The following is a 224,009-nucleotide window of genomic DNA, read 5'->3' as shown; positions in this document are numbered from 1 at the left end:
GCATGTTGCGCTCGATCGACCAGATGAAGACGTTGGTGGCCTTGGAGTTGTCCGGCGTCTCCTTGTCGATGAAGAACACGCGCACCCGGCCGGCGGATTCGCGGAACTCACCCGGCGCCACGCGCTCGATGTCGCTGCGCTGCTCGTACTGCTTGCGCATGCCGATGGTCTGCGAGTTGGCCCAGGGCCAGCCCACCAGCGCCATCACGGCGATCAGGATCAGCACCGGCCAGGCGAAGCGGAACAGCGGCTTGACGAAGTCGGCCAGGCCGCGCCCGCTGGAGAACCAGATGACCATCTCGCTGTCGCGGTACATGCGCGAGAGGGTGCCGACGATGGCGATGAACAGGCTCAGACTCAGGATGGTCGGCATGTAGCCGAGCACCGTGTAGGTCATGACCAGGAACACCTCCTGCGGGTTCACACTGCCCTTGGACGCGAGCCCGAGGGTGCGGATGAGCATCATGGTCATCACGATGGTGACCAGTACCACGAGGGTCGCTCCGAAGCTGCGGGACAGCTCCTTGCGTAGGGAAGAATGGAATAACATCGTTCGAGGAAAAAAAGGATTATGGACTTTCAACTCAAGACCCTCACCGTTTCCCAGGCCGCAGCCGAGAAATCCGATGTCCTGATCGTGCTCGTCGGCAGCGCTCCTCCCGCCTCCAAAGACCCGCTTTCGGTGCTTGCCGCCAGTGCCCGCAAGGCCGGCGACCTGCCCGACAAGGCCGGCAAGCTGCTCGCGCTCTACCGTCCGGAAGACGTCGTGGCCGCCCGCGTGGTGCTCGCCGCCATCGGCGACGGCAAGCCGGCCTCGGTGCGCACGGGCGTCGTCGCGGCGATCAACGCGGCCAAGGCCCAGGCGCCCAAGCGCGTGACCCTGGTGTTCGCGCAGCCCGCCGACGGCGCTGCGGTGGCTTGCGCCGTCACGGCGGCGGCCGAAGCCAGCTATGTCTACACCACCACCAAGTCGAAGGCCGAACCCCGCAGCATCCGCCAGCTGACCGTCGGCGTGGCCGATGCCGCCGCGGTCGCCGGCGCGTTCGACCAGGCCCGTGCCACCGTCCGGGGCATCGAGCTCGCCAAGGAATGGGGCAACCGGCCCGCCAACCACGCCACTCCCACGCTGCTGGGCGAGGCCGCCAAGGAGCTGGCGAAGCTCCCGAACATCAAGTGCGAAGTGCTGGGCCCGAAGGAGGTCGAGAGGCTCGGCATGGGCTCCTTCGCCGCCGTGGCCCAGGGCTCGGCCGAGCCGCTGCGCTTCATCGTGCTGCGCTACCACGGGGCTCCCAAGGACCAGGCGCCGGTGGTGCTGGTCGGCAAGGGCATCACCTTCGACACCGGCGGCGTCTCGCTCAAGCCGGCTGCCGAGATGGACGAGATGAAGTTCGACATGTGCGGCGCGGCCAGCGTGCTCGGCACCTTCCGCGCTCTGGGCGACATCCAGCCCGCCATCAACGTCGTCGGTCTCATTCCCTCGTGCGAGAACATGAACGACGGCCGCTCGGTGAAGCCGGGCGACGTGGTGACCAGCATGAGCGGCCAGACCATCGAGGTGCTCAACACCGACGCCGAGGGCCGGCTCATCCTGTGCGACGCGCTGACCTACGCCAAGCGCTTCGAGCCGGCCGCGGTGATCGACATCGCCACGCTGACGGGCGCCTGCGTGATCGCGCTGGGCGGCGTGCGCAGCGGACTGTTCGCCAGCGACGACACGCTCGCCGCCGCGCTCGAAGCCGCCGGAGAAACCTCGCAGGATCGCTGCTGGCGCATGCCGCTGGACGACGACTACGCCGAAGGGCTGAAGAGCAACTTCGCCGACGTGGCCAATATCGCCGGCCGCGCGGGCGGCGCCATCACCGCGGCGAAGTTCCTGCAACGCTTCACCAGTGACTTCGCCTGGGCGCACCTTGACATCGCCGGGACCGCCTGGAAGAGCGGGGCGGCCAAGGGCTCGACTGGCCGTCCGGTGGGCCTGCTGGTGTCCTACCTGACGAGCCGCGCGGGCAGCGGCGACGCATCGGGCAAGGCGAAGCCCAGGAAGGCCAAGGCCGCCGAGGCCGCGGGCAAGAAGGCACGGTCCGCGAAGTGACGGAAATCGGCTTTCACTACAACGCGCGCGACAAGCTGAACTACGCCTGCCGGCTGGTTCGCAAGGCCGTGAACACGCGCGGCCTGCGCGTGGTGGTGGTGGGTGATGCGCGCTCGCTCGACGCGGTGGATGCGGCGCTCTGGCAGCTCTCGCCGGTGGACTTCGTCGCGCATTGCCGCGACGACGCGCCGGCCCACGTCGTCGCGCGCTCGCCCGTGGTGCTGTCGGCGCAGGGAGCCGATGCGGCCTCGCTGCCGCACCGCGAGATGCTGGTGAATCTGGGCCTCGAAGTGCCTGCGGGCTTCGAGCGCTACGAACGCATGATCGACATCGTGAGCGACGAGGCCAACGACCGCCAGGTCGGCCGTTCTCGCTGGCGCCACTATGCCGATCGTGGCTACACCATCCAGCCGCACGACTTCGCAAAGAGTTCCTGACATGGCCAGCACGCTGCGCACACCGCCCCGGTTCGTTCCCACGCTGACGACGGTGCTCGAGGTTCCGGCTGAGCCCGCGAGTCCCGAGCCGCAGGTCGCGCAGGCGCCTCAGCCGGATCCGGCGAGTTCGATGGCATTGCCTCCGGCCGCGCAGCTCTCGCAGGCGGAAATCGTCAGCCTCGAAGAGCAGTTGCTGCATCGCGTGCTGCAGCGCGTCGACCTGTCGCTGGAAGAGCGTTTGAGCGACACCGTGTCAGCTGCCGTTCAGCATCAGCTCGATGCGATGGTGCCGCGTCTGCGCAATGAAATCGAGGCCGTTTTGCGCGCGCTTGTGATCGAGGCAATGGCCGCTGAACTCAGCGAAAACACCGGGTCTACGCCAGCTTCCGGGGCCTGAATACTGGGCTAAACTGCGCCGCAGGTCGGAAGGGCGTGAGGGTGCCGCTGGTCTGCGGCGCGAAACTTGCGAGGTCTGCGCGCCCGGATCGTACGACCGGTGTTTTTTATTCTTTTCATCCAAGTTCTGGAGGTTCCCATGCAATTGAAATGGACTGCGGTCGCACTGGCTGCAATCACGCTCGTGGCTTGCGGCAAGAAGGAAGAAGCTGCTGCTCCCGCTGCAGCGCCCGCGCCAACGGCCGCGGCCCCGGCGGCTGCACCTGCACCCGCACCTGCCGGAGACACCCTGGTCATCAAGATCGGTCACGTGGCACCTACCAGCGGTCCCATTGCCCACCTCGGCAAGGACAACGAGTTCGGCGCCAAGATGGCCATCGAAGACCTGAATGCAAAGGGCCTCAAGGTTGGCGACAAGGTTGCCAAGTTCGAACTGGTCGCCGAAGACGACGCAGGCGATCCGAAGCAAGGCACGGCCGTTGCCCAGAAGCTCGTGGACGAAAAGGTCAACGGCGTGGTCGGTCACCTGAATTCGGGCACCACCATCCCCGCCTCGAAGCTGTACAGCGACGCCGGCATTCCCCAGATCTCGCCTTCGGCAACCAACCCGAAGTACACGCGCCAGGGCTTCAAGACCACGTTCCGCGTGGTGGCTGACGACACGCAGCTCGGCGGCACGCTGGGCAAGTACGCCGTCGAAACGCTCAAGGGCAAGAACATCGCCGTGATCGACGACCGCACCGCCTACGGCCAGGGCGTCGCCGAAGAGTTCGAGAAGGCGGCCAAGGCTGCTGGCGCCACCATCGTGGGCCACGAATTCACCACCGACAAGTCGACCGACTTCAACGCCATCCTGACCAAGCTGAAGGCTGCCAAGCCCGACGTGCTGTTCTTCGGCGGCATGGACGCCGTCGGCGGCCCGATGCTCAAGCAGGTCAAGCAACTGGGCCTGAACGTCAAGTTCATGGGTGGCGACGGCCTGTGCACCGGCGAGCTGCCGAAGCTGGCTGGCGATGCCATCGGCGAAGACATGGTGGTGTGCGCGGAAGCCGGCGGCGTGGACGGCGACTTCAAGCAGCCGCTGGAAGACTTCAAGGCCAAGTTCAAGACCAAGAACGGCGTCGAAGTGCAGATCTATGCACCGTACGTGTACGACGCGGTCAACGTGCTGGCCGAAGCCATGGTGAAGGCCGGTTCGTCCGACCCCGCCAAGTACCTGCCCGAAGTCGGCAAGGTGCAATACAAGGGCGTGACCGGCCCGATCGCCTTCGACGAGAAGGGCGACATCAAGAACGGCGCGCTGACGCTGTACACCTACAAGGGTGGTGCGCGTACCCAGATCGCCGTGGTGCGCTGATTCGCTCCGGCACAAAAGAGAAAAGGGCCTTCGGGCCCTTTTTTCATGCCCGCTTCAATGGCAGGCGGTCAGAGCGGCGCAAGGCCCGAGGGGCGGTTGGCGTTGCAGTACTCGATGAACGCATCGAGGTCGCGCGACTTGTCGAACACCGCATCCGCACCTAGCGCAGTGCAGCGCGCCCTGATGTCCGCCGTCACGTAGTTGCTGAGCACCACCACCCGCTGGCTGGGCTTGCGGTCCCTGCAGCCGCCGAGAACGCCGAGGCCGGAGCCTTCCTTCAGGAAGAGATCGACGATCAGCAGTTGCCAGCCATCAGGGTGTTCGGCGAGCCACGCCAGGGCTTCCGTCTCGGTTTCGGCGAAGCCGACCACCCGGCCGTTGACCAGATCCTCCAGTGCCGGGACCAGGTTGTCCCTGATGGTCTTGTTGTCCTCGACGAGGAACGTGATGAGGGCCATGCCGTGGTTTCGCTTTGAGAACGAATAGCGTAGCGTGCCTGACGCCCGCCCGGCGTAGGAGAAGGGATACGGACGCGGTCCGGTGCGAGGTCAGTCCGCGCCTTCTGCGCGGATCTTCGCCTTGAGCTTCTCGGCCAGCGCCTGGCTTTCGTCTCGCTCGGCCGTCACCTCGAGGCGCTTCTCGATTTCCTCGCTCAACGCGGCGTTGACCTCGGCGAGCTTCTCGGCCGACTTGGCCAGCTTTTCCTCGAGCTGGCTGGTGTGCTCGATGGCCTGCGCCACCTCGCCGACCTGCACTTCCTCGGGCAGCTCCTGCTCGAGCACCGTGTTCACCACGGCGAGGTTGTCCGACGCCCGCTGAACATCCGCCGCCACCTGTTCGCTCTTTTCCAGGGTTTGGTCCAGCGGCGTCGTGCCGCGAGACGGTTTTTGCGGTTTTCCGGCCATCGGGGATCCTTTGCTGGCGTGAAATTAGAACCTTCGGATCGTAGCTCCAGACGGGAGGGGCCGGTTGCCCATGTCCCGGTTGTTGCAAAGCAACGCCTTGCCGTTCTTCAAACGGAGAGAGGGAGAGAGGGCCGGACGACAAAAAAGCCCAGGCGCTTGTGGCGACTGGGCTTCCTGTGTCGTTCGAGTGTCCGTGAACGGTTACGAACAATCAATCTCTGGCGGAGCAGGCGGGATTCGAACCCGCGGAGGGCTATTAACCCTCACACGCTTTCCAGGCGTGCGACTTAAACCGCTCATCCACCGCTCCTGAGCCCACGATTGTAGCAGTCAGTTCAGCCCTGATTTGCCTGACCTTGCACCGAAGACTTGCCGGCCTGCACCATCCGCATCGCCGAAGCGATGAGCGTGGCGGTTTCGGTCATGTTGCTGGGCACGATCAGTGTGGTCTTGGAGTCGGCCGCGACCTTGCCGTAGGCGTCGACGGCGCGCTCGGCCACCTTGAGCTGCACGGCCTGCTCGCCGCCGGGCTGGCGGATGGCAGCCGCCACGCGCTCGATGGCGTCCGCAGTTGCCGTGGCCACCGCCGTGATGGCGGCGGCTTCACCCTGGGCGTTGTTGATCTGCGCCTGCTTCTCGCCCTCGGAGCGGGCGATGAAGGCCTCGCGCTCGCCGGTGGCGATGTTGATCTGCTCCTGGCGGCGGCCTTCGGAGGCGGCGATCAGCGCGCGCTTTTCGCGTTCGGCGGTGATCTGGCGCTGCATCGCCTGCAGGATCTCCTTGGGCGGGGTCAGGTCCTTGATTTCATAGCGCAGCACCTTCACGCCCCAGTTGAGCGCCGCCTCGTCGATCGCAGCCACCACCTGGGCATTGATGACGTCGCGCTCCTCGAAGGTCTTGTCGAGCTCCAGCTTGCCGATCACGCTGCGCAGGGAGGTCTGCGCGAGCTGGGTCACGGCCACGATGTAGTTCGACGAGCCGTAGCTGGCGCGCATCGGGTCGGTAACCTGGAAATACAGGATGCCGTCGACCTGCAGCTGCGTGTTGTCGCGCGTGATGCAGATCTGGCTCGGCACGTCGAGCGGGATTTCCTTCAGGCTGTGCTTGTAGGCCACCCGGTCGATGAACGGAATCAGGAAGTTGGGGCCGGGCGTCATCGTGCCGTGGTACTTGCCCAGCCGCTCGCGGATCCAGGCGTTCTGCTGCGGCACGAACTTGACCGACTGGCTGATGAAGATGATCGCGATGACCAGGATGATGAGAGGTACCGAGAATTCCATGGTGCGCTTCCTTTTCTGAGTTCCACCTACGACGGACTGACTAAACCTTGTCGACCACCAGCCGGCTGCCGACCACCTCGACCACGCGGTGCTCGCCGGTGGAGGGCGTGCGGCCCGCGCGCTGGATCACGGTCCATTGCGCGCCGCGATAGCGCACCGTCGCCGTGCCGTCGGGGTTCCAGGCATCGACCTGCACGGTCTCGCCGATGTCGAGGTTCACGTCGCGGTTGGCTTCGGTGGGCGGGGCGGGAGGGCGCTTGCGCTGGATCGTGTACCAGACCAGCACGGCCCCCACGCCGATGACGGCGGCCACGATGAGTTGGGTGACGGTGCCGAAGCCCAGGTGCGCCGCGATGGCCGCGGCCGCGAAACCGGCTGCCAGCAGGAGAAGATAGACGGTGCCCGAGAGCAGCTCGACCACGATGGCCGCCCCCGCAATCAGCCACCAGACAGTGGAATTCGCCATGTCGACTCCTCTTGTTACTTGTTCGATGCGCGCCATTCTGATGCATTCGCTTCAAGCGCTTGCCGTGCGTAGGGGTACTGTGCCGGAGACTGCAAAAGAGGCCTTGCCTGACTGCTCCGGATGGCTTGCGCGAAGCCGACCGGATCCGTCATCCGAATTCCGTACACTTCGCGCCTCGCCACATTGCTGTCTGTCTGCCTGTCCGGAGCCCCGCTCATGAAATTCCGCTTTCCCATCGTCATCATCGACGAGGACTTCCGCTCCGAAAACACTTCGGGTCTCGGCATCCGCGCGCTCGCGCAGGCCATCGAGACGGAGGGTTTCGAGGTGCTGGGCGTCACCAGCTACGGCGACCTGAGCCAGTTCGCCCAGCAGCAAAGCCGTGCCAGCGCCTTCATCCTGTCGATCGACGACGAGGAGTTCACCATCGGCCCCGACCTCGATCCGGCCGTGTTGAACCTGCGCACCTTCATCGGCGAAGTCCGGCGCAAGAACGCCGACGTGCCGATCTACATCTACGGCGAGACCAAGACCTCGCGCCACCTGCCGAACGACATCCTGCGCGAGCTGCACGGCTTCATCCACATGTTCGAGGACACGCCCGAGTTCGTGGCGCGCCACATCATCCGCGAGGCCAAGAGCTACCTCGAGAGCGTGCAGCCGCCGTTCTTCAAGGCGCTGATCGACTACGCGGAAGACGGCTCGTACTCGTGGCACTGCCCGGGCCACTCGGGCGGCGTGGCGTTCCTCAAGAGCCCGGTGGGCCAAATGTTCCACCAGTTCTTCGGCGAGAACATGCTGCGTGCCGACGTCTGCAACGCGGTGGAAGAGCTGGGCCAGCTGCTCGACCACACCGGCCCGGTGGCGGCCAGCGAGCGCAATGCGGCGCGCATCTTCAATGCCGACCACTGCTTCTTCGTGACCAACGGCACCAGCACCAGCAACAAGATGGTGTGGCACCACACGGTGGCGCCGGGCGACGTGGTGGTGGTCGACCGCAACTGCCACAAGTCGATCCTGCACGCGATCATCATGACCGGCGCGATTCCGGTGTTCATGAAGCCCACGCGCAACCACTTCGGCATCATCGGACCCATTCCGAAGAGCGAGTTCGAGCAGAGCGCCATCAAGGCCAAGATCAAGGCCAACCCGCTGCTGGCCGACGTGGATGCCGACAAGGTCAAGCCGCGCGTGATGACGCTCACGCAGTCGACCTACGACGGCGTGATCTACAACACCGAGACCATCAAGAACATGCTCGACGGCTACGTCGACACGTTGCACTTCGACGAGGCTTGGCTGCCGCACGCGGCCTTCCACCCGTTCTACGGTGCCTACCACGCGATGGGCAAGCGCCGCGTGCGACCGAAGGAGTCGCTGGTGTTCGCGACGCAGTCCACCCACAAGCTGCTCGCCGGCATCAGCCAGGCCAGCCATGTGCTGGTGCAGGACTCGCAGAACCGCCAGCTCGACCGCGACCTCTTCAACGAGGCCTACCTGATGCACTCGTCGACCAGCCCGCAGTACGCGATCATCGCGAGCTGCGACGTGGCCGCCGCCATGATGGAGCCGCCCGGCGGCACCGCCCTGGTGGAGGAGAGCATCCTCGAGGCGCTGGACTTCCGCCGCGCCATGCGCAAGGTCGAGGACGAGTTCGGCAAGGACGAGTGGTGGTTCAAGGTCTGGGGCCCCGAAAAGCTCGTAGAGGAGGGCATCGGCCGTGCGGAAGACTGGATCATGCACGGCGAGAAGAACGGCCAGCCCAAGGGCAAGAGCAAGGGCAAGAATTCGCCGCGCAACTGGCACGGCTTCGGCGAACTGGCCGACGGCTTCAACATGCTCGACCCGATCAAGTCGACCATCGTCACGCCGGGCCTCGACCTCGAAGGCAACTTCGCCGAGACCGGCATTCCGGCCAGCGTGGTGACCAAGTTCCTCGCCGAGCACGGCGTGATCGTGGAGAAGACGGGCCTCTACAGCTTCTTCATCATGTTCACCATCGGCATCACCAAGGGCCGCTGGAACACGCTGCTGACGGCGCTGCAGCAGTTCAAGGACGACTACGCGCGCAACCAGCCGATGTGGCGCATCCTGCCGGAGTTCTGCCAGCAGCACCCCGGCTACGAGCGCCTGGGCCTGCGCGACCTTTGCCACCACATCCACCAGCTGTACGCGCGCTACGACGTGGCCCGCCTCACGACCGAGATGTACCTGAGCGACCTGACGCCGGCCATGAAGCCCAGCGACGCCTTCGCCCACATTGCACACCGCAAGACCGAGCGCGTGGAAATCGACGACCTCGAGGGCCGCATCACCACCAGTCTGATCACGCCGTACCCGCCGGGCATTCCGCTGCTGATTCCGGGCGAGGTGTTCAACAAGAAGATCGTCGACTACCTCAAGTTCTCGCGCGAGTTCAACACGCAGTGCCCGGGCTTCGAGACCGACATCCACGGCCTGGTGGCGCGCGTCGACGAGACGGGCAAGAAGCGCTACTACGCGGACTGCGTCAAGGAATCGAAGTAACCGGTCAGCGGGGCTGAGGTGGGCTGAAGGGCCGATACCGGCCCGGTCGGTCGGTCGATCGGGTCGATCGATCAGCCCTCGCGCACCCGCATGAAGCGCGCGAAGCGGGGCAGGCCCTTGGCGGTGAGGCCGTTGTAGCGGTAGGTCACCCAGGTGCCGATGGCGGGCGGGTTTTCGCGCTCGGCGTCGGTGAGGCCGGTGCCGAGCCTGAAGCGCTTGCCGTCGGGCGTCTCGACCACCAGCGCGCCCAGCCGGGAGCCATGCCTGCCCTTGCCGGGCACATGCTCGATCACCCGGGCTTCGGCATCCTCGTAGGGCTTGACCTTGAGCAGGTCGTTGCTGCGCTCGCCCTTGTAGAGCGAAGCGCCGCGGTGGAGCATCAGGCCTTCGCCGCCCATCTTCACCGTCTTGTCGAGCAGCGCCTGCAGCGCCTCGTGCGTGGTCGCGCGCTCCTGCGGCACCGGCACGACCCACGGTGCGCCGGTGACAGGCAGAAGCTTGCGCAGGGCCGCCAGCCGCGCCGTGAAATCGCCGGGCTGCGTGGGCAGGTCGAACACCATGAAGCGCATCTCGTGCCACGCGATGTCGTTGGGCGTCTGGTTGCGTGCCGTCGACACCGCGTGCGAGAACCGGCCCCGGCCCGCCCAGAGTTCGCCGTCGAGCGGCTGTGTCGGCAGCGGGGTGGTGAACCATGCCGGCGCGACGATCTTCTCGCCGCCGCGCGTCCAGAGCTGCTGGCCGTCCCAGTAGGCGCGCACGCCGTCGTACTTCTCGCTCACCCAGTAGTCCGCCAGCGACATGCCTGGGCGGTATGTCTCGGCCAGCATGAGCAATGGGGCGGACTCGCGCGCGAGCACAGCCGGCGCGATGGCCAGGCCGAAGGCGGCGAGCAGCAGGGAGCGGCGGTTCAGCACGTTGCTATGAAATGAATAGCGAAAAAAGGCCGCTCGAGCGGCCGTAGCGCAGCAGGCGTCGGCGGGGTTATTCGGCCATTCCGCCGACCACGTTGCTGAAGCCGCCGTCCACGTAGGTGATCTCGGCCGTCACGCCGCTGGCCAGGTCGCTCAGCAGGAAGGCGGCGACGTTGCCGACTTCCTCGATGGTCACGTTGCGGCGGATCGGCGATGCGTCGGCCACCGCCGCCAGCATTTTGCCGAAGCCCTTGATGCCGCTGGCGGCCAGCGTCTTGATGGGGCCCGCGCTGATGCCGTTCACGCGCATGCCCTTGGGGCCGAGCGAGGCGGCCGTGTAGCGAACCGAGGCTTCGAGCGAGGCCTTGGCCAGGCCCATGGTGTTGTAGTTGGGCAGGGCACGCTCGGCGCCCAGGTAGGTCAGCGTGAGCAGGGCCGACTTGTCGTTGAGATAGGGCAGGGCCGCCTTGGCCATGGCCGGGAAGCTGTATGCGCTGATGTCGTGCGCGACCTTGAAGCCTTCGCGCGAGAGCCCGTCGAGGAAGTCGCCCGCGATGGCCTCGCGCGGGGCGAAGCCGATGCTGTGCACGAAGCCGTCGAACCTGGGCCAGGCCTGAGAAAGATCGGCGAAGAGCTTGTCGATCTGCGCATCGTCGCTCACGTCGCAGTCGAAAATCAGCTTCGAGCCGAAGTCTGCGGCATATTCGGTGATACGGTCCTTGAATCGCTCGCCGACATAGCTGAAGGCGAGTTCCGCGCCCTGGTCGTGACAGGCCTTGGCAATGCCATAAGCAATGGAGCGATTGCTCAATACACCGGTGATCAGCAGTTTCTTGCCCGAAAGAAAGCCCATGAGGTTGCCTTATGAAAATCTTGGGCAGAATTCTCGCATGCGTCTTCTCGGAGTCTGGTGGTTGATGGTGTGTGCGGTACCCGCCTGGGCCGCGCACGGATATGCCCTCTGGGATGACCTGAAATACGCCCCCGGCTTCAAGGCCTTCGACTACGTGAACGCCGATGCGCCCAAGGGCGGCGAGCTGCGGCTGGTGAGCAACCTGCGCGTCTCCACCTTCGACAAGTACAACCCCTTCACGATCAAGGGTACGGCGCCGGCCTACCTCGACAGCCTGATGTTCGACACGCTGCTGACCGGCGCGATGGACGAGACCGGCTCCGGCTACGGGCTGCTTGCCGAAGACGTCACCGTGGCCCCAGATCGTCGCAGCGTCACTTTCCGCCTGCGTCCCGAGGCGAAGTTCCACAACGGCAAGCCGGTCGAGGCGGCCGACGTGAAGCACAGCTACGACACGCTCATCGGCCCCTTCACCTCGCCGGGCTACAAGACGCTGCTGCAGGAGGTCGACGGGGCCGACGTGCTCGATGCGCGGACCATCCGCTTCCGCTTCAAGACGGTCAACCGCGAACTGCCGTTGATCGTGGGGGGGCTGCCGGTCTTCAGCCGCGCATGGGGCGTGGAGAACGGCAAGGCCAAGCCCTTCGACCAGGTGGTGATGGACATTCCCATCGGCAGTGGCGCATACAAGATCGGTCCGGTGCGCTTCGGCAAGGACATCACCTATGTGCGCGACCCCGGCTACTGGGGGCGCGACCTGCCGGTGAACCGCGGCTCCCACAACTTCGACCGCATCACCGTCAAGATCTACAAGGACAACACGGCCCGGCTCGAGGCGTTGAAGGCCGGTGAGTTCGACATGATGAGCTTCTACTCGGCCGGCGACTGGGCGAGGCGGGTGAACGGCAAGCGGTTCACCACGGGCGAGCTCATCAAGCACGAGTTCCCGCACAAGAAGCCCGCGGGCTTCCAGAGCTTCGTGCTCAACAGCCGGCGCGACAGGCTCAGCGATCCGCGCGTTCGCGAGGCGCTTGGCTTGGCACTCGACTACGAGTGGATGAACCGGCAGATGTTCTACAACGGCTACCCGCGCGTGAAGGACCTGTTCGGCAACACGGACTGCGAGGCCCAGGGGCTGCCTTCGCCCGAGGAAAAGGCGTTGCTCGAGCCCTGGCGCGGCAAGATTCCCGATGCGAGCTTCGGTCCGATGTACGCCCCGCCCACCACGGAGGGCGAAGGCAATTCGCTTCGCAACAACCTGCGCCGCGCCCGCGACCTGCTCAAGCAGGCCGGCTGGGAATACCGCGACGGCGCGCTTCGCAACGCCAAGGGCGAGGCGATGAGGCTGGAATACCTCGACAGCAAGGAGGGCGGCGTGCGAACCGTATCGCCCTGGATGCGCAACCTCGAGAAGCTCGGCATCGCCCTGAACTTCGCGACCGTCGACTTCGCTCTCTACCAGGAGCGCCTCGATCGCTTCGACTTCGACATCACGACCATCAACTTCCAGGGCACCAACAACCCCGGCCAGCAGCTGCTCGAGATCTTCGGCAGCAAGGCGGCGAAGACGGAAAGCTCCGGCAACTTCATGGGCGTATCGACGCCGGCGGTCGACGCCTTGCTCAAGGACATCGTCAACGCCGACAGCAAGGCCGAGCTGCTGCCCGCCTGCCGTGCGCTCGACCGGGTGATCATGCACAGCCACTACCTCATTCCCCAGTGGACGCTGAGCTCGCACCGCATCGTCTACGACGACTGGCGGCTCTCGTTCAAGGCGCCGATGCCTCCGTACGCCAACGGCGAGGACTGGGTCATGGGCACCTGGTGGGCCAAGCCGGCTCGCAAGTCGGCGGAATCGGCCCCCTAGGCCCGAACAGAGAAAAGAAGGTAACCGGCCGTGCTCTCCTATGTCCTCAAGCGCCTGCTGCTGTTCATCCCCACCTTGCTCGGCGTGCTGCTGGTGACCTTCCTGGTGATCCAGTTCGTGCCCGGCGGGCCGGTGGAGCAGTACCTTGCCGAAGCCAAGACGGCGGGACGGGGCGGCGGCGGATTCGAGTCCGGCGGCGGCAGCTACCGCGGCAACCAGGGCGTCGACCCCAAGCGGCTCGAGCAGATCAAGGCGCTCTACGGCTTCGACAAGCCACCTCACGAACGGTTGTTCCAGATGCTCGGACAGTTCGCGCGCTTCGACCTGGGCAAGAGCTTCTTTCAGAACAAGGACGTCTGGACGCTGATCCTGGAAAAGCTGCCGGTGTCGATCAGCCTCGGACTCTGGACCTTTTTCATCAGCTATGGCGTGGCGGTGCCGCTGGGCGTTGCAAAGGCGGTGAGGGCGGGGACGCGCTTCGACCTGATCAGCACGCTGATCGTGCTGGTCGGCTACGCGATCCCCGGGTTCGTGCTCGGCGTCGCGCTGCTGGTGGTGTTCGGCGGGCAGCTGCAGTGGTTTCCGTTGCGAGGGCTGACCTCCGCCAACTGGGACGACCTGAGCTGGGGCGCTCGCATCATCGATTACCTCTGGCACATCGCTTTGCCCGTGACCGCCATGGTGCTTGGCAGCTTCGCGGTGACGGCCATGCTGACCAAGAACGCCTTTCTCGAGGAAATCCGAAAGCAGTACGTGCTGACGGCGCGCGCCAAGGGCCTTGGCGAAAGGCAGGTGCTCTGGAAGCATGTGTTCCGCAATGCCCTGATCCCGATCATCACCGGGCTGCCCTCGGCCTTCATCGGCGCTTTCTTCGCGGGCTCGCTGCTGATCGAGACGCTGTTCTCGCTCGACGGGCTGGGCCTGCTGGGCTACGAGAGCGTCATTCGCCGCGACTACCCGGTGGTGCTGGGCACCCTCTACCTCTTCACGCTGATCGGCCTGGTGACCAAGCTGATTTCCGATCTCTGCTATGTATGGGTGGACCCGCGTGTCAAATTCGATTGAGCCCGGGTTCGCAGTTTCCGGTGTGAACGATGCAATGCGGGGGCGCGATGGCGCCGACAGGGCGGGTGCGCCCGAAGCTGGCACCCGCGCCCACAACTCGCCCGGCCGTCGCGCGTGGCTGCGCTTCAAGCGAAACCGGCTGGGTTTCTGGAGCCTGGTGCTTTTCTCGTGCATGGTGCTGCTGAGCCTCTTCGCCGAGGTGCTTTCCACCGACAAGCCGCTGGTGCTGCGCTATGAAGGGAAAACCTATTTCCCGGTACTGCAGGACTACTCCGAAAAGACCTTCGGCGGCGACTTCGAGACGCCGGCGGACTACCTCGATCCGTTCATCCGCGAGCGCATCACGCGGGGCGACAACTGGGCGATCTATGCGCCCAATCCCTACGGCCCGAAGACGCTCAACTACTTCGCCAAGTCGCCGAGCCCGGCCGCGCCGACGGGCGACAACCTGCTCGGCACCGACGACCGCGGCCGCGACCTGCTCGCGCAGCTGATCTACGGCTTTCGGGTGAGCGTGCTGTTCGGGCTGGCGCTGACCGCCATCGGCACGGTGCTGGGCGTGGCCGCGGGGGCGGTCCAGGGCTACTTCGCCGGCAAGGTCGACCTCGCGTTCCAACGCTTCATCGAGATATGGAGCTCGATGCCCGAGCTCTACCTGCTGATCATCTTCAGCGCGATCTTCGCGCCCAGCGTGGCGCTGCTGCTCATCCTGCTGAGCCTGTTCGGCTGGATGGGGCTGGCCGACTATGTGCGGGCGGAGTTCCTGCGCAATCGCCAGATGGACTACGTGCGCGCGGCGCGCGCCCTGGGCGTGGGCAACTTGCAGATCATGTGGCGCCACATCCTGCCCAACAGCATGGTGCCGGTCGTCACCTTCCTGCCGTTCCGGATGAGCGCGGCCATCCTGGCGCTGACCTCGCTCGACTTCCTGGGGCTGGGCGTGCCGCCGGGTACGCCGTCGCTCGGCGAGTTGCTCAGCCAGGGCAAGGCCAACATCGACGCCTGGTGGATCTCGATTTCCACTTTCGGCGTGCTGGTCCTCACGCTGATGCTGCTGACCTTCATGGGCGACGCCCTGCGCGACGCACTCGATCCGCGGAAGGCCGACAAGTGATGAGCACCATGTCCAGTCAATCCTTGCTCGACGTGAAGGACCTGCGCGTCGCCTTCGGTGGCAAGGAGGTCGTGCACGGCATCGACTTCCGGATGGCCGCCGGTGAAAAGCTCGCGCTCGTCGGCGAATCGGGCTCGGGCAAGACCGTCACCGCGCTGTCGCTGCTGCGGCTGGTGCAGAACGCGGACCTGTCCGGCACGGCGCGACTCTCCGGTGGTGAACGCGTGCAGGGCTCTCGCGACCTGCTGTCGATTCCCGAGCGCGAACTGCGCGGCATCCGCGGCAAGGAGATCGCCATGATCTTCCAGGAGCCGATGACCGCGTTGAACGCGCTCTATACCGTGGGCGACCAGATCGCCGAGGTGCTCGAACTCCATGAGGGGCTGTCGGCGCGCGCGGCGCAGGCGGCTGCCGTGCAATTGCTGGCCGACACTGGCATTCCGGAGCCGGCGCGGCGGGCGAGGGCGTTTCCGCACCAGCTGTCGGGCGGCCAGCGCCAGCGCGCCATGATCGCGATGGCGCTCGCCTGCAAGCCGCGCTTGCTGCTGGCCGACGAGCCGACCACCGCGCTCGATGTGACCGTGCGCGCGCAGATCCTCGAATTGCTGGCCGACCTGCAGCGCAAGTACGGCATGGCTGTGCTGCTCATCACGCACGACCTGAACCTGGTGCGGCGCTTCGCCGACCGCGTGGTGGTCATGGAGAACGGCCATATCGTCGAGCATGGCGCGGTGGCATCCGTGTTCGATGCCCCGCAGCATCCCTACACGCGCAAGCTGATCGACAGCCATCCCGAGCGCAACGTGGCGCCCGTCGCTAGCGGCCCGGGTGCGGCACCGCTGATCGAGGCCAAGGCCCTGCGGGTGGTCTACCCCGTGCCGAGGCCGGGCGTCGCCGGCTGGTTCCGCAAGGGCGAGTTCGTCGCGGTGCAGGGGGCGGATTTCCGCATCGCGTCCGGCGAGACGCTGGGTGTGGTCGGCGAGTCGGGCTCGGGCAAGTCGACGCTCGCGCTGGCGGCGCTCGGGCTGCTGAAGTACCAGGGCGCGCTGACCGTCGCGGGCAATGGATGGGCGGTCGATCGGGCCTCCGATCTCTCGTTGCGCCGCACGATGCAGGTGGTGTTCCAGGACCCGTTCTCGTCGCTCTCTCCCCGCATGACGGTGGAGCAGATCGTGGGCGAGGGCCTGCGCGTGCATGCGCCCGAGCTCGGCGTCGAGGCGCGCCGGGCGCGTGCGCTTGCCGCGCTGGCGGATGTCGGGCTGACGGAGACGCAGTTTCCGGCGCTGCTCGAGCGCTATCCACATGAGTTCTCGGGCGGGCAGCGGCAGCGCCTGGCGATCGCCCGGGCGCTGATCGTCGATCCCCGGCTGCTGGTGCTCGACGAGCCCACCAGCGCGCTCGACGTCACGATCCAGAAGCAGGTGCTGGGGTTGCTGCAGCGCCTGCAGCGCGAGCGCGGCTTGAGCTACCTGCTGATCACGCACGACGTCGAGGTGATTCGCGCGATGGCGCACAACGTCATCGTGATGAAAGACGGGGCGATCCTCGAAACCGGGCAGGTCGAGCGCGTGCTCGATGCGCCCGAGCATCCATATACGAAGAAGCTGGTGGCTGCCGCGCTGCTTGAGTAGAACAACAACGGAGACTGCGAGAAATGTCGGAAATCGGACGCGACCGGCGCGGAGCCTGGCGCGCGGCGCTGGCCTGCATGGTCACTCTGTCGGTGGCGATGGGCCTGGGGCGCTTTGCCTTCACGCCCATGCTGCCCATCATGCTGCACGAGGGAAAGCTGGAGCTCGCCGCGGGCGGGGTGCTGGCCTCGCTCAACTACCTGGGCTACTTTCTTGGCGCAGTGAGCTGCGCGGCCATCGGCATCAAGGCGTCGAGCATGGTGCGCGGCGGGCTCGTGGCCACGGCGGCCCTGCTGGTCGGCATGGGGCTGCTGCACAGCTTCACGAGTTGGGGCGTGTTGCGCACGGCGGCGGGCGTGATGAGCGCCTGGGTCTTCGTCTTCGCCTCGGGCTGGGGGCTGCGCCGGCTGGCAGAGACGAACGCGCCGACGCTGGCCGGCGTGATCTACACCGGGCCGGGGATCGGCATCGCCATGACCGGCCTGCTCGGCGGCGCGCTCGGGCGCTGGGGTTCGGAGGCGGGCTGGATCGGGCTGGGCGTCCTGGCGGTGGTGCTGATTGCCGTGATCTGGCGGGTATTCGATGACGGCGAGCACGTTCATGCCGCTGGCGGCGCGGCTCCGGCGCCCGCCGCGGCGGCTCGCGTGGCCGGGCCGGCCGACCGCAGCGACGCGATCTGGCTGGTCGCGCTCTACGGGCTGGCCGGCTTCGGCTACATCATCACCGCCACTTTCCTGCCGGTGATCGCCCGCCAGGCGCTGCCTGGATCGTCCTGGCCGGACTTCTTCTGGCCGCTGTTCGGGCTGGCCATCATTCCGGGCGCATTGATCGGGGCCCGCGCACCGACGCACTGGGACAACCGGCTGCTTCTGGCCGTCGCCTACGCGCTGCAGGCGCTGGGCGTCGTTCTGTCGGTGGCCTGGCCGAGCATCGCCGGATTCGCGCTCGGCAGTCTCCTGCTGGGTATGCCGTTCACCGCCATCACCCTTTTCGCGATGCGGGAAGCGCGCCGGCTGCGCGGCAATGCGGCAGCCGGGCTGATCGGCTACGCGACGGCTTCCTACGGGGTGGGGCAGATCGTCGGCCCGCTGTTTGCCGCGCCGCTCGCCCAGCGGACGGGGTCTTTCCAGTTGCCGCTGCTGGTCGCGGCGGCGGCATTGGCGCTGGGAGCGGTCCTGTTTGCGCTGGTCTGGTTCAAATCGCGTGGCAATGCCGGGCAATAGCCGCGCGGGCGTTCAAAGGCCCTTCATTAATTGCACAAATAGCATATAATTCGAGGCTCACGACCAAACGGGCGGGTACCAACCGCCCGTTTTTTTTGGTCCATCCATTCCAGGCATTCATTCATGGCTATCTGGCATCCGTGGCGGGCGGATGGCAGGGCCGGGCATTTAAAAGGCGCTTTCGAACACGTGGCATTGCAGCAAGTAGTGGAACAAACCGTGGCCGGCCTCGGCTACGACCTGGTCGAGATCGAACGTTCGGCCGGGGGATTGCTGCGCGTGACGATTGATTTGCCCTGGGAAGCCCCCACCTCGGAAGCTGTGGCTGCAGGCCTGCCGGAGCCCTTCGTCACGGTCGAGGACTGCGAGAAGGTGACGCGCCAGCTGCAATTCGCGCTCGAGGTCGACGGCGTCGACTACAAGCGGCTCGAAGTGTCATCGCCGGGTATTGACCGGCCGCTTCGCAATGAGCAGGATTTCGAACGTTTCGTGGGCGAGGTGATCGACATCACGCTCAAGGCGCCCATGGGCGCCGCGGCGGCTGGCCAGGTGGCTGCCAACCGCAAGAAATTTCGCGGCACGCTGGAGCGGGCCGCACAGGTAGAGGGCGCCGGCGCCCCGGGCTGGCAAATCGTCTGGAGCGATGCGCCCGAGCCCAAGCCGGGTCAAAAAGTGAGCAAGAAGCGCGCGCCGGCAACGCTGCAGGCGCTGGGCTTCGTGCTGGACGAGTTGCGCGAGGCGCGGCTTGCGCCAATTGTGGATTTCAAGGGCCGCAAGGCCAAAACCCAACCGGGTTTTTCGGATATTGACGACGGAACGCAGGTTCCGGACTGACCAGAGGAGTGGTGGCATGAATCGCGAAATGTTGATGTTGGTGGATGCGATCTCGCGCGAGAAGAACGTTGAGCGCGACGTTGTCTTCGGCGCGGTCGAGTCCGCGCTGGCGCAAGCCACCAAGAAACTTCATCAGGGCGACGTGGACATCCGCGTCTCGGTCGATCGCGACAGCGGCGACTACGAAACCTTCCGCCGCTGGCACGTCGTGCCCGACGAGGCCGGCCTGCAGCTGCCCGACCAGGAAATCCTGCTGTTCGAAGCCAAGGAAGAAATGCCCGACATCGAGGTCGGCGAGTACATCGAGGAGGCTGTCGACTCCGTGCCCATCGGCCGCATCGGCGCCATGGCCGCGAAGCAGGTCATCCTGCAGAAGATCCGCGACGCAGAACGCGAGATGCTGCTCAACGACTTCATGTCGCGCGGCGACAAGATCTTCGTGGGCACCGTCAAGCGCCTGGACAAGGGCGACATCATCGTCGAGGCCGGCCGTGTCGAAGGCCGCCTGCGCCGCAGCGAGATGATCGCCAAGGAAAACCTGCGCAACGGCGACCGCGTGCGCGCAATGATCATGGAAGTCGACCTGACGCTGCGCGGCGCTCCGATCATCCTGTCGCGCTCGGCTCCCGAATTCATGATCGAGCTGTTCCGCCAGGAAGTGCCCGAGATCGAGCAGGGCCTGCTCGAAATCAAGAGCTGCGCCCGCGACCCCGGTTCGCGCGCCAAGATCGCCGTGCTCTCGCACGACAAGCGCGTCGACCCGATCGGCACCTGCGTCGGCGTGCGCGGCACCCGCGTCAACGCCGTGACCAACGAGCTGGCCGGCGAGCGCGTGGACATCGTCCTATGGAGCGAAGACCCCGCCCAGTTCGTGATCGGTGCGCTGGCTCCGGCCAACGTGTCGTCGATCGTGGTCGACGAGGAAAAGCACGCCATGGACGTGGTGGTCGACGAGGAAAACCTCGCCATCGCCATCGGCCGCGGCGGCCAGAACGTGCGCCTGGCTTCCGACCTCACCGGCTGGAAGATCAACATCATGGACGCCAACGAATCGGCCCAGAAGCAGGCGAGCGAAACCGACGCCAGCCGCAAGCTGTTCATGGAGAAGCTCGACGTCGACGAGGAAATCGCCGACATCCTCATTTCGGAAGGCTTCAACAGCCTCGAGGAAGTGGCCTACGTGCCCATCTCCGAAATGCTGGAGATCGAAGCCTTCGACGAAGACACGATCAACGAGCTGCGCGCGCGCGCCAAGGATGCGCTGCTGACCATGGAGATCGCCAAGGAAGAGGGCGTCGAGGCCCAGTCGTCGGTGTCGCAGGACCTGCGCGACCTCGAGGGCCTGGACCCCGAGCTGATTCCCAAGCTGCACGAAGCGGGCGTGAACACCCGTGACGACCTTGCCGACCTCGCGGTCGATGAACTCACCGAGATCACCGGCCAGAGCGCCGATGACGCCAAAGCCCTCATCTTGAAGGCCCGCGAACATTGGTTCGCCGGCCAAGAGTGACGGTCATGGAGGCACGAAACCAATATGTCCAGTACCACTGTCGCCGAGTTCGCGAACGAGCTCAAGAAGACTCCCGAAACCTTGCTTGACCAGCTCAAGAGCGCAGGCGTGCCCAAGGCGGCCGTCACCGATGCACTCACCGAGGCCGACAAGCAGCGCCTGCTCGGCCACCTGAAGGCCAGCCACGGCACTGTCGAGCCCGAGCGCAAGAAGATCACGCTGACCAAGAAGTCGACCAGCGAGATCAAGCAGGCCGACTCCACCGGTCGCGCCCGCACCATCCAGGTCGAGGTGCGCAAGAAGCGCACCTTCATCCAGCGCGACGACGGCCATCTGGCCGCGTCCGAACCCGCGCAGCAGGCGGCCGAGGCTCCGGCTGCCGCTCCCGCAGCACCCCGCATCGACGAGGCCGAGCTGGCCCGCCGCGAGGAAGAGGCGCGCCGCCAGGCCGAACTGATCCGCCGCCAGGAAGAAGAGCTGGCCGAGAAGCGTCGTCTGCGCGAAGAAGCCGAAGCCCGCGAGCGCGAACAGGCCGAGAAGGCTGAAAAGGCCGAGCAGGAAGCCGCCCGCGCCGCCGCCGAAGCCGCCGCGAAGAAGGCCGCCGCCGAGGCAGCCGCTGCCGCGGCCGCGAAGCCGGTTGCCGCCGCTCCTGTCGCACCCGCTGTGACGGCCGCGGCCGAGCAGAAGGCCGCCGAAGAGAAGGCTGCCGACAACAGCAAGCTCGCCGCCCAGGCCGCCGCGGCTCAGGCCAAGGAAGACGCGAAGGCCAAGGCCGCCGCCGAATCGAAGGCCCGTGCCGAAGAAGAGGCTGCCCGTGCCCGCGATCTCGACGAGCGTCGCCGCAAGGCCCTCGCCGAGGCGGAAGCCATCCGCGCCATGATGAACGCACCGGCCCGCGTGCTGGTGCCGCACAAGGCGCCCGAGAAGCCGCAGGCCGAGAAAGCCGGCGTCAAGGGCACGCTGCACAAGCCGACCGCTCCGGCGGCACGTGCAGGCGCACCCGCCGCTCCGGGCGCCGCGGCTGCACCCGCCGCTCCGGGCAGCGGCAAGGAAGTCAAGTCCGCGAAGCTCTCGTCGAGCTGGGCTGGCGATCCTGCCAAGAAGAAGGAAATCAAGACGCGCGGCGACGCCAGCGGCGGCGTCGGTCGCGGCAACTGGCGCGGAGGCCCGCGTGGTCGCCGTGGCAACGACCGTGGCGGCCATGACGAGCAGCACGTGCCGGCGGCGCCGGTCGAAGCGCGCGTGCTCGAAGTGCACGTGCCCGAGACCATCACGGTGGCCGAACTGGCGCACAAGATGGCCGTCAAGGCGCAGGAAGTCATCAAGCAGCTGATGAAGCTGGGCCAGATGGCGACCATCAACCAGTCGCTCGACCAGGACACCGCAATGATCCTGGTGGAGGAAATGGGGCACAACGCGGTGGTTGCCGCGCTGGACGACCCCGAAGCCTTCACCGACGAGGACGTGTCGGCGCAGATCGCCGAGCCGATGCCGCGTGCTCCGGTCGTGACCGTCATGGGTCACGTCGACCACGGCAAGACCTCGCTGCTGGACTACATCCGCCGCGCCAAGGTCGCCGCGGGCGAAGCCGGCGGCATCACGCAGCACATCGGTGCCTACCACGTGGAAACCGAGCGCGGCATGGTGTCGTTCCTCGACACCCCGGGTCACGAGGCCTTCACGGCCATGCGTGCCCGCGGTGCGCAGGCCACCGACATCGTGATCCTGGTGGTGGCGGCCGACGACGGCGTCATGCCCCAGACCAAGGAAGCCATCAAGCACGCGAAGGCGGCTGGTGTGCCGATCGTGGTCGCGATCAACAAGATCGACAAGCCCGATGCCAACCTGGACCGCGTGAAGCAGGAACTGGTGGCCGAGGAAGTCGTGCCCGAGGAATACGGCGGCGACGTTCCGTTCGTCGGCGTGTCGGCCAAGACGGGCCAGGGCATCGACGACCTGCTCGAGCAGGTGCTGCTGCAGGCCGAAGTGCTGGAACTCAAGGCGCCGGTGGATGCCGCCGCCAAGGGCCTGGTCATCGAAGCGCAGCTCGACAAGGGCCGCGGCCCGGTCGCTACCGTGCTGGTGCAGTCCGGCACGCTCAAGACCGGCGACGTGGTGCTGGCCGGCTCGACCTATGGCCGCGTGCGCGCCATGCTGGACGAGGACGGCAAGCCGACCAAGTCCGCGGGTCCGTCGATCCCGGTGGAAATCCAGGGTCTGACCGAAGTGCCGCAGGCGGGCGACGAGTTCATGGTGATGGGCGACGAGCGCCGTGCCCGCGAAATCGCGACCTATCGTGCCGGCAAGTTCCGCAACACCAAGCTGGCGAAGGCCCAGGCTGCGAACCTGCAGAACATGTTCACCGACCTGTCGGCGGGCGAAGTGCAGACGCTGCGCATCATCATCAAGGCCGACGTGCAGGGCTCGCAGGAAGCGCTGGCGCAATCGCTGCTCAAGCTGGCGACGGACGAGGTCAAGGTGCAGGTGGTGTACGCCGGCGTGGGTGGCATCAGCGAGAGCGACATCAACCTCGCCATCGCCTCGAAGGCGGTCGTGATCGGCTTCAACGTGCGTGCCGATGCCGGCGCGCGCAAGCTGGCCGAAGGCAATGGCGTGCAGCTGAACTACTACAGCATCATTTACGACGCCGTGGACGAGATCAAGGTCGCGATGTCGGGCATGCTGGCACCGGAGCGCCGCGAGGAAATCATCGGCTCGGCCGAGATCCGCACGGTGTTCGTGGCATCGAAGATCGGTACGGTCGCTGGTTCGTACATCACCTCGGGTTCGGTGAACCGCAGCGCGCATTTCCGCCTGCTGCGCGACAACGTGGTGATCTACACCGGCGAGATCGACTCGCTCAAGCGTCTGAAGGACGATGTGCGCGAAGTCCGCGAAGGTTTCGAGTGCGGTATCAAGCTCAAGAACTTCAACGACATCAAAGAGGGCGACCAGCTCGAATTCTTCGAGATCAAGGAGATCGCACGTACGCTGTAAGAAGCGTACGGAGCACCGCTGTTCATGCCCAAGAAAAAAGCCGCCGTCCCCAATCGCGCCTTCAAGGTCGCCGATCAGATCCAGCGTGATCTGACGGAGTTGATCGCGCGCGAACTGAAGGATCCGCGCGTGGGCATGGTCACGATCCAGGCCGTCGAGGTCACGCCCGACTATGCGCACGCGAAGATCTTCTTCAGCCTGCTCACGGGCGACGTGGCCGAGACGACCGAAGCGCTGAACCAGGCCGCGGGCTTCCTGCGCAACGGCCTGTTCAAGCGCCTGCACATCCACACCGTGCCCACGCTGCACTTCTTGTTCGACCGCACCACCGAGCGCGCGGCCGACATGAACGCGCTCATCGCACAAGCCGTCGCTTCGCGCTCGAAAGACGACTAGCCATGAACGCGCCACGCACACGGGTGCAGCGGCGCCCTGTGCATGGGGTGTTGCTGCTCGACAAACCGCTGGGTTTCTCCAGCAACCAGGCCCTGCAGAAGGCCAAATGGCTGCTGCGCGCCGAGAAGGCGGGCCACACCGGCACGCTCGATCCGCTGGCCACCGGCGTGCTGCCGCTGTGCTTCGGCGCTGCAACCAAGTTCAGCCAGCTGCATCTGGATGCCGACAAGACCTATGAAGCCACGGCCCGCCTCGGCATCAAGACCGCGACCGGCGATGCCGAGGGCGAGGTGATCGCCGAGCGGCCAGTGCACGTCGCGGCCGAGGACCTGGAACGCGTGCAGGCGCAGTTCACCGGCCCGATCCGCCAGGTGCCCCCGATGCACAGCGCGCTCAAGAAGGACGGCAAGGCGCTGTACGAGTACGCCCGCGAAGGCGTGGAGGTCGAACGGGCCCCGCGCGACGTGGTGATCCACAAGCTCGAGATCCGCACGATAAGCGAAGACACCATCCGCATCCTTGCCTCCGTCAGCAAGGGCACCTACATCCGCACCCTCGGCGAGGACATCGGCGAGGCGCTCGGCTGCGGCGCGCACCTGACCTCGCTGCGCCGCATCGCCACCGGCGGCTTCGTCGAGGCGCAGTGCGTCACGATCGAGGCGCTGGAGGCCATGGACGAGGAAGAGCGCCTGGCCCGGCTGCTGCCGGCCGAAGCGCTCGTCGACGGCCACAGCCGCGTCACGCTGGGCACGGAAGATGCAGCACGCTTTCTTTCGGGCCTGCGCCGCCGCGGGGCCTGGGCCGATGCGGATGAGGTTGCCGTCTTCGGCACGCAGCCGCCGGCCTTCCTCGGCACGGCCCACGTCAAGGCCGGCGAACTGATTCCGGGGCGCTTGCTGAACCCCATCGAAATCCAGCAAATTCTTTTGAACGCACAACAGACCGAAGCGACACCATGAGTACCAAGCAAATCCGCAATATCGCCATCATTGCCCACGTTGACCATGGCAAGACCACGATGGTCGACCAGTTGCTGCGCCAGTCGGGCACCTTCGCCGAGCACGAGAAGGTGGTCGACACCGTGATGGACAACAACGCGATCGAAAAGGAACGCGGCATCACCATCCTGGCCAAGAACTGCGCCGTGAGCTGGAAGGGCACCCACATCAACATCGTCGACACCCCCGGCCACGCGGACTTCGGCGGCGAGGTGGAGCGCGCTCTCTCGATGGTCGACGGCGTGCTGCTGCTGATCGACGCCCAGGAAGGCCCGATGCCGCAGACCCGCTTCGTGACCAAGAAGGCGCTGGCGCTGGGCCTGAAGCCTATCGTGGTGGTGAATAAGGTCGACAAGCCGGGCGCCAACCCCGACAAGGTGGTCAACGCCGCCTTCGACCTGTTCGACAAGCTCGGCGCGACCGACGAACAGCTCGACTTCCCGGTGGTGTACGCCTCGGGCATCAACGGCTGGTCGTCGCTGGAAGAGGGCGCTCAAGGCGAGCAGTGGGGCCCCGACATGTCGGCCCTGTTCGACACCATCCTGAAGCACGTGCCCTCGCAGAAGGGTGACCCGGCCGCGCCGCTGCAGCTGCAGATTTCCGCGCTCGACTTCTCGACCTTCGTCGGCCGCATCGGCGTGGGCCGCATCAGCCAGGGCACGCTGAAGCCGATGATGGACGTGGTCGTCATGGAAGGCCCGGACGGCAAGAGCCTCAAGGGCCGCGTGAACCAGGTGCTGACCTTCCAGGGCCTGGACCGCGTGCAGGCCACCGAGGCCGGCCCCGGCGAGATCGTGCTGATCAACGGCATTGCCGACATCGGCATCGGCGTGACCGTCACCGACCCGGCCAATCCGGCACCGCTGCCGATGCTGAAGGTCGATGAGCCCACGCTGACGATGAACTTCTGCGTCAACACCAGCCCGCTGGCCGGCCGCGAAGGCAAGTTCGTCACCAGCCGCCAGATCTGGGACCGCCTGCAGAAGGAACTGCAGCACAACGTCGCGCTGCGCGTGAACGAGACCGACGAGGAAGGCGTGTTCGAAGTGATGGGCCGCGGTGAACTGCACCTGACCATCCTGCTGGAAAACATGCGTCGCGAAGGCTACGAAATGGCCGTGTCGAAGCCGCGCGTGGTGTTCCGCGAAATCAACGGCGAGCGCCACGAGCCCATCGAGCTCGTGACGGCCGACATCGAGGAAGGCCACCAGGGCGGCGTGATGCAGGCACTGGGCGAGCGCAAGGGCGAGCTGGTCAACATGGAACCGGACGGCCGCGGCCGCGTGCGCCTCGAGTACCGCATTCCGGCGCGTGGCCTGATCGGCTTCACGAACGAGTTCCTGAACCTCACGCGCGGCTCGGGCCTCATCAGCAACATCTTCGACAGCTACGAACCGCACAAGGGCGACATCGGTGGCCGCAAGAACGGCGTGCTGATCTCCATGGACGACGGTGAAATCTTCACCTACGCCCTGGGCAAGCTCGACGACCGCGGCCGCATGTTCGTGAAGGCGAACGACCCGGTGTACGAGGGCATGATCGTCGGCATTCACAGCCGCGACAACGACCTGGTGGTGAACGCCACGCGTACCAAGCAGCTCACGAACTTCCGCGTTTCGGGCAAGGAAGACGCGATCAAGATCACGCCCCCGATCGAACTCACGCTCGAATACGGAGTGGAATTCATCGAGGACGACGAGCTGGTTGAAATCACGCCCAAGAGCGTGCGCCTGCGCAAGCGCTTCCTGAAGGAGCATGAGCGCAAGCGCGCCAGCCGCGACCTGATGCAGGGCTGATCGATCGACTGCTCGCGCATACAGCAGCAGCGTTCTTTCTTCCCTCCCATGCGCCTGACGCACGGCGGCGCCGTCTGGCTGATGGTCGTCGTGACCCTGATGTGGGGCACGGCGGGCGTCGTCACGCGGCACCTGGCACAGGCGCACAGTTTCGAGATCACCTTCTGGCGCAGCCTCTTCACGACGCTGGCGCTGCTGGTGATCTTGCCGCTTTGGCGCGGACGCGCCGTGTTCTCCCAGCTGCGCCGCGGCGGGCGCGAGCTCTGGATCTCCGGCGTCTGCTGGGCCGTGATGTTCACGGCCTTCATGGTCGCGCTCACGCTGGCTTCGACGGCCAGCGTGCTCGTCACCATGTCGCTCGGGCCGCTGCTCACCGCGCTGGCGGCGCGCATCTTCATCGGGCACAGGCTGCCCGCGCGCACCTGGCTGGCCATCGTGGTCGCGGGTGCGGGCATCGGCTGGATGTACGGCACCCAGTTGATGCAGGGCGGAGGCGGGTCGCTGGCGGGCACGCTGCTCGCGCTGTGCGTGCCGCTGGCCGGTGCTGCGAACTGGACCGTGGTGCAGCATGCGCAGGCCAAGGGCCACAGGATCGACCTAGTGCCGGCGGTGCTCATTGGCGCGGTGATCACCGCGCTCTTCACGCTGCCGTTTGCCTGGCCGTTCAAGGCCGGCGCACACGATCTCGGGCTGCTGGCCTTCCTGGGCGTGTTTCAGCTGGCCATTCCGTGCGTTCTTTCGGTGCTGTGCGCCCAGGTGCTGAAGGCACCAGAGGTCGCATTGCTGGCTCTGCTCGAGGTGGTCTTCGGCATCGCGCTGGCCTGGATCGGCGCCGGCGAGCAACCCGCGCCGAGTGTGCTGGCCGGCGGCGCGCTGGTCATCGGTGCGCTGGTGTTCAACGAGCTGCTGGCGCTGCGCGGACGGCGCACCACGGTGGCCGACACGGCCGTGCCGGGCGCGCACTGACACGCTGGCGCACTGCGCGCCGAGCTACTGCTGGATGCTCGTGCTTGGTACGCCCATGCCGGCCATGCGGGCCTCGAGCACCTTGCGCATGAAGGTCTGCGCGAAATCGTCGCCGACGCGCCAGTTGCCGTTGTCTTCCACGAACGTGAATTCACCCCTCACCGGCAGCGAGCTGTCGCCGCCCGTGAGGGCTCCCAGCAGGCTGTCGTTGTATTCGACGACCAGCGGGCAGGCATGGCCCGTGCCGTCCTCCAGCTTGCGGCAGGGGCCCGTGGGTTCGATCTCGGCGATCTCGCGCGAGCGGTTCGGGTCCTTGCGCACCAGGCCCGGGTCGGTGCGCGCACGCATGCGCGCGGCCGAGGCGGCCCGGGCTGCTCCGAGCGGGGCGGCGCCTTCGCGGAATGCCTTTTCCATCGCCTCGCGGCCGATGGGTTCGGCGTTGTAGAGCGGCCTGCCGTCGGCATCGAGGTTGCCGAAGCGGGCCTCGACGATGGCCACGTCCGCGCCGCGCACCACCATCTCGTCGCCCTTGGGCTCCGTGGGGCCGATGGTGTAGGCCATCGGTTCCTTGCTGTCGCCCTGCGTCATGACCGCCATGCAGCCGCGCACGCGCTCCGGCTTGAGATAGCCGATCTCTCGCAGGCTGCTCACGGAGGGCGTCTCGATCACGGTGCCGCCGTTCGGGTCGAGATGACGCATGCGCACGTCCATGCTCACACGGCGCATCAGGCTGTCGAGCGTCTTGCGCGTGGATGCGGCGTCGCAGGCCGGCACGCTCGCCGGGGCGAACGCATACCAGCCGATGCCGCCGCCGATCACCGCCACGGTCGCCAGGAACTTCCATGTGCCGATGCGCCGGCTGCGCTGCGCGCGTGCCTGCCACGCCCGGGCGGCCTGCTCGTCGGCTTCGATCAGGGCCTGTGCCTCGGTCACGATGCGGGCGCGCTCGACGGCCGTGGCAAAGGCCGGCTCGGCCGCGACCTGGGTGCGCAGGGCGTCAAAGCCTTCCTTCTCGAGTGGGCCGTCGGTTGCCAGCCAGGCCAGCGTGGCGACAGGGGAGGCGGCTGCGGTGCCCACGACGGGTGTTTCCGCCAGCGCCATGTCGCGCGTCTCGGCATCGATCAGGGCGTCCTTGAAGAGCGCGCCGATGGCCTCGTGCGTGATGCCCTGTTCGGCCAGTTCGACGAGGTCGTCGGCATCGATGGCTGTGTCGGCCGCGTCGTCCGCATGAGGGGCGTCGTCGGCGATCCTGTCGAGCGCCGCGTTCTGCTCCTCCTCGGTGACCAGGCCGCGCACCCGCATCCATGCCAGCGCGTGGGCCGGGCTCGGCAACGGCGGAAGGGTGGAGAACTCGGGGTGTGCGCGTGCGGCGTCGTGCTGTGCGTCGGTGATCAGGCCCTGGGTCAGCAGGGCGAGGAACGCGTCCGGGTTGGCGTCAGGCGTCATGCGGGGATTCTGCCGTGGGTGGTGCCGTTGCCGTACCGGGGAAACCGGCAGGAAGAGCAGGAAACGCTGGAAAGGGCTGGCAAGAAAAAAACGCCGGCGGGTGCCGGCGTTTCAGGGTCTTCAGGTCCGCAGGGGATCAGGGACGGGCGAGCTTCCAGGCGCCGTTGGCGAAGCCGTCGCCGGTCTTGTCGCCGGGCTTGGCGTCCTTGGCCCAGTAGTACAGCGGCCAGCCCTTGTAGGCCCATTGGCGCTTGCCGTCTTCGCGAATGATGATGGTGTAGCCGCCGATGGGCTTGGCGGTGTCCGCCACGCCGAGCGGAGGCCAGTTGGCTGCGCACTGGCCGTTGCAGGCGGAGGTGCCGGCACCGGCGGTGTCCTTGGTGAAGGTGTACAGCGTCATTCCGTTCGGTCCGACCAGCACGCCGTCGGCGGTGCGGGTGGGCGTGTCGGGTGCGCTTGCGGTCTTGTTGGACATGCTGCCGCAGCCGGCAAGCAGGGCCGCCGCGAGGATCGAGGCGCTGAGCAATTTCATGCAGTTTCTCCTTCGGTTGAAAAATCGCGAAAACAAGCCGGTGACTGGATGCCGGGCAGGATGATTGCGCGAGCCGGCAGTTTATGCGGTCGTTACGACAAATCGCGGTAGGCGAGCGTCGCGAGTTTGAGCAAAAGGTCGCGCGGCAGCTTGCCGGCGATGGCGTAGCCGAACCCCTGGTCCACCCAGTAGAAGCTCGGCACCGGGCCTTCGGAGGCGAAGCGGAAGGCGGTTTCGTTGGCGGAAGGTGCCGTTGTCGGCGCGCCGGCGGCGCGGGCGTCGAGGGTGCCGATGTAGAGCGTCACGCGCTCGCCGGCGGCGTCCTCGAACATGAACTGCGCGCGCGCCCCGGTCTCGCCGGGCAGCAGGCGGCCGCCGACCAGCGTGTAGCCCTGGCTGGAGAGGTCGGGCACTTTCAGCGGACGGTCCAGACGCCTGGAGAGCCACTGCACCAGGTGCTGCTGCTCGGACGCGGCCACTTCGACGGGATGCCTTTTCTCGGGCGCATAGACGACGTGTGCGATCGATGCGTCGTGAACGAACTCCCGCACGGCCGGCGCATGGGCGAGTTGGGCGCTGGCGCGCGGCGCGGACCACTGGGTCCATTGCGCATTCCCGAGCCAGCCGGCGGCGAATGCGACCAGCAGGCCGGCCGCGAGGCCACCCCAGCGCATCCACGAAGTGCGTTGCTGCGTCCGGCGTGGCTGGCGGCGGTCCAGTGCGCCCAGCAGAGGTGCGGGGATGGGCGCGTCGAGCAGCTCGCCGTGCAGCCGGCGCAGGGAGTCGCGTTGCGCGTGCCATGCCGCAACCTTGGCGGCCGCGGCGGGGTCGCGTGCAATCGCTTGCTCGACTGCGTCAAGGCGGTCCGGAGGCAACTGGCCGTCGACCCAGGCGTGCAGTTCGTCGTCGGTAGGGGGCGGGGCGGGGCGGTTCATGATGCTGCGGCAGTTTTCACTTGAGGCGGCGCAGGCCGGGGCGCACGGCGGGCGACGCGCCGTCCAGCAGTTCCTGCAGCCGCACGCGGGCACGCGACAGGCGCGACATCACCGTGCCGACCGGAACGCCGAGCACCCTGGCGACTTCGGCATACGACAGGTCTTCGAGCGTCACCAGCAGCAGCACGGCGCGCTGCTCCTCGGGCAACTGCATCAGGCAGCGCTGCAGGTCGATGCCGGTGCCCTGGTCGCGGCCGGAGTCGGCCATGCCCTGCACCTCCTGCGCCACTTCGTCGAGCGGCACCACGGCGTGGGGCGGAGGCGTGCGGCGCACCTGGCTCGCGAAGATGTTGTGCATGACGGTGAAGAGCCACGCCCGCAGGTCGCTGCCCACCACCCACAGGCGCCACTTGCTGCAGGCGCGCTCCAGCGTGTCCTGCACCAGGTCGTCCGCCGCCCACGCATTGCCCGTGAGCGCCCGCGCGTAGCGGCGCAGGCTCGGGATGTGCTCGACCAGCAGGCGGGCGTCCATGGAGCGAAGGGCGGAGGGCGAAGGGCGGGAAGGGCCGGCGGATCAGGGCTTGGCGGTCTTCCACGTGCCGTTGACGCCGTCGCCGGTCTTGTCGCCGGGCTTGGTGTCCTTGGCCCAGTAGTACAGCGGCCAGCCCTTGGCTGCCCATTGCTTCTTGCCGTCGTCGCGGGTGACGATAGTGAAGTCGCCGCTGGGCTTGTCGCCGTCGGCCGCCATGAAGGGCGGCCAGTTGGTGGCGCATCCGCCGTTGCAGACCGACTTGCCGCTGCCGGCCGTGTCCTTGTCGAAGGTGTAGAGCGTCATGCCGTTCGGGCCCACGAGGGCGCCGTCGGCGGGCTTGGGCTGGGCGAAGGCAGGGAGCGCGAGAAGGGCGCTCAGCAGGACGGCGGAAGATGCGCGGAAAGGCGACATGGAAGAACTCCTTGTTGGTGGCGACACCGGTGCTTCCGGTGACAACCGCACAAACGCCCGCGGCGCGGCTTTTATTCCATCGTCCGCAAAAAAAGATTCTTCAGCGGTTGCGGCTCTTCATCGCGCGCTCGACCTCGCGCTTGCCTTCGCGGTCCTTGATGGTGTCGCGCTTGTCGTGCTCGGCCTTGCCCTTTGCCAGCGCAATCTCGCACTTCACCTTGCCGGCCTTCCAGTGCAGATTGAGCGGCACCAGCGTGTAGCCCTTCTGCTCGACCTTGGCCGTAAGGCGGCGGATCTCGTCCTTCTTCAGCAGCAGCTTCTTGGTACGGATCGAATCGGGGTTGACATGCGTGGAGGCGCTCTTGAGCGGGTTGATCTGGCAGCCCAGCACGAAGAGTTCGCCGTTGCGGATCACCACGTAGCCGTCGGTGAGCTGCACCTTGCCTTCGCGCAGCGACTTGACTTCCCAGCCTTCCAGGACCATGCCGGCCTCGAAGCGCTCTTCGAAGAAATAGTTGTAGGCAGCCTTCTTGTTGTCGGCGATGCGGGAGGAGGTATCTTGTTTCTTGGTGGCCATGACTCGGGAATATGGGGGCTGCATGGCTTCAATACAATCCGTCGCGCACGCTGTGCCGATTCTATGAAAACAGTCAACAAGTCCGTCCTCATCTGGTACAGCGCCGAAGAGATGTATGCGCTCGTCACCGATGTGGCGAAGTATCCGCAGTTTCTCCCGTGGTGCGACAAGTCCCGCGTCATCGAGCAGGACGAGGCCGGCATGACGGCCGAAGTGGGCCTGGCCTTCGCCGGGCTGCACCAGAGCTTCACCACCCGCAACACCCATGTTCCTGGCCGCGAGGTGCAGCTGAAGCTGGTCGACGGGCCGTTCTCCAACCTCGACGGCAAGTGGAAATTCACGCCCGTGGGAGAAGAGGGCGAACGCGCCTGCCGCGTCGAGCTGCACCTGAGCTACGGCTTCAGCAACTTCGCCCTGCAGGCGCTCGTGGGCCCCGTGTTCGACACCATCGCATCCAGCCTGGTCGAGGCCTTCGTCAAGCGCGCCGAGCAGGTCTACGGCTCGTCCTGATTCCGATGACCATCGAGGTCACGCTGAGCTGCTCCCCCGCGGCGCGCGAGGTGTTCGAGCAGGTGCTGCATCTCCCACCGGGCGCGACGCTGGTCGACGCCGTCCGGGCCAGCGATCTTTCGCAGCGTTTTCCGGATCTGGATTGGCGCCATGCCATGACGCCGGGCATCTGGGGCAAGGCCGTCGAATGGGATCAGGCCCTGAAGGACGGCGACCGCATCGAGCTGTGCCGCCCCCTCGCGGTGGATCCCAAGGTGGCACGCCGGGAACGCTTCCAGCGCCAGGGCTCGAAGGGAACCGGCCTGTTCGCGAACCGCCGCAAGGGCGGCAAGGCCGGCTACTGACTGACGGACGACCTCGCTACTTGCAGTCGCTGTTGATCACGTCCTGAATGCGCTTCTGCTCGGCGGCACGGGCGGCGTCGTCCATGATCTCGCGTTCGCCCTTGGCATTGACCTTCGCCAGCCGGATGCCGCTGTCGACCGTGGCCTTGCTCTGGCGGGCGAGGGCGCAGTTGTCGGCCTTGGCCTTCGCGATCTTTGCCTCTTCCGCGGCCTGCTTGGCCTTCTGCTCGGCTTCGGCCTTCTTGGTCTTTTCCTCGAGTTCCTTGTCGACGCCCGTGGGCTTGGGCGCGGCCGCGGCCTTCGGCGCAGCGGCAGGGGCGTCGGCGGTGCCTTCCGCCAGGGGCGGCGCGTCGACATTCGGGTTCGCGGTGGACCGCGCCGCCGGCGGCGGGCCTACGCGGCGCAGGATGTTCTTCTCGGGCACGTCGGGCGGCGGAGCCTGGTCGCTGTAGACCTTCTTGCCGTTCTTGTCGAGCCATTGCCATTGAGCGCTCGCCGACAGCGGCAGCGCAACGACACATCCCAGTACCAGCCAGTGCACGAATTTCATCCCTGAAGTTTAGCCGGGCCTTACTTTTTGCAACATCCGGGTTGGGTGCTTTTGCAACGTCTGGAAATGGCCCCGGACCGGCAAACCGGCCGGAGGCCTCGTTACAATCCGTCTTTTGGAGCTTCACCCATGCGCCTTCTCGGCAAAGCGCTCACCTTCGACGACGTGTTGTTGGTGCCAGCGTTCTCCCAGGTCCTGCCCAAGGACACCTCCCTCGCCACCAAACTCTCCCGCAACATCACGCTGAACCTGCCGCTCGTCTCTGCGGCCATGGACACCGTGACCGAAGCCCGCCTCGCGATCGCCATCGCGCAGGAAGGCGGCATCGGGATCGTGCACAAGAACCTCACCGCGCAGCAGCAGGCCGCAGAAGTGGCCCGGGTGAAGCGCTACGAGTCGGGCGTGCTGCGCGATCCGGTTGTGATCACGCCGACGCACTCGGTGCGCCAGGTGATGGCCCTGTCCGACCAGCTCGGCATCTCGGGCTTCCCGGTGGTCGACGCCGGCAAGGTGGTCGGCATCGTCACCGGCCGCGACCTGCGTTTCGAAAGCCGCTACGACGTGCCCGTCAGCGAGATCATGACGCGGCGCGAGAAGCTCATCACCGTGCCCGACGGCACCACGCTCGCCGAGGCCAAGGCGCTGCTGAACAAGCACAAGCTCGAGCGCCTGCTCGTCATCAACGGCGACTGGGAGCTCAAGGGCCTCATCACCGTCAAGGACATCACCAAGCAGACCAGCTTCCCCAATGCCGCGCGCGACCCCAACGGCCGCCTGCGCGTGGGCGCCGCTGTCGGCGTGGGTGACGGCACCGAGGAGCGCGTCGAGGCGCTGGTGAAGGCCGGCGTCGACGCCATCGTGGTCGACACGGCCCACGGCCACAGCGCCGGCGTGATCGAGCGCGTGCGCTGGGTCAAGAAGAACTATCCGCAGGTCGACGTGATCGGCGGCAACATCGCCACCGGCGACGCCGCCCGCGCGCTGGCCGACGCCGGCGCTGACGCGGTCAAGGTCGGCATCGGCCCCGGCTCCATCTGCACCACCCGCATCGTGGCCGGCGTGGGCGTGCCGCAGATCATGGCGGTCGACAGCGTCGCAACCGCGCTGCAGGGCACGGGCATTCCGCTGATTTCCGACGGCGGCGTGCGCTACTCGGGCGACATCGCCAAGGCCATCGCGGCTGGCGCGAGCACCGTCATGATGGGCAGCATGTTCGCCGGCACCGAAGAGGCGCCGGGCGAAATCGTGCTGTACCAGGGCCGCAGCTACAAGAGCTACCGCGGCATGGGCTCCATCGGCGCGATGCAGCAGGGCAGCGCCGACCGGTACTTCCAGGAGTCGACCACCGGCAACCCCAACACCGACAAGCTCGTGCCCGAAGGCATCGAAGGCCGCGTGCCCTACAAGGGCTCGATCGTCTCGATCGTCTACCAGATGGCCGGCGGCGTCCGCGCCAGCATGGGCTACTGCGGTTGCGCGACCATCGCCGACATGCAGAACAAGGCCGAGTTCGTCGAGATCACCACGGCCGGCATTCGTGAGAGCCACGTCCACGACGTGCAGATCACGAAGGAAGCGCCGAACTACCGCGCCGACTGAGCTTAATCTGGCCAGACCTTGAAAGTCGGGCCAGACTGGGTTTAAAATTTGGGCCAGATTCAAATTTTCTGGCCCAAATGCAATCCATCGGCATCGCCGAAGCCAAGAACAACTTCTCGGCCCTGATCGACTCGGTCGAGAAGGGCGAGGAGGTTCGCATCACCCGCCACGGCAAGGAAGTCGTGCGCATGCTGCCGGTGCGCCGCAAGCCGGTCATCACCGACGAGCAGATCGAGCGCGAGCTGGGCCAGATCGACGCGCTCCACGCCACCATCCAGCCCGGCCCGCAGCCGCGCGCACTGCTCGACGAGGGGCGCCAGCAATGACCGCCTTCGTCATGGATGCCTCGGTCACGGCCGCCTGGCTGCTTCCAGACATGGCCAGCGAGCACACCCGCAGGCTCTACGCCGCCATCCGCCGCGACGAGGTCGAGCCGCAGGCGCCCAACGTCTGGCAATGGGAGTGCGCCAACATCCTCGCCAACGGCGTGCGCAGCGGCCGCATTCCCTCGTCTGCGGTCGAAGGGCTGTGGAGCGTGCTCGACGCCATCCGCCATCGCGTCGAACTGCACGAGCTCGCGCCGGCGCAGCACAAGGCCGTGCTTGCCGTCGCCATCGATGCCGGCGTGTCTCTCTACGACGCGGGCTATCTCTGGCTCGCCAAGTCGCTCAATCTCCCGCTCGCCACCTTCGACGAGCAACTCATCCAGGCTGCACCCCAGGCGGGAGTGAAGCTGCTCGACATTTCAACGCTCTGAGTCCTTTCGCCATGCAACACGACAAGATCCTCATCCTCGATTTCGGCTCGCAGGTCACGCAGCTCATCGCACGCCGCGTGCGCGAAGCCCACGTGCTGAGCGAAGTGCATCCCTGCGACGTCACCGACGAATGGGTGCGCGAATACGCCGCCGACGGCCACCTCAAGGGCGTGATCCTCTCCGGCAGCCACGCCAGCGTGTACGAGGAAACCACCGACAAGGCCCCGCAGGCCGTGTTCGACCTGGGCGTTCCCGTGCTCGGCATCTGCTACGGCATGCAGACCATGGCTCACCAGCTCGGCGGCAAGGTCGAGGGCGGCCACAAGCGCGAGTTCGGCTTCGCGGCCGTGCGCGCTCATGGCCACACGGCGCTGCTGAAGGACATCGCCGACTTCACCACCCCCGAAGGCCACGGCATGCTCAACGTGTGGATGAGCCACGGCGACAAGGTCACCGAACTGCCGCCGGGCTTCAAGCTCATGGCCAGCACCGACAGCTGCCCCATCGCCGGCATGGCCGACGAGGCGCGCCGCTACTACGCGGTGCAGTTCCACCCCGAAGTCACGCACACGATGCAGGGCAAGGCGATCCTCGAGCGCTTCGTGCTCGGCATCTGCGGCGCGAAGCCCGACTGGGTCATGCGCGACCACATCGCCGAAGCCGTCGAGAAGATCCGCGAGCAGGTGGGCGATGAAGAAGTCATCCTGGGCCTGTCGGGCGGCGTCGATTCGAGCGTGGCTGCCGCGCTCATCCACCGCGCCATCGGCGACCAGCTGACCTGCGTGTTCGTCGACCACGGCCTGCTGCGCCTGAACGAAGGCGACATGGTCATGGAGATGTTCGAAGGCAAGCTGCACGCGAAGGTGATCCGCGTCGATGCCAGCGACCTGTTCCTCGGCAAGCTCGCCGGCGTGAGCGACCCCGAAGCCAAGCGCAAGATCATCGGCGGCGAGTTCGTCACCGTGTTCAAGCAGGAAGCCGCCAGGCTCAAGGCCGGTGGCGGTGGGCACAAGGGCGCGACCTTCCTGGCGCAAGGCACGATCTACCCCGACGTCATCGAGTCGGGCGGCGCCAAGAGCAAGAAGGCCGTCACCATCAAGAGCCACCACAACGTGGGCGGCCTGCCCGAACAGCTGGGCCTCAAGCTGCTCGAGCCGCTGCGCGACCTGTTCAAGGACGAAGTGCGCGAACTGGGCGTGGCCCTCGGACTGCCGCCCGAGATGGTGTACCGCCACCCGTTCCCCGGCCCGGGCCTGGGAGTGCGCATCCTCGGCGAAGTGAAGAAGGAATACGCCGACCTGCTGCGCCGCGCCGATGCGATCTTCATCGAAGAGCTGCGCAACTTCACCGACGAAGCCACCGGCAAGACCTGGTACGACCTCACGAGCCAGGCCTTCACCGTGTTCCTGCCCGTGAAGAGCGTGGGCGTGATGGGCGACGGCCGCACCTACGACTACGTGGTCGCGCTGCGTGCCGTGCAGACCAGCGACTTCATGACCGCCGACTGGGCCGAGCTGCCGTATGCGCTGCTGAAGAAGGTGTCGGGGCGCATCATCAACGAAGTGCGCGGCATCAACCGCGTGACCTACGACGTGTCGAGCAAGCCGCCGGCGACGATCGAGTGGGAATGATGGACCAAGCAACGCGGCCCCGCTGATGCGAGGCCGCGTCGTTGAGTCACCGGAAGAAAGAGGCGACGCTCAGAAGCTCGCCTTCAAACCCACAGTCACCATCCCGCCCTTCGCCTGCTTCGACAGCTTGCCGAAGTAGTCGTAGTCCGCAGTGATCGACAGGTTCTGCGTCACGCGGTACTCCGCGCCGAAGCCGACCATCATGCCGGTCGAGCTGCCCGAGATGCGCTGGCTGGGCAACGCCCAGTTGTTGTCGCCGGAGACGCGCCCGCGTGCGACGCCGAGGCGGCCGTTGAGGGCGAACGATTCGCCCAGCGGCAGGCGGGCGGTGGCGGCCGCGTAGAAGACCTGGCCGGTGCCGGCCTGCAGGCGCGAGTAGGCGCCGTTCGAGCTCCACTGGCTCACGCGGCCGAGGCGTGCATAGCCTGCTTCCACGCCGAAGGTCTCGGTGAAGCGATAGCCGCCGTACAGCTTGTAGGCCGTGCCGGCCTTGCTGCTCTTCTGGCCGCCCCACGGCACGGGCATGCGGTTGGAAGACGAGAGGCTGTAGCTCGAGCGGCCGATTGCACCGCCCACGTAGATTCCGGTGTCCTGGTTCGGGCCGGCGGCGCTCGAGGCCGTGGAGATGGTGCCGAGCAGAAGGGCTGCTGCAAGGGCTGTGCAGGCTTGCGTTTTCGTCAAGATGAGTTTCCTGGTTGGATGGTTGAGATCGATCCGACAGGTGGCTGCGCATTGCGGTGCCACCCTCGTGAAACGATTCTCGAAAGCCAGCCTGAAGGGCTGCTTGACGCTTGCTGAAGAGCAGATGAAGAGCCCGATCGATGGGCGATGATCGAGACATGTCAGAACAGCTTCTTCTTCCAGGTATCGAGCCTCCGCCGAAACCTTTGCCACGCCCCCGGAGCAAGGCGCCTCGCGTGGCGCCCGCGCTCGAACACTCTCTCTTCTTCGCCATCGTTCCCGCCTCGCACGACGCAACATCGATCGCCGCGCTCGGCGAGCGCATGAATTCGCAGCACGCACTGAAAGGAACGTTAGTCGACGCGCATCGCCTGCATGTCACGCTGTTCGACCTCGGCGGATATCCGAGCGTGCCCGCCGACAAGGTCGCGCTGGCCTCCAAGGCTGCGGCGTCGGTGGTGCCGCCCACGTTCGACATCGTCTTCGAGAAGGCCATGAGCTACACCAAGGGCGCGCTCGTGCTGTGCGCCGACGATGACGAAGGCGTCTCGGCGCTGAAGGCCTTCAGGCAGCGCCTGGGCGAGGCGCTGGCCGACGCGGGCCTGAAGCCCCCGCGCTCGTTCACGCCGCACATGACGGTGGCCTATGCGCGCCGCAAGCTCGAGAAGCACGCGCTGGAAGAACCTGTCCGATGGACCGCGGCCTCGCTGGTACTGATCGACAGCCACGTGGGCGAGGGCGTGCATGAAGTGCTGGGCCGGTGGCCCGACGTCGCATCGGGCCTTTCGGCGGCTTGAGCTGTTCTGCCTCGCATCGACGCCTTCTGTATCTGTTTCGATGCGGAACAGCTGACGACAATGGCTCTCACTTTCACGGAAACGACATGACGACAGCAGCAGAAAAGACCCGGGACCAGATCGCCGACCAGATCGCGGCGGAGCTGGGCCACAGCTTCGACGGCGAGATCATCGCCGGCGGCCACTACGTGCCGCTGGTGCGCGACGGCCGCACCATCTACCTGAGCGGGCAGGTGCCGCGCGTGGGCACCACGGTGGTGGTCACCGGCCGCGTGGGCGACGCTGTGTCGCTCGACAAGGCGCGCGAAGGCGCGCAGATCTGTGCCCTGCGCAGCCTCGCGCTGCTGCGGCGCGCGCTCGGTTCGCTCGATGTCGTCGAGAAAGTCCTGCGCGTGGGTGTGTTCGTGCAGTGCACGGCCGATTTCACGCAGCAGAGCGAAGTGGCTGATGCCGCCTCCGACCTGCTGCATCGCGTGTTCGGCGACGCCGGCGTGCATGTGCGCACGGCGGTCGGCGTCTATGCGCTGCCGAAGAACGCGACCGTCGAGGTCGAGATGACGGTCGCGGCGAAGCAGAACATCGGCTAACGCGGCGCCAGTTCGAGGATGTCCCGCGCGAGCTGCGCGATCGTCAGCGGCGCGCAGCCTTCGGCGTTGTTGCTCACGGTGACGAAGGCGTTCTGGCCCGCGCGGGTGGTGCCGGCGATCACCTTGGCGAGCGCCGCGCGCGTTTCCGGATCGGGGTCGACGATCTTGTCGAAGGGGCCGTAGAGCTTCTCGGCGTCTTCGTAGCCGAAACGGCCGTGGCGCCGGTGCAGGTTCCAGCGGCACACCAGCGGCCCCGGCCACAGCGCCCGCAACATCGGCAGCTGGTCTTCGATGGGCGGCATCTTGGCGTGCAGGCCCATGCAGAAGGTGGCGCCCACGCTGCGCAACATCTCGGCGAAGGCAGGGTTGAGCAGTTGCGGGTCGCGCACCTCGACGGCGATCACCGCGTCGGGCGCCGTCGACCTGATGTCGGGCAGCGATTCGAGCATCGCCGCGATGCGCGCGAGCAGGGCGGGCTGGTCGGCCAGGATGTGCCCCGGGATCGGGCTCAGCTGGAACACCAGCACGCCGATGCGATGGCCGAGCCCTTCCAGTGCGGGCAGCACGAATTCCTGCCGAGCGATCTCGCTGCTGAGGAACACCGGGTTGGCCTGCATGCCCCGGCCGCTTTCGTCGCGCACGGTGGCGTCGGTCACGAGGCTCGGCGCCTTCACCATGAAGCGGAAGTCGTCGGGCACCATGGATGCGTAGCGCGCGTACTGGCTGGCGGTGAGGGCGCGGTAGAAGTTGCGGTCCACGCTCACGGTGCGGAACAGAGGATGCTTCGCGAGTGCGGAAAGCCCGTTCTTCGACAGCACCGTCTCGGCGTATTCGCCGTCCCACACCAGGTTCGCCCAGCCGGGGTAGCTCCACGACGATGTACCCAGCCGCAGGTTGGGAGGCAGCGCGGCGGCCAGTTCGACCAGTTCCGGATTCGTCGGCGCTGGCTCGACTGTCGCGGTGCGCGGCTTCTTCTTCGCGGAAGGTTCGGCGGCCTGCGCCTTGGCGGACGGAGATGCTGCCGCGGATGCGTCCTCGGGGCGCGGGAGATCGGGGAAAAGGGAGTCCTGTGTGTCGGCCATGTCTGTTGCCGCATTTTCGGCCAACCGGGCGGCGTCGCGGCGCCGGGCACAATCCGCGCCATGAAACAGTGGTTGCGTTCGCAAGGCGGTTGGTGGCTGGCATGGCTGGCGCTCACCGCCGTGGGCGCGGTGTGGCTCGCACGCTCGGAGCTGGCGCGGATGCACCAGGACTTCGAGACCGACGTGCGCATCGCGCACCGCCTCATGAGCCAGCAGATGGTGCAGTACGACGCCGTGCTGGCCACGCTCGCGCTGCTGGAGCCCAGCACCGGCGCGGACCATCCCGAGCAGCGCCTGCCCTCGGTGTATTCATCGATCCTGCGCGTGCAGCGCCGCGAGCGCGACGAGCCCTGGCCCGACAGCTCGCAGGCCGCCGTGCTGGCAGCGGCCGAGGCGCGTTCGCGCAGCCTGCAGCGCGCCGAGCTGGCAACGCTCGACCTGGCCCATGGCCGCTATGTGCTGGTGATCGGCGCCACGCCGTTCAGCTACGCGCTCGACATCGACCTGGCCGGCTCCGTGCCATGGCGCGACTGGCCGATGAACCCGCAGCGCAGCCCCGTGCGGCTGAGCCTGCAGCGAGACGGGCAGCAGCTGGTGCTGCAACCCGGTGTTCTGTCCACGAGCCCGGAGACCGGATGGCGTTTCGCCCTGAGCAAGGCACTGGCCTCGCCGAGCCAGCCTTTCGATCTCGTGGCCGAGCGGCAGGTGGGCTGGGGCGAGCTGCCGTGGCGCGCCATTGCCGGCTGGGCGCTGGCCATGGCGGTGCTGCTGGCGGGCCTGTGGGCCGCGCAGCGCCAGCGCGTGGCGCGGCGGCGGGCCGAGGAGCTGTTGCGGCTCGGGCAGGTCGCCAGGCTCAATGCGCTGGGCGAACTGTCGGCAGGCCTCGCGCACGAACTCAACCAGCCGCTGACGGCGGTGCTTGCCAACGCCCAGGCCGCCCGCCGCCTGCTCGACGACGAGCCGCCCGACCTGGTCACCGCACGCGACGCGATGGGGCAGGCGGTCGAGCAGGCTCGCCGCGCGGCCGGCGTGGTGGGGCGCCTGCGCCGCGTGATCGAGCGGCCCGAAGCCGGCGGCGAGACCCGGCCTCTTGTGCTGCAGGAGGTCGTGCGCAGTGCCATGCACCTGCTCGCGCCCGAGTTCGCGAAGCACGACGTCGCCGCGCAGTTCGATGCCACGGCGCAGGCCCCTGTGCGCGTGCAAGCGGAGGCGGTGGCGCTCGAGCAGATCGTGCACAACCTGCTGATGAACGCGCTACAGGCGCTCGACCTCGTGCCTGCGGCCGAACGGCGCCTCGTCGTGTCGGTCGGCCGCAACGGGCAGGAGGGCGTGCTGACCGTGACCGACAACGGGCGCGGCATCGCCCCTGAAGCGCTGCCGCGCCTTTTCGAACCCTTCTTCAGCACGCGCGAAGGCGGGCTGGGCCTCGGCCTGAGCCTCAGCGAAACGCTGGCCGGCGGCATGGGCGGCAGCCTGAGCGCGGCCAATGCCTCGCCGCGCGGTGCGCGCTTCACCTTGCTGCTGCCACTCGTCGCGTCGTCTTCATGAGCATTCCGAACACCCATCAGCCGCAATCGCCGCTGATCCACCTGATCGACGACGACCAGGCGGTGCGCGACAGCCTCTCGCTGCTGATCGGCACCGTCGGCCTGCGCGTGCAGGCCTGGGCTGACCCGCAGGCCTTCATCGACGGCTTCGACCGCGCGAGCGTCGGCGCCATCGTGCTCGACGTGCGCATGCCCGGCATCAGCGGGCTCACGGTGCTCGACCGGCTGGTGGCGCAGGGCGTCGACCAGCCGGTGATCATGCTGACGGGCCACGGCACCGTCGAGATGTGCCGCCGCGCCTTCAAGGCCGGCGCGGCCGAGTTCCTCGAGAAGCCGGTGGACGACGAGCAACTGCTCGAGGCGCTGCAGCAGGCGGTGCGCCAGCACGTGCGCTCGCGCGAGCGCTCGCAGGCCGACAACGCCGCGCGCGAGAGGGTGTCGCAGCTGTCGGAGCGGGAGCGCGAGGTGCTCGCCTTCATCGTGCAGGGGCTGACCAACAAGGAGATCGCGCGAACGCTGGCGCTGTCGCCGCGCACGGTCGAGACGCACCGTGCGAACCTGTTCGCCAAGCTCGACTGCGATTCACTCGCGCAGCTGATCCGGCGCTATGCCGTGCTGGTGGACGACGGTGCTCCGTAGAACTACGGAGCGGCGGGCGTAGCCGTACGAATGGCCGTCGCGGGCCGTGTTTTCTACAGTGGCGCAGCCGTCGGCAACAGCCGGCGCAACTACCCGAATCCACTGGAGAAACCAAACAATGCAAACCATCGTTCGCCTCGGCAGCCTCGCCGTCCTGCTCGCCGCTTCCGTCGCCCAGGCCCAGACGCCCGCACCGGCAGTGCGTACCGAAAAGAACATGTCTCTCGCGCTGGCCAACCAGATCGCGGCCGAAGCCGTGGCGGCCTGCGCGGCCAACGGCTACAACGTGGCCGCCACCGTGGTCGACCGCGCCGGCACCGTGCGTGCCGTGCAGCGCGCCGACAACGCCGGCCCCCACACGCTGGCATCGAGCGAGCGCAAGGCCTGGACTTCGGCTTCGGCCAAGAGCCCCACGCAGGCCATGATGGAAGGCGCACAGAAGAACCCGGGCGCGGCGAACCTGGTGTACCTGCCGGGCTTCCTGCTGCTGGGCGGCGGCGTGCCGGTCAAGTCGGGCAATGAAGTGATCGGCGCGGTCGGCGTGGGCGGCGCGCCCGGCGGCCACCTCGACGAGCAGTGCGCCAACGCGGCGCTCGAGAAGGTCAAGGGCCTGCTCTGATGAAGGCGCGCGGTATCTGGCCGGGTGTGCTGGCGGTCGCGCTCGGGCTGGGCGTGCCGCTGGGCGCGCTCGCCCAGGTGCCGCCGCTGGCGGCCGAGGTGCTGGCCTTCGACGGGCTGCACCAGGCCGCATGGCATGGCGACCTGCAGAAGCTGAAGGCGCTTGTCGCCTCGGGCGCGAATCTCGATGCGCGCGACGCGCGGGGCCGCACGCCGCTGCATGTCGCCACGTTCGCGCGGCAGCGCGATGCGATCAAGCTGCTGGCCAAGGCCGGCGCGGACCTCGACCTGCTGGAGGACGACCGCTACGACGCCGTCACCATCGCCTCGGTGGCGGACGACGCCGCGACGCTCTCGGTGCTGCTGTCGCTCGGAGCGAAGCCCGGGCAGACCACGAGCCGCTACGACGGCACCGCGCTCATCGCGGCGGCCCATCTCGGACACGACGAAGTGGTGCGCAGGCTGATCGCCGCGGGCGCGCCGCTCGACCACGTCAACAACCTGCACTGGACGGCGGTGATCGAGTCCATCGTGCTGGGCGACGGCGGGCCGCGCCACCAGCGCACGCTGGCCGCCTTGGTCGACGCCGGTGCCAGCCTCAAGCTGACGGACCGCCAGGGCAACACGCCGCTGCAACTGGCGAAGGCGCGCGGCTACACCGCGATGGTGAAGCTGCTGGAGACGCCGCGCGCAAAGTAGGCGGCTCGGGGAGAATGGGGCCTCGCCACGAGGTTCCACGAGGAATAAGCCCCATGTACATGCCCCCGCAGTTCAATGCCAAGGATCCGGCCATCGCGCTGGAGCTGATGCGCTCGCACCCGTTCGCGAGCCTGATCTCGAACGATGACGACGGACTGCCGTACGTCACGCACCTACCGCTGGTGGCCGAACAACGCGCGGGCGACGAACTGGTGCTGTGGGGACATTGCGCCAAGCCCAACCCGCACTGGCGCTATCTGCAGGCCCGGCCCCGGGCGGCGGTCACCTTCCTCGGACCGCATTCGTACCTCTCGCCCTCCGTCTATCCCGACCTGGCCCGCGTGCCGACCTGGAACTACCTGGCGGTGCACTGCACCGTGGAGGCGCGGCTGATCGAGGAGCCGGGCGACAAGGACGCACTGCTCAAGAAGCTGATCCACGACCACGAACCCGCCTACGCGCAGCAGTGGCGCGACCTGGGCGAGGAGTTCCAGCTCAAGATGCTCGCCGGCATCGTGGGCTTCGAGCTGTGCGTGACGGCGCTGCAATGCAAGATCAAGCTCAACCAGCACCGGCGCGAATCGCACGCAGCGATGCACGCGGTCTACAGCGCAGGCACGCAGGACGAACAGGCACTTGCCGTATGGATGGACCGCCTGGGCATGACCGCCGAGGCTCCGGTGGCGGAGGGTCGCTGAGATGCGCGGACTCGGCCTGATCGGCCTCGTACTGGCGCTGGTGATCGTCGGCCTGCTCGCCAAGAAGCAGATGACGAGCGCGGCTTCCTCCGCGCGGCCGGCTGTGCCCGGCGTGGCCGCGCCGGCCGCCGGTGACGCACCCGTGAACGTGCGCGACCAGGCGCAGCAGGTTCAGCAACAGGTCAAGGAAGCGCTGGACGCTGCCGCGAAGACGCGGCAGATGCCCGATGACAACTGAGCCGATCCCGTCGCCCTTGACGCACGACGATGCGCACTGGATGGCGCTGGCGCTCGCCGAGGCGCGGTTTGCCGCCGAGGCGGGCGAGGTGCCGGTGGGAGCGGTGCTGGTGAAGGACGGCCGGTTGATCGCGTCGGGCCGCAATACGCCCGTGGCTCAGCATGATCCGAGCGCGCATGCCGAGATCAATGCGCTGCGCGCCGGCGCGGCGGCGCTCGGCAACTACCGGCTCGACGGCTGCGAGCTGTTCGTCACGCTCGAGCCGTGCGCGATGTGCTCCGGGGCGATGCTGCACTCGCGCCTCGCGCGCGTGGTGTACGGCGCGGCCGATCCGAAGACCGGTGCGGCCGGCTCGGTGCTCGACCTCTTCGCCGAGCCGCGGCTGAATCACCACACGCAGGTGCAGGGTGGGGTGCTGGCGCAGGAGTGCGCCGCGGTGCTGCAGGCTTTCTTCCAGCAACGCCGCAGCGCCGCGCGTGCGCAGGCCGAGCCGTTGCGCGACGACGCGCTGCGCACGCCGAACGAGCGCTTCGATGCGCTGTCCGGCTATGGCTTCGCGCCGCACTACGTGCAGGACCTTCCAAGCCAGCATGGCTGGCGCATGCACTACATCGACGAACGCTGGGAGGGCGATGGGACGGGCGCCGCCTGCTGCCTGTGCCTGCACGGGCCCGGCGAGTGGGGCTACTTCTTCCGGCATCTCGTGGGCCTGCCCGGTGTGCGCACATTGGTGCCCGACCTGATCGGCTTCGGCAGGAGCGACAAGCCCAAGCGCGAGGTGCCGCATAGCCTCGAGTGGCATCGCGACGTGCTGCTCGAATGGCTGGACCGCGTGCAACCCGGCTCGACGCCGATGGCGCTCGTGCACAGCGACGCAGGCTCCGGACTTGCCGCGTTGCTGATGGCTGCAGCCCCTGAGCGTTTTGCCGCCGCGCTTGTCGCGCCGGAAGGGCGTGAACGCATCGGAGATGCTTGGCGCGCGCCGTTCCCCGATCGTGGCTACGAAGCAGCTCTGCGTGCGCTCGGGCCCGTAGCGACTTCGTCGGGGCCGTCGCCCGAGCAGGCCCGAACGTTCGTGCCGCAAGTGCGAAACGCAATGGGATACTCGACCGCGTGACCAAACACATCTACATCTACTCTCCCTCCAGCGCGGTCCGCGACAAGGCCGCTTTCCGGCGCGGCGTGAAGCGGCTCAAGGCGCTGGGCCATGAAGTCGAAGTCGACGATGCGGCACTCTCGGTGCACCAGCGCTTCGCGGGCGACGACGCCACGCGGCTCGCCGCGATCTCGCGCGCCGCCGCCAGCGGCGCCGACGTGGCGCTCATCGCGCGCGGCGGCTACGGGCTCACGCGCATCCTCGACGCCATTCCGTACAAGGCGCTGACCAAGGCGATCGAGAAGGGCACCGAGTTCGTCGGCTGCAGCGACTTCACCGCGCTGCAGAACGCGCTGCTGACCAAGACCGGCGCCGTGACCTGGTCGGGGCCCGCGGTCGGCGAAGACTTCGGCGCCGAAGGCGGCCCTGACGACATCATGGAAGCGTGCTTCGACGATCTCGTCACAGGGCAGGGCGAAGGCACCGGCTGGCGCATGCCGGCGCGCGACATCGACCTGAAGTTCAAGCCCGTGCAGGACGCGGTGCTGTGGGGCGGCAATCTCTGCGTGCTCAGCAGCCTGCTTGGTACGCCGTATTTCCCGGTGGTGGACAAGGGCGTGCTCTTCATCGAGGACGTCAACGAGCATCCGTACCGCATCGAACGAATGCTCGACCAGCTGCGGATGGCCGGCGTGCTGGCGCGCCAGCGCGCGATCGTGTTCGGGCAGTTCACCGGCATCCGCAGCGTGCCGGGCTATGACCGCGGGTTCGGTCTGAACACGGTGATCGACCGGCTGCGTTCGTCGCTCAAGATCCCCGTGCTCGCGGGCCTGCCGTTCGGCCACGTGCAGACGAAGGTGCTATTGCCGGTGGGCGCCAAGGTATCGATGGCGGCGGAAGGGCGTGATATTTTTCTCGTTTGGGGCCACCGACACGCATCCGCGCATGACGATCACCATGGACATGACCATCATCACGCCCATTGATCAAGACACAAAGAAAATAGAACGTTAAAAATGAAAACGGCCCCGAAAGGGCCGTCGTTGTTTCATTTGCTTTGGGTAAAGCGCTGGTGCGCCCGAGGCCCCATCGAACCGGGCAATCCGCCTTTGAACATGCTGTTGATGGCTTTCATTTGCCGACGGGCGGCGGTCTCGCCGTCGATGGCGCTCAACGCCATCATCACGTCCTGCCGCAGGTACCAGAGTGCTTCGACGTCGGCGGCGAAACGCACGCGCTGACTGACGCGCTGGACCGAGTGGCCGCCATGACCCTGGAGCACCGACAGCATCGCAGTACGGATACGACCGAGCTGGCTCTCCGTCGCCTGGCGGGATCCGAAGCCGGGTACGTTCAGCAGACGAAGAAAGCGGCGCAAGAGCATGGGTGGGAACGGAAAGCGTATTGCCGGAAGCGGGAACGGCCGCTACCTTAAGCCTCAGTTAACCATTCCACAAGATCCGAAACGATGTTTCTTGTTTGTAAACAACACGCTTTACTTATCGTTTTCACTAGTCATTGAATTTTGTTTTCCAAAGTACTACAAGCCTTGAATGGAATGAACCTTTTGCATCTGTTCATTCACCGGTGGCGTATACATATCCCGATCCGATAGTTTTATTTATCGAAGGCGAAGGACAAGCAGGTTTCCTCTCCGGCGCGTGAACGTACATGTGCCAGGAGAACTGCCTGCGTGGAAATGCAGGGAGCCCACGGGCATTTACAACCAGCGATAGAAATCGAGAATCATAAGAGTATGGGTGTCAATTCCACAGTCGTATTCGCGGACTTGACGGGGAGCACGAGGGTCTTCGAGGCCATGGGAAATGCGCGTGCCACCGAGACCGTGACCCGGCTGACGCAGTGGATCGGCGGCGTGTGCCAGGCGCATGGCGGCCGGGTGGTGAAGTCGCTCGGCGATGGCGTGTTCGCCATCTTCACCAGCGGCGCGGCGGCGACGCATGCGGTCATCGAGTTGCAGCGCTATCACCAGAAGCGGCTGCTCGCGTGGCCGGCACCCTTGCGCATGGCGCTGCAGATCGGCGTGGCCAGCGGCGAAGTGGTCGAGGTCGAGGGCGATTGCTACGGCGATGCCGTCAACCTGGCCTCGCGGCTGAGCGACCTGGCCGGCCCGGGCCAGATCTGGGTGACCGCCGCGGTCATCTCCCAATTGCGTGAAGGCTCTGTGCAGCATCGCGACCTCGGCCTCATCAACATCCGCGGGCGCAGCGAGATGTCGGTCGTGCACCGGATCGACTGGCAGGAGGACGTGACGACATTCCTCACCGTGCCCGCTGCGCTGGCTCCCTTGCGCATGCCCGACTCCTCGTTCGGCCAGATCGAGCTGGCGTGGCTCGATGTCCGCTCGATGTTCCGCACGGAGGAGCTCCCGATCCACCTGGGCCGCGTCGACGACGCGCAGTTCGTGGTCAACGACCCCCGCGTCTCGCGGCTTCATGCGCGCATCGAACTGCGGCAGGGCAGCTGCGTGCTGATCGACGTCAGCACCTACGGCACCTGGGTGCGCTTCCACGGCAACGACGGGCCGAGCACCGAGATCGCCCTGCGGCGCGAAGAGTGCGTGCTGCACGGCCGCGGCGAAATCGGCCTGGGCGCTCCGCTGAGCGACTACAGCGCTCCGACCATCGCCTTCAACACCAGCAGCGGCGACGTGATGCTCTCGCGCCGCGAAATCGCGCGCTGAACACGGCGCTGTCACCGCTCGCCGCGGTGACGTTTGGCTACCATGCTTGCATGCAATCGGGTGCACCGCGAAGATGCATCCGGCGTTGCGTATCCACCCGGGCGTGTCCGCCCTTGGCCCTGGAGCCACCGTGAACCTCAAACCTCAATCTTCTGTTTTCAAGTGGGCGGCCGTCGGTGCCGTCATCGCCGGCGCGTTGCTGGCTGCTGGAGCCGCAAATGCGCGCGGAAGCTGGTCGGTGCAGATCGGCACCCCCGGCTACGTGGTCGGCGGCTATCCGGCACCGTACTACGCGCCGCCGCCGGTCTACCCGTATCCGGCTCCCATCTATTACGAACCGCCGCCGCCGGTCTACTACCGGCCGCCGCCTCCGGTGTATTACCGTCCGGCTCCGATCTACACCCCGCCGCCCGGTCGCATCTACTACGGCCCCGGCTATCCCTATCGCCCGCCGAACGGCTGGGACGATGAGCGCGATTGACACTGTCGCCTGAATGTTTGCTGAAGCATTGGCATGCCCTCTGGCATGCCAATTTTGTTTCAAGGAGTGACTAAAAAGTCACATTGGCACACATTTTTGTGGCGACCTCGCCAGTTTTGGACACCCGTCCGGTTGTTTTCCGCAGGGGCATGCCGCTTGCCTTGATCCCTCCAACAGGCGTCGATACGCCGCAGGAGCGAGGATCATGCTGGAACAGTTGGAGGCCGAGCGCGCAAGACCGGCCGACGAGGTGGTGTACGTCGCGGAGACAGCGGCAACAGGCGAGCACAGGGCAATTCAGGACGGCTCGTGGCCCCTGAAGGTCGCGGCCGCGTTCTCCATGGCGGCGGCACTGGCCGCATGCGGTGGAGGCGGGGGCGGCGGTGGCTCCGCAGGCGTTGGCTTTCCGATCGGCGGCCTGCCCGGTTCCAACCCCGGTCCGGGCACGACGCCCGACACCGGCCCCTATCACTATCCCCAGGCGCAGAACGACGCCGAGGCCGCCCGCTTCCTGCTGCAGGCCCAGTTCTCCGCCTCGGACGCCGAGATCGCCGCCGTGCGCGCCAAGGGCTACATGCCGTGGCTCAGCGAGCAGCTCGGTGCGGCGCGCCAGCCTTCGGCCTGGGAGTGGGTCAACAGCAAGCCGTACGAGACTGTCAATGCCGACGCCATGATCTGGCGCCAGCTCATGACAGCCGCCGACCCGGTGCGCAAGCGCATGGCGCTGGCACTGAGCGAGATCTTCGTGGTCTCGGGCACCGAGATCGGGTCGAGCTGGCCCACGTCCATGATGGCGCAGTACTGGGACATGCTTGCCAACGGTGTCACCGGCAACTTCCGCCAGCTGCTGGAAGACGTGACGCTGAACCCGGCGATGGGCTTCTACCTCAACACCCGCGGCAACAGGAAGGAAGACAACTCCGGCCGCCAGCCCGACGAGAACTATGCGCGCGAGGTCATGCAGCTCATGACCATCGGCCTCTATCAGCTGGAGAGCAACGGCACGGTGAAGACCGGCGCCGACGGCCAGCCGATCGAGACCTACGTGCAGAGTGACGTCACGAACCTCGCGCGCGTCTTCACCGGCTACGACCTCGACATCCGTGCTGCGGAGCGCAATGCCTTTCGCCCGCCCAACGCCAGCTACACCATCGAGACCAACGCCTGGACCACGCGTCCCATGGCGTACACGGCGGCCAATCACTCGATGCTGGAAGCGCGCTTCCTCGGCGCCACGGTGCCCGCAGGCACGGCCGGCCCGGCGGCATTGAAGATCGCGCTCGACACGCTCTTCAATCACCCGAACGTCGGGCCCTTCATCGGCCGGCAGCTGATCCAGCGGCTGGTCACCAGCAACCCCAGCGCGGCCTACATCAAGCGCGTGGCCGACACCTTCGCCAACAACGGCGCCGGCGTGCGCGGCGACATGAAGAGCGTGTTCGCCGCCGTGCTGCTCGACGACGAGGCGCGCGGCCCCGCCGGCCTTTCCGACCCGAACTTCGGCCACCTGCGCGAGCCCATGCTGCGGCTCGTGCAATGGGGCCGCACCTTCGGCGTCGGCTCGACGCTCGACACCTGGGACATCGGCAACACCTCCGATCCCAGCCAGAGCCTCGGGCAGTGCCCACTGCGCTCGCCCTCGGTATTCAACTTCTTCCGTCCCGGCTACGTGCCGCCCTCGACCTCCATCGCCAGCAACAAGATGGTGGCGCCCGAGTTCCAGCTGGTGAACGAGACCAGCGTGGGCGGCTATCTGAACTTCCTGCAAGGCAAGCTGCAGAACGGCTTCGACAGCAAGGACGTAATCGCGACCTATACAGCCGAGAAGACGCTGGTGAACGACCCCGCCGCGCTGGTGCGGCGGCTCAACCTGCTGCTCACGGGCAACCAGCTCTCGGCCGCCACGGTCGCACTGATCACCGATGCGCTGAGCAAGGCTCCTCTCGTGAACCCCACGACCGATGCCCGCAGGCTCGACCTCATCTGCGCCGGCGTGCTGCTGGTGATGGGCTCGCCCGAATACCTCGTGCAGAAATAAAGAAAGCAGCCGGAGCGAACCGAACATGCACCTGATCGATCCTGCCCGCCACACGCGCCGCGCCTTCCTGCGCCGCTCGGGCCAACTCGCGATGGCCGGCACCGCGCTGCCGTTTGCACTCAACCTCGCCGCCATGGGCGAGGCCGCCGCGCAGGCTGCGCCGGGCGACGACTACAAGGCGCTGGTCTGCGTCTTCCTGTTCGGCGGCAACGATTACGCCAACACCCTCGTCAACTTCGACACCGACAGCTACACGAAGTACAGCACCATCCGCGGCGCCATCTCGCTGCCATACGCGTCTCTCGCGGGTACTGAGCTGAAGCCCGCCGTCTCGCTCGCCAACGGTCGCAAGTACGCGCTGAACCCGGCCATGAGCGGACTCACGACGCTGTTCGACCAAGGCAAGATGGCCGTGCAGCTCAACGTCGGCCCGCTCGTCAAGCCGCTCACGCGCGCGCAGTTCAACGGCACGAACCGCAAGGACTTTCCGATCCCGCCCAAGCTGTTCTCGCACAACGACCAGCAGTCGATCTGGCAGTCGTCCTCGCCCGAGGGTTCCACCATCGGCTGGGGCGGCAACCTCGGCGACCTGATGCTGAACGGGCAGCGCAACGCATCGCTTTTCACCTGCATCTCGGTGGCGGGCAACGCGGTGTTCCTTTCGGGCGATGAGGCGCTGCAATACCAGGTCGGCACGGGCGGGGCGGTGCGCATCAACAGCGTGAGTCCCGCCACCGGCAGCGTCTACGGCTCATCGGCGGTCAAGGCCGCCATGCAGCAGATCGCGCAGCAGGCGCGCGGCCACACTCTGGAGAACGAATACAACAAGGTCACGCTGCGCGCGGTGGAGGCGGAAGGAAAGATCACCTCCGCCATCCAGTCCGATGACCTGGACGTCAGTTTCCCCATCAACAACAATCTGGCCGCCCAGCTCAAGATGGTGGCGCGCCTGATCCGCGGGCGCGCATCGCTGGGCGTGAAGCGCCAGGTGTTCTTCGTCTCCATGGGCGGCTATGACCTGCACGACGATCTGGATACCAAGCAGGGGCCCCTGATGCAGCGCTTGTCCGAGGCGATGAGTGCCTTCCAGCTGCAGATGAAGAATTCCGGCATCGACGACAAGGTGACGGCCTTCACCGCCTCCGACTTCGGTCGCACGCTGTCGAGTAACGGCAACGGCTCGGACCACGGCTGGGGCAGCCATCACTTCGTGGTGGGCGGCGCGGTGAAGGGCAATGCCTTCTACGGCACGCCGCCGCCGGTGAGCGTGGGCAACACCTCCGCCGACGACGACCAGTGGCACGTCGGCCAGGGCCGGCTGCTGCCCACCACATCCGTCGACCAGTACGCCGCAACGCTGGCCAAGTGGTTCGGCGTGCCCGACTCCGACCTCAACGGCATCCTGCCCAACCTGAAGAATTTCAACAACATCACCGCGCCCAGTGGCATCACCTACCTGCGCGACATGGGGTTCATGGCATGAACGCAATGACTGAAATGAGCGCGATGAGCGCAATGAGCTCGATTGGCGGCCTCAACGGCATGGAGGGCGGGGCCAGCGTGGACTTCGGCTCGGAAAGCTCCGTGCCGGAACGCTCCCACTCGCACGGCAGGCACGTGACGCACGTGCGTCCCTTCACCACCGTCGAGGCGGCTATCGCGGCGATCGAATCACTGGACCGCGAACTGAAGAAATTCGAACTCGCGGTGGCCGACAGCCTGCAGGACTACCTCGGCGTGCAGATGGCGCAGATCACCGACTGCGCGCTGGCCCGCGGCTGGGAGCCGCTCAGCTTCATCCAGAAGGACGGCTTCCGCGTCTATCGCTACGAGGCGATCCGCTCCGCTCCGCGCGGACTTTCCTCGGCCGAACTGGCGGCGAAGCTGGAACGGCGCAGCCGATCGCGCTCCGCGCGATGAACGCGCCTTCTCTGAAACCCTTGCACTGCCTGCTTTCCCGGATCGCGACAAGAAACGAATGAACCTGAGACACACAGCCACCGCCACCAGCGTCCTCGCCACATTGCTGCTCGCATCGTGCGGCGGTGGAGGAGGCGGGGGCGGTGGAGGAGTGCCTCTGGGCCTGGGCGTACCGGCCGCACCCGCACCCGCGCCTGCCCCTGCGACCGCTCCGGCACCGGCTCCCGCATCTGCGCCCACCGCTCTCGAGAGCTGCGGCCTGCCGGACTTCGCGCAGGACACGATCACCCGCGTCAACCAGTTCCGAAGCGAAGCCCGCACCTGCGGAACCACGCAATTCCCGGCCGCAGCGCCTCTCTCTTGGAACACCAGGCTCGACACCGCGGCCGCGCGCCAGTCGAACGACATGGTCGCGAAGAATTTCTTCGACCACACCGGCTCGGACGGCAGCACCGTGGGCGTGCGCGTCACCGACGCGGGCTACGCATGGTCGGGCGTCGCAGAGAACATCGCGGCGGGCCAGACAAGCGTGGCGTCCGCCATGAACTCCTGGCAGTTGAGCGAAGGCCACTGCCGCAACCTGATGGGCGCGAGCTACAAGCACGTGGCCCTGGCATGCGTGCGCGGCACCTCGGCCAACGCCTATCCGTTCTACTGGACGATGGTGCTCGCCACGCCCTGATTCACGTCACACGGCCGCCTCGAGCGCCGCGATCACGCCGCGCTCCTCCAGCATCGCGAGATGCCGGGCCACCGCGTAGACAAAGGCGGGCACACCGCCGAGTTCACCGAACACCGGGGCAAAGCCGGTGAAGAAGGCAACCCGCTCGTGCACCGAGGACGCCGCCGCGCCAGCCTGCGCCAGCCGTTCGGCCAGGGCGGCGGCCAGCGGATCCTGGATGTCGTGCGAGGCGCCGGTCTCGTCGACGCCGCGAAGGTAATGGATCCATGCGGCCACGGCCAACGCCAACCGTTCGATCGGCTGCCCGGCCGCGAGCCGGTCGCGCACCGTGCCCAGCAGGCGCTGCGGCAGCTTCTGCGAGCCGTCCATCGCGATCTGCTTCGTCTGGTGCTGCAGGGCGGGGTTCGAAAAGCGCTGCAGCAGCCGCGCACGATAGCCATCGAGGTCCAGCCCTTGCATCACCGGCAGCGTGGGCGCGATCTCCTCGCGCATCAGCGCGTCGATGTAGCCGCGCAGTTCGGGCACGGCCACCGCGCGGTCCACCGTGCGCAGCCCGGCCATCGCGCCCAGGTACGCCAGCGCCGAATGGCTGCCGTTGACCATGCGCAGCTTCAGCCGCTCGAAAGGCTCGGCGTGCTCGACGAAGCGGGCGCCGCCTGCGGTCCAGTCGGGCCGGCCGTTGGCGAAGCGGTCTTCCACCACCCATTCGAGAAAGGGCTCTCCGACCACCGGCCATGCGTCTTCCACGCCCAGTCGTGCCGAGATGCGCTCGCGGTCGGCGTCGGTGGTGCGCGGCACGATGCGGTCGACCATCGAGTTGGGAAAGGTGCAGTGCGCGTCGATCCAGTCGTGCAACGCCGGGTCGACCTGCCTTGCGAATGCCAGCACGATGCCGCGCAGCGTGTCGCCATTGGAGGGCAGGTTGTCGCACGACAGCAGCGTGACCGGCGGCAACTCGCGCTGGCGGCGCAGGTTCAGCGCGTGCACCACGAAGCCGGGCATGGTGCGCGGCGCTTGCGGGTTCGCCAGGTCGTGAGCGATGCCGGCGTCGTCCAGCCGCAATGCGCCCGTGGCCGGGTCGTGGTGGTAGCCCTTCTCGGTGATCGTGAGGCCGACGATGCGCGTGTCCGGATGGGCGATGCGTTCGAGCACGGCCTGCGGGTCTTCCGGCGCGACGAGCACGTCGAGCAGGTTGCCCACCACCTGAAGCGTCTCGCGCGGGCTGCCGTCGTCGGCCGCATCGCGCAGGGCCAGTGTGTAGAGGCCGCCTTGCGGCTGCAGCGCGTCGCGCGTGTCGGCCGCACGCAGCGAGACGCCGACCGTGCCCCAGCGCAGGTCGCCGCTGGCGTGCAGCGCGGCCTCGTTGACGACGGCGAGGTGCGCGCGGTGGAAGGCGCCCACGCCAAGGTGGACGATGCCGGCGCACAGCTCGCCGCGCGCGTAGCGCGGCCTCGCAACGTCCGCGGGCAGGTGGGGCAGGGCGTCGGGATGCAGGCGCTTCATGGCGTCGTGTTCTCCGCTCACCAGTTCCAGAGCGTGCCGTCGTGCTGCTGCCGGTTCACCGGGAGGTAGGCGCGCTTGTACGGATACTTTGCGGCGAGCTTCTCGTCGATGTCCACGCCGTGGCCCGGAGCCTCGCCCGGGTGCAGCATGCCGTCGGCAAAGCTGTAGGCGTGCGGGAACACCGCGTCCGTCTCTTCCGTGTGGCGCATGTATTCCTGGATGCCGAAGTTGGGCACCCACATGTCGAAGTGCAGCGCAGCGCCCATGCAGGCCGGCGACAGGTCGGTTGCGCCGTGGCAGCCGGTGCGCACCTGGTAGAGCGAGGCCAGGTCGGCGATGCGGCGCAGCTGCGTGATGCCGCCGGCGTGGACCACCGTGGTGCGGATGTAGTCGATCAGCTGGTTCTCGATCAGGTCCTTGCAGTCCCAGATGCTGTTGAAGATCTCGCCCACGGCCAGCGGCGTGGTCGTGTGCTGGCGGATCAGCCTGAAGGATTCCTGGTTCTCGGCCGGCGTGGCGTCTTCCATCCAGAACAGGTTGAAGGGCTCCAGCGCCTTGCCCAGCCGTCCGGCCTCGATGGGCGTCAGGCGGTGGTGAACGTCGTGCAGCAGGTGGATGTCGGGGCCGACCGCGCTGCGCACCGCGTCGAACAGCTTCGGCGTGTGCTCCAGGTACTTGGCGGTCGACCAGTCGTGCTCGCTGGGCAGGTCGGCGTCGGCCGGCTCGTAGAACATGGTGCCGCGGCCTACGCCGTAGACCTTCTCCAGGCCCGGCACGCCGCTCTGCGCGCGGATCGCCAGATAGCCTTCTTCCTTGTAGCGCAGCACTTCTTCCACGGTCTGCTCGATGTCGCGGCCGTTGGCGTGGCCGTACACCATCACGCCGGTGCGGCTCTTGCCGCCGAGCAGCTGGTACAGCGGCAGGTTGGCGGCCTTGGCCTTGATGTCCCACAGCGCCGTGTCGACCGCGGCGATGGCGGTCATGGTCACCGGGCCGCGGCGCCAGTAGGCGCCCTTGTAGAGGTACTGCCAGATGTCCTCGATCTGGTGCGCGTCGCGGCCGATCAGGCAGGGAATGACGTGCTCGGTGAGGTAGGCGGCCACGGACAGTTCGCGTCCGTTCAGCGTGGCGTCGCCGATGCCGGTGAGGCCCTCGTCGGTCTCGATCTTCAGGGTGACGAAGTTGCGCCCGGGGCTGCAGACGATGACGCGTGCGTTGGTGATTTTCATTGCGTGCCTGTTGTGCGTGTGTCTTGTTGGGGGAAGAAGGGTGCTCAGCCGTTCCAGCCGAGATGGCCGAGGAAGTCGCGCGTGCGCTCCACGGTCGGGTTTTCGAAGATCTGCTGCGGCGGGCCCTGTTCGATGATGGCGCCGGCCTCGAACACCACCACCCAGTCGGCCACGCGCTTCGCGAAGCCCATCTCGTGGGTCACGACGATCATGGTCATGCCCTCCTGCGCGAGCTTCTGCATCACGCTGAGCACTTCGCCGACGGTCTCGGGGTCGAGTGCCGAAGTGGGCTCGTCGAACAGCATCACCTCGGGCTCCATCGCCAGCGCGCGTGCGATGGCCACGCGCTGCTGCTGGCCGCCCGAGAGGTTGGCCGGGAAGTTGCCGGCCTTGTTGGCCAGGCCCACCTTCTCCAGCAGCACCATCGCGCGGGCACGGGCCTTGTCCTCGGGCATGCCCAGCACGGTGACCGGGCCCATGGCCACGTTGTCCAGCGCCGACTTGTGCGGGAACAGCTCGAAGCTCTGGAACACCATGCCCATGCGTTGGCGGACCTTGCGCACCTGGGATTCCTGGGCGGGCAACGGCACGCCGTCGACCAGCACGCGGCCGCCGTCGATGCTTTCCAGCGCGTTCGTGCAGCGCAGCAGGGTGGACTTGCCCGAGCCCGAAGGCCCGATCAGGCACATCACCTCGCCCTTGTGCACCTGCAACGACACGCCGCGCAGCGCCACGAAGTCGCCGTACATCTTGCGGACGTTCTCGTACACCAGCACCGGCGGCTGGTCGGCGTTCTTGCGCGCGGGCGAGAGGGATGCGGTTGGGGCGATTGCGTTCATTCCTTGACTCCGTACTTGCGGTGAATCCAGTCCACCAGCTTTGCCTGGGGATAGCCCATGAGCCAGTAGATGGCGGCCATGGCGGTGAGCATCTCCAGCACGCGGAAGGTCTGCGCGCGGATCTGCATCGAGGTGTAGGCCAGCTCGCCGACGGCGATGACCGAGACCAGCGAGGTGTCCTTGAACAGCGAGATCCAGGTGCTCGCGATCACCGGCAGGATGCGGCGCGCCGCCTGCGGGATCACCACCTTGAACATCGCCTGCCGCCGCGACATGCCCATGGCGAGCGCCGCCTCCATCTGCCCCTTGCGGATCGAGTTGATGCCCGCGCGGAAGGTCTCGGCGTTGTAGGCCGCGATGTTCAGCACCAGAGCCACCAGCGCGGTGGTGATCGGCGAGAACTGCACGTCGAAGGCCATGGGCATCACGTAGAAGGCCCAGTAGATGACCAGGATCAGCGGCAGGTTGCGGAAGAACTCCACGAACGCGAGCGAGACGGACTGCAGCAGCCTGTTGGACGACAGGCGCATCAGGGCGAGCACGATGCCGCCCGGCACCGCCAGCAGCATAGTGACGATCGTCAGGCCCACCGTGAGCGCGGCGCCTTCGAGCAGCGCGGCGCGGTGCGTCCAGATCACGGACCAGTCGAAATTCATGTCGGGGTCCTTCGTCTAGGAGCGGCCGAGGTGCGCGAAGCGGCGGTAGAGCCGGTCCACGCCCCGCGTCACGGGGAACAGGATGCAGAAGTAGGCGACCATCACCGCGGTGAACACCTCCACCGGCCGGTAGCTCTGGCCGGCCACGGTCTCGGCGCGGTGCATCAGCTCGGGCACCGCGATCACGGTGGCGATGGCCGTGTCCTTGATGGCGATGGTGAGGATCGAGCCGAAGGCCGGCAGCATCCGCACGATGGCCTGCGGCAGCAGCACCTTGCGCAGGATCTGCGCGCGCGACATGCCCAGCGCCAGTGCGGCGCGCGTCTGGCCCGGGCGGATCGACTCGATGCCGGCGCGGATCACTTCCGCCGCGTAGGCTGCGATGTGCAGCGTGAGCGCGACCAGCGCCGCCCAGAAGGGCGGGAAGGTCACGTTCGCGATGATCGGGAACGCGAAGTAGATCCAGATCAGTACCACCAGCACCGGAATGGCGCGCATCGAGTCGATGTAGAACACCAGCAGCGGCCGCAGCCAGCGCGGGCCGTACAGCCGCAGCAGCGCGATCGCCAGGCCCGCGAGCAGGCTCGTGACCGCGCTGACGATGCTCAGCAGCACCGTCATGCCCAGGCCGCTGGCGAAGAAGCGCCAGTTGTCCACGATGGGGGAGAAATCGAAGTCCATGCGAGGAGGCTCCGTCAGTTGGAAGGGAAGGGCGCGGCCATCGTCAGAACGTGACCATCACCTTCATCGCGCGCTGCCGGTCGGCCGCCAGCGCGAAGGCTTCGTGCACGCGGGCCACGGGCACGGCGTCGGTGAGCAGCGGCGACACGTCGAGCACGCCGCGGCTGAGGTAGTCGACCGCCCATGCGTACTCGTCGACGAAGCGGAAGCTGCCCACGAAGGAAAGGCTCTTCACCATGATCTGGTTGAAGGGGCAGGCTTCGCTGTTTCCGCTCAGCGTGCCCACCTGCACGATGGTGCCGCGCGGGCGCGTGAGGCGGATGCAGTTGGCCAGCCCGGCGTAGTTGCCCGAGACCTCGAAGCTCGCGTCGACCTGGCCCTTGCCCTCGGCCAGGGCCTCGAGCGCAGCCGGGTCCTTCGCCACGTTGATGGTCTGCGTGGCGCCCACGCGGGTGCAGGCTGCGAGCGTCTGGTCGACGATGTCGACCGCGATGAGCCGGCTCGCGCCCGCCAGCTTCGCGGCCATGAGGATCAGCGCGCCGATGGGCCCCGCGCCGACAACCATCACCGTCTTGCCCAGCAGCGAGCCGGCCTCCTGCACTGCGTGCAGTGCCACCGCCAGCGGCTCGCCGAAGGCGGCCAGTTCGAAGGGCAGGCCCTCGGGCACTGGCACGCACTGGCTCGCCTCGACGACCACCTGCTCGCGCATCGCGCCCTGCATGTGAGGCCACTTGCTGGCGCTGCCGAAGAAATGCACGTTCTCGCAGTGGTTGGAGGCACCCATGCGGCAGAAGCGGCACTGGCCGCAGGTGCGCGATGGGTTGATCGCCACGCGGTCGCCCGCGCGCACCGACGTCACCTGCGAGCCCACCTCCAGCACCTGGCCCGAGGCCTCGTGGCCCGGCGTGAGTGGAGCGCGGATCAGGAAGTCGCCGACGCGCCCGTGCTGGTAGTAGTGCAGGTCGGAGCCGCAGATGCCCACGGCCTTGATGCCGACGCGCACCTGCGTAGGAGACAGCACCTCGACGGGAGCGTCTTCCACGCGAAGGTCGCGGGCTCCGTGGATCTGGCAATTCAACATGTTGGGAACCTCGATGAAATGATGGGCAAAGCGTGGCCCGCGGGCGCGCCGATGGCGGCGGCCCGGAAGGCTCTGTCGGGGAAATGCGGTGCGCCTCGTGGGGGCGCCCGGCTTACTTCAGGTTCTGCGTCATGCGGCGTTCCTCGGCGGTCACCGCCGGCTGCATGCGCTGCGCCACCGCGCGCAGCCAGTCGAGGTACACCTGCTGGTCCTTGGCCACGCCCATGCCGGCCTGGATCTCGAAGATCTTGCTGTCCTGGCAGTCGTTCTCCTTCGGGAACGCGGCAAGGCCTTTCACCTTCTTGCTGATGTTGGGCCACAGCATGCGGTTGAGCGGCGCCACGTCGGAGCGGCCGGCCAGCACTTCCTCGATGGGCGCGACCGAGCCCGAATTGGCCACGCCGCGCAGCCTGGCCTTGGGGAACTGCTGGCGCACCAGCGGCTCCTCGCCGGCGCCGGAGAAATACGCGACGGTGATCTCGGGCTTGTTGAAATCCTCCAGCGTCTTGGCGCTCGTGAACTTGGGGTTGTCGGCGCGGCCGAACATGCACACTCCGGTGCTGGAGAAGGTCACGAAGTCGATGATCTTGGCGCGCTCGGCCGTCTGGTTCAGCGGGCCGATCATGATGTCCATCTGGTTGGCCACCAGCGCGGGCACCTTGGTCTCGTGGCTCACCGCCACCGGCACCATCTTCACGCCGAGCAGCTTGGCGAACTCCTTGCCCAGCAGCCACGAGGGGCCGGCCCAGTCCTCGCCGTCGCCGCTGGTGTTCTGCACCAGCCAGGGCGGGTTGTTGACCACGCCCACGCGCAGCACGCCGGCCTTGCGGATGGCATCGACGCGCTGGCTGGCACCGGGCGCGGGCGGAGTCTGGGCCAGTGCCGCCTGGCCCAGGGCCAGGAGCGTCGCGGCGACCACGGAGCGGGCCAGGAAAGTAGCGATCTTCATGACGGTCTTCCTTCGGAGTTGCTGGTGTTCGTGCAGGGCGGCGCGGCCGTTCACTGGAGCCCGCCGACGATGCGCGCCTCGTCGGCATCGAGCCGCGCCTTCTGCGCCTTGGCGACATCGCGAAGCCAGTTCAGGTAGGCGGGCTGGTTCTTGTCCACCGCCAGGCCCACGGGCGAGGCCTTCTCGGTGCTCGACTGGCAGTTGTTTTCCTTCGGCAGCACGGCCAGGCCCTTGACCTTGTGCTGCAGCGTGACCCAGGGCACGCGGTTGATCGGCGCGGCATCGGCGCGGCGGGCCATGATTTCCTCGACCGGGGCCGTCGCGCCCGAGCTTGCGACCGCGCGCAGCTTCGCCTGCGGAAAGCGCTGCTTCACCCAGGCCTCTTCGGCGCCGCCGGTGAAGTAGGCGATGGTCACGTCGGGCCGGTTCAACTCGTCCACCGAACTCGCCTTGCCCAGCTTCGCGTTGTCGGCGCGGCCGAACATGCACACGCTGGTGGAGGAGTAGATGACGAAGTCCACCACCTTCAGCCGCTCCGGCGTCTCGCCCAGCGGGCTGATGGTCATGTCGACCTGGTTGGCCGCGAGCACCGGCACCTTGGTCTCGTGCGAGACCGGCACGGTGCGCAGCTTCACGCCCAGCTGCTTCGCGTATTCGTTGGCCAGCAGCCAGGCCGGGCCGCTCCAGGGCTCGCCCTGGCCGGTGGTGTTCTCGATGAGCCAGGGCGCGTTCTGCAGCACGCCCACGCGCAGCTCGCCGGCCTTGCGGATCGCGTCGATGCGCGGGCTGGCGCCAGGGGCGGGCTGGGCAGATGCGCCGGTTGCGGCGGCGGCCAGCAAAGTCAGGGCGAAGCAATGCGCGGCGATGCGGCATCGCCGATTGACAGTCGATCTCATGGTTTGTCTCCGTGGTTTTCGGGGTGGCTCCGGCCCGAGGCCGGTCACCGGGTGCCTGCTCTCAGCGCCAGGCTTGCGCGAACTCGCTGATCACGCGCTCGATGTGCGCGCGCATCGCCTTGCGGGCGCCGTCCGCATCGCGTTCCAGCAGTGCGTTGAAAACGCGCTGGTGGTCGTCCTGCGAGGCGCGGCGCAAGGCCGGTGTGTGGAAGTGGGCTTCCAGCTGGGACCAGATCGGCGCCTTGGTGTGGTCCCACACCGCGGTCACCATCTGCAGAAGCACGCTGTTGCCGGTCGACTCGGCAATGCGCAGGTGGAACAGGCGGTCGGCCGCCTCGTTGGCTTCCTTGTCGTGCATCTTCTCGCGCATCTCGGCGAGCGCGGCATAGATGCGGTCGAGGTCGCTGTCCTTGCGGCTCTCGGCGGCCACCGCCGCGATCTCGCCCTCGATCAGGCAGCGCGCGCGCAGCAGCTCGAAGGGGCCCGGGCCGGGCGAGAGGGTGTAGGCCGAAGGCGGCGCGGCAGCGCCGGGCGCCGGCGCGCAGACATAGATGCCCGAGCCGCCGCGCACTTCGACGTTGCCCTGGATCTCCAGGACGATGATCGCCTCGCGCACCAGCGTGCGGCTCACGTTGAAGCGGTCGGCCAGCGCGCGCTCGGACGGAAGGCGGTCGCCCACCTTGAATTCACCCTCGGTGATGAGGGCGGCGATGCCGGCCGCGAGCTTCTGGTACGAGCGGTCGGAATCCGGCTCGCTCGCAGGCAGGCGTGGGAGTTCGTGGATGGTTGCCATGTGGTGAGCCAGTCTAAAAGTGGTTCACCAATTTCCCGATAGTGGTTTACCACTAGGCTGCGCACGGGCAGCCGGATGGGTCGGCTCAGTGCTGCGCGAGGATGCGCTCGAGCTTCTCGATGTCGATCGGCTTCTGCAGGTGGTGGTCGAACAGCCCCTCCGCCGACTGGCCGGCCATGTCCTGCGCCGAGAAGCCGGTCACGGCAACCAGCAGCTTCGGCGTGCCCTCGGCCTTGCTCTCGCGCAGCCGGCGGGCCACCTCGGTGCCCGGCATGTCGGGCAGGCCGAGATCGATCAGCGCGGCGTCGAAGCTCTCGGCGGCGGCCGCGTCCAGCGCCTGCTGCGCAGAGTAGGTGCAGCGCGCCGTGTGGTCGTGCAGGCCCAGCAGCTCCTGCAGCAGGTCGGCCGAAGCCTTGTTGTCGTCGACGATCAGCACGTTCACGGGAAGTCTTCTTTCAGGTCAATCGGTAAGGTCGGATCAGGCCGGGCTCGGCTATGTTCCGTGGCCCTCGCCAGCGGCGGCGTCGGGCGCGCGCAGCGGCAGCTCGACCACAAAGCGCGAGCCTTCGCCCGGCGCGCTCTCCACGGCGATCCGCCCGCCGTGCAGGTCGACGATCTTGCGCGTGATGTAGAGCCCCAGGCCCAGACCCGCCGCGTGCTTGCGGCTGACGTCGGTACGCTCGAACTGCTCGAAGATCCGCCCCTGGTCCTCGGGCGCAATGCCGATGCCCTGGTCGCGCACGGCCACCTGGGCGCTGTTTCCCAGCTGCTGCACGACCATCTCGACCGGCTTGCCGCCGCCGTAGCGCAGCGCGTTGGTCAGCAGGTTGGTCAGCACCTGTTCGATGCGGAATTCGTCCCACGCGCCGCGCAGCTCGGCCGGCGCCGACAGCGTGATGACCGTGCCGGCGGACTCGGCCTGCTGGTGCAGGTTCTCCACCACCGCCTGCGCGAGCGCCGCGAGATCCACCGGCTGCGGCTTGATCGACAGCGCGTCGCGCCGCATGCGCGTGACGTCGAGCATGTCGTCGATCAGCCGCACCATGTTGCGGATCTGCCGCTGGTCGCGCTCGATCATCGCGGGCAGCCGCTCGGGCGCGAAGCTGTCGAGCTTGCCCTTCGACAGGTGCAGCTGGCGCAGCTGCGCCTCGAGGTAGAGCGTGTTGAGCGGCGTGCGCAGCTCGTGCGACACCATCGACATGAAGTCGTCGCGCATGCGCACCGCGTGCTCCAGCTCGTGCTGCGTCTGCTGCAGTTGCTGCACCAGCTCTTCCTGCTTCTTGTGCGCGGCGGCGAGCGAATCCATCTCGTGCCGCAGTGCCTTGCGGTGCTGGTAGAGGTCGACGAACACATTCACCTTGCTGACCACCGCGTGCGGGTCGAGCGGCTTGTGCAGGAAGTCGACTGCGCCGCTCTCGTAGCCCTGGAAGGCGTAGTTCAGCTCGCGCCCGGCGGCGCTCACGAAGATGATCGGGATGTGCCGCGTGCGCTCGGTGCCGCGCATCAGCTCGGCCAGCTCGAAGCCGTTCATGCCGGGCATCTGCACGTCGACGATGGCGAGCGCGAATTCGTGCTCCAGCAGCAGCGCCAGCGCGGCGTCGGCCGATCCGGCACGGAAGGCGGTGCGGCCCGGTGCGCGAATCAGCGCTTCCAGTGCCAGCAGGTTCTCCGGCAGGTCGTCCACGAGCAGCAGCTTGCTTTCGATGTCAATGTTCACGGACGGCCTCCAGTTGGAGCAGCAGGTTGCGCAGTTCGCGCAAGGGCAGCACGTAGTCGGGAATGTGGCGCGCGATGGCGGCGAGGGGCATGGTGGGAATCTGGGCTTCCTTGGGTTCCTGCACGGCGGTGAGCCCGCCGGCCAGATGGATCCGGTGCAGGCCCTCGGCTCCGTCGTCGTTCGCGCCGGTCAGCAGGAAGCCGGCGAGGGCGGGGCCGTAGGCATCGGCGGCGGAGGCCATCAGTACGTCGATGGACGGCCGCGAGAACAGCACCGGCGGCTCGCAGCTCAGCGAGAACGAGCGCTCGCGTTCTATCGACAGGTGGTAGCCGGGCGGCGCGAAGTACAGGCTGCCGTCGGTCAGCGGCATCTTGTCGTTGGCCTCGCGCACCGGAATCGGCAGGCGCTGCGCGAAGATCTCGGCGAGATGGCTCTCGTGCTCCTCGGGCAGGTGCAGCACCACCGCCATCGGGATGTGCCAGCCGGCCGGCAGGTCGTGCAGCAGCGTGGAGAGCGCGTCTATGCCGCCGGCCGAGGCGCCCAGCACCACGGCATCCACGCGCTTGCGAACGGGCGAGCGCAGGTGGCGCTTCATCTGGCCTGTCATGCGGCCTTCTTGCGGTAGATGCGCTCGGCACGCGCGTGCGTGTCGAAGCGGTCGGAGTAGCCGGAGAAGTCGATGCTTTCCTTCGACCCCAGCCCGAGGAAGCCGCGATGCGACAGCGACTCGTGGAACAGGCCCAGGGCCCGGTCCTGCAGCTCGCGGTTGAAGTAGATCAGCACGTTGCGGCACGACACGAGCTGCGTCTCGGCGAACACGCTGTCGGTCGCCAGGCTGTGGTCGGCGAAGATCACGTCGGCGCACAGCGTGGGGTCGAAGCGCGCCGCCTCGTAGGCGGCGGTGTAGTAGTCGGAGAACGCGCTGCGCCCGCCCGCGCGCTGGTAGTTGGTGGTGTAGCCCCGGATGGCCTCCAGCGGGAAGATGCCCTGGCGCGCCTTCTCGAGCGAGGCCGGGTTGATGTCGGTGGCGTAGATCTGCGTGCGCGCGAGCAGGCCTTCCTCGCGCAGCAGGATGGCCAGCGAGAACACTTCCTCGCCGGTGCTGCAGCCCGCCACCCACACCTTGACCGAAGGGTAGGTGTGCAGGATCGGCACCACGTGCTGCCGCAGCGCCAGGAAGTAGGCCGGGTCGCGGAACATCTCGCTCACCGGAATCGTCAGGAACTGCAGCAGCCGACCGAAGAGCGCGGGGTCGCGCAGCACGCGTTCCTGCAGCGCAGAGATGCTGGGCAGCCCGAGCTGGTCGAGCGCGTGCATCACGCGGCGCTTCTGCGAGGCCACCGTGTAGTTGCGGAAGTCGTAGCTGTACTTGAGGTAGATCGCCTCCATCAGCAGGCGCAGCTCGATCTCGGTGTCGCTCAGCGGCTGCAGCGGCGCAGGCGTGGGCCTGGGCGAGGAAGGCGGCGAGGAGGGCGGAGGGGCAGGGCGGCTCACAGGCGCTCCATCTTCGGCATCCACACGCGCAGCAGCGAGAACAGCCGCTCCAGGTCCACCGGCTTGGCGAGGTAGTCGTTGGCGCCGGCGGCCAGGCACTGCTCGCGGTCGTCCTTGGTGGCCTTGGCGGTGATGGCGATCACCGGCATCTTCTCGAAGCGCGGATCGCCGCGCAGGCGGCGCGTGGCTTCGAGGCCGTCCATCTCCGGCATCATGATGTCCATCAGCACGAGGTCGATCTCGCTCACCTGGTCGAGCTTCTCCAGCGCCTCGCGGCCGTTGCGGCCGATCTCCACGATGGCGCCGCGCTGCTCCAGCGCGCTGGTGAGCGCGAAGATGTTTCGCACGTCGTCGTCCACCAGCAGGATGGTGCGGCCCTCGAAGATGCGGTCGCGCCCGCGCGCAGTCTTCAGCATGCCCTGGCGCTCGCTCGAAAGCTCGGCCTCCACCTTGTGCAGGAACAGCGTCACCTCGTCGAGCAGGCGCTCCGGGGAGCGCGCGCCCTTGATGATGATCGAGCGCGAGTAGCGCTGCAGCTCGGTCTCCTCGTCGCGCGTGAGATTGCGCCCGGTGTAGACGATGACCGGCGGGAACGACACGATCTCTTCCGCCGCCATGGCCTTCAGCAGCTCGCTGCCCTGCATGTCGGGCAGCTTCAGGTCGGTGATCATGCAGTCGAACACGCGGGTGCGAAGCAGCTCCAGCGCCTCTTCGCCGGAGCCGACGGCGACGATCTCGATGTCGTCGTCGCCGATCAGCCTGATGACGCTCTCGCGCTGCAGCTCGTCGTCTTCCACCAGCAGCACGACCTTGACCTTCTGCGTGAGCTTTTCCTCCAGCCGGCCGAACACCTTCATCAGCTCGGCGCGGGTGGCGGGCTTCAGCGCATAGCCGACGGCGCCCATCTGCAGCGCCGCTCCCTGAGCGCTCTCGGCGGCGGAGACCACGTGGATCGGAATGTGCCGGGTGTGCGGCGAATCCTTCAGCCGCTGCAGCACGTCCAGGCCGGTGCTGTCGGGCAGGCGCATGTCCAGCAGGATGGCGTCGGGCAGGAACTGCGTGGCCAGGTCGAAGCCGTCGGCCGCGCCGTGCGCCACGAGGCAGCGGTAGCCGAGCTCGTGCGCCAGGTCGTAGAGGATGTGCGCGAACTGGGGCTCGTCCTCGATCACGAGCACGCGGCGCACCTGGTCGCGGGGCAGTGCGCGGTCGTCGGCGAACTGCGGCGCGGGTACCGGGGACGGGGGCTTGGGGGCCAGCGGAGCCTGCGCGTGTGCATGTGCGTTTGCATGCGCGGGCGAGTGTGCGGCTCTCGGCGTGTAGATCGCCGGCTGCTGCGGTTGTTGCTGCGTCGCCGATGCCTGCGGAGCCACGGCCGGCAGCTGCAGCGTGAAGGTGCTGCCCTGGCCCGCCGTGCTTTCGACGGTGAGCGTGCCGCCCAGCAGCTGCGTGAGGTCGCGCGAGATCGACAGGCCCAGCCCGGTGCCGCCGTAGCGCCGGCTGGTTGTGCCGTCGGCCTGGCGGAAGGCCTCGAAGATCAGCTCGTGCTGCTGCGGATCGATGCCGATGCCCGAGTCGGACACCGCGAACGCGGCCCCGCCGCCGGCGGCCGGCGAGATGACCAGCGCCACTTCGCCGCTGTCGGTGAACTTGATCGCATTCGACAGCAGGTTCTTCAGGATCTGCTCCACCCGCTGCCGGTCGGTGAGCAGCGTGACCGGCGCGTCGGGCCGCACTTCCAGCCTGAAGCGCAGGCTCTTCTGCATGGCGAGCGGGCCGAAGGTGCTTTCCAGGCCGTTGGCGAGCTTGGCCAGCGTCACGTCTTCGGGCACCACTTCGAGCTTGCCGGCTTCGACCTTCGCGATGTCGAGGATGTCGTTGATGAGCACCAGCAAGTCGTTGCCCGAGGAATAGATCGACTCCGCGAACTTCACCTGCTCGCTCGTGAGGTTGCCTTGGGGGTTGTCGCCCAGCAGCTTGGCGAGGATGAGCGCGCTGTTGAGCGGCGTGCGCAGCTCGTGCGACATGTTGGCGAGAAATTCGGACTTGTAGCGGCTGGCGCGTTGCAGCTCGTCGGCGCGGTCTTCCAGGTCGCGCTGCACGCGTCGCAGCGCGGTGTTGCGCTGGTCGAGCGCCTCGGTGCGCTCGGAGAGCTGGCTGTTGGTCTGCTCCAGCTCGGCCTGCTGGTTCTCCAGCATGGCCTGCGAGGCGCGCAGCGCGCGCGACTGTTCTTCCAGTTCCTCGTTGGCGGTGCGCAGCTCTTCCTGCTGCACCTGCAGCTCCTCGTTGAGCTGCTGGGTCTCGGCCAGCACGTCCTGCAGCTGCTCGCGGTAGCGCGCCGCGGCCAGCGAGGTGCCGATGTCGTCGGCCACCAGGTCGACCAGCTGGTTGCCGCGCTCGTCCAGTGCGCCGGGCAGGCCGAGCTCGACCACGCCGTTGACCATGCCGCTGCTCGCCACCGGCAGCAGCAGCACCGCCTTCGGCGCCATTTCGCCCAGGCCCGAGTTGACCTTCAGGTAGTCGGCGTCGACCGGGTCGAGCAGCATGCGCCGCCGTTCGGCCGCCGCCTGGCCGATCAGGCTCTCGGTGGGCGAGAAGACCTGCGGCGTGGCTTCGGCGGCGCTCGAGAAGCCGTAGCTGGCCGCCCGGCGCAGCGGGCCGTGGCGCTCGCGCACGTAGATGGCGCCGACCGACGTGCCCAGGTGCCGCGAGAAGAAGGCGAGGATCTTGCGGCCCATGTCCGGTGCGCTGAGCTCGCCGACGAGTTCGCCCACCAGCTCGGTCTGAGCGCCGCGCAGCCAGGCCTCGTGGGCGAGGCGGTCGGCGTGGTCGGACTGCTCCTTGAGCACCACGTCGTAGCTTTCCGACAGCAGCATCAGCTGGCGCCGTCCGAAGTAGGCGACCAGCCCGGTGAAGCTCAGCGTGAACAGCAGGAACAGCCCGACCACCCACCAGGCGGTGCGGTTGGCCTCGTTGTTGCGCTGGAAGCGCAGGGCCTGTTCGGTTTCCATGAAGGCGGTGAACTCGGCGCGCATGCTGTCGGTCAGCCGCTTGCCCCGGCCCAGGCGCACCACCATCTGGGCGTCCTCTCCCTTGCGGTGTGTCGCGATCAACTCGGCGGCGTAGTCGTTCCAGCTGCTCTGGATGGAGGCGATGCGGTCGAGGCGCTCGACCTGCTGGCGGTTGTCCGACACCAGCTCGCGCAGCGCGGCCGTATCGGCCTTGACGCGGGGCAGGGCGCTTTGGTACGGCTCCAGGAAGCTCTCGTCGCTGGTGATCAGGAAGCCGCGCATGCCGGTTTCCATGTCGATGCTCTGGCGCTGCAGTTCGCTGGCGGCACGGGTGACGCGGTCCGTGTGCTCTACCCAGCCGATGGTCGACAGCAGGAACAGGATCAGCCCGACGAACACCACCGCCCCGAACAGACCGCCGATCAGAGGGAGCTTGATGTTGCGGCTCAGCAGACGCTCGAAATCGTCAGGGTCGATCGCGGTTGGAGTTTTCATTGGCGCTGTTCGTAAGCAAAACTGTAAGCAAAACTCATGAAGTTTTGCCGATAAATACGCGTGTCCCTGTCGGAGAAGACCCCGTCAGGGCACCCGGGCAGACGCGGGGACGCGGCTCGCGTCGCTATACTGTAATTTCATACAGTTGATGCCAGATGGGCTCCGAACCCTCCTGTCCGCGAGACGCGGCCCCCGTTGTTGCCGAGCACGTAGTTTCCGTCAAGGCGCTGTGCGCCTTCGGCGCGAAGGCGGGCGACCTCGACCTGCGCTTCGTGCCCGCGCCCAGCGCGCTCGAAGGCATGGCGGGGCATGCGCTGGTGCAGCACCGGCGCGATCCCGAGCACTACGTCTGCGAGGTCGGGCTCGAAGCCAGCTGCGGCGCGCTGCGCGTGCGCGGGCGGGTCGACGGCTACGAGGTGCGCAGCGCCCGCGTCGAGGAAATCAAGACCTTCCGCGGCGACTTCGACGCCATCCGCGGCAACCATCGCGCGCTGCACTGGGCCCAGGCCCGCACCTACGGCTGGATGCTCTGCGAGCAGCACGGCCACGACGCGATGACGGTCGCGCTGGTGTACCTCGACCTCGCCACCGGCGACGAGACCGTGCTCGAGGAGCACCACACCCGCGAAGCGCTGAAGGAGCACTTCGAGCAGCTGTGCGGCCGCTACAGCGACTGGGCGAGGAGCGAAGCCGCCCATCGCGAGGCGCTGGACGGCACGCTGGAGCGGCTCGAATTTCCGCACCGCGCCTTCCGAGCCGGCCAGCGCGAACTGGCCGAGGCCGTCTACCGCGCGGCCGTGGGCGGACGCTGCCTGATGGCGCAGGCGCCCACGGGCATCGGCAAGACGCTGGCCACCATCTTCCCGATGCTCAAGGCCCGCGCGGCACGAAGAATCGACAGGCTCTTCTTCCTCACGGCCAAGACTTCCGGCCGGCCGGTCGCACTCGATGCGCTGCGCGTGCTCGACAGGGGCCAGGGGCAGGGCAGGCTGCGCGTGCTCGAACTCGCGGCCCGCGAGAAGGTCTGCGAATACCCCGACCGCGCCTGCCACGGCGATGCCTGCCCGCTTGCGCGAGGCTTCTACGACCGCCTTCCGGCCGCGCGCGAGCAGGCCGCGCAGGTGGCCTGGCTCGATCGCGACGCGCTGCGCGACATCGCACTCGCGCACGAGGTGTGCCCCTATTTCCTCGCGCAGGAAATGGCGTACTGGGCCGACGCCATCGTCGGCGACTACAACTACTACTTCGACGGCAGCGCCTTCCTCTACGCCACCATGCGCGATGCCGACTGGCGGGCGGCCGTGCTGGTGGACGAGGCCCACAACCTGCTGGAGCGCGCGCGCGGCATGTACACCGCGCAGCTCGAAGGCGCCGCGCTCGAGGAAGCGCACCGCGCGGCGCCGGCCGCGCTGCGCGGCCCGCTGGCACGCCTGTTCCGCGAATGGGACACCGTGCAGCAGTCGCAGGTGGCCGACTACGAAACCGCCGACGAGATTCCCGAGCGGTTCCTGCGCACCCTGCAGGCCGCCAACACCGCCATGGCCGAATACTTCGCGGCTACGCCCGAAGCCTCGCAGGGGCCGCTGCAGCGCTTCTTCTTCGACGCGCTGCACTTCGCCCGGCTGGCCGAGGCCTTCGGCGACCATTCGGTGTTCGAGCGCACGTTGGGCGCCACCCAGCAGGATCGCGGCCTCGCCATCCGCAACCTGGTGCCCGCGCCGTTCCTCCAGACGCGCTTCGGCGACGCGGTGTCGGTCACCTGCTTCTCGGGCACGCTGTCGCCCTTCGAGTTCTATCGCGACGCGCTGGGCCTGCCCGAAGACACCGCGTTGCTCGACGTCGCCTCGCCCTTCGACAGCACCCAGCTTCGCGTCGAAGTGGCAACGCACGTGTCGACGCGCTTCCGAGACCGGGCGGGCTCGCTGCGCGACGTGGCCGACATCATCGGCGCGCAGTTCGAGCGCCTGCCGGGCAACTACCTGGCCTTCTTCAGCAGCTTCGACTACCTGGAGAAAGCCTGCGCCGCCTTTTCGCGGCGACACCCCGGCGTGCCCGTGTGGACGCAGACCCGCGGCATGCGCGAGGCCGACCGCCAGGATTTCGTGGCGCGCTTCGAGGAGGGCGGCCGGGGCGTCGGCTTCGCGGTGCTCGGCGGAGCCTTCGGCGAGGGCATCGACCTGCCGGGCAGCCGGCTGATCGGCGCCTTCGTGGCCAGCCTCGGCCTGCCGCAATACAACCAGCTCAACGAGATCACGCGCGAGCGCATGCAGGCGCGCTTCGGCAAGGGCTACGAATACACCTATCTCTACCCGGGCCTGCAGAAGGTGGTGCAGGCCGCCGGCCGCGTGATCCGCACCGAGGAAGACCGGGGCGTGCTGCACCTGCTCGACGACCGCTTCGCACGCGCGGAGATCCGCGAACTGCTGCCGCGCTGGTGGCATGTGCGGCTGGCGAGGCACGAAGACGATGCGTACCTGTAGGTCGAATCCGGTTCGGATCGGGCGCAATTGCAAACTATTGAAGGTTTGCGTGCCGCTTGCCGGTATTGATTTGAGAGCGCGCGTTGGCTTAAATGACAAATTGAATTGTTATCTTATTGGGCGATTTGAAGCGAAATTAAAATTGGAAGGCAAATTCACGCAAGGAGGAAAGCTTTCCATGAAATCAAATCGCTCAATTGAGCAACCAGTGGCCGCGGAGAAATCACGCAGGCAGTTTCTGCAGACGGGGGCGCGAACTGCGACGGCGCTATTGGGAACTTCAGTTGTTGCCGGATGCGGAGGAGGGAATTCTGGCGGCAGCGTAAACGGCGGGAGCTTTTCGTCTCCAGTAACAAATCCGGCTGCAGAAAACGCATCTTCGACCGCATCAGCGCAAACCGCGGCTACATCACCGTTCGCAGCGCCTCTGGCAAAAAATCCGGTCATCCATTCTTTTTCTCCGGCCTTTGCAATACGAGGAAACGTAATTGTCATCACGGGTGCCGAATTCGACTCGAATGCCTTCGTCAGTTTCGGCGGGGTGCCTGCGACGAAGCTCCGCGTCGACTCCGCGAGCCAGATTTCAGCGACCGTGCCCGAGTCGGCCAAGACCGGCGAGATTTCCGTCCGGACGGCCGGAGGAACGGCGCGATCAAGCACTCAGTTGGTGGTGTCGCATGCGCCCAAGTCGGCGGATGGCTACAAGCTCGCATGGCACGACGAGTTCGAGGGCAGGGCTGTAGACCGTGCCAGGTGGAGCTTGGGCACCAATGTTCGCGACGACGCATTCCAGACGGTCGATGCCGTGAAAGTCGAGGACAGCGTCCTGAAGATCTCGACCTACACGGACCCGTCGACCGGCAGGCACCACACGGGGTGGCTGATTACCAGAGGTCTCTACGAATTCCGCTTCGGATACATCGAGGCCAGCGTCCGCTTCGCATCCAGGCCGGGGCAGTGGGGAGCGGTCTGGTTGATGTCCCAGGCCAACAGGGCGGCCGAGCCGCCGAATCCGGCCGCCGGCGTGGAGGTGGACATCATCGAGCACCGGGCGGTTTCGAAGGACAACGCAGCGGACATCAGCAACGAGTTCTCGAGCGCGGTGCATTGGAACGGCTACGAGAACGGAAAGACGATCTCCCGCGGCAGCGGTCCGCAGCGGCTGCCGGAAAAGCAGTCGTTCTCCAGCTGGCACACGGTGGGTGTGCTCTGGACGCCGGAGGGATACCAGTTCTACCTCGACGGCGCGGAGACGCCGTACGCGACCATCAAGGAAGGCATTTCCCTGAACGACGAATACATCAAGCTCACCTGCGAGATCAAGAACGGCGGCTGGGCGGGCCTCATCCCGCCCGGCGGCTACGGCCCGCTGGGCGCGAGCACCAACGCGACCATGGAAGTCGACTGGGTTCGCGTGTGGCGACCGTAGCGGCTTGACGGCAAGAAGACAGACCAGATGACGCGCGCCACCAGACGCCTCGAACATGCCGGCCAACCCGATCTGTTCGGCGAGGCGCCGGTGGCCGCCATCGAGGGACTGCGCTATGAAAGCGGGTTCCTGTCGCGCGAGGAAGAAGCCGGGCTGCTGCGCATCGTGCAGGCCTTGCCGCTCAAGGAGATGCGCTACAAGGAATACACGGCGCGGCGCCGAGGCACCAGCTTCGGCGGCAGCTACGACTTCGACACCAACCGCCTGAAGCCCGGCGCGCCGCTGCCCGAGGCGCTGCATCCGCTGCGGGCGAAGGCGGCGGCGTGGGCCGGCATGGCGCCCGAGGAACTCACCCACATGCTGATCGCCGAGTACCGGCCCGGCACGCCGTTGGGCTGGCACCGCGATGTGCCCGACTTCGAGGACATCATCGGCGTCTCGCTGCAAGACGATGCGGTGATGCAGTTCCGGCCCTACGTGCGCGGCGCGCCGGCATCGGGCCCCGCCACGCTCGAATTCCTGATCGAGCCGCGCTCCGTGTACCTGCTGCGCGGTCCGGCGCGCTGGGAGTGGCAGCACGCCATCGCGCCGACGAAGGCCTTGCGATACTCGATCACCTTGCGTACCCGGAGGCTGTCTCGCACATGAACCGCACCACTTTCCTCAAGCTGCTGTCGCAGAAGCTGTATCCCGTGCTGAAGGCCGAAGGCTTCCAGGGCTCCGGCCAGACGCTGCGCCGCATCGACGGGCCGTTGATCCATGTGTTCAACGTGCAGGGCGCGAGCGGCGGCAAGGCCTGCTACCTCAACCTCGGCGCGCACCTCGCCTTTCTGCCGAGCGAAGGTGGTGGCACGGTGGCGCCCGAGGAGATGGAGGAGGCCGGCTGCGTCTTCCGCGACCGCATGGAGCCGCCGCCCGGACCGGCCTTCGGCTGGGCCTACGGCACGTCGAAGGAGCAGGCCGAGGAAAGCGTGGAATTCATCGTGAGCGAATGGGCCGGCCCGGGCCGTGCCTTCTTCGCCCGGCATGGCAGCTATCCGCAGAGCTTCGAGCAGATGCTGCGCGAAACCGATCCGGGCCAGATCCACGCGCGAACGGCGCTGCATCTCGCGCGCATCGCGGTGCACCTGGGCGACCGCGAGCGGGCGCAGGCGCTGGTCGATGCCGGCTTGGCGCGCGCGCCGGAACGCGCCACGAGCCTGAAGGCGGACCTCGCCAAGGTCCTGCCGGCCTGAGCGGCAGCGCGCTAGCTGCGCGCAGCGGCGACCGAAACGCCCCAGAGGCGCGGCTTGCCTTCCCACACCGCGAAGCCGCTCACGCGCTTGCGCACGGCCCATGCGTCGAGGTCGTTGAACAGCATCACCATTGGCACCTGCTGGATCATCAGCGCGTGGATCTGGTCGAAGAGAACCTGGCGCTTCTTCGGGTCGGACTCGGCGAAGCTCTCGTCGATCAGCTTCTGCGCCTGCGGGTCGTCCCACACCTTGCGCGCCTGCTTGTCCTTCGGGCCCGAGAACTGCTCGTAGCTCAGCGCCGGATCGAGGCGCGAGGAATAGCTGAAAGAGCTCATCTGGTAGTTGCCGCTGTTGTAGCGGTCGAGCTGCGTGGCCCATTCGAGCACCTCGATCTGCGCATTGATGCCCACCGACTGCATCATGGCCTGTGCCAGCACCGCCACCGTGTAGCTGGGCACGTGGGCGCGCTTGTTGGTCTGGATGGTGATCTTCTCGCCCTTGTAGCCGGCCTCGCGCAGCAGCTTCGCGGCCTGCGCGGGGTCGTAGCGCCACCCCTTCTTCTGGGCGGCGCTGTAGAAGGCCGAGCCCTTGTGGATGGCCGAGTTGTTGACCGAGCCCAGCCCCTCGGAAGCGGCCGCCGCGATCTGCTCGATGTCGAGCGAGGCCGCGATCGCCTGGCGCAGCTTCTGGTTCTTCAGCAGCGGGTCGCGCGTCTGGATCAACAGCACGTTCTTGACGGCCTGGGGCGGCGCCTGCACCGTGAGGTTGCGGTCGTTCTTGAGCTCCTGCGCGTCGCTCGCCGTGATCTGGCCGGCGTCGATGGCGCCGGACTTCAGGCCCGCCGCCGCAGTGGCCGCGTCGGGCACGACGAGAAATTTCACCGAGTCCACCAGCGGCGCCTTCAGTCCGACGTAGCCGTCGGACTTGGTGGCGCCGGGCGTCGAGGTGTAGCCCTTGAAGGCCGCCAGCGTGACGTATTCGCCGCGCTTCCACTCGACGAACTTGAAGGGGCCGGTGCCCACGGGCTTGTCCCAGCTGCCGTCGGCCTTCACCGAGCTCTTGTGCAGGATGGCCGTCATGCCGCAGTCGGTGCGCGCGAGCGTGTCGAGAAACACGGCCGAAGGCTTGTTGATCTTCATCACGAAGGTGCTGTCGTCGGGCGTGGTGGTTTCCACCACCTTCAGGCCGTTGCGGCCGTCGTACTCGGCGGTGCAGCGCCAGTCGGTCTTCGGGTCCATGTAGCGCTTCCAGTTCCAGGCCACGTCGGCGGAGGTCATGGGCGCGTCGTTGTGGAACTTCACGCCCTTGCGCAGCTTGAAGGTGTAGGTCAGGCCGTCGGTCGAGACGTCGACCGACTGCGCCAGCAGCGGTGCCACGCCGCCGTCCTGGCGATAGCCGACCAGCCCCTCGACGATGTTGAGCACCACGCCGTCGGTGGTGTTGTCGCGGTTCACGCCGGGGTTGGTGGAACGGATGTCGGCCGGCTGGGCCACGGTGATGCTGGTCTGCGCGAAGGCGCCCGATGCGGCAAGGCAGGCTGCCGCGATGGCGGCGTGGCGGAAGTTGAAGAAGCGGGACATGAGGAACTCCTGCGGTGCGATGACAAGAAAGGAAATCAGGCGAAGGCCGGCGCGGACGGAGAGGCAGCGGTCGTGGCCAGGGCAGGGGACTCGGCCCCGAAGCGCCAGCGCAGCCGCACGCCGCCGCCGGTTGTCGGCTCCAGCGCCGGAATGGCGGACAGCAGCTTGCGCGTGTAGTCCTGCTGCGGCGCGTCGAACACGGTGTCGCGCGAGCCCTGCTCGACGATGCGGCCGTCCTGCATCACGATCACGCGGTCGGCCACCTGCTCGACCACGCCGAGATCGTGGCTGATGAAGAGGCACGAGAAGCCGTGGCGCTTCTGCAGCTCGGCGAACAGCTCCAGCACCTGCGCGCGCACCGTCACGTCGAGTGCCGACACCGGCTCGTCGGCGATGACGAAGCTCGGCCGCCGCACGATGGCGCGCGCGATGGCCACGCGCTGGCGTTGCCCGCCCGAGAGTTCGTGCGCGTAGCGCTGCGCGAAGCCCGTGCCCAGGCCCACTTCGTCGAGCACCTCCTGCGCGCGGCGGGCCTTGTCGGGCGCCGACATGCCCTTGACCAGTCGCAGGCCTTCGCCCACGAGCTGGCCGATGGTCATGCGCGGATCGAGCGAGGCGTACGGGTCCTGGAAGACCATCTGGCACTGCAGCCGGTAGTCGGACCAGCCGGCGTCGGAGCGCAGGATGGGCCGGCCGTTGAAGAGGATCTCGCCGCCGCTGGGCTTGAGCAGCCCGGCGATGGTGCGGCCCAGCGTGGTCTTGCCGGAACCCGAGCCGCCGACCACCGCGACCACCTCGCGCGGCCGCACGACGAGGTCGATGCCGTGCAGCGCTCGCTTGGGCGTGGCCTTGGCGAACAGGCGGCGATGCCCCGCGTAGTCGACCACCAGGTTGCGCACCTCGACCACCGGTGCCTGGTCGGTCACCTGCCGCGCGGGCAGGCGGCGGGGCATGGCCTGCAGCAGCTCGCGGGTGTATTCGTGCTTCGGGCGTTCGAGCATCTCGTCGGTGCGGCCGGTTTCCTGCACCTCGCCGTGGCGCATCACGACCATGCGCTGGGTGAAGCGAGCCACCATCGGCAGGTCGTGGCTGATCATCAGCACGGCGGTGTTGTGCTCGCGCGTGAGGCCGACCATGAGCTCCAGCACGTCGCGCTGCACCACGGCATCGAGCGCGGTGGTTGGCTCGTCGGCGATCAGCAGCGCGGGCTCCAGCAGCATCACCGAGGCCAGCATCATCCGCTGGCGCATGCCGCCAGAGAACTCGTGCGGCCACGCATCGAGCGCGCCCTTGGGGTCGCGGATGCCGACGCGCGCCAGCATGTCGAGGATGCGTTCCTGCCGCGCGGCCGGCGACAGGTTGCGCCGGTGCAGCGCGAGCGCTTCGCCGAGCTGCCTGCCGATGGTCATCGACGGGTTCAGCGAGGTCATCGGTTCCTGGAACACCATGCCCACGCGCGCGCCGCGCAGTTCGCGCAGCCGCGCCGGCTTCGCCTGTGCCAAGTCTTCGCCCTCGAACAGGATGCGCCCGGCGGCGCGCACCAGTGGCGGGGGCGTGAGGCCCATGATGGCGCGCGCGGCCTGCGTCTTGCCGCTGCCCGACTCGCCGACGATGCCGACCATTTCGCCCGGCGCGATGTCGAAGGACACGTTGCGCACGATCTCTCGCCCGCCGGCGCCGACGGTGATCGTCAGCCCTTCCACGCTGACCAGTGGGGTTGCCTGTGAACTCATTGGACGCCCTTCATGCGCGGATCGAGCCAGTCGCGCACCGCGTCGCCCAGCAGGTTGATGCCCAGCAGCGTCAGCGCGATGCACAGGCCCGGAAGAATCGAGAGATAGCTGGCCTGCGCCATGAACGGGCGGGCAGAAGCGAGCATGTTGCCCCAGGTGGGTGCCGGCGGCGGCACGCCCAGACCGAGGAAGGACAGCGCGCTCTCGGCCAATATCACCCAGCCGAACATCGACGTGGCCAGCACGGTGAGCGGCGCGGTGCAGTTGGGCAGCACGTGGCGCACCATGGTGTAGAGCTCGGAGTTGCCCAGCACGCGCGAGGATTCGATGAACTCCTTCTCGCGCAGCGACAGCACCGTGCCGCGCACGATGCGCGTCACCGAGGGCGTGTAGGCCAGCCCGAGCGCCAGCACGATGCCGTACTGGTTCGCGCCCACCACCGCGAGCAGCCCCAGCGCCAGCAGCAGGCCCGGAAAGGCCAGCAGCGCGTTGTTGAAGGCCATCACGATGCGGTCGGTCCAGCCGCGCAGGAAGCCCGTCAGCACGCCGACGATGCTGCCCATGACGATCGAGAAGCCGACCGTCAGCGTCGCGATCCACACGCTGGTGGCGGCGCCGGCCATGAGCCGCGAGAGCTCGTCGCGGCCGAATTCGTCGGTGCCCAGCGGGAAGGCGCCGCCGGGCAGCTTCAGGCGCGAGCCGAAGTTGATGCGCAGCGGATCGTGCGGCGTCCACACGAGGCTGACGAGCGCCGCGGCCACGATCAGGCCGACGATGGCGATGCCGATCAGTGCGTTGAGGGGAATGCGCTTCTTGCGTTTCATCGTTGTCATTCGACGGCCACTCGAGGGTCGAAGAAGGGGTAGCAAAGGTCGATGACGAGGTTGACCACCACGTAGATCACCGCCACGAAGAGCAGGCAGCCCTGGATCACCGGGTAGTCGCGCGCGAAGATCGCGTCGACCAGCAGCCGGCCCAGGCCCGGAATGGTGAACACCGTCTCCACCACCGCGATGCCGCCGAGCAGGTTGCCCAGCACCAGGCCGATCAGCGTCCAGGTCGGGCCGAAGGCGTTGCGGAAGGCATGGCGCATCAGCACCGCGCGCTCCGACAGGCCCTTGGCGCGTGCGTGGGTGATGTAGTCCAGCCGCAGCACCTCGAGCGTGCTGGCGCGCGCCATGCGCATCAGCACGCCGATCTCGTGCAGGAACAGCGTGAGTATCGGCAGCACCAGGTAGAGCAGGCCGTTCTTCCAGTCCTCGGAAATGCCCACGTATCCCACCACCGGAAGCCAGCCCAGCTTCAGGCCGAACAGCAGCAGAAGCAGCAGGCCGAGCCAGAAGGTCGGAATGGACACCAGCATCGTCGCCGCGCCCACCAGCAGCAGGTCGGGCGAGCGGTTCTGCTTCCACGCGGCGATCATGCCGGCGGGCACCGCCACCATCGCGGCCAGAGCCACGGCCACCAGCACGATGCGGCCGCTGATGAGAAAGCGGTCGGTCACGAGCGAGAGCACGTCCTGCCCGGTGTTGATGGACGTGCCCAGGTCGCCCTGCAGCACGTGGCCGAACCAGATGCCGAACTGCGCCGGCACGGAGCGGTCGAGGCCGAGGCGCTCGCGCAGCTCGGCCAGGCTGGCGGGCGTGGCGAGGTCGCCCAGCAGCAGCTGCGCGGGGTCGCCGGGAATCAGCCGTATCAGCACGAACACCGACACCGCCACGATCAGCAGTGTGGGGATCGCCATCGCGATGCGGGAGGCTGCGAAGCGGAACATGTGCAGTCTTCCTTGGTCGTTGCCTGCGGTGGCCTCAGGCCGGGGACGGCGCTGCGCGCACCGCCTGCAGCGCCTGGGCGAAGAAGTCCTGCACGTGGTCCACGCAGGCCAGCCCGTTGTGCGGCACGTTGTCCAGCAGGTCGAAGCTCACCTTGACGCCCGCCGCCTCGAAGGAGCGGCGCAGCGTTTCCAGCCGCTCGGGCCGGGTGCGGCCGGCATCGTTGGCACCGGGCATGTAGTACTTGCCGCCCTCGCGGTGCGTGATCTCCCAGGTCTCGATGTCGGCCTTGCCGGCAATCATGTGGACCGGCACGCGGCGCAGGGCCTCGAGGTTCATCGGCTTGCCGAAGCGGTCCGCGAAATCCTTCGTGCCCACCCACCAGCCTTGCTCGGGGTCGATCAGCGTGACCGAGCCCGGCGCGCCGATCGACACGGCCCACAGGCGCTCGGGGTGCAGCATCGCGAAGCGGTTGGCGAACTGGCCGCCGCCCGAGTAGCCGAAGAGGGCGAAGCGGCTGAAGTCGCAGCCGAACTTCTCCGCCACTTCTTCGACCATGTCCAGCAGGATGCGGTCGTAGTGGATGTCGGCTTCGATCAGGTGCTTGAAGCCGTCGCGGTTGCCGTCGCCGCGCACGCCGGCCGGGAACAGCGGGCACAGCACGATGCAGTCGTTCCACCTGGCGAAGCCGCTGAAGGCCTCGCGGTAGTTGACGAAGGCGCGGCCGGTGCCGTGCACCACCACCACCAGCTGCATCGGCCGCGTGCCGGGCTTGCCGACGTGCTCGGGCACGTAGGTGCAGTAGGAAAAGCGCGGGTCGCTGCGCGAGGCGTAGATGGTGCTGGGGCCCAGGTCGTAGATGGCGCGGGCGCGCTGGTCGGCAAAGGCCGTGGGTGCTTCGGCGGGAGTGCTGGTGTTCATGGAGTGCGGGGCGATCAGAGCGTGTATTCCTGGAAATTGCGGGCTTCGTAGGGCTTGCGCGCCACCCACATGACGCGGTTGGCCGCGTCCATGAGCGTGGTGGCGACGGTGGCCGAGATGCTGCTGAAGTCGGCCGGCTTCGGTGTGCGCAGCACGCCGTCGGGCTTGCCGAACTCGTCGGCCAGCGCGGCCTTGACGTGGCTCCAGTCGATGCGGTCTCCGCCGCGGCGCAAGGCGTTCTCCACGCGGTGCTGGCGGTAGATGCTGTCGGGTCGCTGCGGCAGGCCGGGGTCGCGCAGCTTGACGACGGCGGCGGGCGACATCCAGTGGTTGGCGTGCACCAGCAGGTCGTTCTCGGGCAGGGTCCAGAAGATCTCGCCGGGCGAGGTCTCGAGGCTGATGCCCGAGCCGTCGTTGCCGGTGGACTGGGCCAGGATCATGTTGTTGGCGCAGTAGCGCTTGGAAGCCCAGATGGTCTTCATCGCCTGCGCGAGGTTGGCGGCTTCCAGCACGCGGCGGCGCAGCAGCACGAGCGGCACGCCGGCGCCTTTCTGGAAGTCTTCGTGGCAGGTCAGCGAATTGCCGGTGAGCGACACGCCGTTGCTGTTGAAGCCGTGCCGCGCGAGCGCGCCGGCCTCGGTAAAGGTGAGCATGTCGGGGCCGCCGGCGTTGCGGATGCGCAGCACGATGCCGGTGTCCACGCATTCCTGGCGCCAGTCCCAGTTGTGGGCGTGCATCAGTCGGCCGGTGGCCGAGCGCGCGGGCAGCACGACGAGGCCGGTGCAGTCGCCGTCCTCCGACGGGGCCGCATCCGCAGCGGGCTCGGGGGAGCGCTTCATGTCGGCATAGCCGAAGAGCATCTCGGTGCGGCAGTTGATCATCACGATGTCTTCGAGCGGCACGCCCGCGCCTTCGGCGATGCCGCGCATCTCCTCGAGGTAGCTCGCGTCGTAGGCCTCGATCAGCGGGAGCATCGATTGCGCCAGGTGGCGGATGGTGGCCTCGTCCAGGCCGCGGCGGCCGAGCTGCGCGCGGTAGAGCGCGACGCCGCCGGCCACGCGCTCGGGCACGGCGCGGCCGTGCTGCAGGCCGCGCTCGCGTGGCGTACCGGAAACATCGACAAGAGGAAAGTATTGGGGGGCGGTCATGGAGTGCTTGCTTTTCGGGGTGATCCTGTCATCTGCCTGCCGCCTGAAGGCGCTAGAGCGACGACCTTGGCCCGCATTGTTTTGCAAGCACAGGAAAAAATAAATTTAAAAAATATTTAGAATTAATAAACAAATTCTTTCTCATTTGCCAATGCGTGCCCGGGCATGAGCAGCATCCGATTTCTTCGCACCTTCGTCGCCGCGGCCCGCGGCGGCTCCTTCGCGGCGGCGGCCGACCAGGTCGCGCTCACCCAGGCGGCCGTGGGCCAGCAGATGCGCGCGCTCGAGGCCGAGCTGAAGAAGACGCTGTTCGACAAGACAGGCCGCACCATGGTGCTGAGCCCCGCGGGGCACCTGCTGCTGCCGCGCGCCGAGGAGCTGCTCGCGCAGTACGAGTCCATGCGCCGCGACCTGCAGGACCAGCGGCAGATCGCGGGCACCATCAAGCTCGGCTCGCTCATCACCGCCATGGGCCTGCTGTCGAGCACGCTGGCGCAGCTCAAGTCGCTGCATCCGAACCTCGAAGTCGAGCTGCGCGTGCGCGAGCAGACCCAGCTGATGCAGGACGTGGTGAGCGGCGAGCTCGATGCGGCCGTGGTCGTCGAGCGGCAATGGCCCGAAGCGCCGGGCCTGCTGTGGACGCCGTGTTACGACGAGACGCTCACGGTGCTCGCCAACTCGAGCATCGCCTCGCCGGACGCGAGCATCGCGACCCTGTTCGCGACCCAGCCCTTCATCCGCTTCGACCGGCGCACGCCCACCGGCGCGCGCATCGACCGCATCCTGCGGCGCCTGCAACTGGTGCCCAAGGAGTTCCTGGAGCTCAACTCGCTGCTGGCCATTGCCGAGCTGGTACGCAAGAACGTCGGCTTCAGCATGGTGCCGCTGCTGAAGAACTTCGACTGGGAGAGCGATCCGGCGCTGAGCGTGCTGCAGCTGCCCGGCAGGCCGGTGGCGCGTCGCGTCGGCATGCTGGAGAACGGGCGGCGCAGCCACATCACCGGCGTGGTCCGCGAGGAGATGCTGGCGCACCTGCGGCGCATGAAGCCGGGCTCCTGAGTGCAGGGGAACGCCGGACAACGCTGACGCCCGGCGCGCGCGTCTTCTTACCCACGGCGCGCGCGGTGTGCCCAGCATGGAAGCTCCTCAACCAACCGCAGGAGCAAGGCATGCCCAGAGGCGACAAGTCGTCCTACACGGACAAGCAGAAGCGACAGGCCGAGCACATCGAGAAAGGCTACGAGCATCGCGGCGTGGGCAAGGGCGAAGCCGAGCGCCGCGCCTGGGCCACGGTGAATGCCGAGACCGGCGGCGGCAAGAAGAGCGGCTCCGGCCGCGGCAAGGCCGAGAACCACGGGCCTTCGCGCAAGGGCGGAAGGCTTGGCGGCGCGGCAGCGGCGCACCGCACGGCGGCCGAGCGGTCGGCCTCGGCGAAGAAGGCCGCCGTCACGCGCAAGCGCAACGCCGAGAAGCGCGGCTGAACCGACGGGAGCCGCCGATGCACATCATCCTCGGAGCGACCGGCCACGTCGGTTCGGCACTGGCGCAGGCCCTGCTCGAGCGCAGCGAGCCGGTAACGGTGGTCACGCGCGACGCGCACAAGGCCGAGGCCCTGCGTACCAAGGGCGCGCACGTGGTGCAGGCCGACGTGTTCGACACGCACGCGCTGCACCGCATCTTCATGGGCGGACATCGCGTCTTCGTGCTGAACCCGCCTGCGGCGCCGTCCGCCGACACGGTGGCCGAGGAGCACAGGAGCCTGCGCGCCATTCTTTCGGCGCTCGAAGGCTGCAGGCTCGAGAAGATCGTTGCCGAATCGACGTACGGAGCGCAGCCCGGCGAAGGCCTTGGCGACCTCGGCGTGCTGTACGACATGGAACAGGCACTGGGCGCCGGGCCGGTGCCGTTCAGCGCCATCCGCGCCGCCTACTACATGAGCAACTGGGACGCCTCGCTGGACACCGCGCGCAAGGAGGGCAAGGTCTACAGCATGTTCCCTTCGGACTTCAGGCTGCCGATGGTGGCGCCGCACGATCTCGGCCAGTTCGCCGCGAAGCTGATGCTCGGCCCGGCCGAATCCTCGGGGCCGCACCATGTCGAAGGGCCGCAGCGCTATTCGCCCGGCGACGTGGCGCGGGCTTTTTCGGAGGCGCTGGGAAAGCCGGTGGAACTGGTCGAGACGCCGCGTGCGCAACTGGAGCAGGCGTTCGAGTCGCTGGGTTTTTCAAGTGCCGCCGCCAGGTCGTACGCCGCCATGACGCGCGCCACGCTGGACCAGCACTACGAGCCGCCCGTGAAGCCCGTGCGAGGCGAGGTTCCGCTGCGCGACTACATCGTGGCACTGGTGAGAAAGAGCTCGGGCTGAGCTGCCTGGCGCGGGCTGCTGAAACCCGCCATCGTGCATGTCCGAAATCCGCTTGCTTCGCCGTGAAGCCCCGGAAACCGGACATTCATGACCTGTTTCTGGCGCCAGCCGGACAACTTGCGTTTTCCCGCCACGCAGCCGCGAACGCAGGAAGCCGGCTTGTTCCGCGACGTTGCTCCCAACGCGGGGGCTACGCCGCTGAACGTCGCTGATCGGCCCGTCATTTCACGCGCGGCGCGGTGGTTTGCCGCCCCGTGAACGCGTCTATACGATCCCGCGCCTTGCCCTCACGAAAGGACTGCGCGGGTGCCTCCGAAGACTGCTTTCTCCTCATCCTCCAATGCCGATCTGCAGCGGCGCAGCCGGCTCCACGTCTGGCATCCGTGCACGCAGAGCATCCGGCTCGAAGCGGTGCCGCCGCTGCCCATCGCGCGCGGCGAGGGCGTGTGGCTCTTCGACCAGGAGGGCCGGCGCTACATGGACGCCACCAGTTCGTGGTGGGTCAATCTCTTCGGGCACGCACATCCCGCGATCAACGACGCACTGAAGCAGCAGCTCGACACGCTGTCGCACGTGATGCTCGCCGGCTGCACGCACGCGCCCGCGGTGGAACTGGCCGAGCGGCTCTCCGCGCTCACGGGGCTGGCGCTGGGCCACTGCTTCTATGCGTCAGACGGCGCTTCGGCGGTGGAGATCGCGCTGAAGATGAGCTTCCACTTCTGGCGCAACGCGGGTCGTAGCGGCAAGCGGCGCTTCGTCGCGCTGAAGCAGGGCTATCACGGCGAAACGCTGGGCGCGCTGCACGTGACCGACGTACCGGTGTTCCGCGACGCCTATGCGCCCTTGCTCGCGAACGCGCACCTGGTCGCCTCGCCCGACGCGCGTAACGCACGTGCGGGCGAGGGCGCGGCCGATGTCGCACGCCGCGCGGCCGCCGAACTCGAGGCGCTGCTGGCCGAACAGCACGACACCATCGCCGCCGTGATCGTCGAGCCGCTGGTGCAGTGCGCTACCGGCATGGCGATGCACGATCCCGAGTACCTGCTGCTCGTACGCGCCCTGTGCGACCGCCACGGCGTGCACCTCATCGCCGACGAGATCGCAGTGGGCTGCGGGCGCACCGGCAGCTTCTTCGCCTGCGAGCAGGCCGGCATCTGGCCCGACTTCCTGTGCCTGTCGAAAGGCATCAGCGGCGGCTACCTGCCGCTCGCGCTGGTGATGACGCGCGACGCCATCCACGACGCCTTCGTCGACGACGACGCGGCGCGCAGCTTCCTGCATTCGCATTCATACACCGGCAACGCGCTGGCTTGTCGTGCTGCACTGGCCACGCTCGACCTGTTCGAGTCGGAAGACGCGCTGCGACGCAACCGCGACCGCGCGGCGCGGCTGCTGCAGCGGCTGCGCGACGGACTCGAAGGCCAGCATGCAGACCATCTGCGGCAGCGCGGAATGATCACGGCCTTCGACGTGCGCGAGCCGGGTGCGCGCTTCGCCGAGCGCTTCCACCTGGCAGCGCGCGCGCAGGGGCTGCTGATGCGGCCGATCGGCAACACCGTGTACCTGATGCCGCCCTACGCGATAGGCGACGGCGAGATCGACCGGCTGGTCGACGGCACGCTGGCCACGCTGAAGGCCACCATGGAAACCAACCCGAAGGAAGGAACCCACGATGTCGCGCTTGCTTGACCGCCTGCAGGAAGAGATCGACGCGCTCGATGCCTTGTCGCTGCGCCGCAGGAGGCAGATCGCCGAAACAGCCTGCGCGCCGGAGCAGACCCTCACGCTGGCAGGCGCCGCCGCGCCGCGCACCATGCTCGGCTTCAGCAGCAACGACTACCTCGGTCTCGCGGCGCATCCGGCGCTCGCCAAGGCGTGGGCCGAAGGCGCCGCGCTCTACGGCACGGGCAGCGGTGGCTCGCACCTGATCCTCGGCCACTCGCGCGCCCACGCGCAGCTCGAGGAAAGGCTCGCGGACTGGATGTCGCCCTTCATCCCGCAAGCGCGCAGCCTGTTCTTCTGCACCGGCTACATGGCCAACCTAGCGGTGCTGTCGGCGCTGGGCGGGGCCGATGCGGTCATCTTCTCGGAATCGCTCAACCACGCTTCGCTGATCGACGGCGCGCGGCTCGCCAAGGCGCGCGTCGAGCGCTACCCGCATTGCGACGTGGCCGCGCTCGACACCCAGCTCGCCAGCTGCGATGCGCCGGTAAAGATCATCGTGAGCGACGCGGTGTTCAGCATGGACGGCAACATCGCGCCGGTGGCCGAACTGCTCGCGCTGGCCGAGCGGCACGACGCATGGCTGGTGATCGACGACGCGCACGGCTTCGGCGTGCTCGGCGCGACGGGGCGCGGCGTGCCCGAAGCCCTGGGCCTGCGCTCCGAGCGGCTGGTGCTGGTCGGCACGCTGGGCAAGGCGGCGGGCGTGTCGGGTGCCTTCGTGGCGGCGCACCGCACCGTCGTCGACTACCTGGTGCAGCGCGCGCGGCCGTACATCTTCACCACGGCCGCGCCGCCGGCGGTTGCGCATGCGCTGCTTGCGAGCCTGGCGCTCATCGAGGGCGAGGAGGGCGCTGAGCGTCGCGCCCGGCTGCTGGCGCGCATCGCGCAGTTGCGCAGCGGCCTGAAGGCGGTGCTGCCGGCGGACGGCAGCGCATGGCTGGCCGAGTCGCCCACTGCGATCCAGCCGCTGATCGTGGGCGACAACGCGCGCGCGATGCGGATCATGGCGCAACTCGACGGCCACGGCCTGCGCGTCGGAGCGATCCGCCCGCCCACCGTGCCGGCAGGCACCGCGCGGCTGCGCATCGCGCTGTCGGCCAGCCACGGCGAAGGCGATGTCGCGCGGCTGGTCGATGCATTGGGCGAGGCCCTGTTCCGGCCTGCGAAGGAAGCCGCATGACGCACCGGGCGTGGTTCGTGACCGGCACCGACACCTGCATCGGCAAGACGCTCGTCAGCAGCGCCATGCTGAGCCTGCTGGCCGGCTCGGGCCTGCGCGCGGTCGGCATGAAGCCGGTGGCGGCGGGGCTGGAAGAAATCGATGGTGAATGGCGCAACGAGGACGTGGAACAGCTGCGCGCCGCCGGCAACGTCGATGCCCCGCTGGCGCTGCGTTGCCAGTACCTGCTGCGCGCGCCGATGTCGCCACACCTCGCGGCGCGGCAGGAAGACGTGCGCATCGAGCTGCAGCCGATGCTCTCGGCGTTCGACGAGCTTTCGGCGCGTGCCGATGCCGTGGTGGTGGAGGGCGTGGGCGGCTTCTGCGTGCCGTTTGGCGACGACCTCGACAGTGCCGACCTGGCAGTTGCGCTGGGCCTGCCGGTGATCCTGGTGGTCGGCCTGCGGCTGGGCTGCCTCAACCATGCGCTGCTGAGCGCCGAGGCCATCCGCGCCCGAGGGCTGGTGCTGGCGGGCTGGGTGGCGAGCATGGTCGATCCGTCGATGCTCGCGCCGCAGGCCAACCTGCAGACCCTGCGCGCGCGGATCGGCGCGCCCTTGCTCGGCATCGTGCCGCACCTGGAGCGGCCCGATGCGGCCGGCGCCGCCCGCCACATCGACCTGCGCGCGCTGCGGGCGACGGCGGCGCATGCCGCGCGTCGCCCGATGCCGGAAACGTCGGAGACGACGGCCTCAGCCGCGGCGGCCTGACTCTTCCAGCCGCTTGCCGCGCACGCCGCCCTGGCGCTCGAGCATCCAGCCGGGGTATTCGGCCGGCAGCGCGCTCACCTTGTCCAGCGTGGCGAGCTCGTCGGCCGTGAGCTTGATGGCGGTGGCCGCGATGTTGTCGTCCAGCTGCTCGGCGCGCTTGGCGCCGATGATCACACTGGTCACCACCTGCTGGTGCAGCAGCCATGCCAGCGCGATCTGCGCGACCGACACGCCGCGTGCTTCCGCCAGCTGGCGCATCACGTCGATGCAGTCGTAGGCGCGTTCGACGTTCACCGGCGGAAAGTCGAAGGTGGTGCGGCGGCTGCCTTTCTCCGCTTCGGTGTCGCGGCCGTACTTGCCGCTCAGCAGGCCGCCCGCCAGCGGGCTCCACACCATCAGGCCGACGTTCTCGCTGCGCAGCAGCGGCACCAGCTCGCGCTCCAGGTCGCGCCCGGCGATGGTGTAGTAGGCCTGCAGCGACTCGAAGCGCGCCAGCCGGTCGCGCTCGGCGATGCCCAGCGCCTTGGCGATCTGCCAGGCCGCCCAGTTCGAGACGCCCACGTAGCGCACGTGGCCCTGGCGAACCAGGTTGTCGAGCGCGTGCACGGTTTCCTCGATGGGCGTGACGGGGTCGAAGCCGTGGATCTGGTACAGGTCGATGTGGTCCAGCTGCAGGCGCTGCAGGCTGGCCTTCACGCCGTCCATGATGTGAAAACGCGAGGCGCCGGCGGAGTTGACACCCTTGCTGCCGGTTTCGCCCAGCACCTTGGTGGCCAGCACGAAGCTGTCGCGCGGCACCTTGAGGTTCTTCAGCGCCTGGCCGGTGATGACTTCGGACTGGCCTTCGGAGTACACGTCCGCCGTGTCGATGAAGTTGATGCCGGCGTCCAGCGAGCGGCCGATCAGGCCCTCGGCTTCTGACTGCTGGAGGTTGCCGATCTGGCCCCAGATGCCGGAGGAGCCGCCGAAAGTCATGGTGCCGAGGCACAGTTCGGAAACGAAAAGGCCGGTGCGGCCGAATTTGCGGTACTGCATGGAGAAATGTTCCTTTGCGATGGAGGCGTCCGTGCCCGGTCCGGTAGATGCCGCAGGAGCGCGGAAGGCCTGAAAAAGTATCCCGCCGCGGCCCGGCCGCCGGCGCGCGCGTTCCTGCAAAGGTCTTGCCTATTTCTCCAGACCTCCCCCGCGGCGCGTGCGAAGCGGGGAGAGCGGCGCTAAGCTCCGATCCGCTCATTCCTCCAGAGGGCAATCCGCCCCTGCCTGCCGGTTCCTGCCGGCCCCATCGTGACAAGGTGCCCGAACATGTCCGACGAAACACCCGAAATCGCAGCCGCCATCGCCCAGCCGATGCCGCTGGAACCCGAACTCGACGACGCCCGCAAGGAACTGGTGGCGCTCATCGAGCACATCACCCGAGGCCAGGAGGGCACGGTCGTCACGGCGGTGCCCGGCCTGCAGGTGTTCTGCATCCGCAAGCCCGAAGGGCCCAAGCACGGCTTCGCGTCCCCGGCGCTGGGGCTCATCGCGCAAGGCTCCAAGCGCATCATCGTGGGCGACGACATCTACGTGTACGACCCGATGCACTACCTCGTGACCTCGGTCGACCTGCCGGTGTGCGGCCAGGTCTGCGTGACGAGCGAGAGCGAGCCCTACCTGGGCGTGAGGCTGGAGCTGGCCCTCGACGAGATCGGCGACCTCATCGGCGACGAGAAGCTGCCCGCCAAGGCCAACGCGCCGGCCTCGCGTGGCATGTACGTCAACCGCATCGCCATGCCCGTGCTCGAGCCGGTGCTGCGCCTGCTGCGGCTGCTTGACACGCCGGAAGACGTGCCCATCGTGGCGCCGCTCATCAAGCGCGAGATCATGTATCGCCTGCTGGTCAACGGAGAGGGCGCGCGGCTGCGGCAGATCGCCTTGCAGGACAGCCACACGCAGCGCATCACCAAGGCCATCAGCGCGCTGCGCATGAACTACGCCCAGTCGCTGCGGGTGGAAGACATGGCGCGGGCGGTGCACATGAGCGTGTCGTCGTTCCACCATCACTTCAAGGCCGTGACAGCGATGAGCCCGCTGCAGTACCAGAAGCAGCTGCGGCTGCAGGAGGCGAGGCGCCAGATGCTGATCGCCGGCGCCGACGTGGCGAGCGCCGCGCACAGCGTGGGCTACGAAAGCACCTCGCAGTTCGCGCGCGAGTACGGCCGCATGTTCGGTGCGCCGCCGCTGCGCGACAAGCGCCGCTGGCTGGGCGAGGCGGGCAACGACGCGATGGGCGCGGCGTCGATGGAAGCCGCCTGAAATTCGGGCATTGCGCGCCGCCCCCTTCTAGCACTTGCTGCGATTTCTTGCGCTGACGTGACCATGCACGTTCGGCGGAACTTCGTTATTGTTTTGCCCACTGCAGCGACGCACCCGTCCGGACGGGAGAACTCAACAACACGGAGAAATGCATGCTTTGGGAAAAGAAGCTGGCGCAGTGGAGCGCCGGCGTGCGCGAACGCGCTAACCTGCCGGCGCGGCTCACCCTGTGGGATGGCCAGTCCTTCGACTTCGGCAACTTCAGCGGACCTTCCGTCACGCTGCACGTGAAGTCGCCCGCGGCGCTGTCGCTGATGCTGCAGCCCACGCTCGACAACCTGGGCGAGGCCTACGTCAAGAGCAAGATCGACATCGAGGGCAAGCTCAGCGACGTGATCGACATCGCCTACGGCCTGGCCAGGACGTCGATGGAAAAGCCCGGCGGCGCGCTGCAGAACATGGCGCGCTACTTCACGCACACCAAGTCCTCGGACAAGAAGTCCATCCAGTATCACTACGACGTTTCCAACGAGTTCTACCAGCTCTGGCTCGACCCGAACATGGTGTACTCGTGCGCCTACTTCGAGAACGGTGACGAAGACCTCGCCACCGCGCAGCTGAAGAAGATCGACCACATCCTCACCAAGATCGAACTGAAGCCGGGCCAGACCCTGCTCGACATCGGCTGCGGCTGGGGCGCGCTGGTGATCCGCGCGGCGCAGAAGTTCGGCGCGCGCTGCGTGGGCGTGACGCTGTCGCAGAACCAGTTCGACCTCGCGACCGAGCGCGTGCGCGCCGCGGGCCTGGAAGACCGCATCGAGATCCGCCTGCAGGACTACCGAGACGTGACCGGCCAGTTCGACCGCATCACCAGCGTCGGCATGTTCGAGCACGTGGGGCGCAAGAACCTGCAGACGTACTTCAGGCACGTGCAGGAGCTCCTGGCCGACGACGGCGTGGTGATGAACCACGGCATCACCTCGTCCGACCCCGAGGGCGGCGGCGTGTCGTACGGCGGCGGCGACTTCATCGACCGCTACGTGTTCCCCAACGGCGAGCTGCCGCACATCAGCCTCGCGCTGCAGGCCATGCAGCAGGGCGGCCTCGAGGCCTTCGACGTGGAGAACCTGCGTCGCCACTACGCGCAGACTCTGCGCTGCTGGAGCGATTCCTACGAGGCCAACAGCGACAAGGCGCGCGCGCTCGTCGACGAAGAGAAGTTCCGCATCTGGCGCGTGTACCTCGCGGGCTGCGCCTATGCCTTCGAGAACGACGACGTGGCGATCTACCAGATCGTCGGGCGCAAGGCGGGCAGGGCGGCGAAGACGCTGCCCTGGTCGCGCCGCTACATCTACGACGGCACCTCGGCGCTGGCCTGAGCTTCAGGCGACGACGCCGGCCTCGATCAGGCTGCGCGCGCAGTCGACCACCGTGGCCTTCGCGGGGCGCGGCGCCCAGCCGAGCACCTGCTGCGCCTTCGCCGAGCTGAAGCTCAGCTTGCGGCCCAGCAGCGGCGTGACGTTGTGCAGCGCCTTGTCGAACACCGCGGCAAGGCGCAGCACGAAGTCGGGCAGCGTGCGCGTCGGCACCTTGCGGGCCTGCTCGCCGAGCCGGGCGCGCAGTTCGCCCGCGATGTCGGCCATCCACATGAAGTCGCGGATGGCGATGAAGCGCTGGCCCGCTGCCTCGGGCGCGGTCATGGCGCGGACGTGCAGGTCGGCGAGGTCGCGCACGTCGACGATGCTGAAGCCGATGCGCGGATTGCCCGGCAGCTTGCCGCCGAGAATGCGGCCGATCACCAGCACCGAGCCGAGGTTCTGCGAGCCCATCACCGGGCCGAACACCGCGCCGGGCAGCACGGTGGAGAGCGTCGTCTCGCCGCCATGGTCCTTCATGAAGTCCCAGGCCGCGCGCTCGGCGATGGCCTTGGACATCCGGTAGGCGTTGGTCTTGCCGGTGTCGTTCAGGTCGGTCCAGACGTTCTCGTCGGCTACGGCCCCTTCGTTGCTGCGCGAGGGCGTGGCAGCGGCGAGCGACGAGGTCATTACCACGCGCTTCACGCCGGCACGGGTCGCGGCGCGCAGCACGCGCAGGGTGCCGTCGCGGGCGGGCGCCAGCAGCGCATCGGTGCCCGAGGGCGAGTCGTTGCCCAGCGGCGAGGCCACGTGCAGCACGTAGTCGCAGCCGGCGACGGCCGCGTCCCAGCCGCTGTCGCTGGTGAGGTCGGCAACGTGGAAGCTCAGGCGGTCGTCGGCGCCGGCAACGACGGATGCGACGCTGGCGCGCACGCCGGTTTCCTTCGAAAGGCTGCGAACGGTGGTGCGTACCGTGTAGCCGCGCCGCAGGAGCTCGGCGATGCACCAGCCGGCGACGAAGCCGGTTCCGCCGGTGACGAGAACGGTCGATGAAGGTGCGAGGGGCGATGGATTCATGGGTCGTGTTCTATGGGGCGTGTTCTTCCTTGGCCCCGACTCTAGGCTCGAGGAATCAAACGATGAATGCGCTCCAGTGCGCTTTTTTTGCGCGATAGTCCGGAAATGAGCGCAGACCCCTTCTCCGAAATCATCCGGCTGACCAAGGCGCAGACCGTCGTCTCGGCCGTGTTCTCGATGGGCGGCCCGTGGTCGGTGCGCTTCCCGGCCTTCGACTACATCAAGTTCTTCGCGGTGGTGAAGGGCGTGTGCTGGTTCACGGCCGAGGGCGAGCAGGAGCCCCTGCGGGTGGAGGCCGGCGACGTGGTGCTGTTCTCGCAGTGCAGGCCCTTCGTGGTGGCGAGCGACCCGGCCCTGCCACCGGTGGAGGCGGCCAGCCTGCTGACCGGCGGCTTCAGCGGCATCGCGCGTTTCGGGGAAGGCGAGGACCACGTACAGATCGGCGGAAAGATCAGGCTCGACCCGCACGCCGGCGCGCTGCTGGCGGACATGCTGCCGCCATGGATCCACGCCAGGGCCTCGTCGCCGCAGGCCCCGGTGCTGCAATGGCTGCTCGACCAGATCGTGCGCGAGCGCGAAGGCGAACTGCCCGGCGCAGGCGTCGCCTCGGCCCAGCTCGCGCAACTGATGTTCGTGCAGCTGCTGCGCGCGCACATGGCGCAATCGCAACCCGATGCGCTGCCCGCCGGCTGGCTGCGCGCGCTCGGCGATCCGCGCATCGCGCCCGCGCTGCGGCTGATGCACGGCGATCCGGCCAGGGCCTGGCAGCTGGAAGAGCTGGCGCATGCTGTGGCCATGTCGCGCACCACCTTCGCCACGCGCTTCAAGGCCGCGGCCGGCGTGCCGCCGCTGACCTACCTGCACAACTGGCGCATGCGCCTGGCCGAGCAGGGCCTGCGCGAGGGCACAACGTCGCTGCTCGCATTGGGCCTGTCGCTCGGCTACACCTCGGAAAGCGCGTTCAGCAACGCCTTCAAGCGCAGCGTGGGCGTGTCGCCCAAGCGCTATCGCGATGCCGCGAAGGCTGAAGCGAAGAGTCTGCCGGAGGCCAGTCTTAGCCCAGCCTGAGGAACGGGCCACGCCCGAGAGCCCGAGCGGGGGACAGGGGCTCATGCCGTCTATAGCATGCATGGCTCATGACCTCCACGCCCCAAAGAACAACAAGCCGCCCACTGGTCATCGCCTCGATCATGGCCTCCATGGCGATGGTGGCCATAGAAGCCACCATCGTCTCCACCGTGATGCCGCAGATCGCCTCCGAGCTGGGAGGTCTGCATCTCTACAGCTGGGTGTTCGCCTCCTTCCTGCTGGCGCAGACCGCGATGACGGTGGTGTTCGGCAAGCTCTCCGACCTGTACGGCCGCAAGCCCATCATGTTCGTGGGCATCGCGGTCTTCGTCATCGGCTCGGTGCTGGCGGGCTTCTCGTGGTCGATGCCGGCCATGATCTGCTTCCGGCTTATCCAGGGCATTGGCGCGGGCGCGATCCAGCCGGTGTCGCTCACCATCGTGGGCGATCTCTACCCGGTGCGCGAGCGCGGCAAGGTGCAGGGCTGGCTCGCGAGCGTGTGGGCGGTGTCGGCGGTGGTGGGGCCGATGATCGGCGCGCTCATCGTGCAGAAGCTCTCGTGGGCGTGGATCTTCTGGGTCAACGTGCCCATCGGGCTGGCCGCCGCGGCCGGCTTCTGGCTCTTCCTGCACGAGGCGCCCACGGTGCGGCGCTCGTCCATCGACATGGTGGGCGCGGTGCTCTTCACCATCGGCATCGCGGCGCTGATGATCTCGCTCACCGAATTCGGCGTGGGCAACTCGGGCGTGGCGCTCGCGTGGGCGGGGCTCTTCGTGGTCACGCTGGTGCTCTTCATCGCGCAGGAGCGCCGCGCGGCCGATCCGATGGTGTCGCTGCGCCTGTGGGGCGCACGCATGATCGCCACCGTCAACGGCGCGGCCATGCTCGCCGGCATGGTGCTGATCGGCATCACCACCTTCCTGCCGATGTACGTGCAGGTGGTGCTGGAGCGCTCCTCGGTCACGGCCGGCCTCACGCTCACGATGGTGATGCTGGGCTGGCCCATCGGCGCGACGCTGACCTCGCGCACCTTCCATCGCATCGGCCTGTGGCGCATGGTGGTCGCCGGCGCGGCGCTGATCCCGGTGGGCACTTCGACATTCGTGCTGCTGGGGACGGGGAGCTCACCGGTGCTGCCTGCGGTCGGCTCCTTCATCATCGGACTGGGTATGGGCGTGATGAGCCTGAGTTCGCTGATCCTTATCCAGGAGGGCGTAGATCTCGCGCAGCGCGGCGTCGCCACGGCCTCGAACGTGTTCTCGCGCAACCTCGGCAGCGCGCTGGGGGCGGCCTTCTTCGGCGCGGTCTTCAACTTCGGGCTTACACACGGCGATGGGCGGCCGATGTTCAGCGACGAGCAGCTGCGCATGCTGCTGCAGGGCGTGCACGGCTCGGTCGCGGGCGACGCGGGCATCCGGCTCGCGCTGGGCGGCTCGCTGCATCTCACCTTCGTGATGATGCTGGTCGTGAGCCTGGGCGTGATCGCGCTGGCCCTGCTGCTGCCCAGGGAAGGGCTGGTGGAGAACCGTGCGGTCGGGGCGGGAGGCGCCGCGCCGAAGTAGTCCGCTTCAGGGCGCCTGCAGCGACTTCTTCATGAGCGCCAGGTAGAAGCCGGGCGCGTAGTCGTCGATGCGGGCGTATTCCTCGTAGCCCTGCTTCAGGTAGAAGCCGCGCGCCTGCCATTCGAAGGTGTCGAGCTTCGCATTCGTCGCGCCCAGCGCGATGGCCTGCCGCTCGGCCTTGGCCAGAAGGCGGCTGCCGAGGCCCGTGCCCCGGGTGTCTTCTTCCACGAAAAGCACTTCGATGTTGAGCCAGTACAGGAAGACGAAGCCGCGCAGCCCGCCCAGCAGTCGCCCGTTTTCGTCCTTCGCGTTGAGGCGGATGTACTTCTGCTCGGGATACTCGCCGACGAAGCCGTAGTTGTAGTGGCGCAGCTTGCGGCCGAGCTCGCCGGAGCGGAGTTCCTCCTCGGTGGCGGGCGAGATGGTGATGTTCATGGCGGTCGCTGCCTCGGTCTTGCGGAGGCGGCATTCTGCCCGCGCCCGCACAAGCCGCATATCGATGCGCGCTTTCCTTCTTTGTGCGCGGCGGCGCCCGTTGATACGGTCTCGGTCTTTGCACTGCGAGGCGATCGACCATGGGCGCGAGGGATTTCGAGCGGCATCTTCTTTCCGGGGCGGACGGCTCCGCGCGGCACGAGGCCGACGTTCTGGTGATCGGCGGCGGCCCGGCCGGTGCATGGGCTGCCGTGAGCGCCGCCGCGCAGGGTGCGCGCGTGCTGCTCGCCGACAAAGGCTTCTGCGGCACCTCGGGCGCGACCGCGCCTTCGGGCACGGGGCTGTGGCACGTGTCGCCCGAAGGCAAGGCGCGCGAGGAGGCCAAGGCCAGCCGGCTCGCGATGGGCGGCCATCTCGCCGAGCATGCATGGATGGACCGCGTGCTCGAGCAGACCTGGGCCAACGTCGAACGGCTCAAGGACTGGGGCTACCCCTTTCCCGCCGACGACCAGGGCGCGCTGCGCTGTACCTCGCTGCAAGGCCCCGAATACATGCGCCTGATGCGCAAGCGGGTCAAGGAGTCGGGTGCGCGCATCCTCGACCACAGCCCCGCGCTCGAACTGCTGGTGGACGAGCACGGCATCGTCTGCGGCGCCACCGGCGTGAACCGCCAGACGGGCGAGAGCTGGGTGGCGCGCACCGGCGCCGTGGTCATCGCCACCGGCGGCTGCGCCTTCCTGAGCCGCGCGCTGGGCTGCAACGTGCTCACGGGCGACGGCCAGCTGATGGCGGCCGAAGTGGGCGCGGCGCTCTCAGGCATGGAGTTCTCGAACGCCTATGGGCTCGGGCCTGCGTTCTCTTCGGTCACCAAGTCGCTGTTCTACAACTGGGCGACCTTCTACACGGCCGACGGCGTGGCGATCGAGGGCGCGGGCTCCTCGAAGGGGCGCGGCGTGATCGCGCAGACGCTGCAGTCGCAGCCCGTGTTCGCATGCCTCGACCGCGCCGACGCGCAGATCCGCGCGTGGATGCGCACCGCGCAGCCCAACTTCTTCGTCTCCTTCGACCGGCAGGGCATCGACCCATTCACGCAGCACTTCCCGGTGACGCTGCGGCTCGAAGGCACGGTGCGCGGCACCGGCGGCCTGCACCTGGTGGACGACAGCTGCGCCACCTCAGTGCCCGGCCTCTACGCGGCGGGTGACGCCGCGACGCGCGAGCTGATCTGCGGCGGCTTCACGGGCGGCGGCAGCCACAACGCGGCCTGGGCGCTGTCCTCGGGCTTCTGGGCCGGAGCGGGCGCGGCGGCCTTCGGGCGCGATGCGCGTGCCCGGTCATCGCAGCGCACCGTCTTGCGAGCTGGCGGCGTAGCGCTCTCGTCGCGCGGGGCCACGGCTTTCGACAGCCAGGAAGTGGTGCGCGCAGTGCAGGCCGAAGTCTTCCCCTACGAGCGCAACTGGTTCCGCGAAGGCGACGCGCTGCGCGATTCGCTCTCGCGGCTCGATGCCCTCTGGGAGCGCCTGCGCACCAGCGCGCCTGCTGCAACCGCGACGGAAGCCGTGCGCGCCCGTGAGGCCGCAGCCATGCTCGCCACCTCGCGCTGGATGTACCGCAGCGCCTTGCAACGCACCGAGACGCGCGGCATGCACCGCCGGCGCGAGCACGGCAAGCTCGATCCGTCGCAGCGCCACCGGCTGCTCAGCGGCGGGCTCGACGAGGTCTGGGTGCAGCGGCATGCGGTAAAGGAAGAGGTGGCCGCATGATCGAAGTCATCAGCGCCGAACGCTGCACCGCCTGCAACATCTGCGTGAACGCCTGCCCGACCAATGTGTTCGAGACGGTGGAGGGCGGCCCGCCGCGCATTGCACGGCAGGACGACTGCCAGACCTGCTTCATGTGCGAGCTGTACTGCCCGGAAGACGCGCTCTACGTCGCGCCCATCGCGGACCGCAGCGCCACGGCCGAGGAGCGCGATGCCGCCGCCGCGGCCCTGATGGGCAGCTACCGCAGCGCCGTCGGCTGGGGCCGTGGCAGGCAATCGACCGCATCGGCCGATGCGAGCTTCGAGCTGCTGCGGCGCGCGCACTGAATCTGTTTTTCTTCTCCAGAGTCTTTTCGATGTCCGATCTTCCAAGCCGCCGCCGCGTGCTGCGCGGCGCCGTCGCCGCGACTGCCGCTGCCGCCGCGAGCGCATTGCCAGTCTTCTCCATCGCGCAGCAGCAACAAGGCAGCGGCCAGATGCTGCGCCTGGGCTACATCGGCCCCGGCAAGAAGCCCGCGAACGCCACCGGCTGGGCGCTGCGGCAAGGACACCTGCTGCGCGAGCTGGCGCCGCTGGGCTTCAGGGAGGTGACGACGCGCAATTTCCCGAACGGGCCCGACCTCAACGAGGCGTTTCTCTCGGGCGCGCTCGACGTCGGCATCTACGGCGACACGCCCGCCGTCGTGGCGCGCTCGCGCGGGCTCGACGGGCAACTCATCGGCTTCGACGCGGTGGGCATGAACGTCTGGCTGCTCACGCCGCGCAATGGCGTGCGCAGCGTGAAGGAACTCGAGGGCCAGTCCATCGGCGTGGCGCGCGGCTCCTACATGCATCGCTACGTGCTGGGCCTGCTTCGCGAGAACGGTCTGCAGAAGTCCGTGAAGGTGATCCACATGTTCCCGCGCGACGGCGAGGCTGCGCTCGACCAGGGCTCGATCGCGGCCTTCGCGGCGCAGATCGACGTGGGGCCGCTGCTGGCCTCGCGCGGTTATCCGGTGATCGACGAGGCCGAGAAGCATCCGACGCTGCGCGGCACATCGGTGATCGTCGCTTCGGGCAAGCTGCTGGCCGCCTCTCCGGGGCTGCCCGCAGCCTGGACGCGCGCCCGGCGGACTGCCCTGCAGGAGATCCACCGCAACAGTGCCGACTATTACGCCTTCCACTCGGAGGTGAGCGGCTTTCCGCTGGAGATCGTGAAGATCTCGCATCCGCTGTCGCACTTTCCCGAAGCTGCGTACCCGGCCGAAGGGCTGGCGCTGCTCGACGAGGTGAAGAAGTTCCTGCTGGCCGAGAACCTCGTGAACCGCGACTTCGCTCTGGCCGAATGGCGCGCCCCGCAGGCCTGAGGCGCTCCCCGGCTGCTCAGGAGTGGCAGATGAAGCCGTCCTTGAGCAGCGTGATCTCGAACTGCAGGTTGCCCGCCCGCGCGCCGCGTGCCTGGGCCAGCGTGCCGTCGGCGCGCCACTGACGCAGCGCGGCGGCCAGGTAGTCGCGCGAGGCGGCGTCGCCCTGCGGCAGGCGGATGGCCGCATCCGACGGCGGACGCAGGCCGCTCGCCAGCGGCTTGTAGAAGCGCCACTCGTCGTTCTTGAGCAGGCGCTCCAGCACTTCCGCGTCTTCTGCCAGCGCCGTGCATTCGCCGGCCATGAAGGCCGACACCGCGTGCACGGAAGAGGGGTAGCTGTGCGGCTCGGCCCCGAAGCGCAGCGACACCGCGCCGGCATAGCCAGAGCCTTCGCCCACGCAGACCGATGCGCCGCGCAGCGCTTCGGCATCCTGCACGCGGCCCTTGCGCAGCGCGACCACCAGGCCGCTGCCGGTGTCGTAGCTGCCGGGCGCCGCGTCGATGCCCTTGGGCGCGGCCGTCGTCGGCACGCCGGCGACCAGCAGGTCGACGCGGCCCTCGCGCAATGCGGCTTCCTGCGCGGCGACGTCCAGCCCCACGAGTTCGAGCTTCAGGTTCAGCGAGCGGGCCAGCTCGCGCGCCAGTGTGGCGTCGAAGCCATCGGGCTCCGGTGGCGTGGGTGCCTCGGGCGGCGCTGGCCGCGGGTAGCGGCGCACGCCGACGACCAGCGTGCCGCGTTCGATGGCCTTGGCCAGCACCGGCCCCTTGGGCAGTTCGCTCAGCCGGCTGCCCGAGGCCCAGGAAGCACCCAGGCCCGCAAGCGCGGCGGCCGCGACCAGCGACACGCCGGCCAGCGCGAGCCGGCGACGACGCGAGGCAGGGGCGGAAGGGGAGACAGGGGCGGCTGCTTCACTCATCGAGGCTCAGCCCCCGCCGCCAGCGCAGCAGCCGTCGCTCCAGCAGCGCGAGCAGGTAGTTGAGCACCAGCCCCACCACAGCCAGCAGCAGGATGCCCGCGTACATCGTCGGTATCTGGAAGGTCTCCTGCGAGTTCAGCGTGAGAAAGCCCAGCCCCGAGTGCGCACCGATCATCTCGGCCGCCACCAGCGCCGTGATGCTGTAGGCGCCCGCCAGCCTCACGCCGGTGAAGATGGACGGCAGCGAGGCCGGCAGCACCACCTTGAAGAAGATGAAGCGCCGCGACGCGCCCATCGACAGCGCCGAGTTCACCAGCAGCCGGTCGACCTGCTTCACGCCGCCCACCGTGCTCAGCAGCACCGGCCAGAACGAGGCCCAGAAGATGATCGCCACCTTCGACAGCTCGCCGATGCCCAGGAACAGGATGAACACCGGGAACAGCGCGAAGGCCGAGGTCTGGCGAAAGAGCTGCAGCACCGGATCGACGATGGCGGCCAGCCGCTTCGAGCTGCCGATCAGCAGGCCCAGCACCACGCCCGAGAAGCTCGCGAGCACCAGCCCCCACAGCGAGCGCTGCAGACTGGCCACCAGGTGCTTCCAGAGCTGGCCCGTGTCGACAAGCTGCGCGATGCTCGCGATCACGGCGGAGGGCGGGCTCAGGTAGGCGTCGCTCACGATGCCCAGGCGCGGCAAGGCCTCCCACAGCGCCAGAAAGATCACGATGCCGATGCCGCGCTCGGCCACCCGGCCGAAGCCGCGCGCGAGCTTCAGGATTCGGTTCGGCGACCGGACCACCGGCGCGTCGAGCACCGCGCTCACGATACGACTCCTTCGAGCGACCTGGGCCGCAGGCCGATCTGCACTTCGTCTTTCAGCACTTCCCAGGCGCGCTGGCGCAGCGCCGCAAACTCGGCCGTGTGGCGCAGCTCCGCCGAACGGGGCCGCGCGAGCGGGATGTCGATGATGTCCTTGATGCGCCCGGGCCGCTGCGTCATCACCGCGACGCGGTCCGACAGGTACACGGCTTCCTCCAGGCTGTGCGTGATGAAGACGATGGTCTTGCGGTACTGCTCCCAGATGCGCAGCAGCTCGCCCTGCAGGATCTCGCGCGTCTGCGCGTCGAGCGCGGCGAAGGGCTCGTCCATCAGCAGCACGTCGGGTTTGTAGGCCAGCGAGCGCGCGATGGCCACGCGCTGCTTCATGCCGCCCGAGATTTCGTGCGGGTAGCGGTCGGCGAAGCCGTGCAGGCCGACCAGCTCCAGGTATTCGTGCGCGGTGCGGCGGCGCTCGGCCTTGCCGATGCCGCGTATCTCCAGCCCGACCGCGATGTTGTCCAGTACCGACAGCCACGGAAAGAGCGCATAGCCCTGGAACACCACGCCCTGGTTGCGGTTGATGCCCGAAAGCGGCTGGCCGTTGATGGCGATGCGCCCGCCGGTGCGCTCGGTGAGCCCGGCCAGGATGCCGAGAAAGGTCGACTTGCCGCAGCCCGAGGGCCCGAGCACCGAGAGGAACTCGCCCTCGCGCACGTCGAGGTCGAAGCCTTCGAGCACGCGAACGCGATCGCTCGCGCCGCGCGCCGCGTAGTCCATCCGCACGTCGCGGGCAGAGATCTTGATGCTCATGGGCGAGTGCTCAGGTCCTGGTGGCGAACGGGTTGAACTCGTTCGTGTACACGTCCTTCACCGACACCTTGCCGGCGGCCAGCTTGCCCTCGGACTGCAGGATGTCGATGTAGTACTGGATCGGCGGCTCGGTCACCACCAGGTCGTCGACGTAGGCATAGCGGTCGACGTTCTTCAGGTCCATGTTGATGCGCTTGGCCACCAGCTTGCGCGCTTCCTCGGTGTTGGCGTTGACCCAGTTGCCGGCCTTGGCAAGTGCCGCGACCACGTCGCGCACGGCCTCGGGGTGCTGGCGGATGAACTGGCCGTGCGCGCTGTAGGGCGCCATTCCTCCGAGGCCGCCGTCCAGGTCGTAGTCGCTCCACAGGCGCACCAGCTGGTCGGCGTTGTCGGCGCGGCCGGAGAAGGGCGCGTGGATGATCGCCAGGTCGGTGTTGCGCGTCACCAGCGTCTGTTCGGCCTGCTCGTCGGGAATGACGACGAAGTTGATCTTGTTCACGTCCACGCCGTGCTGGCGCAGGTACTTCTTGGTGACGAACTCGGCGCATGCGCCGAAGCTGTTGAAACCGATGGTCTTGCCTTCGAGGTCTTTCGGTTCGCGGATGCCCGAGTCCTTGCGTACGAAGTACTTCATGTGCGGCGCTTCCTGCAGCGTCTTGCCGCCGGCGGCCACCACCTTCAGGTCGGCGCCCGAGGCGATGGCGGAGATCACCAGCGGCACCATGCGGCTGCCGAAGTCGATCTCGCCCGTTCCCACCAGCGGAATGATCTGCGGCGCGGCGATCTTGCCGACGTAGTCGGGGCGGGTGTTCGTGCCCTCGAAGTAGCCCAGCTCGTCGGCCAGGTAGATCAGGTCGAACGAGGGGTTGTTCGGGTACTTGAAGGCGACCTTGTCGCCGGTCTTCTTCACCACGGCCGGGGCGCCGCCGGCCGATGCGGTCTTGCCGCCTTCCTCGCGCGAGCAGCCCGCGAGCAGGGCGCCGCCGAGGCCTCCGGCGGCGGCGAGCGAGGCGAAGGTCTTGAGCGCGTGGCGGCGCGAAGGACGCGAAGGAAGGGCGGGGGTCTCGATGGGCATGGCGGCACGCTCGCGCGGGGGAGCGCTCTTTCTGCAAGTTGGCGGAGCGCCGATGCTAGGAAGCGCTCCGCGCCGGGCCAACGAAGAAAACCGCCTATGCATATGCGGCGACGGATAAGTGCGACAGCGGCGTGGAAATGCTTGCCGCGCCGGGCCTGCGGGGGCATCCTCGACGGCTCCTTTCCATCCTCATCCATCGTCAGGACAAGACACGCCCATGACCTACCACGCCGACTCCAAGCGCTACGACGCCATTCCCTACCGCCGCGTCGGGCGCAGCGGGCTCGTGCTGCCCGCCATTTCGCTCGGGCTCTGGCACAACTTCGGGGACACCACCTCCATCGCCACGCAGCGCCAGTTGCTGCGCACCGCCTTCGACCTCGGAATCAACCACTTCGACCTGGCCAACAACTACGGCCCACCCTACGGCAGCGCCGAGACCAATTTCGGCCGGCTGCTGCGCGAAGACTTCAAGCCGTACCGCGACGAGCTCATCATCTCGAGCAAGGCCGGCTGGGACATGTGGCCCGGCCCCTACGGCCAGGGCGGCGGTTCGCGCAAATACGTGCTCGCGAGCCTCGACCAGAGCCTGAAGCGGCTGGGCGTGGACTACGTCGACATCTTCTATTCGCACCGCTTCGATCCGCACACGCCGTTGGAGGAAACCGCCTCCGCGCTGGCCCAGGCCGTGCAGCAGGGCAAGGCGCTCTACATCGGCATTTCTTCTTACTCGGCCGGCAAGACGCGCGAGATCGCCGCGCTGCTGCGCGAGTGGAAGGTGCCGCTGCTCATCCACCAGCCGGCCTACAACCTGTTCAACCGCTGGATCGAGAAAGACCTGCTCAACGCCACCGACGAACTGGGCGCCGGCGTCATCGCCTTCACGCCGCTCGCGCAGGGCCTGCTCACCGACAAGTACCTCAACGGCATCCCGCCCGACGCACGCATCAACCGGCCCGGCGGCGGATCGCTGAAGCAGGAGCACCTGTCGGAGGCCAATGTCGAGCGTGCCCGTGCGCTCAACGAGATCGCAAGACGCCGCGGCCAGACGCTCGCGCAACTCGCGCTGACCTGGACGCTGCGCGATCCGCGCGTCAGCTCGGCGCTGATCGGCGCAAGCCGGCCCGAGCAGATCGTCGACAACGTGGCCGCGCTCTCGCATGCGCCGCTGAGCGCCGAGGAGCTCGCCGAGATCGACAAGTACGCGGTGGAAGGCGGCGTCAATCTGTGGGAGAAGCCTTCGACCGACTTCGCCTGAATGTGCGCGTCACGATTCACCAATCGAATCAGGAAACTTGGAATCCGTCTTTGGCAGGAGCGGTGGTGCCCAGCAGAATCGGCGCAAGAAAGCATTTCGCGATTCACTGCCATGCAACTGCGCACCCACTATGTTTCCCCGGCCGCCCAGGCTCGCCATGTGATCGACCTGACGGCGAAGGCATGGCGCATTCCCCCGAGTTCACCGCATGCGCTGGCGCGCCGCGCACCGCACGGCTATGTGCCGTTGAGGGCGCTGCGCCGGCTGCGCGCGGCCACGATGCTGACCCTGCTGCCGCATTCGTGGTGAGCGCCATGCCGGGCCGTCGGGCCCGGGTGGAGGCGAGGCCATGCTGATCGTCCTGGGCGGATTGCCGGGCACCGGCAAGACCACCATTGCGCGGGAGATCGCCGCGCTCATTCCTTGCGCGCATCTGCGCATCGACACCATCGAGCAGGCGCTGCGCTCGACCGGCGCGGACGTAGGGCCGGCCGGCTATGTCGTGGCCTATGCGCTGGCCCGCTCAAATCTCTCGCTCGGGCAGACGGTCCTGGCCGATTGCGTCAATCCACTGCCGGTCACTCGCGAGGCATGGCGCGCGGTTGCAGTGGACACCGGCTCGCGCATCGTCGAGGTCGAGATCGTGTGCTCCGATACTGCCGAGCACCGTCGCCGCGTCGAGCAGCGCAGCATCGACGTGCCGGGCCTCGTGCCGCCGACCTGGGAGACCGTGCAGCGGCACGACTACGTGCCGTGGAGCACGCCGCATCTCGTCGTCGACACAGCTGCCCTCGGTGCGCACGAGGCCGCGAAATTGATTCTTTCGCACACACGCGACTGAGCATTCAGCAGATATCGATATAGAAATTCGGCGCAAACGATGCGCGCGATGCCCAAGAGAATTTGACGCAATTCTTTCAAGGGCATGTCCCGCCGCACATCGTGTCGTATTCGCTGTCCCTGCTCGACAAGAGCCTGATCCCCGAAGGCGCCGACGCCGCACAGGCGTTCCAGCACACCGTCTCGCTCGCGCAGAGCGCCGAGCGGCTGGGCTACCGGCGCTACTGGCTCGCCGAGCACCATGGCAACCGGAACTACGCAGGATCGGCGCCCGAGGTGCTGGCCGCGCACGTGCTCGCGAAGACATCGCGCATCCGCGTGGGCACCGGCGGCGTCATGCTGCAGCACTACAGCCCGTTCAAGGTGGCGGAGGCCTTCCGCGTGCTGGCCTCGCTGGCGCCGGGGCGCGTGGACCTGGGCATCGGCAAGGCGCCCGGTGGCCTGCCGCTGACCAGCAAGGCGCTGCAATGGCTGCACGATCCGGCGAAGACGAAGGGCGAGGACTTCGGCGTCCGGCTGTCCGAGCTCGACGCCTTCCTGCACGAGGGCATCGCCTCGGGGCATGCGCTGGCCGGAGCGGTCGCCACGCCCAATCCGCCGCAGCTGCCGCAGCGCGTGCTGCTCGGCGGCAGCCCCGAGAGCGCGGTGCTCGCGGCCCGACTGGGCTGGCAGTTCGCCTATGCGGGTCATTTCAACGGCGACCCGGTGAACCTCGCACGATCGATCGAAGCCTATCGCGCGGAGACGGGGCGCGCCCCTTTGCTCGCGCTCTTCGCATTCGCGGCGGAAACGCATGAGAAGGCCGCAGAGCTCGTAGGCGCACTGCGCAGCTTCCGCGTGCACCTGCCTACCGGCCAGAGCGTGAACCTGCCCAGCCTCGAAGCCGCGGCCGAGTTCGCGCGGCAGGCCGGCGTGAGCGACTACCGGACCGAAGAACGCCGCCCCCACGTGATCGCCGGCACCGGCGAAGAGGTGCGCGATGCGCTCGATGCGCTGAGCGAGCAGTACGGCATCGAGGAGTTCGTCATCGACATCCCCGTGGCCGGCTTCGCGGAGCGCCATGCGTCCGTCGAGCTGCTGGCCAGGGCGCACGAACCGGCAGCGCTGCCGGCCTGAGCCTTCCTTTCTTTCCTTCTCTTCTCTTCTCTCCATCGAGCGAGCGACCGTCATGAGCAACAACAACATCAGGTTCGGCGTCATGCTGCAGGGAGCCGGCAGCCACATGAACTCCTGGAAGCATCCGGGCGGACCGGCCGACGCCAGCGTCAACCTCGACTTCTTCATCCGCACCGCGCAGAAGGCCGAGGCCGCTGGCATCGCCTTCGCGTTCGTGGCGGACGGGCTCTATATCAACGAGAAGTCGATCCCGCACTTCCTCAATCGCTTCGAGCCGATCTCGATCCTGTCGGCGCTGGCCACGGTGACTTCGAAGATCGGCCTCGCGGGCACGGTCTCCAGCTCGTACAGCGACCCGTTCACGGTGGCACGCCAGTTCGGTTCGCTCGATCTCATCAGCGGCGGTCGCGCGGGCTGGAACGTGGTGACCACGCCGCTCGAAGGCAGCGCCAGGAACTACAGCCGTGCGCACCCCGAGCACGCGCTGCGCTACGAGATCGCCGACGAATACCTGGCCGTGACGCAGGGCCTGTGGGACAGCTGGGACGACGACGCCTTCGTGCGCGACCGCGAGAGCGGCCGCTTCTTCGACCGCGACAAGCTGCACACGCTCGACCACAAGGGGCGCTTCTTCCAGGTGTCGGGTCCGTTGAACATCCAGCGCTCGCCCCAGGGCCAGCCGGTGATCTTCCAGGCCGGCTCGTCGGATGCGGGCATCGGTCTGGCCGGCAAGTACGCGGACGCGGTGTTCACGCATTCGCCTTCGCTGGAGGACACGCGCAGCTTCCTGCGGCAGGTGAAGGCCAGCGCCGTCGCGCAGGGCCGCCAGGCCGGTGACGTGAAGATCTTTCCCGGCATCGGCCCAGTGGTCGCGGCTACCGAAGAGGACGCCGAGGCCAAGTACCGCGCCATCCGCGAACTGCTCACGGTGGAGGAGGCGCTGGCCTATCTCGGCCGCTTCTTCGACCACCACGATTTCAGCCGGTACCCGCTGGACGCGCCGTTTCCCGAGCTGGGCGAGCTCGGCCGAAACAGCTTCCGATCGACCACCGACCGCATCAAGGCGAACGCCAAGGCCAAAGGCCAGACGCTGCGTGAGGTGGCGCTCGAGGTGGCCACGCCGCGCACGCAGTTCGTGGGCACCGGCGAGCGCATCGCCGACGAGATCATCCGCTGGGTGGACGAGGGTGCGGCCGACGGCTTCATCCTCGGCTTCCCGGTGCTGGGGCAGGGCCTGGACGACTTCATCGAGTTCGTGATCCCGGTGCTGGAGGCGCGCGGGCGCTACCAGCGCGAGCTGCCCGGCCGGACGCTGCGCGACCACCTGGGACTGCCGCGCAAGGCGAGCCGCTACGCGGCGCAGGAAGTCACGCCCGCAGTGCAGAAGGCCGCCTGATGAGCGAACAGTTCCTCTACACCACGCCGCTCGATCCGCGAGCGAAGCCGCTGATCGAGGGCCTGACCTTCGAGTACGACAGCCGCTACGGCGACGTGATGCGCGAGCCGGGCCAGCCGCGCGAGATGGAGCGCTATCCGGCCGAGGCGTTCGCGCCGTCGCACGGCGGCAATTTCGTGCTGCTGCTGCGCGACGGCGTGGCCATCGGCGGCGGCGCGTTCATGCGCCACGACGAGCGCACGGCCGAACTCAAGCGCGTATGGACGCACGCGGACCTGCGCCGGCAAGGTCTGGCCAGCAAGGTGCTCGCGGAACTGGAAGCGCAGGTGCTTCGCCAGGGCTACGAGCGCATCTACCTGACCACGGGCTTCCGCCAGCCCGAAGCCGTGGGCCTGTACCTGGGCCACGGCTACACCGCGCTGTTCGATCCGCCCATCGATCCCGAGACGCCGCGCAAGCTGCCTTTCGAGAAGTACCTGGACACCGGCCGTGCCCACGGTCACGTCCGTCCCGTGGCGCAGCAGATCGAGGCGGTGCAGCGATGAACACGACCGTCCTCGACGCCGGCACCGAGCCGCGAAGCCCCGCGCCGGTTCGCGCACCGCAGCCGCACCCGCAGCGCGCCGTGCCCGCGCCGGCACCCGCCAACGGCGACTACTCGCACTTCCGCGTCGTGCCCGCCCGCTACCCGGCGCGCACGGCAGGCACCATCTTCGCGGTGCTGGTCATCGGCATCGTGCTGCACTCGACGCTCACCAACCCGCGCTGGGGCTGGGGCGTGTTCGCGCAGTGGTTCTTCGCCGAGCCGGTGCTGCAGGGCCTGGGCCGCACGCTGCTGCTCACGGCGCTGGGCGCGCTGCTGGGCTTCTTCTTCGGCACCGCGCTGGCGCTTGCGCGGGTGTCGCGTTCGCCGCTGCTGGCGCGGCTCGCATGGGTGTTCACCTGGCTCTTCCGCTCGGTGCCGGTGATCGTTCTGCTGCTGATCATCAACAACCTCGGCTATCTGTACGAGACGGTGACGCTGGGCATACCGGGCACCGACGTCACCTTCTTCTCGTACCCGACCACGCAGCTCATCAGCCCCTTCGTGGCGGCGCTGCTTGGCCTCACGCTGAACCAGGCGGCATTCGCCTCCGAGATCGTGCGCGGCGGCATTCTCTCGGTGGAGCAGGGGCAGCTCGAGGCGGCCGCGGCGCTGGGGCTGTCGCGCGGGCGGCAGTCGTTCCGCATCGTGCTGCCGCAGGCGATGCGCACCATATTGCCGACGGCCTTCAACGACATCATCGGGCTGGCCAAGGGCACGTCGAATCTCTACATCCTGGCGCTGCCCGAACTGTTCTACACGATCCAGATCATCTACCGGCGCAACCTGGAAGTGATTCCGCTGCTGATGGTTGCGACGGTGTGGTACCTCATCATCCTCACGGTGCTGTCTGTGGTGCAGCACTACGTGGAGCGGCACTTCTCGCGCGGCGCGCTGCGCAATCATCCGCCGGGCTCGAGGCTGGCGGGCCTGCTGCGGGGGCTGCGGCGCGCGAAGGCGCCGGCCGTGCCCGCGGCTGTAGAAGCGCCTGTTGCAGACGCTCCCGCGCAGGTGCCGCGCTGGACCGAGAAGCTCGAGCAGGGCGGCGAGGTCACGATCCACGGCGTCTCGAAGAGCTTCGGCGCGCTCAAGGTGCTCGACGACGTCACGCTGGGCGTGCCGCGCGGCAGCGTGACGGTGATCCTCGGCCAGTCGGGCTCCGGCAAGTCGACGCTGCTGCGCGCCATCAACCACCTGGAGCGCGTGGACGACGGCTTCATCGCCATCGACGGTGAACTCATCGGCTACCGCCGCGACGCGGACACGCTCTACGAGCTGCACGAGAAGGAAATTCTGAAGCGCCGCGTGGACGTGGGCATGGTGTTCCAGAACTTCAACCTGTTCCCGCATCTCACGGTGCTGGAGAACATCGTCGAGGCACCGATCTCCGTGCGCGGCCTGCCGCGCGCCGAGGCCGAGGCGCTGGCTTCGGAGTTGCTGGTGCGCGTGGGCCTGGGCGACAAGACGCACGCCTATCCGCGACAGCTCTCCGGCGGCCAGCAGCAGCGCGTGGCCATCGCCCGCGCGCTGGCTCTCAAGCCCAAGGTGCTGCTGTTCGACGAGCCCACCTCGGCGCTCGACCCCGAGCTGGTGGGCGAGGTGCTGGCCGTCATCAAGGAACTGGCGCGCTCGGGCACCACGCTGGTCATCGTCACGCACGAGATCGGCTTCGCCCGCGAGGTGGCCGACACCATCGTCTTCATGGAGCGCGGCCGCATCCTTGAAACCGGCTCGCCCGACAAGGTGTTCAACGCGCCGGAGCACCCGCGCACCGCCGAGTTCCTCGCCAAGGTTCTCTGATCGATCTTCTTTCCGTCCACTGCATTGCATCCCACATGAACCATCGCCGAAACATCCTGTCCGCCTTCCTGGTCGCGTTGCTGATGCCGCTCGCCGCATCGGCACAGCCCGCGCCCGACCTGAGCCCCGAGCAGCCCGGCCGCCCCCGCGCGCAGAAGATCGAAGAGGCCGTCCGGCTCGCGAAGGACTTCAAGTTCCAGAAGGAGGGCGTGCTCGTCGTCGGTACCACCACCGGTCGCCTGCCGTTCGCCGCCTACGCCACCGACACCAAGACGCCGGTGGGCAACGCCCCCGACATCGCGCAGCTGGTGGCCGACAGCCTCGGCCGCAAGCTGGAGTTGGTGTCCACCGCCTGGGCCGACTGGCCGCTGGGCCTGCAGTCGGGCAAGTTCGACGTGGTGGTCTCGAACGTGACCGTGACCGAGGAGCGCAAGGAGAAGTTCGACTTCTCGACCTACCGCAACGACCAGCTCGGCATCTACGTCAAGTCGGACAGCAAGCTCGGAGCCATCAAGGAGCCGAAGGACATCGCGGGCCTGAAGGTGATCGTGTCCGCCAGCACCAACCAGGAGCAGATCCTGTTGCGCTGGAACAAGCAGAACGTGGCTGCCGGCCTGAAGCCGGTGGAGATCCAGTACTACGACGACGATGTGGTGCAGCGCCTGGCGCTCCAGTCGGGCCGTGCCGATGCGTACCTGGGCCCGAACGCCATCGCGGCCTACGAGGCGCGCGACGGCAAGACGAAGCTCGCGGGCCTGTTCTCGGGTGGCTGGCCGCTGAATGCCGAGATCGCGGTCACCTCGCGCAAGGGCTCGGGCCTCGCAGACGCCGTTACGCTGGCGCTGAACACGCAGATCAGGAACGGCAACTACGCCAAGGCGCTGTCGCGCTGGAACCTGGAGTCGGAGGCCATCGAGACCTCGCGCACCAACCCGCCGGGCCTGCCGAAGAACTGACGATGGCCATGAATCTCTTCAAAAGCACCTGGATCGCCCGCGGCCTCGTCGCGCTCACGCTAGTGGCCGGCGCGGCCCATGCGGCCGACAAGTTCGACTTCAGCCCCGAGCAAAGCGGTCGCCTGCGCGCGGGCAAGGACGCCGAGGCCGTCAACGCGATTCCGCCGAACTTCAAGTTCGTGAAGGAAGGCGTGCTGACGGTCGCCATCGCGCCGTTCGCGCCGCCCATCTCGACCTATGCCTCCGATGCGAAGACGGTCGTCGGCTTCGATCCCGACTTCGCGTTGCTCATCGCCGACGCGCTGGGCCTCAAGCTCGACCTGCAGCCCATCGCCTGGGCCGACTGGCCGCTGGGCCTGAGCTCGGGCAAGTACGACGCGGTGATCTCCAACGTCGGCGTGACCGAGCAGCGCAAGGAGAAGTTCGACTTCTCGACCTATCGCCTCGGCCTGCACGGCTTCTACGTGCGCACCGACAGCGCCATCAAGTCGATCCGCGAGCCGAAGGACGTGGCGGGCCTGAAGCTGACGACCGGCGCCGGCACCAACCAGGAGCGCATCCTGCTGGAGTGGAACCGGCAGAACGTTGCCGCGGGCCTGAAGCCCGTCGAGATCCAGTACTACGACGACGACGTGACGCGCACGCTGGCCGTGGTCACCAGGCGGGTCGACGCTAACTTCAACCCGAACGCGCCGCAGGCCTACGAGGCCGCGAAGAACGGGCAGATCAGGCTGGTCGGCACGGTCAACGCGGGCTGGCCGCTGAAGTCGGACGTGGCCATCGCCACGCGCAAGGGCAGCGGCCTCGCGGTGGCGCTGACCGCCGCGGCCAACAACCTGATCCGCAACGGAACCTACGCCAAGGCGCTCGCGCGCTGGAGCCTGACGGAAGAGGCATTGCCGAAGTCGGAGGTCAATCCGCCAGGCCTGCCGAAGTTCGCTCCATGAGCAGCACCGGCATCCGCCATCTCGCGTTCCTGACGCCGGGCAACTACGCCGAGGGCGATCCGCTGGCCGGCATCGAGGCCGCGCTGAAGCTCTTCGAGTTCGGCGAGAAGCTGGGCTTCGACGGGGCCTGGGTGCGCCAGCGCCACCTGGAGCGCGGCGTGTCCTCGGCCGCGACCTTCCTGGCCGCGGCGACGCAGCGCACGCGCCGCATCGAGCTGGGCGCGGCGGTGATCCAGATGGGCTACGAGAACCCGTTCCGCCTCGCCGAGGACCTGGCCACGGTCGACGTGCTCTCGCGCGGCAGGCTGCAGGTGGGCCTGAGCGCGGGCGCGCCGCTGCACGGTGCGTTGCTGGGCAACCGCTTCCACGACGCGGCGCCGAACACCGTCGACTTCACGCACAAGCGCGTGGGCCGGCTCAAGGCCAACCTCGAAGACGTGCTGCTGGGCGACGAGGAGACCTTCGTCGAATCGGCCGGCGGACGCGTGCGGCCGCGCGTGCAGCCCTATGCGCCGGGCCTGGTCGATCGGCTCTGGTATGGCGGCGGCTCGCTGCGTTCGGTCGAATGGGCCGGGCGCAACGGATTCAACCTGCTGCTGGGCAACGTGCTTTCGGGCGAGACCACCGACGACTTCCTGCAGGCGCAGCTAGGCCTGATCGAACGCTACCGGTCCAGCGAGACCGGCGGGCGCAAGGGCAGGGTGGCGCTCGGCCGCGTGATCGTGCCGCTCGACAGCGCCGATACGGCCACGCGCAAGCGCTACCGCGAGTTCGCGGCCGGCCGCGTCGAGCGCACGCTGGCTCCGCAGGGCGAGCGGCGCACGCTGTTCGCGGGCGATCTCGTCGGCACCTCCGGCGAGATCCTCGACCGGCTGCACGGCGACCCCGTGCTGCCGCACGTGAGCGAGCTGAGGGTGGAGCTGCCCTACAACTTCAGCAGCGAGGAATACGAGCAGATATTGACCGACCTGTCCCGCCGCATCGCGCCGGAGCTCGGTTGGCGCGCGTCTTGACCTGATCGGAGAAGGAAGTGAGAGGAAGCAGGGGCAAGGAGTTGAGTTCGAGGTGAGTCGGAGTCGGGTTGCGTGCTTCTCGCAACCCGATGGACGGCTTTTGGCGGGCCCTGGTGCCCGCTTTTTTTTCAGCCCTGCGCGACGGAGGCGCCGAGCAGGTAGTCCGTCACCTCGTCCGAGAACACGTACCGGCGCCCGCCGACGAGCACCCAGTCAGGACTCGTGGGATCGGGCCGCGCGGCGGGCATGCCGTGGGCGACCAGCGCCTGGGCGCAGCCGAGCCAGTCGCCTTCGCCGTCCGGTGGTTCGTTGCACGAGGCCCATGAAAGGCCGCCGCAGGCGTTGTCACCGAAGCCGTGCTGTTCCTGCCAGCTTGCACCGTGCTCCAGCAGGAACCGGACGAGTCCGGCGTCGCCGCGGAACACGGCCTTGTTGAGCGCCGAGGCGTCCCAGTCGCCGCCGCGAGTTGCGATGGGCCAGCCGAGCTCGACCATCAGCTTCACGGCGTCGGCGCAGCCTTGGGCCGCGAGTTCCGGCAACTGGCGCAGCTGCGCTTCGGAAAGCGTTCCGACGATGCCCGGGTGGGCCGCCTGGATGCGGCGCGCGGCGGCTTCGTCGCCCTGCGCGCAGGCTGCGACGAAGGCTTCGTCCGCCGGAAGCGTGGCGGCACCGTCGGCCTGCTGGAGAAGGCGCGCGACTTCCGGCAGCCCGAAGCGCAGGGCCGCGGTGTAGGCGCTCGTGCCGTCGCTCGTCGTGGCGGAAGCGTCCGCGCCGGCCGCCAGCAGGGCCTCGATGTGCGCGGGAGACCTGCGCCGCCGGATCGCCCACAGCAGCAGCGAACCCCAGTCGGAGGTGGGCGGGCCCATGGGCGGTTCGTTGGCACTGCCGCCGTGCGAGAGCAGCAGCCGAAGCGTTTCGACGTCGTCGAGATCGAGCACGCGATAGAGCGCGTTCGTGCCTTCGATGCGCGCACCGGCCTCGAGCAGGAGCTTCGTGCAGACCGGGTTCTCCAGCGAGTGGTACAGCGATTCGCCGTCGTTCGGGTCGGCGCCAGCACCCAGCAGCAGCCTGGTGAGCGCGGCGTCGTGGTTCGGGCCGGCGGCTCCGTAGAGCGCGGAGAGCCGTTCGTTCTCGGCGGGAGCCTCGACGGATGCGGGAGGCCAGCGGTTGCCGACGGATTGGCTCGGGTCCGCGCCCGCCTCGAGCAGCAGCCTTGCGCAGGCGAGCAGGCGTTCGCGAAATGAGGGCACCTGCATCAGCCCGGAATGGGCCACGGCCACGAGCGGCGGCAAGGCCAGCGGGCCGCCCGGCCGGTTCACCCAGGCGGGGTCATGCGCGATGGCGCGGCGCAGTGATGCTTCATCGCCGATCGCGCAGGCAAGGCTCGGGTCGTCGCTGAGCAGGCCCGGGCTTTCCTCGAACAGGCGCAGGGCCGCCGCGGGCCGGGCGCGATTGTTGCCGCCGGCTATGTCGCCCGCGTAGACGAGGCGCAGCCAGTAGAGGACTGCCTTCGCCGGGTCTTCGGCCTGCGACCGTCGCGCGAGAACGAAGCCCTGCAGGTCGGCCCAGGATGCGAAGCCGTACTCGCGTGCAATGCACGACTGGGCGTCGTGCAGGCGCAGTTCGAGCGCGGCGATCTCGGCATCGGTCTTGCCGGCGGCAGCCGGCAGGGCATAGCGGAATCGCGCGGTGGCGGCGGGGTCGTTGCTTCGGTAGAGAGCAAGCAGTTCCTTGGCTTGCTTCTTCAGATGGCCCTGGTCGGGCCGGGCGGGCATGCGCTTCATGTGAACCTCCGTGCATCAGACGCCGATGACCCGCAAATCCGGCTGCACAAAAGGCGTGTGGATCGTCAAATGAAGGCAAGTGGGTTCAACCCTTCCCGCGGGCCCGGGCGCGGCTTGCAACCGCGGGCCGCATCTTAGCGCGAGGCGAAGCCCTCAGGCTCTCAAGCCCGCAGGCCGATGGGGCCTGCTTCCGCGTCGTTCATCGCTGTCGCCTGCGGTGCGCCGCCGTTCGGGCGCCAGTTCAGCAAGCCGTGCTTCATCGCCTCGCGGATCGCCTGGGTGCGCGACTTCACGCCCAGCTTGCGGTACAGGCTCTTGAGCTGCGCCTCGATGGTGTTGATGGAGCGGTGCGTGGCCTCGGCGATCTCGCGGTTGCTCCAGCCGCGCGAGATGAGCCACAGCACCTTGAGCTCGCGCGCGGACAGCAGTGCGTTGGCTTCCGCCGGCGCGAAGTGCTGCATGGCCTCGACGTCGGCATCCACCGTGGCGGGTGCTGCAGCCGTCGCCTGCGCGGGAAAGGCGATGGGCCTGAGGATCTCGTGCGCCAGCCGCGCGGCTGCCGATGCATTGCCCTGTTCGATGGAGCGCAGCAGCGACGCGAGCTCAGGCTCGCTGGCCTTCGTGAACAGATGGCACAACGCGCTCGCGACGGCAGCTGCGCTGGTTGCGCGCGCATCGGGTTCGTCGTGTTCCGCCACCAGATGGAGTTCGGGTGGCAGCGGCCTGTGCGCGGCGGGGTTTTCGAAGTAAAGAGAGGTGGGCATCTTGAAGCAAGGGTGCTTCGATGCAGGTGGCAATCGGGGAGCCGGTGCACGCACCGATCAAAGCGAAGCCAATCGTATTAATTGCGATCGCCGCGCGCAGCCTGTTTCGAGGCGCGGATGTGTTCTGCTTCACATCCGCGCGCAATCAGCTTGCTGTCAGCGCGCGGGCCCGGGCTCGGCGCGCAGCTGTTCCCTGAGGATGCGCCGTATCTCCAGGATGGCCAGCGGGTTCTCCTGCACGCTGTGCGCGGATGGAATCACCAGCTCCGACGCCGCGCCGTCCAGGTGCGCGCTGGCATAGGGCACGATGCCGTCGCTCGACAGCGCCTGCGCTACGCCGGGCGTGTCATTGCCGATGATCGAGTGGAAGCGCACGCGCGGATTCATCGGCAGCCCCGACGACAGCCGCACGAACGGGTCGCGGTCGCTCAGGTTGTCGATGCTGTTGGGAATGCGCAGCGTGCCCTGGTCCTGGCGCGTGGGCGCGATGCGGACCAGCTCGCGCGAGATGTCGCTCAGCTGCCCGAGCATCGCCACCGGCAGCGTGATGAGGTTGGCCACCCAGCGCGAGATGCGGTTGTTGGCGAAGTCGGTGCCGCGGTGCGGCGAGGCGATGAAGATCGCGTCGCTCACCTGCGGCAGCGGCTCGAAGCGCAGGTAGGGCGCGAGCTTTTCCTCCATGCGCCGCTGCTGCGCGCCCTGCATCGGGTAGCTGGCGAGCAGCGCGTCCCAGAGCTTGTCTTCCGACGACGAAACCATCAGCCGCGACAGCACGCCGCCCATGCTGTGGCCAATCAGCGTGATGTTGTTCGAGGCGGGGGCCTTGCCCGTGGGATCGAAGTGCGTCAGCGTCTGCGTGACGGCCTCGCGGATCGCGAAGTTGTTGATCGGCAGCGGCGCGTTGGTCGGGTAGTAGACCTGCCAGATCTGGTAGCGGCGGCGCAGCGTCTCGTCTCCCAGCACCTCGTTGGCCACGTTGATCCACGCCTCGGGGCTGCTCGCCAGGCCGTGCAGCATGATGACCGTGCGGCGGTTCGGGTCGTAGGGCTGCATCAGGTAGATGCGCGGCTCGGTGAGCCCGTCGCGCCCGCCGAAGAGGCTGCGCAGGGCCTGCAGCGCGAAGTCGGAGCGCGCGAGCCACAGGCCGTAGCCGGATGTGAAGTTGGCTGCCAGCGGCACTTCCTGGCCGGCGAGCTGCACGTTGGCCGTGCGGTACGGGTCGTAGGCCGCGATGCGCAGCGTGCGCGTGCCCAGCACCTCGGCGAGGCTGGTGCCGTCGAACAGCAGCAGGGCGGTGACTGCGGGAAAGGGCATCTCGCGATAGGGCGGCCGGGGCGGGTTCCTGCCGGCCTGATCGGCGGGGCCAGAGGGAACGATCCGCGGCGCCTCGTCGTCCGTGCGCTTGTTGTCGGCCGCCACCAGCTCGGCGCCGAAGCCGTCCCGCCGGTAGGTGTTGCGCAGGCCCGAGAAGGTCAGCGAGGCGGCGGGGATCAGCTCGTCGGGCAGGGGCGTGTCGGCCGGCAGGCGCAGGCCCGAGACGTCGGTCTCGATGCGCCAATCGCCGATCTTCGGCACTTCGGGCTGCGCGGCGCTGCGCGAGCCGTTGCGCCGGATGCCGTGGTACAGGCCGGTGATGGCCTGCTGCACCGCGTAGTTGTAGTAGTCGCGCACCTGCGTCTGCCGGTCCTCGAAGGCGCGGTCACGCGGCTTGCGGGCGGTGAAGAACAGGTAGGCGTAGGCATGGCGCGCCGTCTCGAACCAGGCTTCGATGGCGGTGGCATCCGTGGCGGTGCCGCCTTTCTCCGCCGCCAGCGCCACCTGCAGCCAGACCTCCGACAGCGCGGAGAGCCGCTGCTCGTCGCTCAGGCCCGAGGAGTCGGCCAGTGCGTTGCGGCAGGCCTGGCCGTCCTTGCGGCACAGGTCGGCGTCGGAGCCGATCACGCGCAGAACTTCTTCGGCCGAAGTGCTGAGCCGGCCGGTGGTGAGCACGTCGCCGCGGCGCTGCGCGAGGTATTCGGCCGGCGAGATCGAGCCGACCTTCACGCCCGCGCAGCCGGCCAACAGCGCGGCTGCGCACAGCAGCGAGGAGAGGGAAACGAGAAGACGCGCGCGCATCACTTTGCCGCCGTGGGTGCCTGGGTTGTTGCCTCGACGCCCGGCAGGCCCTGCCGGATCGCCTTCGGGAAGTTCGTGCCGGGAGCCGCCTTGTCGGTGGCGATGGCGCGGTCGGTAATGCGGCCCGCGGCGCGCAGCGCTTCCATGCTGTAGCCGGGCGTGAGGCCGCCCACGTCGAACAGATAGTCGGGCAGGTAGCCCGAGGCGAGCAGCCGCCAGTCCATCGGCAGGCCGGGCACGATGCGCTTGGCCAGCGCGTACACGATGGTGGTGCAGTTGGCGGTGAGCGTGTTGTAGAAGCTCGGCTCGCGCACCAGCGCCGCGCCTTCGCCCAGGTAGGCGAGGAACAGCGAGCGCATCTCGGGCTGCGGCAGGCGCACGCGGTACATGTAGACGTCTTCCCCGCGCACGTTGGTGCGCACGCGCAGGATGTCGTGCTCGTCGGCCGCGATCAGGCTGGTCTCGAACTGCTTGAAGAAGCCGCCCACCGACGAGAAGCTCTCGCCGCGCTCCTTGCGGATCTCGATGGAGAAGGTGACGAACTGGCCGTCGTCGAAGCCGAAGGACACCAGCGTGTGCGCGATGGCTGGGCCGGTCCAGTACGAGAGCGACACGTCGACCGAGCGCAGGCGGTCGAGGTCGTACTGCCGCGTTTCCCAGCGCTGGGTGTAGTCGGTGTCGCTGCGCCATTCGAAGTTGCGCACGTTGTCCAGCGTGACGATGCTGCCGTCGATATGGGCGTGCAGCTGGCGCGACACGTCGTCGGCCCACACGCGGTTCTGCGACGGCAGGACGGTGCTCCACCAGCCGAGCAGCAGCGCGAAGCCGACCACATAGGAGAGCAGGGCGCGCGCGAGCCTCCCGCGCCACAGCAGCGCGAGGGCCGCAAGGCCGAAGGCGGCCCACAGCACGCCCGCGCCGGCCTTCACGGCCACCGACCCGGGGAACTGGTACCAGAGCGCGAGGCAGGCCCACAGGGAGCTCAGCAGCACGGCCAGCGTCAGCGCGAAGCGGCCCAGGAAACGAAGAATGGCCCGGATCATCGGTGCGGCGCTTCCAGATCTTCTCTTCTAGCCGTACACGCTCAGCGAGGCCAGGATGCGCGTGAAGTACGCATCGGCCAGGCTGGTGGCGGCCTTGGCGTCGCGCGCCTCCAGCGCATCGACGATGGCGGTGAGCTCGCGCAGCGTCTGCTCGCGCACCACGGCGCCGACGGGGCCGTTGAGGTTGGAGCGGCCGTCGTACTGCACGGCGCGGCGGTCTGCCACCACGGCATCGAACACCTGCATCAGGAAGCGGTTGCGGGTGGCGCGGAAGATTGCCTGGTGCACGCCGTAGATGCCTTCCTTGAACTGCAGCCACTGGTCGGCGTCGCGCACCACGGCGAGGTGGTGGCGCATGAGGGCGAAGTCTTCGGCGTCGGCGCGCTGGGCCGACAGCGCCATCATGGCCGGCTCGAACAGCAGCCGGCCCTCGAGGATCTCGGTGTAGGTCGGCACGTCGCGGTGGTGCGCGGCCACGGGCAGGTCGGACTCGCTCAGCAGCTGCATCAGCCCTTCGGCGAGGAAGGTGCCGCTGCCGACCTTGCGCTCCAGCAGGCCCTGCGCGCTCATCATGGCCAGCGCATGGCGCACGGTGCTGCGCGATGTCTTGAACTGCTCCGACAGGTCACGCTCGTTTGGCAGCTTGTCGCCGGGCTTGAGCACGCCGTCGCGGATCGACTGGAGGATGGCCCGGTAGACCTTGGAGGCGGTCGCCTTGTCCTGCGCGGCGATGCGGCCCGAGAGATCCGTGACCTCGATCAGCGGCTGGAGCGGCTGCGGCACGGGCTTTGCATTCATGGTTGGATAGCTCGCCAAAATGGTTGACCAATCTCAATTAACAATCTTAGAATGAATTCATTACGCAGTCACATAAGCCTGTTCTGCGTGGTCTTGGATTGGTTGACCAATCCTTCCGAATCCGTTGATTTTCGTCGAAAGGTTGACCGGGCGCCGCCCCTCGCTGCGCAACGGTGATGTGTTCTCAATGACCCTGGATTCCAACACGGCAACGGCCGCCACGGGCCCCGGCCCCGAAGAACGGCTTGCCGCGCTCGGCCTGAAGCTCCCGCCGCCGCCGGCGCCCGTCGCCAACTTCGTGCCTTGGCGCCGCAGCGGCCCCTTGCTGTATCTCTCGGGGCAGGGTCCTCTCGAAGCCGATGGCCGCCTGCACGTGGGTCGCGTCGGAGAGGAAGTGAGTGTCGAGGCTGCCTACGAGCACGCCCGCCTGACCGGCCTGAACCTGCTGGCCGTGGCCAAGTCGGCGCTGGGCGACCTGCGGCGCGTGCGCAGCGTGGTGAAGCTGCTGGCCTTCGTGAACGGCGCGCCCGGTTTCGCGCAGCACCCGAAGGTCATCAACGGCTGCTCGGACCTGTTCGTCGAGGTGTTCGGCGACGAAGTGGGGCGGGGCGCGCGCTCGGCCATCGGCGCGGGTTCGCTGCCGGGGCACCAGACCGTCGAGGTCGAGGCCATCCTGGAAGTGGACTGAGCGATGGCCTACCAGTTCCAGTTCGAGGCGCTCGCGCCCTATGCCGGGCAACTGGCCGAAGGCCTGCTGCACACGCTGGGCTATGCCGCATCGAGCATCGTGCTGGGCATGGCGATCGGCGTGGCGGGCTCGCTGGCGCTGGTCTACGGCAACAAGCCCTTGCGCGGCGTGACGCGGGTGTACGTGGAGTTCTTCCGCAACACGCCGGCATTGGTGCAGCTCTTCCTCATCTACTTCGGCCTGCCCAACCTGGGCATCCGGCTGGAGGCTCCCGTGGCCGGCGTGGTCTCGCTCGCGCTGTACTGCGGCGCGTACATGGTCGAGGTGTTCCGCTCGGGGTTGATGTCGGTGCCGCGCGGTCTTTCGGAAGCCGGCGCCGCGCTCGGGCTGCGCCCGCGCCAGGTGCTGGTGCACGTGCTGTTCGTGCCCGCGCTGCGCAATGTGTTTCCGTCTCTGGCCAGCCAGATGGTGCTCACGCTCATCGGCACCAGCCTCATCTCGCAGATCGGCGTGGAAGACATCTTCCATGCCGGCAGCTTCATCGACTCGCGCACCTTCCGCAGCTTCGAGGTGTACGTGGTGATCTGCGCGATGTACTTCGTCACGGTGCAGGCGCTGCGCGTGCTGCTGGGCTTCGTGCAGCGCAGGCTGTTCGGCAAGGAGGGCAACTGAGATGCGCGGACTTTCCATTGCAGACCTCTGGCTGATCCTCGGCGCCATCCGCTGGACGGCCGCGCTCGCCGTCACGGCCTTCGCCATCGGTGCCGTCATCGGCCTCGGCGTGGCGGTGGCGCGCACCTCGCAGCTGACCTGGCTGCGCGTGCTGGCGCGCGTCTACGTCGAGCTGGTGCAGGGTACGCCGCTGCTCGGGGTGCTGTTTCTCCTGTACTTCGGCGTGCCGATGCTGCTGGGCATCGAGATCAAGGCCTTCACGGCCGCTGCCGCCGCGTTCTCGCTGTCGGCGGGCGCCTTCCTCGGCGACATCTGGCGCGGCGCGATCGAATCGGTGCCCAAGGGGCAGTGGGAGGCCGCCTCCTGCGTGGGACTGCGCCGCTGGCACGTCATGCGGCACGTGGTGTGGCCGCAGGCCTTCCGCGTGGCGCTGGGGCCCACGGTGAGCTACCTGGTCCAGCTCATCAAGAACACCTCGCTCGCCGCGCTCGTCGGGCTGGTCGAACTCACGCGTTCGGGCCAGATCGTGGCGGGCTCGACGCTGGCGCACCTGCCTGTCTTCTGCGGCGTGGCCCTGTGCTACTTCGCCATCTGCTATCCGCTGGCTCGCCTGGCACTCAATCTGGAAGGACGCATGAATGCCGCTCGTGCTCATTGATTCGGTCGAAAAGCACTTCGGCGACAACCATGTGCTGCGTGGCGTGTCCACCGAGGTCGCCAAGGGCGACATCGTGGCGCTCGTCGGGCGCAGCGGCTCGGGCAAGAGCACGCTGCTGCGCTGCGTGAACGGGCTGGAGACCATCAGCGGGGGCCGCATCGTGGTCGACGGCGTCGACGTGCAATCGCCCGACACCGATCTGGCCCTGCTGCGCCGCCGCGTGGGCATGGTGTTCCAGAGCTTCAACCTGTTCCCGCACCTGTCGGCCGCGGCCAACGTGACGCTGGCGCCGGTGCTCACGAAGAAGATCGCCAAGGACGAAGCCCGCGACCTCGCCAGCCGCATGCTGGAGCGCGTGGGCCTGGGCCACAAGCTCGACGCCATGCCCTCGCAGCTCTCGGGCGGCCAGCAGCAGCGCGTGGCCATCGCGCGGGCGCTGGCGATGTCGCCGCAGCTCATGCTGTTCGACGAAGCCACCTCCGCGCTCGACCCCGAACTGGTCGGCGAGGTGCTGCGCGTGATGGAAGACCTCGCCCGCGACGGCATGACCATGATGGTCGTCACGCACGAGATGGCCTTCGCGCGCCGCGTGGCCTCCGAGGTGCTCTTCATGAACCAGGGCCGCATCTGGGAGCGCGGCACGCCCGAGCGGATGTTCGGCAGCCCGCAGACCCCCGAGTTCCAGCAGTTCGTCCAGTCCGTCGTCTGATTCTTCATTTTTCTCCCTTCGTCGTCCCTTCGTCTCAAGGAGCTTCCATGTTCAAACTCAAAACCCTGTTCGCCGCCGCGCTGGTCTGCGCAGCACCTCTGCTCGCGCACGCCGACAAGCTCGCCGACATCAAGGCCAAGGGCGCTATCCGCATCGCCACCACCATCGACGCCGCGCCCTGGGGCTTCACCGACTCGGCAGGCAAGCCCACCGGCCTCGACGTGGAGCTGGCCGAGAACGTGGCCAAGGCCATGGGCGTGAAGCTCGAGCTGCAGCAGGTGACCGGCGCCAACCGCATTCCGTACCTGCTGTCGAACAAGGTCGACGTGGTGATCGCCGCGCTGGGCAGCTCGCCCGAGCGCGCCAAGCAGGTCGCCTTCTCGAAGCCGTATGCGGCCGTGTACCTCGGCGTGTACGGCGGCAAGGGCACGCCGAAGTTCGCCAAGGTGGCCGACCTCGCGGGCCAGACCGTGGCGGTGCCCAAGGGCTCCACGCCCGACCTGTCGCTGAGCGAGCTCGCTCCCGGCGCCAAGCTGATCCGCCTTGAGGACACGGCCTCCACCATCTCGGCCTTCCTGTCGGGCCAGGCGCCGCTGTTCGCCGAGAACAACTTCATCGCGCAGAAGGTGGCCGACGAGAACCCGGCCAAGGGCATCGAGATGAAGTCGCTGATCCGCATCAGCCCCGCCTACATGGCCGTGCAGCCCGGCGAGACCGCGCTTCTGACCGAGATGAACAAGATCATCGACGCCAAGTCCGCCGACGGCAGCCTCGCGGCGCTGCGCCTGAAGTGGTTCAAGGACGAGCAGAAAGAAGTGAAGTGAGCCAGCCGCGTCTCTCCACCGTTTTCACGGACATCGACTGGGCGAAACCCGGCAAGCAGGTCGGCCATGCATGGCTGCCGTATTCGGGGCATGACGACGCCTGGGGCGCGGTGGCGCTGCCCCTGGCGGTCATTGGCAACGGCGACGGCCCGACGGTGCTGGTCACCGGCGCCATCCACGGCGACGAGTACGAAGGCCCGATCGTCATCAACGAGCTGATCCGCACGCTCGACGCCTCGCAGGTGAAGGGCTGCCTGATCCTGATGCCCGCGGCCAACGCCCCGGCGATGCGCGCGGCCTCGCGCGTGAGCCCGCTCGACGGCAAGAACCTGGCGCGCGTGTTCCCGGGCAACCCCTTCGGCACGCCGACGGAGCAGATCGCGGCTTTCATCCACGACGTGCTGTTTCCGAAGTGCGATGCCTACGTCGACCTTCACGCGGGCGGTAGCTCGCTCTTCATCGAGGAGAGCGCGCAGGTCGTCGTCACGCCGACGCTGGCGCCCGAAGTGCGCGAGCGCGCGGAAGACATGGCGCGCTGGTTCGGCGCGAAGTTCACAGTCATCACCGACAACATGGGCGACCCGCGCACCAGCTGCGGCGCGGCGGCACATCTCGGGCTGGCGGCGATTGCGGCCGAGATGGGCGAGAACGGCAGCGTTTCGCCCAAGGGCGTGAAGCGCACGCGTGAATGCCTGTCGCGCGTGCTGGCGCGGCTGGGCGTGGTGCCGGGCACGCTGCCCGATGCGCCGCCGGCCAGCCGTCGCGTGCGCATCGTGCCGAACGGCGGCAACCTGCTGTCGCCGGGCGACGGCTATTTCGAGCCGCTTCACGAGCTGGGCGACACGGTGAAGCCCGGCGAACTGGCCGGCTACCTGCACCTGCTGCACGAGCCGGCACAGGTGCCGCGCGAGGTGCGCTTCGCCAAGGGCGGAACGGTGTATTCGCAGCGCACCTTCGGCGTCGTGAAGCAGGGCAACAACCTGTGCGTGCTGGTCGAGGACGAGGCATGAGCGGACAAGACGCGATGCAACCCATCGGCCTCGACGACTACCGCGCGGCGCATGAGCGCGTGAAGCCCTACATCCGCCGCACGCCGCTGGTGGAGGCCCACCCGTGGGTGCCCGGCGGCGCGGCGCAGGTGCGCTTCAAGGCCGAGTGCCAGCAGGTCACAGGCTCCTTCAAGGCGCGAGGCGCCTTCAATCGCGTGCTGAACCTGCCAGAGGAAGTGCGACGCCAGGGGCTGGCGACCGCCTCGGGCGGCAATTTCGGCGCGGCGGTGGCCTACGTCGGCAAGACGCTGGGCCTGCCGGCCAACGTGTTCGTGATGAACACCAGCACGCCGATCACCCGCGCCCGCATCGAAAGCCACGGCGCCAAGCTCACCGTGCACGGCGACTTCTGGGACCAGAGCTGGGACGCAGCCGGCGCCAACGTGGCCGAACATGGCGGCGCGCTGCTGCATCCGTATGCCGACCGCGACGTGGTGATCGGGCAGGGCACGACTGCGCTGGAGATCATCGACGAGTGGCCCGAGGTCGAGACGCTGGTGGTTTCCATCGGCGGCGGCGGACTGCTCGCGGGCATCGCGCAGGCGGCCAAGCTGCTCAAGCCGTCGATCCGCGTGATCGGCGTCGAGGCAGCGGGCTGCCCCACGCTGTACACCTGCCGCAAGGAAGGCCGCATCGTGAAGCTGGAGAACGTGAAGACGCGCGTGCCCATCCTGGCCGCGCGCTCGACCGAACCCTTGAACTTCGAGCTGATCGAGAAGTACGTCGACGAGATCGTGCTGGTCGACGAGGAGGTCATCGAGGACTCGGCGCGCTCGGCCTGGCAGCACGCCGGCCTGGCGATCGAGCTCGGCGCGGCCACCGCGCTGGCGGCCGTGAGCCACCGTTGCTTCGAGCGGCGCGACGACGAGAAGATCGCCGTGGTGCTGTGCGGCAGCGGCAGCGACGGGATGCCGAAGGCCTGAAAAGCCTGATCAGGCTTCTTTTCAGAGCATGTAGGTCACGAGCTTGAAGTCCGGATCCTCCGGGAAGGACTTCACCGTGAACCCGAGCCGGCGCACGAGCTTCAGCATGTCGGGGTTGTTGGCCAGCACGAGGCCATCGATCTCGGCAAGGCCCTTGTCCCGCGCCACGTCGATGATGCTTTCCATCAGCCGCGAGCCGATGCCCTTGCCGCTGAACTCGTCGGCTACCACCAGCGAGAACTCGCAGCTGGTCTGGTCGGGGTTGGTGACGTAGCGCGACACGCCCACGATGCGCTCGCTCTCGAGCACGGTGCCTTCGGGCGACACGCTGCGCTCCATCACCACCGCCACCAGCGCCATTTCGCGGTCGTAGTCGATCAACGTGAAGCGCGAGAGCATCGACGGCGGCAGTTCGTGGAAGCGCGAGACGAAGCGGAACCAGCGGCTCTCGGGCGACAGGCCCTGCACCAGCGCCTGCAGCATCTGCGCGTCGTTGGGGTGCACCGGCCGCACGATGTAGGTGCCGCCACCGGGCAGCGGCCATTCGCGCCGGTAGCGCGCGGGGTACGGCATGATGGCCAGGTGCTGGTAGCCGTTGACTGCGTTGCCCACGTGGGCCGCCACCGCCTGCGTGCTGCTGCCCACCACGATGCGCGCATCGACCGAGATGGCGCCGTTCTCGTCCACGATGATGGGGTTGATGTCCATCTCGCGCAGCTCGGGCAGCTCGCACACCATTTCCGACACGCGCAGCAGCAGGTCTTCCAGCGCCTCCATGTCCACGGCGTTCGCGCCGCGCCATTCGCCGAGCGTCTCGGCCACGCGCGAACGCTCGATGAGCCGGTGGGCCAGGAACTGGTTGAGCGGCGGCAGCTCCATGGCGCGGTCGTTCATCAGCTCGATCATGGTGCCGCCCGCGCCGAACACGATGACGGGCCCGAAGGGCTCGTCGGTGACCATGCCCACGTAGATCTCGCGGCCGCGCCGCGCGCGCACCATCTTCTGCACGGTCACGCCGTTGATGCGCGCCTCGGGCGCGAGGCGGGCGACGCGCTCCATCATCTCGACGTAGGTGTCGCGCGCGGCGGTGCCGTTGAGCACGTTGAGCGCCACGCCTTCCACGTCCGACTTGTGCGGGATGTCGGGCGAGTCGATCTTCAACGCCACCGGAAAGCCCAGCTGCGTCGCGATCATCATCGCCTCGCTGGCGCTGCGAGCGAGCAGCGTGCGCGTGATCGGTATGTGAAAGGACGACAGCAGCGACTTCCACTCCATTTCCGTCAGCACATGGCGCCGCTCGGCCAGCACGCTCTCGATGAGCAGCCGCGCGCCCTCGATGTCGGGCTTGGCCAGCGCCGACAGCGGCGGCGGCGTCTGCTGCAGCAGCTGCTGGTTCTGGTAGAAGGCCGCGATGTTGCCGAAGGCGCCCACCGCGGCCTCGGGCGTGCGAAAGCTCGGAATGGTCGCGTCGGCCAGCACCGTGCGCGCCTTGCCTACCGACGAATCGCCCATCCAGCAGGCCAGCAGCGGCTTGTTCATCGGCCTCGGAATGTCCGCAAGCGCCTTGGCCGTGGCTGCGGCATCGGCGCCCGCCTTGGGCGAGAAGATGGCGAGCACGCCGTCGACCTGGCTGTCGGCCGAGGCGGCGTCGATGGCGGCGCGGTAGTGCGCCGGCTGCGCCTCTTCCGACAGGTCGACCAGGTCGGCCAGCGAAGCGAGCGGGGGCAGGGCGGGCTGCAGCACCTTCTGCGCGGGCGCCGAGAGCTTGCCCAGGTGCAGCCCGATCTCGTTGATCCAGTCCGCCGCCAGCACGCCGGGCCCGCCGCCGTTGGTGACCACGGCAAGTCGCTTGCCCACGGGGCGGTAGCGTGAGGCAAGGCACTTGGCGGCGGAGAACAGCTCGACGAAGGAACGCACGCGAACCGCGCCCGCGCGGCGCAGCGCGGCGTCGAACACGTCGTCGCTGCCCACGATGGCTGCGCTGTGCGTCTGCGCCGCCTCGTTGCCCGCCGGCTTGCGCCCGGCCTTGAGCACCACCACCGGCTTGGCATGCGAGGCCGAGCGCAGCGCGCTCATGAAGCGGCGCGCGTCGGCGATGCCCTCGAGGTACACGATGATGCTGTGCGTTGCCTGGTCGTTGGCCAGGAAGTCGAGCACCTGTGGAATGTCGACCGAGGTGTGCGGGCCCAGAGATACCACGCTGGAAAATCCCACGCCGTTCTGGCGCGCCCAGTCGAGCATCGAGGCCGTGAGCGCGCCGGACTGCGCCACCAGCGCGAGCGGCCCGCTCCGGGCCAGCGGGCCGGCCACGCTGGCGTTCAGATGCAGCAGCGGGCGCTGGAAGCCCAGCGAATTCGGCCCCAGCAGGTGCACGCCCTCGCGGCGCGCGATCTTGCGCCACTGCGCCGCCTCGTCGGCCCCGATACCACTTGAAAGAACCACCGCCGCCTTGCAACCGATGCGTCCGGCGATTTCAAGCGCGGCAGCCACGTCGCGCGGCGCCAGCGCGATCAGGGCGAGGTCGGCATGGGTCTGCGCAAGCTCCTCGAGCGTGCCCTTGGTGCGCACGTCCAGGAAGCGCAGAGTGCCGTCGAAGCGGTCGGCGCGGAAGGCCTCGCGCAGCGTGCGGCCGGCCGGCGTCTGTCCGCCCGGGTCGTCGGCATTGCCTACGAATGCCGCGATGGAGGCGGGCGCGAAGAGCGGGGTCAGGAAATGCTTGTCCATGACCCCCGAGTCTGCACCGTTCCGCGCCTTTCGGCGACGGCAAGACGCAGTGTCGAGGGAGTGTTGACCTAAGTCATGACGTGGTCAGCGCGCGTGGCTATATTCAAGCTTCCATGCAAAAACGTATCGGCGTGATATTCGTCTCGCGACGAAATTCATTGCGCAGCATCCTGGCCGAAGCGTGCCTCGCGCACCTGGACCCGAAGCGGTTCTCGGCGTCTTCCTGCGGCCAGCCCGGACAGGTCGCCCGCGAATTCCATCCCGCCGCCGTGGCCGCGCTGAAGAGCGCGAGCATTCCCGTTCCCAACCGTTTGCCGCGCAGCTGGGACGAACTGGCGCGGTCGAATGCCCCGGTGGCCGATTTCGTCATCACGCTGGATGCCGCCACCGAACTGCGCCAGCCGCGCTGGCCCGGCCAGCCTGATGCGGCGCTGTGGGAATACCCCGACGTGGCCGGCGGTGCCGATCCCGACAAGGTCGCGCACGACGCGATTCAGACGCTGTTCTCGCTGCGCCGCAGGCTCGAGCTGCTGGTGAGCCTGCCGATGCAGGGCGCGGACCGGTCGGCCGTGCGGTCCGATGTGCGCGACCTGGGGTATCTGCGCTAGCGACTGGCGACGGCTTTTCCCAAGAGAGCGCGGCGGGATCGACAGGCGCCGAGCGTCTCGTCCATTCGCTGCCTTCTGGTATCGCCGATGCGCGCTTCGAGCGTCCGCTCGGGATTCTTTCGAACGACGGCATATCGCGGATTTCCCGCAAGTGCTGACACGCGCGCGTTCGCGGCACCAAGCCAGGCCGAACATCATCTGAACCACTGCGCGCAGCAGCACAGGAACTTTTGAGTTCACCCGTTCCGGGGATGTGCAGTTCGGACGAGTCGCAGAAAACTACGAACTCTCAGCCAATCGAAGAATTCGATGCGCGCCGCGAATCGGGGCGTCAGAAGAATCGGACTCGGGACTTCTTCGGTCTTTGATACCCACAAGTCGCATCGATACCCGACGACATCGGTGGGCGCTCCAAAGAGGGGAATGAAGCAGCAACCCAGGTGAAGGCTGGAGATTTCTCACTTCCTCGAACTGGAAACACATGCCTCGTACTGTCGTCATCGGCTGTGGAATTTCCGCTGCCGCGTACCTGATGTCGGCCAGCCGCACTCTGGGCACCGTGATCGGTGTCGGCGGGCCGGATCTATGGAAACAGATCGCCCCTACGCACAAGATGGGGCAGCCTGCTCCGCTGCTGACGGGCAACCTGCTGAGCGGGCCGCGGGGCTTCAATGCGCCACCGCAGCCGGGCGCGACGCCCTTCATGCTGGCGGGCAATTTTGCAGACTTGGTGGAATATCACTTCAGAAGCAACACCCACTTCCAGTTTCCGGGCTCGCTGGTGGACAGCATCAGGCGCCTGCCGAACGGGCAGTATGAGGTTTGCGGGAGGGTGTGGAGCGCGAAGCTGCCCATTTTCTGCGACAACGTGATCATTGCTGTCGGACCCGGCCCCGCGCGTCCGCTGATGGTCGGTGAAAACGGTGACATCGGCGTGGACGTGCGGAATCTCGACGGGTATGTGGTCGGCGGCACGGAATTCATGTCGCCCCACTGGAAGATGCCGCGGGACGAGGACACGCGCGGCAAGACAATCGCCGTGTATGGCGGCTCCGCTACCGCGGCATGGGTCGTCGAGCTGGCGAAGATGCGCGGGATGAATGTGGTGCGCTGGTTCACTCGCCCCGGCAACGGCGGGGACGCCTGGAACGTCGACGTCCGCTTCGAGGCGGCTTTCCCGGCGGGTTCGAGGAACACCGAGGTCAGGGAGAGCACCCGCGACCAGCGCGCGGTGCTGAAGCTGACGAACATCAAGATCATTCGGCCGCATGTCGGCTCGCCGTTCCTGGGGCTCGAGTTCGTCGATCAGACGGAGCAGGTCATCAGGCTCCCGGTGGATCTGCTGGTCTACGCGCTCGGGGCCGCACACACCAGGGACACCGGCATTCGTGCAATGCTGGACCGCGATACGCAGGCGCAGCTGGTGGCCTATTACGACCGCAACCTCGCCATCAGCTCCCGGCCTTCATTGCTGGCCGTGGGCACCGGCGATGGTTCATTGATGATCGTGGGTTCGGCCATGTGCAGCACGGCCGGTTTCGGCACCGACATGAAGCTCCAGGGCGACCCCGAAAGGACACTCGCCACGCTGGCCCGCTACACGGACATCAGCAATACGCTGCCGCCGGCTGCACGGCCGCCCGAAGGCATCGGCATGATCATGGCCGGCATCGAAGCCTTGAACGACTTCATGCCCGTGCGAGCCACTGGAGGCGCTATCGCCGTCTACAGAAGGCCGCACGGGCAGGGCCTGGCTTTTCATGACCTCGCGTTCGTATGGACCATCAACTTCAACACCAGCAACCGGACCCAGCTCGCGGCATTTCTCGCCGACGTTACCGACTTGCCGCAGTTCGCGGCCAACGTCGCAGTGGCGCTGATCGTCAAGCTGCGCACCCGCGCCGGCAACGTGCTGGGCCTGAGCAACGCCCAGGTACAGCTGATTGTCTGGACGTCCCTGTGCTATGCGCATGCGTTGGCAGCGCTGAACCATGACCTGGAAGCCAAGCGCCTGTGGTCGGACAAGAACCACGGTGCCGACCGGTTCGTCGACATGTGCGTGGACTACATGACCACCGAAGGCTCGCACGTCGCCTACTGGGCACGCCACAGCATCAATTGCTGAGGCGCCGGCTGCAAGCGTGCCTACTCCAGCGTGAACCCGATCTTCAACGTCACCTGCCAGTGCGCCACCTTGCCATCGACCACGTGTCCGCGCGTCTCGGTGATGTTGAACCACTGGATGTTGCGCACCGTCTCGTGCGCCTTGGCGATGGCGGTCTGCACCGCGTCCTCGATGCCGGTCGGCGAAGAGCCCGTGAGTTCTAGTGTCTTGTAGACGTGGCTGGACATGGTGTCTGTCTCCTTCAGGGTTGATGAACTGAGTCGATGGATGGCAGGAGCCCCGGAAAAACATCGTAGTCCCGTTGCGGCCTGCGATGTCAGTGGACGTACCCGCCCTTGACGAAGCGCACCGGCTCGGCGTCCATGCGGGCGATGAGGGCGCCGAGGCCGTCCGCCGCCAGCGGACGGACGCCGGACGATGGGGGTTGTTCGGTGCGGCACAGCAGGTCGTCGTCGCTCCACGCGCCCTTGCCGGGCTCTCCGCGTGCGCGCAGCCAGCCGTCGCGGTCCACGATGAACTGGGTGCCCGCGAGCTGCGTGGTCGCGGCGACGAGCGAGAAGGCGGTCCATGCGGCGGGCGAGGTCGAGACGCAGTCGCCGGCGTGCCGCGCGGCTGCTCCGGCGTCGGGTGCGAGGAATACGGTGACGAGGCGCGGATCGTCGAGCGGCGACGCACCGTCACCCGCCGCGACGACCCGCACGCGCTGCCCGCGCCAGCTGGCCAGCCTGCGCGGCAGCTTGCTGCCGCATTGCACGGTCACGTCGGGCGGCGCGATCGGCTGTGCCCACAGTCCGGCCGCGCGCAGGCTCTCGCCTGCACCCTGGGCCTTCATGAAATCGATCAGCGCCCAGGCGTCCGCGTCGCTCAGCTTGGTGCCGAAGCCGGGCATCGTCGTGTTGCCGCGCCGGTCGCGCATGCCGTCCAGCACATGCCAGAGCAGATCGCCATCGGCACGGCGCCACAGCAGCGGGCCGGAGAGGTTGGGCGGCCACACCGGCTGCGACGAAGCCAGCGGTCCTTGGCCGCGTCCGTCGGTGCCGTGGCAGGCCACGCACTGCGCCGCGAAGAGCACGCGCCCGCGCTCGATGCTGTCGGCCGTGAAGCCCGTGCGCGATGCCTGGAAGCTCGTCGGATACGCCGGCACCAGCACCACGCTGGCTTCGGGCCAGGGCGTCGCCACCACGAGCAGCGCGGCCAGCACCACCAGCCAGGCGCGACGGCGGCGCCAGAGCAGGGCGAGCAGCAGCACCAGCAGCACCGCCGCCAGCAGGACTACCGTGAGCCCGAGCCTTCGCGCCTGCCCTAGATCGATCAGCAGGTTCTCTCCAGACAGCCGCAGCGCCCACGGCCACGCCGGCTGGCCGTGCGCGTGCCCGGCCAGCCCCAGCGCGTCGAGCAGGCGCAGCAGCTGCAGTTGAGCGCCTTGCAGCAGGCCGATCAGCAGGTTGAGCCAACCGGCCTCGGGCAGATCGCTCATCTACCTCCTCACCACGTGGCGTCGAGGCCCAGGTGCTTGAGCGCCTCGTGCCGCAGCTCGGCCAGCTTCGGATCGCCGCGATGGCGCGGGTACGGCAGGTCGACCACCAGCTCCGCCGCGATGCGCGCCGGGCGATCGCTCAGCACGATCACGCGGTTGGCCAGGAAGAGAGCCTCTTCCACGTCGTGCGTCACCAGCAGCGCCGAGAAGCCGGCGCGCTGCCACAGGTTGACCAGCTCGCTCTGCATCGCGATGCGCGTGAGCGAATCGAGCTTGCCCAGCGGCTCGTCGAGCACCAGCAGCTGCGGGTCGTTGACCAGCGCGCGCGCCAGCGCCACGCGCTGAGCCATGCCGCCGGAAAGATGATGCGGAAAGGCCTTCGCGAACTCGGTGAGGCCAACGAGCCTGAGCGCCTCGTCCACGCGCGCGCGCTGTTCCTTCAGCACGCCGCGCGCCTGCAGGCCCAGCGCCACGTTGTCCCACACGCTGCGCCACGGGTAGAGCGTCGGATCCTGGAACACGACGATGCGCGACGGGTCGGGCCGGGTGATGGCTTCGCCGTTCTGCGTGATGGCGCCGGTGGTCGCGGGCTCGAGGCCGGCCACCAGCCGCAGCAGGGTCGACTTGCCGCAGCCGCTGGGCCCCAGCAGCGCGACGAATTCGCCGGGGCGCACCTGCAGGTCGACACCGTCGAGCACCTGCAGCACGCCGCCGGACACCTCGAACCAGTGGCTGACGCCGCGGATGTCGATGTGGGCGCCGCCGGCTTTGGCAGTGGGTGGGGGCGCGGGAGGAAGCACGGTATTCGTCACCATTTCACGGTTCCTTTCTGCCACGACAGCACGCGGTCGCGCACCTTGAAAAGCAGCGTGATGAGGCCCGAGCACAGCGCCGCCATCACGAGCAGCGCCGCGTACATGTTGGCGTAGGCCGCCCAGCCCTGGGCCCATTGCAGATACCAGCCCAGCCCGGCCTTCACGCCCATCATCTCGGCGGTGATGAGCACCGAGAACGAGGCGCCCAGGCCCATGAACAGGCCGACGAAGACCTGCGGCAGCGCCGCCGGAATCGCCACCCGCAGCACCAGGAAGCGCTCCGACGCGCCCAGCGTGCGCGCCACGTCGTAGTAGCTCTTGTGCACCGAAGCCACGCCCGACCAGGTGAGCACAGCCACCGGGAAGAAGGTGGCCAGGCCCACGAGGAACACGGCGGCCGAATAGCTCGACGGCGCGAAGAAGAAGGCCAGCGGCAGCAGCGCCGACGCGGGCACCGGCCCCAGGAAGCGCAGCAGCGGATGCACCCAGTACCCCGCGATGCGCGACCAGCCGATGGCAACGCCGGTGAGGAAGCCGACCAGCGCGCCCAGCACGAAGCCGTTGGCCAGCAGGCGCAGCGAATGCGCGGTCGAGAGGCCCAGACGCTGCCAGTCTTCGTGCACCACGTCGATCAGGCTCTGCGGCGGCGCGAAGAAGGGCGAGGGCAGCACGCCGAGCTTGGCGGTGGAGATCTCCCACAGCGCAAGGCCCACGGCCAGCGCCACCAGCCATTGCCCGGCCGGGCGCAGCGTGCGCGCCAGTCTGCCGGCACGGCTGCCCAGCAGCGCGACGGCGAAGAGCAGGGCGGCGATCACCAGCGTGGCAATGCCGAACTCGCGGGTGAAGGCCCAGTCGCTGAAGCCGACTTCCTTGTTCGGCCACAGCAGCGTGAGCAGGCCCAGCACGACCCAGGCGACCGAAGCGAGCAGGCCCGTGGGCCAGATGCCCGTGGGAGCGGCGGGCCGCAGCGTCGTCGCCTGCGGTGCGGGCGGCGCCTTGGGTGCCCGGGGCGCGGCGGAGGCCGGTGCGTGCGCGCTGCCCTGCAATCCGAGCGGCGCGTCGAGGATCTGTTCAGCCGTGCTCATGCCAGGACGTCCAGCGACACGTGGTTGGCGAAGCGGACCACGTCGGTGCTCTTCTTCAGGATGCCCGCGTTGCGGAAGTCGGTGGCGAAGGCCTCGACCTCGTTGCGCAGCGCCTTGCCGGCCGGGTGGTGCTTGTAGGTGAGCTCGGCCAGCAGCCTCTGCAGGTCTTCGAGCGGCACCTTGGGCGCGTACTTCGAATAGATCTTGCCGGCCTCGTTGGGGTTCTCGGCCACGTAGTCGGAGGCCTGCGCCAGCGCGCGCACCACGGCGGCGGCGCGCGGCTTGTCGTTGCGCGCCAGCTCGCCGCGCGCGCCGACGATGCAGCACAGGCGCTCGGCGTATTCGCCCTTGGCGCTGTTGGCGATCTCGGTGAAGACGCCGGGGTTGCGCTTCTCGATGAGGAACACGTTCGGATCGCCGTCGGCGATCACCTGGATCTCGCCCTTCTTCACCGCCACGTCGAGCAGGTCGGCCGGATAGACGCGCCAGTCGACGTCCTTCTCGATGTCGATGCCCTTCTTGGCGAGGTGGATGGCGTAGAACTGCCGGGCCGGGCTGTTCTGGTCCGAAACGCCGATGGTCTTGCCCTTGAGGCTGGCCAGGTCGGTCGTCACGCCCGCGGCCTTGGCGCCCACCAGCCGCAGGCAGCCGCCGTGCACGCTGCCCACCACCTTGACGTCGAAGCCCGCCTCGAGCGGCTTCACCCAGCGGTGGATCAGGCCCACGCCCAGGTCGGCCTTGCCGGTGGCCAGCGCCTCCAGCATCTGGTCGGACGAGCCGGCCCAGTTGAGCAGTTCGACGTCGAGCCCGTTCTTCTCGAAGAAGCCGCGCTCCAGCGCCACCGGCACCGGCGCGAGGCAGAAGCCCGCCTGGCTCCACGCGAAGGTCAGCTTGCGTGGCTGGGACCACGCCGAGGCCCCCAGCAGGCCCGCGGAGCCGACCAGGGCGGCTGCCGCTCCGGCCTGCAGCACGCTGCGGCGCGAGGGCGGTAAGTGATCGAGGGGAACGGTCATCGCAGGCTTCTCCACCGGAAATTTGGAAGCTGCGAGTGTTGGCTCGCGACGCGCGCGCGGCCAACGAATGAATGCGGCTATGGATATGCGCGCAGCTACTTTCCCTTTGCTCCTTTTGCTCCCATTGCGCCCTTGGCTACCTTGGGGCCGAAGCTCTCGACGAGGAACTCGACGACGGCCTGCACCCGCGCCGTGCGGCCCTTGCGGCTGGGCACCAGCAGCGTGACCGGGGCGCTGTCGAACTGCCAGTCGGCCAGCACGCGCACCAGCGTGCCGCGCGCCACCGCGTCGGCAGCGTCCCATTCGGAGCGCAGCACGAGGCCCAGGCCCTGCTCGGCCCACTGGCGGGCCACGCCGCCGTCGTTGGTGACGTAGGCGGGAGAGATGCGCAGGGTCTCCCGCCTGGCCTTGGCGGTAGCCGCGCGGCCGGCCGGGCGCAGGTGCCACAGCGTCACGTCTTCGTCGTTCTCGCGGATGCAGATGCAGTCGTGCTGCATCACTTCGCGCGGCACGCGGGGGGCGCCGCGCTGGCGCAGGTAGTCCGGGCTGGCGCACAGCCAGCGCTCGTTGGCGCTCAGCGTGCGCGCCACCCAGGAGGAGTCCCGCACCGTGCCGATGTGGATCACCGCGTCGGCGTCGTGCCGGTCGGGCCACGGGGTTTCGCGCAGGTCGAGCTGCACGCCCAGCCCCGGATGCAACCGGGCGAAGCGCGCCAGCATCGGCGCGATGTACTGCCGGCCGAAGCCGAACGGCGCGGCGATGCGTAGCGTGCCGGTAAGGCGCCGGTCGTCGCGCTGCATCGATTCGCGCAGCCCTTCGATCTGGCCCAGAAGCGCGGCCGCCTCGCGCGCGAAGCGCTCGCCCTCGGGCGTGAGGCTCAGCTTGCGCGCGGTGCGGGTGGCGAGCGACAGGCCCAGCGCGGCCTCGAGCTTGCGCAGCCGCATCGAGAGTGCGGGCGGCGTCACGTCGAGAGCTCGCGCCGCCGCGCTCAGCGAGGGCTCGCGCAGCAGGGCGGCGGCGAGCTGCATGTCTTCGATCTGGATCGTCGTCATTAACTTGTGCTTAACGATTGATGACGCCGCATTGAAGCACAAGCATGGCTTCGGAACGTACAGTCGCTGTCCATGCAATCCCCGAACGCCTCCTATCCGCGCGCCGTGCTGTTCGATCTGCTCACGGCGCTGCTCGACTCCTGGACCGTCTGGAACTCCGCCGCCGGCTCCGAGCAGAAAGGCCGCGCCTGGCGCGCCGAGTACCTGCGCCTCACCTACGGCTGCGGCGCCTACGTGCCCTACGAACAGTTGGTGAAAGACGCCGCGCGCAACACCGGCATGGACGACTCCGCCCCCGATGCGCTCGAGGCGCAGTGGGACACGCTGCCCGTGTGGAGCGGCGCCCGCGAACTGCTGCTCGCGCTGAAGCCGCACTGCAGGCTGGCCGTGGTCACCAACTGCTCCAGCCGCCTCGGCCATCGCGCGGCGGCGAGGCTGGGCATCGACTGGGACGTGGTCGTCACTTCGGAGGAGGCCGGCTTCTACAAGCCCGACCCGCGCCCCTACCGCATGGCGCTCGACCGGCTGGGCGTGAAGGCGGAAGACGCGGCCTTCGTCGCCGGCTCGGGCTACGACATGTTCGGCACCTCGGCGGTCGGGCTGCGCACCTTCTGGCACAACCGCGTAGGCCTCGGGCTGCCGCAGGGCGCGCCGTCGCCCGAGCTGCAGGCGGCGACGCTCGAACCCGCGCTGCCATGGCTGCAATCCTTCTCCAAATGAAAGCCCGCTCATGAACCACACCCTTGACACCATCGACACGCCCGCGGCCTTGATCGAACGCACGCGCATGCAGCGCAACATCGAGCGCATGCAGCGGCACATGAACGAGCTCGGCGTGCGCTTTCGCCCGCACGTGAAGACCAGCAAGTGCATCGAAGTCGCGAAGGCGCAGCGCGAGGCGGGCGCCCAGGGCATCACCGTCTCCACGCTGAAGGAAGCCGAGCAGTTCTTCGCCGAAGGCTTCACCGACATCCTCTACGCCGTCGGCATGGCACCGCACCGGCTGCCGCACGCGCTGGAGCTGCGCCGGCGCGGCTGCGAGCTGGGCATCCTCACCGACAGCGTCGAATCGGCGCGCGCGATCGCTGCTTTCGGCCGTGCGAACGGAGAAGCGTTCGACGTGCTGATCGAGGTCGACACCGACGGCCACCGCAGCGGCATCCGGCCCGAGGAAGACAGCCTGCTCGAAGTGGCCCGCGTGCTGCACGAAGGCGGCATGCGCTTGGGCGGCGTGATGACGCATGCCGGCTCCAGCTACGAGCTCGATACCCCCGAAGCCCTGCGCGCCATGGCCGAGCAGGAGCGCTCGGGCTGCGTGCACGCCGCGCAGCGGCTGCGCGAGGCTGGCCTGCCGTGCCCCGTGGTCAGCGTGGGCTCCACGCCCACGGCGCTGATGGCCGGGGCGCTGGAGGGCGTCACCGAAGTGCGCGCCGGCGTGTACGTGTTCTTCGACCTCGTGATGCGCAACATCGGCGTGTGCACGGAGGACGACATCGCCCTGAGCGTGCTCACCACGGTGATCGGCCACCAGGCGGAAAAGGGCTGGGCCATCGTCGATGCGGGCTGGATGGCGATGAGCCGCGACCGCGGCACGCAGAAGCAGAAGCGCGACTTCGGCTACGGGCAGGTCTGCGATCTCGACGGCCGGGTACTCGGCGGCTACGTGCTCGGCGGTGCGAACCAGGAGCACGGCATCCTCTCGCGCGAAGGCGAGCCTGATGCGGGCATCGTGGCGCGCTTTCCCATCGGGACGCGGCTGCGCATCCTGCCGAACCACGCCTGTGCGACGGGCGCGCAGTTTCCCGAATACCAGGCGTTGTCGGAAGAGGGCGAGCTGAAGACCTGGAGCCGTTTCCACGGCTGGTGAAGTGCCATCGCGCAGGCCTTCCACGGTCAGGTTCGGTTCAGAACTCCGGCCTAAATTTACTCTCTAAGTATTACTTCTGTTCGTGGGCTTGGCCCCGACCTCGCGCCGGTGCCAGTCCGAAAGCGATCTGGAGGGTGCCATGCGAGCAACCAGCTTGAGTTCCGTCGGATCTTCGAAAACGACGTATCGGGTTTGGACTGACGATCCCGGCGGCTTCTCGACCCTCCGGATCACGCCGATGCACCACAACTTCCACGAGCATCCGCTGTTCCAGGTGCCCGAACTCGTGAAGCTCGGGCTGGAGCTTTCCAAGCTCGACCAGTGCAGGTTCATGGACCCGAAGAGAACGATCTCGTCCTCGCTTGCGCACGACGGACGGCCTCCCGGCGGGGGCAGCATCGAGGAGTTCTTCGAGCGCATGGAGGAGCCGGGTTCCTCGGTCGCCTTCTACAACATCGAAGTCATCCCGCGCTACGGGGCCTTGCTGATGTCGGTGGTCGACTCCATGCGCTCCCTGGTCGAACGCGAGCAGCCCGACATCTTTTTGGTGAACGGATTCGTCTTCTTCTCGGCCCCGCCTTCCGTCACGCCCTTCCACATCGATCGCGAGAACAACTTCTGGCTGCAGCTGCACGGGCGCAAGACGCTCAACGTCTGGGACCACCGCGACCGCAGCATCGTGTCGGCCGATGCCGTGGAAGATTTCATCGTCACGCAGTCGCTCAAGAAAGTGCGCTTCGACGAAGCCTTCCTGCCGCGCGGGCTGGAGTTCAACGCGCAGCCGGGAGACGCCATCTACTTCCCGAGCACATCGCCCCACATGACGAGGTCCAGAGTCGACGCGGCCGCCACGCCGGAGAGCCGCCTGTCGATCTCGATCGGCGTGACCTTCTACACCGCCGCCACGCGCGAGGTGGCCCGCATCCATCAGGTGAACCGGGTGATGCGAAAGTGCGGCCTCTCACCCAGGTACCCGAGGGAGTCGCGCACCGCCGATGCTGTCAAGTCGGCCGTGGGAGGCCTGGTCGGCGCCGGGCGTGCCCGGTTGGGTGCCGCGCGTGCCAAGTTCAGAAGCATGACCTCGTCGCAGCGCTTCAAGCACACGCCGCCGCCGGGGTCCTACTGAAGAAACGTCGGAGTCCTTCGGGGCCTTGCCGGGCGCGCTTCGGAACGCCTGCGCTTCGACTCACCGGCCCGCAAGTGCCGAATGCTGCATTTGTTCGCACGAATCGAGACTTCCTCGTGCACTGCGCTCCGCACAACGCCGCTCCTCTCTACAGTGGATGCCCCTGTCACTCAACGCCCCACCCAGCGGGCAAGGACGGCATCACCAGCAAGCAGCAACCAGAAGCGAACAGACCGCACGCCTCGCGGCGAGCCATCGACGCAGATGCATCGATGCGAACGTGAGGCACAAAAGGCGACGGCCGGGGCGCGCAAACACCCCAGCCGTCTAACCAAGTGAAGTGCTCTACCTCGGAAAGGACGCACAACAAAATGGCTGATCGAATTATGGCCCGGCCCAAAACGCCGGCATCACCCGAAGCCGCGGCTGCCACGGCACTCGCAGCCCAGGACCTCCTCGAAAACAAGCTGGAGCAACTGAAGTCGCTGCTATGGGCATGCCACGGCGAAGGCACCCGATGGAGCGAGGACGAGGGTCTGCAGAACCTCGACAACGTTTTCTGGCTCGCGTGGGAAATGGCGCGGGATGCGACTGCGTTGCTTCAGGAATGCGCAGGGGCGCTGGGCAAGCAGTGGGTGGCGCCGGATCGGTAGGCGGTGAGGGGAGGGCTGGCACGTCGCGTTGCGGTGTGCCAGCGCCTTTGGGAGGTGTTGAGTGGCATCTCTTGGCTTCGCGCGAATGGGTACTATCGGCCAATACCAGTCATTCGACCCGAGACCCACTATGACCAATGAGCACCTCGACTGGCCAGTTCGCTCGCCCACTTGCGCCGCACGCAGAGAGCTCGCGGCGCGGTTCGCTCTGCCATTCGCCGAAGATATGCAGGATTGGGAGTGGGAGGTTGCTGACGCGGCTCGCTTTGACGAATTTGTCAGCGTCTATTGCTCGGCAAACCTCAATGACGATGAGCGCTTCTCTCTCATGGAGATGCTGATTCAATGCGCTGAAGACATGGAGCTTCAATCCAATTACACCGCCGCGTGGTCGACGATAGAGCCGCTCTTGCTGTCAAGGCCAGACCTTCACCGGTCTACGGTCGCGTACTGGGCTTGCCTTCGTGGAACTGAACCGGAGGCCCAATTCCGAGTGTCTAAGAACATGCACAAGGTGTGGTCCGTCGTATCCACATGAGAACCCTGGACGCGTTGGGCATCGCGCCGCTCGGAGTGTGACAGTAAGCGACCAAGAGCCGACGTTGATTCCGCGGTTGGAGGAGCATACAAGCATGAATGAATCGAACTTCGCGACCGCAGCTTTGTATTTCCGGTTCGGCATGGAAGCTGGCATTTTGACGGACGCTCAAGCGCGTGATTGGGCGCTAAAGATTGTTGATGCATTCGACACCCCACCCGTGGAAATAGTCGAAGTCCTGACCAGCAGAAGCACCTCTCATTTGCATCAGTGTTTGAAGGAGATTCCCGGCGAAGGAAACCTGGAGCTTGCCGGGCGGTGGCTCCTATGGGACCTGAGTTGCGAGTTGGCCGGAAGCACTGTGCCCGAAGCTCAAGGTACCGCCGCGCGGCGGGCCTTCCAAGTCGCCCAGTCCACAGCACTGGACGAAGATCTTCAGTTCACCTTCAATCGATTAGAAGACACCATCAATTTGTTCGAGATGGGTTACGGCGGTAGTCCCGATGAGGGGTGGCGCGAGCTCAGTGATGTGCTTCAACACTTTGCGGTGCGCCCCGAACTTTTTCCCAACACAAGTGGAATGTCTGCTTAGGAGCGAATTGAACTTCGGCTTCGGGCCCGAAGTGGCTGTACGCGTTGTTCCGAAGCGGACCTTCAGTTCTGGGCGCAGGGATAAATGTCGTGAACAATGCTGAGCCCGAGCGCTGAACACTCTGCGAGGAAATCCGGTGAGAGTTCCAGCGCGTAGTTCCGCTTGGAGAACGAACTTATCTGAAGATGGAGACGAGCACCTTGCTCACGAAGCAGAAGCAAGAACTGCTTGTGGGGTTGGAGCACCTTTGTGACGTCTGCGAGAGCATCCTCTGCGGCGTCATCTGTAGATGAATACTCCCCGCGAGCGAACGGGTCGGAGTGCCAATAGCTCTCCGCGTGGTTGCCACCGAGCAAGCGTCCGTTCGGGGTTTGACGAGGCCGGCCTGCCGCGTAGGCGTACTTGGGTTCAAGCGAAAGCTTCTCAGTAATCACCGCAGGGTCGATGCTCGGATGCCAGATGCGCAGAGCCAGAGAATATGAGTAGCGCTGCACGTATGGCCCTTTCGATAGCTATCTTTTGTAGTCGCTTGTTAGCCGAGTCTAAACAATGGCTGCCGCAAACCAACAGCCGCTTCTGGCCGAATCTTGCCGCGACATACCGCGCTACTCGTCATCGCAGGTCAGCCAATAGCCGACACGACCGCCATCGACCACGGCGAAGAACGAGTCCCTGGTATGACGAGTTACCGGAGTCCAACCGTTGCCTCGAAAGTTGGCGAAGCAGGCTGGAGCATCGAACTCAGCAAAGAACACGTCGACCACTGTCGCAAGTGACTCTTCACCAAGACGCTGCTGCGCGAACATTCGCATTTCATCCCGCAGCATATCCAGCAACACTAGTTTTGCTTGGTCAGCTCCCACTTGAAGCAATGAGCCAGTCGGAAGTTCGATGTCGTCTCGACGTCCGAACTTTGGCACTAGGTCTGCACGATGACGAATAAACGCTGAAATCGCATCAACGTCAGAAGTTTCAAGGGGATTTTTGCCACCGTCGAAAACGAGAGACCCATCGGACCAAACATGGGCCTGAACTTCTAGGAGTCGATGCAAGGATTCAAACATCAGAGAATTTCCGTTTCTGGCCGCCAACGGATGACCGCCCGTTGGGCTGATCAAATGAAGAGTACACACGCAGTGACGTCACTTTCTAGAGGTGACCTTAAGGATGTGACGGACGCGGGCCAAATCAAATGCAACCCAAGACCGCTGCCCCTGAAGAAGGACTCCATATGGTGGAGGGTCTACCTTCAGCGACATTTCCAAGAACCCTACCCAGCGCATACCGACATAGCCGCTTTTCAGGATTGGTGAATCTTGCTGGGTCGCGCAGGGAATCAACGATTGACCATCTGGGGCCCGCACCGTGTGCATCCGAATGGAAACTGATGAATCCGTAGTAATGCGTTGCCCTGGCTTCACATCTAGGGGAAGCGAAGACTGAACGACAGGAACAAACACCTCGCTGTTTTCCATCCGACGATATAAATCTTGGAAATCTTCGTCGCGCTGGAACTCTGCTACGTTGTAGATGAGCTCCTCGAGATTGAGTTTTGATGCGACCTTAGCACCTGAAAATAGAGAGAAGATTCCCATCTTCATTCGATTGACGTTGGTTGTTGCGATGTCTCGTCTCGCGCCTTACCGATTGTCGATGGTCGCTCGGTTGGTACGCACACGCTTCAGAAGGAGGAGTTCTCCAACCCGCAAAAATCGTTGCATACACTCCTCAAAGGTCAGCTATGGGAAAAATTAAGTCCAGTCGCCGAATGACGGGTTCTGGCCGGATTCCGCCGTCGCATGGCAGGCCGAACGGTCTGTAGTAGGCATCACTGATCTGCAATTTCGGAGAAGTCGTCGGTGTCAAACCGGCAGCACCATTTGACATGAGACCAGGTGCCTGTTGAGTTGGCCTCAACGACTCCCCGAGCAAACAGCACTTCGTACGTGCCGTCGTCATAGAGGTTTTCTTCTTGGACCTCAACGGGTAGACCTTCAACGAGTAGCACGGACGAACCGTTGATGTCCTCCCGGAGATCTGTCTGGGACAGCATGACGAGATCACACTCAAGGAGTTCGTTGAAATCAACGGAGAAGCGAGGTGGCATATCGAATGTCTGGAGCTGGCCAAAACCGCTAGCAAAATTCGAGCAGCCAAGCCGCGTGAGATTTCTCGATCTCATCGCCGATCTCAAGCAATGTGCCGAGGGGCTTTCGGGCCTTGACCAGATCCATTTCAAGTAGGGCGGCAGTGAAGCCATCGTTGTCATGACCTTGTTCAAAGCCCAATTGGTAGGCGGCGAAAAGCTCCTTCAAAACTAGAGGCCCTGCTAGATGACATAACGGCCAAGCGGCAGCCTCGCGGATAAAGAAGTCTTCGTGCCGTAGCAAGGTCAGCAAACGAGGCACGTCATCGACGCTTGATCGTGCATCCAACTTTTCAGCTGCATCCACGGCCATGTCGACATCTGACGCTCCGAGCCTGTAGACGATCTCAGTCCACTCTTGGTCGTTCATGATGAATTTTGACTGGTCTGTCGATGTGCACTTTGCGCGAGCCTTTCTGGATTCTTTCCACATCGGTCGAGGTTCGCTTTCCGCTGCTTTTTCCGGCTGGGTGAATGGCTGGTCTTGGCTGGCGGCCGTCACGGCCATTTTGACGTCTCAGCCCGTGTCTTCACCGATTCGATAACGGATCCCGAATCGCCAGGAACGCTACCGGGCATCGACGCTGCCGGCGGCGTCAGCTGTTCAATGACTCGAATGCGACGAACAACGAGCTCGTCGATCTCCAGCCGGCGAATCCGAGCCCGGCCCACAAAGAGTCGACCGATAGACAGGGCCCCGATGGCCAGGGCACCGAGGGCTGCGGCGCCGATCACGATGGAGCCCATTGCGGCTGTACCGGTGGCGTGCGCGCCGGTTGCAGTGGCTGGCGACGCGCGGACGGACTTTGACGGTCTCATGTTCATCGAATCTCCTTGTGGAACGGCGGGCGTTTTGAGGGGGCGGCGCCAATGTACGTCAAGGCTCGTGGATGGCGCCGGATCGATAGGCCGGGAGTGGCGGGCTGGTGCATCGCGGCGCGGTGTTTGGGACGGACGCCAGGGGTCCATTTGTCGTGCGTTCAAGACTGCCTACTCATGCTTCGCGATGAATGCCTCGACTGTGGCGTGCAGCAGCTCCGGCTTCTCCAGGAAGATGAAGTGACCACCCTCCAGGATGGCCAGTTCTGCGGAGAAGTACGGCGGCGCGCAGGAATCGCAATCTCCCACCAGCACCAGCGTCGGTGTGGAGATCGACGGCAATTCATCGAATGCGTCGTGCCCCACGATCATGTCGATCCTGGCAAAGCCGATCTCGGGTTCGAACGTGCCGGCCGACGTGGCGTTCACCCATGCCTGCACCCGCTGCGGATGCTCACGCTGGAATCCGGGGGCGAAGAGGAACAGGGCATTGGCTTCCGTGGATGCGCGCAGGCCGGAGTCGGTCAGCATGCGCCTGCGCATCTCGAACTGGCGGCAGTAGTACGCGTCCGCGCGTGCGATGGACGAGACGATCGTTGCGCTGCGCAGCAGGTCTCGATGACGGATCGCCATCAATTGCGCGATGGCGCCTCCCGTCGACGAGCCGACCACGTGCACCGCCCCGCACCCGACCACTTCGACCACTCGCGCCATGTCCCGCGCGTGTTGCGCAATCGTCATCGCGCGTGCGGTGTGCTCGGAGGCGCCGGTGCCCCGATGATCGGGAACGATCACCTGATGACACTTTGCGAAAAGATCGATCTGTGGCCCCCAGGATGAGCCCACTCCCGCCAGTCCCGCCAAAAGAAGCACGGGCGAGCCCTGACCCTTGACCTCGTAGTGGATCGATACCCCATCGGAAATCACGTCTGGCATCTTGAATCTCCGGTTCACGGAGACGCAGGCGGACGAAGCTGCGCGAATGACACGGCTCCACCCGGGTTCGATGAATCGCTCTTCGTCGCAGTCCGATTGGACACCCGAACGAGACACTTTGGACGAATGACGTACGTGGCGCGCATGGCCGTTGCCGTATCTCCCGCGCAGGCGTAGCCTCTGCATTTCTCGCCATCGATCCAAATCTCTCTCGGAAAAAAGCGAGGTCGGCATGCGTGCAGCCTGGTACTCGAAAAACGGGGATGCCCGGGACGTTCTTGTTGTTGGTGAATTGCCCGCGCCGACACCAGGGCCTGGGGAAGTCCGGGTAAAGGTCGCGGCCTCGGGCGTCAATCCATCCGATGTAAAGGCAAGAGGTGTCCGTCCGCTCGGAGCGGAACGCGTGGTACCGCACAGCGATGGTGCCGGCGTGATCGACGCAGTTGGCGACGGCGTGTCGCCCGGGCGTTTGGGCGAACGCGTATGGATCTGGAACGGGCAGTGGCAGCGCCCGATGGGTACCGCTGCCGAATTCATCGTCCTGCCGGAGGTGCAGGCGGTGCGACTCCACGAGTCGATGGATTTCACGGTGGCAGCGTGCTTCGGAATTCCGCTCATGACGGCCGTTCACGCCGTCCAGCGCCTCGGCGACATCGCAGGCAAATCGGTCCTCGTGATAGGAGCTTCATCGGCTGTCGGCCACTACGCCGCACAGCTCGCGGTCATCGGCGGCGCGCGCGTAATCGGGACAGTCGGTTCCGAAAGCAAGGCCCAACACGCGCTTGCTGCCGGTGTCGATGCGACGATCGACTACAAGACCGAGCCGGTAGCAGAGCGCGTCAAGCAACTTACGGCAGGCCGCGGAGTGGATGCCATCGTCGACATGGACTTTTCAACCACGGTCCAGCTGCTTGCCGGCGGAGGGTTGGCCCCGCATGGCGCATTGGTTTCATATGGCTCGAACGTGTATGAGGACATCGCCGTTCCTTATCGCGCGCTACTGTGGAACTCGTTCAGCCTGCACTTCTTTCTCGTCTATGGCCTTGCTCCGCAAGACCGGCGCATCGCCATCGACCGGATAAGTCGGATGACGGCCGGGAAAGTCCTGTCGCACACGATCGGAGCGAAGTTCGGGATCGACGAGATCGCGGCGGCGCACGAAGCGGTCGAAGCCGGAAAATTGATTGGCAACGTCATCGTGGAACCGGGCTGAGCGGAGATCGGCTCCGGAGCACTGGCGCCTTCTTTCAGTTGTTCACCGCAGGTCGGTCAAGGCGACCAACCGACACAGCCGATCAGGGCCCCGTGGTTCTGTCCTGCGCGGTTCAACTCGTAGACCTTGTGTTCGAAGGCATCGAAGTGTGAAACGAGGTCCGTCAGTGACTCGGGTTCCACCCGTTCGTGGACCTGGATCGCAAAGAGCATGGGGTTCCCGTCAAATCGACGAACGAACTCCTTCACGATGCTCACGACGGGTGGTTCGGTGCGTCTCAGGTCCAGACCCAGCCGAACATCCAGAGCACGGCCCCATGGGGGCGCGATGAAGGCCGCCACCAGTTCGCCCGGCGCTGCGCGCACATGCTCGAGGCCGGGCGGGAAATCGATGCACTCGAGGCGCAAAGGCAGATTCAGGAGCGCGAGGTTCTTCGAACTGACGTCGTAGACCAGGGGGTCGTTCTCGAAGGCGACCGCGCGTGCCCCCGCGAGCTTGCGCAGCAACCAGAAGATCGTGTTGCCTGAGCCGGCAAAAGGGTCGACGACAAGTCGAGATGTCGAAGCGCACCGGTTCGCCAAGGCTGCGACATCGCTGGCAATGGCCTCGGCCAGGTCGTCACGCGTGCATTCGACCGCCGTGCGCCCGAGCATGCGAACTCCCATCGCATGAGCCTGCGGAGGACGTAGCCCGTAAATGGAGACGTAGTCCTGATCCTGATAGCTGTCGATGCCGTACTGCTGGATCTCATCCAGTCCGAGCACTGCGTGCCGCTTGGCGCCAAAGAGCAGTAAGTCGCGGTCGTACGGCATGGCAACCTCCTCGCCGGGCGGCCACGTCACGGGCACGCCCACGTCGATCGGCAATTCTGACGCACACGGGCGCGCCGCGACGGCTTTTATGTTGCGACTCGTTGCGCCGTGGTGCGGGCATGGGACGTGCCTCGCAGTGGAGCATCCTTTTCGAGGCCGGGATGGTCGCCCGCGCGGGCACCTTCAGAACGCCTGCTCCCCAACCACCCGCCGCACCGTCCGCAGCGCGCCGCGCAACCCATCCAGCCCCACGGACCCCAGCGCCAGCCGCAGCGCGTGCGGCACATGTTTCGACGTGGCGAAAGGCTCGGCGGTGGACACCGAAACCCCTTCGCGCATGAGCGCCATCGCGACACGGTCGGCACGCGTTTCCTCGGGCAGAGGCAGCCAGGCGAAGTACGACGACGGATGCCGCACGCACTTCAGCCCCGCGAGCTCTTCGCCGACGATGATCTGCCGCGCCGCCGCATCCTGCCGCTTCTGCGACTCGAGGCGATCGACCGTGCCGTCTTCCAGCCATCCGCAGGCAATCGCCGTGGTCACGCCCGGCGTGCACCATGTGGTGGCGCGTATCGCGCGTTCGAGCTTCGGCACGAAGGCTTCCGGCGCGGCGACGAAGCCCACGCGCAGGCCGGTCGCCACGCTCTTGGAAAGGCCGGAGACATACACCGTGGTTTCGGGGGCCAGCGTTGCCAGAGGCGGCGGCGGGTCTTCGGCCAGGAAGGCGTAGGCCGCGTCCTCGATGACGAGCAGGCCGTGTCTTCTTGCAATGGCCGCGAGGCGGCGGCGGCGGCTCGCGCTCATCACCCAGCCCAGCGGGTTGTGCATCGTCGGCATGGCGTAGACGGCACGCACACGACGCCGCTCGCACAGGCGCTCCAGCGCGTCGAGGTCGGGGCCCTGGCCCGAGGCGGGTATGGGTGCCATTTCGAGCCGGTGCGCCTCGGCGAGCACCTTGAAGCCGGGGTAGGTGAGGGCGTCGATCGCGACCACGTCGCCTGGCTGCAGCAGCGCCATCACCGTCACCGCGAGGCCGTGCTGCGCGCCGTCGACCAGCAGCACCCTCGACGGTTCCGCGGCCAGCCCTCGCGACTCGAGGAGGTGCCGGGCGAAGCAGGCGCGTTCGTGCATGCGCCCGCCATGCGGCGCGTAGCGCAGCATCGCCTCCAGCTCGCCGCCGGTGGCGAGCTGCCGCAGCGCGCCGCGCAGCAGTTCGGCCTGTCCGGGCAAGGCGGGGTAGTTGAAGTTCAGGTCGAGCATGTCGGCGGGCAGCGCCCGCTGGTCGGCTTCCGTGCCGCCGGGCATGGCGGTCTCGCGCACGAAGGTGCCGCGGCCGACTTCGCCGCTCACCAGGCCCATGGCCTCCAGCTCCGCGTAGACGCGCGAGGCCGTGACCAGGGCCAGCCCGTGGCGCTCGGCCAGCCGGCGGTGCGTCGGCAGGCGGGTGCCGGGCTTCAGCTGCCCGGTGCGGATCTGGGCGGCGAGTTCATCCACCAGTTGCTTGTATCGGGTTTCGGCCATCGTGCGTCGGATGTATCCATGACAATTTTTTGATTGTATTGATCGTCGTCACTACGATGACTGCATCCCTCCCGCGTCCCTTCCGCATCTCCACGAACCGACACCATGCACATCGCCATCCTCACCTTCGACGGCTTCAACGAACTCGACTCGCTCATCGCGCTGGGCGTGCTCAACCGCATCAAGAAGCCGGACTGGCGCGTGAGCATCTGCTGCCCGACGCCGGAAGTCACGTCGATGAACGGCGTGGCCATTCGCGCGCAGTCGCTGCTGGAAGAGGCGCGCTTCGCCGACGCGGTGGTGGTCGGCAGCGGAGTGAAGACGCGGGAGGTGGTCGCCAGCCCGGAGCTGATGGGGCGCCTGTCGCTCGACCCGGCACGGCAGCTGATCGCGGCGCAATGCTCCGGCACGCTGGTGCTGGCAAAGCTCGGCCTCGTCGAAGGCGTTCCGGCCTGCACCGACCTCACCACCAAGCCCTGGGTGCAGGAGGCCGGCGTGGAAGTGCTGAACCAGCCCTTCTTCGCGCGCGGCAACGTCGCCACGGCGGGCGGCTGCTTCGCCTCGCCGTACCTCGCCGGCTGGATCATCGCGCGCACCGAGGGCATCGAGGCCGCGGAGGCGGCGCTGCACTACGTGGCGCCGGTGGGCGAGAAGGAGGCCTACGTGGCCAACGCGCTGAAGAACATCAAGCCGTATCTGCCGCAATGACCTGTTGCTCGACAGGCACGCATCGGCCGTAGGTGTCGTCGAAGCGCACGATGTCGTCCTCGCCCAGGTAGCCGCCGGTCTGCACCTCGATCACTTCGAGCACCGTCCGGCCGGGGTTCTCCAGGCGGTGGATGGCGCCCGAGGGCAGGTAGATCGATTCGTTCTCGTGCACCAGCGTGACCTCGCCGTTGCAGGTGGCGCGCGCCGTGCCTTTCACCACTACCCAGTGCTCGGCGCGGTGGTGATGCATCTGCAGCGACAGCTTGGCGCCCGGCTTCACGGTCAGCCGCTTCACCTGGAAGCGCTCGCCGAGGTCGATGCTGTCGTAGGCGCCCCATGGCCGCACCACGCGGCGGTGCTCGGTGGCCTCGGCGCAGCCCTCCTGCGAGAGCTTGCGCACCACGTCGGCCACCTGCTCGGCGCAGCCCACGCCGGCCACCAGCACAGCGTCGGGCGTGTCCACGATGATGAGGTTCTCGGTGCCCAGCGCCACCACCGGCCGGTGCGGTGCGTGGATGAAGGTGTTGCGCGAATTCAGGGCGCTGGCCTTGCCGTTGAGCCGGTTGCCGGCGTCGTCCGCCGGGTGCAGGCTGGCCACCGCGTTCCAGCTGCCGACGTCGCTCCACATGCCCTCGAACTTCACGACCGCGACGTGCCGGTGCTTCTCGAGCACGGCGTAGTCGATGCTCTCGGCGCGGCATTCGGAGAAGGCCGCGCTTTCCAGCCGCATGAAGCTGCCGTCGCGCGTCGCGCCGGCGGTGGCCCGCTCGCAGGCCTGCAGGATTTCGGGGGCATGCTCGCGCAGCGCGGCGATGAGTGTGCGAGCCTGCACGAGGAAGATGCCGGCGTTCCAGCTGTAGCCGCCCTGCAGGATCAGCATTTCGGCCACGGGCGCCGTCGGCTTTTCCACGAAGCGCGCCACGGCCTGGCTGTGCCCGTCGGGAAGCGGCGCCCCGGCCTCGATGTAGCCGTAGGCCGTGCTCGGAAAGCTCGGCGCCACGCCGAAGGTGACGATCTTTCCGGACAGCGCGGCCTCGATGCCGGAGCGCACCGTGCGGGCGAACAGCGGGGCATCGGGAATGTGATGGTCGGAAGGCGCGAACAGCAGCAGGTCGTCGGCGTCGGCCACCAACGCTGCCGATGCCATGGCGGCCGCCGTGTTGCGCGCCACCGGCTCCAGGATCTGCCGGCCCGTGGCGCAGGCGTTGTCCATGGTCTCCTTCACCAGGAAGCGATGGTCTTCCGACGTGACGCAGGTGATCGCGGAGTTCAGCAGCGCCAGCCGTTCGAGCGTGAGGTGTAACAGGCTCTTGCCGCCGACCAGCGGCGCGAACTGCTTGGGCAGCGCCTTGCGCGACAGCGGCCACAGCCTGGTGCCGCTGCCGCCGCAAAGAACCACGGGATGGATGGGAAGGAGGGTGTTCATGATCGCCAGCGTCGGGTGTGTTGAAACCGGGTGGATCGGGGCACTCAGATCAGCCCCGTATAGGCCGCGTAGCTCACGGCCTGCGCACGCGAATGCACGTGCAGCTTCTTGTAGATGTTCTTGATGTGCGCGTTGACGGTCTGCCCCGAGATGCCCAGCTTGTTGCCGATCTCTTCGGTGACATGGCCGCGCGCCACGAAGCGCAGGATCTCGCACTCGCGCGCCGTCAGCGTCGCCTCGCGCTGCAGCGGCTCCGCTGGCGGCAGCGCGCCGGGAGGCCGGTAGCTCAGCCTCGAAAGCAGCCTGCGCGCCAGCCGCGGCGTGATGGCCGCGCCGCCGTTGACCACCTGCAGCACGGCCTGCGCAAAGCTCTGCAGCCATGCGTCCTTCAGCAGGTAGCCGGTGGCCCCGAGCTCGAAGGCGCGCAGCACGTGCGATTCGTCTTCCAGCGCGGAGATCACGATGATCTCGCCGGCGCGATGGTGCTCGCGCGCTTCCTGGATCAGGTCGAAGCCGGTGCCGTCGCCCAGCCGCAGGTCGACCATCAGCACGTCGAACTCGTGCGTGGCCAGCAGCCGCCGGCCGTCGCGCAGGCTGCCGGCCTGGCCTTCGAGCTGTATGCGCAGGTCCGACAGCAGCTCCTGGGCGATCACGCGGCGCATGAACTCGTCGTCCTCGACGAGCAGCACACGCACGGGCGAGTCTTCCTGCCCGGTCAGGAAGCCGGGCCACAGGGGCGCGGCGGGCGCGCAGACGCCCGGTGGTGGATATCCCGGTCGGCCGGTGCCCTGCTCGCCGGGCGGGGGAGAAGCGTTGTCAGGCATGGCTATGTCCCACGTTGGAGTTGATATTGGCGTCGGTGTCGGCACCGCTGTTGTCCTGGAAGCGCGGAAGATTCGCGGCGAAGGCCGGTGCCGGGTCGTCGAAGCCGTGCGGGTTGGCGGCTTGCCAGCGCCAGCTGTCGGCGCACATCTGGTCGAGGTCGCGGCGCGCGCGCCAGCCGAGGGCGAGGAATGCGCCGCGCGCATCGGCCCAGTAGGCGGGGGCATCGCCGGGTCGGCGCGGCCCGATGCGCAGCGCGATGCGGCGGCCGCTCGCGCGCTCGAAGGCCGACACCACTTCAAGCACCGACGCGCCATGGCCGGTGCCGAGGTTGGTCATCAGAACACCCGGCCGGCGCGCCGCATGGCGCAGCGCCGCCACATGACCCTCGGCCACGTCCATCACGTGCACGTAGTCGCGAACGCCCGTGCCGTCGGCGGTGTCGTAGTCGGCGCCATGCACCACCAGGCAGTCGCGCTCGCCGGCCGCGACCTGCGCGACGTAGGGCATGAGGTTGTTGGGCGGACCGTGCGGCAGCTCGCCGAGCAGGCCGCTCTCGTGTGCGCCCACCGGGTTGAAGTAGCGCAGACAGGCGATGCCCCAGCGCCCGTCGGAGCGCGAGAGGTCGGCCAGCACGCTCTCCACCATGGCCTTGGTGCGGCCGTAGGGATTGACCGCGTTGCAGGCCGCGGACTCCGGTATGGGCGAGGGATGCGAGTCGCCGTACACCGTGGCCGACGAGGAAAACACCAGCGTGCGCACCCCGGCGCGGCCCATGGCCTGCACCAGCGAGAGCGTGCCGGCCAGGTTGACGTCGTAGTAGCCCAGCGGATCGGCCACCGACTCGCCGACCGCCTTCAGCCCCGCCAGGTGCACCACCGCCCGCACCGGGTGCGCCGCGAACGCGCGGTCGAGCGCCGCCGCGTCGCGCACGTCGGCGCGCACGAGCACGGGCTCGATGCCGGTGATGCACGCCACCCGCTTCAGCGAGCGCGCGTCGCTGTTGACCAGCGTGTCGAGCACCACCGGCCGGTAGCCCGCCGCGATCAGCGCCACGCAGGTGTGGCTGCCGATGAAGCCGGCGCCGCCTGTGACGAGGATTCCGGGGGCTGGCATGGTGGTTGGTCCTCGCGACGGGTTCGCCTCACGCCGCGATGCTGCGCTGCAGTTCCTCTTCGAGGCGCTGCAGGATCACGTTGCGGTCCAGCTCGGCTTCGGCGAAGCGCCGGCCGATCGCTCCCATCAGCTCGCGCGTGGCGGGCGACATCGAGAGCTGTTCGATGGCATCGGCCAGCGCGGCGGGGTCGCCGGGCTCGACCACCACGCCGCGGCCCCACACGGCTTCGCTGAGCGCGGTGCCGGCATGTGCGGTCACGATCACGGCGCGGCCGCTGGCGAGCATGCCGCCGAGCTTCGATGGCATGACCAGGTCGGCTGCGTCGGCGCGCTGCGGCAGCACGTGGATGTCGGCCATGCCCAGTAGCTCGTTGAGCCGCTCGGCCGGCTGCAGGTCGAGAAAGTGCGCGTTGCCCAGCCGCACGCAGGCATCCATCAGCGAGGCGCGGCTCGGCCCGTTGCCGCAGAACACGAAATGGATGTCGTGCGAGCACACCAGCAGCCGCGCCGCGTCGGCCAGCAGCTCGATGCCCTGCTTGCTGCCCAGGCTGCCGGCATAGAGCACCACCACCGCCTCGGCCGGGATGCCCAGCTCGGCCCGATAGCCCTGCGCGAATGCGCCCGTGACCAGCGCGGGGCGCTCGACGGGGCGGATGGCTTCCACGTCGACCCAGTTCGGGAACAGCACCAGCCTGGACTCGTCCACGCCTTTCTCCCGGGCCTTGGCGAGCATCGTGGACGAAATGGTCGAGACGCGGTCGAACTTGCGCATCAGCCAGCGCTCGGCCGCCAGCGCGAAGCGGCGCACCCGTTCGCCGCGCACCCAGCCCAGGCCGAAGGCGGCGTCCACCTCGTAGTCCTGGATGTGCAGCCACGAACTGGCGCGCAGCAGCTTCGCCAGGCACAGCGCGGCCGGTGCGCAGGAGACGGGCGGCTCCACCACGAACACCACGTCGGGCCGCCAGCGCAGCTGCGCCAGCAGCAGCGGAATGCTCGACAGCGTGAAGGACAGCAGGTGCCCGATCCGCCCCAGTGCGCGCGGCTTCCGCGGCACCCAGGTGGGCGCGCGCCAGACCTTGACGCCGTTCCAGTCGTCCTTGCGGTAGGCCCATGCCGAGTAGCCCTCGGACACGGCCCATTGCGGAAAGAAGGGCGGCGACGCGATCACCCGCACCTCGTGCCCGCGCGCCTGCAGCCATTCGGCCATCTCGCCCGAGTACTTGCCGATGCCGGCCAGCTCGGGCGCGAAGTTCATCGAATAGACGAGGATCTTCATGACGACCGTCCCCGCGCCAGCAGGCGCAAGATGGGGAAGAAGCCGAAGTGCAGGCGCATGCGCGTCTCGCACAGCACGAAGTCGGTCACGCAGGCAATGAAGAAGACGTAGTGCGGCTTGCCCGGAAAGAGCACCGCCACCGCGCCGTAGGACGCCAGCCGCAGCGCCACTTCGAGCAGCGCCCACCGGCCGAGCGAGCCCATCGAGGTCTTCAGCGACAGCACCATCTCGTGGTGGATCGTGTAGGTGCGCAGCAGGAAGTACGGCGCGATGCACAGGAAGATGGAGCGCGCCTCGTTGCCCAGCTTGAGCAGCGGCGCTGCTGCCGTGATGAGGGCCGCCAGCCCGACGAAGAGCGCGCAGCCCAGCAGGAAGGAGTGCTTCGCCAGGCGCAGCTTCGCCGCCGTGAAGTTGCCGGCCTCGGTCTCCAGCATGGCCGGCGTCTTCGTGAAGAGGAAGGACTGCACGAACTGCGACGGTGCCTCCGCCAGCAGGAAGGCGAGCTTGAAGGCGCCCACGTAGCTCAGCGGCATGAAGTACGCCACGATGAGCAGGTCCGACTTGCGCAGTAGGAACATGAGCAGCGAATACACCGTCGCGCTGGCCTGCGAGCCCAGTTGCAGCGCGGCACGGCCGATGGGCGGCGCGGCACCGTTGGCCGGCAGTCCCACCGCCAGGCACACCATCACGACGGCGATCAGGTTGATGAGCAGCAGGTGCGCCACGCCGAGATCGAAGCGCACCGCCACGCACAGGCTCACGCCCGCGACCAGGACGGTCGCGCGGATGCCGGCCTCCAGGTTGAGCAGCCCCGCGTGCCCGAGGCCGCGGCTGAAGGAAAGGCGCAGGCTGTTGAAGGCGAACACGGCCAGCGTCGCCACCAGGATGGCGAAGGGCGCGTCGCCCACGGGCATGCGCTGCACCGTGAGGATCACCGTCACCAGCACCGTGGCCAGCGGCAGGCCGATGGCCAGCGTGCGCACCACGTCGCCGCGCGTCACGCCCGGCGGCACCGTGGCCGCGTGGCGCGAGAAGAGCAGCGAGCTGCCCAGCGTGCCGACCACCAGCGCCACTTCCATGACCGACTGGTAGATCGAGTACTCGCCGAAGCGCGCCGGCGGAATGCTCGCCGCCATCAGGAAGATGGCCAGGAAGCCCGACAGGTACACATAGAGCCGCGAGGCGAGCGCGCCCAGCCCGGACAGCCAGGCCATGCGCGCGCCGGGCGGCGTGAGTGGCAGGCTGAAGTGCTTCATGGCGCGGGCTCGCTTCTCGTTCGGCTATTTGCCGGCCGGCACGCGGTGCACGCGGCGCGTGTCGATCACCCGGCGCGCGAACGCACCGGCGCGGAAGGCGTTGTTCTTCGCGCGGCGCGCCATCTGCAGCGCGTAGGTGACGGCCGCCACGGTGAGCATGTGGCCGCGCAGCGCATACGGCATGGCCATCTTGGCGCTGCCCTGGAAGTGCAGCGCCACCACGCGCGTCATGTCGCCGGTGGTGCTCGTCAGCCAGGCCTTGCCTTCGCGCCAGGCGATGCGCTTGGCGCCGCCCAGCACCTTGAACTCCCCGCGGTGCAGGTTGTGCATGCCGTTGATGTTGTGGTCGACGACCGTGCCGTCGAGCACCCGGTTGATCGGGTCGTCGTTGCCCGTGGCGTGTGCCCAGAGGTACAGCAGCGTCATGTCCGAGACACCGCCGCGCACGCCCCGCGCGGCGAAGCGCGCCGCGATCTCGCGCAGCTTCCTGCGACCCGAGGGTGTGGAGTAGCTGTCGAGCACGTAGGCCACGAAGCGGCGCAGGCCGTTCGAGGTCCAGTAGCTCACGTGCGGCGAGATCTGGCATGGGTTCCAGCCATCGGCCGACTGCATGCGCGAGCCCGAGAAATCGGCCTTGCCCGCGAGCCGCCTGATGTGGGCCCCTGCGCCCTGGAAGAGCAGCACGTCGCTGTCGACCAGCACGAAATCTTGCACTTCCGGGTGGAATTCCAGAAACCGCGCTAGGAGAAAGTAGCGGCGGAAACAGATCTTCTCGAACTCCGGAGGATTGCTCGACAGGTGCACGTACGAGCGGCAGAAGCGCTCGTAGGCCGGGCCCGCGTCGGTGTCCGACAGCACGAAAAGTGACTCGCCGGCCAGCTCCGCCGACTCGCGGCACAGCGCGAGGGTCTTGTTCTGGCGGTCTTCGACGACGATGAAGGGCAAGGAAGATTTCATGGCGCTTGATGAAGGGTTGACGGGATGTGACAGCGATTCGTTGATGCGGACTTCAGGGCTTGCTGCGCGCCGTGACGCTCTTCATGAGCGCAACGTGCGCGGGAAGAAAACGGCCCGTGGCGTCGATGGGCATGTCCAGCGTGAAGAGCCCGTTCGCGGCGGCGGCTTCCGAGATCCAGTCGCGCAGTTGCGCGGCGGTGAAGCGCGCCGGCGTCTCGCGGCCCCACGAGGCGCCGAGCGGAGTCAGCACATGGAAGGTCAGCTCCGACGGCGGGCTGGTCAGGTGCGCGGGCGGCTGCATGTATTCGCCGGCCATCAGGTTCTGGCAGGGTGCCGACTTGGCGCTGAAGCGCTCCGCGCCTTCGCCCGCGTTGAAGGCCAGCAGCCGGCTGGCCGCCCCGGTGCGCGCCGCGCCGCAGAGCATTTCCCAGCCGGCGGGCGTGATGCCCCTGGTGTTGTAGGTGCCGTCGAACCACCAGCCGCTGGCGAGCACGCCGTAGCGTTCCGACCAGTCGCGGATCACGCTCGACCACGCGGCGATGAAGCGGGCGGGCGGCGGCTCCTGCTCCGACACGTCGCCCAGGCAATCCATCAGCGCGCGGTCGCCCTGCGGCGCGCGGAACGGCAGGTACAGGATCAGCGTGATGCCCCGGCTGCGCAGCGCCCGGCCGATCTCCAGCGGAAGATCGCGCGGCGGGCGGTTGGCGGCGCTGGACGGGCAGAGCACTTCGAGCGCGGCGTTGGGCGCGATGTACTGGCCGTTGTTCTGCCCGAGCGTCAGGATCAGGTGCGAGGCGCGCATTTCCGCCAGCGAAGACGCAAAGGCCTCCACGTCGAAGCGCTTGATCTCGCCGATCGACTGCTTGTCGGGCAGGTAGTGCACCATCACGCCGAAGCCCGGCACCGGAAGGGCCGAGGGCTGCGCGTGGCCTGCCAGCGGCAGCGCCGCCAGCAATGGCAGCGCCGCGAGAAGGCGCACGGCGGACAGCAGGCGCCCCGTCATGACATGGCCCCCGCGAGCGACAGCGCGCCGCGCTTGAGCATGAGATAGCGCCCCGCGACGTTGGCGGGCGCGCAGGTGGCGGCATGCGCCCACGCCGGGCGCGTGTGCTCATGGTGCGCGAGATACCGGGCGAGCGGCTGCGGATCGCCGTCGTCGGCGCCCACGAAGAAGGCGTAGTCGGTGAAGAGCTCGCGATGCACCGGGATGTCCGACAGCAGCAGCGGCACGCCCAGCGTCGCCGCCTCGGCCGCCGAGAGATTGAAACCCTCGAAGGTGGACAGCGAGATGAACGCGGTCGCGCCCTGGTACAGCCGCAGCAGCTCGTCGCGCGACACCAGTCCCCGGTGCCGCACGCAGCAGCGCACCTCCGGCGCCAGCACGGACACCATGCGTCCGACCGCGTCAGCGCCGTTACCCGTGATGTCGAGGTAGTCGACCAGGCCGGCGGTCTTCATGCGCTCGAAGAGGGCGAGGATGCCGTCGAAGTTCTTGTGCGGGTAGTAGTGGTAGGCCGCGATGAGGTAGCGCTCGCCGGCGGCGGTGGCGGCCGGGGCCGCAGCGGGCCGGGGCGCATCGACCGGATTGAAGATCACCGTCGAGTGTCCGCAGCGGCCGAAGTGGCGCTCGAAGTCCCGCTGGCTGCTGCGGCTGATGAAGACCACGTCCGCGGCGCTGCGCGCGGCGCGCCACAGGTTCCAGTCCAGGAACAGGCGCTTGCCGCGCCCGAAGTACTGGGGATAGGCCTTGTACTGCAGGTCGTGGACGACGACGATCGAGTCGCGGTGCCGCCCCAGCGGCGTGAGCGGCAGGTAGTAGTTGGGGAAGACCGAGAACAGCTGCTCGCCCGTGAGCAGCACGCGCAGGCGATGGAAGTTGTAGAGCAGCGTGTCGAGCACGAAGCGGCTGATCTTCAGGCGCTGCGCCAGCGCGAAGAGGCGCGGATGCCGCTCGCTCACCGGCTCGACCCGGTCCTCCGGCGACAGGCGCATGTGGCGCAGAAGCACCTCCGACACGTTGAGCACGCCGCCGGCCGCCTTGTTGAAGCGGATGGTGTCGTAGTAGAGGAACGTGGCCATGTTTCTTTTCTTTCCTTGCGGGCTCTTCAGGCGCCCGGCAGGCCGTGCCGCAGGGTGCGCGCGGGCATGCGGCGCGCGCGGGAGCTGAGTGCGCCTGCGATGGCGGCGGCGATCAGGCCCGAGACCATGAAAGGCCCCCAGCCCAGGATCGGCCCGCGCATGAACGGCACGTAGGCGGCCAGCAGCACCAGCGCCGCCAGGTAGGTGCTCGACACCGGGCGGTTCGGATCGACGGCGCGGTCGACCGCCCGGAACGCGGCCGAGATCGCGAAACCGAAGAGCGCGGGCCCGGCCAGTCCGAAGTCGAAGTAGGCGGTAGTGAAGGGCGGCAGCGACAGGTTGCTCTGCGAGAAGTTGCCGAGGATGGCCGACCAGCCGAGCGGGTCGAAATCGGGAAACATCTTCAGGTCGCGCGGCAGGAAGAACGAGAACGCCGACAGCAGGTAGCGGCCCCAGCCGAGGTCCGGGATGGGCGCGCGCTCCAGGATGCCGGCCACCACGAACATGGCGTCGAAGTCCTGGCTGAAGGGAAAGGTCCGCAGCTCCTCTCCCCACATGCTGCCGCGCGAGATCAGGTTCAGCATCGGTCCCAGGCCTGCGATGGCGCCGAAGATCGTGCCCGCGAGCAGCCAGCGCCGGCCGCGCCCCAACGCATGGATGAGCAGCGGCAGCAGTCCGATCAGCAAAACCTGCCGCGCCGTGTTCACCGGATTGGCCGCCGCCAGCGCCAGCGCGAAGGCCATGCCCGCCGCGCACCAGGACCACAGCGTCCTGCGGCGTACCGCATGGATGGCCAGCGCCACGAAGCACAGCAGAACCACGAGCTTGGGCAGCGTGGAATAGAAGATGAAGTCGATCGGCACGTTGTCCTCGCCGCCCACGCCAACGATTCCGCGCGCCACGAAGTTGAGCTCGGGCTTGATGAACAGCGAGGCGAAGGCCGCGAGCGAGCAACTCAGCAGCAGGAGCAGCGGGTGGGCCACGCCGACCAGTTGCTTGTCGTGGCGCCCGGGATGGTGCACGGGCCCGTCGGGAACGCCCAGCCGCGCTGCTTCCACGCCCGCCATGTACAGCACCAGCAGCGTCAGCGCCAGCGTGTGCGACTCCGTGCGCATGACGCCCGCGTCCCAGAACTCCAGGTCGTGCGAGATCTGCATCGCCGGCGCGATCGAGAAGTAGGTGAGGATCGCCGTGTAGTGGATCAGCAGGAACACGCTGCCGCCGGAGCCGCCCAGCATCGCCAGTTGGACCAGCGACAGCACCGCCACCGCCGCGTAGCCCCAGGCCGGATCGACCAGGCCGCAAAGCATGGCGCAGACGATGCCGGACCAGAAGGAGAGGGGGCGCATGGCGGGCCTGCCGTGGGTGGCTGTTTCAGGCGTGGGCGTGTGCCTGGACCTGCTCGGTTTCCTCTACCGGGCGGATCGCCTCCTGGTAGTCGGCGTAGGTGCGGCGCAGCCCTTCGGCCAGCGGCACCGTTGCATGCCAGCCGAGGCTTTTGGCGCGCGAGACGTCCAGCAGCTTCCGGGGAGCACCGTCGGGCTGGGCGAGGTCGTAGCGGATGGTGCCGGTGTAGCCCACCACGTCGCGGATCAGCTCGGTGAGCTCGGCGATGGACACGTCCTCGCCGGTGCCGAGGTTGATGTGGCCGCGCATCGCATCGGTCTGGCGGTCGTACTCGGCGCGCGACAGGTTCATTACCGCGAGACAGCCTTCGACCATGTCGTCGACATACAGGAACTCGCGCCGCGCGCGGCCGCTGCCCCAGATCAGCACGCTCGGGGAATTGCTGATCCTGGCCAGGTGGAAGCGCTGGATCAGCGCTGGCACCACGTGGCTGTTCTCGATGTGATAGTTGTCGCCCGGGCCGTACAGGTTGGTCGGCATCACGCTGCGGTAGTCGATGCCGTGCGTGGCGCCGTACTGGCGGTTGTAGCTCTCGCACAGCTTGAGCCCGGCGATCTTGGCGATGGCATAGGGCTCGTTGGTGGGCTCTAGCTTGCCGTTGAGAAGGTATTCCTCGCGGATCGGCTGCTCGGCCATGCGCGGGTAGATGCAGCTGGAACCGAGGAACAGCAACCGCTTCACGCCAGAGACGAAGGCCTGGTGCGTCACGTTGGTGGCGATGGCCAAGTTCTCGTAGATGAACTGCGCCGGATAGGTCATGTTGGCGTGGATGCCGCCGACCCTGGCCGCCGCCAGGTAGACCTGGTCGATCTGCTCCGTCGCGAAGAAGCGGGCCACGGCCGCCTGGTCGAGAAGATCGAGTTCGGCATGGGTTCGCGTCACCACGTCGTGACCCAGTTCGCGCAGGCGCCGTGCCGTCGCCTGACCCACCATGCCGCGATGACCTGCAACAAAGATTCGCATATGAGCTTTCGGTGAAGTGGTTGATGTGGTTGATGTGGTTGAGTCGTCGGAAAAGAGGGGAGCAGGTATCGGGGCCCGGCTAGCGCGACCCGCGCGCACCGGTCACCACCCCGAAGGTCTTCAGCAGGATCACGAAGTCCCGCCACAGCGACAGGTGGGCCACGTACTCCGCGTCCATCGCGGCGCGGCGGCGGTAGCTGATCTCGTTGCGGCCGCTGATCTGCCACAGGCCGGTGATGCCCGGGCGCACGGCGCAGTAGTGGCCCCAGTAGTCGCCGTACAGCTCCTTCTGCGCGAACATGCAGGGGCGCGGGCCGACCATGCTCATGTCGCCCTTGAGCACGTTCCAGAACTGCGGGAACTCGTCGATGCTGTACTTGCGCAGGAAGGCGCCGAAACGGGTGATGCGCGGGTCGTGCTCCAGCTTCTGGTAGACGGCCCACTCGCGCCGCGCGGCCTCGTTCTGGCGCAGGTGGCGCGCCAGCACGGCGTCGGCGTCGGCCACCATCGAGCGGAACTTGTAGAACTTGAAGACGCGGCCGTTGCGGCCGTAGCGCGGCTGCATGTAGATGGCCGGGCCGCCCGAGGTGTAGAGCACGCCCAGCCAGATCAGCAGGTAGGCCCAGCCGAAGAAGACGAAGAACGAGCCGGCCATCAGGATGTCGGCAGCGCGCTTGGCGCGGCGCAGCCAGGGCGCGCCGCCCATCGGCATGTACGGGGCCGTGTTGGCGGCGGCGCCGATGCCCGAGTTGCCGGGGCCCCGCCCCGTTCCCGTGGAAGAGGTGGATCGCAGCGTGTTCATGATTCGGCGTGCTCCGGCAGGATTCGCTTGGGCATGACGGTGTCGGCCGTGTCCAGCGCGAATGGAGGATCGCGGCGCGCCACCGGGGCGTAGCCGTAGTAGCCGTAGCCGTAGCTGCGGTTGCGCCGGCGGGAGGTGTCGACCGCGTTGAACACCACGCCGTGGAAGGCCGCGCCCACGTGGGCCAGGCGCTTGGTGCTTTCCAGCAGCTCGCCCATCTCGCTGTTGTCGGCACGGGCCACCAGCAGCAGGGTGCCCATGCTCGGTGCCATCGCGGCGGTCTCGGAGGCCAGCAGCGTGGGAGGCGCGTCGACCACCACCACGTCGTAGCGCGTCGAGAGCGTCGACAGCGCATGCGCGAAGGCGTCGCTGGTCATCAGGCCGGCCGGGTCCGGGTGCAGGGTGCCCGCGGACATCACGTCCAGGTAGGGCAGCACGTGGTGGTGGATGGCCTGTTCCAGCGGCACGCCGCCGGCGATGGCGTCGGACAGCCCGTCCTTGCGCTGCAGCCCGAACTCCTCGCTCAGGCTGCCGCGGCGCAGGTCGGCGTCGATCAGCAGCACGCGCTTGCCCGATGCCGCCAGCAGCGTCGCGAAGTTCGACGACACGAAGGTCTTGCCAGCGCCGGCCGTGGCGCTGGAGATCAGCACGCGGTTGTTGGGCGCGCCCATCATCACGAACTTCAGCGCGGTGCGCAGCCGCCGCAGGCCCTCGAGCGCCGGGTCTTCCACGTGCAGCGCCGCCAGCACCTTGATGCCGGGCTTGCCGTCGCGCACGGCGCGGTCGAGCACGCGCTGCTGCGTGCTCAGCGGAATGGTGGTGTATACGTTCAGCCCGATGACAGCCTCGATGGATTCGGGGTTGCCGATGGAGCGCTTCAGGTTCTTGCGCGCCATCGCCGCCGCGCCGCCGGCGAACAGGCCGCCGGCCAGCGCCAGCGCGACCACGATCAGCGCCTTCGGCCGTACCGGCTTCTCGGCCACCAGCGCCTGGTCGAGCACGCGCACGTTGGCCACCTTGCCTTCCTTGGCCAGCCGCATCTGCAGCGAGCTGTTCAGCAGCGTCGCGTAGAGCTCGGTGTTGACCTTGATGTCGCGCTGCATGCGCAGGGCGTTCTGCTGCAGCATCGGCATGCGGCGGATGCGGCCGTCGACGGTGCCCAGCTCCCTCTTGAGCGAGGCGATCTGCGCGTCCAGCGTCTTCACCATCGGGTGCTCGGAGGTGAAGCGGCCCACCAGGTCCAGCCGCTTCTGCTTCGCGTCGAACAGCTTGGCCTGCAGGTCCACGTTCTGCGACAGCGCATTGCGGGCCTCGTCGTCCAGGTTGACGGTGCCGTTCTGGTTGCGGTACTGGTTGTAGGCGTCCTCGGACTGCTCCAGCTGCTGCTTGAACTTCGGCAGCTCGGTGCCCAGGAAGGCCAGGCCGCGTTCGGCCTGCACCGTCTTCTGGTCGATGTTCTGCCGCACGTACAGGCCCGCGATCTCGTTGAGCACGGCCGCGAGCTGGTTGCGGTTGCCCGACTGGAGGCTGACGTCCATCACGCCCGACTGCTTGCCTCTCTCGACCACGCGCAGGTCCTTCTGCAGACCCAGCAGCGTGAGCTGCTTCGAATGGCGCACCAGCTCGAAGGCGCCGCCGGGGCGGGCGTCGATCGAGCCCACCAGCAGGTGCAGCGAGCCGCCGGGCACGGTGGCGTCCAGCGGCACGCCGACCTTGCCGTGCAGGGGGGACTCGATGGCCGGGTTGGTCAGAGCGTAGTTGCCGTCGGCGCCGGCGACCAGCGTGAACTTCTTGCCCTCGAGCGCCTGGGGCACGTCCATCCGCGCGACGGCGATGCTCTCGGTGCCCGAGACGTAGTTGCCGTAGCCGAAGATGCCGGGAGAGGAAAGCTGGCTCGAATGCCGCGAGAGGAACTCGCCCACCACCGGGATGTAGCGCGGCTTCGCGTCGATGTAGAGCAGGGTGTTCTCCATCGCCTGGCCCAGCACCATGCGCGAGCGCAGGATCTCGGTCTCGCCGGCGGTCGGCGTCTTCACGTTGATGCCGCCGCCTCCGTTGGCGTCGCCGGGAAAGTTGCCGCCCGAGCGGTCCGGGTCCTCGACCTGGATCAGGATGTTGGCCTCGTACACGCGGGTGCCGAACAGCGCATAGCCCACGCCGGCCAGCAGCGCCAGCGCGGCGATGCCGGCAATCAGCCAGCGGCTGTCGATCAGGATGTCGAGGTACTCGTGGAACCGGGATTCCCGGGTCCAGGCGGTGGTTTCGAGCACCGTCACGGGAGCCGCCGCGGGGGCGGGAAGCGTAGGTTGCCAGCGCGCGTTCATGTGTGTCACCTTTTGCTGTTGCTTTCCTGGTCCGGATACGCGGGCGCCTAGCGGCGGGCGGTGTCGCGGGCGAGGTTGACGACCTGGGCGGCCGGCAGGATCAGGCTGAACACGCGGCTCCAGCTCACCAGCGGCACGCGGTCCACGTAGACCACGTCGCGCGGCTGCAGCTCGAAGCGGTCGGCCAGCGCGAGAGCCACCGGGTTCTTCGCGTTGAGGGCGAAGACCTGCTGCACGTCGAGGTTGTCCGGCGCGTTGCGCACCACGTAGATCTGGCCGGGGTCGGAGGTGGCCAGGTCGGGGCCGCCCGCGTCGCCCAGCGCCTCGTTCAGGCTCAGCCGGCCGTTGTTGCGCATCTGCAGCGCGGAAGGTGCCCGCACCTCGCCCATCACGTAGACCCGGCTGTCTTCGCGGGTGCCGACGTTCACCACGTCGCCGTTGCGCAGCGGGATGCCGTTGCCGTCCACGCCCAGCGACTGCAGCATCGGCAGGTTGATCTCCGTGGAGACGCCGCCGCGCGTCAGCGTGATGCGCGCGCGGTCACCGGCCTGGGTGAAGCTGCCGGCGCGGCTGATGGCCTCCGACAGCGTCATCGGCACGTCGGTGAAGATCTGCAGGCCCGGCGTGCGAACCTCGCCCTGCACGTAGGCGCGCTGGCTGCGGAACGACTGGATGCGCACCGTCACCTGCGGGTCCTTGATGAAGGCCTTGATGCGCCGCGCGATCAGTTCCGAGGCGCCGCTCTCGGTCAGGCCCTGCACCTTGGTGCGCCCGATGTAGGGAAAGAAGATCTCGCCCTTGGCGTCGACGATGAAGCCGGGCGCCACCGTCACGCCGGTCGGGTCGGACTGCTGCGCGATCACCGCGCCGGCGTTCGGCAGCAGCTCCGGATGGTCGTACACGATGATGCCGACCACGTCCCCCGGCCCGATGGTGTAGACCGGCGCCGCCGCGAAGAGGCGCTTGATGTTCTCCGGCGGGCCCTTGGGCTTCTGCGCGAGCTGCGTGCGGATCAGGTCGGGCGTGATCGGGATGATCTTTCCGCTGTCCGCCGAGGCCGTGCTGTCGCCGTTGGTCTTGCCGTAGCCGAGCGGCCCCACCGAGCCGAAGCCCGGCGCGCAGCCCGACAGCGCCACCAGCCCGAGCGACAGCAGCAGGGCCAGGCCGAGCCATCGCAGGCGGGACTCGGCCTCCGTCCGGGACAGGACTGCGAGAGGGCGCGTTCCGCGTGATTGCGTCGCTGGATCGTGGCGTTGCATGGTGAACTCCTTGACGGTCGGTTGTTGGCTGGTGAGGGGCTGGTTGTTGGCTTGTCGACAGTGGTTGCAATGGGTGAAGGCCTCGCCTCAGGGCGCGGCCCAGGTGGTGGGCATGGACTGCTCCGCGCCGGACGGCGCCCGGCTGCCCTGGCTGCGCCGTTCCGTGCTGGCGCCGAAACAGCGCTCGGTGACCCAGTCGCCCACCGAGCGCAGGAACAGCTGCTGTCCCTTCTCGGTGCAGACGGTGTGGTCGACCTCGCCGATGAACTCGTACTGAACTCCCTGCGCGAAGGGCTTGCGGGCGAAGGCGCCGAGCTGGTCGCGGCCGCGGTCGCAGACATGCAGCGAGCCCGAATACAGCAGCTGCACCGCCACGTTGCGTTCGACGAGCCGCTCCAGCGCCGCGCCGAACCAGATCGCGTTCGCCTCGGGCGCGCGCCTTTCGGCGAAGAAGCCCGGCAGCGGCACCGTCGAATGGCTGCGAAGGAAGCGGCGCTGCAGCCAGCGCCGGGCCTTGCCCGGAAACGAGGGATGCGCGGGCGCGGCCATCGCGCGGCGCAGGTTGCGCTCCAGGCGCGCGCGCAGCTCTGGGAAGGCGAAGCCGTCGAACAGAGACACCGCCACCACGCGCTTGTCGGCGAGGGCCGCCGACATCGCGTGCTGCACGCCCGAGCACATGCCGACGATCACGAACTGGCGTGCGCCCAGCATGCGCTCTGCGGCGTCCATGGCCGCCTTCAGGCTGTGCACAGCGCGGATCTGCAGGTCGGGCGACGTGTCGAGCGCGTCGCTGTCGCCGACACCGCCGAGATCGAAGCGCAGGCTGCCCACGCCGCGTTCAGCCAGCAGGTGCGCCAGCTTCACGTTGATGCGGCGCGGCCCCACGCGGTGGTTGGCGCCCATGTTGAACATCAGGCAGGCAACGCCGCCCGGCGCCGGCCGTGCGGGCGCCGTGAGCATGCCCATCAGCGCATCGCCCGGGCCGAACAGCAGCGGCGTCTGTTTCGCGGCCGCCTTCACGTCGTATTTCGCGTCATTCATGAAGCGCCCCCTGGAGGCGGTTGAGCGCGTCGGCCGGGACCATCGCGCTGTTGGGATAGGGGTCGGAGGTCCAGTCGAGCTGGTGGCTGAAGTACGCGAGGCGCACCGGCATGTGGCGCGATTGCTGGTCGGCGGCCCACTGGGCGGTGCGCTCGTCGTCGGGACCGGCCAGCACCAGCGTGTCGTGCAGCGCGGTGAGCGGCAGCGACTCGGGCACCAGCGCCGCCAGCTGCGCGCGCAGCGCGGGCGAGAGCAGGGTGCCCAGGGCTTCATGGGGGATGGCCTCGGGCTCCTGCACGAGGTCGCGGCGCCAGGCCAGGTCGGGGATGCAGAAGGTGGTGTCGATCGCCGCCACGTGCTGCTCGCGCAGCAGCCGCGCATAGCGGCGCCCGTCGATCACCGGCTCCCACAGCACCAGCCGCACCGGATCGCAGCGGCCGCCGCGCGCGGCCAGCACGGCCACGGTGGCGCCGAGCCGCGCGCCGATCCACACGATGGAGGCTGCGGGCACACGCCGCCGCAGCTCCTCGTGCGCCGAACACAGGTCGCGGCGCCAGCCGTCGAGTTCGCCCTCGACCTCCTCGCCGGGCGAATCGCCCGAGCCGTAGAAGTCGAAGCGCAGCGTGGCGATGCCCGAACGCGAGAGCCGTTCGGCCAGCACCTTGAAGAAGCGGTGCGTGCGCAGCCCCTCCTGGCCGAAGGGCGGGCACAGCAGCACGGCGGTGTCGTTCCCGCCGCGGTCTTCCTCGGCCGGATGGAACACGCCGAAGACCTGCCGCGAGGCCGGCCCGAACATGATCGGCTCGAAGCGGGTCATGGGGCGATCTCCATGCTGCGCGCCGGGGCGCCCGCTTTAGGCGGGAGAGACGGGCCGTTCGCATACCCGCCCGTGTCGCCCGCGTCGCCCGAACCGGCCGCGCCGAGCCGGTTCGCCCGCGCCTCCGTCTGGCGCCACTCGGCGATCGCACCCACGCAATCCAGCCGCGCGGGCGCGGGCCCGAGCACCAGCCACAGGATGCGGCCGGCCACCGAGAGCTCGACGCTGCGGCAGTCGGCTTCCAGCCCCACCTCGAAGCTCTGCGACGACACCAGCAGCCCCACGCCGATGGCCTTCAGGCAGGCCTCCTTGCGGGTCCAGCAGGTCAGGAAGGCGCGGTCGCGCTCCTGTGCGGGCAGGGCGGCCAGCGCTTCCTGTTCGCGCCGCGTGAAATGCTCGGCCGCGAGGATCGCCGCGTCCGGCACCGGGCGCAGCAGCTCGATGTCGGCGCCCAGCGGGCCGCGTCCGCCGATGGCGATCAGCGCCAGTCCCTGGCTGTGGCTCAGCGAGAACTGCGTACGCGCATGGCCCGTGAGCGACGGCTTGCCGAAGGAGCCCTTGGACAGGTGCAGCTCGGCGTGATGCAGGCCGGTGTACTCGCTCAGCGCCTGCCGCAGCGCGACATGCGAGGCCACGTAGCGCTGCCGGTCCAGCTCGAAGCGGAAGCCGTCGGCGCGGGCGCGTTCCTCCTCCGAGAGAAGGTCTTCGGACGGGAGGTCGGTGAAGCTGTCCAGGTCGACGTACCGGCAGACCGGTGCGTCGATGGAGAGCGCGTAGAGGGAGCTGGCGGTCATGCTGGTCACCCCTTGCGCAGCCAGCCGCCGAGGGCGCCGAGCAGTCCGCCGCGCGGCGCATGAGCGGCGGAGCCGGCGGCCAGCTCCGCGAGATCCGAAGGCACGCCTTCGCCGGCGTCGCGCGGAGACGAGGCGATCTGCCCGAGGTTCTCGAACAGGTAGCGGCGCGGCTCCACGCGGTGCCCCAGCGTCTGGGCGGCCTGCTGCACCGCGCGCAGCACCAGCAGCGAATCGCCGCCGAGGTCGAAGAAGTTGTCGCTGGCGCGGATCTCGTTGACGTCGATGCCGATCACGCCGGCCCAGATGAGGGCGAGCTGCGCCTGCTCGGGCTCGAGCTGGCTCTGCTTCGCCTTGGGCGCTTCACCGTTGGCGGCTCCTGTTGCGGCGCTCCTGCCCGTGTCGCTCGCGGCCAGCTTGCGCAGGTAGGCCGCGCTGGTCGAGCTCTCGGCGTCGGCGATCCGCTCGAGCGTGGCGCCGGGTTCCTCGGCCACGCGGCGCAGCACCTCCAGGTACCGCTCGCGCAGCTGGGCGCCGGTCTCGCGCAGGTACACGTCGGCGTTGTAGATGAGCGCGCCTTCCAGGCCGTGCGGCTTGTCCATCAGCCACACGCCGATGTCGTCGGTGGCGCCGTGCTGCATCACGTGCATCTGCCGGGTCTGCAGGCTGCCGATGGAGCGCGTGCGTTCGCGCGCGTCCTGGAACGAGAACATCGACTGGTAGGGGCCCGAGGTCTTGATCTGCCCCGCGTAGCCCGGCTCGGCCATCAGGCGCTCGAACGGCACCTGCTGGTTGTTCATCATCGACAGCAGTTCCTGCTTCACGTAGCGCATGAAGGCGGGCAGCGCCAGCGAGCGGTCGACCGTGAGCGAGACCGGCAGCACGTTGTTGAAGAAGCCCATCACGTCCTCGGTCTCGGCCTGCTGGCGTCCGCGCACCGGGTTGGCGATGACGATCGCCTCGTTGCCGGTCACCTGGGCCATGGTCAGCGCGTAGACGCCGAAGGTGAGCATGCTCAGCGTCACGTCCATGTCGCGGGCGATCTCGCGCAGCCGCTGCGTGCTCTGCAGGTCGATGTGGATCCAGTGCGCGCCGCCCTGGCCGCTCTTGCCGGCGCGCCGGGGCATGTCGGTCACCGGCGGCCGCACGGCCCTGGCGCCTTCGAGGCGGCCGCGCCAGAAGGCGAGCTGCTCCTCGCAGGCGGGCTCGGTCAGCCACTTCTCCAGCCACTGAGCGTAGTCGCCCTGGGTGGTCATGAGCGCGGGCAGGTTGTGCGGGCGGCCGCGTTCGGCTGCGTCGTAGAACGCGGCCAGCTCGCGCTGCATCAGGTCGAAGGACCAGCCGTCCCAGATCAGGTGGTGCGGCACGAACTGGAACACGTGCTCGTTGTCGTCCAGCCGGAACAGCGTCGCGTGCATCATCGGCGCGGCGTGGATGTCGATGGGCCGGTCGGCCAGCTCCTGCATGCGCTCGGCCAGCTCGGCCTCGCGCTGGTCGGCGGGCAGGTCGCGCAGGTCGACCAGCGGCAGCGTGAATTCCGCAGACTCCGCTATCGCCTGCACCGGCTTTCCGCTGTCGGCGTCGATGTCGATGCGGGTGCGCAGCGAGGGCTGGCGGCGGATGATCTGGCGCAGCGCTTCCTCGAAGCGCGCCGCGTCGAGCTGCCCCGTGAGCCGCTGCGCCGAGGGCGCGTTGTAGACCGAGCGGCCCGGATGCAGCTGCTCCATGAAGCGGATGCGCTCCTGCGCCATCGTCAGCGGCGCGGTGGTGCGCCCGGCGCTGCGCCCGATCGGCGCCTGGAGCCCGACGCCCGCGCCCTGCAGGGCCTGGATGGCCGCGGCCAGCTTTTCGGCGGTGGGCGACTCGAACAGCGAGCGCAGCGGCAGCGTGACCTGGAACTCCCGGCTCAGCAGCGTGGTGAGGCGCGCCGCCAGCAGCGAATGGCCTCCCATGGTGAAGAAGTCGTCGTGCATGTCGAGGCCGGGCAGGCTCAGCACCTTCTCCATGAGCGCGAGCACCTTGCGTTCGTGCTCGTTGCGCGGGCCCGCGCCGCGGCGCATCTCGTCGCGTGCCACCGCCTGCGGGGGCGGGAGTGCGACGCGGTCGATCTTGCCGTTGGCCAGCTTGGGCAGCACGTCGAGCGTCACCACGTGCTGCGGCAGCATGAAGGCGGGCAGGTGCTTGCGCAGGTGCACCATCAGGGTCTCGAGGTCGAAGCCGGTGTCGTGCTTGAGCGCGAGGTACGCGACCAGGCGCACGTCGCCGGGGTTGTCCTCCCGGGCGATCACCACCGCGCGCGAGACGCCCTCCACCTCGCAGCAGCGCACCTCGATCTCGCCGGGCTCGATGCGGTAGCCGCGCACCTTCACCTGGAAGTCGAGCCGCCCGAGGTGGTCGAGCAGCCCGTCGTTGCGCCAGCGACCGCGGTCGCCGGAGCGGTACATCTTCTTCGGCGTGCCGAAGATGCGCACCGTGACGAAGCGCTCGGCGGTCAGCTCGGGCCGGTCGAGGTAACCCAGCGAGACGCCTTCGCCCGCGATGCAGATCTCGCCGGGCACGCCGATGGGGCAGGGCTGCAGGTCGGCATCGAGGATCCAGATCTCGGTGTTGTCCACGGGCCTGCCGATGGACACGCCGCGCGAGGCGATCTCGTTCGGGCGCACGTGCCAGGCCGTGGAGTACACGGTGGTCTCGGTCGGTCCGTAGCCGTTCCACAGGCCTTCCATGCGCTCGCACAGCGCCAGCGCCATGCTCGGGCGCAGCGCCTCGCCGCCCGTCCAGCCGCGGAAGCCCGGAGCGCCGCCGGCCCACTGGGCGTCGAGCAGCAGCTGCCACATGCCGGGGGTGGCCTGCAGTAGGGTGATCTGTTCCTCGTCGAGCGCACGCGACAGGCGGTTGCCGTCCATCGCGACCTCGCGCTTCACCATGACCAGCTCGGCGCCGGCGGCCAGCGGCAGCAGCAGGTCGGGCACGGCCATGTCGAAGGACAGCGTCGTCACGGCGGCGATGCGGTCGGCCGGGCCGATGCCCGACTCGCGCTGCATCCACTGCAGCAGGTGCGCCACGCCGCGGTGATGCGCGATCACGCCCTTGGGCAGGCCGGTCGAGCCGGAGGTGTAGATCACGTAGGCGGCGTCTTCCGACTGCGGGTCGTCGGCGCCGGGAGGCAGGGCCTCGCCGGAGAGCTGCCGCCATTCGGTGTCGCGGTCGATCTCGAAGATGCGCTGGCTCGCGTCGCCGCGCCAGTCGCGAGGCGCGACCGCGATGTCCGACGAGGTCAGCATCAGCGCGAGCTTCGCGTCGCTGGCGTAGTGGTCCAGCCGCGCCTGCGGGAAGGCGGTGTCGAGCGGCACGTAGGACGCGCCGGCCTTCAGCACGCCGAGCATGGCGACGACCATCTCGAGGCTGCGCTCCAGGCACAGGCCCACGCGCTGGCCGCGGCCCACGCCGCGCGCACGCAGCGCACGGGCGAGGCGGTTGGAGAGTGACTCGAGCTCGCCGTAGCTGCAGCTGCGGGCGCCGTCGCGCACCGCGGGGCGGTCGGGCTGCAGCGGCGCGCGCGCGACGAAGCCGGCATGCGCCAGCGGCGCGCCGACCAGCGGCACCCGCGCGGGCTGCAAGGCGAGCAGCGCATGCGTGGCATCAGCCGACAGCACTTCGAGCCTGCCGACAGTTTCGTCGGGCTCGTGCGATGCCGACTGCAGCACGCACGCGAACATGTCGAGCCAGCGTTGCACGCTGACCTCGTCGAAGAGGTCGGTGTTGTACTGCGCCTCCACCATCAGGCCGCCGTCGAGCGGACGCAGGTTCACGAACAGCTCGAAGTTCTCGTAGCGGCGGGCGATGGTGTCCTGCACCACGTCGAGCGTGGTGAAGGCCTGCGCGCTGCTGGCCACGTCGGGGTCGACGTTGAAAGCCACGCTCACCAGCGGCAGACGGCTCGGGTCGCGCTCCAGGGAGAGCTGGCCCAGCAGCGCGCCGTAGGTGAGCGCCTGGTGGTCGAAGGCGTCGAGCACGGCGGTACTGCATTCGTCCATGAGCGCATCGAAGCGCATGCCGGCGCGCGCGGCCAGGCGCAGCGGCAGCAGGTTCACGCAGTGGCCGACCAGGCCGGGCATGTCGTGCGCGAGCTGGCCCGAGGCGGGAATGCCGACCACGATGTCTTCCTGCCCCGTGAGGCGGTGCAGCGTGGCGACGAAGCCGCTGAGCAGGCCGGTGAAGAGGCTGACGCCGGCCTTGGTGCTCGTCGTGCGCACCGCGCCGACCAGGCGCTTGTCGAGCAGACGCTCGGCGCGAAGCGAATTGAAGGTGCGCGCGGCCGGGCGCGGGCGGTCCAGCGGGAGGTCGAGCACCGGCAGCGTGCTGCCGGGGAAGCGCCCCAGCCAGTAGTCGACGTGCGCCTGCATGTCGGGGTGCGCCGCGGCGGCGGCCTCCTCGGCGGCGAAGTCGGCGAAGAGCGGCGCCGCCTTGAGCTTCAGCCCGGTGCCGGTTTCCTCGGCATACAGGTGGCCCAGCTGTTCGGTGATGACCGCCCACGACCAGCCGTCGCACACCACGTGGTGCGCGGACATCACCAGTTCGTGCTCGGCCCTGCCGAGCCGGTAGAGCACCGCCCTGAACAGCGGGCCGTGCTCCAGCGAGAAGGGCGTGCAGACTGCGTCCTCGTGCGCGTCGCGCAGCGCCTGGACACGGGCTTCGGGCTCCAGCGCGGCCAGGTCGTGCCCGACCATGACGTTCGCGCGAGGCTGGCTCACCAGCATGCAGGTGCCGTCGGGCGAGATGGTGGAGCGCAGTGCCTGGTGGCGCGCGAGCAGCCGGTCCATGGCGCGCGAGAGGGCCGTCTGGTCGAGTTCCCCGCGCAGGCGCAGCACCACCGATTCGTTGTAGGCCATCGAGGCCTCGGTGCCCAGCGTGGCGCCGAGCCAGACTTCGCGTTGCGATTCCGTGGTCGCAATGATGGATTCGACGACCCCACCGCTCGCGGTGGGCTTGAGAACGGCGTTCATGCTGCGGCCTTTCCATTGACGAGGGAGTGACTGGCGGGTGCCGCGTCGGGCACGTACCAGAAGGGCTGGCCGTCGATGTCGCGGGCCAGCACGGAGCCTTCCTCGGCTGGCTTGTGGATGTCGAAGCCGGTGACGGGAATCGCGCGGCGCGGCAGGAAGCCGGACTCCTGCATCTCCGCGACCGATTCCTTGAAAGCGCGCTGGATGAAGGCGATGTCCTCGGCGCTGTGCGCGCTGGTGAGGAAGCACGGGAAGTTGTCCAGGATGTGGACCCCGCGGCTGCGCATCATGGCAAAGAGCAGGTCCTGCAGCGGGTGGTCTTCGAGCCAGCTCACGCGCCACAGCGAGGCGAAGTGGCGGACCTCGATGGGCGCGCCGACTTCCCTGCACCAGCCCGAGAGTTCCGCGGCCATGGCCGTGGTGCTGGCGTTGAGCCCGGCCTGCAGCGCCGGCCCGGCTTCCTTCAGGTGCATGAGCGAGGCCTTCGCCGCCGCGAGTGCGAGCGGGTGGCGCACGAAGGTGCCCGCGAAGTAGGTCACGCCCACGCCGGGGATCGAGTCGTCGCCGTATTGCCAGGCGCCACCGTCGAGCGCATCCATGAACTCGCGCTTGCCCGCGATCACGCCCACCGGGAAGCCGCCGCCGATCACCTTGCCGTAGGTGGCGAGGTCGGCGCGCACGCCGAACAGCTCCTGCGCGCCGCCCAGGGCGGTGCGAAAGCCGGTGATGACCTCGTCGAAGATCAGGCAGCAGCCGTTCTTCTCGGTGATTTCGCGCAGCTCGTGCAGGAACTCGCGCGGCTGGAAGTCGGGGCGGCGGCTCTGCACCGGCTCGGCCAGCACGGCGGCGAGGTCGCCCGCGTTGTCGCGGATGAAGTCCAGCGCTTCGGGCGTGCCGTAGTCGAGCACGCGGATGTCGCCGAACATGCCGCTCATCACGCCCGGCGCGGCCGAAAGACCCTTGCCGCCCTTGCCGGCGCGCACCAGCACCTCGTCGAAGGTGCCGTGATACGAGCCGGTGAACACCACCACCGTGCTGCGGCCGGTGACGGTGCGCGCGATGCGCAGCGCGGCCATCACGGCCTCGGAGCCGGTGTTGCAAAGGCCCGCGCGGTCGTTGCCGGTGAGCTCGCAGACCAGTGCCGTGACCTCGGCCGCCAGCGGGTGCTGCGGGCCGATCTCGTAGCCGGCGTCGAGCTGGCGGCGCACCGCTTCGAGCACGAAGTCGGGCTGCCAGCCGAACATGTTCATGCCGAAGCCGTTGAGCGCGTCGACGTACTCGTTGCCGTCGAGGTCCCACATCCGCGAGCCCTTGGAGCGCTCGATGACGATCTGGTAGGTGATTTCCTTCGTGATCGGCCTGAAGCCGTTGACCACGCGCGGGTCGGCCATGTGCGGACGGTTGGCCTCGGTGAATTCCTTGCTCTTGCGCGTGCGCTCCACGTAGCGGCGGACGAAGGCCGCGAGCCGCGCCTTCTGCCGGCCGCTGGGCTCGGCGGTGCGCTGCGTGTGGATGCGGGCGATGGCGCCGAAGGCCTTGCTCACGTCGTAGCGCACGGGCTGCGCGGGCTCTTCGGCGGACGTGGGCGTGGGCGCGGTGGCTGCAACCGGGGTCGCGGCCACTGCCGGGACCGCCTGCACCGGCACGGCCTGCAGCGTCGCGAGCGGCGCCGCGGGAACCGCGCCGGACAGCAATGCGAGCTGCTGGCGCATCAATTCCATCTGTTGCGAAATCAGCTGAGACAGCGGTCCTTCGCCCGCGACGACGCCTTGTGCGGGCATGTACACGGGCAGCGCCTGCGGCATGCGCAGCGGCATGGCGACCGCGCTTTCTACCGGGGCTGCCGTTGCAGCGGTCATCGAGGTCGTCGGTGCGGCGACCGGCGCCGGAGCGGCTTCAGGCGGCAGGCTTTCCCGCAGGAAGGCCGAGAGCGCGTCGAAGCCGCGATAGTTCTCCATCAGCTGGCGGAAGCTGACGTTCACCTTGAAGTGCTTCTTGATCTGCGTGGCCGCCTGCGTCAGCGTGAGGGAGTCAAGGCCGAGCTCGCCGAAGGGCGCCTGGCCCTCGGCCTGCGCCATGTCGAGGCCCGAGATGTCCTCGAACAGCGCACGCAGGCGCGTGTCGACGGACGAACCGGCGGAGGGAGGAGGAAGAGGCGAGGGCGTTGCAGCGGTCACGATCGGCTCCAGGGAAACGGGTGGGACGAAGGGCGATGGCGTCGCCGCGGCGGCAGGCGCGGCGGCGACGGAAACGTCGGGGGAAGAGGTAACGGCAGCAGCGATGTCGACCCAGCAGCGCTTGCGTTCGAAGGGCGTGGTGGGCAGGCGTACGCGCTGGGCGCCGGCGCGGGCCGTCAGGCGCGAGAGTTCGATTTCCGCGCCGCAGGTCCAGAGGCGGCCGAGGGCCAGGCGCAGGGTGCGGGCCTCGTCGGCCATGCCGCCGGGCTCCACGTGCAGCAGTGCGAATGCGTTGCTCGCGCCGTGCTGGCGCACCAGCGTGGAAAGCGTGTTGCGCGGACCGGCCTCGACGAACAGCGGGTTCGCCGTCTGCGCCATCGCGCAGCGCACGGCCGGCGAGAAGCGCACCGTGCCGCGCAGGTGCCTGGCCCAGTAGGACGGGCTCGTGGCCTCGGCGTCCCCGAGCGGCTTGCCGGTGAGCGTGGAATAGATCCGGGTCTGCGGCGCGTTCAGCGCCACCTTGGCCACCAGGGCTTCGAAGGGCGCGACGGCCGCGTCCATCATGGCCGAGTGGAAGGCGTGCGAGGTCTGCAGCGGGCGGCTCGGAATGCCGTCCGCTTCCAGCGCGGACTGCAGCGCCGCGATGGCATCGAAGGGGCCGGCCGCGACACAGGCCGTGGGGCCGTTCTCGGAGGCCAGCGAAAGCTGCGGGCCCAGCCTTTCGATGAGCTGGGCCGCGCCAAGGCGCACCGACAGCATCGCGCCGGCCGGCTGCGCCTGCATGAGGGCACCGCGGCGAGCCACGAGCCGGGCGGCGTCTTCGAGGCGCATCACGCCCGCGATCACCGCCGCGACGAATTCGCCGACGCTGTGGCCGATCAGCGCATGCGGCCGCGCGCCCAGCGCCAGCAGCCGTCGGGCGAGCGCGTATTCGAGCGCGAAGATCGCGGGCTGTGTGGCGGCGGTGGGCGACAGCGCTTGCGGGTCGTCCGAGAACATGCGCTCGCGCAGGTCGAAATCCGTCACGCCCTCGAGAGCTGCCATGCAGTCGTCGAAGGCGGCGGCGAACACCGGGTCGTTCGCACGCAGGTTGCGGCCCATGCCGGCGTACTGCGCGCCCTGTCCGGGGAACATGAGCACGAGCTGGGGTTCGCTCGAGGCCGCGCGGCCGCTGACGGTGCCGGTCGAACCGGTGTCGCGCAGGGAGGCCACGGCATCGGACGTGCTGCCGGCCACCACCGCGCGGCGGAAGGCGTGGGCCTTGCGGCCGACCGCGAGGGTGTGGGCCACGTCGGCAAGCGGAAGCTCCGGATGGCCTTCGAGGTGCGATGCGAGCTGCCCGGCGGCTGCGGCGAGCGCGGTCTCGGAGCGCGCCGAAAGCAGCAGCACCTGCTCGCCCGTGGCGGGCGGCGAGACCGGCCGGGGCGGAGCCTCCTCGACGATGACGTGCGCATTGGTGCCGCCGACGCCGAAGGAACTGACGCCCGCGCGGCGCGGCTGCGCGGCGCGTGGCCACTGCTGCAGGCTGGAGGTCACGTGGAAAGGCGTGCGCGCGAAGTCGATCGACGGGTTCGGCGCGCTGAAATGCACGGTCGGCGGAATCTGCTCGTGATGCAGCGCCAGCGCCGTCTTGATGAGCCCGGCCGCGCCCGCCGCCGTGACCATGTGGCCCACGTTGCTCTTGACCGAGCCCAGCGTGCAGTAGCCGAGCGCATCGGTGTGCTCGGCATAGGCGACGGCCAGCGCCTCGACCTCGATCGGGTCGCCCATCGGCGTGGCGGTGCCGTGCGCCTCGACGTAGGAGATGCTGCGCGCGTCCACGTCGGCCGCCGCCAGCGCGGCGCGGATCACCGCGGCCTGCCCGTCGACGCTGGGTGCCGTGAAGCTGGCCTTGGCGCCGCCGTCGTTGTTCACGCAGGCGCTGCGCAGCACGGCGTAGATGGTGTCGCCGTCGGCCTGCGCGTCGGCCAGCCGCTTGAGCAGCACCACGGCCGCGCCGTCGCTGAAGACGGTGCCCCGGGCCTGGGCGTCGAAGCTGCGCGTGTGGCCGTCGGGCGAGAGCATCGAGCCCTCGTTGTAGAGATAGCCGCTGCGCGGCGGGCAGGTGACCGAAGCGCCGCCCGCCAGCGCCATGTAGCACTGGCCGGTGCGCAGCGCATGGAAGGCATGGGCCACGGCCACCAGCGAGGTCGAGCAGGCGGTGTGCACGCTGACCGCCGGGCCCGTGAGGTTGAGCCGGTTGGCCACCCGCGTGGTGATGTAGTCCTTCTCGTTGGCCAGCATCACCTGGAACTCGCCCACCGGCTCCACCAGGTCGGGCCGGGTGCTCACGTGGCGCTGGTGGTAGGTGGCGTTGTACATGCCGGCGTACACGCCCACCGGGCCCGGCGCGGCGTCCGGCACGTAGCCGGCGCGCTCCAGGCATTCCCAGCAGATCTCGAGGAACACGCGCTGCTGCGGGTCCATGAGCTGCGCTTCCTTCGGGCCGATGCCGAAGAAGGCGGCGTCGAAGTTCTCGATGCCGTCGATCACGCCGCGCGCACGCACGTAGGCCGGATCGTTGCGCAGGGCTTCGCCGATTCCGGCGTCCAGCGTGGCGTCGTCGAAGAAGCTGATGGTGTCGCGGCCCGCGACGAGGTTGTCCCAGAACTGCTCGACGTCGGCCGCGCCGGGGAAGCGGCCGGCGGTGCCGACCAGGGCGACCGCATCATGAAGCGCGTCGTGGGGAAGGGTGGCCGCTGCGGTCGATCGATCCTTGAAACCGGCCGCAGCGGCCGTGGCGGGCTGATCACCCGCCGGCTGCATCCGCGCACCCATTGCTTTTGGCGTGGGATTGCGGAAGAAAAGATTGGTCGACAGCGGCGTGCCGCTGCCGCGCCGGAGATCGGCCAGCACCTGCAGCACCAGCAGCGAATCGCCGCCGAGGTCGAAGAAGTTGTCGTTGCGGCCGACCTTCGAGATGCGCAGTGCGCGCGCGAAGGCGTCGCACACCTGCTGCTCGATGGCGCCACGCGCTTCCTCGAAGGGCTGCGCGAGCTCGGGGCGCTCGCCGGCCGGCTCGGGCAGCGCCTTGCGGTCGAGCTTGCCGTTGGGCGTGACGGGAAGCCGTTCGAGCCACACCTGGGCGGCCGGCACCATGGCCGCGGGCAGGCGCTCGCCGAGATGAGCGCGCAGGGCCTCCCAGGAGAGCTTCTCTTCTCCAGAGTGCGAAACCAGATAGGCCACGAGGCGCAGCTGCCCGCTGCCGTCGGGCCGGGCTACCACCGCGCACGACTGCACGCCGGGATGCGCGAGGATCGCCGCCTCCACTTCGCCGGTCTCGATGCGGTGGCCGTGGATCTTCACCTGGCCGTCGCGACGGCCGATGAATTCGATGGTGCCGTCCGGCAGCCAGCGCGCGAGGTCGCCGGTGCGGTAGAGCCGGTCGCCGGGGCCGCCGAAGGGGTCGGCCACGAAGCGCTCGGCGCTGAGCGCGGGCTGCCGCAGATAGCCGCGGGCCAGCCCGTGGCCGCCGATGCAGAGCTCGCCGACGAAGCCGGTCGGCAGCAACGCCATCGAGGGGCTGAGCACGCGCAGCACGGTGTCCTTGATCGGGCGGCCGAGCGGAACCGAGCGCAGGTCTTCCGGGAGCGGCGACGCGATGCGGTGCGTGGCCGCGAAGGTGGTGCATTCGGTCGGGCCGTAGCCGTTGCTCAGCGCGAGGCCGGGCAGTGCGGCCAGCGCGCGGCGCACGTGCGGCACGGAGAGCGCCTCGCCGCCGGTGAAGAGATGCAGCAAACCCGAAAGATGGGCCGGGTCGTCGTCGACGACGGCATTGAAGAGCGCGGCCGTGAGCCAGGCCGTGTGCACGCCGTGGCGCGCGATGGTGCGGGCGAGCCCGGCACCGGTGGGCACGCGCTCGTCATGGATCACGCAACAGCCGCCGTTGAGCAGCGGCCCCCAGATTTCCAGCGTGGCCGCGTCGAAGCCCAGCGGGGCCGCGTGCAGCATGGCGAGGCCGGGGGTGAGCGAGACGTAGTCCACGCCCACGACGAGCCGCAGGATCGAGCGATGGCAGATCTCGATGCCCTTGGGCGTGCCCGTCGAGCCCGAGGTGTACATGACGTACGCCACCGATTCCGCGTCGATGGCCGGGAAATTCCATGAACCACGGTTTTCGTTGTCTTGGTGCTCGTCGACCAGAAAAACGCCGTGATGGGGGGGGATGAGGTGGCGGTGCTCCTGCGCGGTCAGCACGTGGTGCGCGCCGGCCTCGTCGAGCATGTAGGCGATGCGTTCGGGCGGATAGTCCGTGGGCACGGGCACATAGGCGGCGCCGGCCTTGAGGATGCCGAGCTGGGCGACGATGGCCGCCATCGAGCGGTCGAGCAGCATGCCGACGTTGTCGCCGGCGTGGACGCCCAGGGTCTGGAGGCGCCGGGCGAGATCGTCGGATCGCTGGTCGAGTTCGCTGTAGCTCATCTGCGCCTCGCCTTGGGCGAGGGCGATGGCTTGGGGCGTTGCAGCGGCCTGCAGGGCGAACACGGCCGGCACCGTGAGGGCGGAGTCGATCGGGGAGAGGGCGATGTTCCATGCACCGAGCTGGTCGGCGCTTTCGGCTCGAGGCAGCGTGCGGATGTCGCCGAGTGCTGCATCGGGGCGGTCGAGCAGGTCTTCGGCGGTGTCGGCGAGCGTTGCGAGCAGCACATCGATCGCGGCGGGGTCCATCAGGCCGGGCGCCGCGTCGGCGTGCAGCGATGCAGAGGCGGCGTCGAAGCGCAGCCGCAGCGGGGCGTCGGCGCTTTCGATGCCTGCTTCCTCGCGCAGCCAGAGCGAGGCGGGCGACGGGGCGGCATGCGCGGTCTTCGACGCGCCGCGGCGGCCGAGGTCCAGCTCCGCCAGCCAGGGGCCCGCGGCCATGGTGGTGTCGAACGCGACGGTGGTCGAGAAGCACGCGGGTGCGTCCTGCCCGGTGCCTGCTTCATCCAGCACGGGCCAGAGGCTTCCGAGCCAGCGAGCCTGCAGGAGGAGCCATGCGCCGGCGAAGAGGGTGTCGGGCAACTGGCCGCCGACGGCCGGCGAGCCGGCCAGCTTGCGGGCGAAATGGGGCGAGAGCGTGGTGGAGGCGACGTGGCGGCTGGCCGATCCTTTCGAATTGGATCGCGACACGAACAGGTCTTCCAGAGAGAGCTCCGGATCGCCTTGGCCTGCCTGCGAAACAGTTTGAATTTCCACGTAAGTATCCCAAAAGAAATACGCCAAAAGTAATTGGGCGAATGGAAAATCCATTCGCTCAATTAAGAATGAAGAAGCAGAAAGATGTTTTTTCGTGTCTTCATCCTAGGGTGTTTCCCGCAGCCGATGTGTGTACTTTAGGCCCCGGTTACAACTGGATAAGGTTATTTCTGAAACGTACTACCCGAATCGTCCAGTACGAGGTAACTGATGAGCGATCGGAGGAGAAAAAGCGGCCCGGCGGCCCGCTCCGGATGCCCGAAAGGCCCGTTCGAGGAGGGGTACTCCTGGGGAGAACTCAGGGGGAACAAGGGGGAAACCGCATCGACCGGCCACCGCGCCACTGCTTCGGGTGCGGGCCTCGCTTCGCCTGCGAGCCATGCGGAAAGTGCACGCGGAAGTGTGTCGAAAAATGAAACATCCTCCCGGAGCCGACTGTTATGAATTGCCGATGCCTGTAACCGTATAAGAAATATCTGTACAAAATCAAGAAATCGAAAAAACTGGTGAGAGCGCTCCGATTGCGCAAAATCCAATTCACCGGAACCCGTAAATGCTCAGCGACATCCTATTACCCGATGTAGTTCTGGAGCGCCGCGGCAACTATCTGGAATCAATTCTTCCCGGTAATTCAGATGCATTGACCGCCAACGCGATCTACTTCGGCAATGAGGCCTGGGCGAGGGAATATCTGGCTTCCTGCCACCGCGACGGGCACTTCCGAAACCGCTGGCTGGCCGCCGGCGGCGACTGGACGGACAAGGTCGTCATCGACCTGGGTTGCGGCCCGGGCAATGTATTTGCAACGCTGGGCGGCAGGCCGAAATTGCTCGTCGGCGTCGACGTGGCCGCGGGCTCCCTGGAGCTGGCCGCGATCGAGGGCTACATCGCGGTGCTGGCGGACGCCGCGCACACGCCGTTCCGCTCGCAGGTGGCGGACATCGTGGCCATCAATGCCACGCTGCACCACTGCGACGACATGAAGGCGGTGCTCGAGGAGGGCGCCCGCCTGGTGAAGCCCGACGGCCTGCTGATCACCGACCACGATCCGCAGCTGACGGCGTGGGACTACCGGGGACTGGCCCGCCTGCTGTGGAACACGCGTCTGTGGGTCTGCCGCGTGATGGGGCGCGGCTTTCACAAGACCGGCAGCCAGCAGTCGTGGGGGCTGCGGACCGAAATACATCACCGGCCCGGCGACGGCGTGACGAGGGAGCTCTTCGAATCCACGCTGATGCCGCTGGGCTTCGAGGTCCGCGTGCATCCGCACAACCATCAGGCAGGAGCCGGCGTCCTTCGCGGGGAGGCCGGCCCCATGCAATGGAAGTACCGCATGGGCAGCCTGCTGTCGGGCCGCGACCCCGGCGCGTCCTCGAGTGCGCTTTCTCTGATGTGCATCGCGAGGCGAACGGGCGCGAAAAACCCCGTGGTCGGCTGAACGCCCGGCCACTGCTGGTAGCCTTCCGGATTCTTCGAGCGCGGTCCCGGGCACCGGGGCGCGCGAGATTCAGGTCATCCAGGAAGGAATCCGGTAGTGGTTGTTGTGACAGGAAGGAACTGGCGTGCCGGCATGGTGCTGGCCGCGGCATTGATGGTGGCGGCGTGCTCCACCTCTCCCAAGGCACCGGTGGCGGGACCGGGCGAATACGTCGTCCAGCCGGGCGACACGCTCTACCGCATCGCGTCGAAGGCCGGCCGTTCGCCGGGCGACATCGCACGCTGGAACAACCTGCAGGATCCGGACAAGCTGGAAGCAGGGCAGGTGCTGCGCGTGGTGCCGCCAGGCGGCGGCGCTTCTGCAGGTGCATCGCCCGAGCCGTCCCCGGGAAGGAGCCCGGGTGCGGAGCGTCCCGAACGCCCGGAGCGCGCGAGGCCACCCAGGGCCGCGGCGCCGGAGCCGGCCGCGCCGCCCGCGTCGAGGCGCAGCGACTGGGCCTGGCCCGCGCCGGGCCAGGTGATCGCGGGCTTCAACGGCACGAGCAGCAAGGGAGTCGACATCGGCGGCAACACCGGCGATGCAGTGGCCTCCATCGGCGCGGGCAAGGTGGCGGTGACGGAAACGCTGCGCGGCTACGGCAGCGTGGTGATGGTCGATCACGGCGGCTCCTACATGTCGGTCTACACCAACCTGCGCTCGGTGCAGGTCAAGCAGGGCCAGCAGGTGAAGCAGGGGCAGAAGCTCGCCGAGATCGGCGGCCCCGACGGCGGACGCGCCAAGCTGCACTTCGAGCTCCGCTACCGCGGCAATGCCGTCGATCCACGCCAGTACCTGCCGGCACGGTAGGCAAGGCCACGGCCGGGGCAGGACGCGTTCCCGCGCGTTCTGTTCCTTCTCTCTGGCGAACGACATCCCCCGAATTGGCGATACCGCAACGCCTGCGAAGTACGCAGACTTCCGCTCCTGATTCTGTACAAGGGGGCGTAGATGGAAGTCGTGCATTGGGTGTTCCTCATTCTCGGCAGCGCGCTGGCTCTGACCACGCAGTGGTTCCTGATCGCCCCGTTCAGCCTGGACTGGCGACCGCTGCGCGCGCAGATCGTCGTGCAGGTCACTCAGGCGGCCGCGCTGCTCGAAGAGTGCGCCGCCACGGCCGACTCGACCGCCTAGCCGTCCGCACCCCGCACGGGGCGGCGGTCGACGTCGGGCCGGAGCGCGCGCCATCTAAGATGCGCACTCTTCTGGAATGACGTATGCAGACGCGGTAGGCAAAGGGGGCCACGACGCATGATTTCTTTGCTCCACACCGCGGACTGGCAGATCGGCCGCGTTTTCTCCCAATTCGAACCCGACGACGCCGCCGCGCTGTTCGAGGCACGCTTCAAGGCGGTGGAACGGCTGGCCGCCATAGCGGCCGAACGCAAGGTCGACGCAGTGCTGGTCGCGGGCGACGTGTTCGACCTGCAGACCGTGTCGGACAAGACCATCCGGCGCATGTTCAACGCCATGCAGGGCTTCGCGGGGCCCTGGCTGCTGATCCCGGGCAATCACGACTCGGCGCTGAGCGAATCCGTCTGGAGCCGCGCGCAGCGGCTGGGCGCCGTCGCGCCGAACATCGTCTGCTGCCTGGAGCCCAGGCCCCATACGGTGGCGGGCAAGTTCACGCTGTTGCCCGCGCCGCTCACGCAGCGCCACACCTATGGCGACCTCACCGACTGGTTCGCCGCCGAACCGGACGAGGAGGGCCTGCCCCGCATCGGACTGGCGCATGGCTGCGTCCAGGGCATCCTGTCGGAAGACATCGACTCGGCCAACCCCATCGCCGCCGGTCGCGCGGCACAGGCCCGGCTCGACTACCTCGCGCTCGGCGACTGGCACGGCACGCGGCAGATCGACGATCGCACCTGGTACGCGGGCACGCCCGAGACCGATCGCTTCCGCGCCAACGATTCGGGCCAGGCGCTGCTCGTCGCCATCGACGGCGCAGGCGCGGTGCCGGCGGTCGAGCCCGTGCGCGTCGGCCAGTTCGACTGGCAGCAATGGGAACCGCGGCTCGCCGTGCCCTCCGACATCGACGAACTGGTGCGAAAGCTCGAGCAGATCGGCAGCGGCGACGTGCTGCAGCTGCGCGCCCAGGGCACCTGCGACCTCGCCGGCCATAACCGGCTGGGCGCCGCACTCGATGCGGCCCGCGCCCGGGCCCGGGCGCTGGTGTGGGAAGGCGAGGCGCTGCGGCTGGAACCGACCGAGGAGGACATCCAGGCGCTGCACGCCGACGGCTTCGTGGGCGAGGCGCTGCAGGCATTGCGCGAGCAACAGGGCGACACAGACGCGGAACTGGCCCGCGACGCGCTGCTCACGCTGGCGCGCATCCTCGGCGCGCAGCAGGGCTCCTCGCACGCGGGAGCCGGCGCATGAGCATGAAGCTGCAGCGGCTTCGCATCGAGAACTTCAAGCTGTTTCGCGCGCCGTTCGAGATCGACGGCCTCACGGACGGGCTGAACCTCTTCGCGGCCCCCAACGAATCGGGCAAGTCCACCGTCGCCGAGGCGATCCGCGCCGCCTTCTTCGAGCGGCACCGATCGAGCGCCGTCGAGCACCTGCGGCCATGGGGCGAGAGCTCGGCCACGCCCACGGTGGAAGTCGATTTCGAACTCGACGGCAAGCCCTGCCGGCTCACCAAGGCCTTCCTCGGCAAGAAGCGATGCGAGCTGGTGATCGACGGCAGGCCCATGGACGGCGCGGTGGCCGAAGACCACCTGGCGGCGCTGCTGGGTTTCCGCTTTCCGGGCAAGGGCGCCAGCACGCCCGAGCACATGGGCATTCCGGGCCTGCTGTGGATCAGGCAGGGCACTTCGCACGACATCGCCAGCGCGGTGGGCTTCGCCAGCGACCACCTGCGCAACGCGCTCGGCGAATCGCTGGGCGAACTGGCTGCCAGCAACGGCGACGCGGTGCTGAAGGCAGTGGAGGCCGAACGCAACGAGCTGCTCACACAAAGCACCGGGGTTCCACGCGGCGTCTACGCCGATGCCAACAAGCTGCGCGCCGAGCTCGAAGAGAAGCTGGAAGAACTGCTTGCCGACGTCGAGTCCTACCGCTCCGGCGTGGACCGCCTTTCCGGCCTGCGCCGCGATCACCAGCGCGACGAGGCGGCCAAGCCATGGACGGCATTGCGCGAGCAGCTGGTCGTCGCGCAGCAGCGGCTGGACGAGGCCAAGGGACTGGACCAGAAGAAGACCGCGCAGGAGGCCGCGCTGAAGCAGATCGGCGCACAGGTGAGCTCATGGCGCACCCAGCTCCAGGCGATGGAGCGCGAGGAAGCGACGCTCGCCCAGCGGGAGAAGAACCTGCAGGCGACGCAGGAAGGTCTCGCCAGGGCGATCGGCGAACTCCAGGCTTGGGAACCCCGTCATGCGGCGGCGGCGAAGGCCGATGCCGCGGCGCGTGAAGCCCTTCGCCTTGCGCGGCAGGCCGCGTCACGCGTTGCGCAGGAGAAAACCGTCGAAAGTTTGGCCGAGCAGTTCGCCGTTCTCTTGCAGAGCCACGAGAAGGCGAAGGCCGAGCAGGAGAAGGTCACGCGCCTGCAGGCCGAGGCGCAGGCGCTCGCAGTGCCGGAAGGCGAACTCAGGCGTTTGCGGCATTGCGCGGACGCGCTCCGCACGGCGCAGGCCAGGTTGGACGCAGTGGCTACGGCCCTGGAGTTCGAACTTCAGCCTTCGGCCGGAGTGCGCGTGGCCGGCGAGGAGCTGTCCGGCTCGACGCGGCGGACCGTCATCGCGCGAACCGACATCGAGATCGAAGGCGTAGGCCGCATCACCGTGTTGCCGGGCGGCGCGGATCTCGAAAGCCTCGCCATCGAACGTGACCAGGCACGCGACGAACTCGCTGCGCTGCTCCAGGGCCTGCGCGCGGAAAGCATCGCTGCCGTCGAGGAGCGCGTGCGGCAGCAGGCTCTGCGCAAGAGCGAAGCCGCCGCGGCCGAAGCCGTGCTGGCTGCGCTGGCGCCCAAGGGGCTGGGCGCGCTCGCCGCGGACATGGCGACGCGCGAGGCCCGGCTCGCGGAAGCCAGGAAGGTGCTGCAGGACATGCCGCCCGCACCAGCGGACGATGCGGCGTCGCTCTCGAGCCCGCAGGCCGAGTCGCAGGAGGTCGCCGCGCGCGCCGCGCTGGAAACGGCCTCCGCCGCGCTCAACGACGCGAAGGTGGCGGCCGGGAACGCACGCGAACAGGTCAAGGCCGCCGAGGACGAACTCGCGGCGGTCAAGGCCACGCTGGACGACCCCGCACGGGCCGGCAGGAAGACGGAAGCCGGCGGCGCGCTGACCGATGCACTGGCGCAGCAGTCGGCCATCCAGGACAAGGTGGCCGAGCTGGCCCAACGACTGCAGACCATCAACCTGCCGGTGCTCGCGCAGGACGTGGAGCGCCTGGACCGCAGCGTCAGGCAGGCCGAAGCCGCGCACAACCAGCGCGCCACCGAGATCACGCGGCTGGAAGCCGAACTCGAGGCCCGGGGCGCCCTGGGCCAGGAGGAGGCAGCCTCGGAGACGCAGCGCGAGCTCGAGCACGCCACGCGGCGCTGCACGGAACTCGAACGGCGGGCGAGGGCGCTCGACCATCTGCTGAAGCTGTTGCGCGAGAAGCGCTCGGCGCTGGCGCAGCGCCTGCGCGCGCCGCTGCAGAAGCATCTCGACCACTACCTGCAGATTCTTTTCCCCGGCGCGCAGGTGGAGGTTGGAGAAGATCTCTCGCCGGGCCGCATCACGCGGCAAGGGCTGCGCGGCGCCCAGAGCGGCGCCTTCGAAGAGCTCAGCGTGGGCGCTCGCGAGCAGATGGGCGTCGTCGCCCGGCTGGCCTACGCGGACCTGCTGAGAGAAGCGCGCAAGCCGACCCTGCTCATCCTCGACGACGCACTGGTGAACACCGACGAGGAGCGCCTGCGGCAGATGAAGCGGGTGCTGTACGACGCGGCGGCCCGCCACCAGATACTGATCTTCAGCTGCCACCCCGAGGCTTGGCGCGATCTCGGCGTGGTCGCGCGCAGCATTCCCTGAACTCCCTCCTGCGGCACGGCGGGCGGCGATAGGCCATTCGGCCATCGGCCGCTTGTCACGCCGCGTTCCGGGTGCTTTGTCATGCCCGCAAGCCCGCGCCCACGGGGGATTTGACTCCCTCAAAAAGGGGCGCTCCGCTCATGTGCGGAAACGCCGCGATTCCTACAGTCATCCCCAAGGCCCAACGCCTCTGCCCATGCCGGGCAACAGGTGCTCCAGGCCGGCAACGACAACCGGGGGATTTGCATGGAACCGCTCGCACTGCTGCCGACGACCTTCATGAACCTTCTGCGCGAAGACGCAGGAATGTCGTTCATGGAGTTCGCGCTGATCGGAGCGCTGGTGATGGTCGTGTGCCTGCTGCTGCTGCTCGCCATCCGGCGCAGCGCCTGAACCCGTGGAGCCCATCATGCAGGAACTCGACGCCGTTCTCGAACTGCTGGCGATGCTGGTCACCGACGTTCGCACCGTCGCGCTGCTCGCGCTGCTCGCCGTGGCCGCGGTCAGCGACTGGCGCTTCTACCGCATTCCCAACTGGCTGACCTTCGGCGGCGCGCTCTTCGCGCTGGTCTACGGCACGCTGGCCGCGCGTACGCCCATGGCCGGGGCGGCGAGCGCCTTCGGCGGACTGGGCGTCGGCTTCGCGGCGATGGTGCCGTTCTACGTCATCGGGGTCATGGGGGCAGGCGACGTCAAGCTGATGGCGATGTCGGGCGCCTTCATCGGGCCCGAGCAGACGCTGATGGCCGTGCTCTTCACATTCATTGCGGGCGGCGTGGCGGCCATGGGCTTTGCCATCCACCGCCGCCGCGTCGGACACATGCTGGCCAACGTCAAGGACGCCGCACAGGGCGTGATGTTCTCCAGCATCGCCGGAATTCGCCCCTCGGGGCGCATCGATGCCAGCCAGTCCGTGGGGAAGCTGCCCTACGGCATCTGCATCGCAGCGGGCACGGCGATCGAAGTGCTCGCGCACCAGCTGGGCTACGTCTAGCCCTCTCATCTCTTACCTGCGACGGAGGTTCACATGAAGAACATCAAGGCGATCGGGCTGATCCTTCTGGCCCTGCTTACGGGCCTGGCGGCAGCCGTCTACGCGGCCGGCTGGATCTCCAGGCAAGGCGGCATCGCGTCCAACAAGGTCGTGGTGGCGGCGGTCGACATCGAACTGGGCAGCCGCGTCAACGCGCAGATGCTCACCACGGTCGACTGGCCCAGCGGCTCGGTGCCGAACGGCTCGTTCGGCGAGATCAAGGCGCTGCAGGACCGCGTGGTGAAAGTCGGCGTGCTGCGCGGCGAGGCGCTCATGGAGGGCAAGCTGGCACCGGTGGGCACGCAGGGCGGGCTCTCGGCGGTGATCGCCAGCGGCAAACGGGCCATGACGGTGCGCGTCAACGACGTGGTCGGCGTCGCAGGCTTCGCGCTGCCGGGCAACTACGTCGACGTGATGGTCAACGCCCAGCAGGACAAGGGCCGCGGCGAAGAAGCGCTGCAGATCAGCAAGACCGTGCTCGAGAAGGTGCTGGTGCTGGCGGTGGCGCAGGAAGCCAACCGCGACGATACCAAGCCCAAGGTCGTGAGCGCCGTCACGCTCGAGCTCTCGCTCGAGGACTCCGAAAAGCTCGACCTGGCCCGCAGCGTGGGAACCCTGTCGCTGGTGCTTCGCAACCAGATGGACAAGACCACCGTCGCCACCGACGGCATCACCAAGGGCCAGCTCTTCGGCGCGAAGGAGATCGTGCAGGTCTCCACCGCCGCAGCGCCGACTCCCGCCCGCCCGCGTGTTCGTCACGCAGGCCCCGCCGCTCAGCCGGCTTCCCAGTGCGTGGAGGTCATCCAGCACTCGGGCAGTTCGCTCACCTGCTTCTGACCCCAAACGACAGGAGGAACACCAAGTGCGCCATATCTCCACAAAACTCGCCAGCCTGCTGGCGACCATCGCGACCGCGGCGACTCCCGCCATGGCCGCGGAGGTCGCGGCAACCGCCGCCGCCACGGGTGCCATGCCCACGGCAGCAGTCGCCTCGACGTCAGCCGCTGCCGCGGCTGCGTCCGGCAACACCGGACCGGGCAGCAGCCGCCGCTGCACGGCCATCATTCCCGACGACCAGCCTACACAGGCGGTGCTGGGCAAGTCGGTCGTCATTCCACTGAAGGCGCGCGTGGTGCGCATCGTGGTCAGCGGCCAGCCGCCGGCCCGGGCCGCCGTGCCAGCCGCTGCGGCAGCCGCCGTGCCGGCGGGCATGCAGCCCCCGCCGGCCCAGGCCGCGAACGCCAACGCCGGAGACGGCATCGCGGACGTCGACGTGACGCTGCTGAGCCCGACCGACCTGTTCTTCCGCGGCCGCCAGGCAGGCTCGATGAACGTGGTGCTGCAAAGCGCCGACGGCACCTGCTACATCAAGGACGTGATCGTCACCATCGATCCGCTGGCGCTGCAGGCCAAGCTGGCCGAGCTGATGCCCGACGAGCGGCGCATCCGCGTTCGCAGTGCCGAGAAGTCCATCGTTCTCACCGGCGAGATCAGCGACGCGCTCAAGCTCGACGACGTGATGAACCTGGCCTCGGCCTACGGCGCCGACGGCAAGAAGGTGGTGAACCTGCTGCGCGTCGCAACGCCGCAGCAGGTGATGCTCGAGGTGAAGATCGCCGAGGTCAGCAAGACGCTGCTCGACCGGCTGGGTTCGCGCGTCGGCATTGCGCGCACCGGCAACGGCGGCCTGAACAACTACTCGCTGATCTCCAATTTCCTGAGCACCGGCGCCGGCCTGGCGCAGGCGCTGCGCATCGGGCGCACCTCGCTGACCATCGACGGCCAGAAGGACGACGGCCTGGTGCGCATCCTTGCGGAGCCCAACATCATGGCCATCAGCGGGCAGCAGGCCAGCTTCCTGTCGGGCGGCAAGATCTTCATTCCGGTGGCGCAGAACGCCGCCGGCGGCGGCGGGACGAACATCACGCTGGAAGAGAAGGAGTTCGGCATCGGGGTCAAGTTCACTCCGACCGTGCTCAATGGCGACCGGGTCAACCTCAAGCTGGTGTCCGAGGTGTCGGACCTGACGCAGACCGGTTCTCCCTTCACCACCGTCTCGGGCGTCACCGCCGTGCTGCCCTCACTGACGGTGCGGCGCGCCGACACCACCGTGCAGCTCAATGACGGACAGAGCTTCGTCATCGCAGGGCTCATCAAGAGCAACGTGAACGAGACGATCAAGCGCTATCCGGGCCTGGGCGAAGTGCCGGTGATGGGTGCGCTGTTCCGAAGCACCGAATTCCAGAACGAGCAGACCGAGCTGATGTTCGTCATCACGCCGCGCCTGGTGAAGCCGCTTGCCGAATCGCCGAGGGTGCCGACGGACAACCACGTCGTTCCCAGCCGCGCCGAGGTCTATCTCAACGGAGCCCTCGAGAGCTCCACCCCGGCCCCGGCCGCCCCCGCCAGCGAAACCCCGTGAGGAGCACCGTCATGTTCATCATCAGATCGACCACCGTCGCGCTCGTCTGCCTTCTCGGCGCCAGCTGCTCGACCGTCACGCCCAACTACGACGCGCGCTTCGGCGACGCGGTGCGCGACGCCAAGAAGAAGATGACGATCAACCCGAATGCCGGCAAGAACGGCGACCCCGTCACCGGCATGGACGGTCGCGCCTCGCGCGAGGCGATGCACCAGTACCAGGAGTCGTACAAGACGCCGCCGCCGGCGGTCAACGTCATCAACATCGGTGGACAGATCGGCGGACAGGGCGCCGGCAGCTCGAAGTGATGCACGCACACATTGCATTAGCCAAGCCCGCTTCCTCGGGACTCACGCGGAAAGGAGAGTGACACGAATCGAAACGAACTTTCTTCCCTCATTCATGTTTTCTCGAACCTGATCTCCAACCGTTCAAACATCGAAAGGAACGAATCATGCAAAACTTTCTCAAGGCCATCGGCCAATCGACCCAAGGCTTTCTGCGCGAAGAAGAGGGCGCCCAGGTCGTCGAGTACGCACTGATCATCGCGGTCGTCTCGATCGCCCTGGTCGTTGCACTGAAGGGCCTCACGGCCAACAACGGTGGTTTCACGAGTTTCATCACTCGCGTCACGACCTGCCTGACGGGGACGAACTGCCAGTAAGCAGTCCTTCGGGGAGGGAAGCGGGTCCATGTCACATGGCCCGCTTCGTTCCACCTTCCCGTCCACTCCCACGCATTCTTCGTCAACAACGAACCGGGGTTCATCATCATGTTCAAGTCATTTCTGACAGACGAGAGCGGTGCGCAAGTGGTCGAGTACGCACTGATCATCGCCGTGGTTTCCATCGCGCTGGTGGTCGCACTGCAAGCGTTGTCCGGCGGCACTGCTCTGGGCGCGCTCATCGACCGTGTCACGACCTGCCTGGGCGGCACGAGCTGCACCTGACCCGCCGCTCCGCGCGCTCACTCAACCAGGGAGCTGACCATGTTCACCTGCCGCCAGCACCGCCGCCAGCGTGGCGCGATGATCGTCACAGCCGCGCTGATCTTGCTGTTTCTGATGGGGTTCATGGGCATCGCCCTGGACTTCGGGCACCTGTTCGTGGTCAAGGCCGAGCTGCAGACAGCTGTCGACAGCTGCGCCCTGTCCGCCGCGCGTGAGCTCGACGGGCAGGGCACGGCGATCACCCGTGCAACGAGCGCTGGCCAGACCGCTGGCAATGCGAATCGCGTGAACATGCAGTCGAGCACCTGGAGCGGGCAGGGCCAGATCGTCGCGGCCGACATTACCTTCCGCGACGCGTCTTACGCCACCACCACCTCGCCCGCCCTGGCACGCTACGCACAGTGCGTGCATACGCAGGCCAACATCAACATCTGGCTCATGAAGGCGATGGGCGCCTTTTCGGGCGACACGGCCGGCAACCCCGCCACGCGCAGCGTCACCGCGAGAGCGGTCGCCACCCGGGCAAGCGCGCAGACCGCGTGCCCCATTCCGGTCGCGGCGAAGCCCAAGGCGGGCGGCACCGCGCCGAACTACGGTTTCGTGCCAGGCGAATGGGTGACGCTCATCATGGCGCAGAACGCAGCCGCGGGTGGCCAGATCGGCTGGGCCAACCTCGACGGCAGCAACAGCGCCTCGGAGACCGAAGCCGAACTCAACGGCCGCTGTGGCGCCAGGGTCGGCGACACCATCGGCACTCCTGGTGTGCAGACTTCGGTGGCCGATGTCTGGAACCAGCGCTTCGGCATCTACAAGAACAGCGGCGATCCGAGCGTGGCGCGGCCCGACTACACCGGCTACGCCTACACCTCGCTCAACTGGCCTGCGCAGTTCAATGCCTACAACGGCACGCCAGGCGCCGGAGCACCCGCCAGCGCACAGAACTTCGTGACCAAGCGGGCCTCCTTCGCGTCGTGCGCCGACACCGGCACGAAGGTGAAGGGCGCGAACAGCTGCGAATCGATCACCGGGCTGTCGCTCAACAGTTTCCAGAAGCTGGCCAACCCGGGCAATGTCGCCGGAGGCCACATGCAGTACGGCCTCGACCGCCGCTTCGTGACAGTACCGGTCATCGACGGCGGCAACCACGTGATCGACTACCTCTGCATGTTGATGCTGCAGCCGCTGAGCATCCCGATGACCGACGTGCAGCTCGAGTTCCTCGGCAACGCCGGTGCCACCGGCAGCCCCTGCACCACCAGCGGGCTCGCGGGCGGATCGGCCGGCCCGCTGGTTCCGGTCCTGGTGAGATAGGAACAGGAGGCACGCCATGAAGCCATCTCGTCGCGTACAGCAGGGCGTAGCGCTGGTCGAACTGGCGCTGATCATCCCGCTGCTGCTGTTGCTGACCTTCATCACCACGGAATTCGGCCGCGCGATGTACGAGTACAACGCGGTGGTCAAGTCGACGCGCGACGCGGTGCGCTACCTGTCGGTGCAGACGCAGGGCACTCACATCACCGAGGCACAGAACCTGATCGTGTACGGCAACACGGCCGGCACCGGGTCGCCGGTGGCGCGCGGGCTTAGCCTGTCGAACGTGCCGGCCGGAAGCTGCTGCACCTGGCAGTCGGCCGGCGCGAATCCGATCATCACCACGGTGACGGTGCGCGTCACCGGCTACACCTTCCATTCGCTGTTTCCCTCGGTGATCGGCGTGGTCTTCGCCAACTCCAGCGGCAACATCGTCTTCAGCGACATCACCGCCAGCATGAGGGCGCCATCATGAGAAGAAACCGCACCACCGGCGCGACCACGGTCGAGTTCGCGCTCGGGCTGATCATCTTCCTCATGTTCCTGCTTGGCATCGTGGACTTCGCCCGCATGCTGTTCACATGGAATGCGGCCCAGGAGGCGACGCGCGCCGGGGCCCGATACGCGGTGGTGTGCGACGACACCGCCCAGCAGGCGCTCGTGCTCGCGCGCATGAAGGCGCTGCTGCCGCAGATCAGCACCGTGTCGGTGGCCTGGGCGCCCGCGGGCTGCACCGCCGCCACCTGCCAGGGCGTCACCGTCAGCATCACCGGACTCAACTACCAGTGGATCTCGCCGATCGCGAGCGCGACCGCTCCGCTGATCCCTATGCCGGGCTTCTCCACCTACCTGCCACGCGAGGTCATGCGCAAGGACCCGAACAGCGCGGCCATCTGCTCCTAGCCATCAACGCAACGGACACACCATGAAGATCGCCATCATCTCTCCCAACCCCAACCACCTGCAGGACATGCGCAAGGTGCTGGAGGCGCGCTCGCACACCGTGTCGCTCTTCGAGGGCGGCAAGAGCCGGATGCAGTGGGCCGTCGAGAAAGCCTCGCCCGACCTCGTGCTGGTCGACGGCATGTGCTGCGACCTCCAGGAGCTGGCGGTGATCGAGAAGCTCACGCTGCGGCACCCGGCGATCGCGGTGGTGCTTCTCTGCGCGATGCAGACGCCGGAATTCCTGATCCACGCAATGCGCGCGGGAGTTCGCGAGGTACTGCCGTCGCCCGCGGACACCACGGCGCTGGAAGCCGCCGTCGAGCGCATCGCGCTCAAGATGGCCGGGGCCCAGGCGCGCGCCCCCGGGCAGGTGGTGGCCTTCATGCCGTGCAAGGGTGGCAGCGGCTCGACCTTTCTCGCGACCAACATCGCCTACCAGCTCTCCAGGGAGCGCTCGGTGCTGCTGATCGACCTGAACCTGCAGTTCGGCGACGCGCTGTCGTACGTGAGCGACCTTCGGCCGAGCTCCACGATGGCGGACGTTGCCCGCGACATCGGCCGCCTCGACGCCTCGCTGCTCGCGGCGAGTGTGGTGGCGGTGTCGCCGGGCTTCAGCATTCTTCCGGCGCCGGAGGATCTTTCCCGCGCGATGGACGTGAAGGCCGAGCACATCGACGCGATCCTGCAGGTTGCGCTGGGCGTGTACGACTTCGTGATATTCGACCTCGGCCCGCGCATCGACACGCTCTCGATCCGCGTGCTGGACCGCGCCGACCGCATCTTCCCCGTGCTGCAGCCGAGCCTGCCCCACATCCGCAACGTGACGCGGCTGATGCAGGTGTTCAAGTCGCTGGGCTATCCGCCCGCCAAGGTCGAGCTGCTGGTGAACCGCAGCGCCGGCGGCGGCGAGATCGGCCTGTCGGACATGCGCCGCTCGCTGGTGGGCGCGTCGCTCACGATCGTGCCCGACGGCGGCAAGGACGTGGACGCGTCCATCAACCGAGGCGTGCCGCTGGCCGAGATGTCGCGCGGCAGCGCGCTGGCCAAAAAGCTCGCCGACATCGCCCACTCGCTCAGCCCGCGCCAGGAGGCGGCGCCCGGCTTCATCGGACGGCTGTTCCGCCGCGCGTAAGCAAGCATCGGTCAACCCATTCAACAGCAAGGCAGGTTCCCCATGTCATTCAGAGAACAGCTCAATGCCATCGAAGCCGACGTCGGCACGCACTCGGGAGGGCCGGCCGTCGAGCATGCGGCGCCGCCCTTCGCCTCGGATACCTACAAGTTGCTGAAGGAGCGCATGCACCTGAAGCTGCTCGAGCGCTTCGACCTCGCGGCGCTCGAGACGCTGAAACCCGACGTGCTGCGCCAGGAAATCTCCACCATGACCACGCGGCTGCTGCAGGAGGAGCCCGAGGCGCTCAACGACATCGAGCGGCGCACACTCATCCGCGATATCCAGCACGAAATGCTCGGCTTCGGGCCCATCGAGCTGCTGATGGCGGACCCGTCGGTCTCGGACATCCTGGTCAACTCGCACGAGAAGATCTACGTGGAGCGCCGGGGGCGGCTGGAGCTGACCAACGTCAGCTTCACCGACGAGAAGCACCTGCTGCGCATCATCGACAAGATCGTCTCGCTGGTGGGGCGTCGCATCGACGAGTCGAGCCCGATGGTCGACGCTCGGCTGCCAGACGGATCGCGCGTCAACGCGGTCATCGCGCCGGTGGCGCTGGACGGGCCGATGATGTCGATCCGGCGTTTCGCGAAGATCCCGCTGCGCATGGAGAACCTCGTGAACGAGCTCAAGACGCTGACGCCGCAGATGGCGCAGATGCTCGAGGGCCTGTCCCAGGCGAAGGTCAACATGCTCATCTCCGGCGGCACGGGCGCCGGCAAGACCACGCTGCTGAACATCCTCTCGGGCTTCATCCCGCCGACCGAACGCATCATCACCATCGAGGACGCGGCCGAGCTCCAGCTGCAGCAGCCGCACGTGGCGCGCATGGAGACGCGGCCGATGAACATCGAGGGCAAGGGCGAGATCACGCAGCGCGCGCTGGTGCGCAACGCGCTACGCATGCGGCCCGACCGCATCGTGATCGGCGAAGTGCGCGGGGCCGAGGCGGTCGACATGCTTCAGGCCATGAACACCGGCCACGAGGGCTCGCTCACCACCATTCACGCCAATACGCCGCGCGACGCGCTGGCACGGCTGGAGAACATGATCGGCATGGCCAACCTGAACCTGCCGCACCGCACGGTGCGCCAGCAGATCGCATCGGCCATTACCGTGGTCGTGCAGGTGCTGCGGCTGGTGGACGGGCGGCGCAAGGTCACCAGCATCCAGGAGATCACCGGCATGGAAGGCGAGGTAGTCACCATGCAGGAGATCTTCAGCTTCCGCCAGACCGGCATGGGGCCCGACGGCCAGGTGCGCGGGTATTTCCATGCGACGGGTGTCAGGCCGAAGTTCGCGGAGCGGCTGCATGCCTACGGCGTGGACCTGCCCGACACGATCTTCGACCCCGACAAGCACTACGAATAACCAGGAACAACCATAGAGCCAACAGGAGGCCGCCATGCTCAACAACCTGGGGGGCAATACCCTCATCACCGTCACCGTGCTGGTGTTCGTGACCGTGCTGCTCATGCTCGAGGGCTTCTACATGCTGTGGCGGTCCTACAAGGGGCCCGAGGCGCGCAAGATCGAAAAGCGGCTGCAGGCGTTCTCGGCAGCGACCGACCACACGCCGCAGGCCCACCTGGTCAAGGAGCGCATGCTCAGCGAGGTGCCGTGGATGCAGCGCATGCTGCTGACGCTGCCGCGGGCGCACCGGCTGGATCGCTTCATCCTGCAGGCGGGCCTGGACTGGACGGTTTCCAGCTTCCTGCTGGTTTCCTGCGTGCTGGGCGTGTTCGTGTTCTTCGCGCTGATGCTGGTCGTGCGCGAGTCGCTGCTGTTCGCGTTCGTGGCCGGCGGCTGCGCGGCTATGCTTCCGGCGATCTACCTGCAGCGCCAGCGCAGCCGGCGGCTGACTCGTATGGAAAAGCAGCTGCCCGAGGCGCTGGACCTGGTGACGCGGGCCCTGCGCGCGGGGCATTCGTTCGCCAGCGGCGTGCAGATGATCGGCGAGGAAATGGCCGAGCCGATCGCCAGCGAGTTTCGCATGGTCGCCGACGAGGTGAACTTCGGTGTCTCGCTGCAGCAGGCCCTGACCAATCTCAGCGAGCGCGTGCCGCTCACCGACCTGCGCTACTTCGTGGTGTCGGTGCTGATCCAGCGCGATTCGGGCGGCAACCTGACGGAGGTGCTGACCAACCTCAGCCGGCTGATCCGCGACAGGCTCAAGCTGCTCGCGCGGGTGAGGGTGCTGTCGTCTGAGGGGCGGCTGTCGGCCTGGATCCTGAGCCTGATGCCGTTCGCCCTCGCGGCGCTCGTGAACATCTTCAATCCCGAATTCATGGCACCGCTGTGGACTGACCCGATCGGCCAGACGGTGCTCAAGTACATGCTGGTGGTGATGCTCATCGGCATCGTGCTGCTGCGCAAGATCGTGAAGATCCGCGTCTGAAGGAGAAAGCCATGACCATGCTGTTTCCCATCCTCGTATTCCTGACCGTGTCGCTGGCGATCATCGGCCTGGCGGTGTGGCTGTCTCCCACGCGTACCGAGCAGCGCCTGCAGGCGATGGCGGGGCCCGCGGGCAAGTCGGCTTGGACCGAGACCGCCGTCAAGCTCGTCGGTCCCTTCGCGCAGCTTTCCTCGCCCACCAACGATGCCGAGCTGTCGCCGCTGCGCGTGCGTTTCCTGAACGCAGGCATCCGCTATCCGGACGCCTATCTCGTCTACTTCGGCATGAAGACGCTGCTGCCGCTGGGCTTTGCCGCGCTCGCCTTCGTCGGGCTGCGGGCAACCGGAACGGCGGATGACGGCACGGTGCTGATGCTGCTGCTCGCGCTGGCGGCGCTCGCCGGCTGCTACCTGCCCAACCTGGTGCTGCGCCTGCTCATCCGCGCGCGCCGGCGCGAGATCTTCGAGAACTTTCCCGATGCCGCCGACCTGATGCTGGTGTGCGTCGAGGCCGGGCTCGGCCTGGATGCCGGGCTGGTCAAGGTCACGGACGAAATCCAGGTGAAGAGCAGGGCGCTGGCGCAGGAACTGCACTGGACCAACCTGGAGATGCGCGCCGGCGGCACGCGCGAGAAGTCGCTGCGCAACCTGGCACTGCGCACGGGCGTGGAAGAGATCGGAACCTTCGCGACCATGCTGACCCAGGCGGACCGCTTCGGCACGAGCATCGGCGAGTCGCTGCGGGTTTTCTCCGACGACCTGCGCCACAAGCGCCATGTGCGCGCCGAGGAACTGGCCGCAAAGGTGCCGACCAAGATGCTGGTGCCGCTGGTGCTGTGCATCTTCCCGTGCATCTCGCTGGTCATCCTCACGCCTGCGGCGATCCGCGTGGTGCGGATGATCATGCCGATGCTGAGCGGGACTTGAGCAGGAACTGAGCGCCTTTCGGGGCGCTTTCCGGATTCATCACGCCGCGCCGGCATCCGGCGCGGCGTTTCCGTTTCAATGCTGCACGGCGTCGAGCTGATGCTTCACCGCGTAGATGTACAGCTCGAGACGGTTCGAAACACCGAGCTTCTGGTAGATCGAGGTGAGGTGGTTGCGCAGCGTGTGCTCGGTGACGAAGAGCTTCGCGGCCAGTGCCTTGTTGGAGGCGCCGCTGCCGGCGACGACAGTGTTGATGATCTCGCGTTCCTTCTGCGTCAGGCTCGCTCGCCTGGAAGCTTCGGGATCGGCCTTCTGCGGCTTCTTCACCGCCGTGAGCTCGTAGAAGACGCGGCCGATGGACTGGGCGTCGACGCAGAGCTCGCCGTTGTAGACGCGCTCGATGGAGTCGATCACCTGCTGGGCCGGGGCGTCCTTGCGCATCACGCCGCGCGCGCCGTGCAGCACCGCGAGGTCGAGCGTGCGCTGCTCGCGCTCCGCAGTGAGCACCACGACGCGAGACACCTCGTTCGACACGAGCTTCGGCAGGATCTCGAGGGCGCAATGGCCGTCCAGGTCCAGGTCGAGCACGATGACGTCGGGCGCGAGGCTTGCCGATGTCGCCACCGCGTCTTCGCAGCAACGGGCAGTGCCCACCACCTTCATGCGCGGATGCTCGCCATCGATCAGCCTGGACAGGCCCCACAGCATGGTCTGGTGGTCGTCCACGAGCAGGACGCCGATGGGATGAGCAACTGGTTGCATGGTGGGCTCCTTGACTTGTCTTTTCGTCAATGCAGTGCTTGCTGCACGGGGATGCTGTTTTTTCTCAGATGGGAATCTCGACCAGCACCGCAGTGCCGCCGCTTTCGCACTGGCGGACCTGCGCGCGCCCGCCGAGGGCCGTGGCGCGTTCGGTGATGGAATGGGGGCGGAACTGCGTGAAGCTCTCCTCGCAGGCCTCGTTCTCGATGCTCAGCTGCAGCCGCCCGTTCCTGCAGGCGATGTGGACGCTGCCGTGGCGTGCCTGGGTGTGCTTGCAGATGTTGTTGAGGCCTTCGCCGACCATCTGCAGGACTTCCGCGCTCACCCGATCGTCCAGCTGGAGCGGGCCGTCGACGGCCACGGCGATGTCGATGCCGTAGAGCCCCTTGATCCGCGCAGCCTGGCGGTGCAACTGGGGCAGCACCAAGCCGCAGGAGTTGTTCGCGCCTTGCCGGACCTCGCCGGCATAGCGGCGCAGGTCGGCGATGACGCCCTCGGCCACGCTCGCGAGCTTGTCGAGGTCTTCGCTCAGAGGGTTGTCGGCGGCTGCCTTCCTGCGCAGCGCGCACAGGCCCATGCGCAGGCCGATGTACGGCTGCACCGCCGTATCGTGCAGGTCGAGCGCGAACTTCAGGCGTTCGGCCGAAGCGGCCTCGGAGGCCATCCGGTCGAGCACCTCGATGGTCTCGATCGTCGGGAAGATCTGCTCCATGAGGTGCGAGAGGAACAGGGCGTCGGACTTGTTGAAGAGCCCGTCGCGCGAAGACACGAAGACCCGGCCCTCTCCCAGCCGCATCGGCAGCGGAGCGCTGATGAAGGCGCGGGCTTCAAGCATGTCGGCGATGGCCTCGCAACGCTGGGCGCCGTCCTCGTCCTCCGGACGCCAGCCGTCCGCGCCGGCTTCGAAGACATGGCTCTGTGCGTAGAGCTGGCTCAGGGGCCAGGGCAGGTGGTTGCTGAGCACCGTGCAGTCAGCCGGCAGCGTCATCAGCGGGGACTCGGCGATGCGGCCGATCGTCTCCACGCTGACGTGCTCGCAGGTGTCGTCCTTGCGCAGCGTGCGCAGGGTCCAGTTGCCGGTGGAGGTGTCTCGCGTGAGCAGGATGCAGTGGCTCGCCCTGAAGAAGGCCAGCGTCTTCTCCATCGTGCGGGCGATGGTGCGGCCGGCGCCGAAGCGCGGGTTCGACAGCTGGCTGACGTCGCCCAACAGGGCCAGGCGCCGTTGCAGGCTGAGCTTCGAGCCGCCCCAGTGCACGATCATGTGCCCCAGCGCAAGCAGGAAGGTGCTGCGCATCAGCAGTTGTGGTGCTTCGTCACCGGTGCTCGTGGCAAGGCCGCAGGCGGCGAACGAGGCGACGGATGCGACCGTGACCCGGGCGCCTTCCTCGAAACCCCAGCGGAACGAGGAGGTGAGGATCGCGAAGAAGTAGAAGAGGAAGAAGAGGCTCTGTACGCCGTCGGTCACGAAGATGATCAGCGTGAACCACAGCACGTCGGACCAGTGGATGACCTTGCCCCGGAAGTACGGGCGACCCATGCGCGTGCACGCATAGACCAGCAGGCTGTGCAGGACGTACCCTGAAAAGGCCAGCCAGACGGCGCTCTGGATCTGCTGGCGGTACTCCCCGGCGTCAACGACAACGGCCAGCAGTGCCGAAACCGACAGCACCAGCCGCATGCGAGCCACCATGAGCGCATCCGCGCCGACACTCGCGTCGACGTCGGGGGCAGTGGAGCGGGCCAGCATGGGGAAGATTCCTTGGCATGAGGCGTGTCACGCCAGGCCGACCAGGCGGAGGTGGGAGGGGCGGCTCGACGGTGTCATTTTGGAATACTTTCTTCGCACCTGAAAGCAACGTATGTGAAGGTTTCACATTACTACTTTGGTAGTCGAAAACAATGGGGGTGACCGCATCTGCCCATCTTGTGACGTTTGTTGCATCAAGTAACATATTTGGATTTCCCCCTGGTTCCGAGCGCTTCTGTAGAGGAGCGGCCGTCCTTCAGTCGGGGAGAAGTACGAGATTTGCGGGTACCCGATCAGTGCGATGCAACAAGGCCGTTATTGAGCTACCGGAGTTACACCCCGCCGCCCGACCAGCGCCGTGCGGCCCAGAGGTGTAACTCGCAGGACGACAGCCTGCCTGAACTTCTGCTGGCTCTGGCGGGCCCGGCAGGTCGGGGGAAGCGTGGCTTCGACCATGCCGGCGGCGTTCAGGACGGCCACGGAATTGATCCCGGCCGGGTCGTCGATGCGAAGAGGGAAGACCGAATTGCCGATCTTGCGCAGGTAGTCGAGCGGCATGACAGGCCACTCCTGCTCGTCGGAAGAGGCGGCGCAGCGGCCGCTTTTCAGGCTGGCGATCTCCGCGTGGCCTTCATCAGTGATGGCGAACACCACGGCGCTCTCGTACTGCTGGTAACCGAAGTGATCGAGATGGAATTCGGCTTCGACGAGCCCGGTCGCCAGCAGGACCGAGGCGTTCCTGATGTCCGGGTCGGAAGTCAGCGTGACCGGAAACTTCTCATGAAGAAGCTGGAGGAGGAGGTTGAGCGGCATACATGCTCCTATCTGCACCGTATGTGCACGTCGAGCCGTGGGGGAGGAGAGACCAGCTGAAAATGCCGCCGGAGCCCCCGGTTCGCATCACCTCCTGGACGCCGCTTCAAGGCGTGTGACGACACTGCGGCCTGAAAGCCGCAGCGGTACGGATCCTGTTCGCCACGAGGTTCGGGAGCCATTTGCGGTTGAAATGTGAATTTTTCACTTTAGTGATTTCGTTGTACATCAACCGCATGTCCTTGTCGAGGGGACATGTTCCGCGAACGAAATTTCCGGGTGGATAGAGCGAGCAGAACAGGGCGCCCGAGCAATGCGGGCGCCCCCTGTGACGGGCCAGGTCAGGGCGTGAACGTCACCCGCTGAGCGATCAGTACGCCGTCGACCACGCGGTCTCCCACGACGGTCACGCGCCGGCCGTTGGCCAGGTCGGAGACGGTGCCATTCTCGAAGAGGACGCCGCTGCCACCGGCGTCGACCGGCTGGCCGCGCACCCGGAAGTCGGCGGCGGAGTGGTATGCACCGATCGCCCCGATCAGCGTGAACGACGCCGGCCCGCCAGTGCCCGGCACATTGCGAATGCGCAGCTTCTTCACCACCAGCACGCCGCCCGACATGAAGCCGTCCACCTCGACCTTCACGCCGTTGCCGAGCGAGTTCGCGGGGCCGCCGGTGATCTGTCCGTTGGTCGCGTCGACAGGCGTGCCCAGCACCTTGAACGAGCCGCGCGAGACGAAGTCGGTGATGACACCCGCCAGCTGGACGGCGATGCCGTCGCTCACCGGAATCGCGTACCAGCCCTGCACGGTCGTCGCGATGAGCACGCCGGCGGCAGGCGAGGCGGTACCCCGGACGCGCACGATGACACCGTTGGCGAGCGCCGAAGCGTTCATGCCCGAGAAGGCCGTCGTTGCGTAGTCGATCGTCAGTTGGCCGAGCGTGAAGGTCTTGTGCAGCGTGTCGAGGTTCTGCACGGTCCCCGTGACCAGGGGCGCGTTCAGCGTGGGAGCGACCTGGATGCGCGTGGCGCGCAGCGCGCCCGGTGCGCTGGGCAGGCCCCACACCTGGACGATGCTTCCCGCGCGCACGTCCGCCAGCCCGTCCGCATCGCCCCAGACGGTGGCCGAGTCGATGCTGACGACGGTACCCATCACCACGAAGCTGCCGGCCGAGGTGTCGATGCCCGAGGCCTCGCCCCGCAGCTCGGCCGCCGACTGGACCTGCGTGGCGACCCCGCTGGTGAAGTTGGCGTCGACCTTGCCGGCGACGCGCGCGCTCATGCCGATCTGCAGTTCGCTGGCGTCCTCGATGGTGAAGGTGGCGCTGTCGGTGTCGTAGCGCAGCCCGTTGAGGATGATGCTGCCCAGGCCGTCCGCCGCGCCGATGCCGGCGGCGTCCGCAGTCACGCCGGTTCCGCCCGACCCCACGCCGGAGCCGTCGGTGCCGCTGTTGCCGGCGGTGCTCGTTCCGCCGCCCGCGCTACCGGTTCCGCCGCTGCCACCGTTGCCGCCAGTGCTGCCGCCACTGCCCGTCCCGTCGGAGCCCGTTCCTGTTCCCGCGGCGGCATCTCCTCCGGTGCCTGCCACCGCCGCATTTCCCGTTGCAACGCCAAGACCAGCCGACAGGCCGCCGGCGCTGCTGCCGTCGCCTCCGCCACCGCCGCACGACAGCAGCAGCGCGATGAAGCCTGCGGACAGGAGGCCGAGCATGAAACGCCGCCAGGGTGTCTTGATCTTGTTCATGGCGTGGCTCGCTTTCAGTCAGGTGGTCTGGGAGGTGGCGCCGGCACGTTCTCGACGTTCTCGTCCTGGTAGTAGGTGTAGATGCCGACCCTGATGCGCCCCGTCGAGCCGGAGGGGGCGCGGTCGACCGCCTGTGTCATTTCCTGCGCCAGCTCATGGTGCAGGGCGGCCCACCGCTCCCTGACCAGCCGCTGTATCTGCTCGCATTCCTGCAGCGTGAGCCCGCGCGCGTACACCGCGCGCTCAAGCATCCTGGGCTCGTCGCCCAGTGTGTTGGAGACGGCCGCCAGCAGATGGTCGCGGCCGTTGTCGCCCAGGAAGGCGAGCATCGACTGCAGGTCTTCCACCGGCACGAAGCCGTCGGTCGTGAGTTCGACCACGCCTTCTTCCTCGCTCACCATGTTCAGGCGCACCAGCTCGTCGAGGATGGTGCGGTGATGCACGTCGCCGCGGCTGCTCATGCGCGCCACGGCCTCGAAGGAGGGCGTGGCGCTGCCTGCCGTGATGGGCAGGCGCCGGAAGGAGTCATTCTGCGTAAGCATCTGCAACCACAACGTGAAGGTCTTGGCTGCAGCCGACAGCTCGGTGTGGGGCAGGGGGTCGGAAGTGGCCCGTACCTTGGCGGTCACCGCCTTGCGGTTCAGGCCGGTCGTGATGGAAAGCTGGCTCAGGTTGGGCCTGGGCACGCCCTGGGCACGCCAGCTCCGCTGCGCCTCCTCGATCAGCAGGTCGCGCAGCAACTCCTCCAGGTGGGGATGCTTGACCCCCATCGCGAGGGCAAGCCTTACCACCGGGCGAAGAATGCGGGCACAAGCAGCGAGGGCCCAATCCAGCCGGCGTTCCATGAAAGCGAGCGCTATTCCATAAGGTACGTTTGAAAAGGGGTCCGCGGCGCCTGCCGCCAACGGACGGTTTGCACACTATTGTCCTGCGCAACAGCGTTCATGTGAAAGCTTTGGACTACTGTTTAAGCCCTAGGCGGCGCACGATCCGTCGGCCGAACGCCTTATGTCGGCCCGAAAGGCGAGGGCGCGCGCCGTGGCCTGCTTGCAACAGCCCCTTCAATCCCGTACGCTGGCCCGGCGTCCACGCACAGCAGCCGGGACCGCCGGGCCGGCCTTCCGGACGCCAAGGAGTCCAGCCATGCCAAGCCGATCGAACGGCCTCGCGGCCGAAATGGAAGCAGTGCGAACGCTGGCGCTCGTCGGCGCCGCCGCCTCGGGCAAGACTTCCCTTGCCGAGGCCCTGCTGCACAAGGCGGGTGCCATAGGGGCCTGCGGGAGCGTCGAGCGGGGCAGCACCGTCAGCGACCACGACCCGCTCGAGCGCCGCATGCAGCACTCGCTCAACGCATCGGTGATGCACCTCACCCATGCCGGCACCCGCATCCACTTCATCGACACGCCCGGGGGCGCCGACTTCCTCGGCCAGAGCCTGCCGGCGCTGGAGGCGGTCGAGACGGCGGCGGTGGTCATCAACGCCGCCACCGGCATCGAGCCGATGACGGTGCGCATGATGGAGTACGCGGCCTCGCGCCACCTCGCCCGCATGATCATCGTCAACAAGATCGACTCGCAGGGCGTCTCGCTGGCGGGCCTGCTGGCCGACATCCAGGCCGCATTCGGCCGCGAATGCCTGCCGCTGAACCTGCCCGACGGCGTGGGCAGGCAGGTGGTGGACTGCTTCTTCAACCGCTTCGGGCAGTCCGACTTCGGCCCCGTCGAAGCGGCGCACCGCGCGCTGGTGGAGCAGGTGGTCGAGGTCGACGCGGCCTTCGTCGACCGCTACCTCGAGGAGGGCGACGTGAGTCCGTCCGAGCTGCATGCGCCGCTCGAGCAGGCGCTGCGCGAAGGCCACCTGATCCCGGTGTGCTTCGTCTCGTCGCGCAGCGGCGCCGGCGTGGCCGAACTGCTGGACGTGATCGTCAAGCTCCTGCCCGACCCGACCGAGGCCAACCCGCCGGATTTCCTCGTCGGCGAGGGCGCGGAGGCGAAGCCCATGCAGGCCAGGCCCGACCCGGCGCTGCACGTGCTGGCGCACGTGTTCAAGGTCACGATCGACCCCTATGTCGGCAAGATGGGCATCTTCCGCGTGCACCAGGGCACGGTCACGCGCGACAGCCAGCTCTATATCGGCGACGGCCGCAAGCCCTTCAAGGTGGGCCACCTGTTCATGCTCCAGGGCAAGGACCATGTGGAGGTGTCGCGTGCCGTGCCCGGCGACATCGTCGCGGTGGCCAAGGTCGAGGAGGTCCATTTCGACGCCGTGCTGCACGACGCCGCGGAAGACAGCCACGTCCATCTCGCGCCGCTGGCGTTCCCGGTGCCCGTGCACGGCCTGGCCGTGGAGCCCAAGCGCCGCGGCGACGAGCAGCGCGCCTGGGAGATCCTCGGCAAGCTCGCGGCCGAAGACCCGTGCCTGCGCATCGAGCACGTGGTCGCGACCAACGAGACGGTGCTCTACGGGCTGGGCGAGCTTCACCTGCGCATCGTGCTCGAGCGCCTGCGCGAGGTGTACCGCTTCGAGGTCCAGACGCGCCCGCCACGCATCGCCTACCGCGAGACCGTGACCGCGTCCGCGCAGGGCCACCACCGCCACAAGAAGCAGACAGGCGGCGCGGGCCAGTTCGGCGAGGTCTTCCTGCGCATCGAGCCGCTGGCGCGCGGCGCGGGCTTCCAGTTCGATGACGAAGTCAGGGGTGGCGCGATACCGAACCAGTTCATTCCCGCGGTCGAGAAGGGCGTGCGCGAAGTGCTGGTGTGCGGCGCGATCGCCGGCTACCCCGTGGTCGATGTCCGCGTCGTCGTGCACGACGGCAAGCACCACAGCGTCGACAGCAAGGACATCGCCTTCGCGACCGCCGGCCGAAAGGCCTTCATGGCCGCGATCCGCGAGGCCCGGCCCGTCGTGCTGGAGCCGATCGTGCAGATCGAGATCGACGTGCCCGAGCATGCCGTGGGCGACGTCACCAGCGACCTGTCGTCGCGGCGCGGGCTGGTGACCGGAACATCCACCCTGGGCGCCGGCACCGTGGCCGTCGGCGGGCAGGTGCCGATGGCCGAGCTGGCCAACTACCAGTCGCGGCTCAATGCCATGACCAGCGGCCAGGGGCGCTACACCATCGCGCTGTCGCACTACGAGGCCGTGCCGCCGAGCGTCCAGCAGACGCTGACGGACCAGTACCGGGTACGCGACGAGGACTAGGGCGGCGGTCTTCCCGATCACGCGCTCGCCTCCGGCTACTGCCCCGAAATGGTCGTTCCGTGCTGCAGCCGCGGCGGCAGCCGGTCGTCGAGCCAGTCCATGCGCCACGCCAGCACCACGCCCACGCCGACGATGCAGACCGCGGCCAGCACGCCCGCAAGGCCGTGCCGCTCGCGGTAAGGATCGGCGGCGATGCGCTTCGCGCCCGGCGGCACGCGCGCGGTCTGCGACAGCAGGCCGCCGAGCCGCACGTTCACCTTCATGCGCCCGTTGATGGCCCATCCGCTGGCGTCGAGGATCGGCCCCAGGCTTCGCTGGCGCAGCTTCAGCCAGGCGATCAGCATGCTCGGCCCCGAGATCGCGATCACGATGCCGGCGAGCGCCACCGGTATCCACTGCCCCAGGTCGATGAACTTGCCGAAGATGCCGACCAGCACCGCGCTGATGCTGCCCAGCGCCACGCCGATGGCCGCCACGGTGCCGACGTCGATGCGGCTTGCGGCCGGCGTCACGCCAGGCCGCGCCGGCGGTTTCGAGGCGTCCGGGGCCGCTGCCTGATCCGCCGTGGCGACCCGGCCCGCCAGCGACTGCAACGCGCTCTGCGAACCGGCCTCGCTCGCCGCCGCGCGCTTGGCCACCTGTTCCTCGACCAGGCGAACGAACTTCTTGTACGGCGCGAAGAAGGCCTGCGCGACGCTGGTGGGGTTCTCGATGAGCTTGGTGATGGTGGCATCCCAGTCGCGGCCCTGGCGGTCGTAGAACACGCCGTTGCGCCCGGCGAAGAGAAAGTCGACGTCGCCCGCCGTGAAGGCGGCCACGATGCTCATCTTCTGCCCCTGGCGCGTGCAGTCGCAGTACGCAAGGCAGGTCTTGGCCAGCCCTGCCAGCGCAGCGTGCCGGGCCGTGTCCTGCACCTGCACCGTGAGCTCGCAGCTGCGCCCGTCGAGGTAGAGCGTACCGGCCTGGAAGATGGCGCCCTCGCGCTGGTAGAACGCCTTGAAGGACACGAAGTTGTGGAGCAGCACCCGCAGGTCGCGCTGCAGGCGCAGGAGCTTCTCGAGGTCGACCAGCAGCCGGTTGTGGTGCTCGGCCGCCTCGTCTTCGGCGATGAGTGCCAACAGCGCGTCGCGTGTCACGAGCAGCGCGGCGACGCGATCGCGCGAAAGGCCGGCCAGTGCATTGGCCGGGCGCGCCTCTATCCAGGCTTCGCAGGGCGCGAGCCGGCGGCGCAGCGCCTGCCATTGCTCTTCCTCGAGCGCATCGCGTTCGCCCAGCAGCGAGGCCACCGCATCGCGCGCGAACACGGCCATCGCATCGGTCCAGGCAGGGTTCAGGCTGGTGCCTTGCAGCGGCAGCGAACGGCTGGGCGTGACGGGTGCCAGCGGCAGTTCGGCGATCGGTGGCGCGCCCACGTCGAGCGTATGGCTCGATAGCGCGTCGTAGGCATCGGCCGATGGGTTGAGCGCCGCCACCGCCTGCACGTCGTAGGCGGCCACGCGGCAGCGCGCGAAGAAGTCGTCGACCTTGGCCGCGACTGCCCGCATGGACTCGGTCGCGGCCAGGGTGCGCTCGCCCAGGGGAAGCAGCGCTTCCTCGTCGCCCTTGGCGTACCAATCGTGGACCGCCTTCGCTTCGGCCATGAAGGCTTCGGCACGCGCGCGATCGAGGCCGGGCCTGCTCTCGTGGCGGTCAGGCGTGCTGCCGTGGGTGCGCATCGCTTCCTCGATGGTCGCGCGCAGCGCGTCGTCGCCGGCGGTTTCGGGCGTGACCACTCCGTCGCCGTTGAAGCGCATCGACGCCAGCCACTCGCCGCGATCGGAAATGTCGGCGAGCGTCAGCGTGTTCGCATCCTTCTTGCCGAGCAGGTCGAGGATGCGCCGGCCCTCCCTGGCAAGGTCCGAGCCCGGAGAGCCTGTGTTGTCGAGGTCGTCGAGAGACAGCGTGCCGCCGCCCGCGAGCAGCACGTCGGCGCTGCGCAGCCGCTCGCAGGCCCACAGGCAGGCCGCGATGACCTCCGGCGGGCGCACGCGGCCGTCACCGTCGGAGTCGATCAGGTCGAGCGTGCGCGGGTCGAAGTCGATGCCGCGCGTGGGGCAGGCGAGCGCAACCCAGAGCTTCTGGTCGAGTTCGGCGATGCGCGCGATGTCTTCTCCGCTGCGGAACACCACCTGGTCCACGCCGCCCGCGCGGATGAACTGCCAGATGTGCGGCTGCCGGGGCGGCGTCTCGGTCTCGGTGCCGGGCACGCCGGCGGGGATTGCAGGGTTGGTGGAGGTGGTCGTCACTGGGCTGCTTTCCTGCGGCGCGGCACGTGTGCGTACAGCGAACGTGCAACGCGGTTTCTTCGTATGGGGCAGAGCCTAGATCGCGCGCGCCGAATGCATTGAGGACAGACGGCGCGCTGCGCTGTCGGTCTATGCCGACATCGCCAGGCGCACTCAGATGCCTTGGTTATGGCCTTATCGAAACGCTTCGTTGGTGACAGGCCCGTGCGTGGGCCGCCGTGCTGTTCGCCGTGTGGGCCGGGCTGCGGCTCGGACGCTTGCGCGTTTCCGTTCGCGGCGAGGGCAGGGCGGCGTGAGGGAGGTCTGAAGAAAGAAAGCGAGGGTCGAAGTGCGAATTTCGAGCTTTGGATGCAAGTGGCGCCATCACAGAATTTCAGTGCGTTCCTGTTCTTCTTTTTCCTTTCTTTCCTTCAACCTTCCATCGCTTTCACCGCCATGACCATTCCCAAGACAGACCGCCTGGTTCCGCCCGCTCTCTCGGTGCTGCGCATCGTCTCGGCCTATCTGCTGATCCTGCACGGCTCGGCAAAGCTGTTCGGCTTTCCGCACGTGGCCTTCTTCGACAACCTGCAGCTCGTCTCGCTGCTGGGTGCGGCGGGCGTGCTGGAGTTCTTCGGCGGCATCCTGCTGCTGATCGGGCTGTTCACGCGCCCGGTCGCCTTCGTGCTGTCGGGGCTGGCGGCCTTCGCGTACTTCATCGGTCATGCGTCCAAGGGCTTCGTGCTGGCCCCTTCGCTCAACCAGGGCGAGGCCGCGGTGCTGTTCTCGTTCGTCCTCCTGTTCATCGCCGCAGCCGGCGCTGGCCCCTGGAGCATCGATGCCTGGCGACGTCGTGCGCCGGTGGCCGGCGCCTCTGCCGCAGCGGCATAGGCTCGCAGCCCAAAGAACAAAAACGGATCAACGTATGCGGATTCCGTGCTTCGCTTTTCGCGGCCACGCCTGAAGAATGGGGTGTCTTGCCTTCGAGGTGAGTGTCTCCTCGTCGTACCCGAAGCGACGTTCAACGGACCCTTCGGGGTCCATTTTTTTGCGCGCGGGTGCATCGTGAATTCATGCAACAGCTTCACAACGAAAAGCACCGCACATGAGCTCTTCATCCTCCCCCGCGAACGCCGCGAACCCAGACTACGCCGCGCATGAAGCGCTGCGCCTGCTCGGCCCCGCGCCAGCCAACTGGGTGCCGGCCCATGCGGGCATCGACCACAACGTGCTCGTCGTCGGCGGCGGCCAGACCGGCAGCGCCTTCGCCTTCGCGATGCAGCGCGCAGGCATCGGCGGCGTGAGCGTCATCGATGCCGCCGCCGGGACCTCGCAGGCCGGCGTGTGGCTCACGCGGGCGCGCATGCACAAGCTGCGCACGCTGAAGAACCTTGTCGGCCCCGAGGGGCCGGTCACGGCGCTCGGCTTCCAGGCCTGGTACGAAGCGCGGCACGGCCAGGAGGCGTATGCCGCCATCGACCGCATTCCGCGCATAGCCTGGGCCGAGTACCTGGACTGGTTCCGGGGCATCACGGGCACCGCGGTGCGCTATGGCACGCGGCTGGTCCGCTTCGAGCCGGTGGAGGGTGGGGCGGTGCCGCACTTCCGGCTGCATCTCGAAGTGAACGGCGAGCCGCGCGTCGAGACCGCGCGCAAGCTGATCTTCGCGAACGGCGTGGCCGGCAGCGGCGCGCCTTTCATTCCCGACCTGCTGGCGTCGGCCGTGAGCCAGGGCCTCGCGGCCCACACAGGCCATGCGATCGACTTCGGGGCGCTCGCCGGCAAGACGGTGGCCGTGATCGGTGCCGCCGCATCGGCCTTCGACGCGGCAGCGGTCGCCCTCGAAAGCGGCGCGGCAGCCGTGCACCTGTTCGCCCGCCGCGACCGGCTGGCGGCCACGCCCGTGGCACGCGTGCGCGGCTATCCGGGCCTCTACGACAACTACCTCGCGCTGCCCGATGCCACGCGCTGGCACCATGCGGCGCGCTATCGCCGCCTGGGCACCACGCCGCCACCGGATTCGGTGCAGCGCGTGCTGAAGTTCCCGCATTTCCACCTGCACCTGTTCTCGCCCTGGCAGGGCGCGGAAGTGCGCGACGGCAAGGTGGTCGCTTCGGTGAACGACGAGAGCTTCCGCTTCGACTTCGCCATCGCCGGCACGGGCTACACGCATGAGCTATCGCAGCGCCCCGAACTGGCCGGCATCGCCGGCCAGGTGCTGCGCTGGCGCGACCGCTTCGAGCCGCCCGCGCACGAGCGCGACGATGAACTCGGTGCGGCGCCGTACCTGGGCGCGGGACTCGAACTCCTGGAGAAGACGCCCGGCACCGCGCCCTGGCTGCGCGACATCCACATCTACAACCCGGGCGGCTTCGCCAGCACCGGCCTGCCGCTGGGCGACGTGCCGAGCATCCGCGGCTATGTGCCCGCGGTGGTGCGCCGCATCAGCGAAGACCTGCTGCTGGCCGACTTCGCTCTGCACGAGGAACGCACGCGCGCGGAGGTGCCGCCGGACTTCGACGAATCGCTCTACGCCAGCGCGATCTGGCAGGCCGGCGCGAGGCAGCGGCTCGCGGCCTGAGGCCCGCCAATGTCCCCGGCTTGCCCGGAGGCAACAGGACTGTCGCGCCTCAGAGCGGCGTAACCGGCTGGCGTGCCGAGTGGCGCAGCTCCTGCATCAGCGCCCGGGCTTCGACGCCGGGCTGCCATTCCTCGCGGTACACGAAATAGCTCGTGGCCGGCGCCAGGTCGCGCGGGCGGTAGGCCTGCAACTGGTAGGACTGCGCCTGGTTCTCCACCAGCCTGCGCGGCACCACCGCAATGCCCATGCCCGCCGCCGCGCAGCCCAGCACCGCTCCATAGGTGCTGAACGACAGCACCCGGGCGCAGGCGATGCGCCGCGATTCGAGCCAGCGCTGCGCCATGGTGCGATAGGGGCAGCCTTCGCGGAAGGCGATCAGCGTCGGCGCATACACGGGCGCCTGCGCCAGCAGTTCCGCCGGGTCTTCCTGCGCCACAACCACGAGCGGCTCGTCGAAGCCCGCCTCGTAGATCAGGCCCGCGCGTTCGTTCACGCGCGCAGTCACCGCAAGGTCCAGGCGGTGCTGCAGCAGCATCTGCGACAGCGCGGGCTCGGCTTCCACCTCCAGCTGGAGCTCCAGTTCGGGGAATGCCTGCCGCATGGCGGCCAGTGCGTGCGGCAGGTGCATGGCGGCCGTGCTTTCCATGGTGCCCACGCGCAGGCGCTGCACCGCGGGGGCCTCGGCGCGTGCGTTGGCTGCCGCTTCGTCGATGAGATCGAGGATGCGCGTCACGTAGGGCAGGTAGCGCTCCCCGGCCTCGCTGAGCTGCAGCCGCTTGCCCTGGCGGTTGAACAGCGGCACGCCCAGGCGCTGTTCCATCTGCTTGAGCCGCGTCGTCACGTTGGACTGGGCACAGCCGAGCACGTTGGCCGCCTTCAGGGCACCGCCTTCGTCCACCACGGCCTTGAAGGTTTCGAGCAATACACGGTCCATGGGCGACCTCTTTTCTCCAGATTCAGCGGAAAGTAATAAATCTGATTATCGGATATGGAATATCAAATAGATTCGTTTTTGAGATAAAAAATCGCCAATAGCCTCGCGTCAGCGTCAGCAGACCCAACCGCTGTCCCATCGTGACGCGCCTTGCCGCGCGCCTGTCGACACACTCAAGGAGTTTTCATGTCAGACCAAGGTTCGAGAGCCGAAGTGAGCATCACCGCCAGCGAGGCCGAGCAGATCCGTCAGGTGCTCGGAGACCTCGACTACGACCCGGCAGGGAGTTCGGCCTACATCGGCGAGCTTCGCCGGCGCGTCTATTCCGGTTTTCCGGAACGCCTGGTGCGGCTGCTGGAAGTCATCAAATCGTCCAACAGCGCCGCCTATGCCTACCTGGTGGTCGACAACCTGCCGATCGACTCCGGCGTGAGGGGCAGCCCGCAGTTCGGCGAGACCGGGCGCCAGTTCAAGGACGGCGTGCTCAGCGAGAACCTGCTCGCGGCGCTCGGCGCTGCCATCGGCGAGCCGTACTCGATCTCGCACGAAGGGCTGGAGCTGGTCAACAACCTCACGCCGCACAAGCACACGCGCAACGACTACACCGGCCTGGGCTCCGAGGTGGAGCTCGACTTCCACATCGAGAATGCCGCCCAGGCCTTCATGCCCGAGGGCGACACCTCGCCGCTCGCGCTGCTGCTGCTCGGACTGCGCGCCGCGCCCGAGGGCGAGGGCCGGGGGCCGTTCACGCGGGTGGCCGACGCGCGGCTCGCGCTGGCCCGCCTGAGCGACGAGGACCTGGAGGCGCTCTACGGCCGCAACTTCATCATCCGCGTGCCGTACCGCTGGCGCGGCGCCACGCCCACGCCGCGCGACAACACCGACCTGAGCCCGGTGCTGTCGGGCCCGCTGGAGCTGCCGCGCGTGACCGTGGCCTTCTACCCCGACATGGTGCTGCCCGTGAACCAGCGCGCCAGGACGGCGCTGGAGAACTTCCACCGCGAGGTGAGGGCGGTCTCCGAGGCCATCGACATCAAGCCGGGCCGGCTGGTCTTCGTCAACAACCGCTTCGCGCTGCACTCGCGCGACAGCTTCGTGCCCAGCTTCGACTCCAACGACCGCGCCTATCGCTGGGTGCAGCGCATCATGGTCACGACCAACCTGTGGAACTTCCGCTCCTTCGGCAAGCGGCAGGAGCGGGTGTTCGATCCCTTCCTGCTGCCGCGCGCCAGCGAGCCGGTGCGCTCGCGCAACGCGGATGCGCGCCAACCCGCCTTGAGCGAGCAGGCCTGAGCCGATGCCGGGGCCGTTCGCCGTCCTGACCCGCAACGGCCCGAGCGTGCTGGCCGCCGGCGTCTTCCTGGGCCTGCTCGTGCCGGCGCTCGCGGACGCGGCACGCCCGCTGATGCCGGTGACCGTGTTCATCTTCGTGCTCGGCACCCTGTTGCGCGTCGACCCGGCCACCGTGCTGGCGGTCGCGCGCCGGCCGGCGGTTTCGCTGGCGCTGCCGCTGTGCGCGATCGTCGTGTGCCCCGTCGTCGCGGGCCTGGCGGGCCTCGCGCTGGGCCTGCCGCCGGCATGGACCCTGGCGCTGGTGCTCGCCTTCTGCGCACCGCCGGCCAGCGGCACCTCGGCCGTGGCCCGCATGCTGGGACTGGACGCGGCCGTCGCGCTGGTTGCCACGCTGGCGGCGATGGCGCTGGTGCCGCTCACCGCGCCGCTGCTGGCGCAGTGGTTCGGGCGGGATCCGGGCGTGGCCATCCAGCCTTCGAGCCTCGCGTTGCGGCTGGTCCTGCTGGTCGGCACGGCCGAGGGCGCGGCGATCCTCGTGCGCCGGTTCGCGAAGGAGCGCCTCGCGGCCCACGCGGGCGCGATCGACGGCGTCGTGGTGGTCGCGCTGCTGGTCTTCGCGGTCGGCACGATGGCCGGCCTGCAGCAGGCCATCGTGGACCAGCCGGCGCTCGTGATCGCGGCCATTGCGCTGGCGTTCGCCGCCAACGTCGGCGTGCAATGCATCGCGTACCTGCTCACGCCGGGCAGCGTGCGCACCCGCCTGAACGTCGCGCTGCTCATGGGCAACCGCAACGTCGGGCTGCTGTGGGCTGCGCTCGGCGCCGCGGCGACGCCCGCCATCGCGCTGTTCTTCGCCTGCGCGCAGCTGCCGATCTACCTGCTGCCGCGCGTCATCCAGAGCCTGGTGCCGCGCCTTGAGGCGCTGAGCGAGCGCCGCAGGAGCGCACGCGAACTGAGGGCGTCGGAATGAGCGCCGCAGGCAGCACTTCACTGGCCGAACTCGCACCCGCCGGGCGGCGCGCCACCGGCATCGGCTGGACTCTGGCCGCGACCAGCTTCGGCTTCGTGGTGGTGCAGCTCGACGTGACCATCGTCAACGTGGCGATGCCGCAGATCGGCAAAGACCTCGGGGCCGGCGTGACCGGCCTGCAGTGGATCGTCGACGCCTACACGCTGGCCTTCGCGGCGCTGCTGCTCACGGCCGGCTCTTTTGCCGACCGCTTCGGCAGCCGGCGCGTCTTCAGCGTCGGGCTGGTGCTGTTCGGGCTGGCCTCGCTGGGCTGCGCGGTCGCGCCTTCCATCGGCGTGCTGATCGCGGCGCGCGCGGCGCAGGGTGTCGGCGCGGCGCTGATCCTGCCGACCTCGCTGTCGCTGCTGTCGCACGCCTGCGCGGGCGACGCGGTGGCACGCACGCGCGCCATCGGGTGGTGGAGCGCCATCGGCGGCGTGGTGAGTGCCGCGGGGCCCGTGCTCGGCGGCGCGCTGACGACCGGCCTGGGCTGGCGCTCGATCTTCTTCGTGAACCTGCCGATCTGCGCCCTGGGCCTGTGGGCGGTGCGCCGCTACGTCGCCGAGACGGTTCGCGCGGCGGCCGGCAGGCTGGACGTGGGCGGGCAGCTGCTGGCCATCGTCGCGCTGTTCTTCCTCACCCATGCGGTCATCGAGGGCGGCGTGCTCGGCTGGACCGACTGGACGGTGCTCGCGGGCTTCGCCGTCGCCGCACTGGCCATCGCCGCCTTCGTGCGCAACGAGTCGCGCGTGCCGGCGCCGATGATCCCGCTCGGCATCTTCCGCAGCAGGGCGTTCTCCGCGGCCATCGTGCTCGGCGTGCTCATGAACATCACCTTCTACGGGTCGATCTTCGTGCTGAGCCTGTACTTCCAGCATTCGAAGGGCTACACGCCCACGCAGACCGGCCTTGCCTTGCTGCCCTTCACCGTGATCATGCTGGCGAACCTCGCGAGCGGACGGCTGGCCAGGCGCTTCTCGCAGCGCACGCCGGTGATCGCGGGTTTCCTGCTCTCCGCGCTGGCGTTCGCGCTGCTGCACGGCGTGGACGCCGCCACGCCGTACCTGCGCATCCTGCCCAGCCTGCTTCTGCTGGCTATCGGCGCGGGCATCGGCACGCCGGCCCTCACGTCGCTGGTGATCGGCAGCGTGGCTTCCTCGCTGTCGGCCACCGCTTCGGCGATCTTCGGCGCGGCGCGCCAGGTCGGCAGCGCCATCGGCGTGGCCCTGTTCGGGGCATTGCTGGTCGGCTTGCCCGCGCAGGTCGCGACCGGGGCGGTGTTCGCGTTCGACCTGTCGGCCTTCCTGCGGTTGGCCGGCGCGCTGATCGCCGTGCTGTGCCTCTAGGGCCGACGTTCCTTTTTCTTCCGGGGTATCGAATGACACGACTCATCGTGATCGGTGCGCGCAAGACCGGCACCAGCCTCGCGCTGGTGCGCGCGGCACTCGACAGGCAGTTGCAGGTGACGGTGATCAGCGGGCCGAACGACCTGCTGCAGGGCGTGTTTCCGCCGGAGGTGGAAATCGTCAACCTGCAGACCGAGGCCGACGCGGTGGTCGCCTGGCTGCGCGACCACCATCCCGATCCTGATCGCCGGCTGCGCGTTACCACGGCCAACGACGTCTACGCGCGGCTCGCGGCGCAGGTGGCCGAACAGCTCGGCCTGCCGGGGCCGGACGCCGCCGCAGTGGCGCGCAGCGTGTCCAAGGCGAACCAGAAGGCGCTTCTGGCTGCGAGCGGCCTGCCGACCGCGAAGTTCGTCGACGGCGCGCTGTCCGACCTGCCGGCGCTCTGGGACCGCGTGGGCGCGCTGCGCTTCCCCGTGGTGGTGAAGCCGTCCGAAGGCTCGGCAAGCCACGGAGTGAAGCGCTGCGCCGATGCGGGCGAGGCCAGGCGGCACGCCGAGGCGCTGGCCGACGAGCTGCAAGCCAACCGGCGCACCGGCCTGACCGACAGCGTGATCGTCGAGGAATTCCTCGAGGGCGCCGAATACTGCGTCGAGTACTTCGACGGGCGGTACGTGGGCGCGATGCGCAAGCTCAAGCGCCGCGGCGAGGGCTTCCTGGAGCGCGGCTACACCTCCGAGCTCGACCTGGACGACACCGCCTTGCGCCGGCTGATCGACGCCGGCGCCAGCACCATCGAACTCGCCGGCCTCTCGTGGGGGCCCGTGCACCTGGATTGCATCGTGCGCGACGGCGTGCCCTACGTGATCGAGCTCAATCCGCGCATCGCCGGCAGCTTCATCTGCGACATCGTGCGCGACGGCTACGGCTTCGACATCGTCACCGCGCTGCTCGACAAGCTCACGGGCCGCGGCGTGGACGTGCCCGACATCTTCGCGCCGCGCTCGTACGCGCACGTCGAGTTCCTGCTGGCGAGCGACCCGCTGCCGTGGGACTTCTCGTCGCCCGGCGAGCTGCGCAACGCCGACCTCCACATCACCTACGGACCGCAACGGCTGGTCCATCGCGAGCGGCGCGCGTACATCTACGTGCGCCGCCTGTTTCAACCCACCGCAGAGAAGAGACTCCATGAAGAAGCAGTTGCTTGATACCGTGGCCATCGTCGACGGCGCCTCGACCAGCGCGCACCTGGCGCCCGCCTTCCGCTCGTACGGCGTGCGCTGCGTGCACGTGCTGAGCAGCGAGTCGCTGCCGCAGCGCCTGCAGACGCAGATCAACCCGGCCGACTACGTGCGCAGCGTGGTGCATCGCGGCGACCTGCGCCAGACGGCCGATGCGCTGCGAGACCTGGGCATCAGCGTGGTGCTGCCGGGCGTCGACAGCGGCGTCGAGCTGGCCTCCAGGCTGGCCGATGCGCTCGAGGTGCCGCTGCGCAACCCGGTGGAACTCACCGCCGCGCGGCGCGACAAGTTCGAGCAGATCGAGGCGCTGCGGCGCGCCGGCGTGCGCACGCCGCAGCAGTTCCAGTCGCGCTCGCCGCAGGAGATCGCCGACTGGGCGCGGGCCCATGCGCGCCTGCCGGTGGTCATCAAGCCCACGCGCAGCTCCGGCGTGAAGGGCGTGAAGATCTGCCGCACGCAAGAGCAGGTGGAGGAGGCCGCCCGCAACGTGCTGGCGATCAAGTCCTCGTACGACGAGGTGCAGGAGGACATCCTCGTGCAGTCGTACAGCGAGGGGCAGGAATACATCGTCGATTCCGTCTCCTTCGAAGGCCATCACAAGGTGGTCAGCCTCTGGGAGGTGGAGCGCGACCGCAGCCATTCGCCCCGGCTGGAGAAGATGCTCGTGGTCGACCACACGCAACCGCAGTACGCGGAAGTCATCGCCTACGCGGTGCAGGTGCTCGACGCCGTGGGGCTGCACTACGGACCGTCCCACCTGGAGCTGATCGTGACGGCCGAGGGGCCGACCATCGTCGAGCTGAACTCCCGCCTGCACGGCAGCCTCGACCCGCGCCTCACGACGGCCGTGACCGGCGAGAACCAGATCTCGGTGACGGTCGAGGCCTTCGTCAATCCGCAGCTCTTCAAGCAGACGCTGAACGAGCAGCCGCGCTTCAGCGGCTTCTGCGGCCATATCCTGCTGGTTTCGCCCAAGGCGGGCGTGCTCGCCAGGGACTTCGCCTGGGATTCGATCGAACAGCTGCCGTCTTGCGTCAGCGTGAAGCGATGGGTAAAAACGGGCGACCGCCTGAACGTGACCACCGACCTGCGCACGGCGCTGGGCATGGTGGGCCTGTTCGATGCCCAGTTCGACCGGCTCACGGCCGACTGGAAATCCATCCGCCAGATCGAGCACAGCTTCTTCTCCGACCCCGAAACGCTCGCTGCATGACTTCGCTGCTCGACACCATCGTCCCTCGAACCCTCACGCAACTGGTGCAGCGCTTCACCGCCGGCCCGGCGACGCGCGTGGAGGCCTGGCTGTTCGAGGACGAGGCGGCGCGCCGTGCGGCTGAGAAGACGCTGGCCGCAGCGGGTGTCACGGCGGTGCTGCGCAGCGCGTACAAGCCGCTGGTGCATTTCTTTCTCGAGGAGTTCGAAGGCGAAAGTCCCGGCGCGCGCGAGATCGTGGTGCGCACGCCCGCCGGCAAGGGGCAGCGCTTCCGGCTCGAGGCCTATCCGCTGGCCGGGCTGATCGGCAAGAGGAACACGCTGCGCTTCGTCGAAGGCGACGAGCTCCAGTCGGACTACATCGTCGAGACCGGCGGCAGGCGCTGGCAGGTGTTCGCGCCGAACGACGGCACCGCTTCTCCCTGCGGTTGGCTGCGCGTCTGGCAGGGCGACGCGCTGGTGGAAGACGCGCCGCTGCGAACAGAGTTCGAGATCGCCTGCGAGGCTGCGCTCGACGCAGTGCGCAAGCACGAGTGGCCGGCCACGCTGCCCCTGTTCGACACGCTGGAGATCGACATCGCGACCGCCGGCATCGAGCGGCGCCTTCCGTTCGGCGAGGAGACCATCAGCACCTTCGAGGCGCTGCACGAGGACAGCTACTACGGCGTGCTGGAATTCTTCAAGGCACGCGCAGGCCTGCCCGAGGCCGACCGCACGCTGCAGCCGGGGCAGATAGTGCCGCTGGTCTCGCAGGCCGACGGCGACACGCGGGTGACGGTGCGGCTCGCACGGCACCGCCGCGTCGATCCTCCCGTGGACGCCACGCTGGTGCTCGACGAGGCCGAACGCTCGCTCGCGCCCGTTGAGGTCGAACGCATCGTCGCGCAGCTGCCGGGAGAGCCGTTTTCCGTGACCTCCTTCCAGGGCCGGAAGGTCGCCGGCGTGCATGTGCGCGGCGCGCTGCCGGGCCTGGCGATCACGGCCGGGCAGCATGCGAACGAGAGTTCGGGCGTCGTCGGCGCACTGCGCGCGGCCCGCCACCTGAACACCCACCGCGACGCCCACTACGCACTGGTGCCGCTCGAGAACCCCGACGGCGCCGCGCTGCATTACCGCCTGCAGGCCACGCATCCGAATCACATGGCGCACGCGGCCCGTTATACGGCGCTGGGCGACGACCTGGAGGCCCGCACGAAGCCGCCCTTCGGAGAGAAGGCCGCGCGGCTCGAGGCCATCGCCCGCACCGGCGCGCGCCTGCACCTGAGCCTGCACGGCTATCCGGCGCACGAATGGACGCGGCCCCGCGCGGGCTACGTGCCGCTGGGCGGCGAGCTGTGGACCGTGCCCAAGGGCTTCTTCCTGATCTTCCGACGCCACCCCGGACTGGACGGCATGCGGTTCCTGCATGCGCTCACCGAGGAGCTGCATTCCGGTTCGCCGGAGCTGGCCGAGTTCAACGCGTTGCAGCAGCGGATGTGGCATGCCCATGTGGGCGAGCTGCCGTTCGAGCGGATCAACGGCATTCCGTGCCTCGTCACGACCGACGAGCGCTCCACGGTGCCGTTCACGCTCGTGACGGAGTTTCCCGACGAGACGGTGCGCGGCGCCGCCTTCCGGCTGGCCCACACGACGCAGATGCGCACCGTGCTGGCCGCCGCGCGGCTCTACTGGAAAGGCCTGCTGGCCTGAGCCTGCGTCAGCTGCGTCAGGCGATCACCAGCGCGGCATCCACCCGACGCGCGCGGTGGTCGACGTAGTAGCCGCCGAACTCTGTGTAGCGCAGCACCAGCCGCTGGCAGGCCGTGCACCGGTACACGTCGCAGCGGTTGAACGGGAAGTGCGCCACCGAGATCGGCGCTTCGGCCGAGTCGTAGCGCGTGCCGCCGGGGTGGAACTCCTCGAAGGTCGGTTCGTCGACGCCTTCGGCGCGCAGCGTGTCGACGCGCTGCAGCAGGTCGGCGGGCCAGCGGTCTTCGGCGAAGCTCTCCCAGGCATCCGCCCGGTGCAGCCAGCAGCCGCAAGGGGAGACCCCGGATCGGTCGCCGGCTTCGGCGAGTTGTTTCAGTTCGTGGGCATTCAGCGGCATCTTCTTCGCGACAGGTGAAAGGAAAGGCAGTCAGCGAATATAGACGTCCGCGAAGTTCGCCTCCACGCCGTCGCCCGTGAGCGAATGGTCGTGCACCCGGCGGTTGTAGATGGTGAAGTAGGTGGGCGAGAGCAGGTTCAGGTCGGGCACCTCGACGCCGACGATGCGCTGGAACTCCTTGAAGAGGGCCACCCGCTTAGCCGGATCGATCTCGACCGCGGCGTCTTCCAGCAGCCTGTCGACCACCGGGTTGTCGTAGAAGGTGCCGTTCGAGAAGGGCACGCCCTGGCGGATGTTCTTCGACCAGTACAGGCGCTGCGAACCCACCGTGGGATCGAACAGGTTGCTGGTGCCGTTGATCGCCAGGTCGTAGTTCTGCTCGGTGTAGATGCGTTTCACGTACTGCGAGAAGTCCGTGGCGCGAATGTCGACCCTGATGCCGACCCGGCCCAGCGCCTGCTTCACGTAGTCGGCCAGGCGCTTGTGAACGTCGCTCGGGTTGAAGTCGAGCGCAAGCGTGAAGCGCGTGCCGTCGGCCCCGCGCGGAAAGCCCGCCTCGTCGAGCAGGCGCTCGGCGGTCTTCGGCGCGTAGGGGTAGGGCGTGGGGCGGGTGTCGTGGAATTCCTTGAGGCCGGGCGCGATGGGGGAATAGGAGATCACGCCGTAGCCGTAGAACACGTTGTCGCGCACCACCTCGCGGCTGACGGCATGCGCGATCGCCTGGCGCACCTTCAGCTCCTTGAGCTGCGGCTGGCGCAGGTTGAACTCCAGGCGCGTCACGTTGTAGGAATAGCTGTTGCCCTTGGTCTCGAAGCCCAGCTTCGGGTTCGCCTTCAGCCGTTCGATGTCGCCGGGCGAGACGGGCGTGCGGTAGCCGATGTCCACGTCGCCGGTCTCGAAGGCGATGGAGCGCGAGGCCGCGTCGGGAATGATCTTCACGATCAGCCTGTCGATGTAGGGCTTGGGCCTGTCCCAGTAGTCGGGATTGCGCTCGTACACGATGTGGCTGCCGCGCACCCATTCCTTGAACCTGAACGGACCGGTACCCACGGGCGCCGAGCCGTTGGGGTTGCGCAGCACGTCGCCGCCGTTCTCGTAGAGATGCTTCGGCACGATGGGCGCTTCCGACGCGACGAAGGCCTTCAGCAGGTAGGGCGCCGGGCGCGACAGCTCGAGAACCGCCGTGTACGGGTCGGGCGTCTTCACGCGCTCCACCGGCGCGAAGGTGCTGCGGCCGCGCGGATGGTGTTCCTTCAGCAGCAGGATCGAATAGGCCACGTCGGCCGAGCTGAAGTCGCGCCCGTCGTGCCATTTCACGCCGCGGCGCAGGGTGAATGTGTAGGTCCGGCCGTCAGAGCTCACCTGCCATGCCGTGGCGAGCTGAGGCTGCGGCTTCAGGTCCTGGTCGTACTTCAGCAGGCCCTCGGTGACCTTCGCGCTGACGGCCAGGGTGGAGGAGTGCGAATGCGCGATCGACACCAGCGTGGGCGGCTCGTTCTGCAGCACCAGCGTGACCGTGCCGCCCGCCTGCGGGGCGGCCTGGAGCGCGTAGTGGGTCGCGAGCAAGGCCAGCGCGAGCAGCGCCTTGCCGATGGTTGTGATCTGGATCATCTTCGTGGGGCCCTGGAAGTCGGACCGCAATCTAGATGCGCGCGCGACGCCTGGCCAACGAAGCAAATCGGATATGCGTAGAAGGAAAGCTTCCTTCGATGCGTGAAGCCGCTCGTATAGCCTGACGGCCCGATTGACCGCCTCCTTCCAGAACCCTCTATGAACCTGCGCAGCGCAAGCCGCACGCTGGCGCGCACGGCGTGGCAGGCCGTGCCGACCGTCGTCGGCGTGATTCTTCTCAACTTCGTGCTGATGCAGTGGATTCCGGGCGACGCCGCCGACGTGGTGGCCGCCGAATCTGGCTCGGCCACCGCCGAGAGCATGGCGCAGCTGCGCAGCCACTTCGGGCTCGACCTGCCCGTGCTGCACCAGCTGGGCGCCTACCTCAACAACCTCGCGCACTTCAGCCTCGGCGTCTCGCCGCGCTACAACATGCCGGTGGTGTCGCTGATCGGCGCGCGGCTGGGCAACACGCTGCTGCTGATGGTTACGGCGCTGGCCTTCGCGCTGGCCATCGGCATCGCGCTGGGCACGATCATGGCCACGCGGGTAGGGCGCTGGCAGGACCGCACGCTCTCGGTGCTCGCGCTGCTGCTGTATTCCACGCCGGGCTTCTGGCTCGGCCTGATGGCGATCGTGCTGTTCTCGGTGCACCTGGGCTGGCTGCCCACCGGCGGCAGTGAAAGCATCGGCGCGGGCTACACCGGCTGGCGGCACGCGGTCGACGTGGCGCGGCACCTCGTGCTGCCGGCGCTGGCGATGTCGGGCTTCTACATCGCGATCTTCTCGCGCCTCACGCGCGCGGCGATGCTCGAGGTGACGCGCCAGGACTTCGTGCGCACCGCCGAGGCCAAGGGCCTGCACCCATGGGCCGTCAACCTGCGGCACGTGCTGCGCAACGCGCTGATTCCGGTCACCACCGTCGCCGGCATGCACTTCGGCACGCTGCTGGGCGGCGCTGTCGTGGTCGAGACCGTCTTCAGCTGGCCCGGCCTGGGCCGCCTGGCCTTCGATTCGGTTGCGGGCCGCGACTACACGGTGCTGCTGGGCGTGCTGCTGATGTCCTCGATGCTGGTCATCGTGGCCAACATGCTGGTCGACCTGCTGCATGCCTGGCTCGATCCGCGCATCCAGGTGCGCTGAGCTTCATTTCCGATCTTCCCGACTGCGATCCCCGATGTCCGCACAGTTCCCACTCGATACCGCCATCGCGCACCCGCCGGCCCCGGCGCCGGCTCCCAAGGCCGCAACCAGGCCCGTCGTCACGGCCAAGGCCGCAGTGGATGTCAGGCCACTCTCCAGCCGCCATGCCGCGCTGCGCGCATTCGTGCGCAACCCGGCGGCGATGGCGGGCCTGCTGCTGCTGGCCTTCATGCTCGTGCTGGCGCTGGTCGCGCCGCTGCTCTATCCGGGTGACCCGTTGGACATGGTGGCGCAGCCGCTGCTGTGGCCGGGGCAGGACGCCGACTACCCGCTGGGCAGCGATTCGCTGGGCCGCGACGTCATCGCCGGCATTGCGCACGGCGCGCGCATCTCGCTCTCGGTGGGCGTGGTGGCGGCCGTGCTGAGCCTGGCGATCGGCGTCCTCGTGGGCGCCACGGCGGGCTACTTCGGCGGCCGCATCGACGACGTGCTGGTGCGAATCACCGAGCTGTTCCAGACCATGCCTTCGTTCCTGTTCGTGATCGTGGTGGTCGCGATCGGCCAGCCCTCGGTGCCGGTGATCGTGTTCGCCATCGGGCTCGCCTCGTGGCCGGTCATCGCCCGGCTGGTGCGCGCCGAGTTCCGCGCGCTGCGCGAGACCGAGTTCGTGCTGGCCGCGCGCAGCCAGGGCTTCAGCCATGCGCGCATCATCTTCCAGGAGATATTGCCCAACGCACTGCCGCCCGTGATCGTGACCACCTCGGTGCTGGTGGCCAGCGCGATCCTCATCGAGTCGGCGCTGTCCTTCCTCGGCATGGGCGACCCCAACGCGGTGTCGTGGGGCAGCATGATCGGGCAGGGCCGCGAGCTGCTGCGCACCGCGTGGTACCTCACGGCGCTGCCGGGCGCGGCCATCGTGCTGACGGTGCTCGCGCTCAACCTCGTGGGCGACGGACTCAACGACGCCTTCAACCCGCGCCTGAGGGGCCGCTGAAATGACGCTCGAACAGGTGAGCACCACCGCGCCGCTGCTCGACGTGCGCGGCCTCGATGTCTTCTTCCACGGATCGAACGGCCCCATCCAGGCCGTGCGCGGGCTCGACCTCACGCTGCAGCGCGGCGAAACGCTGGCGCTGGTGGGCGAGTCGGGCTGCGGCAAGTCGACCACCGCGCTCGCGCTGCTGCGGCTTCTGGCACCCGGCACCGCGCTGCGCGGCAGCATCCGCTTCGACGGGCGCGACATCCTCTCGCTGTCGCCGGCGGCCTTGCGCGAGGTGCGCGGGCGCGAGATCGCGATGATCTTCCAGGAGCCGATGACCTCGCTGAACCCGGTGCACACCATCGGCGCGCAGATCGAGGAGACGCTGCGCAGGCACGAGAAGCTCTCTCCCGCGGCGGCCCGCAAGCGCGCGATCGAGCTGCTCGACCTGGTGCGCATTCCCGAACCGCACCAGCGCATCGACGACCATCCGCACAATCTTTCGGGCGGCCAGCGCCAGCGCGTAATGATCGCGATGGCCGTGGCCTGCAGGCCGCGCCTGCTGGTGGCCGACGAGCCGACCACCGCGCTCGACGTGACCATCCAGGCGCAGATTCTGGAGCTGCTCGACGGCCTGCGCCGCGAGCTCGACATGGCGCTGCTGCTGATCACGCACGACCTGGGCCTGGTCGCGCAGTGGGCCGACCGCGTGGCCGTGATGTACGGCGGAGAGAAGGTCGAGGAGGCCCCCACCTCCAGGCTCTTCGCCACACCGTCGCACCCCTACACCAAGGGCCTGCTCGGCGCGTCGCTGCACGCCGGCAGCTCACTGCACCATGCCGACGCGAGGCTGCCCGAGATACAGACGCGGCTCGACCCCGTCACCGGCGTGCGCGACTTCACGCTCCACGTGCCGCAACCCGCTTCGAAGGTACGGGCCCTGCCGGTTCGCGCGGCGGGGGGCGAGCCGCTGCTGTCGGTGCAGGAGCTGCGCACCGACTACCCCAGGCGCGGCGGCGGCGTGCTGCATGCGGTGGATGGCGTGTCCTTCGACATCCGCGCCGGCGAGACCGTGGGCCTGGTCGGCGAATCGGGCTGCGGCAAGTCCACGCTGTCGCGCACGCTGCTGCGACTGGTGAACCCGGCAGGCGGCCGCATCGTGTTCGACGGCACCGACATCGCCGGGCTGTCCGAGAAGGCGCTCAAGCCGTGGCGCCGCCGCGTGCAGATGGTGTTCCAGGACCCGTATGCCTCGCTGAACCCGAGGCGCAGCGTGTTCGACATCCTCGAATCGGTGCTGAAGGTGCACGGCGTGTCGGACCGCGCGGAACGCCACAGCCGCATCGCAGCCATCCTGGAGCGCGTGGGCCTGCCGGCGGACGCGGCGCGGCGCTTTCCCAACGAGTTCTCGGGCGGCCAGCGCCAACGCATCGGCATCGCGCGCGCGCTGGTGCTGCGGCCTTCGCTGGTGGTGCTCGACGAGCCCGTTTCGGCGCTCGACGTGTCGGTGCAGGCGCAGATCCTGAACCTGCTGGTGGAGCTGAAGGAGGACTTCGGGCTCTCGTACCTGTTCATCTCGCACGACCTCTCGGTGGTGCGCTACATCGCCGACCGCGTGATGTTGATGAGCCAGGGAAAGATCGTCGAGACCGGAAGCCACCGCGACATCTGGGACCGGCCGCAGCATCCGTACACGCGCAGCCTGATCGCAGCGGTGCCGGGGGCGGAGCAGCGCAAGGCGGCCTGAGCCTCTAAGTCCAGACG

206 protein-coding genes, 1 tRNA gene and 1 pseudogene (1 of these 208 only partly in view) are annotated in these 224,009 nt (G+C 68.0%); 115 read left to right on the top strand and 93 right to left on the bottom strand.

The window, feature by feature from the left end; translation table 11 throughout:
- Positions 1 to 550, bottom strand: partial view of an LPS export ABC transporter permease LptF gene (gene lptF, locus EJP69_RS03590; RefSeq protein ID WP_126468748.1) — the start only. The gene continues 575 nt to the left of window position 1, outside the view; 550 of the gene's 1,125 nt are visible here — the first part of the coding sequence; it begins with the start codon at positions 548 to 550; its stop codon lies beyond the left edge, outside the window.
- Positions 551 to 571: 21 nt separating this feature from the next.
- Here lptF and EJP69_RS03585 point away from each other — a divergent pair, with 21 nt between their 5' ends.
- From EJP69_RS03585 to EJP69_RS03570, 4 genes are all read left to right on the top strand, one after another.
- Positions 572 to 2,092 carry a leucyl aminopeptidase gene (locus tag EJP69_RS03585; protein ID WP_126468747.1) on the top strand — a complete coding sequence of 507 codons (1,521 nt, stop codon included), beginning with the start codon at positions 572 to 574 and terminating at the stop codon, positions 2,090 to 2,092.
- Positions 2,089 to 2,529: a DNA polymerase III subunit chi gene (locus tag EJP69_RS03580; protein ID WP_093195331.1), complete on the top strand. Its 441-nt coding sequence runs from the start codon at positions 2,089 to 2,091 to the stop codon at positions 2,527 to 2,529. The genes EJP69_RS03585 and EJP69_RS03580 overlap by 4 nt, the downstream gene beginning before the upstream one ends.
- A gap of 1 nt (position 2,530) precedes the next feature.
- Entirely contained in the window at positions 2,531 to 2,926 is a 396-nt protein-coding gene (locus EJP69_RS03575; RefSeq protein WP_093195330.1) for a hypothetical protein, read from the top strand.
- Between the two features lie 138 nt (positions 2,927 to 3,064).
- On the top strand, positions 3,065 to 4,282 hold the full coding sequence (locus EJP69_RS03570; protein WP_093195329.1) for a branched-chain amino acid ABC transporter substrate-binding protein: 1,218 nt from the start codon (positions 3,065 to 3,067) through the stop codon (positions 4,280 to 4,282).
- 68 nt (positions 4,283 to 4,350) lie between these two features.
- On the opposite strand, the gene EJP69_RS03565 is transcribed toward EJP69_RS03570, so the two are convergent.
- The 5 genes from EJP69_RS03565 to EJP69_RS03545 all read right to left on the bottom strand — a co-directional run bounded on the left by EJP69_RS03565 (position 4,351) and on the right by EJP69_RS03545 (position 6,933).
- Positions 4,351 to 4,740, bottom strand: a complete 390-nt coding sequence (locus EJP69_RS03565; protein ID WP_093195328.1) for a response regulator — start codon at positions 4,738 to 4,740, stop codon at positions 4,351 to 4,353.
- A 90-nt stretch (positions 4,741 to 4,830) separates the two neighbouring features.
- A complete protein-coding gene (locus EJP69_RS03560; protein ID WP_240652021.1) occupies positions 4,831 to 5,115 on the bottom strand; it encodes a hypothetical protein in 285 nt (94 codons plus the stop codon).
- A 291-nt stretch (positions 5,116 to 5,406) separates the two neighbouring features.
- Positions 5,407 to 5,497, bottom strand: a tRNA-Ser gene (locus EJP69_RS03555).
- Between the two features lie 25 nt (positions 5,498 to 5,522).
- The gene (locus tag EJP69_RS03550) at positions 5,523 to 6,467 is read right to left on the bottom strand and encodes an SPFH domain-containing protein (RefSeq protein WP_093195326.1); all 945 of its coding nucleotides are present in this window, start codon (positions 6,465 to 6,467) and stop codon (positions 5,523 to 5,525) included.
- Positions 6,468 to 6,507: 40 nt separating this feature from the next.
- Positions 6,508 to 6,933, bottom strand: a complete 426-nt coding sequence (locus tag EJP69_RS03545; protein ID WP_093195325.1) for an NfeD family protein — start codon at positions 6,931 to 6,933, stop codon at positions 6,508 to 6,510.
- Positions 6,934 to 7,149: 216 nt separating this feature from the next.
- On the opposite strand from EJP69_RS03545, the gene EJP69_RS03540 reads away from it, so the two are divergent.
- Entirely contained in the window at positions 7,150 to 9,459 is a 2,310-nt protein-coding gene (locus EJP69_RS03540; RefSeq protein WP_093195324.1) for an arginine/lysine/ornithine decarboxylase, read from the top strand.
- A 71-nt stretch (positions 9,460 to 9,530) separates the two neighbouring features.
- Here the strand turns inward: EJP69_RS03540 and EJP69_RS03535 are convergent, their stop codons facing one another.
- Both EJP69_RS03535 and fabI read right to left on the bottom strand, forming a co-directional pair.
- Positions 9,531 to 10,373: a DNA ligase gene (locus EJP69_RS03535; RefSeq protein WP_126468746.1), complete on the bottom strand. Its 843-nt coding sequence runs from the start codon at positions 10,371 to 10,373 to the stop codon at positions 9,531 to 9,533.
- A gap of 67 nt (positions 10,374 to 10,440) precedes the next feature.
- Positions 10,441 to 11,223, bottom strand: a complete 783-nt coding sequence (gene fabI / locus EJP69_RS03530; RefSeq protein ID WP_126468745.1) for an enoyl-ACP reductase FabI — start codon at positions 11,221 to 11,223, stop codon at positions 10,441 to 10,443.
- A 37-nt stretch (positions 11,224 to 11,260) separates the two neighbouring features.
- Here fabI and EJP69_RS03525 point away from each other — a divergent pair, with 37 nt between their 5' ends.
- The 12 genes from EJP69_RS03525 (at position 11,261) to EJP69_RS03470 (ending at position 27,620) form a co-directional block, all read left to right on the top strand.
- A complete protein-coding gene (locus EJP69_RS03525) occupies positions 11,261 to 13,090 on the top strand; it encodes an extracellular solute-binding protein (protein ID WP_126468744.1) in 1,830 nt (609 codons plus the stop codon).
- 30 nt (positions 13,091 to 13,120) lie between these two features.
- On the top strand, positions 13,121 to 14,155 hold the full coding sequence (locus tag EJP69_RS03520) for a microcin C ABC transporter permease YejB (RefSeq protein WP_126468743.1): 1,035 nt from the start codon (positions 13,121 to 13,123) through the stop codon (positions 14,153 to 14,155).
- 34 nt (positions 14,156 to 14,189) lie between these two features.
- Positions 14,190 to 15,269 carry an ABC transporter permease gene (locus EJP69_RS03515; RefSeq protein WP_126469271.1) on the top strand — a complete coding sequence of 360 codons (1,080 nt, stop codon included), beginning with the start codon at positions 14,190 to 14,192 and terminating at the stop codon, positions 15,267 to 15,269.
- The gene (locus EJP69_RS03510; RefSeq protein ID WP_126468742.1) at positions 15,269 to 16,900 is read left to right on the top strand and encodes an ABC transporter ATP-binding protein; all 1,632 of its coding nucleotides are present in this window, start codon (positions 15,269 to 15,271) and stop codon (positions 16,898 to 16,900) included. Before EJP69_RS03515 ends, EJP69_RS03510 begins: the two co-directional genes overlap by 1 nt.
- Before the next feature lie 23 nt (positions 16,901 to 16,923).
- On the top strand, positions 16,924 to 18,123 hold the full coding sequence (locus tag EJP69_RS03505; protein ID WP_126468741.1) for a YbfB/YjiJ family MFS transporter: 1,200 nt from the start codon (positions 16,924 to 16,926) through the stop codon (positions 18,121 to 18,123).
- A 189-nt stretch (positions 18,124 to 18,312) separates the two neighbouring features.
- Positions 18,313 to 18,957 carry a ribosome maturation factor RimP gene (gene rimP, locus EJP69_RS03500; protein ID WP_093195316.1) on the top strand — a complete coding sequence of 215 codons (645 nt, stop codon included), beginning with the start codon at positions 18,313 to 18,315 and terminating at the stop codon, positions 18,955 to 18,957.
- Between the two features lie 16 nt (positions 18,958 to 18,973).
- A complete protein-coding gene (nusA, locus tag EJP69_RS03495; RefSeq protein ID WP_093195315.1) occupies positions 18,974 to 20,467 on the top strand; it encodes a transcription termination factor NusA in 1,494 nt (497 codons plus the stop codon).
- 24 nt (positions 20,468 to 20,491) lie between these two features.
- Complete coding sequence (gene infB, locus EJP69_RS03490) at positions 20,492 to 23,464, top strand: translation initiation factor IF-2 (RefSeq protein ID WP_093195314.1); 2,973 nt, start codon at positions 20,492 to 20,494, stop codon at positions 23,462 to 23,464.
- 24 nt (positions 23,465 to 23,488) lie between these two features.
- Entirely contained in the window at positions 23,489 to 23,860 is a 372-nt protein-coding gene (gene rbfA, locus EJP69_RS03485) for a 30S ribosome-binding factor RbfA (RefSeq protein WP_093195313.1), read from the top strand.
- Positions 23,861 to 23,862: 2 nt separating this feature from the next.
- Positions 23,863 to 24,819, top strand: coding sequence for a tRNA pseudouridine(55) synthase TruB (truB, locus tag EJP69_RS03480; protein WP_126468740.1), 957 nt, complete (start codon positions 23,863 to 23,865; stop codon positions 24,817 to 24,819).
- Positions 24,816 to 26,654, top strand: a complete 1,839-nt coding sequence (gene typA / locus EJP69_RS03475) for a translational GTPase TypA (RefSeq protein WP_093195311.1) — start codon at positions 24,816 to 24,818, stop codon at positions 26,652 to 26,654. Before truB ends, typA begins: the two co-directional genes overlap by 4 nt.
- A gap of 48 nt (positions 26,655 to 26,702) precedes the next feature.
- Positions 26,703 to 27,620, top strand: coding sequence for a DMT family transporter (locus tag EJP69_RS03470; RefSeq protein ID WP_126468739.1), 918 nt, complete (start codon positions 26,703 to 26,705; stop codon positions 27,618 to 27,620).
- A 24-nt stretch (positions 27,621 to 27,644) separates the two neighbouring features.
- On the opposite strand, the gene EJP69_RS03465 is transcribed toward EJP69_RS03470, so the two are convergent.
- From EJP69_RS03465 to smpB, 6 genes are all read right to left on the bottom strand, one after another.
- Positions 27,645 to 29,066 carry a hypothetical protein gene (locus tag EJP69_RS03465; protein ID WP_126468738.1) on the bottom strand — a complete coding sequence of 474 codons (1,422 nt, stop codon included), beginning with the start codon at positions 29,064 to 29,066 and terminating at the stop codon, positions 27,645 to 27,647.
- Positions 29,067 to 29,202: 136 nt separating this feature from the next.
- Complete coding sequence (locus tag EJP69_RS03460) at positions 29,203 to 29,598, bottom strand: COG4315 family predicted lipoprotein (protein WP_093195308.1); 396 nt, start codon at positions 29,596 to 29,598, stop codon at positions 29,203 to 29,205.
- Positions 29,599 to 29,690: 92 nt separating this feature from the next.
- Positions 29,691 to 30,533, bottom strand: coding sequence for an anti-sigma factor family protein (locus tag EJP69_RS03455; protein WP_126468737.1), 843 nt, complete (start codon positions 30,531 to 30,533; stop codon positions 29,691 to 29,693).
- A 16-nt stretch (positions 30,534 to 30,549) separates the two neighbouring features.
- Positions 30,550 to 31,065 (bottom strand): RNA polymerase sigma factor, encoded by a 516-nt coding sequence (locus tag EJP69_RS03450; protein WP_126468736.1) that lies wholly within the window; start codon positions 31,063 to 31,065, stop codon positions 30,550 to 30,552.
- A gap of 42 nt (positions 31,066 to 31,107) precedes the next feature.
- On the bottom strand, positions 31,108 to 31,476 hold the full coding sequence (locus tag EJP69_RS03445) for a COG4315 family predicted lipoprotein (RefSeq protein WP_126468735.1): 369 nt from the start codon (positions 31,474 to 31,476) through the stop codon (positions 31,108 to 31,110).
- A 100-nt stretch (positions 31,477 to 31,576) separates the two neighbouring features.
- A complete protein-coding gene (gene smpB / locus EJP69_RS03440) occupies positions 31,577 to 32,053 on the bottom strand; it encodes an SsrA-binding protein SmpB (protein WP_093195304.1) in 477 nt (158 codons plus the stop codon).
- A gap of 63 nt (positions 32,054 to 32,116) precedes the next feature.
- Here smpB and EJP69_RS03435 point away from each other — a divergent pair, with 63 nt between their 5' ends.
- Complete coding sequence (locus EJP69_RS03435) at positions 32,117 to 32,563, top strand: type II toxin-antitoxin system RatA family toxin (RefSeq protein WP_093195303.1); 447 nt, start codon at positions 32,117 to 32,119, stop codon at positions 32,561 to 32,563.
- Between the two features lie 5 nt (positions 32,564 to 32,568).
- On the top strand, positions 32,569 to 32,907 hold the full coding sequence (locus EJP69_RS03430; protein WP_093302925.1) for an RnfH family protein: 339 nt from the start codon (positions 32,569 to 32,571) through the stop codon (positions 32,905 to 32,907).
- Between the two features lie 16 nt (positions 32,908 to 32,923).
- Here EJP69_RS03430 and EJP69_RS03425 read toward each other — a convergent pair whose 3' ends face one another.
- On the bottom strand, positions 32,924 to 33,457 hold the full coding sequence (locus tag EJP69_RS03425; protein WP_126468734.1) for a DUF4124 domain-containing protein: 534 nt from the start codon (positions 33,455 to 33,457) through the stop codon (positions 32,924 to 32,926).
- A 129-nt stretch (positions 33,458 to 33,586) separates the two neighbouring features.
- Here EJP69_RS03425 and guaB point away from each other — a divergent pair, with 129 nt between their 5' ends.
- From guaB to guaA, 4 genes are all read left to right on the top strand, one after another.
- A complete protein-coding gene (guaB, locus tag EJP69_RS03420; protein WP_093195300.1) occupies positions 33,587 to 35,056 on the top strand; it encodes an IMP dehydrogenase in 1,470 nt (489 codons plus the stop codon).
- Between the two features lie 77 nt (positions 35,057 to 35,133).
- Complete coding sequence (locus EJP69_RS03415) at positions 35,134 to 35,382, top strand: type II toxin-antitoxin system Phd/YefM family antitoxin (RefSeq protein WP_093195299.1); 249 nt, start codon at positions 35,134 to 35,136, stop codon at positions 35,380 to 35,382.
- Positions 35,379 to 35,813, top strand: coding sequence for a type II toxin-antitoxin system VapC family toxin (locus EJP69_RS03410; protein ID WP_170217035.1), 435 nt, complete (start codon positions 35,379 to 35,381; stop codon positions 35,811 to 35,813). Before EJP69_RS03415 ends, EJP69_RS03410 begins: the two co-directional genes overlap by 4 nt.
- 11 nt (positions 35,814 to 35,824) lie before the next feature.
- Positions 35,825 to 37,444 (top strand): glutamine-hydrolyzing GMP synthase, encoded by a 1,620-nt coding sequence (guaA, locus tag EJP69_RS03405; RefSeq protein ID WP_126468733.1) that lies wholly within the window; start codon positions 35,825 to 35,827, stop codon positions 37,442 to 37,444.
- 69 nt (positions 37,445 to 37,513) lie between these two features.
- On the opposite strand, the gene EJP69_RS03400 is transcribed toward guaA, so the two are convergent.
- A complete protein-coding gene (locus EJP69_RS03400; RefSeq protein ID WP_170217034.1) occupies positions 37,514 to 38,125 on the bottom strand; it encodes a porin family protein in 612 nt (203 codons plus the stop codon).
- Positions 38,126 to 38,361: 236 nt separating this feature from the next.
- Between EJP69_RS03400 and EJP69_RS03395 the strand changes: the two genes are divergently transcribed.
- Positions 38,362 to 38,922 (top strand): 2'-5' RNA ligase family protein, encoded by a 561-nt coding sequence (locus tag EJP69_RS03395; protein WP_240652019.1) that lies wholly within the window; start codon positions 38,362 to 38,364, stop codon positions 38,920 to 38,922.
- A gap of 86 nt (positions 38,923 to 39,008) precedes the next feature.
- Positions 39,009 to 39,509 (top strand): RidA family protein, encoded by a 501-nt coding sequence (locus tag EJP69_RS03390; RefSeq protein ID WP_093303087.1) that lies wholly within the window; start codon positions 39,009 to 39,011, stop codon positions 39,507 to 39,509.
- On the opposite strand, the gene EJP69_RS03385 is transcribed toward EJP69_RS03390, so the two are convergent.
- Positions 39,506 to 40,591, bottom strand: coding sequence for a DUF72 domain-containing protein (locus EJP69_RS03385; RefSeq protein ID WP_126468730.1), 1,086 nt, complete (start codon positions 40,589 to 40,591; stop codon positions 39,506 to 39,508). The genes EJP69_RS03390 and EJP69_RS03385 overlap by 4 nt on opposite strands.
- Positions 40,592 to 40,651: 60 nt before the next feature.
- Here EJP69_RS03385 and EJP69_RS03380 point away from each other — a divergent pair, with 60 nt between their 5' ends.
- The 8 genes from EJP69_RS03380 to EJP69_RS03345 all read left to right on the top strand — a co-directional run bounded on the left by EJP69_RS03380 (position 40,652) and on the right by EJP69_RS03345 (position 47,112).
- Complete coding sequence (locus tag EJP69_RS03380) at positions 40,652 to 42,139, top strand: sensor histidine kinase (RefSeq protein ID WP_093303093.1); 1,488 nt, start codon at positions 40,652 to 40,654, stop codon at positions 42,137 to 42,139.
- The gene (locus EJP69_RS03375; protein WP_093195293.1) at positions 42,136 to 42,777 is read left to right on the top strand and encodes a response regulator transcription factor; all 642 of its coding nucleotides are present in this window, start codon (positions 42,136 to 42,138) and stop codon (positions 42,775 to 42,777) included. Before EJP69_RS03380 ends, EJP69_RS03375 begins: the two co-directional genes overlap by 4 nt.
- A 118-nt stretch (positions 42,778 to 42,895) precedes the next feature.
- The gene (locus EJP69_RS03370; protein WP_093195292.1) at positions 42,896 to 43,396 is read left to right on the top strand and encodes a GlcG/HbpS family heme-binding protein; all 501 of its coding nucleotides are present in this window, start codon (positions 42,896 to 42,898) and stop codon (positions 43,394 to 43,396) included.
- Positions 43,396 to 44,094, top strand: coding sequence for an ankyrin repeat domain-containing protein (locus tag EJP69_RS03365; protein WP_126468729.1), 699 nt, complete (start codon positions 43,396 to 43,398; stop codon positions 44,092 to 44,094). The genes EJP69_RS03370 and EJP69_RS03365 overlap by 1 nt, the downstream gene beginning before the upstream one ends.
- A 53-nt stretch (positions 44,095 to 44,147) precedes the next feature.
- Entirely contained in the window at positions 44,148 to 44,792 is a 645-nt protein-coding gene (locus EJP69_RS03360) for an FMN-binding negative transcriptional regulator (RefSeq protein WP_126468728.1), read from the top strand.
- Position 44,793: 1 nt separating this feature from the next.
- Positions 44,794 to 45,030, top strand: coding sequence for a hypothetical protein (locus EJP69_RS03355; RefSeq protein WP_093303099.1), 237 nt, complete (start codon positions 44,794 to 44,796; stop codon positions 45,028 to 45,030).
- Positions 45,020 to 46,147: a tRNA adenosine(34) deaminase TadA gene (tadA, locus tag EJP69_RS03350; RefSeq protein ID WP_126468727.1), complete on the top strand. Its 1,128-nt coding sequence runs from the start codon at positions 45,020 to 45,022 to the stop codon at positions 46,145 to 46,147. Before EJP69_RS03355 ends, tadA begins: the two co-directional genes overlap by 11 nt.
- Positions 46,144 to 47,112 carry an LD-carboxypeptidase gene (locus EJP69_RS03345; protein WP_126468726.1) on the top strand — a complete coding sequence of 323 codons (969 nt, stop codon included), beginning with the start codon at positions 46,144 to 46,146 and terminating at the stop codon, positions 47,110 to 47,112. Before tadA ends, EJP69_RS03345 begins: the two co-directional genes overlap by 4 nt.
- 62 nt (positions 47,113 to 47,174) lie before the next feature.
- Here the strand turns inward: EJP69_RS03345 and EJP69_RS03340 are convergent, their stop codons facing one another.
- Positions 47,175 to 47,510, bottom strand: coding sequence for a hypothetical protein (locus EJP69_RS03340; RefSeq protein WP_093195286.1), 336 nt, complete (start codon positions 47,508 to 47,510; stop codon positions 47,175 to 47,177).
- Between the two features lie 372 nt (positions 47,511 to 47,882).
- Here EJP69_RS03340 and EJP69_RS03335 point away from each other — a divergent pair, with 372 nt between their 5' ends.
- The 6 genes from EJP69_RS03335 to EJP69_RS03310 all read left to right on the top strand — a co-directional run bounded on the left by EJP69_RS03335 (position 47,883) and on the right by EJP69_RS03310 (position 53,951).
- Positions 47,883 to 48,830 (top strand): adenylate/guanylate cyclase domain-containing protein, encoded by a 948-nt coding sequence (locus EJP69_RS03335; RefSeq protein WP_126468725.1) that lies wholly within the window; start codon positions 47,883 to 47,885, stop codon positions 48,828 to 48,830.
- Between the two features lie 130 nt (positions 48,831 to 48,960).
- Positions 48,961 to 49,311 carry a hypothetical protein gene (locus EJP69_RS03330; RefSeq protein ID WP_126468724.1) on the top strand — a complete coding sequence of 117 codons (351 nt, stop codon included), beginning with the start codon at positions 48,961 to 48,963 and terminating at the stop codon, positions 49,309 to 49,311.
- A gap of 205 nt (positions 49,312 to 49,516) precedes the next feature.
- Positions 49,517 to 51,349 carry a DUF1800 domain-containing protein gene (locus EJP69_RS03325; RefSeq protein WP_126468723.1) on the top strand — a complete coding sequence of 611 codons (1,833 nt, stop codon included), beginning with the start codon at positions 49,517 to 49,519 and terminating at the stop codon, positions 51,347 to 51,349.
- A gap of 25 nt (positions 51,350 to 51,374) precedes the next feature.
- Positions 51,375 to 52,832 (top strand): DUF1501 domain-containing protein, encoded by a 1,458-nt coding sequence (locus tag EJP69_RS03320; RefSeq protein WP_126468722.1) that lies wholly within the window; start codon positions 51,375 to 51,377, stop codon positions 52,830 to 52,832.
- 23 nt (positions 52,833 to 52,855) lie between these two features.
- Positions 52,856 to 53,269 (top strand): hypothetical protein, encoded by a 414-nt coding sequence (locus EJP69_RS03315; protein ID WP_240652018.1) that lies wholly within the window; start codon positions 52,856 to 52,858, stop codon positions 53,267 to 53,269.
- Positions 53,270 to 53,327: 58 nt separating this feature from the next.
- A complete protein-coding gene (locus EJP69_RS03310; protein WP_126468721.1) occupies positions 53,328 to 53,951 on the top strand; it encodes a CAP domain-containing protein in 624 nt (207 codons plus the stop codon).
- Positions 53,952 to 53,957: 6 nt separating this feature from the next.
- Here the strand turns inward: EJP69_RS03310 and EJP69_RS03305 are convergent, their stop codons facing one another.
- The 14 genes from EJP69_RS03305 to EJP69_RS03240 all read right to left on the bottom strand — a co-directional run bounded on the left by EJP69_RS03305 (position 53,958) and on the right by EJP69_RS03240 (position 69,292).
- Positions 53,958 to 55,454 (bottom strand): mannitol dehydrogenase family protein, encoded by a 1,497-nt coding sequence (locus EJP69_RS03305; RefSeq protein ID WP_126468720.1) that lies wholly within the window; start codon positions 55,452 to 55,454, stop codon positions 53,958 to 53,960.
- A gap of 17 nt (positions 55,455 to 55,471) precedes the next feature.
- Positions 55,472 to 56,683: a D-mannonate dehydratase ManD gene (manD, locus tag EJP69_RS03300; protein WP_093195279.1), complete on the bottom strand. Its 1,212-nt coding sequence runs from the start codon at positions 56,681 to 56,683 to the stop codon at positions 55,472 to 55,474.
- Between the two features lie 44 nt (positions 56,684 to 56,727).
- The gene (locus EJP69_RS03295) at positions 56,728 to 57,522 is read right to left on the bottom strand and encodes an amino acid ABC transporter ATP-binding protein (RefSeq protein WP_093195278.1); all 795 of its coding nucleotides are present in this window, start codon (positions 57,520 to 57,522) and stop codon (positions 56,728 to 56,730) included.
- Positions 57,519 to 58,178, bottom strand: a complete 660-nt coding sequence (locus tag EJP69_RS03290; protein ID WP_093195277.1) for an amino acid ABC transporter permease — start codon at positions 58,176 to 58,178, stop codon at positions 57,519 to 57,521. The genes EJP69_RS03295 and EJP69_RS03290 overlap by 4 nt, the downstream gene beginning before the upstream one ends.
- A gap of 15 nt (positions 58,179 to 58,193) precedes the next feature.
- Positions 58,194 to 58,859, bottom strand: coding sequence for an amino acid ABC transporter permease (locus tag EJP69_RS03285; RefSeq protein WP_093303117.1), 666 nt, complete (start codon positions 58,857 to 58,859; stop codon positions 58,194 to 58,196).
- A gap of 43 nt (positions 58,860 to 58,902) precedes the next feature.
- Positions 58,903 to 59,940, bottom strand: a complete 1,038-nt coding sequence (locus tag EJP69_RS03280) for an L-idonate 5-dehydrogenase (RefSeq protein WP_126468719.1) — start codon at positions 59,938 to 59,940, stop codon at positions 58,903 to 58,905.
- Between the two features lie 112 nt (positions 59,941 to 60,052).
- Positions 60,053 to 60,889, bottom strand: coding sequence for a substrate-binding periplasmic protein (locus EJP69_RS03275; RefSeq protein ID WP_126468718.1), 837 nt, complete (start codon positions 60,887 to 60,889; stop codon positions 60,053 to 60,055).
- Between the two features lie 50 nt (positions 60,890 to 60,939).
- Positions 60,940 to 61,785, bottom strand: coding sequence for a substrate-binding periplasmic protein (locus EJP69_RS03270; RefSeq protein WP_093303123.1), 846 nt, complete (start codon positions 61,783 to 61,785; stop codon positions 60,940 to 60,942).
- A gap of 61 nt (positions 61,786 to 61,846) precedes the next feature.
- Entirely contained in the window at positions 61,847 to 62,578 is a 732-nt protein-coding gene (locus EJP69_RS03265) for a FadR/GntR family transcriptional regulator (RefSeq protein ID WP_126468717.1), read from the bottom strand.
- Between the two features lie 85 nt (positions 62,579 to 62,663).
- Complete coding sequence (locus EJP69_RS03260; protein ID WP_126468716.1) at positions 62,664 to 63,020, bottom strand: response regulator; 357 nt, start codon at positions 63,018 to 63,020, stop codon at positions 62,664 to 62,666.
- A gap of 51 nt (positions 63,021 to 63,071) precedes the next feature.
- A complete protein-coding gene (locus EJP69_RS03255) occupies positions 63,072 to 64,295 on the bottom strand; it encodes a hybrid sensor histidine kinase/response regulator (RefSeq protein ID WP_126468715.1) in 1,224 nt (407 codons plus the stop codon).
- Positions 64,285 to 64,902, bottom strand: a complete 618-nt coding sequence (locus EJP69_RS03250; protein ID WP_240652017.1) for a chemotaxis protein CheB — start codon at positions 64,900 to 64,902, stop codon at positions 64,285 to 64,287. The genes EJP69_RS03255 and EJP69_RS03250 overlap by 11 nt, the downstream gene beginning before the upstream one ends.
- The gene (locus EJP69_RS03245; protein WP_420824197.1) at positions 64,899 to 65,789 is read right to left on the bottom strand and encodes a CheR family methyltransferase; all 891 of its coding nucleotides are present in this window, start codon (positions 65,787 to 65,789) and stop codon (positions 64,899 to 64,901) included. Before EJP69_RS03245 ends, EJP69_RS03250 begins: the two co-directional genes overlap by 4 nt.
- Positions 65,786 to 69,292: a response regulator gene (locus EJP69_RS03240; protein ID WP_126468714.1), complete on the bottom strand. Its 3,507-nt coding sequence runs from the start codon at positions 69,290 to 69,292 to the stop codon at positions 65,786 to 65,788. Before EJP69_RS03240 ends, EJP69_RS03245 begins: the two co-directional genes overlap by 4 nt.
- A 155-nt stretch (positions 69,293 to 69,447) precedes the next feature.
- On the opposite strand from EJP69_RS03240, the gene EJP69_RS03235 reads away from it, so the two are divergent.
- The 5 genes and pseudogenes from EJP69_RS03235 to EJP69_RS03220 all read left to right on the top strand — a co-directional run bounded on the left by EJP69_RS03235 (position 69,448) and on the right by EJP69_RS03220 (position 74,436).
- A complete protein-coding gene (locus EJP69_RS03235; RefSeq protein ID WP_126468713.1) occupies positions 69,448 to 71,772 on the top strand; it encodes an ATP-dependent DNA helicase in 2,325 nt (774 codons plus the stop codon).
- Positions 71,732 to 72,370, top strand: a pseudogene (locus EJP69_RS30035) (hypothetical protein); the annotation flags it as partial. The gene EJP69_RS03235 and the pseudogene EJP69_RS30035, both read left to right, overlap by 41 nt.
- Positions 72,371 to 72,442: 72 nt before the next feature.
- A complete protein-coding gene (locus EJP69_RS29775) occupies positions 72,443 to 73,201 on the top strand; it encodes a glycoside hydrolase family 16 protein (RefSeq protein WP_240652015.1) in 759 nt (252 codons plus the stop codon).
- Positions 73,202 to 73,228: 27 nt separating this feature from the next.
- Positions 73,229 to 73,849, top strand: coding sequence for an alpha-ketoglutarate-dependent dioxygenase AlkB (locus tag EJP69_RS03225; protein ID WP_093195266.1), 621 nt, complete (start codon positions 73,229 to 73,231; stop codon positions 73,847 to 73,849).
- Complete coding sequence (locus EJP69_RS03220) at positions 73,846 to 74,436, top strand: DUF4304 domain-containing protein (protein WP_093195265.1); 591 nt, start codon at positions 73,846 to 73,848, stop codon at positions 74,434 to 74,436. Before EJP69_RS03225 ends, EJP69_RS03220 begins: the two co-directional genes overlap by 4 nt.
- Before the next feature lie 11 nt (positions 74,437 to 74,447).
- Here EJP69_RS03220 and EJP69_RS03215 read toward each other — a convergent pair whose 3' ends face one another.
- The 6 genes from EJP69_RS03215 to EJP69_RS03190 are packed head-to-tail and all read right to left on the bottom strand — an operon-like array spanning position 74,448 to position 81,590.
- The gene (locus EJP69_RS03215; protein WP_126468711.1) at positions 74,448 to 76,016 is read right to left on the bottom strand and encodes an ABC transporter substrate-binding protein; all 1,569 of its coding nucleotides are present in this window, start codon (positions 76,014 to 76,016) and stop codon (positions 74,448 to 74,450) included.
- Positions 76,017 to 76,051: 35 nt separating this feature from the next.
- Complete coding sequence (locus EJP69_RS03210; protein ID WP_126468710.1) at positions 76,052 to 77,749, bottom strand: ABC transporter ATP-binding protein; 1,698 nt, start codon at positions 77,747 to 77,749, stop codon at positions 76,052 to 76,054.
- Positions 77,746 to 78,573 (bottom strand): ABC transporter permease, encoded by an 828-nt coding sequence (locus EJP69_RS03205; RefSeq protein WP_093303141.1) that lies wholly within the window; start codon positions 78,571 to 78,573, stop codon positions 77,746 to 77,748. The genes EJP69_RS03210 and EJP69_RS03205 overlap by 4 nt, the downstream gene beginning before the upstream one ends.
- Positions 78,574 to 78,578: 5 nt before the next feature.
- Positions 78,579 to 79,523: an ABC transporter permease gene (locus tag EJP69_RS03200; protein ID WP_126468709.1), complete on the bottom strand. Its 945-nt coding sequence runs from the start codon at positions 79,521 to 79,523 to the stop codon at positions 78,579 to 78,581.
- Between the two features lie 34 nt (positions 79,524 to 79,557).
- A complete protein-coding gene (locus tag EJP69_RS03195) occupies positions 79,558 to 80,442 on the bottom strand; it encodes an alpha/beta hydrolase family protein (RefSeq protein ID WP_093195260.1) in 885 nt (294 codons plus the stop codon).
- 14 nt (positions 80,443 to 80,456) lie between these two features.
- Positions 80,457 to 81,590, bottom strand: coding sequence for a C45 family autoproteolytic acyltransferase/hydrolase (locus EJP69_RS03190; protein ID WP_126468708.1), 1,134 nt, complete (start codon positions 81,588 to 81,590; stop codon positions 80,457 to 80,459).
- A 165-nt stretch (positions 81,591 to 81,755) separates the two neighbouring features.
- Between EJP69_RS03190 and EJP69_RS03185 the strand changes: the two genes are divergently transcribed.
- The 6 genes from EJP69_RS03185 (at position 81,756) to bioD (ending at position 87,609) form a co-directional block, all read left to right on the top strand.
- A complete protein-coding gene (locus tag EJP69_RS03185; RefSeq protein ID WP_093195258.1) occupies positions 81,756 to 82,649 on the top strand; it encodes a LysR substrate-binding domain-containing protein in 894 nt (297 codons plus the stop codon).
- Positions 82,650 to 82,759: 110 nt separating this feature from the next.
- Complete coding sequence (locus EJP69_RS03180) at positions 82,760 to 83,071, top strand: plasmid stabilization protein (RefSeq protein ID WP_126468707.1); 312 nt, start codon at positions 82,760 to 82,762, stop codon at positions 83,069 to 83,071.
- A gap of 17 nt (positions 83,072 to 83,088) precedes the next feature.
- On the top strand, positions 83,089 to 83,955 hold the full coding sequence (locus EJP69_RS03175; protein ID WP_126468706.1) for an NmrA family NAD(P)-binding protein: 867 nt from the start codon (positions 83,089 to 83,091) through the stop codon (positions 83,953 to 83,955).
- Between the two features lie 306 nt (positions 83,956 to 84,261).
- Positions 84,262 to 85,644: an adenosylmethionine--8-amino-7-oxononanoate transaminase gene (gene bioA / locus EJP69_RS03170; protein WP_126468705.1), complete on the top strand. Its 1,383-nt coding sequence runs from the start codon at positions 84,262 to 84,264 to the stop codon at positions 85,642 to 85,644.
- Positions 85,628 to 86,860, top strand: coding sequence for an 8-amino-7-oxononanoate synthase (bioF, locus tag EJP69_RS03165; protein ID WP_126468704.1), 1,233 nt, complete (start codon positions 85,628 to 85,630; stop codon positions 86,858 to 86,860). The genes bioA and bioF overlap by 17 nt, the downstream gene beginning before the upstream one ends.
- The gene (gene bioD, locus EJP69_RS03160; RefSeq protein WP_126468703.1) at positions 86,857 to 87,609 is read left to right on the top strand and encodes a dethiobiotin synthase; all 753 of its coding nucleotides are present in this window, start codon (positions 86,857 to 86,859) and stop codon (positions 87,607 to 87,609) included. Before bioF ends, bioD begins: the two co-directional genes overlap by 4 nt.
- Here bioD and EJP69_RS03155 read toward each other — a convergent pair.
- Positions 87,592 to 88,644, bottom strand: a complete 1,053-nt coding sequence (locus tag EJP69_RS03155) for an aldo/keto reductase (RefSeq protein WP_093195252.1) — start codon at positions 88,642 to 88,644, stop codon at positions 87,592 to 87,594. The genes bioD and EJP69_RS03155 overlap by 18 nt on opposite strands.
- A gap of 267 nt (positions 88,645 to 88,911) precedes the next feature.
- Here EJP69_RS03155 and EJP69_RS03150 point away from each other — a divergent pair, with 267 nt between their 5' ends.
- Complete coding sequence (locus EJP69_RS03150) at positions 88,912 to 89,904, top strand: AraC family transcriptional regulator (RefSeq protein ID WP_093195251.1); 993 nt, start codon at positions 88,912 to 88,914, stop codon at positions 89,902 to 89,904.
- A 152-nt stretch (positions 89,905 to 90,056) separates the two neighbouring features.
- Positions 90,057 to 91,283 carry an SAM-dependent methyltransferase gene (locus tag EJP69_RS03145; protein ID WP_093195250.1) on the top strand — a complete coding sequence of 409 codons (1,227 nt, stop codon included), beginning with the start codon at positions 90,057 to 90,059 and terminating at the stop codon, positions 91,281 to 91,283.
- Between the two features lie 3 nt (positions 91,284 to 91,286).
- Here EJP69_RS03145 and EJP69_RS03140 read toward each other — a convergent pair whose 3' ends face one another.
- Positions 91,287 to 92,336 (bottom strand): SDR family oxidoreductase, encoded by a 1,050-nt coding sequence (locus EJP69_RS03140; protein ID WP_093303164.1) that lies wholly within the window; start codon positions 92,334 to 92,336, stop codon positions 91,287 to 91,289.
- A 105-nt stretch (positions 92,337 to 92,441) separates the two neighbouring features.
- Here EJP69_RS03140 and EJP69_RS03135 point away from each other — a divergent pair, with 105 nt between their 5' ends.
- Complete coding sequence (locus EJP69_RS03135) at positions 92,442 to 93,404, top strand: AraC family transcriptional regulator (RefSeq protein ID WP_126468702.1); 963 nt, start codon at positions 92,442 to 92,444, stop codon at positions 93,402 to 93,404.
- A gap of 68 nt (positions 93,405 to 93,472) precedes the next feature.
- Positions 93,473 to 94,966 (top strand): MFS transporter, encoded by a 1,494-nt coding sequence (locus tag EJP69_RS03130; protein WP_093195247.1) that lies wholly within the window; start codon positions 93,473 to 93,475, stop codon positions 94,964 to 94,966.
- Positions 94,967 to 94,972: 6 nt separating this feature from the next.
- Here EJP69_RS03130 and EJP69_RS03125 read toward each other — a convergent pair whose 3' ends face one another.
- Positions 94,973 to 95,401, bottom strand: a complete 429-nt coding sequence (locus tag EJP69_RS03125) for a GNAT family N-acetyltransferase (RefSeq protein WP_126468701.1) — start codon at positions 95,399 to 95,401, stop codon at positions 94,973 to 94,975.
- A gap of 140 nt (positions 95,402 to 95,541) precedes the next feature.
- Here EJP69_RS03125 and EJP69_RS03120 point away from each other — a divergent pair, with 140 nt between their 5' ends.
- Genes EJP69_RS03120 through EJP69_RS03110 form a run of 3 tightly spaced genes read left to right on the top strand, consistent with a single transcriptional unit; the run spans position 95,542 to position 98,509 of the window.
- Positions 95,542 to 97,164 carry an FAD-dependent oxidoreductase gene (locus EJP69_RS03120; protein WP_126468700.1) on the top strand — a complete coding sequence of 541 codons (1,623 nt, stop codon included), beginning with the start codon at positions 95,542 to 95,544 and terminating at the stop codon, positions 97,162 to 97,164.
- Entirely contained in the window at positions 97,161 to 97,490 is a 330-nt protein-coding gene (locus EJP69_RS03115) for a 4Fe-4S dicluster domain-containing protein (protein WP_093195245.1), read from the top strand. The genes EJP69_RS03120 and EJP69_RS03115 overlap by 4 nt, the downstream gene beginning before the upstream one ends.
- 29 nt (positions 97,491 to 97,519) lie before the next feature.
- On the top strand, positions 97,520 to 98,509 hold the full coding sequence (locus tag EJP69_RS03110; protein WP_126468699.1) for an ABC transporter substrate-binding protein: 990 nt from the start codon (positions 97,520 to 97,522) through the stop codon (positions 98,507 to 98,509).
- A gap of 16 nt (positions 98,510 to 98,525) precedes the next feature.
- Here the strand turns inward: EJP69_RS03110 and EJP69_RS03105 are convergent, their stop codons facing one another.
- The 4 genes from EJP69_RS03105 to EJP69_RS03090 are packed head-to-tail and all read right to left on the bottom strand — an operon-like array spanning position 98,526 to position 102,126.
- Positions 98,526 to 99,425: a substrate-binding periplasmic protein gene (locus EJP69_RS03105; RefSeq protein WP_126468698.1), complete on the bottom strand. Its 900-nt coding sequence runs from the start codon at positions 99,423 to 99,425 to the stop codon at positions 98,526 to 98,528.
- The gene (locus EJP69_RS03100) at positions 99,418 to 100,245 is read right to left on the bottom strand and encodes an ABC transporter permease (RefSeq protein WP_126468697.1); all 828 of its coding nucleotides are present in this window, start codon (positions 100,243 to 100,245) and stop codon (positions 99,418 to 99,420) included. The genes EJP69_RS03105 and EJP69_RS03100 overlap by 8 nt, the downstream gene beginning before the upstream one ends.
- On the bottom strand, positions 100,242 to 101,051 hold the full coding sequence (locus tag EJP69_RS03095) for an ABC transporter ATP-binding protein (RefSeq protein ID WP_093195242.1): 810 nt from the start codon (positions 101,049 to 101,051) through the stop codon (positions 100,242 to 100,244). The genes EJP69_RS03100 and EJP69_RS03095 overlap by 4 nt, the downstream gene beginning before the upstream one ends.
- Before the next feature lie 10 nt (positions 101,052 to 101,061).
- Entirely contained in the window at positions 101,062 to 102,126 is a 1,065-nt protein-coding gene (locus tag EJP69_RS03090) for an ABC transporter substrate-binding protein (protein WP_126468696.1), read from the bottom strand.
- A 217-nt stretch (positions 102,127 to 102,343) separates the two neighbouring features.
- On the opposite strand from EJP69_RS03090, the gene mgrA reads away from it, so the two are divergent.
- The 10 genes from mgrA to EJP69_RS03040 all read left to right on the top strand — a co-directional run bounded on the left by mgrA (position 102,344) and on the right by EJP69_RS03040 (position 112,035).
- A complete protein-coding gene (gene mgrA, locus EJP69_RS03085; protein WP_093195240.1) occupies positions 102,344 to 103,384 on the top strand; it encodes an L-glyceraldehyde 3-phosphate reductase in 1,041 nt (346 codons plus the stop codon).
- Positions 103,385 to 103,495: 111 nt separating this feature from the next.
- Entirely contained in the window at positions 103,496 to 103,693 is a 198-nt protein-coding gene (locus EJP69_RS03080) for a hypothetical protein (RefSeq protein ID WP_093195239.1), read from the top strand.
- Between the two features lie 40 nt (positions 103,694 to 103,733).
- Positions 103,734 to 104,225 (top strand): P-loop nucleotide/nucleoside kinase family protein, encoded by a 492-nt coding sequence (locus EJP69_RS03075; protein WP_126468695.1) that lies wholly within the window; start codon positions 103,734 to 103,736, stop codon positions 104,223 to 104,225.
- 101 nt (positions 104,226 to 104,326) lie between these two features.
- A complete protein-coding gene (locus EJP69_RS03070; RefSeq protein ID WP_126468694.1) occupies positions 104,327 to 105,340 on the top strand; it encodes an LLM class flavin-dependent oxidoreductase in 1,014 nt (337 codons plus the stop codon).
- A 52-nt stretch (positions 105,341 to 105,392) separates the two neighbouring features.
- On the top strand, positions 105,393 to 106,736 hold the full coding sequence (locus EJP69_RS03065) for an LLM class flavin-dependent oxidoreductase (RefSeq protein WP_126468693.1): 1,344 nt from the start codon (positions 105,393 to 105,395) through the stop codon (positions 106,734 to 106,736).
- On the top strand, positions 106,736 to 107,281 hold the full coding sequence (locus EJP69_RS03060; protein ID WP_093303200.1) for a GNAT family N-acetyltransferase: 546 nt from the start codon (positions 106,736 to 106,738) through the stop codon (positions 107,279 to 107,281). The genes EJP69_RS03065 and EJP69_RS03060 overlap by 1 nt, the downstream gene beginning before the upstream one ends.
- Positions 107,278 to 109,119, top strand: a complete 1,842-nt coding sequence (locus EJP69_RS29965; RefSeq protein ID WP_126468692.1) for an amino acid ABC transporter permease/ATP-binding protein — start codon at positions 107,278 to 107,280, stop codon at positions 109,117 to 109,119. Before EJP69_RS03060 ends, EJP69_RS29965 begins: the two co-directional genes overlap by 4 nt.
- A 35-nt stretch (positions 109,120 to 109,154) precedes the next feature.
- Positions 109,155 to 110,075: an ABC transporter substrate-binding protein gene (locus EJP69_RS03050; protein ID WP_126468691.1), complete on the top strand. Its 921-nt coding sequence runs from the start codon at positions 109,155 to 109,157 to the stop codon at positions 110,073 to 110,075.
- An 8-nt stretch (positions 110,076 to 110,083) separates the two neighbouring features.
- The gene (locus EJP69_RS03045; RefSeq protein WP_420824196.1) at positions 110,084 to 111,022 is read left to right on the top strand and encodes an ABC transporter substrate-binding protein; all 939 of its coding nucleotides are present in this window, start codon (positions 110,084 to 110,086) and stop codon (positions 111,020 to 111,022) included.
- On the top strand, positions 111,019 to 112,035 hold the full coding sequence (locus tag EJP69_RS03040; protein ID WP_126468689.1) for an LLM class flavin-dependent oxidoreductase: 1,017 nt from the start codon (positions 111,019 to 111,021) through the stop codon (positions 112,033 to 112,035). The genes EJP69_RS03045 and EJP69_RS03040 overlap by 4 nt, the downstream gene beginning before the upstream one ends.
- A 128-nt stretch (positions 112,036 to 112,163) precedes the next feature.
- Here EJP69_RS03040 and EJP69_RS03035 read toward each other — a convergent pair whose 3' ends face one another.
- The 5 genes from EJP69_RS03035 to EJP69_RS03015 all read right to left on the bottom strand — a co-directional run bounded on the left by EJP69_RS03035 (position 112,164) and on the right by EJP69_RS03015 (position 118,539).
- Positions 112,164 to 113,819 carry an ankyrin repeat domain-containing protein gene (locus EJP69_RS03035; RefSeq protein ID WP_126468688.1) on the bottom strand — a complete coding sequence of 552 codons (1,656 nt, stop codon included), beginning with the start codon at positions 113,817 to 113,819 and terminating at the stop codon, positions 112,164 to 112,166.
- 161 nt (positions 113,820 to 113,980) lie between these two features.
- Positions 113,981 to 114,583 (bottom strand): response regulator transcription factor, encoded by a 603-nt coding sequence (locus EJP69_RS03030; protein WP_093303213.1) that lies wholly within the window; start codon positions 114,581 to 114,583, stop codon positions 113,981 to 113,983.
- Positions 114,584 to 114,739: 156 nt separating this feature from the next.
- Positions 114,740 to 116,698 carry an esterase/lipase family protein gene (locus tag EJP69_RS03025; protein ID WP_126468687.1) on the bottom strand — a complete coding sequence of 653 codons (1,959 nt, stop codon included), beginning with the start codon at positions 116,696 to 116,698 and terminating at the stop codon, positions 114,740 to 114,742.
- A complete protein-coding gene (locus EJP69_RS03020) occupies positions 116,698 to 117,741 on the bottom strand; it encodes an Lnb N-terminal periplasmic domain-containing protein (RefSeq protein ID WP_126468686.1) in 1,044 nt (347 codons plus the stop codon). Before EJP69_RS03020 ends, EJP69_RS03025 begins: the two co-directional genes overlap by 1 nt.
- 27 nt (positions 117,742 to 117,768) lie before the next feature.
- Entirely contained in the window at positions 117,769 to 118,539 is a 771-nt protein-coding gene (locus EJP69_RS03015; RefSeq protein ID WP_240652014.1) for a FadR/GntR family transcriptional regulator, read from the bottom strand.
- Positions 118,540 to 118,726: 187 nt separating this feature from the next.
- Between EJP69_RS03015 and EJP69_RS03010 the strand changes: the two genes are divergently transcribed.
- Genes EJP69_RS03010 through EJP69_RS02980 form a run of 7 tightly spaced genes read left to right on the top strand, consistent with a single transcriptional unit; the run spans position 118,727 to position 124,062 of the window.
- A complete protein-coding gene (locus tag EJP69_RS03010) occupies positions 118,727 to 119,227 on the top strand; it encodes a RidA family protein (protein ID WP_093303218.1) in 501 nt (166 codons plus the stop codon).
- Between the two features lie 3 nt (positions 119,228 to 119,230).
- On the top strand, positions 119,231 to 119,899 hold the full coding sequence (locus EJP69_RS03005; RefSeq protein WP_126468685.1) for an amino acid ABC transporter permease: 669 nt from the start codon (positions 119,231 to 119,233) through the stop codon (positions 119,897 to 119,899).
- A gap of 1 nt (position 119,900) precedes the next feature.
- Positions 119,901 to 120,557, top strand: a complete 657-nt coding sequence (locus tag EJP69_RS03000; protein WP_126468684.1) for an amino acid ABC transporter permease — start codon at positions 119,901 to 119,903, stop codon at positions 120,555 to 120,557.
- On the top strand, positions 120,538 to 121,266 hold the full coding sequence (locus tag EJP69_RS02995) for an amino acid ABC transporter ATP-binding protein (protein ID WP_126468683.1): 729 nt from the start codon (positions 120,538 to 120,540) through the stop codon (positions 121,264 to 121,266). Before EJP69_RS03000 ends, EJP69_RS02995 begins: the two co-directional genes overlap by 20 nt.
- Before the next feature lie 47 nt (positions 121,267 to 121,313).
- Positions 121,314 to 122,090 (top strand): transporter substrate-binding domain-containing protein, encoded by a 777-nt coding sequence (locus EJP69_RS02990; protein WP_126468682.1) that lies wholly within the window; start codon positions 121,314 to 121,316, stop codon positions 122,088 to 122,090.
- A complete protein-coding gene (locus EJP69_RS02985) occupies positions 122,087 to 123,100 on the top strand; it encodes a succinylglutamate desuccinylase/aspartoacylase family protein (protein ID WP_126468681.1) in 1,014 nt (337 codons plus the stop codon). The genes EJP69_RS02990 and EJP69_RS02985 overlap by 4 nt, the downstream gene beginning before the upstream one ends.
- Entirely contained in the window at positions 123,097 to 124,062 is a 966-nt protein-coding gene (locus EJP69_RS02980) for a threonine ammonia-lyase (RefSeq protein WP_126468680.1), read from the top strand. The genes EJP69_RS02985 and EJP69_RS02980 overlap by 4 nt, the downstream gene beginning before the upstream one ends.
- Positions 124,063 to 124,083: 21 nt before the next feature.
- Here the strand turns inward: EJP69_RS02980 and EJP69_RS02975 are convergent, their stop codons facing one another.
- The gene (locus EJP69_RS02975; protein WP_126468679.1) at positions 124,084 to 126,786 is read right to left on the bottom strand and encodes a bifunctional acetate--CoA ligase family protein/GNAT family N-acetyltransferase; all 2,703 of its coding nucleotides are present in this window, start codon (positions 126,784 to 126,786) and stop codon (positions 124,084 to 124,086) included.
- A gap of 113 nt (positions 126,787 to 126,899) precedes the next feature.
- Here EJP69_RS02975 and EJP69_RS02970 point away from each other — a divergent pair, with 113 nt between their 5' ends.
- Positions 126,900 to 127,394: an arsenate-mycothiol transferase ArsC gene (locus EJP69_RS02970; protein WP_126468678.1), complete on the top strand. Its 495-nt coding sequence runs from the start codon at positions 126,900 to 126,902 to the stop codon at positions 127,392 to 127,394.
- 481 nt (positions 127,395 to 127,875) lie between these two features.
- Positions 127,876 to 129,519 (top strand): hypothetical protein, encoded by a 1,644-nt coding sequence (locus EJP69_RS02965; RefSeq protein ID WP_126468677.1) that lies wholly within the window; start codon positions 127,876 to 127,878, stop codon positions 129,517 to 129,519.
- A gap of 20 nt (positions 129,520 to 129,539) precedes the next feature.
- Here the strand turns inward: EJP69_RS02965 and EJP69_RS02960 are convergent, their stop codons facing one another.
- The 6 genes from EJP69_RS02960 to EJP69_RS02935 form a co-directional block, all read right to left on the bottom strand.
- Positions 129,540 to 129,746, bottom strand: coding sequence for a dodecin (locus EJP69_RS02960; protein ID WP_093195216.1), 207 nt, complete (start codon positions 129,744 to 129,746; stop codon positions 129,540 to 129,542).
- 89 nt (positions 129,747 to 129,835) lie between these two features.
- Complete coding sequence (locus EJP69_RS02955) at positions 129,836 to 130,996, bottom strand: c-type cytochrome (protein ID WP_126468676.1); 1,161 nt, start codon at positions 130,994 to 130,996, stop codon at positions 129,836 to 129,838.
- Positions 130,997 to 131,004: 8 nt separating this feature from the next.
- Positions 131,005 to 131,811, bottom strand: a complete 807-nt coding sequence (locus EJP69_RS02950; protein ID WP_126468675.1) for an ABC transporter ATP-binding protein — start codon at positions 131,809 to 131,811, stop codon at positions 131,005 to 131,007.
- The gene (locus tag EJP69_RS02945) at positions 131,805 to 132,896 is read right to left on the bottom strand and encodes an ABC transporter permease (protein WP_093303246.1); all 1,092 of its coding nucleotides are present in this window, start codon (positions 132,894 to 132,896) and stop codon (positions 131,805 to 131,807) included. Before EJP69_RS02945 ends, EJP69_RS02950 begins: the two co-directional genes overlap by 7 nt.
- The gene (locus EJP69_RS02940) at positions 132,893 to 133,909 is read right to left on the bottom strand and encodes an ABC transporter substrate-binding protein (RefSeq protein WP_126468674.1); all 1,017 of its coding nucleotides are present in this window, start codon (positions 133,907 to 133,909) and stop codon (positions 132,893 to 132,895) included. The genes EJP69_RS02945 and EJP69_RS02940 overlap by 4 nt, the downstream gene beginning before the upstream one ends.
- Before the next feature lie 95 nt (positions 133,910 to 134,004).
- Positions 134,005 to 134,961 (bottom strand): LysR family transcriptional regulator, encoded by a 957-nt coding sequence (locus EJP69_RS02935; protein ID WP_126468673.1) that lies wholly within the window; start codon positions 134,959 to 134,961, stop codon positions 134,005 to 134,007.
- A gap of 72 nt (positions 134,962 to 135,033) precedes the next feature.
- Here EJP69_RS02935 and EJP69_RS02930 point away from each other — a divergent pair, with 72 nt between their 5' ends.
- The 6 genes from EJP69_RS02930 to EJP69_RS02905 all read left to right on the top strand — a co-directional run bounded on the left by EJP69_RS02930 (position 135,034) and on the right by EJP69_RS02905 (position 139,737).
- Positions 135,034 to 135,681: an HAD family hydrolase gene (locus tag EJP69_RS02930; RefSeq protein WP_170217032.1), complete on the top strand. Its 648-nt coding sequence runs from the start codon at positions 135,034 to 135,036 to the stop codon at positions 135,679 to 135,681.
- A gap of 10 nt (positions 135,682 to 135,691) precedes the next feature.
- On the top strand, positions 135,692 to 136,828 hold the full coding sequence (locus EJP69_RS02925; RefSeq protein ID WP_126468671.1) for a DSD1 family PLP-dependent enzyme: 1,137 nt from the start codon (positions 135,692 to 135,694) through the stop codon (positions 136,826 to 136,828).
- Positions 136,829 to 137,066: 238 nt separating this feature from the next.
- On the top strand, positions 137,067 to 137,954 hold the full coding sequence (locus tag EJP69_RS02920) for a cupin domain-containing protein (protein ID WP_240652013.1): 888 nt from the start codon (positions 137,067 to 137,069) through the stop codon (positions 137,952 to 137,954).
- Positions 137,955 to 138,325: 371 nt separating this feature from the next.
- Positions 138,326 to 138,607: a hypothetical protein gene (locus EJP69_RS02915; RefSeq protein ID WP_206169278.1), complete on the top strand. Its 282-nt coding sequence runs from the start codon at positions 138,326 to 138,328 to the stop codon at positions 138,605 to 138,607.
- A gap of 130 nt (positions 138,608 to 138,737) precedes the next feature.
- Positions 138,738 to 139,145, top strand: coding sequence for a hypothetical protein (locus EJP69_RS02910; RefSeq protein WP_126468669.1), 408 nt, complete (start codon positions 138,738 to 138,740; stop codon positions 139,143 to 139,145).
- A gap of 94 nt (positions 139,146 to 139,239) precedes the next feature.
- Positions 139,240 to 139,737, top strand: a complete 498-nt coding sequence (locus EJP69_RS02905; protein ID WP_126468668.1) for a hypothetical protein — start codon at positions 139,240 to 139,242, stop codon at positions 139,735 to 139,737.
- 62 nt (positions 139,738 to 139,799) lie between these two features.
- On the opposite strand, the gene EJP69_RS02900 is transcribed toward EJP69_RS02905, so the two are convergent.
- The 7 genes from EJP69_RS02900 to EJP69_RS02870 form a co-directional block, all read right to left on the bottom strand.
- Positions 139,800 to 140,231, bottom strand: coding sequence for a DUF4279 domain-containing protein (locus tag EJP69_RS02900; RefSeq protein WP_126468667.1), 432 nt, complete (start codon positions 140,229 to 140,231; stop codon positions 139,800 to 139,802).
- 111 nt (positions 140,232 to 140,342) lie between these two features.
- Entirely contained in the window at positions 140,343 to 140,801 is a 459-nt protein-coding gene (locus EJP69_RS02895; protein ID WP_126468666.1) for a hypothetical protein, read from the bottom strand.
- Between the two features lie 78 nt (positions 140,802 to 140,879).
- Positions 140,880 to 141,338 (bottom strand): SseB family protein, encoded by a 459-nt coding sequence (locus EJP69_RS02890; protein ID WP_126468665.1) that lies wholly within the window; start codon positions 141,336 to 141,338, stop codon positions 140,880 to 140,882.
- 227 nt (positions 141,339 to 141,565) lie between these two features.
- Positions 141,566 to 141,844 carry a hypothetical protein gene (locus EJP69_RS02885; RefSeq protein WP_126468664.1) on the bottom strand — a complete coding sequence of 93 codons (279 nt, stop codon included), beginning with the start codon at positions 141,842 to 141,844 and terminating at the stop codon, positions 141,566 to 141,568.
- Positions 141,845 to 141,872: 28 nt separating this feature from the next.
- Positions 141,873 to 142,391, bottom strand: a complete 519-nt coding sequence (locus tag EJP69_RS02880) for an armadillo/beta-catenin-like repeat-containing protein (RefSeq protein WP_126468663.1) — start codon at positions 142,389 to 142,391, stop codon at positions 141,873 to 141,875.
- Entirely contained in the window at positions 142,382 to 142,630 is a 249-nt protein-coding gene (locus EJP69_RS29620) for a hypothetical protein (protein ID WP_206169277.1), read from the bottom strand. The genes EJP69_RS02880 and EJP69_RS29620 overlap by 10 nt, the downstream gene beginning before the upstream one ends.
- Positions 142,631 to 142,873: 243 nt before the next feature.
- Entirely contained in the window at positions 142,874 to 143,638 is a 765-nt protein-coding gene (locus EJP69_RS02870) for an alpha/beta fold hydrolase (protein WP_126468662.1), read from the bottom strand.
- 232 nt (positions 143,639 to 143,870) lie between these two features.
- On the opposite strand from EJP69_RS02870, the gene EJP69_RS02865 reads away from it, so the two are divergent.
- Positions 143,871 to 144,851: an NADPH:quinone reductase gene (locus EJP69_RS02865; RefSeq protein ID WP_126468661.1), complete on the top strand. Its 981-nt coding sequence runs from the start codon at positions 143,871 to 143,873 to the stop codon at positions 144,849 to 144,851.
- Between the two features lie 56 nt (positions 144,852 to 144,907).
- Here EJP69_RS02865 and EJP69_RS02860 read toward each other — a convergent pair whose 3' ends face one another.
- On the bottom strand, positions 144,908 to 145,663 hold the full coding sequence (locus EJP69_RS02860; protein WP_126468660.1) for a hypothetical protein: 756 nt from the start codon (positions 145,661 to 145,663) through the stop codon (positions 144,908 to 144,910).
- 183 nt (positions 145,664 to 145,846) lie between these two features.
- Positions 145,847 to 147,184, bottom strand: coding sequence for an aminotransferase-like domain-containing protein (locus tag EJP69_RS02855; RefSeq protein WP_126468659.1), 1,338 nt, complete (start codon positions 147,182 to 147,184; stop codon positions 145,847 to 145,849).
- 105 nt (positions 147,185 to 147,289) lie between these two features.
- On the opposite strand from EJP69_RS02855, the gene EJP69_RS02850 reads away from it, so the two are divergent.
- Positions 147,290 to 147,892 carry a DJ-1/PfpI family protein gene (locus EJP69_RS02850; RefSeq protein ID WP_126468658.1) on the top strand — a complete coding sequence of 201 codons (603 nt, stop codon included), beginning with the start codon at positions 147,290 to 147,292 and terminating at the stop codon, positions 147,890 to 147,892.
- Here the strand turns inward: EJP69_RS02850 and EJP69_RS02845 are convergent.
- The 18 genes from EJP69_RS02845 to EJP69_RS02760 form a co-directional block, all read right to left on the bottom strand.
- On the bottom strand, positions 147,870 to 149,318 hold the full coding sequence (locus tag EJP69_RS02845) for a mannose-1-phosphate guanylyltransferase/mannose-6-phosphate isomerase (protein ID WP_126468657.1): 1,449 nt from the start codon (positions 149,316 to 149,318) through the stop codon (positions 147,870 to 147,872). The genes EJP69_RS02850 and EJP69_RS02845 overlap by 23 nt on opposite strands.
- A gap of 44 nt (positions 149,319 to 149,362) precedes the next feature.
- A complete protein-coding gene (locus EJP69_RS02840; RefSeq protein ID WP_093195197.1) occupies positions 149,363 to 150,142 on the bottom strand; it encodes a LuxR C-terminal-related transcriptional regulator in 780 nt (259 codons plus the stop codon).
- Positions 150,135 to 151,256, bottom strand: a complete 1,122-nt coding sequence (gene galE, locus EJP69_RS02835) for a UDP-glucose 4-epimerase GalE (protein ID WP_093307121.1) — start codon at positions 151,254 to 151,256, stop codon at positions 150,135 to 150,137. The genes EJP69_RS02840 and galE overlap by 8 nt, the downstream gene beginning before the upstream one ends.
- 28 nt (positions 151,257 to 151,284) lie before the next feature.
- Complete coding sequence (locus EJP69_RS02830; RefSeq protein ID WP_126468656.1) at positions 151,285 to 152,532, bottom strand: glycosyltransferase WbuB; 1,248 nt, start codon at positions 152,530 to 152,532, stop codon at positions 151,285 to 151,287.
- Complete coding sequence (locus EJP69_RS02825; protein WP_093195194.1) at positions 152,529 to 153,788, bottom strand: MATE family efflux transporter; 1,260 nt, start codon at positions 153,786 to 153,788, stop codon at positions 152,529 to 152,531. The genes EJP69_RS02830 and EJP69_RS02825 overlap by 4 nt, the downstream gene beginning before the upstream one ends.
- 24 nt (positions 153,789 to 153,812) lie before the next feature.
- Entirely contained in the window at positions 153,813 to 154,745 is a 933-nt protein-coding gene (locus EJP69_RS02820; protein WP_126468655.1) for a hypothetical protein, read from the bottom strand.
- Between the two features lie 52 nt (positions 154,746 to 154,797).
- Positions 154,798 to 155,748 (bottom strand): hypothetical protein, encoded by a 951-nt coding sequence (locus EJP69_RS02815; RefSeq protein ID WP_126468654.1) that lies wholly within the window; start codon positions 155,746 to 155,748, stop codon positions 154,798 to 154,800.
- Entirely contained in the window at positions 155,745 to 156,824 is a 1,080-nt protein-coding gene (locus EJP69_RS02810; protein WP_126468653.1) for a glycosyltransferase, read from the bottom strand. Before EJP69_RS02810 ends, EJP69_RS02815 begins: the two co-directional genes overlap by 4 nt.
- Positions 156,825 to 156,850: 26 nt before the next feature.
- Entirely contained in the window at positions 156,851 to 158,173 is a 1,323-nt protein-coding gene (locus EJP69_RS02805; protein WP_126468652.1) for a hypothetical protein, read from the bottom strand.
- 25 nt (positions 158,174 to 158,198) lie between these two features.
- Positions 158,199 to 159,194 carry a GDP-L-fucose synthase family protein gene (locus tag EJP69_RS02800; protein WP_126468651.1) on the bottom strand — a complete coding sequence of 332 codons (996 nt, stop codon included), beginning with the start codon at positions 159,192 to 159,194 and terminating at the stop codon, positions 158,199 to 158,201.
- 79 nt (positions 159,195 to 159,273) lie between these two features.
- Positions 159,274 to 159,996: a sugar transferase gene (locus tag EJP69_RS02795; protein WP_093195188.1), complete on the bottom strand. Its 723-nt coding sequence runs from the start codon at positions 159,994 to 159,996 to the stop codon at positions 159,274 to 159,276.
- A complete protein-coding gene (locus EJP69_RS02790; protein WP_093307127.1) occupies positions 159,993 to 162,320 on the bottom strand; it encodes a polysaccharide biosynthesis tyrosine autokinase in 2,328 nt (775 codons plus the stop codon). The genes EJP69_RS02795 and EJP69_RS02790 overlap by 4 nt, the downstream gene beginning before the upstream one ends.
- Positions 162,321 to 162,367: 47 nt before the next feature.
- Positions 162,368 to 163,579, bottom strand: a complete 1,212-nt coding sequence (locus EJP69_RS02785) for a polysaccharide biosynthesis/export family protein (protein ID WP_126468650.1) — start codon at positions 163,577 to 163,579, stop codon at positions 162,368 to 162,370.
- Between the two features lie 87 nt (positions 163,580 to 163,666).
- On the bottom strand, positions 163,667 to 164,620 hold the full coding sequence (locus EJP69_RS02780) for an alpha/beta hydrolase family protein (RefSeq protein ID WP_240652012.1): 954 nt from the start codon (positions 164,618 to 164,620) through the stop codon (positions 163,667 to 163,669).
- On the bottom strand, positions 164,613 to 165,437 hold the full coding sequence (locus EJP69_RS02775) for a serine aminopeptidase domain-containing protein (protein ID WP_093195185.1): 825 nt from the start codon (positions 165,435 to 165,437) through the stop codon (positions 164,613 to 164,615). Before EJP69_RS02775 ends, EJP69_RS02780 begins: the two co-directional genes overlap by 8 nt.
- Positions 165,434 to 166,231 (bottom strand): 4'-phosphopantetheinyl transferase family protein, encoded by a 798-nt coding sequence (locus EJP69_RS02770; RefSeq protein ID WP_093307195.1) that lies wholly within the window; start codon positions 166,229 to 166,231, stop codon positions 165,434 to 165,436. The genes EJP69_RS02775 and EJP69_RS02770 overlap by 4 nt, the downstream gene beginning before the upstream one ends.
- A gap of 5 nt (positions 166,232 to 166,236) precedes the next feature.
- Positions 166,237 to 171,234 carry a non-ribosomal peptide synthetase gene (locus tag EJP69_RS02765; RefSeq protein WP_126468649.1) on the bottom strand — a complete coding sequence of 1,666 codons (4,998 nt, stop codon included), beginning with the start codon at positions 171,232 to 171,234 and terminating at the stop codon, positions 166,237 to 166,239.
- Positions 171,231 to 178,679, bottom strand: a complete 7,449-nt coding sequence (locus tag EJP69_RS02760; RefSeq protein ID WP_126468648.1) for a polyketide synthase — start codon at positions 178,677 to 178,679, stop codon at positions 171,231 to 171,233. Before EJP69_RS02760 ends, EJP69_RS02765 begins: the two co-directional genes overlap by 4 nt.
- A gap of 499 nt (positions 178,680 to 179,178) precedes the next feature.
- On the opposite strand from EJP69_RS02760, the gene EJP69_RS02755 reads away from it, so the two are divergent.
- From EJP69_RS02755 to EJP69_RS02670, 19 genes are all read left to right on the top strand, one after another.
- Complete coding sequence (locus EJP69_RS02755) at positions 179,179 to 180,063, top strand: class I SAM-dependent methyltransferase (protein ID WP_126468647.1); 885 nt, start codon at positions 179,179 to 179,181, stop codon at positions 180,061 to 180,063.
- Positions 180,064 to 180,159: 96 nt separating this feature from the next.
- Entirely contained in the window at positions 180,160 to 180,909 is a 750-nt protein-coding gene (locus EJP69_RS02750; protein WP_240652010.1) for a peptidoglycan DD-metalloendopeptidase family protein, read from the top strand.
- A gap of 141 nt (positions 180,910 to 181,050) precedes the next feature.
- The gene (locus tag EJP69_RS02745) at positions 181,051 to 181,233 is read left to right on the top strand and encodes a hypothetical protein (RefSeq protein WP_093195181.1); all 183 of its coding nucleotides are present in this window, start codon (positions 181,051 to 181,053) and stop codon (positions 181,231 to 181,233) included.
- A gap of 117 nt (positions 181,234 to 181,350) precedes the next feature.
- Positions 181,351 to 182,481 (top strand): metallophosphoesterase family protein, encoded by a 1,131-nt coding sequence (locus EJP69_RS02740; protein ID WP_126468646.1) that lies wholly within the window; start codon positions 181,351 to 181,353, stop codon positions 182,479 to 182,481.
- A complete protein-coding gene (locus EJP69_RS02735; protein ID WP_240652009.1) occupies positions 182,478 to 185,120 on the top strand; it encodes an AAA family ATPase in 2,643 nt (880 codons plus the stop codon). Before EJP69_RS02740 ends, EJP69_RS02735 begins: the two co-directional genes overlap by 4 nt.
- A 246-nt stretch (positions 185,121 to 185,366) precedes the next feature.
- Complete coding sequence (locus EJP69_RS29400) at positions 185,367 to 185,513, top strand: hypothetical protein (protein ID WP_170217031.1); 147 nt, start codon at positions 185,367 to 185,369, stop codon at positions 185,511 to 185,513.
- Positions 185,514 to 185,529: 16 nt separating this feature from the next.
- Positions 185,530 to 186,114 (top strand): A24 family peptidase, encoded by a 585-nt coding sequence (locus EJP69_RS02730; RefSeq protein WP_093307134.1) that lies wholly within the window; start codon positions 185,530 to 185,532, stop codon positions 186,112 to 186,114.
- Positions 186,115 to 186,147: 33 nt separating this feature from the next.
- Positions 186,148 to 186,990: a Flp pilus assembly protein CpaB gene (cpaB, locus tag EJP69_RS02725; RefSeq protein WP_093307135.1), complete on the top strand. Its 843-nt coding sequence runs from the start codon at positions 186,148 to 186,150 to the stop codon at positions 186,988 to 186,990.
- Positions 186,991 to 187,081: 91 nt separating this feature from the next.
- Entirely contained in the window at positions 187,082 to 188,575 is a 1,494-nt protein-coding gene (locus EJP69_RS02720; RefSeq protein WP_371287125.1) for a type II and III secretion system protein family protein, read from the top strand.
- A gap of 11 nt (positions 188,576 to 188,586) precedes the next feature.
- Entirely contained in the window at positions 188,587 to 188,883 is a 297-nt protein-coding gene (locus EJP69_RS02715; protein ID WP_126468645.1) for a hypothetical protein, read from the top strand.
- Between the two features lie 146 nt (positions 188,884 to 189,029).
- A complete protein-coding gene (locus EJP69_RS02710; protein WP_126468644.1) occupies positions 189,030 to 189,239 on the top strand; it encodes a Flp family type IVb pilin in 210 nt (69 codons plus the stop codon).
- A 108-nt stretch (positions 189,240 to 189,347) separates the two neighbouring features.
- A complete protein-coding gene (locus tag EJP69_RS02705) occupies positions 189,348 to 189,524 on the top strand; it encodes a Flp family type IVb pilin (RefSeq protein WP_126468643.1) in 177 nt (58 codons plus the stop codon).
- A 39-nt stretch (positions 189,525 to 189,563) separates the two neighbouring features.
- Positions 189,564 to 190,835, top strand: coding sequence for a pilus assembly protein TadG-related protein (locus EJP69_RS02700; RefSeq protein WP_126468642.1), 1,272 nt, complete (start codon positions 189,564 to 189,566; stop codon positions 190,833 to 190,835).
- 16 nt (positions 190,836 to 190,851) lie between these two features.
- Positions 190,852 to 191,310 (top strand): TadE/TadG family type IV pilus assembly protein, encoded by a 459-nt coding sequence (locus EJP69_RS02695; RefSeq protein ID WP_093307138.1) that lies wholly within the window; start codon positions 190,852 to 190,854, stop codon positions 191,308 to 191,310.
- Positions 191,307 to 191,738, top strand: a complete 432-nt coding sequence (locus EJP69_RS02690; protein WP_126468641.1) for a TadE/TadG family type IV pilus assembly protein — start codon at positions 191,307 to 191,309, stop codon at positions 191,736 to 191,738. Before EJP69_RS02695 ends, EJP69_RS02690 begins: the two co-directional genes overlap by 4 nt.
- Before the next feature lie 22 nt (positions 191,739 to 191,760).
- Positions 191,761 to 192,912 carry a CpaE/TadZ family protein gene (locus EJP69_RS02685; RefSeq protein ID WP_126468640.1) on the top strand — a complete coding sequence of 384 codons (1,152 nt, stop codon included), beginning with the start codon at positions 191,761 to 191,763 and terminating at the stop codon, positions 192,910 to 192,912.
- 42 nt (positions 192,913 to 192,954) lie between these two features.
- Positions 192,955 to 194,325, top strand: coding sequence for a TadA family conjugal transfer-associated ATPase (locus EJP69_RS02680; RefSeq protein ID WP_126468639.1), 1,371 nt, complete (start codon positions 192,955 to 192,957; stop codon positions 194,323 to 194,325).
- Between the two features lie 34 nt (positions 194,326 to 194,359).
- On the top strand, positions 194,360 to 195,352 hold the full coding sequence (locus tag EJP69_RS02675) for a type II secretion system F family protein (RefSeq protein WP_126468638.1): 993 nt from the start codon (positions 194,360 to 194,362) through the stop codon (positions 195,350 to 195,352).
- Between the two features lie 11 nt (positions 195,353 to 195,363).
- Positions 195,364 to 196,278: a type II secretion system F family protein gene (locus tag EJP69_RS02670; RefSeq protein WP_093195166.1), complete on the top strand. Its 915-nt coding sequence runs from the start codon at positions 195,364 to 195,366 to the stop codon at positions 196,276 to 196,278.
- Between the two features lie 75 nt (positions 196,279 to 196,353).
- Here EJP69_RS02670 and EJP69_RS02665 read toward each other — a convergent pair whose 3' ends face one another.
- The 5 genes from EJP69_RS02665 to EJP69_RS02645 form a co-directional block, all read right to left on the bottom strand.
- The gene (locus EJP69_RS02665) at positions 196,354 to 197,040 is read right to left on the bottom strand and encodes a response regulator (protein ID WP_126468637.1); all 687 of its coding nucleotides are present in this window, start codon (positions 197,038 to 197,040) and stop codon (positions 196,354 to 196,356) included.
- Between the two features lie 64 nt (positions 197,041 to 197,104).
- Positions 197,105 to 198,787 (bottom strand): sensor histidine kinase, encoded by a 1,683-nt coding sequence (locus EJP69_RS02660; protein WP_126468636.1) that lies wholly within the window; start codon positions 198,785 to 198,787, stop codon positions 197,105 to 197,107.
- A gap of 315 nt (positions 198,788 to 199,102) precedes the next feature.
- A complete protein-coding gene (locus tag EJP69_RS02655) occupies positions 199,103 to 199,600 on the bottom strand; it encodes a hypothetical protein (RefSeq protein WP_093195163.1) in 498 nt (165 codons plus the stop codon).
- A gap of 341 nt (positions 199,601 to 199,941) precedes the next feature.
- Positions 199,942 to 201,342, bottom strand: coding sequence for a DUF5666 domain-containing protein (locus tag EJP69_RS02650; protein ID WP_126468635.1), 1,401 nt, complete (start codon positions 201,340 to 201,342; stop codon positions 199,942 to 199,944).
- A gap of 14 nt (positions 201,343 to 201,356) precedes the next feature.
- Entirely contained in the window at positions 201,357 to 202,187 is an 831-nt protein-coding gene (locus tag EJP69_RS02645) for a DUF6502 family protein (RefSeq protein ID WP_093307143.1), read from the bottom strand.
- Positions 202,188 to 202,485: 298 nt separating this feature from the next.
- Between EJP69_RS02645 and fusA the strand changes: the two genes are divergently transcribed.
- Positions 202,486 to 204,546, top strand: a complete 2,061-nt coding sequence (fusA, locus tag EJP69_RS02640) for an elongation factor G (protein ID WP_126468634.1) — start codon at positions 202,486 to 202,488, stop codon at positions 204,544 to 204,546.
- 35 nt (positions 204,547 to 204,581) lie between these two features.
- Here the strand turns inward: fusA and EJP69_RS02635 are convergent, their stop codons facing one another.
- Positions 204,582 to 206,831 (bottom strand): hypothetical protein, encoded by a 2,250-nt coding sequence (locus EJP69_RS02635; RefSeq protein ID WP_126468633.1) that lies wholly within the window; start codon positions 206,829 to 206,831, stop codon positions 204,582 to 204,584.
- Between the two features lie 435 nt (positions 206,832 to 207,266).
- Here EJP69_RS02635 and EJP69_RS02630 point away from each other — a divergent pair, with 435 nt between their 5' ends.
- A complete protein-coding gene (locus tag EJP69_RS02630; RefSeq protein ID WP_126468632.1) occupies positions 207,267 to 207,701 on the top strand; it encodes a DoxX family protein in 435 nt (144 codons plus the stop codon).
- A gap of 214 nt (positions 207,702 to 207,915) precedes the next feature.
- Positions 207,916 to 209,391 (top strand): SidA/IucD/PvdA family monooxygenase, encoded by a 1,476-nt coding sequence (locus tag EJP69_RS02625; protein ID WP_126468631.1) that lies wholly within the window; start codon positions 207,916 to 207,918, stop codon positions 209,389 to 209,391.
- Between the two features lie 49 nt (positions 209,392 to 209,440).
- Here EJP69_RS02625 and EJP69_RS02620 read toward each other — a convergent pair whose 3' ends face one another.
- A complete protein-coding gene (locus EJP69_RS02620; protein ID WP_126468630.1) occupies positions 209,441 to 210,325 on the bottom strand; it encodes a LysR family transcriptional regulator in 885 nt (294 codons plus the stop codon).
- A 186-nt stretch (positions 210,326 to 210,511) separates the two neighbouring features.
- Between EJP69_RS02620 and EJP69_RS02615 the strand changes: the two genes are divergently transcribed.
- Genes EJP69_RS02615 through EJP69_RS02590 form a run of 6 tightly spaced genes read left to right on the top strand, consistent with a single transcriptional unit; the run spans position 210,512 to position 218,115 of the window.
- The gene (locus EJP69_RS02615; protein ID WP_093307147.1) at positions 210,512 to 211,618 is read left to right on the top strand and encodes a TauD/TfdA family dioxygenase; all 1,107 of its coding nucleotides are present in this window, start codon (positions 210,512 to 210,514) and stop codon (positions 211,616 to 211,618) included.
- 4 nt (positions 211,619 to 211,622) lie between these two features.
- Positions 211,623 to 212,588, top strand: a complete 966-nt coding sequence (locus EJP69_RS02610; RefSeq protein ID WP_126468629.1) for a hypothetical protein — start codon at positions 211,623 to 211,625, stop codon at positions 212,586 to 212,588.
- On the top strand, positions 212,585 to 213,973 hold the full coding sequence (locus tag EJP69_RS02605) for an MFS transporter (protein ID WP_126468628.1): 1,389 nt from the start codon (positions 212,585 to 212,587) through the stop codon (positions 213,971 to 213,973). Before EJP69_RS02610 ends, EJP69_RS02605 begins: the two co-directional genes overlap by 4 nt.
- A 32-nt stretch (positions 213,974 to 214,005) precedes the next feature.
- Positions 214,006 to 215,181: an ATP-grasp domain-containing protein gene (locus EJP69_RS02600; protein ID WP_126468627.1), complete on the top strand. Its 1,176-nt coding sequence runs from the start codon at positions 214,006 to 214,008 to the stop codon at positions 215,179 to 215,181.
- Positions 215,162 to 216,427: an ATP-grasp domain-containing protein gene (locus tag EJP69_RS02595; RefSeq protein ID WP_126468626.1), complete on the top strand. Its 1,266-nt coding sequence runs from the start codon at positions 215,162 to 215,164 to the stop codon at positions 216,425 to 216,427. Before EJP69_RS02600 ends, EJP69_RS02595 begins: the two co-directional genes overlap by 20 nt.
- Positions 216,424 to 218,115 carry a M14 family metallopeptidase gene (locus tag EJP69_RS02590; RefSeq protein ID WP_126468625.1) on the top strand — a complete coding sequence of 564 codons (1,692 nt, stop codon included), beginning with the start codon at positions 216,424 to 216,426 and terminating at the stop codon, positions 218,113 to 218,115. The genes EJP69_RS02595 and EJP69_RS02590 overlap by 4 nt, the downstream gene beginning before the upstream one ends.
- Before the next feature lie 16 nt (positions 218,116 to 218,131).
- Here the strand turns inward: EJP69_RS02590 and EJP69_RS02585 are convergent, their stop codons facing one another.
- Both EJP69_RS02585 and EJP69_RS02580 read right to left on the bottom strand, forming a co-directional pair.
- Entirely contained in the window at positions 218,132 to 218,512 is a 381-nt protein-coding gene (locus EJP69_RS02585) for a hypothetical protein (protein ID WP_093195151.1), read from the bottom strand.
- Positions 218,513 to 218,542: 30 nt separating this feature from the next.
- Positions 218,543 to 220,123, bottom strand: a complete 1,581-nt coding sequence (locus EJP69_RS02580) for an ABC transporter substrate-binding protein (protein WP_126468624.1) — start codon at positions 220,121 to 220,123, stop codon at positions 218,543 to 218,545.
- A gap of 159 nt (positions 220,124 to 220,282) precedes the next feature.
- Between EJP69_RS02580 and EJP69_RS02575 the strand changes: the two genes are divergently transcribed.
- From EJP69_RS02575 to EJP69_RS02565, 3 genes are read left to right on the top strand one after another with little or no spacing between them, the layout of a single operon-like run.
- Positions 220,283 to 221,266: an ABC transporter permease gene (locus EJP69_RS02575; RefSeq protein ID WP_126468623.1), complete on the top strand. Its 984-nt coding sequence runs from the start codon at positions 220,283 to 220,285 to the stop codon at positions 221,264 to 221,266.
- 34 nt (positions 221,267 to 221,300) lie between these two features.
- Positions 221,301 to 222,260 (top strand): ABC transporter permease, encoded by a 960-nt coding sequence (locus EJP69_RS02570; RefSeq protein WP_276318361.1) that lies wholly within the window; start codon positions 221,301 to 221,303, stop codon positions 222,258 to 222,260.
- Between the two features lies 1 nt (position 222,261).
- Complete coding sequence (locus EJP69_RS02565; RefSeq protein ID WP_126468622.1) at positions 222,262 to 223,992, top strand: ABC transporter ATP-binding protein; 1,731 nt, start codon at positions 222,262 to 222,264, stop codon at positions 223,990 to 223,992.
- The last annotated feature ends 17 nt before the right edge of the window (positions 223,993 to 224,009 follow it).

This window comes from Variovorax gossypii, assembly GCF_003965815.1.
Classification (GTDB): domain Bacteria; phylum Pseudomonadota; class Gammaproteobacteria; order Burkholderiales; family Burkholderiaceae_C; genus Variovorax; species Variovorax gossypii.
This window is presented reverse-complemented; position numbering and strand designations above follow the sequence as displayed.

What these genes read in the sequence shown, in the direction of transcription:
- EJP69_RS03585 (WP_126468747.1), top strand. Translation starts at nt 572, where the DNA reads ATGGACTTTCAACTCAAGACCCTCACCGTTTCCCAGGCCGCAGCCGAG.
- EJP69_RS03575 (WP_093195330.1), top strand. Translation starts at nt 2,531, where the DNA reads ATGGCCAGCACGCTGCGCACACCGCCCCGGTTCGTTCCCACGCTGACG.
- EJP69_RS03570 (WP_093195329.1), top strand. Translation starts at nt 3,065, where the DNA reads ATGCAATTGAAATGGACTGCGGTCGCACTGGCTGCAATCACGCTCGTG.
- EJP69_RS03565 (WP_093195328.1), bottom strand. Translation starts at nt 4,740, where the DNA reads ATGGCCCTCATCACGTTCCTCGTCGAGGACAACAAGACCATCAGGGAC.
- EJP69_RS03550 (WP_093195326.1), bottom strand. Translation starts at nt 6,467, where the DNA reads ATGGAATTCTCGGTACCTCTCATCATCCTGGTCATCGCGATCATCTTC.
- EJP69_RS03545 (WP_093195325.1), bottom strand. Translation starts at nt 6,933, where the DNA reads ATGGCGAATTCCACTGTCTGGTGGCTGATTGCGGGGGCGGCCATCGTG.
- EJP69_RS03540 (WP_093195324.1), top strand. Translation starts at nt 7,150, where the DNA reads ATGAAATTCCGCTTTCCCATCGTCATCATCGACGAGGACTTCCGCTCC.
- fabI (WP_126468745.1), bottom strand. Translation starts at nt 11,223, where the DNA reads ATGGGCTTTCTTTCGGGCAAGAAACTGCTGATCACCGGTGTATTGAGC.
- EJP69_RS03525 (WP_126468744.1), top strand. Translation starts at nt 11,261, where the DNA reads ATGCGTCTTCTCGGAGTCTGGTGGTTGATGGTGTGTGCGGTACCCGCC.
- EJP69_RS03515 (WP_126469271.1), top strand. Translation starts at nt 14,190, where the DNA reads ATGCGGGGGCGCGATGGCGCCGACAGGGCGGGTGCGCCCGAAGCTGGC.
- EJP69_RS03510 (WP_126468742.1), top strand. Translation starts at nt 15,269, where the DNA reads ATGAGCACCATGTCCAGTCAATCCTTGCTCGACGTGAAGGACCTGCGC.
- EJP69_RS03505 (WP_126468741.1), top strand. Translation starts at nt 16,924, where the DNA reads ATGTCGGAAATCGGACGCGACCGGCGCGGAGCCTGGCGCGCGGCGCTG.
- nusA (WP_093195315.1), top strand. Translation starts at nt 18,974, where the DNA reads ATGAATCGCGAAATGTTGATGTTGGTGGATGCGATCTCGCGCGAGAAG.
- infB (WP_093195314.1), top strand. Translation starts at nt 20,492, where the DNA reads ATGTCCAGTACCACTGTCGCCGAGTTCGCGAACGAGCTCAAGAAGACT.
- rbfA (WP_093195313.1), top strand. Translation starts at nt 23,489, where the DNA reads ATGCCCAAGAAAAAAGCCGCCGTCCCCAATCGCGCCTTCAAGGTCGCC.
- truB (WP_126468740.1), top strand. Translation starts at nt 23,863, where the DNA reads ATGAACGCGCCACGCACACGGGTGCAGCGGCGCCCTGTGCATGGGGTG.
- typA (WP_093195311.1), top strand. Translation starts at nt 24,816, where the DNA reads ATGAGTACCAAGCAAATCCGCAATATCGCCATCATTGCCCACGTTGAC.
- EJP69_RS03470 (WP_126468739.1), top strand. Translation starts at nt 26,703, where the DNA reads ATGCGCCTGACGCACGGCGGCGCCGTCTGGCTGATGGTCGTCGTGACC.
- EJP69_RS03465 (WP_126468738.1), bottom strand. Translation starts at nt 29,066, where the DNA reads ATGACGCCTGACGCCAACCCGGACGCGTTCCTCGCCCTGCTGACCCAG.
- EJP69_RS03460 (WP_093195308.1), bottom strand. Translation starts at nt 29,598, where the DNA reads ATGAAATTGCTCAGCGCCTCGATCCTCGCGGCGGCCCTGCTTGCCGGC.
- EJP69_RS03455 (WP_126468737.1), bottom strand. Translation starts at nt 30,533, where the DNA reads ATGAACCGCCCCGCCCCGCCCCCTACCGACGACGAACTGCACGCCTGG.
- EJP69_RS03450 (WP_126468736.1), bottom strand. Translation starts at nt 31,065, where the DNA reads ATGGACGCCCGCCTGCTGGTCGAGCACATCCCGAGCCTGCGCCGCTAC.
- EJP69_RS03445 (WP_126468735.1), bottom strand. Translation starts at nt 31,476, where the DNA reads ATGTCGCCTTTCCGCGCATCTTCCGCCGTCCTGCTGAGCGCCCTTCTC.
- smpB (WP_093195304.1), bottom strand. Translation starts at nt 32,053, where the DNA reads ATGGCCACCAAGAAACAAGATACCTCCTCCCGCATCGCCGACAACAAG.
- EJP69_RS03435 (WP_093195303.1), top strand. Translation starts at nt 32,117, where the DNA reads ATGAAAACAGTCAACAAGTCCGTCCTCATCTGGTACAGCGCCGAAGAG.
- EJP69_RS03430 (WP_093302925.1), top strand. Translation starts at nt 32,569, where the DNA reads ATGACCATCGAGGTCACGCTGAGCTGCTCCCCCGCGGCGCGCGAGGTG.
- EJP69_RS03425 (WP_126468734.1), bottom strand. Translation starts at nt 33,457, where the DNA reads ATGAAATTCGTGCACTGGCTGGTACTGGGATGTGTCGTTGCGCTGCCG.
- guaB (WP_093195300.1), top strand. Translation starts at nt 33,587, where the DNA reads ATGCGCCTTCTCGGCAAAGCGCTCACCTTCGACGACGTGTTGTTGGTG.
- EJP69_RS03415 (WP_093195299.1), top strand. Translation starts at nt 35,134, where the DNA reads ATGCAATCCATCGGCATCGCCGAAGCCAAGAACAACTTCTCGGCCCTG.
- EJP69_RS03410 (WP_170217035.1), top strand. Translation starts at nt 35,379, where the DNA reads ATGACCGCCTTCGTCATGGATGCCTCGGTCACGGCCGCCTGGCTGCTT.
- guaA (WP_126468733.1), top strand. Translation starts at nt 35,825, where the DNA reads ATGCAACACGACAAGATCCTCATCCTCGATTTCGGCTCGCAGGTCACG.
- EJP69_RS03390 (WP_093303087.1), top strand. Translation starts at nt 39,009, where the DNA reads ATGACGACAGCAGCAGAAAAGACCCGGGACCAGATCGCCGACCAGATC.
- EJP69_RS03385 (WP_126468730.1), bottom strand. Translation starts at nt 40,591, where the DNA reads ATGGCCGACACACAGGACTCCCTTTTCCCCGATCTCCCGCGCCCCGAG.
- EJP69_RS03380 (WP_093303093.1), top strand. Translation starts at nt 40,652, where the DNA reads ATGAAACAGTGGTTGCGTTCGCAAGGCGGTTGGTGGCTGGCATGGCTG.
- EJP69_RS03375 (WP_093195293.1), top strand. Translation starts at nt 42,136, where the DNA reads ATGAGCATTCCGAACACCCATCAGCCGCAATCGCCGCTGATCCACCTG.
- EJP69_RS03370 (WP_093195292.1), top strand. Translation starts at nt 42,896, where the DNA reads ATGCAAACCATCGTTCGCCTCGGCAGCCTCGCCGTCCTGCTCGCCGCT.
- EJP69_RS03365 (WP_126468729.1), top strand. Translation starts at nt 43,396, where the DNA reads ATGAAGGCGCGCGGTATCTGGCCGGGTGTGCTGGCGGTCGCGCTCGGG.
- EJP69_RS03360 (WP_126468728.1), top strand. Translation starts at nt 44,148, where the DNA reads ATGTACATGCCCCCGCAGTTCAATGCCAAGGATCCGGCCATCGCGCTG.
- EJP69_RS03355 (WP_093303099.1), top strand. Translation starts at nt 44,794, where the DNA reads ATGCGCGGACTCGGCCTGATCGGCCTCGTACTGGCGCTGGTGATCGTC.
- tadA (WP_126468727.1), top strand. Translation starts at nt 45,020, where the DNA reads ATGACAACTGAGCCGATCCCGTCGCCCTTGACGCACGACGATGCGCAC.
- EJP69_RS03340 (WP_093195286.1), bottom strand. Translation starts at nt 47,510, where the DNA reads ATGCTCTTGCGCCGCTTTCTTCGTCTGCTGAACGTACCCGGCTTCGGA.
- EJP69_RS03335 (WP_126468725.1), top strand. Translation starts at nt 47,883, where the DNA reads ATGGGTGTCAATTCCACAGTCGTATTCGCGGACTTGACGGGGAGCACG.
- EJP69_RS03325 (WP_126468723.1), top strand. Translation starts at nt 49,517, where the DNA reads ATGCTGGAACAGTTGGAGGCCGAGCGCGCAAGACCGGCCGACGAGGTG.
- EJP69_RS03320 (WP_126468722.1), top strand. Translation starts at nt 51,375, where the DNA reads ATGCACCTGATCGATCCTGCCCGCCACACGCGCCGCGCCTTCCTGCGC.
- EJP69_RS03315 (WP_240652018.1), top strand. Translation starts at nt 52,856, where the DNA reads ATGAGCGCAATGAGCTCGATTGGCGGCCTCAACGGCATGGAGGGCGGG.
- EJP69_RS03310 (WP_126468721.1), top strand. Translation starts at nt 53,328, where the DNA reads ATGAACCTGAGACACACAGCCACCGCCACCAGCGTCCTCGCCACATTG.
- EJP69_RS03305 (WP_126468720.1), bottom strand. Translation starts at nt 55,454, where the DNA reads ATGAAGCGCCTGCATCCCGACGCCCTGCCCCACCTGCCCGCGGACGTT.
- manD (WP_093195279.1), bottom strand. Translation starts at nt 56,683, where the DNA reads ATGAAAATCACCAACGCACGCGTCATCGTCTGCAGCCCCGGGCGCAAC.
- EJP69_RS03295 (WP_093195278.1), bottom strand. Translation starts at nt 57,522, where the DNA reads ATGAACGCAATCGCCCCAACCGCATCCCTCTCGCCCGCGCGCAAGAAC.
- EJP69_RS03290 (WP_093195277.1), bottom strand. Translation starts at nt 58,178, where the DNA reads ATGAATTTCGACTGGTCCGTGATCTGGACGCACCGCGCCGCGCTGCTC.
- EJP69_RS03285 (WP_093303117.1), bottom strand. Translation starts at nt 58,859, where the DNA reads ATGGACTTCGATTTCTCCCCCATCGTGGACAACTGGCGCTTCTTCGCC.
- EJP69_RS03280 (WP_126468719.1), bottom strand. Translation starts at nt 59,940, where the DNA reads ATGTTGAATTGCCAGATCCACGGAGCCCGCGACCTTCGCGTGGAAGAC.
- EJP69_RS03275 (WP_126468718.1), bottom strand. Translation starts at nt 60,889, where the DNA reads ATGAAGATCGCTACTTTCCTGGCCCGCTCCGTGGTCGCCGCGACGCTC.
- EJP69_RS03270 (WP_093303123.1), bottom strand. Translation starts at nt 61,785, where the DNA reads ATGAGATCGACTGTCAATCGGCGATGCCGCATCGCCGCGCATTGCTTC.
- EJP69_RS03265 (WP_126468717.1), bottom strand. Translation starts at nt 62,578, where the DNA reads ATGGCAACCATCCACGAACTCCCACGCCTGCCTGCGAGCGAGCCGGAT.
- EJP69_RS03250 (WP_240652017.1), bottom strand. Translation starts at nt 64,902, where the DNA reads ATGACAGGCCAGATGAAGCGCCACCTGCGCTCGCCCGTTCGCAAGCGC.
- EJP69_RS03240 (WP_126468714.1), bottom strand. Translation starts at nt 69,292, where the DNA reads ATGAAAACTCCAACCGCGATCGACCCTGACGATTTCGAGCGTCTGCTG.
- EJP69_RS03235 (WP_126468713.1), top strand. Translation starts at nt 69,448, where the DNA reads ATGGGCTCCGAACCCTCCTGTCCGCGAGACGCGGCCCCCGTTGTTGCC.
- EJP69_RS03225 (WP_093195266.1), top strand. Translation starts at nt 73,229, where the DNA reads ATGACGCGCGCCACCAGACGCCTCGAACATGCCGGCCAACCCGATCTG.
- EJP69_RS03220 (WP_093195265.1), top strand. Translation starts at nt 73,846, where the DNA reads ATGAACCGCACCACTTTCCTCAAGCTGCTGTCGCAGAAGCTGTATCCC.
- EJP69_RS03215 (WP_126468711.1), bottom strand. Translation starts at nt 76,016, where the DNA reads ATGTCCCGCTTCTTCAACTTCCGCCACGCCGCCATCGCGGCAGCCTGC.
- EJP69_RS03210 (WP_126468710.1), bottom strand. Translation starts at nt 77,749, where the DNA reads ATGAGTTCACAGGCAACCCCACTGGTCAGCGTGGAAGGGCTGACGATC.
- EJP69_RS03205 (WP_093303141.1), bottom strand. Translation starts at nt 78,573, where the DNA reads ATGAAACGCAAGAAGCGCATTCCCCTCAACGCACTGATCGGCATCGCC.
- EJP69_RS03200 (WP_126468709.1), bottom strand. Translation starts at nt 79,523, where the DNA reads ATGTTCCGCTTCGCAGCCTCCCGCATCGCGATGGCGATCCCCACACTG.
- EJP69_RS03195 (WP_093195260.1), bottom strand. Translation starts at nt 80,442, where the DNA reads ATGAACACCAGCACTCCCGCCGAAGCACCCACGGCCTTTGCCGACCAG.
- EJP69_RS03190 (WP_126468708.1), bottom strand. Translation starts at nt 81,590, where the DNA reads ATGACCGCCCCCCAATACTTTCCTCTTGTCGATGTTTCCGGTACGCCA.
- EJP69_RS03185 (WP_093195258.1), top strand. Translation starts at nt 81,756, where the DNA reads ATGAGCAGCATCCGATTTCTTCGCACCTTCGTCGCCGCGGCCCGCGGC.
- EJP69_RS03180 (WP_126468707.1), top strand. Translation starts at nt 82,760, where the DNA reads ATGCCCAGAGGCGACAAGTCGTCCTACACGGACAAGCAGAAGCGACAG.
- EJP69_RS03175 (WP_126468706.1), top strand. Translation starts at nt 83,089, where the DNA reads ATGCACATCATCCTCGGAGCGACCGGCCACGTCGGTTCGGCACTGGCG.
- bioF (WP_126468704.1), top strand. Translation starts at nt 85,628, where the DNA reads ATGTCGCGCTTGCTTGACCGCCTGCAGGAAGAGATCGACGCGCTCGAT.
- bioD (WP_126468703.1), top strand. Translation starts at nt 86,857, where the DNA reads ATGACGCACCGGGCGTGGTTCGTGACCGGCACCGACACCTGCATCGGC.
- EJP69_RS03155 (WP_093195252.1), bottom strand. Translation starts at nt 88,644, where the DNA reads ATGCAGTACCGCAAATTCGGCCGCACCGGCCTTTTCGTTTCCGAACTG.
- EJP69_RS03150 (WP_093195251.1), top strand. Translation starts at nt 88,912, where the DNA reads ATGTCCGACGAAACACCCGAAATCGCAGCCGCCATCGCCCAGCCGATG.
- EJP69_RS03145 (WP_093195250.1), top strand. Translation starts at nt 90,057, where the DNA reads ATGCTTTGGGAAAAGAAGCTGGCGCAGTGGAGCGCCGGCGTGCGCGAA.
- EJP69_RS03140 (WP_093303164.1), bottom strand. Translation starts at nt 92,336, where the DNA reads ATGAATCCATCGCCCCTCGCACCTTCATCGACCGTTCTCGTCACCGGC.
- EJP69_RS03135 (WP_126468702.1), top strand. Translation starts at nt 92,442, where the DNA reads ATGAGCGCAGACCCCTTCTCCGAAATCATCCGGCTGACCAAGGCGCAG.
- EJP69_RS03130 (WP_093195247.1), top strand. Translation starts at nt 93,473, where the DNA reads ATGACCTCCACGCCCCAAAGAACAACAAGCCGCCCACTGGTCATCGCC.
- EJP69_RS03125 (WP_126468701.1), bottom strand. Translation starts at nt 95,401, where the DNA reads ATGAACATCACCATCTCGCCCGCCACCGAGGAGGAACTCCGCTCCGGC.
- EJP69_RS03120 (WP_126468700.1), top strand. Translation starts at nt 95,542, where the DNA reads ATGGGCGCGAGGGATTTCGAGCGGCATCTTCTTTCCGGGGCGGACGGC.
- EJP69_RS03115 (WP_093195245.1), top strand. Translation starts at nt 97,161, where the DNA reads ATGATCGAAGTCATCAGCGCCGAACGCTGCACCGCCTGCAACATCTGC.
- EJP69_RS03110 (WP_126468699.1), top strand. Translation starts at nt 97,520, where the DNA reads ATGTCCGATCTTCCAAGCCGCCGCCGCGTGCTGCGCGGCGCCGTCGCC.
- EJP69_RS03105 (WP_126468698.1), bottom strand. Translation starts at nt 99,425, where the DNA reads ATGAGTGAAGCAGCCGCCCCTGTCTCCCCTTCCGCCCCTGCCTCGCGT.
- EJP69_RS03095 (WP_093195242.1), bottom strand. Translation starts at nt 101,051, where the DNA reads ATGAGCATCAAGATCTCTGCCCGCGACGTGCGGATGGACTACGCGGCG.
- EJP69_RS03090 (WP_126468696.1), bottom strand. Translation starts at nt 102,126, where the DNA reads ATGCCCATCGAGACCCCCGCCCTTCCTTCGCGTCCTTCGCGCCGCCAC.
- mgrA (WP_093195240.1), top strand. Translation starts at nt 102,344, where the DNA reads ATGACCTACCACGCCGACTCCAAGCGCTACGACGCCATTCCCTACCGC.
- EJP69_RS03080 (WP_093195239.1), top strand. Translation starts at nt 103,496, where the DNA reads ATGCAACTGCGCACCCACTATGTTTCCCCGGCCGCCCAGGCTCGCCAT.
- EJP69_RS03075 (WP_126468695.1), top strand. Translation starts at nt 103,734, where the DNA reads ATGCTGATCGTCCTGGGCGGATTGCCGGGCACCGGCAAGACCACCATT.
- EJP69_RS03065 (WP_126468693.1), top strand. Translation starts at nt 105,393, where the DNA reads ATGAGCAACAACAACATCAGGTTCGGCGTCATGCTGCAGGGAGCCGGC.
- EJP69_RS03060 (WP_093303200.1), top strand. Translation starts at nt 106,736, where the DNA reads ATGAGCGAACAGTTCCTCTACACCACGCCGCTCGATCCGCGAGCGAAG.
- EJP69_RS29965 (WP_126468692.1), top strand. Translation starts at nt 107,278, where the DNA reads ATGAACACGACCGTCCTCGACGCCGGCACCGAGCCGCGAAGCCCCGCG.
- EJP69_RS03050 (WP_126468691.1), top strand. Translation starts at nt 109,155, where the DNA reads ATGAACCATCGCCGAAACATCCTGTCCGCCTTCCTGGTCGCGTTGCTG.
- EJP69_RS03045 (WP_420824196.1), top strand. Translation starts at nt 110,084, where the DNA reads ATGAATCTCTTCAAAAGCACCTGGATCGCCCGCGGCCTCGTCGCGCTC.
- EJP69_RS03040 (WP_126468689.1), top strand. Translation starts at nt 111,019, where the DNA reads ATGAGCAGCACCGGCATCCGCCATCTCGCGTTCCTGACGCCGGGCAAC.
- EJP69_RS03035 (WP_126468688.1), bottom strand. Translation starts at nt 113,819, where the DNA reads ATGAAGCGCATGCCCGCCCGGCCCGACCAGGGCCATCTGAAGAAGCAA.
- EJP69_RS03030 (WP_093303213.1), bottom strand. Translation starts at nt 114,583, where the DNA reads ATGCCCACCTCTCTTTACTTCGAAAACCCCGCCGCGCACAGGCCGCTG.
- EJP69_RS03025 (WP_126468687.1), bottom strand. Translation starts at nt 116,698, where the DNA reads ATGCGCGCGCGTCTTCTCGTTTCCCTCTCCTCGCTGCTGTGCGCAGCC.
- EJP69_RS03020 (WP_126468686.1), bottom strand. Translation starts at nt 117,741, where the DNA reads ATGATCCGGGCCATTCTTCGTTTCCTGGGCCGCTTCGCGCTGACGCTG.
- EJP69_RS03015 (WP_240652014.1), bottom strand. Translation starts at nt 118,539, where the DNA reads ATGAATGCAAAGCCCGTGCCGCAGCCGCTCCAGCCGCTGATCGAGGTC.
- EJP69_RS03010 (WP_093303218.1), top strand. Translation starts at nt 118,727, where the DNA reads ATGACCCTGGATTCCAACACGGCAACGGCCGCCACGGGCCCCGGCCCC.
- EJP69_RS03005 (WP_126468685.1), top strand. Translation starts at nt 119,231, where the DNA reads ATGGCCTACCAGTTCCAGTTCGAGGCGCTCGCGCCCTATGCCGGGCAA.
- EJP69_RS03000 (WP_126468684.1), top strand. Translation starts at nt 119,901, where the DNA reads ATGCGCGGACTTTCCATTGCAGACCTCTGGCTGATCCTCGGCGCCATC.
- EJP69_RS02995 (WP_126468683.1), top strand. Translation starts at nt 120,538, where the DNA reads ATGCCGCTCGTGCTCATTGATTCGGTCGAAAAGCACTTCGGCGACAAC.
- EJP69_RS02990 (WP_126468682.1), top strand. Translation starts at nt 121,314, where the DNA reads ATGTTCAAACTCAAAACCCTGTTCGCCGCCGCGCTGGTCTGCGCAGCA.
- EJP69_RS02980 (WP_126468680.1), top strand. Translation starts at nt 123,097, where the DNA reads ATGAGCGGACAAGACGCGATGCAACCCATCGGCCTCGACGACTACCGC.
- EJP69_RS02975 (WP_126468679.1), bottom strand. Translation starts at nt 126,786, where the DNA reads ATGGACAAGCATTTCCTGACCCCGCTCTTCGCGCCCGCCTCCATCGCG.
- EJP69_RS02970 (WP_126468678.1), top strand. Translation starts at nt 126,900, where the DNA reads ATGCAAAAACGTATCGGCGTGATATTCGTCTCGCGACGAAATTCATTG.
- EJP69_RS02965 (WP_126468677.1), top strand. Translation starts at nt 127,876, where the DNA reads ATGCCTCGTACTGTCGTCATCGGCTGTGGAATTTCCGCTGCCGCGTAC.
- EJP69_RS02960 (WP_093195216.1), bottom strand. Translation starts at nt 129,746, where the DNA reads ATGTCCAGCCACGTCTACAAGACACTAGAACTCACGGGCTCTTCGCCG.
- EJP69_RS02955 (WP_126468676.1), bottom strand. Translation starts at nt 130,996, where the DNA reads ATGAGCGATCTGCCCGAGGCCGGTTGGCTCAACCTGCTGATCGGCCTG.
- EJP69_RS02950 (WP_126468675.1), bottom strand. Translation starts at nt 131,811, where the DNA reads ATGGTGACGAATACCGTGCTTCCTCCCGCGCCCCCACCCACTGCCAAA.
- EJP69_RS02945 (WP_093303246.1), bottom strand. Translation starts at nt 132,896, where the DNA reads ATGAGCACGGCTGAACAGATCCTCGACGCGCCGCTCGGATTGCAGGGC.
- EJP69_RS02940 (WP_126468674.1), bottom strand. Translation starts at nt 133,909, where the DNA reads ATGACCGTTCCCCTCGATCACTTACCGCCCTCGCGCCGCAGCGTGCTG.
- EJP69_RS02935 (WP_126468673.1), bottom strand. Translation starts at nt 134,961, where the DNA reads ATGACGACGATCCAGATCGAAGACATGCAGCTCGCCGCCGCCCTGCTG.
- EJP69_RS02930 (WP_170217032.1), top strand. Translation starts at nt 135,034, where the DNA reads ATGCAATCCCCGAACGCCTCCTATCCGCGCGCCGTGCTGTTCGATCTG.
- EJP69_RS02925 (WP_126468671.1), top strand. Translation starts at nt 135,692, where the DNA reads ATGAACCACACCCTTGACACCATCGACACGCCCGCGGCCTTGATCGAA.
- EJP69_RS02920 (WP_240652013.1), top strand. Translation starts at nt 137,067, where the DNA reads ATGCACCACAACTTCCACGAGCATCCGCTGTTCCAGGTGCCCGAACTC.
- EJP69_RS02915 (WP_206169278.1), top strand. Translation starts at nt 138,326, where the DNA reads ATGGCTGATCGAATTATGGCCCGGCCCAAAACGCCGGCATCACCCGAA.
- EJP69_RS02910 (WP_126468669.1), top strand. Translation starts at nt 138,738, where the DNA reads ATGACCAATGAGCACCTCGACTGGCCAGTTCGCTCGCCCACTTGCGCC.
- EJP69_RS02905 (WP_126468668.1), top strand. Translation starts at nt 139,240, where the DNA reads ATGAATGAATCGAACTTCGCGACCGCAGCTTTGTATTTCCGGTTCGGC.
- EJP69_RS02895 (WP_126468666.1), bottom strand. Translation starts at nt 140,801, where the DNA reads ATGTTTGAATCCTTGCATCGACTCCTAGAAGTTCAGGCCCATGTTTGG.
- EJP69_RS02890 (WP_126468665.1), bottom strand. Translation starts at nt 141,338, where the DNA reads ATGAAGATGGGAATCTTCTCTCTATTTTCAGGTGCTAAGGTCGCATCA.
- EJP69_RS02885 (WP_126468664.1), bottom strand. Translation starts at nt 141,844, where the DNA reads ATGCCACCTCGCTTCTCCGTTGATTTCAACGAACTCCTTGAGTGTGAT.
- EJP69_RS02880 (WP_126468663.1), bottom strand. Translation starts at nt 142,391, where the DNA reads ATGGCCGTGACGGCCGCCAGCCAAGACCAGCCATTCACCCAGCCGGAA.
- EJP69_RS29620 (WP_206169277.1), bottom strand. Translation starts at nt 142,630, where the DNA reads ATGGGCTCCATCGTGATCGGCGCCGCAGCCCTCGGTGCCCTGGCCATC.
- EJP69_RS02870 (WP_126468662.1), bottom strand. Translation starts at nt 143,638, where the DNA reads ATGCCAGACGTGATTTCCGATGGGGTATCGATCCACTACGAGGTCAAG.
- EJP69_RS02865 (WP_126468661.1), top strand. Translation starts at nt 143,871, where the DNA reads ATGCGTGCAGCCTGGTACTCGAAAAACGGGGATGCCCGGGACGTTCTT.
- EJP69_RS02860 (WP_126468660.1), bottom strand. Translation starts at nt 145,663, where the DNA reads ATGCCGTACGACCGCGACTTACTGCTCTTTGGCGCCAAGCGGCACGCA.
- EJP69_RS02855 (WP_126468659.1), bottom strand. Translation starts at nt 147,184, where the DNA reads ATGGCCGAAACCCGATACAAGCAACTGGTGGATGAACTCGCCGCCCAG.
- EJP69_RS02850 (WP_126468658.1), top strand. Translation starts at nt 147,290, where the DNA reads ATGCACATCGCCATCCTCACCTTCGACGGCTTCAACGAACTCGACTCG.
- EJP69_RS02845 (WP_126468657.1), bottom strand. Translation starts at nt 149,318, where the DNA reads ATGAACACCCTCCTTCCCATCCATCCCGTGGTTCTTTGCGGCGGCAGC.
- EJP69_RS02840 (WP_093195197.1), bottom strand. Translation starts at nt 150,142, where the DNA reads ATGCCTGACAACGCTTCTCCCCCGCCCGGCGAGCAGGGCACCGGCCGA.
- galE (WP_093307121.1), bottom strand. Translation starts at nt 151,256, where the DNA reads ATGCCAGCCCCCGGAATCCTCGTCACAGGCGGCGCCGGCTTCATCGGC.
- EJP69_RS02830 (WP_126468656.1), bottom strand. Translation starts at nt 152,532, where the DNA reads ATGAAGATCCTCGTCTATTCGATGAACTTCGCGCCCGAGCTGGCCGGC.
- EJP69_RS02825 (WP_093195194.1), bottom strand. Translation starts at nt 153,788, where the DNA reads ATGAAGCACTTCAGCCTGCCACTCACGCCGCCCGGCGCGCGCATGGCC.
- EJP69_RS02820 (WP_126468655.1), bottom strand. Translation starts at nt 154,745, where the DNA reads ATGAAATCTTCCTTGCCCTTCATCGTCGTCGAAGACCGCCAGAACAAG.
- EJP69_RS02815 (WP_126468654.1), bottom strand. Translation starts at nt 155,748, where the DNA reads ATGACGGGGCGCCTGCTGTCCGCCGTGCGCCTTCTCGCGGCGCTGCCA.
- EJP69_RS02810 (WP_126468653.1), bottom strand. Translation starts at nt 156,824, where the DNA reads ATGGCCACGTTCCTCTACTACGACACCATCCGCTTCAACAAGGCGGCC.
- EJP69_RS02805 (WP_126468652.1), bottom strand. Translation starts at nt 158,173, where the DNA reads ATGCGCCCCCTCTCCTTCTGGTCCGGCATCGTCTGCGCCATGCTTTGC.
- EJP69_RS02800 (WP_126468651.1), bottom strand. Translation starts at nt 159,194, where the DNA reads ATGCGAATCTTTGTTGCAGGTCATCGCGGCATGGTGGGTCAGGCGACG.
- EJP69_RS02795 (WP_093195188.1), bottom strand. Translation starts at nt 159,996, where the DNA reads ATGAACACGCTGCGATCCACCTCTTCCACGGGAACGGGGCGGGGCCCC.
- EJP69_RS02790 (WP_093307127.1), bottom strand. Translation starts at nt 162,320, where the DNA reads ATGAACGCGCGCTGGCAACCTACGCTTCCCGCCCCCGCGGCGGCTCCC.
- EJP69_RS02785 (WP_126468650.1), bottom strand. Translation starts at nt 163,579, where the DNA reads ATGCAACGCCACGATCCAGCGACGCAATCACGCGGAACGCGCCCTCTC.
- EJP69_RS02780 (WP_240652012.1), bottom strand. Translation starts at nt 164,620, where the DNA reads ATGAATGACGCGAAATACGACGTGAAGGCGGCCGCGAAACAGACGCCG.
- EJP69_RS02775 (WP_093195185.1), bottom strand. Translation starts at nt 165,437, where the DNA reads ATGACCCGCTTCGAGCCGATCATGTTCGGGCCGGCCTCGCGGCAGGTC.
- EJP69_RS02770 (WP_093307195.1), bottom strand. Translation starts at nt 166,231, where the DNA reads ATGACCGCCAGCTCCCTCTACGCGCTCTCCATCGACGCACCGGTCTGC.
- EJP69_RS02765 (WP_126468649.1), bottom strand. Translation starts at nt 171,234, where the DNA reads ATGAACGCCGTTCTCAAGCCCACCGCGAGCGGTGGGGTCGTCGAATCC.
- EJP69_RS02760 (WP_126468648.1), bottom strand. Translation starts at nt 178,679, where the DNA reads ATGGATTTTCCATTCGCCCAATTACTTTTGGCGTATTTCTTTTGGGAT.
- EJP69_RS02755 (WP_126468647.1), top strand. Translation starts at nt 179,179, where the DNA reads ATGCTCAGCGACATCCTATTACCCGATGTAGTTCTGGAGCGCCGCGGC.
- EJP69_RS02745 (WP_093195181.1), top strand. Translation starts at nt 181,051, where the DNA reads ATGGAAGTCGTGCATTGGGTGTTCCTCATTCTCGGCAGCGCGCTGGCT.
- EJP69_RS02740 (WP_126468646.1), top strand. Translation starts at nt 181,351, where the DNA reads ATGATTTCTTTGCTCCACACCGCGGACTGGCAGATCGGCCGCGTTTTC.
- EJP69_RS02735 (WP_240652009.1), top strand. Translation starts at nt 182,478, where the DNA reads ATGAGCATGAAGCTGCAGCGGCTTCGCATCGAGAACTTCAAGCTGTTT.
- EJP69_RS29400 (WP_170217031.1), top strand. Translation starts at nt 185,367, where the DNA reads ATGGAACCGCTCGCACTGCTGCCGACGACCTTCATGAACCTTCTGCGC.
- EJP69_RS02730 (WP_093307134.1), top strand. Translation starts at nt 185,530, where the DNA reads ATGCAGGAACTCGACGCCGTTCTCGAACTGCTGGCGATGCTGGTCACC.
- cpaB (WP_093307135.1), top strand. Translation starts at nt 186,148, where the DNA reads ATGAAGAACATCAAGGCGATCGGGCTGATCCTTCTGGCCCTGCTTACG.
- EJP69_RS02720 (WP_371287125.1), top strand. Translation starts at nt 187,082, where the DNA reads ATGGCCGCGGAGGTCGCGGCAACCGCCGCCGCCACGGGTGCCATGCCC.
- EJP69_RS02715 (WP_126468645.1), top strand. Translation starts at nt 188,587, where the DNA reads ATGTTCATCATCAGATCGACCACCGTCGCGCTCGTCTGCCTTCTCGGC.
- EJP69_RS02710 (WP_126468644.1), top strand. Translation starts at nt 189,030, where the DNA reads ATGCAAAACTTTCTCAAGGCCATCGGCCAATCGACCCAAGGCTTTCTG.
- EJP69_RS02705 (WP_126468643.1), top strand. Translation starts at nt 189,348, where the DNA reads ATGTTCAAGTCATTTCTGACAGACGAGAGCGGTGCGCAAGTGGTCGAG.
- EJP69_RS02700 (WP_126468642.1), top strand. Translation starts at nt 189,564, where the DNA reads ATGTTCACCTGCCGCCAGCACCGCCGCCAGCGTGGCGCGATGATCGTC.
- EJP69_RS02695 (WP_093307138.1), top strand. Translation starts at nt 190,852, where the DNA reads ATGAAGCCATCTCGTCGCGTACAGCAGGGCGTAGCGCTGGTCGAACTG.
- EJP69_RS02690 (WP_126468641.1), top strand. Translation starts at nt 191,307, where the DNA reads ATGAGAAGAAACCGCACCACCGGCGCGACCACGGTCGAGTTCGCGCTC.
- EJP69_RS02685 (WP_126468640.1), top strand. Translation starts at nt 191,761, where the DNA reads ATGAAGATCGCCATCATCTCTCCCAACCCCAACCACCTGCAGGACATG.
- EJP69_RS02680 (WP_126468639.1), top strand. Translation starts at nt 192,955, where the DNA reads ATGTCATTCAGAGAACAGCTCAATGCCATCGAAGCCGACGTCGGCACG.
- EJP69_RS02675 (WP_126468638.1), top strand. Translation starts at nt 194,360, where the DNA reads ATGCTCAACAACCTGGGGGGCAATACCCTCATCACCGTCACCGTGCTG.
- EJP69_RS02670 (WP_093195166.1), top strand. Translation starts at nt 195,364, where the DNA reads ATGACCATGCTGTTTCCCATCCTCGTATTCCTGACCGTGTCGCTGGCG.
- EJP69_RS02665 (WP_126468637.1), bottom strand. Translation starts at nt 197,040, where the DNA reads ATGCAACCAGTTGCTCATCCCATCGGCGTCCTGCTCGTGGACGACCAC.
- EJP69_RS02660 (WP_126468636.1), bottom strand. Translation starts at nt 198,787, where the DNA reads ATGCTGGCCCGCTCCACTGCCCCCGACGTCGACGCGAGTGTCGGCGCG.
- EJP69_RS02655 (WP_093195163.1), bottom strand. Translation starts at nt 199,600, where the DNA reads ATGCCGCTCAACCTCCTCCTCCAGCTTCTTCATGAGAAGTTTCCGGTC.
- EJP69_RS02650 (WP_126468635.1), bottom strand. Translation starts at nt 201,342, where the DNA reads ATGAACAAGATCAAGACACCCTGGCGGCGTTTCATGCTCGGCCTCCTG.
- EJP69_RS02645 (WP_093307143.1), bottom strand. Translation starts at nt 202,187, where the DNA reads ATGGAACGCCGGCTGGATTGGGCCCTCGCTGCTTGTGCCCGCATTCTT.
- fusA (WP_126468634.1), top strand. Translation starts at nt 202,486, where the DNA reads ATGCCAAGCCGATCGAACGGCCTCGCGGCCGAAATGGAAGCAGTGCGA.
- EJP69_RS02630 (WP_126468632.1), top strand. Translation starts at nt 207,267, where the DNA reads ATGACCATTCCCAAGACAGACCGCCTGGTTCCGCCCGCTCTCTCGGTG.
- EJP69_RS02625 (WP_126468631.1), top strand. Translation starts at nt 207,916, where the DNA reads ATGAGCTCTTCATCCTCCCCCGCGAACGCCGCGAACCCAGACTACGCC.
- EJP69_RS02620 (WP_126468630.1), bottom strand. Translation starts at nt 210,325, where the DNA reads ATGGACCGTGTATTGCTCGAAACCTTCAAGGCCGTGGTGGACGAAGGC.
- EJP69_RS02615 (WP_093307147.1), top strand. Translation starts at nt 210,512, where the DNA reads ATGTCAGACCAAGGTTCGAGAGCCGAAGTGAGCATCACCGCCAGCGAG.
- EJP69_RS02610 (WP_126468629.1), top strand. Translation starts at nt 211,623, where the DNA reads ATGCCGGGGCCGTTCGCCGTCCTGACCCGCAACGGCCCGAGCGTGCTG.
- EJP69_RS02605 (WP_126468628.1), top strand. Translation starts at nt 212,585, where the DNA reads ATGAGCGCCGCAGGCAGCACTTCACTGGCCGAACTCGCACCCGCCGGG.
- EJP69_RS02600 (WP_126468627.1), top strand. Translation starts at nt 214,006, where the DNA reads ATGACACGACTCATCGTGATCGGTGCGCGCAAGACCGGCACCAGCCTC.
- EJP69_RS02595 (WP_126468626.1), top strand. Translation starts at nt 215,162, where the DNA reads ATGAAGAAGCAGTTGCTTGATACCGTGGCCATCGTCGACGGCGCCTCG.
- EJP69_RS02590 (WP_126468625.1), top strand. Translation starts at nt 216,424, where the DNA reads ATGACTTCGCTGCTCGACACCATCGTCCCTCGAACCCTCACGCAACTG.
- EJP69_RS02585 (WP_093195151.1), bottom strand. Translation starts at nt 218,512, where the DNA reads ATGCCGCTGAATGCCCACGAACTGAAACAACTCGCCGAAGCCGGCGAC.
- EJP69_RS02580 (WP_126468624.1), bottom strand. Translation starts at nt 220,123, where the DNA reads ATGATCCAGATCACAACCATCGGCAAGGCGCTGCTCGCGCTGGCCTTG.
- EJP69_RS02575 (WP_126468623.1), top strand. Translation starts at nt 220,283, where the DNA reads ATGAACCTGCGCAGCGCAAGCCGCACGCTGGCGCGCACGGCGTGGCAG.
- EJP69_RS02570 (WP_276318361.1), top strand. Translation starts at nt 221,301, where the DNA reads ATGTCCGCACAGTTCCCACTCGATACCGCCATCGCGCACCCGCCGGCC.
- EJP69_RS02565 (WP_126468622.1), top strand. Translation starts at nt 222,262, where the DNA reads ATGACGCTCGAACAGGTGAGCACCACCGCGCCGCTGCTCGACGTGCGC.